Source organism: Sphingobacterium sp. KH_072 (assembly GCF_057837975.1).
Genome location: NZ_CM174457.1, coordinates 747,331 through 978,016, shown reverse-complemented (window position 1 = coordinate 978,016; position 230,686 = coordinate 747,331). Strand labels below are relative to the sequence as shown.

Annotated in this window: 205 protein-coding genes, 2 tRNA genes, 3 rRNA genes and 7 pseudogenes (2 of these 217 running past the window's edge); 96 read left to right on the top strand and 121 right to left on the bottom strand. The window is 42.3% G+C overall.

Translation table 11 applies throughout. The features are described 5' to 3' along the window. Nucleotides 1-188, top strand: the 3' portion of a protein-coding gene (locus AC3IRT_RS04650) for a hypothetical protein (RefSeq protein ID WP_489395266.1). Its footprint begins 172 nt before the window's first position; 188 of the gene's 360 nt are visible here — the last part of the coding sequence; its start codon lies beyond the left edge, outside the window; it ends in the stop codon at nucleotides 186-188. A gap of 96 nt (nucleotides 189-284) precedes the next feature. Beyond that, on the top strand, nucleotides 285-1,280 hold the full coding sequence (locus AC3IRT_RS04645; RefSeq protein ID WP_489395265.1) for a serine hydrolase domain-containing protein: 996 nt from the start codon (nucleotides 285-287) through the stop codon (nucleotides 1,278-1,280). Between the two features lie 30 nt (nucleotides 1,281-1,310). On the opposite strand, the gene AC3IRT_RS04640 is transcribed toward AC3IRT_RS04645, so the two are convergent. The 3 genes from AC3IRT_RS04640 to AC3IRT_RS04630 form a co-directional block, all read right to left on the bottom strand. Beyond that, nucleotides 1,311-1,808, bottom strand: coding sequence for a peroxiredoxin family protein (locus tag AC3IRT_RS04640; protein WP_489395264.1), 498 nt, complete (start codon nucleotides 1,806-1,808; stop codon nucleotides 1,311-1,313). Between the two features lie 208 nt (nucleotides 1,809-2,016). Further along, nucleotides 2,017-3,033 carry a YihY/virulence factor BrkB family protein gene (locus AC3IRT_RS04635; RefSeq protein WP_489395263.1) on the bottom strand — a complete coding sequence of 339 codons (1,017 nt, stop codon included), beginning with the start codon at nucleotides 3,031-3,033 and terminating at the stop codon, nucleotides 2,017-2,019. Nucleotides 3,034-3,165: 132 nt separating this feature from the next. After that, nucleotides 3,166-3,837 (bottom strand): DUF6624 domain-containing protein, encoded by a 672-nt coding sequence (locus AC3IRT_RS04630; RefSeq protein WP_489395262.1) that lies wholly within the window; start codon nucleotides 3,835-3,837, stop codon nucleotides 3,166-3,168. 275 nt (nucleotides 3,838-4,112) lie between these two features. Between AC3IRT_RS04630 and AC3IRT_RS04625 the strand changes: the two genes are divergently transcribed. The 3 genes and pseudogenes from AC3IRT_RS04625 to mobC all read left to right on the top strand — a co-directional run. Then, nucleotides 4,113-4,478 (top strand): group III truncated hemoglobin, encoded by a 366-nt coding sequence (locus AC3IRT_RS04625; protein WP_489395261.1) that lies wholly within the window; start codon nucleotides 4,113-4,115, stop codon nucleotides 4,476-4,478. A 139-nt stretch (nucleotides 4,479-4,617) separates the two neighbouring features. Beyond that, on the top strand, nucleotides 4,618-4,770 hold the full coding sequence (locus AC3IRT_RS04620) for a plasmid mobilization protein (protein WP_489395260.1): 153 nt from the start codon (nucleotides 4,618-4,620) through the stop codon (nucleotides 4,768-4,770). After that, nucleotides 4,771-4,857, top strand: a pseudogene (mobC, locus tag AC3IRT_RS04615) (plasmid mobilization relaxosome protein MobC); the annotation flags it as partial. 254 nt (nucleotides 4,858-5,111) lie between these two features. Here mobC and AC3IRT_RS04610 read toward each other — a convergent pair. From AC3IRT_RS04610 to AC3IRT_RS04600, 3 genes are all read right to left on the bottom strand, one after another. Next, a complete protein-coding gene (locus AC3IRT_RS04610) occupies nucleotides 5,112-5,444 on the bottom strand; it encodes a hypothetical protein (RefSeq protein WP_489395259.1) in 333 nt (110 codons plus the stop codon). 293 nt (nucleotides 5,445-5,737) lie between these two features. Continuing rightward, on the bottom strand, nucleotides 5,738-6,100 hold the full coding sequence (locus AC3IRT_RS04605) for a response regulator transcription factor (RefSeq protein ID WP_489395258.1): 363 nt from the start codon (nucleotides 6,098-6,100) through the stop codon (nucleotides 5,738-5,740). Nucleotides 6,101-6,188: 88 nt separating this feature from the next. Beyond that, the gene (locus AC3IRT_RS04600; RefSeq protein WP_489395257.1) at nucleotides 6,189-8,372 is read right to left on the bottom strand and encodes a PAS domain-containing protein; all 2,184 of its coding nucleotides are present in this window, start codon (nucleotides 8,370-8,372) and stop codon (nucleotides 6,189-6,191) included. A 332-nt stretch (nucleotides 8,373-8,704) separates the two neighbouring features. On the opposite strand from AC3IRT_RS04600, the gene AC3IRT_RS04595 reads away from it, so the two are divergent. Next, nucleotides 8,705-8,968: a PLDc N-terminal domain-containing protein gene (locus AC3IRT_RS04595; RefSeq protein WP_489395256.1), complete on the top strand. Its 264-nt coding sequence runs from the start codon at nucleotides 8,705-8,707 to the stop codon at nucleotides 8,966-8,968. 55 nt (nucleotides 8,969-9,023) lie between these two features. Here AC3IRT_RS04595 and AC3IRT_RS04590 read toward each other — a convergent pair whose 3' ends face one another. The 4 genes from AC3IRT_RS04590 to AC3IRT_RS04575 all read right to left on the bottom strand — a co-directional run bounded on the left by AC3IRT_RS04590 (nucleotide 9,024) and on the right by AC3IRT_RS04575 (nucleotide 13,897). Continuing rightward, entirely contained in the window at nucleotides 9,024-9,170 is a 147-nt protein-coding gene (locus tag AC3IRT_RS04590; RefSeq protein WP_489395255.1) for a hypothetical protein, read from the bottom strand. A 301-nt stretch (nucleotides 9,171-9,471) separates the two neighbouring features. Continuing rightward, complete coding sequence (locus AC3IRT_RS04585) at nucleotides 9,472-12,069, bottom strand: TonB-dependent receptor domain-containing protein (RefSeq protein ID WP_489395254.1); 2,598 nt, start codon at nucleotides 12,067-12,069, stop codon at nucleotides 9,472-9,474. 153 nt (nucleotides 12,070-12,222) lie between these two features. Further along, entirely contained in the window at nucleotides 12,223-12,921 is a 699-nt protein-coding gene (locus AC3IRT_RS04580; protein ID WP_489395253.1) for a LytR/AlgR family response regulator transcription factor, read from the bottom strand. Next, a complete protein-coding gene (locus tag AC3IRT_RS04575) occupies nucleotides 12,911-13,897 on the bottom strand; it encodes a sensor histidine kinase (protein ID WP_489395252.1) in 987 nt (328 codons plus the stop codon). Before AC3IRT_RS04575 ends, AC3IRT_RS04580 begins: the two co-directional genes overlap by 11 nt. Before the next feature lie 505 nt (nucleotides 13,898-14,402). On the opposite strand from AC3IRT_RS04575, the gene AC3IRT_RS04570 reads away from it, so the two are divergent. From AC3IRT_RS04570 to rimK, 8 genes are all read left to right on the top strand, one after another. Continuing rightward, entirely contained in the window at nucleotides 14,403-14,891 is a 489-nt protein-coding gene (locus AC3IRT_RS04570; RefSeq protein WP_489395251.1) for a hypothetical protein, read from the top strand. A 167-nt stretch (nucleotides 14,892-15,058) separates the two neighbouring features. Next, on the top strand, nucleotides 15,059-15,310 hold the full coding sequence (locus AC3IRT_RS04565; protein ID WP_489395250.1) for a hypothetical protein: 252 nt from the start codon (nucleotides 15,059-15,061) through the stop codon (nucleotides 15,308-15,310). Between the two features lie 535 nt (nucleotides 15,311-15,845). After that, nucleotides 15,846-17,039, top strand: a complete 1,194-nt coding sequence (locus AC3IRT_RS04560) for a DUF7482 domain-containing protein (RefSeq protein ID WP_489395249.1) — start codon at nucleotides 15,846-15,848, stop codon at nucleotides 17,037-17,039. 313 nt (nucleotides 17,040-17,352) lie between these two features. Beyond that, nucleotides 17,353-17,928 (top strand): phosphoribosylglycinamide formyltransferase, encoded by a 576-nt coding sequence (purN, locus tag AC3IRT_RS04555; RefSeq protein WP_489395248.1) that lies wholly within the window; start codon nucleotides 17,353-17,355, stop codon nucleotides 17,926-17,928. 45 nt (nucleotides 17,929-17,973) lie between these two features. Further along, nucleotides 17,974-19,500, top strand: a complete 1,527-nt coding sequence (purH, locus tag AC3IRT_RS04550; protein WP_489395247.1) for a bifunctional phosphoribosylaminoimidazolecarboxamide formyltransferase/IMP cyclohydrolase — start codon at nucleotides 17,974-17,976, stop codon at nucleotides 19,498-19,500. Nucleotides 19,501-19,623: 123 nt separating this feature from the next. Further along, nucleotides 19,624-20,802 (top strand): AIR synthase related protein, encoded by a 1,179-nt coding sequence (locus AC3IRT_RS04545; RefSeq protein ID WP_489395246.1) that lies wholly within the window; start codon nucleotides 19,624-19,626, stop codon nucleotides 20,800-20,802. A gap of 17 nt (nucleotides 20,803-20,819) precedes the next feature. Beyond that, nucleotides 20,820-21,254, top strand: coding sequence for an ATP-dependent zinc protease family protein (locus tag AC3IRT_RS04540; protein WP_489395245.1), 435 nt, complete (start codon nucleotides 20,820-20,822; stop codon nucleotides 21,252-21,254). A gap of 41 nt (nucleotides 21,255-21,295) precedes the next feature. Continuing rightward, nucleotides 21,296-22,234 (top strand): 30S ribosomal protein S6--L-glutamate ligase, encoded by a 939-nt coding sequence (rimK, locus tag AC3IRT_RS04535; RefSeq protein WP_489395244.1) that lies wholly within the window; start codon nucleotides 21,296-21,298, stop codon nucleotides 22,232-22,234. 443 nt (nucleotides 22,235-22,677) lie between these two features. Here rimK and rrf read toward each other — a convergent pair. The 10 genes from rrf to spt all read right to left on the bottom strand — a co-directional run bounded on the left by rrf (nucleotide 22,678) and on the right by spt (nucleotide 32,876). Then, nucleotides 22,678-22,789, bottom strand: a 5S ribosomal RNA gene (gene rrf, locus AC3IRT_RS04530). A gap of 196 nt (nucleotides 22,790-22,985) precedes the next feature. Next, a 23S ribosomal RNA gene (locus AC3IRT_RS04525) occupies nucleotides 22,986-25,872 on the bottom strand. A gap of 196 nt (nucleotides 25,873-26,068) precedes the next feature. Beyond that, nucleotides 26,069-26,142 (bottom strand) — tRNA-Ala (locus tag AC3IRT_RS04520). 18 nt (nucleotides 26,143-26,160) lie between these two features. Continuing rightward, nucleotides 26,161-26,237, bottom strand: a tRNA-Ile gene (locus tag AC3IRT_RS04515). A 149-nt stretch (nucleotides 26,238-26,386) separates the two neighbouring features. Further along, nucleotides 26,387-27,914: ribosomal RNA gene (locus tag AC3IRT_RS04510) — 16S ribosomal RNA — on the bottom strand. The 16S, 23S and 5S rRNA genes sit together here with 2 tRNA genes alongside, the layout of an rRNA operon. A 535-nt stretch (nucleotides 27,915-28,449) precedes the next feature. Beyond that, nucleotides 28,450-28,848, bottom strand: a complete 399-nt coding sequence (locus AC3IRT_RS04505; protein ID WP_489395243.1) for a GtrA family protein — start codon at nucleotides 28,846-28,848, stop codon at nucleotides 28,450-28,452. Nucleotides 28,849-28,867: 19 nt separating this feature from the next. Then, nucleotides 28,868-29,533 (bottom strand): CDP-alcohol phosphatidyltransferase family protein, encoded by a 666-nt coding sequence (locus AC3IRT_RS04500; protein WP_489395242.1) that lies wholly within the window; start codon nucleotides 29,531-29,533, stop codon nucleotides 28,868-28,870. A gap of 10 nt (nucleotides 29,534-29,543) precedes the next feature. Continuing rightward, entirely contained in the window at nucleotides 29,544-30,542 is a 999-nt protein-coding gene (locus AC3IRT_RS04495) for an NAD-dependent epimerase/dehydratase family protein (RefSeq protein WP_489395241.1), read from the bottom strand. Beyond that, complete coding sequence (locus AC3IRT_RS04490; protein ID WP_489395240.1) at nucleotides 30,539-31,660, bottom strand: hypothetical protein; 1,122 nt, start codon at nucleotides 31,658-31,660, stop codon at nucleotides 30,539-30,541. The genes AC3IRT_RS04495 and AC3IRT_RS04490 overlap by 4 nt, the downstream gene beginning before the upstream one ends. Nucleotides 31,661-31,676: 16 nt before the next feature. Beyond that, on the bottom strand, nucleotides 31,677-32,876 hold the full coding sequence (gene spt / locus AC3IRT_RS04485; protein WP_489395239.1) for a serine palmitoyltransferase: 1,200 nt from the start codon (nucleotides 32,874-32,876) through the stop codon (nucleotides 31,677-31,679). A 305-nt stretch (nucleotides 32,877-33,181) separates the two neighbouring features. Here spt and smpB point away from each other — a divergent pair, with 305 nt between their 5' ends. Further along, nucleotides 33,182-33,637, top strand: coding sequence for an SsrA-binding protein SmpB (gene smpB, locus AC3IRT_RS04480; protein ID WP_489395238.1), 456 nt, complete (start codon nucleotides 33,182-33,184; stop codon nucleotides 33,635-33,637). On the opposite strand, the gene AC3IRT_RS04475 is transcribed toward smpB, so the two are convergent. Further along, complete coding sequence (locus AC3IRT_RS04475; RefSeq protein WP_489395237.1) at nucleotides 33,634-34,554, bottom strand: AraC family transcriptional regulator; 921 nt, start codon at nucleotides 34,552-34,554, stop codon at nucleotides 33,634-33,636. The genes smpB and AC3IRT_RS04475 overlap by 4 nt on opposite strands. 198 nt (nucleotides 34,555-34,752) lie before the next feature. On the opposite strand from AC3IRT_RS04475, the gene AC3IRT_RS04470 reads away from it, so the two are divergent. The 3 genes from AC3IRT_RS04470 (at nucleotide 34,753) to AC3IRT_RS04460 (ending at nucleotide 37,852) form a co-directional block, all read left to right on the top strand. Next, the gene (locus AC3IRT_RS04470; protein WP_489395236.1) at nucleotides 34,753-36,255 is read left to right on the top strand and encodes an aldehyde dehydrogenase family protein; all 1,503 of its coding nucleotides are present in this window, start codon (nucleotides 34,753-34,755) and stop codon (nucleotides 36,253-36,255) included. A gap of 129 nt (nucleotides 36,256-36,384) precedes the next feature. Continuing rightward, nucleotides 36,385-37,419, top strand: a complete 1,035-nt coding sequence (gene adhP / locus AC3IRT_RS04465; protein WP_489395235.1) for an alcohol dehydrogenase AdhP — start codon at nucleotides 36,385-36,387, stop codon at nucleotides 37,417-37,419. Nucleotides 37,420-37,477: 58 nt separating this feature from the next. After that, complete coding sequence (locus tag AC3IRT_RS04460; RefSeq protein WP_489395234.1) at nucleotides 37,478-37,852, top strand: DUF779 domain-containing protein; 375 nt, start codon at nucleotides 37,478-37,480, stop codon at nucleotides 37,850-37,852. A 25-nt stretch (nucleotides 37,853-37,877) separates the two neighbouring features. Here AC3IRT_RS04460 and AC3IRT_RS04455 read toward each other — a convergent pair whose 3' ends face one another. The 3 genes from AC3IRT_RS04455 to AC3IRT_RS04445 all read right to left on the bottom strand — a co-directional run bounded on the left by AC3IRT_RS04455 (nucleotide 37,878) and on the right by AC3IRT_RS04445 (nucleotide 40,891). Continuing rightward, complete coding sequence (locus tag AC3IRT_RS04455; protein WP_489396102.1) at nucleotides 37,878-38,282, bottom strand: acyl-CoA thioesterase; 405 nt, start codon at nucleotides 38,280-38,282, stop codon at nucleotides 37,878-37,880. A gap of 67 nt (nucleotides 38,283-38,349) precedes the next feature. Then, on the bottom strand, nucleotides 38,350-40,173 hold the full coding sequence (locus AC3IRT_RS04450) for a MutS-related protein (protein ID WP_489395233.1): 1,824 nt from the start codon (nucleotides 40,171-40,173) through the stop codon (nucleotides 38,350-38,352). A 61-nt stretch (nucleotides 40,174-40,234) separates the two neighbouring features. Then, nucleotides 40,235-40,891, bottom strand: a complete 657-nt coding sequence (locus AC3IRT_RS04445) for a protein-L-isoaspartate(D-aspartate) O-methyltransferase (RefSeq protein WP_489396101.1) — start codon at nucleotides 40,889-40,891, stop codon at nucleotides 40,235-40,237. 143 nt (nucleotides 40,892-41,034) lie between these two features. Here AC3IRT_RS04445 and blaOXA point away from each other — a divergent pair, with 143 nt between their 5' ends. The 5 genes from blaOXA to AC3IRT_RS04420 all read left to right on the top strand — a co-directional run bounded on the left by blaOXA (nucleotide 41,035) and on the right by AC3IRT_RS04420 (nucleotide 46,703). Further along, nucleotides 41,035-41,862: a class D beta-lactamase gene (blaOXA, locus tag AC3IRT_RS04440; RefSeq protein WP_489395232.1), complete on the top strand. Its 828-nt coding sequence runs from the start codon at nucleotides 41,035-41,037 to the stop codon at nucleotides 41,860-41,862. Nucleotides 41,863-41,871: 9 nt separating this feature from the next. Continuing rightward, nucleotides 41,872-42,732, top strand: coding sequence for a DUF4886 domain-containing protein (locus AC3IRT_RS04435; RefSeq protein ID WP_489395231.1), 861 nt, complete (start codon nucleotides 41,872-41,874; stop codon nucleotides 42,730-42,732). Between the two features lie 85 nt (nucleotides 42,733-42,817). Next, nucleotides 42,818-44,443, top strand: a complete 1,626-nt coding sequence (locus tag AC3IRT_RS04430; protein ID WP_489395230.1) for a glycerol-3-phosphate dehydrogenase/oxidase — start codon at nucleotides 42,818-42,820, stop codon at nucleotides 44,441-44,443. 14 nt (nucleotides 44,444-44,457) lie between these two features. Next, the gene (gene glpK / locus AC3IRT_RS04425) at nucleotides 44,458-45,963 is read left to right on the top strand and encodes a glycerol kinase GlpK (protein WP_489395229.1); all 1,506 of its coding nucleotides are present in this window, start codon (nucleotides 44,458-44,460) and stop codon (nucleotides 45,961-45,963) included. Further along, complete coding sequence (locus AC3IRT_RS04420) at nucleotides 45,960-46,703, top strand: MIP/aquaporin family protein (protein ID WP_489395228.1); 744 nt, start codon at nucleotides 45,960-45,962, stop codon at nucleotides 46,701-46,703. Before glpK ends, AC3IRT_RS04420 begins: the two co-directional genes overlap by 4 nt. 110 nt (nucleotides 46,704-46,813) lie before the next feature. On the opposite strand, the gene AC3IRT_RS04415 is transcribed toward AC3IRT_RS04420, so the two are convergent. From AC3IRT_RS04415 to AC3IRT_RS04405, 3 genes are all read right to left on the bottom strand, one after another. Further along, nucleotides 46,814-47,491, bottom strand: coding sequence for a 4'-phosphopantetheinyl transferase family protein (locus AC3IRT_RS04415; protein ID WP_489395227.1), 678 nt, complete (start codon nucleotides 47,489-47,491; stop codon nucleotides 46,814-46,816). Nucleotides 47,492-47,642: 151 nt separating this feature from the next. Further along, the gene (locus AC3IRT_RS04410; RefSeq protein WP_489395226.1) at nucleotides 47,643-49,115 is read right to left on the bottom strand and encodes an SDR family oxidoreductase; all 1,473 of its coding nucleotides are present in this window, start codon (nucleotides 49,113-49,115) and stop codon (nucleotides 47,643-47,645) included. Between the two features lie 71 nt (nucleotides 49,116-49,186). Then, nucleotides 49,187-50,659, bottom strand: coding sequence for an amino acid adenylation domain-containing protein (locus tag AC3IRT_RS04405; RefSeq protein ID WP_489395225.1), 1,473 nt, complete (start codon nucleotides 50,657-50,659; stop codon nucleotides 49,187-49,189). A 542-nt stretch (nucleotides 50,660-51,201) separates the two neighbouring features. Here AC3IRT_RS04405 and AC3IRT_RS04400 point away from each other — a divergent pair. Further along, on the top strand, nucleotides 51,202-51,642 hold the full coding sequence (locus AC3IRT_RS04400) for a hypothetical protein (RefSeq protein WP_489395224.1): 441 nt from the start codon (nucleotides 51,202-51,204) through the stop codon (nucleotides 51,640-51,642). 108 nt (nucleotides 51,643-51,750) lie between these two features. On the opposite strand, the gene priA is transcribed toward AC3IRT_RS04400, so the two are convergent. After that, on the bottom strand, nucleotides 51,751-54,237 hold the full coding sequence (priA, locus tag AC3IRT_RS04395) for a replication restart helicase PriA (RefSeq protein WP_489395223.1): 2,487 nt from the start codon (nucleotides 54,235-54,237) through the stop codon (nucleotides 51,751-51,753). Nucleotides 54,238-54,312: 75 nt separating this feature from the next. Beyond that, entirely contained in the window at nucleotides 54,313-54,702 is a 390-nt protein-coding gene (locus tag AC3IRT_RS04390) for a DUF423 domain-containing protein (RefSeq protein ID WP_489395222.1), read from the bottom strand. 136 nt (nucleotides 54,703-54,838) lie between these two features. On the opposite strand from AC3IRT_RS04390, the gene AC3IRT_RS04385 reads away from it, so the two are divergent. The 5 genes from AC3IRT_RS04385 (at nucleotide 54,839) to AC3IRT_RS04365 (ending at nucleotide 61,478) form a co-directional block, all read left to right on the top strand. Next, nucleotides 54,839-57,463 (top strand): outer membrane protein assembly factor BamB family protein, encoded by a 2,625-nt coding sequence (locus AC3IRT_RS04385; protein ID WP_489395221.1) that lies wholly within the window; start codon nucleotides 54,839-54,841, stop codon nucleotides 57,461-57,463. Nucleotides 57,464-57,547: 84 nt separating this feature from the next. Then, on the top strand, nucleotides 57,548-58,558 hold the full coding sequence (locus tag AC3IRT_RS04380) for a DHH family phosphoesterase (protein ID WP_489395220.1): 1,011 nt from the start codon (nucleotides 57,548-57,550) through the stop codon (nucleotides 58,556-58,558). 26 nt (nucleotides 58,559-58,584) lie between these two features. Continuing rightward, a complete protein-coding gene (locus AC3IRT_RS04375) occupies nucleotides 58,585-59,574 on the top strand; it encodes an FKBP-type peptidyl-prolyl cis-trans isomerase (protein WP_489395219.1) in 990 nt (329 codons plus the stop codon). Nucleotides 59,575-59,669: 95 nt separating this feature from the next. Then, entirely contained in the window at nucleotides 59,670-60,452 is a 783-nt protein-coding gene (locus tag AC3IRT_RS04370) for a TatD family hydrolase (protein ID WP_489395218.1), read from the top strand. A gap of 3 nt (nucleotides 60,453-60,455) precedes the next feature. Continuing rightward, a complete protein-coding gene (locus AC3IRT_RS04365; RefSeq protein WP_489395217.1) occupies nucleotides 60,456-61,478 on the top strand; it encodes an asparaginase in 1,023 nt (340 codons plus the stop codon). Nucleotides 61,479-61,532: 54 nt separating this feature from the next. Here AC3IRT_RS04365 and AC3IRT_RS04360 read toward each other — a convergent pair whose 3' ends face one another. Then, nucleotides 61,533-62,348, bottom strand: a complete 816-nt coding sequence (locus AC3IRT_RS04360; protein WP_489395216.1) for an alpha/beta hydrolase — start codon at nucleotides 62,346-62,348, stop codon at nucleotides 61,533-61,535. Between the two features lie 134 nt (nucleotides 62,349-62,482). On the opposite strand from AC3IRT_RS04360, the gene AC3IRT_RS04355 reads away from it, so the two are divergent. Continuing rightward, nucleotides 62,483-65,197, top strand: coding sequence for a DNA gyrase/topoisomerase IV subunit A (locus AC3IRT_RS04355; protein ID WP_489395215.1), 2,715 nt, complete (start codon nucleotides 62,483-62,485; stop codon nucleotides 65,195-65,197). Nucleotides 65,198-65,234: 37 nt separating this feature from the next. Here the strand turns inward: AC3IRT_RS04355 and AC3IRT_RS04350 are convergent, their stop codons facing one another. The 22 genes from AC3IRT_RS04350 to mraZ form a co-directional block, all read right to left on the bottom strand. Further along, nucleotides 65,235-66,551 carry a bifunctional folylpolyglutamate synthase/dihydrofolate synthase gene (locus tag AC3IRT_RS04350; protein ID WP_489395214.1) on the bottom strand — a complete coding sequence of 439 codons (1,317 nt, stop codon included), beginning with the start codon at nucleotides 66,549-66,551 and terminating at the stop codon, nucleotides 65,235-65,237. Nucleotides 66,552-66,570: 19 nt separating this feature from the next. Then, on the bottom strand, nucleotides 66,571-67,395 hold the full coding sequence (locus AC3IRT_RS04345) for an energy transducer TonB family protein (protein WP_489395213.1): 825 nt from the start codon (nucleotides 67,393-67,395) through the stop codon (nucleotides 66,571-66,573). Between the two features lie 69 nt (nucleotides 67,396-67,464). Then, a complete protein-coding gene (locus AC3IRT_RS04340; protein ID WP_489395212.1) occupies nucleotides 67,465-67,872 on the bottom strand; it encodes an ExbD/TolR family protein in 408 nt (135 codons plus the stop codon). Between the two features lie 26 nt (nucleotides 67,873-67,898). Beyond that, nucleotides 67,899-68,597 (bottom strand): MotA/TolQ/ExbB proton channel family protein, encoded by a 699-nt coding sequence (locus AC3IRT_RS04335; protein WP_066755750.1) that lies wholly within the window; start codon nucleotides 68,595-68,597, stop codon nucleotides 67,899-67,901. A gap of 39 nt (nucleotides 68,598-68,636) precedes the next feature. Beyond that, nucleotides 68,637-70,310, bottom strand: coding sequence for a hypothetical protein (locus tag AC3IRT_RS04330; protein WP_489395211.1), 1,674 nt, complete (start codon nucleotides 70,308-70,310; stop codon nucleotides 68,637-68,639). Nucleotides 70,311-70,353: 43 nt separating this feature from the next. Continuing rightward, nucleotides 70,354-72,081, bottom strand: a complete 1,728-nt coding sequence (locus AC3IRT_RS04325; protein WP_489395210.1) for a TonB-dependent receptor — start codon at nucleotides 72,079-72,081, stop codon at nucleotides 70,354-70,356. 16 nt (nucleotides 72,082-72,097) lie between these two features. Continuing rightward, on the bottom strand, nucleotides 72,098-75,127 hold the full coding sequence (locus AC3IRT_RS04320; protein ID WP_489395209.1) for a tetratricopeptide repeat protein: 3,030 nt from the start codon (nucleotides 75,125-75,127) through the stop codon (nucleotides 72,098-72,100). Nucleotides 75,128-75,368: 241 nt separating this feature from the next. Beyond that, nucleotides 75,369-76,304, bottom strand: coding sequence for an aspartate carbamoyltransferase catalytic subunit (locus AC3IRT_RS04315; RefSeq protein ID WP_489395208.1), 936 nt, complete (start codon nucleotides 76,302-76,304; stop codon nucleotides 75,369-75,371). A gap of 24 nt (nucleotides 76,305-76,328) precedes the next feature. After that, nucleotides 76,329-76,874, bottom strand: a complete 546-nt coding sequence (gene pyrR, locus AC3IRT_RS04310; protein WP_489395207.1) for a bifunctional pyr operon transcriptional regulator/uracil phosphoribosyltransferase PyrR — start codon at nucleotides 76,872-76,874, stop codon at nucleotides 76,329-76,331. Nucleotides 76,875-77,063: 189 nt separating this feature from the next. After that, nucleotides 77,064-78,833 (bottom strand): cell division protein FtsZ, encoded by a 1,770-nt coding sequence (ftsZ, locus tag AC3IRT_RS04305; RefSeq protein ID WP_489395206.1) that lies wholly within the window; start codon nucleotides 78,831-78,833, stop codon nucleotides 77,064-77,066. Nucleotides 78,834-78,973: 140 nt separating this feature from the next. Beyond that, nucleotides 78,974-80,356 (bottom strand): cell division protein FtsA, encoded by a 1,383-nt coding sequence (gene ftsA, locus AC3IRT_RS04300; RefSeq protein WP_489395205.1) that lies wholly within the window; start codon nucleotides 80,354-80,356, stop codon nucleotides 78,974-78,976. 32 nt (nucleotides 80,357-80,388) lie between these two features. Continuing rightward, nucleotides 80,389-81,213, bottom strand: a complete 825-nt coding sequence (locus tag AC3IRT_RS04295; RefSeq protein ID WP_489395204.1) for a cell division protein FtsQ/DivIB — start codon at nucleotides 81,211-81,213, stop codon at nucleotides 80,389-80,391. Then, nucleotides 81,206-82,561, bottom strand: coding sequence for a UDP-N-acetylmuramate--L-alanine ligase (murC, locus tag AC3IRT_RS04290; RefSeq protein ID WP_489395203.1), 1,356 nt, complete (start codon nucleotides 82,559-82,561; stop codon nucleotides 81,206-81,208). The genes AC3IRT_RS04295 and murC overlap by 8 nt, the downstream gene beginning before the upstream one ends. A gap of 4 nt (nucleotides 82,562-82,565) precedes the next feature. Beyond that, nucleotides 82,566-83,663: an undecaprenyldiphospho-muramoylpentapeptide beta-N-acetylglucosaminyltransferase gene (gene murG, locus AC3IRT_RS04285; RefSeq protein WP_489395202.1), complete on the bottom strand. Its 1,098-nt coding sequence runs from the start codon at nucleotides 83,661-83,663 to the stop codon at nucleotides 82,566-82,568. A gap of 15 nt (nucleotides 83,664-83,678) precedes the next feature. Next, nucleotides 83,679-84,884 (bottom strand): FtsW/RodA/SpoVE family cell cycle protein, encoded by a 1,206-nt coding sequence (locus AC3IRT_RS04280; protein WP_489395201.1) that lies wholly within the window; start codon nucleotides 84,882-84,884, stop codon nucleotides 83,679-83,681. Between the two features lie 22 nt (nucleotides 84,885-84,906). Next, nucleotides 84,907-86,283, bottom strand: a complete 1,377-nt coding sequence (murD, locus tag AC3IRT_RS04275) for a UDP-N-acetylmuramoyl-L-alanine--D-glutamate ligase (protein WP_489395200.1) — start codon at nucleotides 86,281-86,283, stop codon at nucleotides 84,907-84,909. Beyond that, complete coding sequence (gene mraY / locus AC3IRT_RS04270) at nucleotides 86,284-87,528, bottom strand: phospho-N-acetylmuramoyl-pentapeptide-transferase (RefSeq protein WP_489395199.1); 1,245 nt, start codon at nucleotides 87,526-87,528, stop codon at nucleotides 86,284-86,286. A 5-nt stretch (nucleotides 87,529-87,533) separates the two neighbouring features. Then, on the bottom strand, nucleotides 87,534-88,988 hold the full coding sequence (locus tag AC3IRT_RS04265; RefSeq protein WP_489395198.1) for a UDP-N-acetylmuramoyl-L-alanyl-D-glutamate--2,6-diaminopimelate ligase: 1,455 nt from the start codon (nucleotides 88,986-88,988) through the stop codon (nucleotides 87,534-87,536). A gap of 12 nt (nucleotides 88,989-89,000) precedes the next feature. Beyond that, nucleotides 89,001-91,118 carry a penicillin-binding protein gene (locus tag AC3IRT_RS04260; protein WP_489395197.1) on the bottom strand — a complete coding sequence of 706 codons (2,118 nt, stop codon included), beginning with the start codon at nucleotides 91,116-91,118 and terminating at the stop codon, nucleotides 89,001-89,003. Nucleotides 91,119-91,139: 21 nt separating this feature from the next. Then, nucleotides 91,140-91,547, bottom strand: a complete 408-nt coding sequence (locus AC3IRT_RS04255) for an FtsL-like putative cell division protein (protein WP_489395196.1) — start codon at nucleotides 91,545-91,547, stop codon at nucleotides 91,140-91,142. A gap of 4 nt (nucleotides 91,548-91,551) precedes the next feature. Beyond that, nucleotides 91,552-92,469 carry a 16S rRNA (cytosine(1402)-N(4))-methyltransferase RsmH gene (gene rsmH, locus AC3IRT_RS04250; RefSeq protein ID WP_489395195.1) on the bottom strand — a complete coding sequence of 306 codons (918 nt, stop codon included), beginning with the start codon at nucleotides 92,467-92,469 and terminating at the stop codon, nucleotides 91,552-91,554. Continuing rightward, a complete protein-coding gene (mraZ, locus tag AC3IRT_RS04245; protein ID WP_489395194.1) occupies nucleotides 92,462-92,935 on the bottom strand; it encodes a division/cell wall cluster transcriptional repressor MraZ in 474 nt (157 codons plus the stop codon). Before mraZ ends, rsmH begins: the two co-directional genes overlap by 8 nt. Nucleotides 92,936-93,327: 392 nt before the next feature. On the opposite strand from mraZ, the gene aspS reads away from it, so the two are divergent. The 7 genes from aspS to yidC all read left to right on the top strand — a co-directional run bounded on the left by aspS (nucleotide 93,328) and on the right by yidC (nucleotide 103,128). Further along, nucleotides 93,328-95,073, top strand: a complete 1,746-nt coding sequence (gene aspS, locus AC3IRT_RS04240) for an aspartate--tRNA ligase (protein ID WP_489395193.1) — start codon at nucleotides 93,328-93,330, stop codon at nucleotides 95,071-95,073. Between the two features lie 117 nt (nucleotides 95,074-95,190). After that, nucleotides 95,191-96,642, top strand: coding sequence for an LUD domain-containing protein (locus tag AC3IRT_RS04235; RefSeq protein ID WP_489395192.1), 1,452 nt, complete (start codon nucleotides 95,191-95,193; stop codon nucleotides 96,640-96,642). Between the two features lie 36 nt (nucleotides 96,643-96,678). Then, nucleotides 96,679-97,302, top strand: coding sequence for a 7-carboxy-7-deazaguanine synthase QueE (locus AC3IRT_RS04230; protein ID WP_489395191.1), 624 nt, complete (start codon nucleotides 96,679-96,681; stop codon nucleotides 97,300-97,302). 82 nt (nucleotides 97,303-97,384) lie between these two features. Further along, nucleotides 97,385-98,473 (top strand): carbohydrate-binding family 9-like protein, encoded by a 1,089-nt coding sequence (locus AC3IRT_RS04225; RefSeq protein ID WP_489395190.1) that lies wholly within the window; start codon nucleotides 97,385-97,387, stop codon nucleotides 98,471-98,473. Then, nucleotides 98,466-99,533: a family 10 glycosylhydrolase gene (locus AC3IRT_RS04220; protein WP_489395189.1), complete on the top strand. Its 1,068-nt coding sequence runs from the start codon at nucleotides 98,466-98,468 to the stop codon at nucleotides 99,531-99,533. The genes AC3IRT_RS04225 and AC3IRT_RS04220 overlap by 8 nt, the downstream gene beginning before the upstream one ends. Before the next feature lie 144 nt (nucleotides 99,534-99,677). Next, the gene (pyrG, locus tag AC3IRT_RS04215) at nucleotides 99,678-101,294 is read left to right on the top strand and encodes a CTP synthase (protein ID WP_489395188.1); all 1,617 of its coding nucleotides are present in this window, start codon (nucleotides 99,678-99,680) and stop codon (nucleotides 101,292-101,294) included. A 28-nt stretch (nucleotides 101,295-101,322) separates the two neighbouring features. Further along, complete coding sequence (yidC, locus tag AC3IRT_RS04210; protein WP_489395187.1) at nucleotides 101,323-103,128, top strand: membrane protein insertase YidC; 1,806 nt, start codon at nucleotides 101,323-101,325, stop codon at nucleotides 103,126-103,128. Nucleotides 103,129-103,209: 81 nt separating this feature from the next. Here the strand turns inward: yidC and AC3IRT_RS04205 are convergent, their stop codons facing one another. Further along, nucleotides 103,210-103,347: a hypothetical protein gene (locus AC3IRT_RS04205; protein WP_489395186.1), complete on the bottom strand. Its 138-nt coding sequence runs from the start codon at nucleotides 103,345-103,347 to the stop codon at nucleotides 103,210-103,212. Between the two features lie 13 nt (nucleotides 103,348-103,360). Next, nucleotides 103,361-104,710, bottom strand: a complete 1,350-nt coding sequence (locus AC3IRT_RS04200) for an acyl-CoA dehydrogenase family protein (protein WP_489395185.1) — start codon at nucleotides 104,708-104,710, stop codon at nucleotides 103,361-103,363. A gap of 233 nt (nucleotides 104,711-104,943) precedes the next feature. On the opposite strand from AC3IRT_RS04200, the gene AC3IRT_RS04195 reads away from it, so the two are divergent. From AC3IRT_RS04195 to AC3IRT_RS04155, 9 genes are all read left to right on the top strand, one after another. Further along, entirely contained in the window at nucleotides 104,944-105,138 is a 195-nt protein-coding gene (locus AC3IRT_RS04195; protein WP_166332157.1) for a PG1828 family lipoprotein, read from the top strand. A gap of 127 nt (nucleotides 105,139-105,265) precedes the next feature. Then, nucleotides 105,266-106,630, top strand: a complete 1,365-nt coding sequence (purB, locus tag AC3IRT_RS04190) for an adenylosuccinate lyase (protein ID WP_489395184.1) — start codon at nucleotides 105,266-105,268, stop codon at nucleotides 106,628-106,630. 60 nt (nucleotides 106,631-106,690) lie between these two features. Next, entirely contained in the window at nucleotides 106,691-107,245 is a 555-nt protein-coding gene (locus AC3IRT_RS04185) for a NifU family protein (RefSeq protein WP_489395183.1), read from the top strand. A 227-nt stretch (nucleotides 107,246-107,472) separates the two neighbouring features. Continuing rightward, nucleotides 107,473-108,321 (top strand): transketolase, encoded by an 849-nt coding sequence (locus AC3IRT_RS04180; protein ID WP_489395182.1) that lies wholly within the window; start codon nucleotides 107,473-107,475, stop codon nucleotides 108,319-108,321. Between the two features lie 57 nt (nucleotides 108,322-108,378). Further along, a complete protein-coding gene (locus AC3IRT_RS04175; RefSeq protein ID WP_489395181.1) occupies nucleotides 108,379-109,332 on the top strand; it encodes a transketolase family protein in 954 nt (317 codons plus the stop codon). A gap of 3 nt (nucleotides 109,333-109,335) precedes the next feature. Next, entirely contained in the window at nucleotides 109,336-109,881 is a 546-nt protein-coding gene (locus tag AC3IRT_RS04170; RefSeq protein ID WP_249993971.1) for an RNA polymerase sigma factor, read from the top strand. Between the two features lie 34 nt (nucleotides 109,882-109,915). Further along, a complete protein-coding gene (locus tag AC3IRT_RS04165) occupies nucleotides 109,916-110,692 on the top strand; it encodes a hypothetical protein (protein ID WP_489395180.1) in 777 nt (258 codons plus the stop codon). Further along, on the top strand, nucleotides 110,692-111,108 hold the full coding sequence (locus tag AC3IRT_RS04160; RefSeq protein ID WP_489395179.1) for a hypothetical protein: 417 nt from the start codon (nucleotides 110,692-110,694) through the stop codon (nucleotides 111,106-111,108). The genes AC3IRT_RS04165 and AC3IRT_RS04160 overlap by 1 nt, the downstream gene beginning before the upstream one ends. 52 nt (nucleotides 111,109-111,160) lie before the next feature. Beyond that, nucleotides 111,161-112,351 carry an aspartate aminotransferase family protein gene (locus tag AC3IRT_RS04155; protein ID WP_489395178.1) on the top strand — a complete coding sequence of 397 codons (1,191 nt, stop codon included), beginning with the start codon at nucleotides 111,161-111,163 and terminating at the stop codon, nucleotides 112,349-112,351. On the opposite strand, the gene AC3IRT_RS04150 is transcribed toward AC3IRT_RS04155, so the two are convergent. Beyond that, entirely contained in the window at nucleotides 112,348-113,373 is a 1,026-nt protein-coding gene (locus AC3IRT_RS04150; protein WP_489395177.1) for an endonuclease/exonuclease/phosphatase family protein, read from the bottom strand. The genes AC3IRT_RS04155 and AC3IRT_RS04150 overlap by 4 nt on opposite strands. Nucleotides 113,374-113,534: 161 nt before the next feature. Between AC3IRT_RS04150 and AC3IRT_RS04145 the strand changes: the two genes are divergently transcribed. The 3 genes from AC3IRT_RS04145 to AC3IRT_RS04135 are packed head-to-tail and all read left to right on the top strand — an operon-like array spanning nucleotide 113,535 to nucleotide 116,867. Then, the gene (locus AC3IRT_RS04145; protein WP_489395176.1) at nucleotides 113,535-114,710 is read left to right on the top strand and encodes a glycosyltransferase family 4 protein; all 1,176 of its coding nucleotides are present in this window, start codon (nucleotides 113,535-113,537) and stop codon (nucleotides 114,708-114,710) included. After that, on the top strand, nucleotides 114,710-115,708 hold the full coding sequence (locus AC3IRT_RS04140; protein ID WP_489395175.1) for a lysylphosphatidylglycerol synthase transmembrane domain-containing protein: 999 nt from the start codon (nucleotides 114,710-114,712) through the stop codon (nucleotides 115,706-115,708). Before AC3IRT_RS04145 ends, AC3IRT_RS04140 begins: the two co-directional genes overlap by 1 nt. After that, nucleotides 115,701-116,867 (top strand): glycosyltransferase family 4 protein, encoded by a 1,167-nt coding sequence (locus AC3IRT_RS04135; protein WP_489395174.1) that lies wholly within the window; start codon nucleotides 115,701-115,703, stop codon nucleotides 116,865-116,867. The genes AC3IRT_RS04140 and AC3IRT_RS04135 overlap by 8 nt, the downstream gene beginning before the upstream one ends. Before the next feature lie 71 nt (nucleotides 116,868-116,938). On the opposite strand, the gene AC3IRT_RS04130 is transcribed toward AC3IRT_RS04135, so the two are convergent. The 3 genes from AC3IRT_RS04130 to proS all read right to left on the bottom strand — a co-directional run bounded on the left by AC3IRT_RS04130 (nucleotide 116,939) and on the right by proS (nucleotide 119,583). Continuing rightward, complete coding sequence (locus tag AC3IRT_RS04130; protein WP_489395173.1) at nucleotides 116,939-117,196, bottom strand: hypothetical protein; 258 nt, start codon at nucleotides 117,194-117,196, stop codon at nucleotides 116,939-116,941. A gap of 101 nt (nucleotides 117,197-117,297) precedes the next feature. Next, complete coding sequence (locus AC3IRT_RS04125) at nucleotides 117,298-118,083, bottom strand: NAD-dependent epimerase/dehydratase family protein (protein ID WP_489395172.1); 786 nt, start codon at nucleotides 118,081-118,083, stop codon at nucleotides 117,298-117,300. A 27-nt stretch (nucleotides 118,084-118,110) separates the two neighbouring features. Beyond that, a complete protein-coding gene (gene proS, locus AC3IRT_RS04120; RefSeq protein ID WP_489395171.1) occupies nucleotides 118,111-119,583 on the bottom strand; it encodes a proline--tRNA ligase in 1,473 nt (490 codons plus the stop codon). Nucleotides 119,584-119,703: 120 nt separating this feature from the next. On the opposite strand from proS, the gene AC3IRT_RS04115 reads away from it, so the two are divergent. Beyond that, the gene (locus AC3IRT_RS04115; protein ID WP_489395170.1) at nucleotides 119,704-120,957 is read left to right on the top strand and encodes a hypothetical protein; all 1,254 of its coding nucleotides are present in this window, start codon (nucleotides 119,704-119,706) and stop codon (nucleotides 120,955-120,957) included. Nucleotides 120,958-121,400: 443 nt separating this feature from the next. Here the strand turns inward: AC3IRT_RS04115 and AC3IRT_RS04110 are convergent, their stop codons facing one another. Then, the gene (locus AC3IRT_RS04110; RefSeq protein ID WP_489395169.1) at nucleotides 121,401-122,756 is read right to left on the bottom strand and encodes an NfeD family protein; all 1,356 of its coding nucleotides are present in this window, start codon (nucleotides 122,754-122,756) and stop codon (nucleotides 121,401-121,403) included. Between the two features lie 39 nt (nucleotides 122,757-122,795). Here AC3IRT_RS04110 and AC3IRT_RS04105 point away from each other — a divergent pair, with 39 nt between their 5' ends. From AC3IRT_RS04105 to AC3IRT_RS04050, 12 genes are all read left to right on the top strand, one after another. Then, nucleotides 122,796-123,548, top strand: coding sequence for a hypothetical protein (locus tag AC3IRT_RS04105; protein WP_489395168.1), 753 nt, complete (start codon nucleotides 122,796-122,798; stop codon nucleotides 123,546-123,548). A 9-nt stretch (nucleotides 123,549-123,557) separates the two neighbouring features. Continuing rightward, nucleotides 123,558-124,427 (top strand): LysM peptidoglycan-binding domain-containing protein, encoded by an 870-nt coding sequence (locus tag AC3IRT_RS04100; RefSeq protein ID WP_489395167.1) that lies wholly within the window; start codon nucleotides 123,558-123,560, stop codon nucleotides 124,425-124,427. A gap of 4 nt (nucleotides 124,428-124,431) precedes the next feature. Beyond that, a complete protein-coding gene (locus AC3IRT_RS04095; protein WP_489395166.1) occupies nucleotides 124,432-125,067 on the top strand; it encodes a uridine kinase family protein in 636 nt (211 codons plus the stop codon). Between the two features lie 249 nt (nucleotides 125,068-125,316). Further along, complete coding sequence (locus AC3IRT_RS04090) at nucleotides 125,317-125,814, top strand: DUF4442 domain-containing protein (protein WP_489395165.1); 498 nt, start codon at nucleotides 125,317-125,319, stop codon at nucleotides 125,812-125,814. 10 nt (nucleotides 125,815-125,824) lie between these two features. Then, a complete protein-coding gene (locus AC3IRT_RS04085; RefSeq protein WP_489395164.1) occupies nucleotides 125,825-126,277 on the top strand; it encodes a transposase in 453 nt (150 codons plus the stop codon). Between the two features lies 1 nt (nucleotide 126,278). Next, the gene (locus AC3IRT_RS04080; protein WP_489395163.1) at nucleotides 126,279-126,935 is read left to right on the top strand and encodes an SCO family protein; all 657 of its coding nucleotides are present in this window, start codon (nucleotides 126,279-126,281) and stop codon (nucleotides 126,933-126,935) included. Continuing rightward, nucleotides 126,935-127,375, top strand: a complete 441-nt coding sequence (locus AC3IRT_RS04075) for a c-type cytochrome (RefSeq protein ID WP_489395162.1) — start codon at nucleotides 126,935-126,937, stop codon at nucleotides 127,373-127,375. Before AC3IRT_RS04080 ends, AC3IRT_RS04075 begins: the two co-directional genes overlap by 1 nt. A gap of 118 nt (nucleotides 127,376-127,493) precedes the next feature. After that, entirely contained in the window at nucleotides 127,494-127,841 is a 348-nt protein-coding gene (locus AC3IRT_RS04070; protein ID WP_489395161.1) for a TetR/AcrR family transcriptional regulator, read from the top strand. 243 nt (nucleotides 127,842-128,084) lie between these two features. Next, entirely contained in the window at nucleotides 128,085-129,413 is a 1,329-nt protein-coding gene (locus AC3IRT_RS04065) for a TolC family protein (protein WP_489395160.1), read from the top strand. Between the two features lie 12 nt (nucleotides 129,414-129,425). Further along, the gene (locus AC3IRT_RS04060; RefSeq protein ID WP_489395159.1) at nucleotides 129,426-130,232 is read left to right on the top strand and encodes an efflux RND transporter periplasmic adaptor subunit; all 807 of its coding nucleotides are present in this window, start codon (nucleotides 129,426-129,428) and stop codon (nucleotides 130,230-130,232) included. A 34-nt stretch (nucleotides 130,233-130,266) separates the two neighbouring features. Beyond that, the gene (locus AC3IRT_RS04055; RefSeq protein WP_489395158.1) at nucleotides 130,267-130,530 is read left to right on the top strand and encodes a permuted SH3 domain-containing protein; all 264 of its coding nucleotides are present in this window, start codon (nucleotides 130,267-130,269) and stop codon (nucleotides 130,528-130,530) included. Nucleotides 130,531-130,638: 108 nt separating this feature from the next. Further along, nucleotides 130,639-133,725 carry an efflux RND transporter permease subunit gene (locus tag AC3IRT_RS04050; RefSeq protein WP_489395157.1) on the top strand — a complete coding sequence of 1,029 codons (3,087 nt, stop codon included), beginning with the start codon at nucleotides 130,639-130,641 and terminating at the stop codon, nucleotides 133,723-133,725. Between the two features lie 108 nt (nucleotides 133,726-133,833). Here AC3IRT_RS04050 and AC3IRT_RS04045 read toward each other — a convergent pair whose 3' ends face one another. Continuing rightward, the gene (locus tag AC3IRT_RS04045) at nucleotides 133,834-134,406 is read right to left on the bottom strand and encodes a hypothetical protein (RefSeq protein ID WP_489395156.1); all 573 of its coding nucleotides are present in this window, start codon (nucleotides 134,404-134,406) and stop codon (nucleotides 133,834-133,836) included. Nucleotides 134,407-134,432: 26 nt separating this feature from the next. After that, nucleotides 134,433-135,440 (bottom strand): DNA polymerase III subunit delta, encoded by a 1,008-nt coding sequence (holA, locus tag AC3IRT_RS04040; RefSeq protein WP_489396100.1) that lies wholly within the window; start codon nucleotides 135,438-135,440, stop codon nucleotides 134,433-134,435. A gap of 84 nt (nucleotides 135,441-135,524) precedes the next feature. Between holA and AC3IRT_RS04035 the strand changes: the two genes are divergently transcribed. From AC3IRT_RS04035 to AC3IRT_RS03995, 9 genes are all read left to right on the top strand, one after another. Then, nucleotides 135,525-135,995, top strand: coding sequence for a type I restriction enzyme HsdR N-terminal domain-containing protein (locus tag AC3IRT_RS04035; RefSeq protein ID WP_489395155.1), 471 nt, complete (start codon nucleotides 135,525-135,527; stop codon nucleotides 135,993-135,995). Nucleotides 135,996-136,048: 53 nt separating this feature from the next. Beyond that, nucleotides 136,049-136,750 (top strand): ATP-dependent Clp endopeptidase proteolytic subunit ClpP, encoded by a 702-nt coding sequence (gene clpP, locus AC3IRT_RS04030; RefSeq protein ID WP_489395154.1) that lies wholly within the window; start codon nucleotides 136,049-136,051, stop codon nucleotides 136,748-136,750. 4 nt (nucleotides 136,751-136,754) lie between these two features. Next, nucleotides 136,755-138,005 (top strand): ATP-dependent Clp protease ATP-binding subunit ClpX, encoded by a 1,251-nt coding sequence (gene clpX, locus AC3IRT_RS04025; RefSeq protein ID WP_489395153.1) that lies wholly within the window; start codon nucleotides 136,755-136,757, stop codon nucleotides 138,003-138,005. Nucleotides 138,006-138,073: 68 nt separating this feature from the next. Beyond that, entirely contained in the window at nucleotides 138,074-138,898 is an 825-nt protein-coding gene (locus tag AC3IRT_RS04020; protein WP_489395152.1) for an AMP nucleosidase, read from the top strand. 191 nt (nucleotides 138,899-139,089) lie between these two features. After that, nucleotides 139,090-139,950, top strand: coding sequence for a prolyl oligopeptidase family serine peptidase (locus tag AC3IRT_RS04015; protein WP_489395151.1), 861 nt, complete (start codon nucleotides 139,090-139,092; stop codon nucleotides 139,948-139,950). A gap of 207 nt (nucleotides 139,951-140,157) precedes the next feature. Then, complete coding sequence (locus tag AC3IRT_RS04010; protein ID WP_489395150.1) at nucleotides 140,158-141,159, top strand: ABC transporter transmembrane domain-containing protein; 1,002 nt, start codon at nucleotides 140,158-140,160, stop codon at nucleotides 141,157-141,159. Further along, complete coding sequence (locus AC3IRT_RS04005; RefSeq protein WP_489395149.1) at nucleotides 141,149-142,510, top strand: HlyD family secretion protein; 1,362 nt, start codon at nucleotides 141,149-141,151, stop codon at nucleotides 142,508-142,510. The genes AC3IRT_RS04010 and AC3IRT_RS04005 overlap by 11 nt, the downstream gene beginning before the upstream one ends. Before the next feature lie 11 nt (nucleotides 142,511-142,521). Further along, nucleotides 142,522-143,976 (top strand): TolC family protein, encoded by a 1,455-nt coding sequence (locus AC3IRT_RS04000; protein WP_489395148.1) that lies wholly within the window; start codon nucleotides 142,522-142,524, stop codon nucleotides 143,974-143,976. Nucleotides 143,977-144,949: 973 nt separating this feature from the next. After that, nucleotides 144,950-145,576: a LuxR C-terminal-related transcriptional regulator gene (locus tag AC3IRT_RS03995; protein ID WP_489395147.1), complete on the top strand. Its 627-nt coding sequence runs from the start codon at nucleotides 144,950-144,952 to the stop codon at nucleotides 145,574-145,576. Nucleotides 145,577-145,903: 327 nt separating this feature from the next. Here AC3IRT_RS03995 and AC3IRT_RS03990 read toward each other — a convergent pair whose 3' ends face one another. Further along, nucleotides 145,904-146,983 carry a serine hydrolase domain-containing protein gene (locus tag AC3IRT_RS03990; protein ID WP_489395146.1) on the bottom strand — a complete coding sequence of 360 codons (1,080 nt, stop codon included), beginning with the start codon at nucleotides 146,981-146,983 and terminating at the stop codon, nucleotides 145,904-145,906. Nucleotides 146,984-147,126: 143 nt separating this feature from the next. Between AC3IRT_RS03990 and AC3IRT_RS03985 the strand changes: the two genes are divergently transcribed. Continuing rightward, nucleotides 147,127-147,948, top strand: a complete 822-nt coding sequence (locus tag AC3IRT_RS03985) for an alpha/beta hydrolase (protein ID WP_489395145.1) — start codon at nucleotides 147,127-147,129, stop codon at nucleotides 147,946-147,948. 180 nt (nucleotides 147,949-148,128) lie between these two features. On the opposite strand, the gene AC3IRT_RS03980 is transcribed toward AC3IRT_RS03985, so the two are convergent. Both AC3IRT_RS03980 and AC3IRT_RS03975 read right to left on the bottom strand, forming a co-directional pair. Next, on the bottom strand, nucleotides 148,129-148,980 hold the full coding sequence (locus AC3IRT_RS03980) for an IS3 family transposase (protein WP_489393126.1): 852 nt from the start codon (nucleotides 148,978-148,980) through the stop codon (nucleotides 148,129-148,131). Beyond that, nucleotides 148,977-149,255: a transposase gene (locus tag AC3IRT_RS03975; RefSeq protein ID WP_489393147.1), complete on the bottom strand. Its 279-nt coding sequence runs from the start codon at nucleotides 149,253-149,255 to the stop codon at nucleotides 148,977-148,979. The genes AC3IRT_RS03980 and AC3IRT_RS03975 overlap by 4 nt, the downstream gene beginning before the upstream one ends. Before the next feature lie 102 nt (nucleotides 149,256-149,357). Here AC3IRT_RS03975 and AC3IRT_RS03970 point away from each other — a divergent pair, with 102 nt between their 5' ends. Then, on the top strand, nucleotides 149,358-150,488 hold the full coding sequence (locus AC3IRT_RS03970) for a sensor histidine kinase (protein ID WP_489395144.1): 1,131 nt from the start codon (nucleotides 149,358-149,360) through the stop codon (nucleotides 150,486-150,488). 32 nt (nucleotides 150,489-150,520) lie between these two features. Beyond that, nucleotides 150,521-151,072, top strand: coding sequence for a response regulator (locus AC3IRT_RS03965; protein ID WP_489395143.1), 552 nt, complete (start codon nucleotides 150,521-150,523; stop codon nucleotides 151,070-151,072). 926 nt (nucleotides 151,073-151,998) lie between these two features. On the opposite strand, the gene AC3IRT_RS03960 is transcribed toward AC3IRT_RS03965, so the two are convergent. From AC3IRT_RS03960 to AC3IRT_RS03905, 12 genes are all read right to left on the bottom strand, one after another. Further along, on the bottom strand, nucleotides 151,999-152,502 hold the full coding sequence (locus tag AC3IRT_RS03960) for a cupin domain-containing protein (RefSeq protein WP_116776360.1): 504 nt from the start codon (nucleotides 152,500-152,502) through the stop codon (nucleotides 151,999-152,001). Between the two features lie 27 nt (nucleotides 152,503-152,529). Beyond that, complete coding sequence (locus tag AC3IRT_RS03955; RefSeq protein WP_489396099.1) at nucleotides 152,530-152,727, bottom strand: hypothetical protein; 198 nt, start codon at nucleotides 152,725-152,727, stop codon at nucleotides 152,530-152,532. An 80-nt stretch (nucleotides 152,728-152,807) separates the two neighbouring features. Further along, on the bottom strand, nucleotides 152,808-153,887 hold the full coding sequence (locus AC3IRT_RS03950; protein WP_489395142.1) for an alpha/beta hydrolase: 1,080 nt from the start codon (nucleotides 153,885-153,887) through the stop codon (nucleotides 152,808-152,810). A 23-nt stretch (nucleotides 153,888-153,910) separates the two neighbouring features. After that, nucleotides 153,911-154,975: an alpha/beta hydrolase gene (locus AC3IRT_RS03945; RefSeq protein WP_116776109.1), complete on the bottom strand. Its 1,065-nt coding sequence runs from the start codon at nucleotides 154,973-154,975 to the stop codon at nucleotides 153,911-153,913. A gap of 19 nt (nucleotides 154,976-154,994) precedes the next feature. Beyond that, nucleotides 154,995-155,684 carry a carboxymuconolactone decarboxylase family protein gene (locus AC3IRT_RS03940; RefSeq protein ID WP_489395141.1) on the bottom strand — a complete coding sequence of 230 codons (690 nt, stop codon included), beginning with the start codon at nucleotides 155,682-155,684 and terminating at the stop codon, nucleotides 154,995-154,997. 381 nt (nucleotides 155,685-156,065) lie between these two features. Further along, nucleotides 156,066-156,530 carry a nuclear transport factor 2 family protein gene (locus AC3IRT_RS03935; protein WP_489395140.1) on the bottom strand — a complete coding sequence of 155 codons (465 nt, stop codon included), beginning with the start codon at nucleotides 156,528-156,530 and terminating at the stop codon, nucleotides 156,066-156,068. A gap of 57 nt (nucleotides 156,531-156,587) precedes the next feature. Beyond that, the gene (locus tag AC3IRT_RS03930; RefSeq protein WP_489395139.1) at nucleotides 156,588-157,232 is read right to left on the bottom strand and encodes a flavodoxin; all 645 of its coding nucleotides are present in this window, start codon (nucleotides 157,230-157,232) and stop codon (nucleotides 156,588-156,590) included. Nucleotides 157,233-157,242: 10 nt separating this feature from the next. Further along, nucleotides 157,243-158,214, bottom strand: coding sequence for an alpha/beta hydrolase (locus tag AC3IRT_RS03925; protein WP_489395138.1), 972 nt, complete (start codon nucleotides 158,212-158,214; stop codon nucleotides 157,243-157,245). A gap of 196 nt (nucleotides 158,215-158,410) precedes the next feature. Next, nucleotides 158,411-159,394, bottom strand: coding sequence for an aldo/keto reductase (locus AC3IRT_RS03920; protein WP_489395137.1), 984 nt, complete (start codon nucleotides 159,392-159,394; stop codon nucleotides 158,411-158,413). After that, nucleotides 159,391-160,200 carry an SMP-30/gluconolactonase/LRE family protein gene (locus AC3IRT_RS03915; RefSeq protein WP_489395136.1) on the bottom strand — a complete coding sequence of 270 codons (810 nt, stop codon included), beginning with the start codon at nucleotides 160,198-160,200 and terminating at the stop codon, nucleotides 159,391-159,393. The genes AC3IRT_RS03920 and AC3IRT_RS03915 overlap by 4 nt, the downstream gene beginning before the upstream one ends. 4 nt (nucleotides 160,201-160,204) lie before the next feature. After that, the gene (locus AC3IRT_RS03910) at nucleotides 160,205-161,398 is read right to left on the bottom strand and encodes an aldo/keto reductase (protein WP_489395135.1); all 1,194 of its coding nucleotides are present in this window, start codon (nucleotides 161,396-161,398) and stop codon (nucleotides 160,205-160,207) included. 10 nt (nucleotides 161,399-161,408) lie between these two features. Further along, on the bottom strand, nucleotides 161,409-162,257 hold the full coding sequence (locus AC3IRT_RS03905) for an aldo/keto reductase (protein WP_489395134.1): 849 nt from the start codon (nucleotides 162,255-162,257) through the stop codon (nucleotides 161,409-161,411). A 167-nt stretch (nucleotides 162,258-162,424) separates the two neighbouring features. On the opposite strand from AC3IRT_RS03905, the gene AC3IRT_RS03900 reads away from it, so the two are divergent. Both AC3IRT_RS03900 and AC3IRT_RS03895 read left to right on the top strand, forming a co-directional pair. Then, entirely contained in the window at nucleotides 162,425-163,324 is a 900-nt protein-coding gene (locus AC3IRT_RS03900) for a helix-turn-helix domain-containing protein (protein WP_489395133.1), read from the top strand. Nucleotides 163,325-163,445: 121 nt separating this feature from the next. Beyond that, nucleotides 163,446-163,907: a nitroreductase family protein gene (locus tag AC3IRT_RS03895; protein ID WP_489395132.1), complete on the top strand. Its 462-nt coding sequence runs from the start codon at nucleotides 163,446-163,448 to the stop codon at nucleotides 163,905-163,907. Nucleotides 163,908-163,984: 77 nt separating this feature from the next. Here AC3IRT_RS03895 and AC3IRT_RS03890 read toward each other — a convergent pair whose 3' ends face one another. The 6 genes and pseudogenes from AC3IRT_RS03890 to AC3IRT_RS03865 form a co-directional block, all read right to left on the bottom strand. Then, nucleotides 163,985-164,281 (bottom strand): response regulator transcription factor, encoded by a 297-nt coding sequence (locus AC3IRT_RS03890; protein ID WP_489396098.1) that lies wholly within the window; start codon nucleotides 164,279-164,281, stop codon nucleotides 163,985-163,987. 166 nt (nucleotides 164,282-164,447) lie between these two features. After that, nucleotides 164,448-166,052 (bottom strand): sensor histidine kinase, encoded by a 1,605-nt coding sequence (locus AC3IRT_RS03885; RefSeq protein WP_489395131.1) that lies wholly within the window; start codon nucleotides 166,050-166,052, stop codon nucleotides 164,448-164,450. Between the two features lie 200 nt (nucleotides 166,053-166,252). Beyond that, complete coding sequence (locus AC3IRT_RS03880; protein WP_489395130.1) at nucleotides 166,253-166,624, bottom strand: response regulator; 372 nt, start codon at nucleotides 166,622-166,624, stop codon at nucleotides 166,253-166,255. Between the two features lie 232 nt (nucleotides 166,625-166,856). Then, nucleotides 166,857-167,042: a CsbD family protein gene (locus AC3IRT_RS03875; protein WP_489395129.1), complete on the bottom strand. Its 186-nt coding sequence runs from the start codon at nucleotides 167,040-167,042 to the stop codon at nucleotides 166,857-166,859. A 184-nt stretch (nucleotides 167,043-167,226) separates the two neighbouring features. After that, nucleotides 167,227-168,222 carry a thioredoxin-like domain-containing protein gene (locus tag AC3IRT_RS03870; protein ID WP_489395128.1) on the bottom strand — a complete coding sequence of 332 codons (996 nt, stop codon included), beginning with the start codon at nucleotides 168,220-168,222 and terminating at the stop codon, nucleotides 167,227-167,229. Nucleotides 168,223-168,322: 100 nt separating this feature from the next. Next, nucleotides 168,323-168,670: pseudogene (locus AC3IRT_RS03865) on the bottom strand (YWFCY domain-containing protein); the annotation flags it as partial. A 166-nt stretch (nucleotides 168,671-168,836) separates the two neighbouring features. Between AC3IRT_RS03865 and AC3IRT_RS03860 the strand changes: the two are divergent. Further along, a complete protein-coding gene (locus AC3IRT_RS03860; RefSeq protein ID WP_489395127.1) occupies nucleotides 168,837-169,601 on the top strand; it encodes a helix-turn-helix domain-containing protein in 765 nt (254 codons plus the stop codon). A gap of 470 nt (nucleotides 169,602-170,071) precedes the next feature. Here the strand turns inward: AC3IRT_RS03860 and AC3IRT_RS03855 are convergent, their stop codons facing one another. Genes AC3IRT_RS03855 through AC3IRT_RS03820 form a run of 8 tightly spaced genes read right to left on the bottom strand, consistent with a single transcriptional unit; the run spans nucleotide 170,072 to nucleotide 176,694 of the window. Continuing rightward, the gene (locus tag AC3IRT_RS03855) at nucleotides 170,072-170,923 is read right to left on the bottom strand and encodes an IS3 family transposase (RefSeq protein WP_489393126.1); all 852 of its coding nucleotides are present in this window, start codon (nucleotides 170,921-170,923) and stop codon (nucleotides 170,072-170,074) included. Then, nucleotides 170,920-171,198 carry a transposase gene (locus AC3IRT_RS03850; protein ID WP_489393147.1) on the bottom strand — a complete coding sequence of 93 codons (279 nt, stop codon included), beginning with the start codon at nucleotides 171,196-171,198 and terminating at the stop codon, nucleotides 170,920-170,922. The genes AC3IRT_RS03855 and AC3IRT_RS03850 overlap by 4 nt, the downstream gene beginning before the upstream one ends. A 27-nt stretch (nucleotides 171,199-171,225) precedes the next feature. Continuing rightward, on the bottom strand, nucleotides 171,226-171,699 hold the full coding sequence (locus AC3IRT_RS03845; protein ID WP_489395126.1) for a DsrE family protein: 474 nt from the start codon (nucleotides 171,697-171,699) through the stop codon (nucleotides 171,226-171,228). Between the two features lie 13 nt (nucleotides 171,700-171,712). Continuing rightward, nucleotides 171,713-172,342 (bottom strand): TlpA family protein disulfide reductase, encoded by a 630-nt coding sequence (locus AC3IRT_RS03840; protein WP_489395125.1) that lies wholly within the window; start codon nucleotides 172,340-172,342, stop codon nucleotides 171,713-171,715. Between the two features lie 17 nt (nucleotides 172,343-172,359). Continuing rightward, complete coding sequence (locus AC3IRT_RS03835) at nucleotides 172,360-172,938, bottom strand: TlpA family protein disulfide reductase (RefSeq protein WP_489395124.1); 579 nt, start codon at nucleotides 172,936-172,938, stop codon at nucleotides 172,360-172,362. A 38-nt stretch (nucleotides 172,939-172,976) separates the two neighbouring features. Next, nucleotides 172,977-173,540: a TlpA family protein disulfide reductase gene (locus AC3IRT_RS03830; RefSeq protein ID WP_489395123.1), complete on the bottom strand. Its 564-nt coding sequence runs from the start codon at nucleotides 173,538-173,540 to the stop codon at nucleotides 172,977-172,979. Nucleotides 173,541-173,544: 4 nt separating this feature from the next. After that, nucleotides 173,545-174,681, bottom strand: coding sequence for an efflux RND transporter periplasmic adaptor subunit (locus AC3IRT_RS03825; RefSeq protein WP_489395122.1), 1,137 nt, complete (start codon nucleotides 174,679-174,681; stop codon nucleotides 173,545-173,547). A gap of 24 nt (nucleotides 174,682-174,705) precedes the next feature. Beyond that, nucleotides 174,706-176,694, bottom strand: coding sequence for an efflux RND transporter permease subunit (locus tag AC3IRT_RS03820; RefSeq protein ID WP_489396097.1), 1,989 nt, complete (start codon nucleotides 176,692-176,694; stop codon nucleotides 174,706-174,708). On the opposite strand from AC3IRT_RS03820, the gene AC3IRT_RS03815 reads away from it, so the two are divergent. The 10 genes and pseudogenes from AC3IRT_RS03815 to AC3IRT_RS03770 all read left to right on the top strand — a co-directional run bounded on the left by AC3IRT_RS03815 (nucleotide 176,647) and on the right by AC3IRT_RS03770 (nucleotide 184,024). After that, the gene (locus AC3IRT_RS03815; protein WP_489396153.1) at nucleotides 176,647-176,781 is read left to right on the top strand and encodes a hypothetical protein; all 135 of its coding nucleotides are present in this window, start codon (nucleotides 176,647-176,649) and stop codon (nucleotides 176,779-176,781) included. The two genes, AC3IRT_RS03820 and AC3IRT_RS03815, sit on opposite strands and share 48 nt — an antisense overlap. A 16-nt stretch (nucleotides 176,782-176,797) precedes the next feature. After that, a pseudogene (locus AC3IRT_RS03810) lies at nucleotides 176,798-177,001 on the top strand (transposase); the annotation flags it as partial. Further along, the gene (locus AC3IRT_RS03805; protein ID WP_489395111.1) at nucleotides 176,914-177,960 is read left to right on the top strand and encodes an IS3 family transposase; all 1,047 of its coding nucleotides are present in this window, start codon (nucleotides 176,914-176,916) and stop codon (nucleotides 177,958-177,960) included. The pseudogene AC3IRT_RS03810 and the gene AC3IRT_RS03805, both read left to right, overlap by 88 nt. A gap of 43 nt (nucleotides 177,961-178,003) precedes the next feature. Beyond that, nucleotides 178,004-178,327: pseudogene (locus AC3IRT_RS03800) on the top strand (hypothetical protein); the annotation flags it as partial. Nucleotides 178,328-178,329: 2 nt separating this feature from the next. Continuing rightward, nucleotides 178,330-180,414, top strand: a complete 2,085-nt coding sequence (locus AC3IRT_RS03795) for a type IA DNA topoisomerase (protein WP_380948346.1) — start codon at nucleotides 178,330-178,332, stop codon at nucleotides 180,412-180,414. Continuing rightward, on the top strand, nucleotides 180,411-181,304 hold the full coding sequence (locus AC3IRT_RS03790; protein ID WP_002993291.1) for an ORF6N domain-containing protein: 894 nt from the start codon (nucleotides 180,411-180,413) through the stop codon (nucleotides 181,302-181,304). The genes AC3IRT_RS03795 and AC3IRT_RS03790 overlap by 4 nt, the downstream gene beginning before the upstream one ends. 335 nt (nucleotides 181,305-181,639) lie before the next feature. Then, a complete protein-coding gene (locus AC3IRT_RS03785) occupies nucleotides 181,640-182,584 on the top strand; it encodes an AraC family transcriptional regulator (protein WP_002993288.1) in 945 nt (314 codons plus the stop codon). Nucleotides 182,585-182,728: 144 nt separating this feature from the next. After that, complete coding sequence (locus AC3IRT_RS03780; RefSeq protein WP_002993285.1) at nucleotides 182,729-183,256, top strand: MauE/DoxX family redox-associated membrane protein; 528 nt, start codon at nucleotides 182,729-182,731, stop codon at nucleotides 183,254-183,256. A 4-nt stretch (nucleotides 183,257-183,260) separates the two neighbouring features. Further along, nucleotides 183,261-183,575 carry a hypothetical protein gene (locus AC3IRT_RS03775; protein WP_003010122.1) on the top strand — a complete coding sequence of 105 codons (315 nt, stop codon included), beginning with the start codon at nucleotides 183,261-183,263 and terminating at the stop codon, nucleotides 183,573-183,575. Between the two features lie 134 nt (nucleotides 183,576-183,709). Beyond that, nucleotides 183,710-184,024 (top strand): hypothetical protein, encoded by a 315-nt coding sequence (locus AC3IRT_RS03770; protein ID WP_002993282.1) that lies wholly within the window; start codon nucleotides 183,710-183,712, stop codon nucleotides 184,022-184,024. A 30-nt stretch (nucleotides 184,025-184,054) separates the two neighbouring features. On the opposite strand, the gene AC3IRT_RS03765 is transcribed toward AC3IRT_RS03770, so the two are convergent. The 3 genes from AC3IRT_RS03765 to AC3IRT_RS03755 are packed head-to-tail and all read right to left on the bottom strand — an operon-like array spanning nucleotide 184,055 to nucleotide 189,953. Further along, complete coding sequence (locus AC3IRT_RS03765; protein ID WP_002993280.1) at nucleotides 184,055-185,404, bottom strand: RagB/SusD family nutrient uptake outer membrane protein; 1,350 nt, start codon at nucleotides 185,402-185,404, stop codon at nucleotides 184,055-184,057. A 12-nt stretch (nucleotides 185,405-185,416) separates the two neighbouring features. Then, nucleotides 185,417-188,611: a SusC/RagA family TonB-linked outer membrane protein gene (locus AC3IRT_RS03760; RefSeq protein ID WP_380948345.1), complete on the bottom strand. Its 3,195-nt coding sequence runs from the start codon at nucleotides 188,609-188,611 to the stop codon at nucleotides 185,417-185,419. A gap of 13 nt (nucleotides 188,612-188,624) precedes the next feature. After that, complete coding sequence (locus tag AC3IRT_RS03755; RefSeq protein ID WP_003010117.1) at nucleotides 188,625-189,953, bottom strand: TlpA family protein disulfide reductase; 1,329 nt, start codon at nucleotides 189,951-189,953, stop codon at nucleotides 188,625-188,627. Between the two features lie 308 nt (nucleotides 189,954-190,261). On the opposite strand from AC3IRT_RS03755, the gene AC3IRT_RS03750 reads away from it, so the two are divergent. Both AC3IRT_RS03750 and AC3IRT_RS03745 read left to right on the top strand, forming a co-directional pair. Then, on the top strand, nucleotides 190,262-190,672 hold the full coding sequence (locus tag AC3IRT_RS03750) for a helix-turn-helix domain-containing protein (RefSeq protein WP_002993277.1): 411 nt from the start codon (nucleotides 190,262-190,264) through the stop codon (nucleotides 190,670-190,672). Nucleotides 190,673-190,679: 7 nt separating this feature from the next. Next, nucleotides 190,680-191,096, top strand: coding sequence for a helix-turn-helix domain-containing protein (locus AC3IRT_RS03745; protein WP_002993276.1), 417 nt, complete (start codon nucleotides 190,680-190,682; stop codon nucleotides 191,094-191,096). 118 nt (nucleotides 191,097-191,214) lie between these two features. On the opposite strand, the gene AC3IRT_RS03740 is transcribed toward AC3IRT_RS03745, so the two are convergent. From AC3IRT_RS03740 to AC3IRT_RS03715, 6 genes are all read right to left on the bottom strand, one after another. Beyond that, nucleotides 191,215-192,057, bottom strand: a complete 843-nt coding sequence (locus tag AC3IRT_RS03740) for an RteC domain-containing protein (protein ID WP_002993275.1) — start codon at nucleotides 192,055-192,057, stop codon at nucleotides 191,215-191,217. 226 nt (nucleotides 192,058-192,283) lie between these two features. Continuing rightward, nucleotides 192,284-194,557: a multicopper oxidase family protein gene (locus tag AC3IRT_RS03735; protein WP_039990265.1), complete on the bottom strand. Its 2,274-nt coding sequence runs from the start codon at nucleotides 194,555-194,557 to the stop codon at nucleotides 192,284-192,286. Nucleotides 194,558-194,570: 13 nt separating this feature from the next. Continuing rightward, the gene (locus tag AC3IRT_RS03730; protein WP_002993272.1) at nucleotides 194,571-195,026 is read right to left on the bottom strand and encodes a heme-binding domain-containing protein; all 456 of its coding nucleotides are present in this window, start codon (nucleotides 195,024-195,026) and stop codon (nucleotides 194,571-194,573) included. A 32-nt stretch (nucleotides 195,027-195,058) separates the two neighbouring features. Beyond that, nucleotides 195,059-195,478 (bottom strand): hypothetical protein, encoded by a 420-nt coding sequence (locus tag AC3IRT_RS03725; protein WP_002993270.1) that lies wholly within the window; start codon nucleotides 195,476-195,478, stop codon nucleotides 195,059-195,061. Between the two features lie 26 nt (nucleotides 195,479-195,504). Beyond that, the gene (locus AC3IRT_RS03720; protein ID WP_002993268.1) at nucleotides 195,505-196,029 is read right to left on the bottom strand and encodes a DUF305 domain-containing protein; all 525 of its coding nucleotides are present in this window, start codon (nucleotides 196,027-196,029) and stop codon (nucleotides 195,505-195,507) included. An 11-nt stretch (nucleotides 196,030-196,040) separates the two neighbouring features. Beyond that, nucleotides 196,041-196,370, bottom strand: a complete 330-nt coding sequence (locus AC3IRT_RS03715) for a DUF3347 domain-containing protein (RefSeq protein WP_489396096.1) — start codon at nucleotides 196,368-196,370, stop codon at nucleotides 196,041-196,043. 27 nt (nucleotides 196,371-196,397) lie between these two features. On the opposite strand from AC3IRT_RS03715, the pseudogene AC3IRT_RS03710 reads away from it, so the two are divergent. Together AC3IRT_RS03710 and AC3IRT_RS03705 are read left to right on the top strand one after the other, a co-directional pair. After that, nucleotides 196,398-196,601, top strand: a pseudogene (locus AC3IRT_RS03710) (transposase); the annotation flags it as partial. After that, nucleotides 196,514-197,560 (top strand): IS3 family transposase, encoded by a 1,047-nt coding sequence (locus AC3IRT_RS03705; RefSeq protein ID WP_489395111.1) that lies wholly within the window; start codon nucleotides 196,514-196,516, stop codon nucleotides 197,558-197,560. The pseudogene AC3IRT_RS03710 and the gene AC3IRT_RS03705, both read left to right, overlap by 88 nt. A 16-nt stretch (nucleotides 197,561-197,576) precedes the next feature. On the opposite strand, the gene AC3IRT_RS03700 is transcribed toward AC3IRT_RS03705, so the two are convergent. The 9 genes from AC3IRT_RS03700 to AC3IRT_RS03660 all read right to left on the bottom strand — a co-directional run bounded on the left by AC3IRT_RS03700 (nucleotide 197,577) and on the right by AC3IRT_RS03660 (nucleotide 207,954). Continuing rightward, nucleotides 197,577-197,960 carry a DUF3347 domain-containing protein gene (locus AC3IRT_RS03700; RefSeq protein ID WP_489395121.1) on the bottom strand — a complete coding sequence of 128 codons (384 nt, stop codon included), beginning with the start codon at nucleotides 197,958-197,960 and terminating at the stop codon, nucleotides 197,577-197,579. Nucleotides 197,961-197,966: 6 nt separating this feature from the next. Further along, complete coding sequence (locus AC3IRT_RS03695) at nucleotides 197,967-200,087, bottom strand: heavy metal translocating P-type ATPase (protein WP_039990262.1); 2,121 nt, start codon at nucleotides 200,085-200,087, stop codon at nucleotides 197,967-197,969. Nucleotides 200,088-200,105: 18 nt separating this feature from the next. After that, nucleotides 200,106-200,411 (bottom strand): hypothetical protein, encoded by a 306-nt coding sequence (locus tag AC3IRT_RS03690; RefSeq protein ID WP_002993263.1) that lies wholly within the window; start codon nucleotides 200,409-200,411, stop codon nucleotides 200,106-200,108. Between the two features lie 14 nt (nucleotides 200,412-200,425). Then, nucleotides 200,426-201,307 (bottom strand): DUF3347 domain-containing protein, encoded by an 882-nt coding sequence (locus AC3IRT_RS03685; protein ID WP_003010110.1) that lies wholly within the window; start codon nucleotides 201,305-201,307, stop codon nucleotides 200,426-200,428. A 267-nt stretch (nucleotides 201,308-201,574) separates the two neighbouring features. Further along, complete coding sequence (locus tag AC3IRT_RS03680) at nucleotides 201,575-201,754, bottom strand: hypothetical protein (RefSeq protein WP_002993259.1); 180 nt, start codon at nucleotides 201,752-201,754, stop codon at nucleotides 201,575-201,577. 261 nt (nucleotides 201,755-202,015) lie between these two features. After that, nucleotides 202,016-202,237, bottom strand: a complete 222-nt coding sequence (locus tag AC3IRT_RS03675; RefSeq protein ID WP_002993257.1) for a heavy-metal-associated domain-containing protein — start codon at nucleotides 202,235-202,237, stop codon at nucleotides 202,016-202,018. 99 nt (nucleotides 202,238-202,336) lie between these two features. Next, nucleotides 202,337-204,748, bottom strand: a complete 2,412-nt coding sequence (locus AC3IRT_RS03670) for a heavy metal translocating P-type ATPase (protein WP_003010106.1) — start codon at nucleotides 204,746-204,748, stop codon at nucleotides 202,337-202,339. A 264-nt stretch (nucleotides 204,749-205,012) separates the two neighbouring features. Beyond that, nucleotides 205,013-205,576 carry a hypothetical protein gene (locus tag AC3IRT_RS03665; RefSeq protein WP_003010105.1) on the bottom strand — a complete coding sequence of 188 codons (564 nt, stop codon included), beginning with the start codon at nucleotides 205,574-205,576 and terminating at the stop codon, nucleotides 205,013-205,015. Nucleotides 205,577-205,611: 35 nt separating this feature from the next. Beyond that, a complete protein-coding gene (locus AC3IRT_RS03660; RefSeq protein WP_489395120.1) occupies nucleotides 205,612-207,954 on the bottom strand; it encodes a TonB-dependent receptor in 2,343 nt (780 codons plus the stop codon). A 2-nt stretch (nucleotides 207,955-207,956) separates the two neighbouring features. Between AC3IRT_RS03660 and AC3IRT_RS03655 the strand changes: the two genes are divergently transcribed. Further along, on the top strand, nucleotides 207,957-208,406 hold the full coding sequence (locus AC3IRT_RS03655) for a Fur family transcriptional regulator (protein ID WP_380948343.1): 450 nt from the start codon (nucleotides 207,957-207,959) through the stop codon (nucleotides 208,404-208,406). Nucleotides 208,407-208,421: 15 nt separating this feature from the next. Here the strand turns inward: AC3IRT_RS03655 and AC3IRT_RS03650 are convergent, their stop codons facing one another. The 7 genes from AC3IRT_RS03650 to AC3IRT_RS03620 all read right to left on the bottom strand — a co-directional run bounded on the left by AC3IRT_RS03650 (nucleotide 208,422) and on the right by AC3IRT_RS03620 (nucleotide 213,920). After that, nucleotides 208,422-208,985, bottom strand: coding sequence for a helix-turn-helix domain-containing protein (locus AC3IRT_RS03650; RefSeq protein WP_002993247.1), 564 nt, complete (start codon nucleotides 208,983-208,985; stop codon nucleotides 208,422-208,424). A gap of 262 nt (nucleotides 208,986-209,247) precedes the next feature. Next, nucleotides 209,248-210,432 (bottom strand): TolC family protein, encoded by a 1,185-nt coding sequence (locus tag AC3IRT_RS03645; RefSeq protein WP_380948342.1) that lies wholly within the window; start codon nucleotides 210,430-210,432, stop codon nucleotides 209,248-209,250. Further along, nucleotides 210,429-211,007: an efflux RND transporter permease subunit gene (locus tag AC3IRT_RS03640; RefSeq protein ID WP_002993243.1), complete on the bottom strand. Its 579-nt coding sequence runs from the start codon at nucleotides 211,005-211,007 to the stop codon at nucleotides 210,429-210,431. The genes AC3IRT_RS03645 and AC3IRT_RS03640 overlap by 4 nt, the downstream gene beginning before the upstream one ends. Before the next feature lie 377 nt (nucleotides 211,008-211,384). Further along, nucleotides 211,385-212,413 (bottom strand): ACR3 family arsenite efflux transporter, encoded by a 1,029-nt coding sequence (gene arsB / locus AC3IRT_RS03635; RefSeq protein WP_002993239.1) that lies wholly within the window; start codon nucleotides 212,411-212,413, stop codon nucleotides 211,385-211,387. A 3-nt stretch (nucleotides 212,414-212,416) separates the two neighbouring features. After that, nucleotides 212,417-213,031, bottom strand: a complete 615-nt coding sequence (locus AC3IRT_RS03630; RefSeq protein WP_002993237.1) for a low molecular weight phosphatase family protein — start codon at nucleotides 213,029-213,031, stop codon at nucleotides 212,417-212,419. A gap of 19 nt (nucleotides 213,032-213,050) precedes the next feature. Further along, nucleotides 213,051-213,515 (bottom strand): DUF6428 family protein, encoded by a 465-nt coding sequence (locus tag AC3IRT_RS03625; protein ID WP_002993236.1) that lies wholly within the window; start codon nucleotides 213,513-213,515, stop codon nucleotides 213,051-213,053. Between the two features lie 75 nt (nucleotides 213,516-213,590). After that, the gene (locus AC3IRT_RS03620) at nucleotides 213,591-213,920 is read right to left on the bottom strand and encodes an ArsR/SmtB family transcription factor (RefSeq protein ID WP_003010092.1); all 330 of its coding nucleotides are present in this window, start codon (nucleotides 213,918-213,920) and stop codon (nucleotides 213,591-213,593) included. Nucleotides 213,921-214,532: 612 nt separating this feature from the next. Here AC3IRT_RS03620 and AC3IRT_RS03615 point away from each other — a divergent pair. From AC3IRT_RS03615 to AC3IRT_RS03600, 4 genes are all read left to right on the top strand, one after another. Continuing rightward, entirely contained in the window at nucleotides 214,533-214,970 is a 438-nt protein-coding gene (locus AC3IRT_RS03615) for a DUF1896 domain-containing protein (RefSeq protein ID WP_002993229.1), read from the top strand. Further along, on the top strand, nucleotides 214,957-220,389 hold the full coding sequence (locus AC3IRT_RS03610; protein ID WP_260041227.1) for an N-6 DNA methylase: 5,433 nt from the start codon (nucleotides 214,957-214,959) through the stop codon (nucleotides 220,387-220,389). The genes AC3IRT_RS03615 and AC3IRT_RS03610 overlap by 14 nt, the downstream gene beginning before the upstream one ends. A 284-nt stretch (nucleotides 220,390-220,673) precedes the next feature. Then, complete coding sequence (locus AC3IRT_RS03605; RefSeq protein ID WP_002993226.1) at nucleotides 220,674-221,294, top strand: DUF305 domain-containing protein; 621 nt, start codon at nucleotides 220,674-220,676, stop codon at nucleotides 221,292-221,294. Between the two features lie 28 nt (nucleotides 221,295-221,322). Continuing rightward, nucleotides 221,323-221,658, top strand: coding sequence for a four-helix bundle copper-binding protein (locus AC3IRT_RS03600; RefSeq protein WP_002993225.1), 336 nt, complete (start codon nucleotides 221,323-221,325; stop codon nucleotides 221,656-221,658). 204 nt (nucleotides 221,659-221,862) lie between these two features. Here AC3IRT_RS03600 and AC3IRT_RS03595 read toward each other — a convergent pair. From AC3IRT_RS03595 to AC3IRT_RS03570, 6 genes and pseudogenes are all read right to left on the bottom strand, one after another. Beyond that, nucleotides 221,863-222,979 (bottom strand): annotated as a pseudogene (locus tag AC3IRT_RS03595) (IS256 family transposase). Nucleotides 222,980-223,067: 88 nt separating this feature from the next. After that, nucleotides 223,068-223,895, bottom strand: coding sequence for an RteC domain-containing protein (locus AC3IRT_RS03590; protein WP_002993221.1), 828 nt, complete (start codon nucleotides 223,893-223,895; stop codon nucleotides 223,068-223,070). A 65-nt stretch (nucleotides 223,896-223,960) separates the two neighbouring features. Next, nucleotides 223,961-226,364 (bottom strand): annotated as a pseudogene (locus AC3IRT_RS03585) (multicopper oxidase domain-containing protein). 129 nt (nucleotides 226,365-226,493) lie between these two features. Continuing rightward, nucleotides 226,494-228,605, bottom strand: coding sequence for a heavy metal translocating P-type ATPase (locus AC3IRT_RS03580; protein WP_003010077.1), 2,112 nt, complete (start codon nucleotides 228,603-228,605; stop codon nucleotides 226,494-226,496). 90 nt (nucleotides 228,606-228,695) lie between these two features. After that, complete coding sequence (locus AC3IRT_RS03575) at nucleotides 228,696-230,072, bottom strand: MBL fold metallo-hydrolase RNA specificity domain-containing protein (RefSeq protein WP_489395119.1); 1,377 nt, start codon at nucleotides 230,070-230,072, stop codon at nucleotides 228,696-228,698. Between the two features lie 101 nt (nucleotides 230,073-230,173). Next, on the bottom strand, nucleotides 230,174-230,686 hold the 3' portion of the coding sequence (locus tag AC3IRT_RS03570; RefSeq protein ID WP_003010073.1) for an ATP cone domain-containing protein. Its footprint extends 333 nt past the window's final position; the window shows 513 of its 846 coding nt (coding positions 334-846); its start codon lies off the right edge, out of view; the stop codon is at nucleotides 230,174-230,176.

Here is a 230,686-nt window from a genome sequence, read left to right as displayed (position 1 = left end):
CGCAGATCTCGAAAGAACAACTCACCACCATCTTACAACAGTTGTATGCGTTGGGAAATATTAGAAATGCAGAGCAAATTAAGTTTGAGCGTGGTATGGCGAGTTATCGGATAGATTTTGATACCGAGCGACTTTTGTTTGTTCTGGGAGTAGATAGCACCAATCGGTACCACACGATTTTGTTCTAACAGTATAAGGAAGATCCAAAAACGGCTGTAGCACGAGAAACGGCACTAAAAGATACGGCGGCGCCGGTAGTAGCAACAGATCCATTTGAGTTTAAGTTGCAGAATATTGCCAAAAGCTATACGCAAAAAGCAAATGCCCGCTCCCTAGCGATCGGTATTATACATCGTGGAAACGTACAAAAACACTTCTTTGGCGAAACAGATAAGGACAACAAGACCTTACCGACTGACGAAAGTATCTATGAAATCGGATCGTTAACCAAGACATTCACCGCAACGCTGTTGGCTGATCTAGTCGAGCGCAAAGTGATTACATTAGATGATAGCATCGTTAAATTCCTACCAGATTCGATCGCGAAAAATCCAGCGTTGCAAAAGATCACATTCCGCAGCTTGGCCAACCATACATCAGGATTGCCACGCCTGCCAGACAATTGGAATACAGCCGGATCATTTGTAGAGGCAGATCCGTATGCGCACTACGATCGGAAGGCACTTTTTTCGTATTTGCGGCACGCAAAGCTAGACCACGAGCCCGAAACTGAATATGCGTACAGTAACTTGGGTTATGGCTTACTGGGTGAATTGATGGCCATTATTTCTAAAAAGCCTTTTGAGACATATCTGAAAGAAACGCTGACGCAGCCGTTGCACATGCGCGCGACGGAACTGAAAGCAGATTCTAAAAACACCAATGTGCTTAAGGTATTTGAAAACGGTGTAGAAGTACCGATGTGGAATTTTCAGGCCATGGCGGGCGCTGGCGCAATCAAATCCACGATTAACGACATGTTGCGCTATGCTATAACGCAACTGGCTACGCCAGAGAATGACATTCAACGCGCTATGGCGGCCACCAAACTATTCACTTTCTATATACCAGAAAATAATATGGATATCGGCCTAGGCTGGCATACGGATTTGGTGGAAGATCAAAATCTGTTCTGGCACAATGGTGGCACGGCAGGAAGTCGCTCTTATATGGCGATCGTCCCCGACGAACGCTCTGCCGTGATCGTCTTATCCAACAGCAATGAGCCACTCGATGAGACCGCCATGGCGATTATTCGAGAAGTCATTAAGAAGAAATAATAACTCTTTACAACACCTTAGCACATTATATTACTTGCTGAGGTGTTGTTGCATATCTTTGGTTGTATTCACACCGTCGTAAAATTGGATCAAAGATCCTTCCTTAGCAGAATAGATATAGCTAGAAGGGAAGTTCTGCGGATCGAAGAGCGTAATAAATTCGCCAGATGGATCATGCAAAAAGGTCACATTCGATTTCTGATCCAAACCTTTGGCATATTGCTCGGTATAGCGATCTACACCTTCCTTCTCGCCCATCGAGATAAAGTAGAAAGAAGTACTAAGGTTCCAGCTTTCCCAATTCTTTGCGATATCATAGCCTAGCTCTTGGCAATGTCCACATCCGGGATCATAAAAAATCAATACATTAATCCCTTCCGTTGACAACGAATCTACCGTGAATTGATTCCCATTATCATAACGAACAAACTGTTGAAATGCGGGCATTTGCTGAATGCTCTGTGCGACTCCGGTACTACTCCACAAAAGAAAAATGAGCGTGGGCAAGATTAAGCATTTGTAAGACATCGCGTTGAGTTAGTGTATATGCTTTAAAAATACGAGTTATTTGGGAGCTTTGCTAGGATTAGAAAGGACTTCGCTGTAAAGATATGGCTACTTTTTTGAGATTGCGGTAGTGCCTGTATGTACTATTGCTACCATAGTCATGGCCAAGCCAACCGCAGCGTTAAAACCAGACAGTCAACCTAAATAGCACGTAAAAAACTGTTCACCGCTATTCCGCTGTTTCTCGATTATCTCCGGGTTTGTCGGGTTTATTTAGGTCTTTTTCCTCCTCTGTCAGCGGTGCTGGCGGTATTTCCTTCACTTCTTTCTCCGTCTCGGTAAGCTCTACATGAACTGCGAACTCAGATGGCTCAATCGGCACGTTGTGGAAAGTCGCATACTCACGCGTGTATACCGCTCCAAAATATAAGATCGCTGCTGTGTAGTACACCCAAAGTAAAATCAAAACAATTGCACTTGCTGCGCCATAAGTAGATTCGGTATCCGAACTATCTATGTAGAAGCCTATACCAAACCGACCTAATACAAAAAGTAAAGCGGTAAATAATGCCCCAGAGGTAACCGTTTTCCATGAAATAACGACATCGGGCAATACCTTGAAGATCACCGCAAACAAGATAAATACAATCCCAAAGGAGATCAAGAAGTTCAACCCACTGACAAGAAATACCGTACTATCTGGCAAGAAGCGTTGCAATTGGTCTGTAAATGCCAACACCGCACCATTTATGACCAAAGAGACCACCAACAAGAATCCTAGACCAATCACTAGAGACGACGACAGCAAGCGATCTTTTAGCATTTTTAACCAGCCCTTTTTTACTTTGGGCCGCACATGCCAAATCTTATTGATGGAATTTTGAATATCCCCAAATACCGTTGTCGCACCAATTATGAGCGTGACGGCACTAATAACCAAGGTAATGCTCGATTTGCCCGACAGCGAAAGATTTTTGATGACTTCATGTACCTGCAGTGCCGCACTTGCCCCTACCAAACCCCGCAATTCTTGAAATACTTTGCCTTCAATCGCATCTTGGCCTAGGAATATGCCGGCCAACGAAATCATCAAGACTAAAATGGGACCAATGGAGAAAACGGTATAGTATGCTAAGGACGCACTATATTTGAGACAGTCTTCTTCACCAAAACCCATTCCGGAATTCTTTAAAATGGAAAAGTGATCTTTGAATACATTGCGTTTCGGTTGAGATGCTGTTGCCATAGTCTTGTAGATATAGGTATTGAATGTTTTATGATAGTAGATGTTGTAGGTTATAACCTAGTTTTCCGCATAAAGGTTCGTTGTGACGCACAAAAAAACTAAATAAAGACGTTCTAGAGTAGATTCGGGCATCTACTCGTACAGATTCGGAGCATGGATGCCCTTTTTTTCATATTGCGCTTTGTTCATTTCAAAGTGCATTGTCGTCATCATATTGAGATACTCTTTTAGTGGTGATAGATCATATTGGCTTCTTAATGCATCGACATTCGCAGAGTCTATCAATCCATATTTAGGAAAAGCTCTACCTGTTGTGACAACTTCATAATCTACCTGCGTTCCAAATTTTTGCTTCTTCTGGGCATTAGTCTGCACACGATCATACAGGTAAGCAAAATTTTTGGCGTTGGCGTTGCCTTTGCTCACTTCTTTCTCCATATCCTTCAAGATGCGCTTCTGAAAATCAGGAAACTCGTCGCAGTGCTGCACTAAGAGCCAGAAATGTGTTGCCCCTTCTTTGTCGACCTTATCAAAACCTAAGAAACCATATTGCTCGTACAATACCTCTAGCCTTTGCTTATTGGCGGTAAATACACTGTCTTTAAAAGCTTGCCAATCTTCGGTATTCCACAATTTATAGTCACCTTTTGGTATATTGGCCGCGATCTGATCTGTTTGTACCATCTCACGCAGCTCTTTCTTTAAGGCCATCTTTTCATTCATATCCAGCTGCTTTTTATTGGCGCAAGACAAGAATAATACACAAAGTGGGAGCCACGAAAATTTACCTATTGATACGGTCATAATTAGCGTTTTTAGGGATAGTAGATGTTATACAGACTGTAAGGTAGTTATTTAATATTCTTATAGAGAAATGATTACGGATTGTCGGATCATGATTTGCTGACTGCTGACGAATTTACCGCTTACTTCGATATTCCGGTAGAGGAAGTCCGCAAGCATCTCAAATGATACGGCTGCTCTATAGCAAAAGACAAAATTATCTTGTATTAATATAGTCCTATATTAGCCCTATTATCTATAGCAAATAGGTAGTGGGATTATTAGACACCTTGCTCATGAAAACTGATATTCTTAGTCTTAGCGATATAAAACTTTTAGTTGATTCATTTTACGATGAAGTACAAAAAGATGCGCTAATAGGTCCTATTTTTCAGGCTACTATTCGCGAATGGCCGATACATCTGGAAAAAATGTACACCTTTTGGCAAACGCTTCTATTGGAAGAACAGACGTACCATGGCAATCCATTTCCGCCGCATGCACAGATGCCGATAGACAGTACGCATTTCGAACGCTGGTTATCAATCTGGTGCCACACCGTCAACACGCATTTTGAAGGAAAGTTGGCCGACGAAGCAAAATGGAGAGCGAAAAAAATGGCTACGATCTTTACCTCGAAATTAAAGTTTATGAGAGGGTGATGCTGGGTTTAGCCAACCAGGGGTACCATTGACTATGTTGTAAAATACATTTATGAATGTTTTATTAAAACGTTACCTTTCTTTCTACCTCGTCCTGCGGAGCGTCAAAATTTCTTCACGCTTCGCTAAAATTTTTTACATGGTAAAAGAAGAAGTCCTGCGACTAAGAATCAGTCTTGAAGACAAGCAAATTATCCAATCCAAGGCGGATGAGTATGGACTAAAAGTAAGTGCCTATGCTCGTCAAATGCTACTGTTCGGCAAGGTTATCAAAGTAGATCCCCAAGACTAGCGAACGTTGAACGGCATCGCGAACAACTTGAACCAATTGACTAAGTATTATAAGCATAATTCCATAAGTCTAGTCGCCTACGATTAGCATCTGCTAAATAAACTCTTTGAACTAAAAGTCCCTCAAAAGCATTTCATATACATTCCCAACAAGCACTTACCTTTTCGAATAAATCATACAGCGATAGCTGGTGACTTTCCCTTCTAATCAGGAATATAAAGATATTGAGGCACCAGACAGCGCTGATTTTGCTACTTATTTATAATAATTAATCAATTGCACACCAAAGCCTTCACTATCAAGTACAAGTTCTGCACTTTCCAGCGCACCACCATCTTTATCTAGAATAGAAATTTGTACTTCGCTCCCGGTTGTCCTTCATCGATCGAGACAGAAAATCCAGCACCTTGTACGGCATCAATCAATGTGACTGTTTTTCTCCAAGGCGGTGTTACCGTTTCTTCATATTCATCCGGGATGTTGTAAGGATCTGAGATGGTTGGTGTGTACTGCACTTGCGCTACGACAGCAGGTCCTTCCAACAGATACGCGACCTGAAAACTAGAACCAACTCCAGAGTCTTTGGAACAGCTTACTACTGTTAAACAAAATAGTATAAGGGCAAGAGAGACACCTCTATATTTAGTTAGAGCAGCGATTGCAGTAGAAATCATAGTAGAGTTTTTAATAGTGTAGCGTAAAATAACGGAAATTTCACAACTATTCAACGGTTCAATTCATGATTTGATGGTAATTGTGAGCAATGGCGCACTTAATTAGAAAGATTACCATCAAAATGGCTAACAAAAAGATCTAGACTCCGAGGAGTTAATAGAAAACCATCTTGCGATAATAACAAAGGGCTGGAAAATAGTGGTATCACAAACAGACTTATAAAGTCTTAAATTAGCGTAGCTGTACACCAATATATTTCTGAAAGTCTATTCCGATAGGATCAGCGAATGTTTTACTGTCTAGCAATAGCAGACTTTACTCTTTCGAGAAGATGACTTATGTCAAAAGGTTTACTGATAAAATCTGTTGGTTCACAAATACCTTGCAAATCTCCGAGGTATACATGTGCGCTCATGATCACGATAGGGACATTCTCCTTATTGTCTTGCTGCTTCATCTCTTTGCACAAATCTAATCCAGAGCCATCAGGTAACATGACATCGAACAAATACAAATCTGGAAGAATGGACGTATCTCTATTCTTAAAATCTTTGATATTTGAAAATGAGTGTACCATGTAATCTTCTGATCTTAGCAGAATTTCTAACACTTCCCTAATCCCCTCGTCGTCCTCTAATAAAAATATCTTTCTCATAGCCTTTTCTCTTAGAACTTAACATATAATACTACGGTTTAGTTTTAAGCTAGATAATGCATAAATACGGGTTTTGCATTCGTATTGTTTAATACTTTGAAAAAGGTAGTGTAAACCAAAATTCACTTCCTTTGCCCAACTCACTTTCCACACCAATCTTGCCTTCGTGATTCTTAATAATTTCTGCGCTAATGTAGAGTCCTAATCCAAGGCCGGTGAATTTTTTGCCTTCGTAGTTGGCACGGTAGTATCGGTCAAAAAGGTGTTCTAATTTTTCCTTTGGAATACCTGGACCGGAATCTTTAACAGAAATCTTGATTTCTCTAGGATTAGTTTGTCTCACGTCAACCACAATTTCATTAGAATCTGGCGCATACTTTATTGCGTTAGAAATGAAATTCACCAACACTTGGCCAATTTGTTGGCTATCTGCATGTATGTTTAGCGCTTTCTCACCACTTAGTATGATGCGTTGCTTGGAATCACGCGCAATATCTGAACAACACTCATCAAAAAGTTCATCGACCGAAACTATTGACTTCTCCATCTTCATCTGCCCCTGCTCCATTCTACTGGTATCTAGCAGATCATGGATTAAACGGGAAAGATTTTCGAGACTACTGAGCGATTGAGAAATAAGTCTGCTTCTAGACTCTTCCGGTAGCCTATTGTGTGCCCGCTCTAATAGCTGCAATGATGCTTTCAGCGAAGTAACTGGTGTTTTCAGTTCATGGCTAGCAATGCTAATAAAGTCATCTTTTCCTTGAGAAATCAACCGTCTTGCTGTTACGTCCATAAAAGTACCAATGCCGCCAGTCAACTGACCATCTTCATCGAAGATTGGTGCAGCATTGATAGATATATATTGCCGATCTCCATCAGGTGGCTGAACGGCAATCTCTTTATCAAAAACTCGTTTTCCGGTGGTCATCATGATAGTCATCGGATGCTCCTCCTGTGGAAGGGCTGTGCCATCTAAACGTAGATTCTGCCAACGTGGATCATGATAAGTGCGACTTTCAATAGCGCTCAAAGTAAGACCTAATATTTGCTGTGCCATCGGGTTGGCATAAACCAATTGCCCCGTACTATCTACGATACCGACACCCTCTGCCATCGTTTCCAATATTCCTTGTAGTCTTTTTTCACTGTTTCTGAGCGTTTCCTCCAGCTCTATTTTTTGACGAATAGTCTCCTCTTGTTCACGAAGAGCCAATACCTGTGAAGTGACGTCTACTGCAACATCAATTACCCCGGTCACTTTCCCATTTTCAACAAACGGTGTAAAAGTGAAGTTGAAAAAGCCTTCCCAAAGCTCACCATCGCGCAATAATGTCACAGGACTGGAGCTCTGTCCACGAGACTCACCATATTCGTAGGTTTCTATTAGCAGGTCTGCAACTAGCTGCCCCTTAAGTTCAGGCATTTGCTCAAATAAGGGTTTACCAATTATACTTTCATCCCGTCCAAGAATTGCCAGCATAGTCGAATTTATTTTTTCTACAATAAAATCCTTCCCTTTGGTCAGCAGCATAGCTACTGGTGCCTGCGCAATCAGGTTTTGAAAGCCGTGCTCACTGTCGCCTAATTTGTTGTTGAGATCGTGTATAGCATCATTGATGGATTTTAGGTCTACAATATCTTGACTCAAGTGGTCGTTTTCTGTATTTAACAGCTCATTAGATACTTTAAATCCCTTATTGACAGTACCCAGATTTTTATTCCGCTCGGCGAGTTTGGTGTTGATCAACTTTATCGCTTGGTTGTACTCATCCAACTGCTCATTGGTCGACATGTATTCTTCATTCAGGGCACTCAACTCTTCATTTGTTGCCTGCAGTTCTTGCTTTATGGCTTCTTCACTCGCCTCCCTCTCGACAACCTGCTCACGAGCAAGTTTCCGATCGGTCACATCTGTTGCAGTATGTAAAAGGGCGTACGTATTCCCTTTTTGATCTTTTAGTGCTTTATACTCAAAGTCAAAGTAACGCGGAGTCAAAATTCCATTGATGATGATGTCTGCAGGGATTTCTTCACCTCGGTAAGTTTTGCCAGTTCTCCAAACCTCTCGGAGCAATCCCTCAAACCCCTGTTCAATATATTCGGGAAAAATTTCACCCAAACGACGACCAACCAAGTCATCTGTACGGCTCCAGACACTTAGCATTTTTTCATTTGCAATAGCAATATGTAGCTCTTCACTATCATATATTGCCACAGCATTCGGCATGTCGGCAATCACATGCAACAAGCCATTAAAACTCACATTCATACACAACGATATAGTCAACAAATATAATCATGAAAAACCAATTTTCTTAGCGTTATTTATACCAGTTCTTTATGATTTCTAATGATATTAGGGGAGTATTTTTGCTTTATAAAACAAATCGCTGGCGTTCTGCAGGACCAAATTAGTATATGCATCAATAATTACTTATTAAGGTATTCTTCCAGATCCAGGTATAGCTGAATTCTATTTATATTTCTAGAGAAACCTAGAATTCTTGTCGTACTTTTCACTAAACTTAGACGAGGCATAGCCCAAAACTACACTTGACGTACTTTGCCTATAGAGGTATTTAGATGATTGAAAACTAATATATGGATTATCGGCGCAGGATCAGTCAGCTCATTTGCCCCATTGATGATAATTTTCACTATATTGTGTTATCAGAATTAAAACTAAAAAACTACGATATGGAAATTATAATTTTTCTACTATACTTGTCTTTAGTCGCATATGCAATATATCGACTTTTGAATTATGAACCGTTGAGTAGTTCAAATAGAATTTTGTGGATAGTGGCCATTCTTTTATTTCCGTTTATCGGATCTATTGCTTTCCTTGTATACAGCGCCAAATAATCTCGTTCGAAAACTATAACGTTACAGATTAATAAGGGATATCAATTGTATGGATTCATTCAACGATGGAGGCACCCCATTCTTCGAAACGATCAATCGCAAAACTAATCAATTTACCTTTTTGGACATATAGTTTCGCTTCTCCTGAATATCCTATTAGATCGCCCCACATATCACCCATCTCCTGAAAACACTTGTTCATTTTTAGCGGTTGACCTAGCGTAGATTGGACCATATCTAACGAAGTGCCAATGGATATCATTTGAAAGGGAGCTTCTTTTAAACAGCGATTTAGTTCGGCAACATCAACCATAATGCTCTGTCCGAATAGGGTGAAATGAATGGTGAATAAGAATAACAGAAGTATGGATTTCAGGGTTTTTAAATTTAGGGCTTAATAGCGTGAAATCTAAAACAACAACGCCCGAAGCAAAAAGCTTCAGGCGTTGTGCTCATCTCAGCTACTAATTCGTAGCTAGATGAGCAGGGTATTAATTGTTGGATTATTGCATCTGCATATCGCCCATCGGATTCACATTTCTATTTTTCTTAAATAGATTCATATCCATTTTCCCGAATCTATACGAAAAGTTCAGCTTGATCATGCGCGGATTGGATAAGCGATAATAACTCTGGGAGAATCCTTCCCCGTAAGATATAATCGTGTTTCCTCTTGATGCAAAGATATCATTGGCAGACAAAGTAAGCGAGGCCACCTCATTTTTCAAGAAACTCTTTTTGATCGCTAGATCCAGACCGTGATAAGGCTCAATAAAACCTTGGGATGAGCTCTGCGCTAAAGATGGAGGACCAAAGCTTTGCCCTTGGCTCACCGGCATATTGGTTTTTCCTTGGTATTCAAAAGCCAGTTGGATAGTCCAATGCTTTTTAAGGTTGAAGTTGTTATTCAATTTACCAAATACCGTCCATAGTGGATCTTGTGCATTCACGCCATCGCTAACGGTAATTTTCGAATTGTAAAAGTTCAAATCGGCTGTCAGATCCCACCACGGTTTTAGATTGGTCGTATAGGTAAACTCTGCACCATAATTCTGTCCAGAATTTGCATTGATGTAGGTATTGATGAAGTCGGGATTGCCCGTTATCGGATTTATTTCCTGCGCTAAAAACCGCGTAATCAAGTTGCTGGTATGCTTATAATAGATAGTGGCAATAAAGGTACTTTTGTTGCTGCTCCGGCTATAGCTAAATTCTCCAGAGTTCGTGAACTCGGGCACTAAATCGGCATTACCTCGAGTAATATTCAAACTATCCGTATAATCTACGAATGGAATTAGTTGAAAGAAGTTCGGACGATTGACCCTACGTGTTCCACTAATCTGAATCTGGTCTTTATCGGACAGCTTTTTGCTTAAAAATAAGGAAGGAAAAAGATTTAATGGAAAACGGTTGCTAAATGTTTCCCCTGTATTGAGCAAGCGACCATCGTAGGCAGAGCTTTCGACTCTCAATCCGGCTTTGTACGAAAATAGATCTTTCACTTGTCCACCAAGGGATGCATATGCCGCATAAACACTGTTCTTGCTATCATAGTTGGCCGAAGCGGCTTCGATATTTTCAAAATCCGTCTCGCCAACGCGTCGCAACAAGTTTTGATTATTGTTAGCCACGTTATTGATTTGAGCGCGAGCGCCAGTTTCTAATTTCATGCCATTGGCAAATGGTTTGACGTAGTCAATCTGAAAGGTAATATTTTCATTATCGCCATTTCCAAAATTTCGTTGAACTTGCGTGCCCCCGATTTGACCAGCCGCATTGAGGTAGTTAGTGGTGTACAAACCATCCAACTCATTTTGCCCGCCAAAATAATTAAAGTCAGCCGTCAGCTCCTCGCCTTCTGTCGCAAATTTGTGGATCACACCAGCCTGAATTCCACGCGGCTTGAAACTTCTTTCTGTTTCCGCCATTCGATCGCTTAAAGATGATGTGCCCAAAGAAGAGTTGGTAATACGCGTATTCTCCACCGGCTTGAAACTTCCGCCGGCCAAAATTCCCGCTACCGAAAGCGTCGTTTTGTCGGTCAAATCGTAATCCACACCCAATCTTCCAAACGTGATCATACCTTTGGTTTTGCTATCGATGTCTTGCATCACCTGAGAACTCACGTCATTGACTACGCTCGAACGATCGCTGTTACCTTCGGTATTCGTGCGAATACGCATGTTCATGGCCGTTAGGGAAAGATTTAATTTACCTTGTCTAGCATTGAAACTACCCATAAAATTGGAACCGCCTAATCGATCGACACCGGCATTGACCATACCGTTGTAGCCCGTTTTTTTGTTTTTCTTAAGTACAATATTAAGAATACCGGCCATACTGCCGGAGGCATCGTACTTGGCAGACGGGTTGGTGATGATTTCCACTTTTTCAATCACGTCGGCCGGAATCTGGTCGAGGGTCAAAGTTGTTGGTCTACCGTCTACAAAGATAGTCGGCGCTGCATTTCTCAATTTAATATTGCCATCGATATCCACTTGAATGGATGGCATATTTCTCAACACATCAATAGCTGTACCGCCGGCCGATACGATGTTTTTCTCGACATTGAAGACTTTCTTCTCCATATCGATTTCTAGCAATCGCTTGCGCCCCGTTACGGATACTGCGGCAATATCGGTCGCATCGCCTAATAAGGTAATCGTACCTAAATCTTTATTGAAAGCCGCCATCATTTTGGCAATCGTAGCAGCATCTGGTTTACCACCTGCTGGCGGGCCAGCAAGGCTGTCGCGCTTAGGCATTTCGTATTGCACCGGCATCTCGACGGTAGAATAGCCAATGGCGCTTACTTTTACCTTCAGCTTTTCCGTCAAGGGTACATTTTCAAACTTGAATACGCCAGATGAGTTGGACACAGTAGCATGCACCAAGACCTCTTTGCTCGCGCCACTCGTACTATCATCGATTACTTTCAGTAATACAATGGATATTTGCGATAATGCTTCGTCGGTATCGTTCTGGATTTTCCCGGTCAGTGTACCTTCTGGCTTTCCACCAGGTTTATTGGCAAAAGGGTTTTGGGAGTATGCCGCGTACAGGGTACAGGTAAGTACAAGGACTGATAAAAATTTTTTCATGTGATGTAGTAATATCTCTGTTATTCCTCAGATCCACCCAATGGTAGATTGGAAACTGCACAAAGATTGCCTTCCTCCCGTAATTCCGCAATTATCTGTAGACAAACGACCGCAATCTGTAGACGATCGCACCATTATGAACAGCAAATCAGGTCAGGAATTGAACTGTCGGATTGATTCTGCATATTTTTTGCCGATAGGCAAAGACACCTCTCCGAGGAATAATTTACTGGTGTGAATGGCCGATATCTTGGTGGTATTCACAATGAAGGAGTTGTGAATACGGATAAAAGAATACCTGGATAGCACTTCTTCCATCCCGCGTAAATTCATCCGCGTTAAGAGCGGCTGAGCACGATTGACCAGATGGATCTTCACATAATCTTTCAATCCTTCGACATAGCTGACGTCTTCCACTAAGATCTTGATTTTTTGATATTCTACATTGATGGTAAAATAATCACTCACTTGGCTTTGCACGGCATTCTTCGTCAGCTCTAATCGGGCAGACACCTTCTCCAGCGCAATCTCCAATCGCTCTCTACGAATCGGCTTGGTGAGGTAATCGACTACATTTAATTCAAAACCTTCAACGGCATATTGGTGGTAAGCGGTGGTAAAAACCACTAAAGGGATGTTCTCCAAACTCCTAATAAACTGCGTGCCTAATATCTCGGGCATTTGGATATCGGTAAATATCAAATCAACATCATGCGTTCGCAAATATTCTCGAACGGGCAACGTGCTGGTGAACTTGGCTAACACTTCGACGTTCGGAAACATGGACAGATCATCTTCCAACAGGTTCAACGCAAAGGGCTCATCGTCTATTAAAATACACTTAATTACCATGGCATGTTATGTTCACTGATACATTGAAAAAACCATTCTCCTTCGTGATCAACAGTTCATGTTTGTCTGGATATAATAGCTCCAGCCGTCTTTTGACATTACTCAGGCCTATCCCTGTACTATCTTCCTTAATCGATTGTATCAAAATTTTGTTGCTAGACTGAAAGATAATTCGATCAGCAGTAGTTTCGAAACGAAAATAGATATCGGGGGATGTCTCGCTGTCGACGCCAAATTTGAAAGCGTTTTCGATAAAATGGATAAATAACAAGGGGTGAATCCAATGGTTTTGGAGATCTGGCGCCACGGATAGTTCGACCCGACCTTCGACTGGGAATCGTAGTCTTTGCAGCTCCATAAAATTTTTGATATGCTGGATTTCCATTTGCAACTCGACTCGATTGTCGCCCACGTCATATAGGATATAGCGCAGTATTTCGGACAGTTTAAAGATGGAGTCTTCGGATTCGAGCGGTTGCTTGCGCACTTGCCATCTGATATTGTTGAGCGTGTTGAACAAAAAGTGAGGGCTGATCTGTAGTTTCAACAGATTGAGCTCGGCGGTGGTTTTTTGCAACTGAATTTGCTTATTCAGTTCTTTTTGTCTGTCCTGCTCATTGTAAAAAAACAGCATATTGCCAATGATAACACATAGAAAATAAATAATACTCGGACCAACAATTAATCGGATGACCACTAAACCTTCACGCTCCATTTTGGCAAAATCACCATTTGGATTATAGGCTATCAGAAGGTAATTGATCGCGATATAGCACAGCAGGCCAGCGATCGTAAAGAGAATAAACTTGGCGCGCTGGTGAAAGAAAAATTTGGGAGCGACGTATTTGCTGAGCAGATAGAAACTGGAGCACAGGAAAGATACATTCATCGCATGAGATTTGAGTAGGTACGGATCAAAATCGCGCATCTTCTCCGGTTCGTACAGATAATTTACAAACGGGAGTGTAAATATCATAAACCACACAAAGATGTGAACGTAATAGTTTCTGAAGAAATGAGCAATCATAAGTTGTACATGCTAGTATGCTGTGCGGTGTAATCTAAAGAGTTTTTCGGATAAAATGCATATCTGTGTTCAAAAAAATAGATTTCACACCGCGGTTGTTTTCCTCGAGATCATGGTTTATCAATACCAAGACATAGGGGTGCAGCATTTCTTATTCATGAAATACTTCCGACCTGAGAAAGATAAGCGAGACTACTTATTGATACCAAAAAGAAGAACTAAGCATTATTTCATTGCTCATAATAGCACTTATTATACAGATAGAACAGTAATACGCCGCTGGCAAAGCTAATATTAGACACTTACGACGGCAAATAATATTACTTCATAAAATCATTTTTTATCAACATGCCAAGCAATTGTTTTATAAATAGTTGAAAATCAATATTTTTAAATAACATATTTACATTAACTAAAAATTAGATTATGGATTTTTTTCTTTTCATTATGTTTAATGACACTTTTAAACTGTGCTAAGGACGACAAAAACGTTTATGCAGCTGTTTCAATCCTATCCTTGCCAAATTTAAAAGCCAATTCTGTAGGTGAAGCTCGGGTATTTCTAGAAAATACCGCCATTACCGATAATTCGGATCTATTATCAAATAGTGGGGATTCGAGAGCATCAACAGTTGCAAATATCCAAGAGAAGGAAGATTTAGCATGGCCTACAGTTAAATGGGGCTTTAGTACCGGTTGTAAAATCAAGCCTGGTGTCTTTATAATCTTTGACGCACTCGAAGAAGAATTACCAACTATTAGATTGGAATCATCCAATGCGAAGATTTACTACATCGATGACGATAAACTGGTATTTGAACCATTAGTTAGAGGCGAAGGCCTTACTTCTGATTCATACTATCAGCAACTATGTTCCGGTTTCTTCCAAGTTGGCTATAAAACCGGGCATTTATTTAGGAATACCGGAGGGGGGCATTGTTGATTTAGTTAAAATCAACTAATCTAATTTTCTACAAATTGCCAAGGATCATTATATTTCTCATATCTGTATTCACATTTAGTATTTTCTGCTCTTGTGATAACAGGATGTATGGAATAAAGAAATGAGAGGTTTTTGATGAATCCTTATGCAATCAATCATTGCATAGTATGATCCAAGATTACACAGGATCCTACTATGCAATAGTTAGTCACGAAGATGAGTTTAAAAATTACCATATCGACTATAATAATCTTGGTGATAAAAATATTAAACGACCCATTCAGATTTTATACTTCAAGGAGGATTCTCTGCTTTCGTTTCGGGCAAATTGTTATGCTAAAGGCAATATCTTTGGGCAATTGGATTGGAACTATGATGGTGCTTTGACTCCTTTGTTCCAGAAAGTACCATCCATATAGGAACGAATACGCCCTTTTTAAAAAAGCTAAACGAGATATATAATATTTCTCATGAAAAAAGAATGGATGTTACGATCCTCTTTTTTTTGAATAATATGTTTCTAAAACAGGCGAAAAGTGCTTTTGAAACTATTGTCAAAAATATACATACTCATTCCATTCTCTCTGATGGTATCACCATAATTTTAATCAACACGGACAAACCCTATATTAATTTCTTTAATTAAGATTAGAGGTTTCTCCTTAAGAGAGTTCTAAAATTCTTTCTCTATTGAATATTATTCAGTGATTTTGTAAATAAGGAAACCTAAGCATTTATATTAACCCAACTCATGTTGTATTCGGTTTTTTACCAGGTTTGGAGTTACTTGAGGAGAGATCAAAGCGGTATGCATTATCACTAGATCATATTATTTCAAGAAGGCACAAGTGATAAACTACGACATTTGTAGCTAAATTACTACATGAAAGATAATTAATTATTAATTAGGTTTTAATTTTCTTTAAATTGTGAAAAAAAATAAAACCTATTGCCATGAAAAAGACACTAAAACTACTGCTGTTGTTAAGTTTTATTACCACTGTATCATGTAATAAATCATCTACACAACAAACGATTGAAGATGAAATGGCTGAAGAAGCCAAAACCTTATTAGATGTATCTGCTAAAGAAGGCGGTAGAACCACCTATACTCCTGGCCAAGGAGTGAGCTTCAGAGCGGAAGACAATGTATACGTAAAAAGTGCTTTGGCCATACATATAGCCAAAGAAAATGCAAACGTCACATTACCCTTGTTTAAAGGGATCTCTCCTACAGGTAAAGAGGTATATTATATCATTACCGAAGCGTCGGATTATAATGTGGCTAACCAGATGGGGGTTAATTATGCGCCCAAATTAATTCATGCTATCGGTTCTGGCGGTGAGCAATATGTGACGCTTGAAAATGGCCACATGAAGTTTAAAGGAAACGTAGATTTTTCCCCAGTTAGACAGGTTGTTGCTGGCGATGCGCCCAATTACTTCCCGCCAAAATCCATCGCGGCAGGAGCTGTCGCTGATGCCGAGTGGTCATCTATCGTCGTATTGCCTAGTAAACAAGTATTAAATGCCCAAATCATCAGTAATGAAACGGGAGATCACGACCGTCTTGTCAGTAAAGATTTAGCGAAAATGTCTGCAACCCTATCCATCTTAGATGGATTTCAAGGTGGTAAGCAATATTTTTTCCACCTAGTTACTGATGCATCTGCCGAATTGCCTGCCGCGTTGGAACAAGGTGTAAATGCCCCTAAACTATCTAAAATAGCTGCGTTTGGTAAGTCGCTACCTACCGATAAATCTGCTTTATTGGGTTTTTCTCCGAATGCAAATGGTCTTACTGATGTCAGTACAGGACAAGGCCAGGGCTTCAGTTATTCCATTCGTAATGGCGGAATAGATCCTATTAATGTATTTCCCGTAGGCCCAACGAATACCGTGCAATCGGCTGCCACGAATAATTACAGTCCACTATGGGATGCCCATGTATCGCTATGGACACAAAAAGCTTTTGATGAAGGTAAAGTGCGTAGAATAACCTCTTTTGAAGATCAAAAAGAATTGATTAGACAAGGGTATATAACGAGCTTAGCGGACGAAGGAACGGTGAATGAGTTTACGGGGTTAATTCCTGTGGGTCTCATCATTAATTGCCCAGTAATTGCGCATCCAACTATTGTTAATTAAAAAGACTTTCTACGTTCGGAACATACATCCTATTACACCCGTATGTTCCGAACTTAGTTACTATACCCTATTCAGCAAGACAAGCAACGCCTATCTCCCTTTTCAACAGCTCACTGCTTTCTTTTTCGTGAGCATGTAGACGCTTGTCTAATTCCATTTTTTCTACGTTAGGATGGAAAGTACATTATTAATGAAGATCGTATTCTTTTCCTTGTCACGGTGGTTTAATAATACAATTATATAGGGGTTTTGGGGCGAAAATGTGTTATATTTGGGTGTAATAAAGGCTACTGACACTATCAAGAATATATTTGTGAAAAAACGTATCGCTATCTTTGCTTCAGGATCAGGTTCCAATGCTCAAAAAATCATGGAACATTTCAAATATTCGGACCTCGCCGAGGTAGCTATTGTGTTAAGTAACAATCCAGATGCTTACGTCTTACAACGAGCCGATAATTTTGAGATCCCATCGCATGTATTCGACAAAACGGTATTCTACCAGACGGATGAAATCGTGGATATACTCAAGCGATTGGAAGTAGATATAGTCGTGCTAGCGGGCTTTTTATTATTAGTCCCTGAAAATTTATTGCATGCTTTCCCCAACAAAATCATCAACATTCACCCCGCCTTATTACCCAAATTTGGTGGCAAAGGCATGTATGGCGACCGCGTACACAAAGCCGTGATGGCCGCTGGCGAAAAAGAACATGGCATCACGATCCACTTCGTGAACGAACATTTTGATGAGGGCGAAGTTATTTATCAAGGCCGTTTTGCGGTGGATGCAGAGGACACGCTGGAGATTATCAAATTTAAAGGACAGCAATTGGAGCATCTACATTATCCCAAAGTAATCGAAAACTTGCTCAAGAAATACAACTAAATAATTCATTTATTGTTACCTTTGCGGCTTCATAAACAGAAGATAATGAACCACGCCGTAAAGATTAAAAATGCCTTGGTTTCCGTTTATTACAAAGACGGATTGGCCCCTCTTATTGAGTTGTTGAACAAATATGGAGTTACCTTCTATTCTACAGGTGGTACTGAATCCTTTATTCGGGATCTAGGTATTGGCGTAGAACGTGTAGAAGACCTGACTTCGTATCCATCTATATTGGGTGGCCGCGTAAAGACTTTGCATCCGAAAGTATTCGGCGGAATCCTTTCTCGCCGTCCATTGGAGAGCGACAAAGAGCAGTTGGCACAGTACGAAATTCCAGAAATTGACTTGGTCATTGTGGATTTGTATCCATTCGAAGAAACCGTAGCATCTGGCGCATCAGAAGCTGATATCATCGAGAAGATTGATATTGGTGGCATTTCTTTGATTCGTGCTGCCGCAAAGAACTTCAACGACGTGGTGATTATTTCTTCGAAGAATGATTATCAAGAATTGGAAGAAATCCTAGCTGCACAAGCTGGAGTAACTACCTTGGAGCAACGTAAATCATTCTCGAAGCGCGCTTTCAATACCTCATCTCATTACGATACAGCGATTTTCAATTATTTCAACCAAGAAGATCCACTGCCGGTATTCAAACAATCTGCGCAACAAAGTCAAGTACTTCGCTACGGAGAGAATCCGCATCAGCAAGGTGTATTCTATGGCGATCTGGACAAGATGTTTGACAAATTAAATGGGAAAGAACTTTCCTATAACAATTTGGTCGACGTAGATGCAGCGGTAGCAATTATCGATGAATTCGAAGATCCTACCTTTGCGATCTTAAAACATACGAATGCCTGTGGCGTAGCTTCTCGCCCAACGGTGAAAGAAGCATGGACTGCGGCATTGGCCTGTGATCCTGTTTCTGCTTTTGGTGGTGTATTGATCACTAACGTAACGGTTGATGCGGCAACGGCAACAGAGATAAATCAATTGTTTTTTGAGGTATTGATCGCACCAGCATACGATCAAGATGCACTAGAGATCTTGACAGCGAAGAAAAACCGCATTATCTTGAAGCGCAACGAAGTAAAATTACCAGCGCAGCAATTCAAAACGTTGTTGAATGGGGTGATTTTGCAAGATAAAGACAACACCGTGGAAGGCCCGGAATTGATGACGACGGTAACGGAAAAACAACCTACCGAAGCGCAATTAGCGGATCTATACTTCGCGAATAAGATCGTGAAACATACCAAATCGAACACGATTGTATTTGCAAAAGACAATACCTTGATCGCTTCTGGCGTGGGGCAAACTTCACGTGTAGATGCGTTGAAGCAAGCGATTGAAAAAGCAAAAGCATTTGGCTTTGATATCAAAGATAGCGCAATGGCATCGGATGCGTTCTTCCCTTTTCCAGATTGTGTGGAGATTGCCGGAGAAAATGGTGTAGCAGCGGTATTGCAACCAGGCGGCTCGATCAAAGATCAACTGTCGGTAGATATGGCCAATGAAAAAGGCATTGCCATGGTGATCACGGGTGTGCGTCATTTCAAACACTAATCGCTATTTATAGGATCGTTATACAAATCCCTTCCTTCAACAGGAAGGGATTTTTGTTTACCACCGTTTTTAGTGACTCGGTATTTCACTTTTTCCTTTCCAATTCCCTATTTTTGCGCTAACATGTCAGACTTAAAATACAATCAACGAGGTGTCTCGGCCGGAAAAGAGGACGTACACAATGCGATCAAAAACATTGATAAAGGACTCTATCCGCAGGCTTTCTGCAAAATCATTCCAGATATATTGGGCGGTGATGCAGATTGGTGCAATATCATGCATGCCGATGGTGCAGGCACCAAATCTTCGTTGGCGTATGTATATTGGAAAGAGACTGGCGATGCGTCGGTATGGCGCGGCATTGCGCAAGATGCGATTATTATGAATCTGGATGATTTGTTGTGCGTAGGCGCAACGGATAATATCTTGCTATCGTCCACGATCGGACGTAATAAAAACCTGATCCCGGGTGAAGTGATCGCAGAGATTATCAATGGTACAGAAGAGATTCTGGCGGAATTGCGTGAGATGGGCATTGGCATTTATTCTACTGGTGGCGAAACGGCTGACGTAGGCGATATTGTACGCACAATCATCGTGGATAGTACGGTGACTTGCCGCATGAAGCGCGAAGAGGTAATCTCAAATCACACGATCCAAGCGGGCGACGTGATTGTCGGTTTGGCTTCTTATGGGAAAGCAACGTACGAATCGGCTTACAATGGCGGCATGGGATCCAACGGATTGACTTCGGCACGCCACGATGTGTTTAACAAAGCTATCGCAGAGAAATATGCAGAAAGCTTTGACCCAGCTGTTCCTTACGATTTAGTTTTTAGTGGCAGCCGTTCATTAACCGATAAAATTGCGATTGGTGATGGTCAAGAGGTGACGGCCGGACAATTGGTCTTGTCACCAACACGTACCTACGCGCCAGTGATCAAAAAGATCTTGGATCAGCATCGTGCACAAATCCACGGCATGGTACACTGTTCTGGTGGTGCACAAACCAAAGTACTGCACTTTGTAGACGATGTACATGTGATTAAAGACAACTTGTTTCCAATCCCACCACTTTTTGAACTGATTCAGCAAGAATCGGGTACAGATTGGCAAGAAATGTATAAAGTCTTCAACATGGGGCATCGAATGGAATTGTACGTTCCGCAGGAATTGGCTGCTGATATTATCGCGATATCCAAATCATTTGATATTGACTCGCAGATCATTGGACGTGTAGAAGCAGCAGATAAAAAACAAGTAACTATTCAGTCGCCTTACGGCGAATTCGTATACCATTAAGGTATCCTACATAGCGTATGGCGAAAGAGAAAAAGATCATAGGCCGCACGGAGGTGGTAGACCTACCAGAATTGGGACTCTACAATGTGCCTGCAAAGATTGATACAGGAGCAGAAACTTCGGTGGTACACTGCGAAGATATGCAAGTGCTCGAAGAAGATGGGCACTTATATATCTTAGCGCATATCGCGGCATCGGACGATTCGGATGATACGATGGAGATCCGATTTCCGGTACACCGGGAGCGCACAGTGAAAAGCTCTTTTGGACAATCGGAAACACGCCATATTTTTAGGACAAAAATCAAAATATTCAACGCATTATACGATATCAAACTATCTTTCAGGGATCGATCTGCGATGACCTATCCCATGTTGCTAGGCAGAAATTTTATCGCTGGAAAATTTTTGGTTGATGTATCAAAAAGAAACCTAGGGCAAAATTTGCGCTAAAACTTATCCACTCATTCTTTGTTTTCATAAAAAACTACGTTTTGAAAATTGCCATTTTATCGAGAAATAAAAATTTGTATTCTACCAGACGTCTGGTAGAATCAGCTCAGGCACGCGGTCACGAATGTGTGGTAATCGACCATAGCAAATGCTATGTCGGTATACAGCAAGACAAGCCTAGTATACATTATAAAGGACAAGACATTGCCGGTATCGACGCGATCGTGCCACGAATTGGTTCGTCGGTCACCTTTTACGGATCAGCGATTGTTCGTCAATTTGAGGTGATGGATGTCTTGTCGGCCAACCCAAGTCAAGCGATTACTCGCTCGAGAGATAAATTGCGCTGTATGCAGATTCTTTCGGGAGCAGGTTTAGGACTTCCAATCACGGGTTTTGCGCGTACCGCTTCGGATGTAGACGATCTGATCAGCATGGTGGGCGGTGCTCCGCTAGTGATCAAATTACTGGAAGGCACGCAAGGAATCGGTGTCGTATTAGCCGAAACTAAGAAAGCGGCATCTTCGGTAATTGAAGCATTCTATGGGTTGGGAAATAACATTTTGATCCAAGAGTACATCAAAGAATCGAAGGGTTCGGATATCCGCGCTTTTGTGGTGGATGGTAAAGTGGTTGGCGCGATGAAGCGCACGGCGAAAGAGGGCGAATTTCGCTCTAACCTACATCGGGGCGGTAGTGCCCAAATCATTAAGCTGACTCGCAAAGAAAGAGAAACGGCGATCTCTGCTGCCAAAGCAATGGGACTGACCGTAGCTGGTGTAGATATGCTAGCTTCGGATCGCGGACCACTAATTCTGGAGGTAAATTCATCACCAGGATTGGAAGGCATCGAAGTAGCTACAGGTAAAGATATTGCCGCAGAAATCATTCAATACTTGGAACGACAACACGAAACTAAAATGGCACTAAAGCCAGCCATACGTGTAAAGCGTACCGTAAAAAGAGAAAGCAAACTTTAACGGTTTGCTTTCTCTTTTTACTTTCTAATTTGCTTGTACCACCACTTTAGCTTCACAATACGTCCTGTTCTAGCTAAACTGAACTTTCTCTAATACAATCATTAGTATTAACCTATATACCTTGCAAAGGTTTCAGCCTTTTGCCGTTCGTTCTTAATGTCTACTGATTTTAGTCTATAGGATTGACCATTTTTCTGATCCAATAGTTGCTTAATAGTTCACCGCTACTTCACCACTACACCATTAGTTCACGGAGAGTGTACTATAAGTGTACTAAAGGCACCTGGCTAGTAGATGAGCGCTTCTAGGAAAGCTCTGGTAAAGCTGTATATAATATCTAGACTATGTGGTGTGGGAAGATAAACTTGCTAAAGCTTCTTTGTTACAAAAATATTTACACAAAAAAAGCCCTTGCAATTTTGTTGCAAGGGCTTTATTATAAAATTAGGCACCGACCTACTCTCCCACCTGTTACGGCAATACCATCGGCTCTGGCGGGCTTAACTACTCTGTTCGGAATGGGAAGAGGTGGACACCGCCGATATAGGCACCTGAATATCTTTATTTCGTATCGAGTATATAGTAGTGCGTATCGAGATCAATCTCTATTGGCAGTACGTATATCCCAGTACAAAAGAATATCGTGACATATATTTGAAAGAAAGAAGGACAGTAAGAAAATATAATCTGCATACCATTCACTATTGCTAGCGTAAGAAACACAGGAAACAACAGAACACGTTTTCTATCATTGCGAAAGCTTCGGGCTATTAGTATCACTTGGCTATGGTATCTCTACCTTTACACCTATGACCTATCAACGTAGTCATCTTCTACGACCCTATAAGGAAGTCTCATCTCGTGGCTAGTTTCGCACTTAGATGCTTTCAGCGCTTATCTATTCCCGACGTAGCTACCCAGCCGTACACCTGGCGGCATAACTGGTTCACCAGCGGTCAGTCCATCCCGGTCCTCTCGTACTAAGGACAGATCCACTCAAACTTCCAACGCCCACAACAGATAGGGACCGAACTGTCTCGCGACGTTCTGAACCCAGCTCGCGTGCCACTTTAATGGGCGAACAGCCCAACCCTTGGGACCTTCTCCAGCCCCAGGATGTGACGAGCCGACATCGAGGTGCCAAACCTCCCCGTCGATATGAGCTCTTGGGGGAGATCAGCCTGTTATCCCCAGAGTACCTTTTATCCTTTGAGCGATGGCCCTTCCATACAGAACCACCGGATCACTATGTCCGTCTTTCGACCCTGATCGACTTGTTGGTCTCACAGTCAAGCGGGCTTATGCCATTGCACTCCACGTACGGTTACCAAGCGTACTGAGCCCACCTTTGAAAGCCTCCGTTACCTTTTTGGAGGCGACCACCCCAGTCAAACTACCCACCAAACAATGTCCTCGGCTAAACCGAGTTAGAAACCGAATACAGAAAGGGCGGTATTTCAAGGTTGATTCCACGACTCCTAGCGAAGCCGCTTCAACATCTCCCGCCTATCCTACACATCCTGTATCCAATTCCAATGTTAAGCTATAGTGAAGGTTCATGGGGTCTTTCCGTCCCGTTGCGGGTAATCGGCGTCTTCACCGATACCACAATTTCACCGAGCTCATGGCTGAGACAGCGCCCAGATCGTTACACCATTCGTGCAGGTCGGAACTTACCCGACAAGGAATTTCGCTACCTTAGGACCGTTATAGTTACGGCCGCCGTTTACTGGGGCTTCGATTCAATGCTTCTCTTACGATGACATCCCCTCTTAACCTTCCAGCACCGGGCAGGTGTCAGGCCTTATACTTCATCTTTCGATTTTGCAAAGCCATATGTTTTTGCTAAACAGTCGCCTGGGCCTTTTCACTGCGGCTTCTCCATCGCTGGAGGAAGCGCCCCTTCTCCCGAAGTTACAGGGCCATTTTGCCGAGTTCCTTAGCCATGATTCACTCGAGCACCTTAGGATTCTCTCCTCGAACACCTGTGTCGGTTTGCGGTACGGGTTTTATATACCTGAAGCTTAGCGGGTTTTCTTGGAAGTCTGATTACCTGCACTATCAGCGCCGCCGAAGCTTTGCTGTACTATCGTGTTTCAGCACAGTCTGCGGATTTGCCTACAGTCTGTATACCTACGCACTTCAACGAACTATTCCGTCAGTTCGCGGCAGTGTCACTACTCCGTCACCACATCGCAGTATATAAAAGTACGGGAATATTAACCCGTTGTCCATCGGCTACCTCCTTTCGGATGCGCCTTAGGCCCCGACTAACCCTGATCCGATTAGCGTTGATCAGGAAACCTGGTTCTTTCGGTGGGCGGGTTTCTCACCCGCCTTATCGTTACTTATGCCTACATTTGCTTTTCTATAATCTCCACAATAAGTCACCTCACTGCTTCTCCGACGATAGAATGCTCCCCTACCAGACATACATCTTTCAGTATGAATCCATAGCTTCGGTAATACACTTGATGCCCGTTTATTATCCACGCCCGGTCGCTCGACTAGTGAGCTGTTACGCACTCTTTAAATGAATGGCTGCTTCCAAGCCAACATCCTAGCTGTCTGGGCAACCGGACCTCGTTAGTTCAACTTAGCGTATATTTAGGGACCTTAGCTGATGGTCTGGGTTCTTTCCCTCTCGGCCTTGGACCTTAGCACCCAAAGCCTCACTGCCGGCCATATCTTGTAGCATTCGGAGTTCGTCTGGATTTGGTAGGATTTGACTCCCCCGCACCCAATCGGTAGCTCTACCTCTACAAGACTCTATGCCGACGCTGTTCCTAAAAACATTTCGGGGAGTACGAGCTATTTCCCAGTTTGATTGGCCTTTCACCCCTACCCTCAGGTCATCCGGAAACTTTTCAACGTTTATCGGTTCGGTCCTCCATTACATGTTACTGCAACTTCAACCTGCCCAAGGGTAGATCACAAGGTTTCGCGTCTACCTCATCCGACTATGCGCCCTATTCAGACTCGCTTTCGCTTCGGCTGCGTCGCTTAACGACTTAACCTTGCCGGACAAGAGTAACTCGTAGGCTCATTATGCAAAAGGCACGCCGTCACGGAATAAATCCGCTCCGACCGCTTGTAAGCACACGGTTTCAGGTTCTTTTCACTCCCCTGTTCGGGGTTCTTTTCACCTTTCCCTCACGGTACTAGTTCACTATCGGTCTCTCAGGAGTATTTAGCCTTACCGGATGGTGCCGGCAGATTCAAGCAGGATTTCTCCGGTCCCGCCCTACTCAGGATACCACTATGCTGTCATTCTTTACCTGTACGGGGCTATCACCCATATCGCGCAGTTTCCCACCTGCTTCCAGTTCATAGCGACAATGCAATGTCGTGGTCCTACAACCCCATAATTGCCGTAACAACTATGGTTTGGGCTCTTTCGTGTTCGCTCGCCACTACTTACGAAATCATTATTATTTTCTCCTCCTACGCTTACTTAGATGTTTCAGTTCGGCGCGTTCGCGTATTATACAACTAGTCTTCTACTAGCTAGGTTGCCCCATTCGGAAATCCACGGATTAATTCACATATGCTAATCCCCGTGGCTTATCGCAGCTTATCACGTCCTTCATCGCCTCTGAGAGCCTAGGCATCCCCCGTGTGCCCTTTGTTACTTTCTTCAAATCCTCTTTCCGCTTTTGCTCGGAAGGGACGATTTTTCTATACAACTCCGAAAAGTTGCACAGATATGCTCTGTTGTTTCTTTTCTTGTGTCTTCTTTCTCTCAATATGTCAAAGAACGTTTTTCCTGTAGATATATATACTATATCGCCGTTTCTAATGTGCCTATATACTATATATTACCACTTGGAATAGTGGAGAATAACGGAGTCGAACCGTTGACCCCCTGCGTGCAAGGCAGGTGCTCTAGCCAGCTGAGCTAATTCCCCATCGTGTAAGATTGTGTTTGGTAGTCCCGAGCAGATTTGAACTGCTGACCCCTACATTATCAGTGTAGTGCTCTAACCAACTGAGCTACGGGACTAGCTTTATATATCTCTTCTCGGGGATACTACCTAACCGTATATCTTTAGATATAGGGTGGGTGCTGTATTTCCTTCTTGTGTGTTCTATCTTTAATGTATTTAAAGTAATGTCATGTGCGTGGTAAGCAATACGTTTCCGCATCTCTAGAAAGGAGGTATTCCAGCCGCACCTTCCGGTACGGCTACCTTGTTACGACTTAGCCCCAATTATCGGTTTTGCCCTAACACGCTCCTTGCGGTTACATGCTTTAGGCACCCCCAACTTTCATGGCTTGACGGGCGGTGTGTACAAGGCCCGGGAACGTATTCACCGCGTCATTGCTGATACGCGATTACTAGCGAATCCAACTTCACGGGGTCGAGTTGCAGACCCCGATCCGAACTGTGACCGACTTTTCGAGATTCGCATCCTGTTGCCAGGTAGCTGCCCGCTGTATCGGCCATTGTAGCACGTGTGTAGCCCCGGACGTAAGGGCCATGATGACTTGACGTCGTCCCCACCTTCCTCTCCGTTTGCACGGGCAGTCTGTTTAGAGTCCCCACCTTAACGTGCTGGCAACTAAACATAGGGGTTGCGCTCGTTGCGGGACTTAACCCAACACCTCACGGCACGAGCTGACGACAGCCATGCAGCACCTAGTTTCCTGTCCCGAAGGACTGATCTATCTCTAAATCATTCAGTAACTTTCAAGCCCGGGTAAGGTTCCTCGCGTATCATCGAATTAAACCACATGCTCCTCCGCTTGTGCGGGCCCCCGTCAATTCCTTTGAGTTTCACTCTTGCGAGCGTACTCCCCAGGTGGATAACTTAACGCTTTCGCTAAGACGCTAACTGTATATCGCTAACATCGAGTTATCATCGTTTAGGGCGTGGACTACCAGGGTATCTAATCCTGTTTGATCCCCACGCTTTCGTGCATCAGTGTCAATCAATGCTTAGACAGCTGCCTTCGCAATCGGTGTTCTGAGACATATCTATGCATTTCACCGCTACTTGTCTCATTCCGCCATCTTCAACATAATTCAAGCTATTCAGTATCAAAGGCACTGCATCGGTTGAGCCGATGTCTTTCACCCCTGACTTAAATAGCCACCTACGCACCCTTTAAACCCAATAAATCCGGATAACGCTTGGATCCTCCGTATTACCGCGGCTGCTGGCACGGAGTTAGCCGATCCTTATTCTTACGGTACATTCAGCTTCCTATACATAGAAAGGGTTATTCCCGTACAAAAGCAGTTTACAACCCATAGGGCAGTCATCCTGCACGCGGCATGGCTGGTTCAGGCTTGCGCCCATTGACCAATATTCCTTACTGCTGCCTCCCGTAGGAGTCTGGTCCGTGTCTCAGTACCAGTGTGGGGGATTCTCCTCTCAGAGCCCCTAGACATCGTAGCCTTGGTAAGCCGTTACCTTACCAACTAGCTAATGTCACGCGAGCCCATCCATATCCTATAAATATTTAAATACATTAACATGTGTTAACGTATTGTTATGCGGTGTTAATCCGAATTTCTTCGGGCTATCCCCCTGATATGGGTAGGTTGCTCACGCGTTACGCACCCGTGCGCCACTCTCAAATCGGGTAGCAAGCTACCCTCAGATCCCGTTCGACTTGCATGTATTAGGCCTGCCGCTAGCGTTCATCCTGAGCCAGGATCAAACTCTCCATTGTAAAATGAATTGTTCGACACCTAACTATTTATATAAAATAATTAGAAATTGTCTTTTTTTAATATCTAATCCGGAATCGTATTTTTTATTCTAGCTTTCTCATTTTCTTATTCCGTGACTTTCGCCGCCTCATTAGAATCTAATTAAGCTAAACTACTCACCACGCATCATGATCATTTCTTTAAAGAACTTGCTCGCCGCCGCATCGCGCTTTGGCCTTTATGTTTTACTCTTTCGAGCTTAACGTTTCATTTTGTTGCCCTTCCTCTCGGTTGGGATTGCAAAGGTAGGAATCTTTTCTGAACTTCCAAATTTATTTTGAAAATAATTTGAAGATCTCCCCGCTCCGAAAATCAAAATTATCATAGCCTAAACCATCATAAACCCTCTTTTCTATCTTTTCAACATCGTTCCTCCCTTGCGGAGTGGTGCAAAGGTAGAATAAAATTTCGCACCCCAAAAACATTTCTAACTCTTTTCTGTTTAACAATACCTAACTGCCTTATTTGTAGAGAGATTTTTTTAAAAGAGCATCGCTATTTATTAGCCCCTTTTCTAAACACCCAATATTTTTGCAGCGTAAAGTTGAATCCTAAAGAAACTACTAACTCTACTATCAAGCGGGTTATTTTGTAATCAATACCTGTAATTTCCGTCAAGAAAGGTGTTCCCTGAGATTTTAGCAGAATACTTCCAATGACCATCACGATGAATTTCCAAAGTTGATCGCCTACGGCGGTATTCTGATCTTTGAACGTCCAATACCGATTGATAGAGAAATTCACCACCGCACCTATAGCGCCAGATATGACTATCGAAGTGCTCACCGGCAAACCAAACAACTCTACCCCGCAGATCATGATCGCATAATCGACCATTCCACCTACAAAAGCAGATAGCTGGGCTTTAAAAAACTGTTTGACACCTTGAGCCATGTGGTACTATAACTACTATTTAGATATGTTTCTTTTCCGCAGCATCACGTTCATCGCCTAAGTTCATCAGTTTTTTTGTATCTACCAAATTGATGAAGAACAAGGCAACACAGATTAGGAATACAGCATATAGTATACTTCCTGGAACAAAAATTTCTAAAATAATCACCAAACAAAGGATTACTCGTACTTCCGTGGGGCCTAACAGTCCAGCATCGATCGTATACTTGTCTGTGATTTTATAACGAAGCTGACTGATGATCATGGCCCATCCGTACAAAGCGACTAATAAGAAACCCATGATTTCGTACTCAGACTCCACGTACAAGTGAAATCCTAATCCGATAAATACTGTGCTAATCCAATCCATCACAATATCCAGTGCAAAGCCATACCATTTCCGAGACTTATCGCGGTAGTACGCGATCCGGCCATCCAAAGAATCCCCAAACCATTGTACAAAAAAACCAAAGGGAGCCAACCATAGGTAATTTATTGTGAAATAATTCGCTAAAATAAAGCTAGCAAAGATGATCAGCGAACCTAATAAACCAATTGCCGTAAGACCGTCTGATGTAATGGATTGTGGTATGCGAGGAACGAGGTAACTGATGAACTTTTGCTCTGGCACACTCAATATATTAGTTCGTTTTCTGTCTGCAAAAAGTTTTGTATTTGTTTTCATAGTGATTTTATTAAAGCCAATGATGCTCCTTGTACCATTTGAGGCTTTCTGTAAGACCGGCTTCTAAATCGTAGCGCGGCTCAAAGTGTAATTCTTGTTTTGCTTTTGTGATATCGCATGCCCAACTGCCGGCGGTTATTTCCTTTAGCCGTTCTGCATACAACACAGGTGTTTTGGCAGAAGATTTATAGAGCCATTCTGAAATATGTGCAATTTGTTTTACGATGCCAAATGGCACGTGCAACCGCAACATTCTCTTTTTGGTGATCTGCTTAAATAGGTTTGCTAATTGATATCGATCATACACTTCCCCATCGGACATAGTATAGAAGTCCAACTTATTGGTTGGAAACGCCAAACTTTCTATCAGGAGATTTGCTAGATCTTTCACAAAAATAAAGGTCAGCGCTTGTGGATCCCGACCAATGTAGGCATCAATGCCTTTGTTTAAGGTCTGTAGCAGGATAAAGATATCTTTATCCTTTGGCCCATACACCGCGGTCGGCCGAAAAATGCGGATCGGCTTATCTGCGAATTGTTCACTGACCAATTGTTCCATACGCATTTTACTGCGGCCATATACAGTAACTGGTTGATAAGTGGAATTTTCGTCGATCAAATCACCGTTGTAGGATAATGGGCCGATTGCCGCTAGGCTACTTAAAATATGCACGCTGATTGGCGGATGTGTAATGGAAAAAGCAGCGTGTAGTAAATTTAGGGTGTAATCTACATTGACAGTCTGCATGTCGGATTCACGCTTAGCTTTTGTGAGCGCTGCAGCGTGAATGATATAGGTGTAGGATTCTTCTGCCAACCAGTCCTGTAGTTTCTCCACATCGGAAAAATCAGCCTCGATAAATTTGTCCACCAAGTGGGCAATATCCTCTATTTTGCTGGAGCGTCGGATTGTTGCATGAATAGTATAACCGGCTGTTTTTGCTGCATGTACCAGATGATATCCCACAAATCCACTGGCACCGGTTATTAACAGCTTTGGTTGCCTCATACCGATTTCTCGAACAAGCGATATCGCTTGTATAATTGTCCGTTTATCTGTTCGATAGCACTATTCATCAAATAATTACTATCCAACATCCAAGAACATTCTGCCCCTTTCAAGTTATATTGTTTTCCGTTTCTGATCAATCTTCCATAAAGGCAGGCTTCAATACCTAACTTTCTGTAAGGCTCTAATACACCTAACATCAATACGCGGACGTGATCTATCTTTTTCCGACCAAATAGCAATCTAAATATACCTGTTGGAAGTAATCGACCGCGCTTAATCTTAATCTGCACTTGATTGATATCTGGAACGCCCAGCGCAAACGCGATGATCTCGCCTGCTTTCTCTGCTACAATTACATAATGAGGATCCAAAATCATTTTCAGGTCTTTTGCCGTATGATTGAATTCTTCATCCGTCATCGGTACAAAACCCATGTTTTTGTCCCAAGCAGTGTTGTACACTGCTTTGATTTTCTGCGCTTCGTTTTTGAAGTCTTTGAGATTAATTTCCCTAAGGATAATCCCTGAACGTTTCAAACGTTCTTCCAAGCGATCCATTAAGTCCAATGCGCGACCATCAGCGGTAGCGGTATCAATATAATATGCGCGTAAATCTTCCTTCTTAGCAAAACCATAGTTGCCGATTAATTCTGCATAATACGGATAGTTATACGTCATCATCGCCATCGGCGGACGATCAAAACCTTCGATCAACAGACCGCAAGTATCATTGGTGGTCAAGTTAATCGGGCCTACGACCTGATTCCCTCCTTTTTCTTGCACCCACTTAGTCACCTGATCGAATAATGCGTTCGCCACTTCTTGGTCATTGATGCATTCGAAGAAACCAAAGTGACCTTCAGTAGCCTGTATGTACGCATTATGATTATTATTCCAAATGGCTACAATGCGCCCAGACAACACACCATCTTTATATGCTAAGAAAGGCTTTGCGCTAGAGTGTTTGTAAAATGGATGCTTATCAGATGATAATAAATCTTGTTGCCCCAAGAAAAGTTCAGGCACGTAATTTTTATCTCCCTGATATAGATCATGGGGAAAGTCTATAAAACGTGCGAGCTGTTTTTTATCTTTTACGGGTACAATTTCAATCATAGGTAGATAGGAGCTTTTAGCTCAATAACTCAACATCGGCTGCTTTGAAAATTTTTGCCATTTTCTCCACTGCTTCATCGATTTGGTCAAAAGTATGTGTTGCCATCAACGAGAAACGAATCAAAGATTCCTCGGCAGGTACAGCTGGTGACACCACTGGATTGACGAAAACGCCATCTTCCTGCAATGCTTTGGTTACCCAAAAAGTCTTTTCGTTGTCTCTGATGAATATCGGAAGTATCGGACTTTGTGTATCACCTAAATCAAAACCATTATCTAATAATAATTGCTTTGCATAATGTGTATTCTTCCAAAGCTTCTCGATATGCTCTGGCTCAGATTGTATAATATCTAGCGCTTTCAGTGTACAAGCCACAGACGCTGGCGTCATACTGGCACTGAACATGAGTGAACGCGCTTTGTGTTTTAAATATTCTATTACATCGGCATCCGCAGCAATAAAGCCGCCTAGAGAGGCTAAGGATTTGCTGAATGTACCCATGATCAGATCCACTTGATCAGTCAGTCCAAAATGATCTGCAGTACCTGCACCCAAATGGCCAATTACGCCTAAGCTATGTGCATCATCAACCATAACCGCCGCATCGTACTCCTCTGCAATTTTTACCATTTCTGGCAAATCTACGATATCACCTTCCATGCTGAAGATACCATCTGTGGCAATCATTTTAAGGCTTTCTTCCGGCAAACGAGAAAGTTTGGCACGTAAGTCTGCCATATCATTGTGTGCATATTTGATCACTTTGGAAAATGACAAACGGCTTCCATCAATGATAGACGCATGGTTGCGATCATCTAACAAAAGATAATCATTACGACCAGTAAGACAAGACAATGGGCCTAGGTTTGATTGAAAACCAGTACTGAAAAGGATCGCCGATTCTTTACCCACATAGCTTGCCAAACGTTCTTCCAATTCAATATGGATATCTAGCGTACCATTAAGAAAGCGAGATCCTGCACAACCACTGCCATATTTCTCCAACGCTGCTTGGCCGGCTTCCACGATACGTTGATCGGTAGTAAGCCCCAAATATGAATTGGATCCAAACATCAATACCCGTTTGCCATCAATAATGACCTCGGTATCTTGCCGAGATTGTATGGGGCGAAAGAAGGCATAAAGCCCTTTAGCTTTTAAATATTCAACTTCCGTAAACTGCGATATTCTACCGCTCAACTTTCCTTTGCTCATTCGATTGTGATGTGCTATGTACTATTCTGCACAGATGTTTATACTTTTTGAACATCCGGCTGCAAATGTCAGAAATTTACTGCAAACCTAATACAAATTACTAAAATTTGACCGTTTGAAGATGATTCCGAAAAATCCATAGGATATTAGGCTGGCAAATGTACGCAACTCGACCAAATAATTTTACATACAGTGCCAGATAAATATCAAAAAATTAATTCAATTTTAACATAAAAAACAATTATTTCTTACGACTTTCATTCTCATGCAGTATTTCGTACTTTTGCAGATTAAGCATTGCAAGTATGGCTATCGCATCGCGAATCAATATAAAAAATAAACGAGCAACATTTGAATACCACATTTTAGACACCTACACGGCTGGATTGGGGTTGCTTGGTACGGAGATTAAATCTATTCGAGAAGGCAAAGCAAATATCAATGATAGTTTCTGTGCATTTTTCGAAGATGGTCTTTACATCCGCAATATGCATATTGCGGAGTATTCTTTCGGTTCGTTTTACAACCACGAAGCAAAACGGGATAGAAAGCTCCTATTGACCAAACGCGAACTCAAAAAACTCAAAGAAAAAGGCGAAGAAAAGGGGTTTACGATTGTACCACTACGTATCTTCATTAGCGAACGTGGTTTTGCCAAAGTAGAGATCGCCTTGGCACAGGGTAAAAAGGATTTTGATAAGAGAGATACGATTAAAGAACGCGAATCTAAACGCGAGCTTGATCGCGCCATGAAACGCTAGTGCGCTAAGCCCATCTTGTGCGCATATGCACCTGGCGTTAATCCTTCGCGTTTTCCAAATAAGCGAACAAAATAATTTACGTCGTTAAAACCGACGGCATAGCCCGCTTCTTTTACGCTCAGCCCTTGTTCAAGAAACCGTTTTGCAAATGCTATTCGCTCTCGAATTACATACTCAATGGGGCTGATCCCAACCTGTGATTTAAATTCTTTAAACAGCGCGGAACGACTCATGTTGGCTTTTTTACTCAATACATCTATCGTCAATTCATTAGATATATGTTGTCGGATAAATTCGGTGAGGTAATTGAGTAAAGAAGATTTTTTATCCTCGTCAGAAATTAAGTGTAACAGATTTTGCGTTTGTAACGTACGAATCAACAGTTCTTGAATGGTTAGTTCCGCTAATGCTTCGTGAAAGCAATCGTTGCCCGACATCAGCCGAAACAACTTATTCGTGAGGTACATGGTTTCCGCATCATGCTTAAAGTGAAATTTGTCCCATCGGAAGCGCCATTCTGATGACTGATCACTGGATGGCAACCGCTCATTCAGAAACTGAACCACATCTTCCACTTTACGACGGTCTATCGTTAACGCCGCACATTGAGTAGGTGCCGAAACATTCGCTTCTGGAAAGTCAATTTTCATCAACTTGTTTTCTGGTAGAATCAACGTTTCGCCCGGTATATATTCAAAAGATGGCGTATTCTCTAAGTGCATCACCTTCTTGCCGCGTAGCATATTGACCATGACGACATCACCAAATTGGAGAGGAACTGCATGCGTTGGCTGATAAGTCTCAAAGACATTAAATTCAAAACTTCCAAACGTAGCCACTCTTCGATTCTCTACGAGTGTAGACAATTGCTTATCTGTAGAAAGTGGCAACACATCTAATGCATAATTATACCTCATGCCTATCCAATTTAGCCGTGAACGATCTAGGTAAGATACGGAAAAAATAAAGGAAAGGAAAAAAAATTAATTGTTTGACCACGAATAACGATTGTGCTATTCATTAGGATTATTATGCTAATTATCAGTTTAGTAAATAGGTAGATTTGAGGTATCAGCGATTCACATAATCGCGTATAAAACTAAATTTTGGTAATCATGAGTGTATTAGAAAGACCCTCGTTCAAAGAACGATATGACAATTACATTGGTGGGAAATACGTCGCCCCAGTAAACGGCAAATACTTCGACAATATCTCTCCTATAGATGGTAAAGTATTTACACAAGTAGCCCATTCCAGCAAAGAAGACTTGGATTTAGCGGTAGCAGCAGGAGCCAAAGCTTTTACCACTTGGAGTAAAACCTCTGCCACCGAGCGAAGTATCATCCTCAACAAAATAGCCGATCGGCTAGAAGAAAACTTAGAATATCTTGCTATCGTAGAAACCATTGATAATGGTAAAGCTGTACGCGAAACCCTTAATGCAGATATTCCCTTGGCAATTGATCACTTTAGGTACTTTGCCAGTGTGATCCGCACCGAAGAAGGTAGCGCGACCGAATTGGATTCAGATACCTTATCGCTGATCATTCACGAACCATTGGGTGTTGTCGCACAAATTATTCCTTGGAATTTTCCGATTCTAATGGCCGTGTGGAAGCTCGCTCCAGCATTGGCCGCAGGCTGTACCGTCGTATTAAAACCGGCCGAAAGTACACCGACTTCGATCTTGGTGTTGATGGAATTGATTGAAGACATCGTTCCTGCCGGCGTGATCAACATTGTGAATGGCTTTGGTTCGGAACTGGGTCGAGCCTTGGTCACCAATCCGAAAATATCCAAGGCTGCCTTTACCGGATCTACCGCAACCGGACGCTTGGTAATGCAATATGCTACTGAAAACATCATTCCTGTAACACTGGAGCTAGGCGGCAAATCACCTAATGTTTTCTTCAGTTCGGTGCTGGATCACGATGATGATTACCTAGACAAAGCCATCGAAGGCGCGGTATTGTTCGCACTCAATCAGGGAGAGATCTGTACCTGCCCATCCAGAATCTTGGTGCAGGAAGATATCGCGGATAAATTTATTGAAAAAGTCATCGCCCGTGTCCAACAGATTAAAGTGGGCAATCCACTAGATCCTGATGTGATGATGGGAGCGCAAGCCTCTGAAATACAGAAAGACAAAATCCTTTCTTACATCAAACTAGGTAAAGAAGAAGGAGCAGAATTGCTTACCGGTGGCGAAGTGAATAAAGTAGGCGAAGGATTAGATGCGGGTTATTATATACAACCGACCGTATTCAAAGGGCACAATAAGATGCGCATCTTCCAAGAAGAAATATTTGGCCCCGTGGTCTCTTTAACTACGTTCAAAGACGAAAAAGAAGCAATCGAAATTGCTAACGACACCATTTATGGATTGGGTGCTGGCGTATGGACCCGAGATGCCCATCAATTGTACACCGTACCAAGAGCGATACAAGCGGGTCGTGTGTGGGTCAATCAGTACCACGCTTATCCTGCGGGTGCTCCGTTTGGCGGATACAAACAATCTGGCGTAGGACGCGAGAATCATAAAATGATGCTCGGACACTACCGCCAAACAAAGAATATGTTGATCTCTTATAGCAAAAAGAAACTAGGTTTCTTTTAATAGTACATATCCCCCACGCCCTATTCTTCTCAATCTAGGGCTGGGCGATTTTATAATTTCATCCTAATCAAAGCCTACAGCAGCGATCAGCCTATGTAGGGTATTTTTTAATCAAAAAACTACAAAATTATGATCCCAAAAAAGATGAAAGCCGCTGTGGCACCAGGCTACGGAAAACCATTAGAAATTAGAGAAGTTGACGTGCGCGAACCTGGCAGGTACGAAGTGCTGGTCAAAATAATCGCATCGGGCGTATGCCATACCGATCTGCATGCGATTGAAGGCGATTGGCCTGTCAAATCCAAAATGCCACTTATACCCGGCCACGAAGGTGTCGGTTATGTGGTGGCCTGCGGGCCAGAAGCTGTCGTAAAAGAAGGCGACGCCGTGGGTGTACCTTGGTTGTACAGCGCTTGCAGCTCTTGCGAGTATTGTATTACCGGTTGGGAAACCTTATGCGAATCCCAGAAAAATGGAGGATATGGCGTTGACGGCACGTTTGCAGAGTATGTCATTGCCGATTCTCGCTATGTCGGGCATCTAAAATCAAATGTTAACTTTTTGGAAATAGCACCCATCCTGTGCGCAGGTGTTACGGTGTACAAAGGGTTGAAAGAGACGGAAACCAAACCGGGCGAATGGGTAGCCATTTCAGGAATTGGCGGACTCGGACATGTCGCGGTACAATACGCCAAGGCCATGGGCATGCATGTCGCTGCCATCGATGTAGCCGACGACAAGCTCCAACTCGCTAAAAAACTAGGCGCAGATCTCGTGGTCAACGCCAAAAATGTTGATCCGGGCGAATACCTGCACAAAGAAGTCGGAGGAATGCATGGCGCACTGATTACCGCCGTTTCACCCATCGCCTTCAAGCAAGGCATTGAGGTATTGCGTAGAAAAGGTACTATTGCGTTGAATGGACTGCCGCCAGGCGCATTTGATTTACCGATTTTCGAAACTGTCCTCAAGCGCATCACGGTTAGAGGGTCTATTGTGGGCACGAGAAAAGACCTGCACGAAGCGCTGGAATTTGCGAACGAAGGACTAGTAAAAGCCACCGTTACGCCAGCAAAACTCGAAGACATCAATGGTGTTTTCGAAAAAATGAAAAAAGGGCAAATTGATGGCAGAATCGTGCTGGATATTGCAGAAGCCAACTAAATTAATTGATTATTGCCTTTCATAATACCGAAAGGCAATAATCTTACGTTTTTTATTTATGACTGAAAGATTATCACTCACAGAAAGCGCCAAAGAACTGATCCATGAATTGGTGGAAAAACATGGCGATTTGATGTTTTACCAAGCGGGCGGTTGCTGCGAAGGCACGCAACCGCAATGTTTCGAAAAAGGTGGATATTATCCGCGATACAATGATGCGATGATTGGTTTGGTAGAAGGATTCGAATTCTGGATTGATCGAGATCTATTTGAATATTGGCAATATTCGCACTTCACCTTAGATGTGCTCCAAGGCTTCGGACCTGGCGGTTTCTCCCTAGAAACACCACTTGGCAAAACGTTTAAAGTGCATTATCGTTTGTTTACAGAAAGTGAATTAGCTGATTTGGCTCCAGTTGTACGCAGTATTTAGACCCTGCAATGCACTTTACACTATTTTAAGAAGAGACGTGTAAGCCCTGTAACACCGGAATCGGCTTCTTGTCGTCGTCTAGCGCCACAAAAGTAAAAGAGCCTTGAATCGCTAACTCCCGGCTATCCTCATACATGCTTTCTAAGAAGATTTGTACCCGAACTTTCACACTCGTATTGCCAACTTTCTCTACACGCCCAACCGCTTCTACGATACTGCCTGCCGGAATGGCTTTATTAAAATCGATCTTGTCGGTAGATACCGTGACCAAGCGTTTGCGGCAGAAACGGGTGGCTGCCATAAAACTTACCTCATCCATAATGGCCAGTGCCTTTCCTCCAAAAAGGGTGTCATGATGGTTGGTAATGGATGGAAAAACCGTGATACAAACTCGGGTTTCTGATTGTTCTATTCTTTCTGCTATCGTCACCGCTGTTTCTTCTTCTATCGTCTGCAAATCTTATTGATTTTAATTCTGAGCGCAAAGATACACAAATCTACCCTGCCGCACCAGATTGCGCATCTACCTCTATACCAATTCCTTTCAGCAGCATAGAGGCGTTGAATATTTTGCACTCACCCGATTTCAGCCGGTAATCAAATAGCATCTCCCCTTCCTGTATTTGGATATCGAAATGATAGTTGACCAGATCCTGAGGGTATTCATCGGCCAATTGCGACAGTTGCAAATCGTGCGTAGCCACCATTCCTTTACCATCCATGTGTAGCAATTTTTCGATAATCGCTTTTGATCCTAAATATTTATCGACAGAGTTGGTACCACGCAACATCTCATCGATCAGGAAAAAACTATCCTTAGCAACCTCTACCACGCCCAATATAAATTTCATTCGATCCAGCTCCGCTTTAAAGGTAGATGTGCTTTCGTTTAGATCATCTTTAATCCGCATATACGTCACCAAGCGATAAATCGGAAGTTTGAACTGCGAAGCGCACGCCACCGATCCAGCATAAGCCAGCACCGCGTTGATACCAACGGTACGCAAAAAAGTACTTTTGCCGGCCATATTGGATCCCGTAACTAGAGCGACGCGATGATCGTGCGCAAAGTAATTATTAGCTACCGATTTACCTGCCGGGATGAGCGGATGTGCCAAGTCTCTTGCTTCAATCCGATCTTGCTGCGCATTGGCAGCGATTTCTGGAAAATGCCAAGTCGGCTGATTGTACGATAAAACACCGAGCGAAATCAGCGCTTCGTAAGATGCCATCACTTCAAAGGCTTGTAGAGTATCTTTTGCGTATTCATTTTTCCACTGCATAATAGCGAGCACCTGACGAAAATCCCACAGCATAAACATATTGAGCAAAGCACCCACGATCATGTTATTGCGCGCATCCAATTTGTCAATCAACTTTCCCAGTTTGTGCATTGCTTCCGAGAGCGGCGCATCATTATCCGTGCGCAAACGCTCTTGCAACTTATGATTAAGCGGTGCGGCAAAAGCACGTTTTTCGATCGCCTCAATAGCGCCACTGTAGGCCATCATAATCGCACCGATCTTATCAATCCGATTGGAGAAAACCGATACGCGTCCGCCTAACGCTAAAGTCCACAACAGGTGTGCAATAGCCAACATCAGCACATAAGACATCACATTATATCCAAATAGCGATAGGCCAACGCCCGCTAGGATCAAGATCGGAGCCACAAAAATGTAGATCTGCATAAAGCGATTCCCAAAAGTCATGGCTTTGCCTTCAAAATAGGCCGTAAGGTACATCCGCAGATTGGTAGTTGACTTGACGTTGAAAAGCAATTTAGTTTGCAATTGTTGATTGAAGGGCGCGTCCGCAGCAAACTCCTGAATCGCAGCTTGCCGATCCAATATGGTTTGCCGATCTGGCGCCGAATCAAGCCACTGTGCCAAGGTATTGGACCCATCTTGCGTAGCACAGCGGTTCACTTTTTCAAATAAGGAATGTGGACCGAATATATCCAGATCCGAAGAATAAGGATGTTTGCCATCTTGATAATCTGAACCATTGGAATACAGATTTGTGCCACCTTCGATCATCTGCTGCTCGTTTTCGTTGACCTGCAAAAATGCGTTCTTTTCGTCGCGAAGCCTTTCCAATCTGGCCTGCCGAAACACCAAGTACAAGAAAAGGATGGTAACCAAAATGGTGCAGAGTAGCACATGTGTCACGCTATTAGCTTGAAATAGCATAAAAAGTGCTGCTCCACCACCGATAATGACCGCAAGGCGCAATAGACTAAACGTATTTACCTGCTTATCTAGCCGAGCAATCTCCGCTTTGGTTTGAGAAATATTCTGTTGATAGAAGTTTAATGACACGAAGTTTATCAGATTTGAATCATGAATAATAAACGATCAACAAACCCGATATCCCGTTAGGTTACCAAGCCTGATCGCCTACCAAAGGTACAAAACGAAATGTATCCAATTCTATGCGTTCAAAGTCATTTTCGCCGACGCGAAGTATGGTCACCATTTTTTGTTCTTTTTCATCCCCTACGGGAATGACTAACAGCCCGCCAAACTTGAGTTGTTTGAGCATGATCTCGGGAACCAAAGGCGCTCCTGCGGTTACGATGATCTTGTCATAAGGTGCGCTCGGTGCAATGCCTTTAGAGCCGTCGCCGTAATGGAAATGAGGATGATATCCCATATAAGGCAAAACCATTTTGGTTCGATTGTACAAATTTTCCTGTCGCTCGATGGTAAACACCTCAGCCCCTAACTCAAGCAACACACAAGTTTGGTATCCAGATCCGGTGCCGATTTCTAGTATTTTATCGCCGGGGCGCACATGCAGCAATTCCGACTGATATGCCACTGTATAAGGCTGCGAGATCGTTTGTCCATCACCAATCGGGAAGGCGATATCGCGGTAGGCTTGATTCCAAAACGTTTCATCGAAAAAGTAATGCCGCGGCACTTTACCAATGGCCGCCAGTACGCGTTGATCTTGAATACCGCGCTTTTCCAACAGCTTGACGAGTTGTTTGCGTGCACCCTTTTCTCTATAATTGTCGATGAATTTGTAGGCCATTTGCCTCAAAAATAACATTGTTAAGCCACATTTTAGCACTTTAGTTACAAATCATTGGCCACGAGTTATTTTACATTTCACCTGTTAAGAACACCGAAAATGCCTGAAAATTTCAATAGATTTACCGAACAATCTTATTAGTAATGCACGACCTCCGTTTGCTTGCCTTTTTAATTTTACTCAGCACTAACAGCGCCTTTGCGCAAGCGCAGAAGTCGCAATCGGATCGCTATGCCCCCCAGTTTCAGGCTATTCTTAGCGAATACAATTTGCGGGGAACCATTCTTGTTTTTGACGCAAAGCAGGATAGCTTCTATTCCAACGATTTTCAGCGTGCGGCACAAGGATTCTTGCCCGCTTCCACTTTTAAGATACCGAATACACTCATCGCATTAGAAACAGGCATCGTAACTGATGCAAACACCATATTATATTGGGATGGAAAAAAACGGAATATGAAGGCTTGGGAAAAGGATCTAGCATTGAAAGATGCTTTCCGCTTATCCTGTGTACCGTGTTATCAAGAGGTTGCTGGCAAGATCGGTTTGCCGCGTATGCAACAATACCTCAGTCGGTTTTCTTATGCTGGTATGGATGTAAGAAAGGAAACCTTGCAAAACTTTTGGCTGGTTGGCGCATCGAAGATATCTGCTTTTCAGCAAGTGCAATTTTTGCGTGATTTCTACGATCGCAAATTTCAACTATCCGATCGCACGTACAACACGATGCTTAACATATTGGAAATCGAATCAACCCCAAGCTATTCTTGGAGCGGAAAGACGGGTTGGAGCACCGACCATGGCGACAACGGCTGGTTTGTCGGTTACTTACGTCGCGGAGATGCGATGTACTACTTTGCGGCGAACCTCGAACCCAAAGATCCTAGCAAAGTAGAAGAATTTCTACCAGCACGCGAAAAGGCGGTGCGCCAAGCATTACAGGTCATGCAGGCCTTTGAAGAAAAAATATAAAATTCAAAAATGATGAAAAGATACACGATTTATACTCTACTCCTCCTACTCTCTTTACAAGTTGGCATTGCACAGGTACGCGACAAGGCGAGCAATCACCTAGTCAAAGTATTGGCCATTGGCAATAGCTTTTCTGAAGATGCTTTAGAAAATTACTTGCACGAACTGGCCGTAGCGGCTGACCGCGAGATTATTATTGGCAACCTTTATATCGGTGGAGCACCTCTTGATCTGCATGTACGCAATGCGCAAGAGGAAAAAGCGATCTATAGTTATCGGAAAGTACAATTGGATGGCAACAAAATCACCCAGGAAAATACATCGATCTCCAAAGCGCTGGCCGACGAAGATTGGGATTACGTAAGCCTCCAACAAGCTAGTCCACTATCTGGCCAATACAGCGTGATTATGCAAAGTTTACCGACTTTGATGGACTATGTAAAGGGAAAAGTTGCGCCGCAAACGCAGTTGGTGTACCATCAGACATGGGCGTATCAGGCAGACAGTAAGCATGACGGATTTGCCAATTATCAGAAAAGCCAACCACAGATGTACGCTGCTATTGCGGCAGCCACGAAGCAAATTGGCAAGCAGAAAGGATTTGCCTTTGTCGTACCCTGTGGCACAGCGATCCAGAATGCACGGAGCAGCAGCATCGGCGATCAGTACACGCGCGATGGCTATCATTTGGAATTAAATTACGGCCGCTTTACCGCAGCTTGCACTTGGTATGAGAAGTTATTTCGCTTGGATGTACGTAAGAATTCTTTCAAACCAGCGAGTATTACGGAAGAGCAAGCCCATATTGCTAAGATAGCTGCACATGCAGCTGTCAAAAAACCTTTTAAGACCACATTAATCAGAAAATAGTTTTACGCAACAAATATCGCCTGAATTTTCTTAGTTTACGGTTTATTTTCTTTATATTTAAAATATCCACAAATGATACGAGCAAATGACAGACAGTTCGAAGTTTTCAAGAGAAACGCAGACTAACCGATTAACCGAAACAACCGAGTGGGATTTTATTGTAATAGGCGGAGGCGCAACCGGATTAGGTGTTGCTGTCGATGCGGCAAGTCGAGGATTTAAAACCCTTCTTTTAGAAAAAACAGACTTTGCCAAAGGTACGTCCAGCCGAAGCACCAAATTGGTGCATGGTGGTGTACGTTATCTGGCACAAGGGGATATCAAATTAGTATACGGCGCACTGAGAGAGCGCTGGCGCATTTTCAAAAATGCACCGCACGTTTCTCGCACACAATCTTTTATCATCCCTTGTTATAGCTTTTTCGAGAAGTGGAAGTACCTAATAGGGTTGAAATTATACGATTGGCTAGCAGGGAAGTATAGCATTGGCCGCTCTGTTTTCCTATCTAAAAAGGAGGTGGCCAAACATTTAGGTAATTTAAAAACTCAAGAACTACTAGGTGGCGTGCGCTACTATGATGGCCAGTTTGACGACGCTAGGTTTGCCGTAAACCTAGCACAAACGGCGATAGAACAGCAAGCCTGTGTGCTCAACCATGCTTCGGTAACCGCCATACTCAAAAATGCCAATGGACAGGTAGATGGTGTTGCATTTGTCGATCTGGAAACAGATCGTGCCTATCAAGTGAGTGGTAAAGCCATCATCAATGCGACGGGCATCTTTGTAGACGATATTTTGTCGATGGCCAGCCCAAAACATCCACAAATGGTGCGCCCAAGTCAAGGTACGCATGTGGTGGTCGATCGATCTTTCTTACCAGAAGCGCAAGACGCGTTGATGATTCCAAAAACCAGCGACGGCCGCGTACTGTTTGGTGTGCCTTGGCACGATTATCTGGTATTAGGCACTACCGATACGGCTATTGATGACAAAAGCGAAGAACCGATTCCCCTCGAAGAAGAGATCGATTTTATTTTATCCACGGCGGCAGCTTACCTGGAAAATGCACCTACCAGAGCAGATGTGCGCAGTACATTTTCGGGCTTACGACCTTTAGCAGCGAATTCCGGCACCAGTCAAAAAACTAAAGAAATATCGCGAGACCACAAACTGATCATTCACGAATCCAAGTTGATCACGATTACCGGGGGGAAATGGACCACCTACCGCAAAATGGCCGAAGACACGGTCGATAAAAGTATTCAAGCTTTGAATCTCGCGTGGGCAGACTGCAAAACAGTTTCCTTATCGATCCATGGCTCGGAGCATTTGTCCACTTCAGAGCAATCACGTCTTTCGATCTACGGAAGCGACGCTGCTCATATCGTCGCTCTAGAGCAAGAGAATCCTGATTATGCCAAGTTAATCATACCCGAATTTCCGCATTCTGTTGCTCAAGTTGTATGGGCAGTTCGTACAGAAATGGCACGTACCGTCGAAGATGTACTTGCACGACGCTTACGTTTGCTCTTTTTGGATGCCCAATTGGCTATTACCGCAGCTCCCTCGGTAGCGCGCATTCTCGCTGAAGAACTGAAACGCGGTACTGATTGGGAGACGGAGCAAGTACGTGTTTTTACGGCATTAGCAAAAGGTTATTTAACAAGCGGCGTTTATACTCAGCCCGATTTATTAGACGTTTCCTTATAATTAAGCACTTTTTTATGAAACCTTATATCCTTTCAATCGATCAGGGTACCACCAGTTCGCGTGCTATTTTAGTTGATCACGACGGAAAAATTATAGATATCGCACAACAGGAGTTCGAACAACATTTCCCCCAATCTGGTTGGGTAGAGCATGATCCAATGGAAATTTGGTCTTCACAATTGGCGGTTATAACCTCTGTGATTGCAAAGAGCAAAATTCGTTCGGCAGATATCCATGCCATCGGTATCACCAATCAACGTGAAACTACCATTGTATGGGATCGGAAAACGGGCAAACCCATCTATCCGGCCATTGTATGGCAAGATCGTCGTACCGCAGATTACTGTGATGAACTGAAGGAGAAAGGACTAGAAGAAATGGTCCGCGATAAGACAGGCTTATTAATTGATTCCTACTTTTCTGCAACGAAAATAAAATGGATATTGGACGAAGTGGATGGTGCGCTTGAGCGCGCCAAAGCCGGGGAATTGGCATTTGGCACGGTAGATTCTTGGTTGATCTGGAATCTGACGAATGGTGAACTACATCTCACAGATATTACCAACGCATCTCGAACGATGCTCTTTAATATCCATAGCTGCGAGTGGGACAGTGAGTTGCTGGGGCTATTCGGTATTCCTGAAGCCATACTACCGGAAGTAAAATCATCTTCCGAAGTATATGGTGAGACTTCTGTCGACGTATTGAAGACAGCTATTCCCATTGCTGGTATCGCCGGCGATCAACAATCTGCACTCTTTGGCCAACTCTGTATCGAAAAAGGCATGGTCAAAAACACCTACGGAACGGGATGTTTTATGCTCATGAATACAGGCAACGAAGCGATTAAATCTGAACATAAGTTAGTCACTACGATTGCTTGGAAAATTGGCGATGAGGTAACTTATGCACTAGAAGGCAGTGTATTTATCGCTGGTGCTGTGGTACAGTGGCTTCGGGACGGATTGGGCTTGATCAAAAAATCAAAGGACGTCACAGCTTTAGCAAAAAAAGTAGAAGATACCGGTGGTGTTTATGTCGTACCAGCATTTGCAGGTTTAGGCGCACCGCATTGGGATGCACGAGCGCGCGGCAGTGTGTATGGCATTACGCGTGGCACGACAGATGCGCACTTGGCACGCGCCTGCTTGGAATCGATCGCTTTTCAAACGTATGATGTGCTGGAAGCTATGCAACAAGATGCTGGCCATGCGATCGAAGAGCTTCGTGTGGATGGCGGAGCCACATCAAACGGCGTGTTATTAAAATTTCAGGCAACATTATTAGGTGCTACCGTAGTACGACCAGAAAACACCGAAACGACAGCCATGGGCGCAGCTTATCTTGCCGGACTGGCTACTGGATTCTGGAAAGACATCGCAGAAGTACAGAAGATATGGTCAGTCGATAAAAAAATCCAACCTGAAAAAGACATTGATAGCACAGCCGTCTTGAAAGAGTGGCATGCTGCTGTAGAAGCAACGAAAGTATGGGCAACGCTTAAAAACAAAAAATCATGAGTCCGATAGTAGCGGAGTTATTTGGAACATTTTTAATGGTCCTTTTGGGTTGTGGCGTGGTAGCTAATGTTGTGTTGAAAGACACGAAAGGCCACCAAGGTGGCTGGATTGTCATTACCACCGCATGGGCATTGGCTGTATTCGTCGGTGTTTCCGTGGCTGGGCCTTATAGCGGCGCACACCTCAATCCAGCAGTTACCTTGTCCGTTTGGATGATTGATGAAATGGATTCAAGTACCGCTTTATCGTATGTTGGCGGACAGTTTGCGGGAGCCATGTTGGCTTCTGTTGTTGTATGGCTTTGTTATCGGCCACATTTTGATCGTACGCAAGATGGAGTGACCACACAAGCGGTGTTTTGTACCGCGCCAGCTATACGCGATCATAGCTCCAACTTTATCACAGAGTTAGTGGCGACGTTTGTACTCATTTCTACCATTTTATTTTTCCAAGAACCTTCTATGCAACTCGAGGAGACCGCTGGCGTCATCGGCTTAGGATCTATCGGTGCCTTACCGGTAGCATTTTTAGTATGGGGAATCGGTTTAGCGCTGGGTGGCACTACAGGTTACGCCATCAATCCCGTGCGCGATCTTGGCCCTCGCATCATCTACAGCATTTTGCCCATCAAACCCAAAGCTGGATTTGATGTAAGCTATGCTTGGGTTCCGGTTTTAGCACCACTAATAGGCTCGGCGATTGCGACGTTGCTGTATCAGATTCTTACTTCGGCGACATAAAACAAGTGATGCCATGAGAAAGAAAATGAAGTATTTTCTAAAATGAATAATTGTTTTGACTTCCAGCTTAAAAATTAGACTATTTGAAAGTCAAAAAAGACTGTAATTTATTAATAACGCTCAAAATCCCAGACACTAACAAAACTAGTATTAAGTACGAAGTTCATTGAGTGACTAAATATATCGTGGGGGATTGCAATATTTAACACATATTTTTTTACAGGTGTCTTCACATTTAAAACTTGTAACTTACTTTGTTCGAAACATGCAACACCATTGCTTGAGACTTCAAAACTCTTTAATGGGATAGACAACCCTTTCCCTAACTGTTTTATACAGGCTTCTTTTTGAGTCCAATAAGTATAGAATTCCATCAGCGGATTTATTGAGTTAATAATCCGTTTCTTTTCATTTTCTGATGCAAATTCAGCGATAAATGATAAATAGTCATATTCTCGAATCATTTCAGCATCTATACCAATTTCGAATTTTGCCTTTGCAAGGGCAATGAATTGGTTCGAGTGTGTTACATTGAAAAAAGATCCATCTATAAGATATGGCTTACCGTGTATATTTGTTTGGAGGCTGTCTAGTGATTCTTTCTCATTCAATACAAATTGATCAATAAGCAGATAACCTATTAAGCTAGCTTGCGCGTCTTGCCAGCGAACGAACTTCTGAATCCGAGTCCTGATTTTTTCAGGAAGTCTTATTAGAAATGATTCATATAATGGTTGTGAAAGTCTTTCTTCTAGCACACAATAATAGATGTCAACATGATTTTTCATTTTTCTCTCTATTTACATCCATCCATATCATTGATTACAAACCATTAAATATCAAATTAAACCCTGCCTTAGTGATTTTAAAAAGCTAAAAAAACAAGTATTTCCACACTTATCTTTCGACAGATAAGTGCGGAAATCGAAAAAGCTTCTATTAGGTCATTTTCATAAATTTGACATAGGAACGGATGACATCTTTATTAAATATAGGTTGTGTAATCCCAGAACTTTGGAGGAACTGTAAGGTATTAGTGCTTTTTACATAGTAAGTGTTCTCGTATGCTTCGACAAGCACTTTTCCTTCATACACTTCCTCATTAAATAGGTATAGAAGAGAATGAACAGGGATTTCTTCGTCGCCATCCCATGACTTAAACCAATCCTGAAAATCCATACCTTTCATTTCAATATCGCAATATTCGGAGATTTTCACACAAAAATCTGTTAAGGAAAGATCGTGTTCGGGCTTTGGCGCTAGATTGAAATTCAAACCTATTGCGTCCATATTTTTGCCGATGTGAGCAATGGCTTCACAAACATAATCTACCGTGACTACTTCATCTTTCAGAGCCATGACCAGAGGAAAGGTTTTAAGCTCTATACAGGTTCTCATAAGCGAACTCCACCATTGATTTAGAGGCGTGGCTCCAGTCTTACTGTGGCATACTACAAAACCTAAACGAAAGTTCATGACCGGCAACCCTTGATCGCGAGCTAAGCCAACGATTTTATCCATTACCCATTTGCTTCGAATATATCCCATATCCCTGCTTACTGCTGGCAAATTCTGATCAATAGGATCATCTTCGGTCATCCATGTTTTACCAGTGAAAGCTCTTCCCCAGCTGTATACTCCAGTAGATGAGGATACAATTAGTAGCTTTGTTTTTTTCGCCGTGCTAAAAAGTAAAATGTTTTGAGTACCATACACATTGGGTTTCTTAATAATTTCATAAGGTTGTATATAGCTCACATTGCTAGCCATATGATACACTACGTCTACCAATTCGCACAATCGTAGATATTCTGGAATCGGCATCCCCAAATATTCCGCCTCAATATCGCCTAGTACTACGTCTATATGTTTTTCATAACTGCTTTCCCAAGGGATACTAAATTTAAAGAAAGTACTTTTGATTCGTTCTAGTCCTAATGCTATCGTTTCGGCTCGTACTAGGCAGTGTATTTTACTGTTTGGATTTTTTAGGATGATTTCGACCAACAATTGTGAACCCACAAAACCAGTAACTCCAGTCAGAAAAATATTTTCTGGATTACGATAAGCCTGTATATCTGGTTTTCCCGTTACACTAAATCCATCAGGCAACGTGGCATCAGCAATAAGTTGATTTTGTACGGTAAGGGCGCGATGATTTATATTTATCCGGTTTTGTTCAGTTCTCTTTTTGATTTCTTCAATGAAACTCTGAATAGTCGGGTAATTATAGATTTCAGGTAGTGATATAAGGTTTTTTATATCTTTTGGTAATCGGCTATGCAATTGGGCAACCATCAGAGAATGACCGCCTAGATCGAAGAAATTACTATTGTTATCCACGTGACCTAACCCGAGAAGGTCTCTCCAAATTAGGGATATTTCGCCTTCCAAATCGTTAGATTTTTCCAAGACAGATCGATTACCGAAAATAAGTTCCAATCTGGCTTCCAATTCTTTCTTATCGACCTTTCCTGTAATGGTTATGGGAAGTCGCTGTACGGGAATAATTTATCTGGCAACATATACACGGGTACTATACCTTTCAATCTATTTTTGATCTCCATCACAGTATCATCGTCTTCGGACTTCGTTTCTACGAATGCCGCCAAGATTGGCATCTTATCTTTTGGACGATAAACCGTAACAGAAACATTCGAAAAGTTGCCCAACTGTCTGATGTGATGTTCTATTTCCCTCAGTTCGATGCGGTAGCCGCGCAGTTTTACTTGATCATCACTCCTACCGATAAACACAGTGTCGCCTTTGGGATCTACTAGTGCCCTATCCCCGCTTTTGTAAAGTGTATAACCTGCTCCTTTGATCTTCTTCAACCAATTAGGTGCTTCCACAAAAACTTTAGCCGTCTCGTCAGGCTTATTCAAGTATCCTTTTGAGAGTTGCTTACCACCAATAAATATTTCGCCTTCATTCCCTTGTTCTACGGCTTCCATTTTCTGATCCAAAATATAGATATCTGTTCCAAAAACTGCTTTCCCAATGGTTGACGGCTTACTATTTTTGGTGTATGCGTAAACGCAAACTACCACTGTCGTTTCCGTTGGTCCGTAACCGTTGTACAATTGTACACGATCTTTCCAATCGCTTATCAATCGTTCGGTAGGCACTTCACCAATCAGCAGAATTTTCTCCAATTTTCCGATGTAGTGATCGCTTGGTAGTGTGGCCATCACCGTCGGAGTTAGAGAAGGGATGATGTTAATATCATGCTCAACAATAAAATTCAGCAAAGGTTCGCCGATTATCTTATTGTCTGGATACAGAAAAATGGTAGCGCCGATGCTTAGTGGAATCCATATATCAATAATCGAGACATCAAAGCTTGGAGATCCAAATTGTAAGAACCGGTCTTGCGAAGAAAACTGCATTTCCTTTGCAAATACCTCGATGAACTGTGAAAGTGCTTCATGGTGAATAACAACACCTTTGGGTACGCCAGTACTACCCGAGGTATAAATAATGTAGGCAGGTTGTTGCTTTTTTATTTCGATCGGCACACTCAAAGTTGAGGTATACATGGTATAGCTTTCTGCTTTCCACTCCAGAACGTCTACTTGCAGATCGCGTTCGCTAAAGCTTTTTGCATCATCCACCAAAACAAGATTTGTTGCGGAATCTTTAAGCATCGTTTCTACTCTTGCTTTCGGCAGATTGCTTTCTAGTATCAAATAACTACCTCCTGCTTTCAGTACAGCGAGCATCGCGATAATCCTTTCGGGCGACTGGCACATTGCTACACCTACTGTTTTTCCGTCAGCAATACCAAGCTCAACCAATTTGGCTGCCAGCTTATCGGCACGTTCCTTGAGTTGACGAAAACTGATTTGACGGTCTCGAAAAACCAACGCTTGATTTTCCGGATAATTGCTCGAAAAGTAGTCTATTTTAGTGACTAAATTTTCTGCATTTTCAAGGGAGATGATGGATGAAAACATCTCATTTTGGTTAGAAAAAATGAGATGTTTTCATAAGTTAGGAATAAACATAAATAGATGATGATATATAGACTGAATAGTTATTATTCAATTAAAATCCTCGTATACAACCTCTGCGGTAGAAAATTTAAATTTCTAATATACAGCTGATTAATGTTATTTCTAAATCCTTACTCAGGCACTTGGCTTATTACATTTCTTTTTCACGGCAGATTGAAAAAACAGTTCAAATATAATGACATTTACAAGTTTTCAAATATTTTTTCTCTAAAAAGGGATATATTTATTCGTTCCGACCCATTCACTTCTTTTGCCAGGTCAAAAGTCCACATGATGAAGTAAACAAAAGAGCTATTTCTCTTGCATTTGTAGTTTACAATCCCTTAACTAATGCCTACACCTTACCTAAAGAATGATCGAATAGATTTACAGAAAGACCTACTTTACTTGAAAAAGCACGACCTACACTATGAATGAGTCTGACATATTTTAACGATGCTGCTTGCACTTCAAATCCCAAATAAAAAAGAGATATTTGAGGTATGCACATCAAGTCAGGCCTATCTATTTTAATCGTACTTCTTTGCGGCGCTTGTGGAGAAGCGGCTGTAGAAGATCAATATAGCTATTACCAAGCTATTGAAAATCGTGATACGACTTTTATACGATTGCAGATTAGTGAAGGTAGGTTTTTTGGCGATTATGTATTTGCCAAAGGCGACAGCTACCAAGTTAAAGGAGATTTTAAGGGCGAAACCGTTGGAGACACCTTATCTGGCATGCTGGTGTATACGCCTTACGGCCATAAAAATTCGAAAAAGGTCGCTTTTGCGCTTTTAAAATCTGGCGACAACATTCGCGAAGGAAAAGGGCTTCAAACGATTTATATGGGCGTGCCCTTTTATCCACCTGCATCACTTAGCTTTGATTCACATCGGATATTTATCCCTATTGAAAAGCAAAGCGTATTTAACAAAGAGTAATGCTTGTTAGAAAAGTCCTCTATACTGATTAATCTCTCCAGGTGAAATTGTGCCTTCCTCACTTGGCAAGTAAAAAAAGACTTGCCCTTAATCAAGCGAAAATAGCCTTTAATAAGGATCTACATCAACTACAACCCGCACACCCGAATTTTTCTTGTCTAGCTCGAAATGCAGCAAGGCTTGGCGAATCAATTCCTTGACTTTGACAATGCTGATGCCCGTACGTTCCACCTTTAAGGTAATGGTCTGAATATAATAGTTGCGGATCCGCGCTACTAAAGGTTGCTCTGGACCAAGAACCCGCTGCTCCAAAGTAGTACGTAGCAGGTTGGCTAATTTATTGGCCGAATCCAAACACTTATCCTGATCGGTATGCTTCACATCCAAACGGATCAAGCGGTAAAAAGGTGGATAATGATAACTTTTACGCTCCGTGATTTCGTTGGTAAACATTCCTAAATAATCGTGCTGCACTACTTGTTCGAGCACGCGATGATTGGGAGAATAAGTTTGGATAATCACACGACCTTGCGTTTGCCGACGTCCGGATCGCCCTGCCACTTGTGAAAATAAGGAATATGCGCGCTCGTACGACCGGAAATCCGGAAAATTGATCATCGCATCCGCATTGATGATGCCGATCAGATTGACGCGCCCGAAGTCTAAGCCTTTGGCGACCATTTGCGTACCGATCAGCACATCAAATTCATGATCGTCAAACGCCGTAATCACTTTATCAAATCCATGTTTACCGCGTGTAGAATCTAAGTCCAAGCGACCAATTCGCAAGTCGGGCATGAGCAATTCCAGTTCCTCTTCTATTCGTTCTGTGCCGTAGCCTTTATTCTCCAAATGCGTAGATCCACAAGCCGGACAAACCTGCATCGTATCTTCCGAGAAACCACAATAATGGCAATGCAATAAGTTACTCGATTTATGATAGGTCAAGCTCACATCGCATTGCACACATTTGGCGACATAGCCACAGGTTTTACATTGTAAAAAAGGCGTGTGGCCACGGCGATTTTGAAAGAGAATCACTTGTTCCTTTTGCGCTACTGCATCTTCAATGCCTTTCAACAACGTTTTGCTGAAATAATTCACCATCTGATCTTTCCGCCCTTCTTCGGTTACATGGAGAATCTCGATGGCCGGCAACTGGACTTCACCAAAACGTTCGGAAAGTGTTACGAGACCATACTTGCCCGCTTTGGCATTATAAAAACTTTCGACTGATGGCGTGGCAGAGCCTAATAAAACCTTTGCGCCATACGTACTAGCTAGATAAATGGCTGCATCGCGCGCATGATATCGCGGTGCTGGTTCGAATTGCTTGTAAGAACTTTCGTGCTCTTCATCAACCACTATTAAGCCCAGATTTTGAAACGGAAGCAATACCGCGGAACGTGCACCCACAATAATTTTGAGCTCCCCGTTCAACACTTTGTACCACACCTCTGCGCGTTCGTTATCGTTAAATTTAGAGTGATACACCCCCAGCTGATCCCCAAAATATAATTTTAGTCGTTCGGTGATCTGCGCCGTTAAGGCGATTTCAGGCAATAAAAACAACACTTGCCGCCCTTGTTCGATGAGTTTCTCTATCAAGCGAACATACAATTGTGTTTTGCCCGAAGCAGTAACGCCATGCAATAGCACAACATCCTTCTCTTCAAAAAATTCATTGATCTGTTCATACGCCTGCTGTTGAGCCGTACTAAACGTAAAGTCCTTTTGCAAGACAATATCAGCGCCTTGAAAACGGCTTACCACCTTTTCTTTCACATCAAATACACCCTTATCAATCAGTGCGGTGACGGCCGACGAACCGCAGCCCGATGCTTCCATAATATTTTGACGGGTGATTTCACCACCTTGCTTTTGTAACTGCATGAAAGCAAGCACTGCATCCTGCTGCGTCGGCGCACGATTCAAGGCATCTAGCAACATGCGCTTACCTTCTCCGTCAGAATATTGCGAAGAGAAAGTGAGGAAAGTTTTTACTTTTGGTTTGTAACGCTGCTTTATCTCTTCGGATATCAGGATAAAACCTTTATCAAATAGACTTTTTAGCAGTGGAAACACCGTTTTCTGACCCAATATTTTGATGACGTCGCTAATTCGGAGTTCACCAGCCACATCCAGTGCATCCATCACGAGGAAGGCTTTATCATTCAATCCGCTACGATCCAAATCTTCTTGATCCGCGGAGCGAATCTTGGTTTCGGAAGCCATTTTCAAAGCCGCTGGCAGAGCCGCTTGCATCACATCGCCGAGGTGGCACATGTAATAATCGGCGATCCAATGCCAGAAATCAAGCTGCAGCGCGCTAACGATTCCTTGCTCATCTACCACATCCAGAATATATTTTGCTTCGTATCGAAGCGGCGCTTCTTCCGTTACGCGTTCCACAATGGCCGCGTAGATTCGGTTTTTTCCAAACTGCACGATGACGCGCACACCCAATTTTACTTTTTCATTGAGCGCTTCCGGCACGCGATAAGTATACGACTTGGCAATCGGCAAAGGCAATACAACCTCGACAAATAGCGTCTGACGCGCGGCGGCGGATTCAAAAAGCTGGGGTGATGACATATACAAATGTAAAAAAATACCCTCGATTAGCAGCTACTAAGCGAGGGTATCTCTGTATTATAGAATAGGGGTGTTTTATGCGCGGTGCCGCAATGCTGCGGAGAATAAACCGATCCAGCCGACGATAAAAAATAATCCGCCGATAGGCGTAATTGGCCCCAAGATGCTAATCTGCGTAATCCCAAGCAATTCTCGCGTACTCAAAACGTACAATGAGCCGGAAAACAAAAGAATACCGACGGTAAAAGCGATGAATGACAAACGAATAGATTGACTTTTCGCACGCGAAAAAGTCGATAAAAATAACAGCGCCAAGGTATGGTAAAAATGATAACGATTAGCGGTTTCCCAAGTTTCTAACTGAGAATCACTCACTTTGCCTTCTAAACCATGCGCTCCGAATGCACCCAATATCACGGCAATCATCCCAAAAAATGCTGCAGTAAGAATAATTTGTTTGTTCATAATAGTATATCGTGCTCTGCGGCCGATTTCTTGTTGCTAAATGTATACAATTTGATGCAGACTCCGAGTGATTTTTATCACTTTTTAAACATTCTAATGGAAATTTGCTGGTAGTTTTTTTTTAGGTTTGTAATAGATGAAGGGTACGATTATAGTTTCTGTTGTATTGTTTATAGCCGTAGTGGCTGCCTCCATATTTTATTTTACGGGACTGGGCAGCGCGCAAAAGGATTTAACAAAACCACTTACTTTCCTCCCAGAGGAAACTTTGCTCATTGCAGCTTTCAAAAATGAAGAAACCACCGATAATATTTTTAAAGATTACGAAGTCTTCGACGCTTTATTGGGATTTGAGCAAAAGGACAATATGGATGATCTAAAGCAGCAGCTTATGCGCAGTCCGGCTTTGACATCCCATCTCTCCGGCACAGATGTCTATGTTTCTTTCCATTCGGTAGAAAAATCCATCGAAATGCTGCTCACCATCCCCACGATAGAACCATTAAAAAAGAGCTCGGTCAACAATATTTTAGCACAACTTTCTGATAAGTATCAATTCACAACGTTGGATACTCTGGGTCAACAGCTTTTCGCTTTGCGTGCCGATAGCAGCGAGATTACTTGGTATGTTGCTTATCATGCGGATATTTTCTTTGTATCCCCTTCCTTGCCAATTTTAGAGAAAGTATTGGATAAACGGCATCCAAAGCTGAGTCGGGAGCAGATTACGTTCTTCTTGGAGCATACCAATAGAAATGTGCCCCTAAGTTTCTACTTTTCTCACCAGCAAATCGACAGCTTATCTAAAAAAATTCAACGCAATCGGCCGGGGGATTTCATGCAGCAATTCATGGGATTAGCCGGGCAATCTACGTGGAACATCAATTACAAACAAGATGCCCTCATGCTCACGGGTGAGAGTGAACTATTCAAGACCGAACAAAGCTATTTAGCACTTTTTGCATCGCAACAAAAGACGACGCAACGCCTATATCAATATTTCCCGGCCAATACCGCTTTGTACTTAGCCTATTCGGTGAGCGATTTACGGCAATATCGTCAGGATCTGGAAAAATACCTAAAGAACAAACCCAATCAAAAACGCATCCTCGATCAGCTGGAAAGCACCCGCAGCAGCCGGCCGAAGATCACGAGTGGATTTGAAGCTGCCGTTGGAAACGAATTTGCTATCGCAGAATTGAACAATGGCGACTATTTGGGTTTCCTGTCCTTACGCGACTCGAGCGCGTTGGATGGCATCTTGTCTGAACTAGCTGAAAATGCAGGTGATGGCGTATACCGTTTTAAATATGAGCATTTGCTCTATGCTTATTATGGCGATGCTTTCCAACCCTTCCAACGACCTTATTTTACTATTGTAAATGATGTCATGGTATTTGCCAATCAATCATCGACATTAAGCAACTACCGCCGACAGTGGCAGAACAGCGATCTACTGGTCGGAACATTAGGTTTCAAAAATTACCAGCGTATGCAAGGTGATGAAGCCAATGTTACGTTCTTTCTGCATACCAAGAATGCCGGGAGAATGTTGAACAACAACTTGATAAGACCATTTGCACAGAACTTCCGAAATACAGAAAAATTTGGTTACCAAGATTTCTATTCTTGGTCTGTACAGCTCATGGGTAATGGTGGTAATTTTATCAGCAGTATTTACGGTATTTACAAAAGTTCTACCGCATTGGGAGCCTCTCCGGAGTGGACGTATGATTTCAACAACCGCTTAATCACACGCCCGTACGTATTCGAGCATTCCGATACGAGCCAATTTATTCTGGCACAAGGACAAGATCACACCATTCATGCTATTCACCCTACGGGCAAAAAAATGTGGTCCACCGTCTTTTCTGGCCGTGTGATTGGCGATATGGTTCAGCTTTCGGATCGCACTATATTATTGGTTACCGACAGGAATCGGTTGTATCGTTTTGATCCCAATGGCGACGGATTACCCGGTTTTTCTTTGGGTTTGCCCGAAGAGCCAACCGGTTCGCCTGTCCTATTGACAATAGATGGTCGCGATATCATTTTCGTTCCTTTAAGTGATCGATTGGTCGCGTATGATCTGGAAGGAAATTCGGTAAGCAGCTGGACATCGACTGCCGTTTCGGGACGATTGCTACCTGGCATCTATCTCGCTAAAGATGAAATTGTAGTCGGTAGTACCTCGGGTAAAGTGTACTATTTTAATCACTCAGGACAGATTATACAGGAAATTGGGGCGCCGAGTGACGGCAAATTCAGAAATCCATTAGGACACATGGCCAGTTCCACGGCCGAAGATGTATTCATCACCACGGATGCATCGGGCAACTATTATCGCTATTCCAAATCTGGTGGTGTGAGCAGCACATCCATAGCGGGACTTTCCCAAAATCATCGGTCATTCTTTGCACCGCTCTCTGCTACCGATGCGCCAGACATGATCGTGCTCGATGAGAATAAGCTGAGCGTCTATCAATCCACGGATAGCACAGCACTACGCTATAGTCAAGGATTTACCAAAGACATATACCCTACGCCTTTGTTATTCCCGATTTCGCGAACCACTATGCAATTAGGCATTAGCATACCATCCAACAATTTGATTTACGTTTTTACAGAAAACGGCGGCGTGCTGGATGGATTTCCGGTAGAGAGTCTTCCATTGTTTTACTATGGCCGGATCAATTACAATAGTAGCAACTACCTATTATCCACGAAGCGTGATCACAAACTCTATGCTTACAAGCACTAAGAATTTGTTTTACATTGTTTTAGGATGACGAAAAAAATTTTATCAGAAGATTTTTTTTGGTAGGTTTGCATTCATAAATTATATATGTTAGAAGGAAAAAAGAATATCACTTTATTAGACTCGCCGAGGAAAATTATCATCACCACGCATCATAAACCAGATGGCGATGCATTAGGCTCATCTTTAGGGCTTTCGCAGTGGTTGCGCGCGGCAGGACATGAAGTTTCGGTGGTTGTATCTTCAGATTTTCCGACCTTTTTGGATTGGATGCCTGGCCGCGAGGAAGTCATCATTTTCCCAGATCAGCCCGATTTGGTATATGGTCTTTTTGACGAAGCGGAGATTATCTTTTGTCTTGACTACAGTGCGCTATCGCGCACCAATATTTTAGAGCCTGTAATCCGGGGTGCAGCCGGACAGAAGTGGATGATCGATCATCATCTAGATCCTGAAGATTTTGCGGATCTAAGCTACTGGGATTCGCAAGCTGCGGCTACGGCGCAATTGGTGTATCGATTTATTTGCGAAGAATTAAATGGTAAGGATAAACTGAACGCGGATATGGCTACCTGTTTGTATACCGGTATCATGACCGATACAGGCTCGTTCCGATTCAAAGCAGCCAACGCTCAAGTGCACCGTATCATTGCGGACCTAATCGAGATTGGCGTACGCAACTGGGAGATTCACCAAAAAGTATACAATAGCTCGACAGAAAATCGCTTAAAGTTCTTAGGCTATTGCCTATTAAACTGCCTAGAAGTAATCCCTGAGTACAATACGGCCATTTTTGCGCTGAGCAAAAATGATCTTAAACAGTTTGCTATTACGACCGGTGATACCGAAGGTTTGGTAAACTATGCACTATCCATAAAAGGCGTACGCCTAGCAGGATTATTTGTTGATAGAACCGAATTAATTAAGTTATCTTTGCGATCAATTGGAGAAATTCCCTGCAATGAGATCTGCAAAACCCATTTTAATGGGGGCGGACATTTGAACGCGTCAGGAGGAAGTTCTACAGAAGATTTACTAACCGTCGTGGAAAGATTTAAATCGATACTTCCGCAGTACGCAGAAGTATTAACAACTTAACATAAAAATTATACATCCAAATACAAATGAAGAAGTCAATTCTATTTTTAACGGCAGTGGCCGCTCTTGCGATGACCTCATGCCAAAGCTTCAAAAAAGGCGACGGTGGGTTAGAGTACAAATTTATTAAAGAAGGAAGCGGTGAGAAAGCGACCACAGGTGATGTTTTGGCATTTAACCTAATCGTAGAAACAGATCGTGATTCTGTGTTGGCAAATACCTATGATATGGGATTGCCACAAGCACAGCCGATCATGCCAGATTCTACTTTGCAAGGTTCATACCCTGGAGATCCTAACAGCATCTTGCGCATGCTCGGTGAAGGTGATAGCGCCGTGTTCCGTATCAACTTAGACACGATGGCTGCTCGCACTGGTCAACCTAAACCAGAATTTGCAGACAAATACCTTCAATTTACGTTCAAAGTAGAGAAAGTATTCAAAAAAGGTGATTTAGCTGATTCGGTTCTATTTGAGCAAGTCAACAAATACTTCGAAGGCGAAATCGAAAAAATTAAAACCTCAGAAGAAGGCAAAATCAGTTCTTACATCCAAAAAAACAAATTAGAGCCTAAGAAAACAGCTTCTGGTCTTCAATATGTATTGAAAGAAGAAGGTGCTGGTAAATTAGCTGCTCTTGGTGATACAGTCGTATTGAACTACACGGGTTCTTTGGCTGCTAACAACAAAATATTCGACACAAACGATGCTGAGTTAGCGAAGAAAAACAAGATTCATCAACCCATGCGTACGTACGAGCCTATCCGTATTCGCGTAGGTAAAGATCCTGTTATCCAAGGTTGGACAGAAGGTTTGCAGTTATTGAAAAAAGGTAGCAAAGCAACTTTCATCATTCCTTCTAGCTTAGGATATGGCCAACAAGGTTCTATGGGCGCTATTCCGCAATATGCTCCATTAGTATTCGAAGTAGAGGTATTAGACATCATCGCTGGGCCGAAAGAAGAAGAAGTGGTTGCTCCAGAGATGCCAGCTATGCAGGCACCGATCACCCGATAAATTGAAAAATTTTTAATAAAAACGCGATTCTCTGAGAGAATCGCGTTTTTTGTTTGTAATGAGCATTACTTATCAATAAAATGCTAATTTTGGACATGAGTCAGCATACCGTTATCTTAACAGATACCCACACCCATATTTATTACCATGCTGGTAGTCCACAGTTAGAAGAACATCTCAAGCGTTGTTTCGAACAAGATGTGCGCCGGCTATTTCTCCCGAATGTGGATGTGGCATCGATCGCACCCGTGATGGACACCGTTCAAGCGTATCCACAGCATTGTTTTCCGATGTTGGGATTACATCCTTGCAGTGTCAAAGAAGATTATGTGTCGGATCTTGCCGCGATAGAGAAAGCGATTCAATCACATAAAATTTACGCCATTGGCGAGATTGGCATCGATCTATATTGGGATAAAACGACGTTGGCGATTCAGCAAGATGCCTTTAAAACGCAAATTGGCTGGGCCAAGGCGTTAGGCTTACCGATCGATATTCATTGTCGGGAAGCATTCGACGAAGTCTTTGCCATTCTAGAAGAGTTGAACGACGATCAATTATTTGGAATTTTTCATTGCTTTACCGGTACATTAGCACAAGCGCAACGCGCCATTGATCTCGGGTTTAAGCTGGGAATTGGTGGTGTTGTTACTTTCAAAAAAGCAGGATTAGACGCCGTGGTGAGTCAAATACCATTAGAACATATTGTGTTGGAAACCGATGCGCCCTACCTCGCTCCTAGTCCATTTCGTGGTAAGGAAAATGAAAGTAGCTACTTGCGTTATGTCGCGGAAAAGGTAGCCGATCTCCATCAGATATCCATCGAAAAATTAGCACAGATCACCACACAGAATTCAATAGACGTTTTCGGAATATAGCTTATGAACAATATTTTCATCATATATACCGGTGGCACCATCGGGATGGTTAAAGATCCTAAAACAGGTTCTTTCGTACCCTTTGACTTTGAACTAATCGCCAGTAATCTACCCGATTTGAGTCGGCTAAACTACAAGATTACCGTACATTCGTTTGATCCGATTATTGACTCGTCGGATATGAAAGAACATATCTGGGTGGAGATGGCCGAGATTATCCAAAAGAACTACGAATTGTATGATGGTTTTGTGATCTTGCACGGCTCGGATACGATGTCTTTTTCGGCTTCTATCCTGAGCTTTATGCTAGAAGGTTTGCAAAAGCCCGTGATCTTATCAGGATCTCAATTGCCGATCGGCGAAATCCGAACTGACGCGCGCGAGAACTTGATGACGGCTTTGGAGATTGCTTCCGCGAAACGCGACGGACGCTCGATCGTACAGGAAGTATGTATCTTATTTGATAATAAGCTATTTCGTGGCAATCGTTCTTTCAAGTACAATTCGGCCAAGTTCGAAGCTTTTCGTTCACCCAATTATCCGGTGCTTGCAGAAGCTGGAATTCACATTCAATACAATGAGGATGCCTTGTTGGACAACAGCGGACAGAACTTCATCATGCACACCAGCCTAGATAATCGCGTGGCGGTGCTAAAGCTTTTCCCTGGGATCAATCGGACAACTGTTCATCAGATTTTGCACTGTGGCGCTCGCGGAATCATCATGGAGACATTTGGAGCAGGTAATACTATGACCGATCAATGGTTTATTGATGAGTTGAGCGAAGCCATTAAGGCAGGCATCAATATCGTTGATATTTCGCAATGTAAGGTAGGATCCGTAGAAATGGGCAGATACGGCACGAGCGCCAAACTGAAAGGCATCGGCGTACTGAATGGTTATGATATGACCTTTGAAACGGCGATTACCAAACTGATGTATTTGCAAGGACATTTTACCGATCAGGCCGAGGTAGCCAACTACGTGGAACAGCCGATCCGCGGCGAGCTCACGCCAAACGATTAAACAATAAAGGCGCCCGCAGGGCGCCTTTATTGTTTAATCGTTATTTCAAATTATTTACGACTTCTTAAGCCAATCCTTCACTTGCTTAACCAATATCGGCAACGCCGGATACACCATGCCATGGTCGTAACCATCGAGTTCTAATAATTTAATATTTTCATTGCCCACTATTTTCAACATCCGTGCTAAATAAGCATTCTCTTCGTAGCGGCCAACCATTTCTAATTCCCGATCTCCCGTTATTAACGTAACCGGAGGAAGGTCATTGCGCACCCAGAAAAGTGGTGCATACTGATCGATAGTTGGCTGATTGATCTCAATTCCCTGCTCCTGTCTCGCTGTAAAATGCGTAATCGCTTGGCAACTGAATGGTACCACGCCTAGCAAATCATCCGCATCGATGGCATGCTGTTGTAAATAACTTTTATTAAGCGTTAGCATCATCGCCAAATATCCACCAGCGCTATGTCCGGATAGCACGATTTTATCTTTCGATCCGCCTAGTTTTTCAATTTCTTCAAAAGCCCATTTGACGGATTGCGCCGCATCTTGGATGATCGTTTCGACTTTCACCTGCGGTGAGAATCGGTAGCCAACACCGATCACGGCTATCCCCTTTCCTTTCAGATATTCAGGTATTTCTTTCTGTCCGCCGGTCAATCCTCCCCCGTGAAACCACACGATAGTTGCAAAATCGGATTCCCCTTTGGGAATATACACATCCAGCAAACATTGCTGATTGGTATACGCATCTTGGGATTGCCCGTAATAGGCTACATTTTGCTTCACAAGCCCATCAGATTGGGCAGATAAGTTGGAAGCGTATAAAAATAAGATCGTAGTAAGAAATGTAATTACATGTTTTATCATCCATTAAAACTACACATATTTTGATTAGATCCCAACCAATCCATCCTCCAAAAAACAAAATGAATTTCGTATTTTTACGAAAGCTGGCAGGCTGATACTACTTACCCCGTTGACTATATTTTACCCTTAAGCAAATGAGTGACGAGATTAACAACACGAACGCGGAAAACCACGACGAACTTCCTGATGCCCAAAATGGGGAGTTGGCGAGTAATACCATTCCTCTTTCTGGTCTTTATGAAAACTGGTTTCTGGATTACGCTTCGTATGTAATTCTGGATCGGGCGGTACCTCATATCAATGATGGTTTCAAACCGGTACAACGTCGTATTTTACACTCGCTGCGCGAAATGGACGATGGCCGGTACAACAAAGCCGCCAACGTGATTGGTAACACGATGAAATATCACCCACATGGTGATGCGTCTATCGGTGATGCCATGGTACAAATCGGGCAAAAAGATCTACTAATCGACTGTCAAGGAAACTGGGGCGATCCCATTACGGGCGATTCGGCGGCAGCGCCACGTTATATTGAAGCACGTTTGTCGAAGTTTGCCAACGATGTTGTTTTTAATCCGGACACCACCGAATGGCAATTGAGCTACGATGGTCGGAATAATGAACCCATTACGCTACCGGTAAAATTTCCCTTATTGCTGGCGCAAGGTGCCGAAGGAATTGCCGTCGGTCTGGCAACGAAGATTATGCCACACAATTTTGTAGAATTGATCGATGGCTGTATTCAGGCACTGCAAGGCGAAAGGCCAGATATATATCCTGATTTTCCGACAGGCGGAATGGCCGATGTGTCGGCTTATAATGAAGGGATACGCGGCGGAAAGATTCGCGTCCGCGCAAAGATTGAAGAGCGTGATAAGAAAACGCTCGCTATTACCGAAATCCCTTTCGGAACCACAACGGGCAGCTTGATCGACAGTGTGGTCGCCGCTAACGACAAAGGCAAGATTAAAATCAAGAAAATTGAAGATAATACTGCAAAGAATGTGGAGATTATTGTGCATCTGGCACCGGGTATTTCGCCCGATATGACCATCGATGCCTTATACGCTTTTACTTCTTGCGAGAATGCCATTTCTCCGAATACCTGTGTCATTAAGGAAAGTAGGCCACATTTTATGTCGGTCAATGATATTCTGATCGAAAATGCGAAGCAGACGAAAGCTCTACTCAAAAAGGAATTAGAAATTCGCTTGCACGAATTGCAAGAAAAAATCTTCTTTAGCACGCTGCTCAAAATATTCATCGGCGAAGGGATGTACAAGAATAGCCAATACGAGCAATCGGGCGATTTCAAAACGGTTGTCGTCGTTTTAAATCAACTATTTACCCCATTCTTTGATCAGTTTTATCGGGAGATTACTAGCGACGATTACAAGCGCTTGATCGATAAACCGATGAGTAGCATTACGCGCTTCGACGTGTCGAAGGCGGATGAGCAGATGAAGAGCTTAGAAGACGAAATCAAAGAGGTTAAGCGCCATCTTCGTCAGCTCACGGAATATGCTATTCGTTGGTTTGAATACTTACGCGAGAAATATGGAAAAGGACGCGTACGAAAGACAGAAATTCGCACGTTTGACAAGGTAGAGGCAGCTCAGGTGGCATTGGCCAACGCAAAATTATATGTGAACCGCGAAGAGGGTTTCATCGGTACCAACATGAAAAAAGATGAGTTTGTATCGGAATGTTCAGATATCGATGATATCATTACCTTCCGTGCCGATGGCAAGTATTCTATCAACAAGATTCAAGACAAAATATTCGTAGGCAAAGATATCATCCACGTCGCTGTCTTCAAAAAAGGAGACGATCGCACTACCTACAACGCGATTTATAAAGACGGTACTACCGGTACCAGTTATGTAAAACGCTTTTCGGTTAGCGGCGTGACACGCGATAAACCTTACGATATCAGCAAAGGAACAAAGGGTTCTAAAATATTATATTTCACGGCAAATCCCAATGGCGAAGCCGAGACGGTTAACATTCAGCTCAAGCCACATTCGCAGCTTAGAAAGCTCAGCTTTGATGTGGACTTCGCAGAGTTGGCCATCAAAGGTCGCGGATCGCAGGGAAATATTGTCAGCAAATATCCCCTCAAAAAAATCACCTTTAAGAACGCCGGCGTATCGACCTTGGCCGGACGAAAAATCTGGTATGATGCCACGCTACAACGACTTAATGCTGATGAACGCGGCACGTATTTAGGAGAATTTGATGGTGCTGATAAGATTTTAGTCGTGATGCCGGATGGATCGTACGAATTATCGACCTTCGATCTCAACAATCATTTCGATGAGAAGATGATCCGATTGGAGCGATACGCACCAGATCATGTGTATACAGCGATTCAGCAAGATGGCAAAACAGGCACTTACTATGTCAAGCGCTTCAAGTTTGACGACATACCTGTCGGAAAACGGGTGAAATTCATCAACGAAGAAGCGGGTTCACGACTGATATTATTGACCAATGCCTTGGAGCCAGTCGTCCGATTGAATATTCTAAAAGGTAAATCCCAAACCCCAGAAGAGTTTGAGCAACCTTTACCGGAGATTATTGATATCAAAGGTTTAAAAGCACAAGGAAATCGATTGTCTTTCCATAAAGTAGAAAATATCAAGCTCCTAACGTCCGAAGTAGACTTATCTACGCTGACGCAAACAAAGGTATCGGCAGAAGTAACGGAAACAATTACAGCCGAAGAAGATAAGTCGGCACCTGTAGAAAACAGTGAGCCAAAGCCACACGATGGCCCGACGATGGAGATTACCAATCCAGATGATATTAATCTGGATGAAGATGGACAGGTTTCGTTGTTTTAAAAAGGTCTAATTTCCGAACACCTCCTATTCAGCAAGCTTATTTGACTTGCTGAATAGCCGTTAACACCTCAGCGACCACAAAGGTACTTCCGCCGACAAAAATCAAATCATTGGGCTGCCAAGCGTCTAAAGCCGCTTGGTACGCGTGCAATACTGTTGCATGGTGAATGCCCTTTAAGCCATATTCAGCTGCTAATTCTTGTAACACCTTGGCATCCATCGCACGCGGCAAAGCTGGTGCGCAAAAGTGATAAAAAGCTTCTTTAGGCAGCAAAGGCAAGATATGACTGAGGTCTTTATCTTTCATCGCCCCGATCACGATTTGCAATTGTTGATAAGGCGTCCGTTCCAGATTTTGTACGACTTGGCGCACGCCATCTTCATTGTGCCCTGTATCGCATATCACGTAGGGTTCAGTCGAGATGGTCTGCCATCTACCCGTCAATCCTGTTCGCTGCTGCACTTGCTGCAAGCCTGAGCGAATGTGCTCATCGGAAATAATAAAACCCTGTTTTTGCAATTCTTGCACAACACACAGCACTCCTTTTAAGTTATGCGCTTGATAAGAACCCATCAAATCCAGTTGTAGCTGCATAAAATTCGAACTGTCTGCTAGATTAATCGCATCCAATTGTTGAAAGCCAGCGATGTCATCAGCTGAAGGCTCTACGGCCCACTGTTCAGACGCGAATGTGATTGGCGCTTGCATGGCTAGCGCTTGACTACGAAAAACATCTTGCGTATCTAAGTGCTTTTCTGATATCACTACTGGTATACTCTTTTTAATAATGCCAGCCTTTTCCGCAGCGATCAATTGTATGGTATCACCCAACATATCGACATGATCTAGTCCAATATTGGTAATTAGAGATACGATCGGTGTGATGATATTAGTGCTATCCAACCTTCCACCCAAGCCAACTTCAATAATAGCAATATCCACGTTTTGCTGCGCAAAATAATCGAACGCCATAGCTACCATCACTTCGAAAAAGGATGGTTGAATTTCTTCGATGATCGCTTGATGCTGTTGTACGAATTGAAGTACATATTGCTGACTGACTGGAAGACCGTGCACGCGTACCCTCTCTCTGAAATCCACGAGATGTGGTGAGGTGTATAAGCCCGTTTTCAGCCCCGCAGTTTCCAGAATGGAGGTGATCATGTGTGAGGATGATCCTTTTCCATTCGTACCGGCGACGTGGATAGATTTAAAATGCTGCTGGGGATTGCCTAGATAATCGCAAAGTTGAATCGTGCGATCTAAACCTTTATTGATGGCTGTAGCGCCATCTCTTGTAAACATAGGCAATCGAGCATAGAGATACTCGATGGCCTGTGTATAGTTATGCATAAAAATGGAATGAAAGTATCTATCGTACCTTGAACCGGAAGGTCACTTTGCCTACTTGGCTGTCCGGTGCATTAGCCAACGAATTTAATTTGGCATTTTCTACTGCTTGAATACATTTCTGCACTAATCGGTAATCTGCAATGGTCGTTTTTGATCCTTGGCGAGCACGTACAATACGTCCACTTTTATCTACCGTAAACTCTACTTCCACGATTCCAACCGATTGCCCATCATCTTGGATACTTGGCGGAACGTCCCAACGCCGATTAGAAAGGGAAAGCATCATATTACCGAAGCCAGAACCTCCTTCACCATAATTGCTTGCTAATGGATCTCCCAGCTCTGAACCCTGGTTGCCCGGTGTAGAACCTGTACCATCGCCACCACCTTGGCCACTATTTTTCTTACCCTTAAATAGCGCATTCTGATTGACTGCCTGCGTAGCGTTCTTTTTCTCTACCGTGCTTTGTTCGGCATTATTTTGTTTTGGCTTTTCTGCTTTTGTTACAGCTGGTGCGTCGTCCACATCTTGCGTCGCTACCGTTTTTTCAGCAACTTGTTGTGTTGGCGTCGGTATTGGTGTGGTATTAGGGTCGATTTTGTCAGGTCGTACCTCGTTGGCATTTTCATCTACTGAAGGTTCATCTACGCTCATGTAATCATCGCCCATACCTTCTGGAGAAGTACCATAGTTTACTATAATACCACCCATACCGTATTCTGGAATTTGCTGACCAAAGACAATAAAAAAACCAATCGCCAATAGACCGGCCATCACCAAGCTGGATATGCCCAATGCCTTTGGCATATTGTTCTCTTCCAAATGTTGTTGGTGGTACTGCATATTTTGATATTTCTTTAAGGTCTATAGACCAGATCTGCTGCTAATTGTTTAAAATCTACCCGAAAAATATTAATTGTTTTTCGGTTCTGTCGCCAATACCAGTTTTACGCGCAGGCGATTCGCTACATCCATTACAGAGATCACGTTTTGAATCGGCACGGTGCTATCTGCATAGAGCATAATGGTCAACTCCTCACCTGTTGTCAAGTTGTTTTGGATGTATCCTTCCAAGCTTTCCAGAGGTACTGCTTGTTTGTCTACATGGTAGACAAGATCGCTTGTGATGGAGATCGTCATGGTTTTCTTGGCCACCGACTGCTCACCTGCACTAGAACGAGGCAGCAACAATTTTACAACTTGCGGATTGGCTACGGCTGAAGCTAGCAAGAAGAACAGCATCAAGAAGAACATGATGTCGTTGAGTGCTGCTGTGTGCACCTCTGCCGTAGGCTTATTTCTTTTATTTCTTAAATTCATCTGAGATTAAGCATTTTGAGCGAGAATTATGATCCCGGCTCGTCCAACAGATCGATAAATTCAATAGCATCCGTTTCCATACGAAGGATCACGCGCTCTACCATCATATTTAAGATGTGATAACCGATGTAAGCCAAGATACCGATCGTTAGTCCGGAAGCAGACGCAATCATTTTGACATACAAACCGCCAGAAACTGAACCGATGTCGATCCCTCCAGCAATCTCCACTTCACGGAAAATCTGAATAACCCCGAAGATCGTACCTACGAAACCAAGCATGGGCGCGATACCGGCTACGATACCAAGAATATTAATATTTTTCTCTAAACGAGCTACTTCCAGTTTACCTTGGTTTTCGATAGCTCCTTCGATGTCTTTGATCGGACGTCCGACACGCGTAAGACCTTTTTGCAACATGCGCGACAGCGCCGAATTGCTCGAACGGCAAACGGCAATGGCAGAATCTAGCTTACCAGACAATACATTTGACTTTACTTGAGGCAAGAGTCCAGCTTCGCGTCTGGATGCCTTACGAATGGTAAGGTAGCGCTCTACGAAGATCACCAAACCGATGAAGAACAATAAAATAATAGGCACCATTATCCATCCACCTCGCATCAACAACTGTAGAAGATTCGTATCTTCTTGTACTGGAGCTAAATTCACTGTTTGTTGCATCTGGCTTATAGAATCAACCGGGTATGCTTGTAAAAGTAATGACATCATGTGATTAAGATATACTTGTTTTTTTGTGTATTCAATTTATTTTTTGACCGCTTTATGCCATGCATCAGCGACGAAGTTTTTGCGAACTAGGCGTAATGCAGAATCTGTTTTTTCTTTGGAAACATACGAATCCCAAATTACTGTCGCTGGACTATCAAGACCTCTGCCAGGAATCAGACGCACACGCGGCTGTCCTTTTTTATTAAACTCTGTGACCATCTCTTCGGCATCGTCCAATGGCAGACGAGATCCAATAACGATATACCAATGGTGATTTGCCGGAATTACCGGCTGAATTGCAGCACCCGCTGGTGGACTTACCGGAGCTTGCGCTCCAAGATTGGCAGTATCTGGACGATCGCGAAGTACAGACGAAGTGTCTACCACATCCGTCGACGCCAGTGGTATGCGAGACTCTCCTTCAGTTGCATATGTATTTGACCTTGCATCTTCTGTATCCAAATCATTCACACCCGAATAAAGTGACTCTGGACGCGTCACATACCAAAGTGCTCCAATAATCGACAAAGCTACTACCGCTGCCAGAACATACCAAATCATGTGCGAGCGATTGTTATCCTCTACGTATTCACTAGCGTATGTATATTCTTGGTTTTCATTGCTTGGAATTAATTCTGTCGGCGTACTATCTTCTTTTACTACTCCAGATCTGCTTCCTTGATATTTATTTTGGATCAATGGCGGAGCTTCTTGTGCGGGGGCGCCCTTAGTCAAATCTTCTGATCCAGACTCCTCCGATGCCGTAGGTTGCGCTGCAAATACAGTTTTTTCTTCTGGCGCTACGACATCTTCTGCATGCGTTTCATGTATTACTTCCTGCTCCGCAGTATTGTTTTCTTCTTCTAAAGATACTGGCTCTGCAAGAACGACCTCACTTGCCGTGACTTCCTCCACTGACTCAGCTTCTTTATCATATACCACATTTTCCGCATCAGATTCGAGTTCCTCGGTGGCTAGCGATTCTGGCACATCTACATGCGATTCCCAAACCTCTTCAGCGGCTGGACTTTCTACGGCTATGTTATCTACAGAAACTGTTTTTGTATCTGAAGGCTCCTCTTCTGGTACTTCGCGTATTTCTTCTTCAGAAATTGGCGCGACCTCTTCCTCGATATGATGCTCTTCTGGAGCAGGCTCGTCGATATTTGGTGAAATCTCTAACTCATCCTCTGAGGTAATTTCTTCCGTATTTGTATGATCGATTTCTTCGGAATCTGCTGTTTCGGTAGCTGATTCTCCCTCATTATCAACTGGTAATGCCACGTACTGCTCTGGCTCTTCCGTTTTCTGCACTGGCTGCTCGATATTAGATATCGGCTCAAATACAAAACTGGATAAATCTATCGCACGAAAAACATAGCCATCCCCATAGGTCAATAAATCGCCTAATTGCGGGATATGTGCTTTGCCATGCTCATTAATATTAGAAACGATGGAAGCGACTTCTCGCGCGACTAATTCCTTTGCGTCGGTACGAGAAATTTCATTTTCCTGACGTAGGTATTCTGCTAAGTCTAAACCTTCCTGATCGCGATCGACAAATTCTACATAATCAATGGGAGGCAAGAATACATTGTGTTGCTCATCGAATGATGATGCCTGATGTACTTTTTTAAATGCACCAAGCCCATGTACGTATACGCTTGGGTAATGTTTGAGTACTTGTTGTATCTTCTTGCCTAAGTCCATAGTGATGATGGGATTAAAACACAAATTTAGTCCAAAGAATCAATTAAAACGAAAAATTGAGTCCACCAATCACGTTAAATCCTAATCTTGGGTAATATAAGTAACGCTGATACTCGTTATTTAGCATATTATTTGCTTTCACAAAAATACCTAACTGCTTAGTAGCTTTATATTCTGCTCCCGCACTTAGATCTAAAAACGAAGGTATGTTTTGTACGGTAGGTGCACTTGGATCGATCGCTACACCGCTTGAATTGTAGGCAAATGCGCGTGCAGAAGTTTGTCCGTGGAACAGTGCTTCGGCATCGATATATAATTTCTCCGAGATGTTGAAACGTGCATTGGCTGTCAAACGGATATTGGGCGTATGCCAAGTTTCTGCCTGATAGGCCATGGTGTAGTTGTCGATGTTCAATCGGCCACCTAAATTCACGGCTTCGGAAACGCGGATGTTAATCTCGCCCTCTATACCCACATGTTTGACTGATTCGTCACCGTCGCCATCATATACTAAATCAAATTGGAAAGGATTAGCAATATTATTTACAAACAATGGCATACCTTCTAATTGACGATAAAATGCTTTGGCTTTCCATCCAAATGTAGCGCCTGCATTTCCTTTGATACCACCATATGCGTGCATACGCTCAATTGTGTTTTGGATCGTAATGCCTGATGCCAAGAATGGATTTTGACGCGCAAAATCGCGATATGATCCGCGCTCTACACCACCAGTCACCCCACCAAAAATATAGAAATACTCGGGTACAAGCGAGAAATCAATTTCTGCTTTCGGAAAGATATTAAACGAAGATTGGTCACCAAACTCCGACACCAAATTGGCACCTAATTGAATAGTGTAGTTAACGCCTTTGAAACTGATATAAGGATTGGCAGAAGCGACAGAATTACTCACGCCTGATGCACCAAGTATATTCATCGCACCTTCCACATTATTAATATCTACCGCCACATTTGCTCCTACGTTGAACGTGCGAACGCGTTTGTTCAAATAGCCCGCTAAGGCAAATGAATTCTCACGTGCATCATAGCGATCGGAGAAAGTATACGCATCGGTCTTGAGTGAAAAACTCAACGCATCTTCATCTTCTGGATCGAAATTGCTGACCATCTCACCCGTAAGATACAGGTCGTTGAACACTTGCCCTTCGCGAGATGGATTCAACGATGCGCCGTTTTGATCAACAGGAACACCATAAAAGTTAGTTCCTAACCGATTATAACCAATCTGTCCATCAATGGTCAGAGCTGGAAAAATGCGTCTACCAAAAGCACCTACTTCTTGGCGGCTGAAACGTTGGTCATCCAAGCTACCTTTTTGATTGAGGTGCTTGACGAAACCACCGAATCGGATATCTTCATAGTCCTCTACCGCGAAGTAGGCTTCGCCCATGATGGTTCCTAAATTACCAACACCCGCTTTCACATAGTTGCTATAGGTATCGCGTGAGCGAATGAAAGGAGTTTCCATGATTTTCAACTCACTCAATCCCGTATTGATATCCAACTTCTTATCAGGCACATTGCCATACGTTAAACGCGGCATGTATTCTCTTTTGTTGGACATATCTGGACTACGGCGAATTTTGACCGCGTCCGCTAATAACGGGCGATAGTCTCGAACGATTACAAATGAATCGATGGCAACTGGTTTTTCTGTGTCTTCGCGTTGTTGAGCAGCAGCTTCAAAACTGACACCGGTAAGCATCGCTAAAAACGCTGTTTGCGTTAGTATCTTCTGAAATTTCATCTTCACTACCCTAATCTTATTTAATTTTCTGCAATAACTCCTTCGCCTCTTTTACAACGCCATCTTTATCGTTATCGTAATTATCGATCACGCTCTCCAATGTTGCTTTAGCCTGGAAGTTGTCTCCTTTTCCTCTGTATGCCTCTGCCATCGTGATAAAACCTTTGGCTACCCAATACTCGAAAGAAGAGAATTTATCTCCAATTTCCATCGCCGTCTGGATGGCTTTATCCCATTGCTTGCTCTGTACCTGCTGCTTCGCGATCAGATAACGGGCTTCTGCGCCGGTCTCTGTTTTCGATTTTGCGGCTGCTGAGGTTAGCTCCTTAGTCGCATCAGCGGCTTTGTTTGTTGCCTGATATGCTTTCGCAGCATATAAGTGTGCTTTCGCTATCTCTTCTTCTGACGCTTTTTCGTATCCTTTGATAATGTTGGCGTATGTCAACGTTTCGACGTAATCATTGATATTGAAATAACTTACCATCAAATTGTTGATCGCCCAACCGTAATTTTCTTTGTATTCGGAAGTCAGCTCCAGTTTTTTCAATACCTGAACGGCCTCGTTGTAGGCTTTATTACGCAAGTGCAAGCGAGCCACACTTAATAAGGTGCGCTCGGTGTACGCACTAGTCCAATCATTCATGATGATATTGAAGTCGTGCAACGCTTCGGTATCCTTGCGCAATTGCGCGTAGCTCTCGCCACGAATAAAGCGCGCATGTTTCTCATTGATCGGTTTTGGAAACTTATCGAAGTACGCATTTACTGCTTCGACAGCACCTTGCCAGTTACCGCGATCAAATAAAGTACGTGCTACAGCAAAAGTATGCCCATCCTGCTCTGCTTTACTCAAATCACCAATATTGGTGCTGGTTGCATAACGAATGTAACCCGATGCATCGTTCTTATCCAAATAGATATTCTCAATAGATGCTAAAGACTGTTTCGCCTCGTCTGTTGTCGGATATTGATTGACCACACGTTGGAAAGTCGCTAAAGCAGCATCTCTATTATCTTGATTGTATTGCACCAATCCGATCGTAACTAAGGCACGGGGCACATAGCTACTGCGTGGATATTGCTCTACCATTTTTTGAAGACCAGAGATCGCTTGATCGTACTGGTCTAGCAAGAAATAGGTGTAAGGAATTTCAAAAGCCACGTCATCCGCATAATTGGAGTTAGGAAACTTTTGAACAACCGAATTCAGTGTAGCAATTTTTGCTTGGCTATTGCCCTGCAAACCTTGGATGATACCACGTTGGAATAAGGCATAATCCTGACTTTGCGCACCGGAACTGATGAGACGATCGTAGTATGACATCGCACGACCATAATTCTTCGTGCCGAAATACGAATCGGCTGCACGAGCTATTGCGTCATTACGTGTATTGGCATCTACCCCATCGCGCGCAGCGCCAGATAAGAAACGCTCAAAATAATTGGCTGCTGTGCTGTAGTTATCATTACGGAATGCGGCATAGGCCAATGCATAATTCGCATAATGATATACATCCGTTTTGCGTGCTGCTGGCAATTGCAAGAACTTGTTGAAGTTGGCCGTTGCTTCTTTGTACTTACGTACTTCGTACATCGCTTCTGCTTTCCAGTATGTAGATAGCGCGTAGATTTCTTCGTCGTAGCGGTTTTCTTCAGAACGCATAAACATAGAGATACCATTCTCAAAAGCGCGCTCGTTGTAATATTCCAAACCGCGGTAATAGGTCACTTTTTGATACGCTGCTTTTGCTTCGCGGCTACTACGATTGATTCCTTCCAATACGTCTACCGCTGCGCGGTAATTTTTAGTTCCTAAAAGCACTTCTGCCAACAGTGTTTTTGCTTCTTCGCTGCGTGTAGAACTTGGATACGTCTGTAGATACTCCTGAACAGCATCTAACGCCACTTGATGAAACTCCAATTCGTACGACAGTTTCGCGTAATTGAATAAACCTTCCTCTTTCAATTGTGGATCGAAATCCAATTTAGAGGCACGGAAGAATGCATTACGCGCACTTTGTTTGTTATTTGTTTTGATGAAGGAATCACCCAACGTGATCATTGCACTTTGGTAGTAGGCATCTGGATCATCCAGTTTTTCCAACTCCGCAATAGCACGTTCGTAATTTCCTAATTTGTAGTTGATGTATCCGATCTGATAGCTATCCTGATTGTTCTGGGTTTTGCCTTGATCAGCCGCTTGAAAACGATCGTAATACTGCTTAGATTTATCTAAATCACTCTTAATGAAATAGGTCGCCGCTACGATTCGGAACATCTCCGTTTCACTCTCCTGCTTCGTATTTTGTAAGATGGGTAAGGCGTAAGCCAATACATCATCATAGCGTTTATCTAAAAAGTAAAGCGCCGTGATGTAATAAGGATAACTATTTTCATACGTTTTTGAACCTTTCAAACGTTCGAATTCGTTCAACGCCGTTTTATACTCTGCATCTAAATAACTTAGGTATGCATGATAGTAAATAGCCGCTTCTTGATACGAAGAATTGCGATCTTTCAAATCTGCGAATACGGGTTTTGCCGCTTCGTAATCTTTCGTCATAAAGCGAGCATAAGCTAGCTTGAAGCGATATTCTGTCGCTTCTGCTCCCGCTAAACTCTTGCTATCTATACGGGTAAACCATTCAATCGCTTTTTCAAATTCCTGACGGGTATAATAGAATTTACCAATCTGAAAATTGGCCGCTTTAGAGTTAGCACTAGAAGGAAAGTCTCGAATGTATTTTAAGAATAAGCTTTCTGCATTACTTTCTTCCAACTCTAAGGCACACACCGCTTGGTAATAGCGGATGTTTTCCTTTAACAAAGTTAATTCCTGCGTCTCATCCAGCTGCAGCGTCGATTTAGTACGTACGCTCTCCGCCCGATCAAACTGCTTTGCAGCGGAACTAAATTTCCCGCGCTCATACAACTCCAAACCAGACTTGTATGCGTTATTCACATCTTGCCAAGCGGTTTGCTGAGCGACTGCGGCTGTCCCCATCAAGCATAAAGCCACCCCAACCTGATATATCTTATTGTACATATAAACGAATTCTACTATTTATTGGATAACGTCTTTTTTACCATCATTTTGGTTTGCCGATTCAGAGCGATATGCGCGCTATTGGTCGACAGATTCCTACAACATACGAAAATAGATGTTACCCTTTAAGTTTTCCTCAAAAGTTATTAACATTAGTGCATAAATACCGTTTTTAACGATATTTTAACAGTAATATCTGGTAATTGACCGATCGAATTTCAGCTAAAGAAACGCGCGAATTTTACCCGCGTTTTCCGGCTAGTAAATACAGAACAGCCATCCGAACGGCAACGCCATTCTCCACCTGATCCAAAATAATGGAGTGCGAGCTATCGGCCACATCAGATGTAATCTCTACACCACGGTTTATTGGCCCCGGGTGCATGATGATAATCTCTTTGTCTAAGCTATCTAAGATCTGCTTGTTCAAACCATACAACATAGAATATTCACGTAGTGATGGGAAGTAAGCTATGTCTTGGCGCTCCAATTGGATGCGCAGCATATTAGCTACATCACACCAGTTCAGTGCCTTCATTAGATCGCGCTCTACCTTCACACCCAGTGCACTGATGTATTTAGGAATTAAGGTTGTCGGGCCGCACACCATGACTTCCGCACCTTGCTTTTGCAGGCACAAAATATTGGACAAAGCCACACGTGAATGCAATACATCGCCGATAATAGCGACTTTCTTGCCAGCCAAATCTCCTAATCGCTCGCGAATGGAGAACGAATCCAACAAGGCTTGCGTCGGGTGCTCATGCGCGCCATCACCGGCATTGACGATTTGCGCATCGATGTGGCGACTCAAAAATACGCCTGCACCAGCGTATGGATGCCGCATTACAATCATGTCGACTTTCATCGCCAGAATATTATTAACGGTATCAATCAGCGTTTCGCCCTTACTTACAGATGAAGAAGAAGCTGCAAAATTGATAGTATCCGCAGAAAGGCGTTTCTCGGCCAATTCGAACGATAATCTGGTGCGGGTAGAGTTTTCGAAGAATACATTGGCGATGGTGATATCCCGTAAAGAGGGAACTTTCTTAATCGGCCGATTCAATACATCCTTGAAATTGGAAGCCGTATCGAATATCAATTGTATATCTTGTTCGTTAAGATCTTTTATACCTAATAGGTGACGTGTACTGAGTTGTTCTGTGCTTGACATGTGCTATATGGATCTGTATTCTCTTTATTTGTCTTCTGTAATAAGGACGATGCTATCTTCCTGATCCGTCTCCTGCCAACTTACGATTACCTTCTGCGCATCGATAGAATCTACTTGCATACCAATATAATCTGGTTCGATTGGCAACTGGCGCGAAAATCGGCGATCGACTAAGACCATGAGTTCAATCTTTTTTGGGCGGCCAAAAGTTTGGATAGCATCCATGGCGGAGCGTATCGTACGGCCTGTCCATAGTACATCATCGACAAAGACGACGACTTTATCATCAACCAAAAATTCGATATCGGTACGACTTGCCTGCAAAGGGCTAGAGCCCTTCATGCGAAAATCGTCGCGGTGAAAGGTAATGTCCAACGCACCGGTCTGTACATCTGCACCCGAAATATTTTTGATTTCTTGGCGAAGTCGGTTCGCCATATATGGTCCTCTTGGTTGTACTCCAATGATAACGGTGTCACTAAAATCACCGTGGTTTTCGATGAGCTGTTGACACAAACGTTTGAGCGTAATCTCAAACTTAGGCCCGTTTAATAGCAAAGATTGTTTCATATGTATATGCGCGTCTTGCACCGCGAGATGTGCGCCTACTAGGATCGCGTGATATCACGACTAATGGGCATCCTATACGCGGATTTGTTTAGGCAAACTTAGCCATTTTTTTGAAAAGACCGTATGGTCTTATGGTATACAAAAACAGCTTCGGTAAGGAAGCTGTTTATTCTATTTCTAATATAATTACTAATCGACGTTGTCGTGCAAAAATGAATTGTTCGGTCTGATTTCTGTTTCACCGCTATCAAATGATAGAGTAAAACGAGATACTTGCGATTGTGAAGAGTGTGGCACATCGTCCAATGATTTTTGCTTTCTCTTATAAGCCGGTTCATTCTCCATCTCCTGCAATCCATTCGTCGAGCGCAACTTCATGCTCAACTCCTTCAAGCGTAGAATACGCTCTTTGGTTTTCATCAATTGATCTTCGAAATTAGCTTCTTCCACTTTAGCATCTTCTAAGGCAGATGGCGCGGTGATCGTATTACTAGGCGCTGTATAGTTATTCGTTGCCTGCTGGTAAGCAGGTTGTGCTGGCTCTTGTGCGCCCAATGTTTGTGGCTGTTGGTACGAATCAAAAACCGTAGGTACTTTGAATTCAAACATCGATGGTGACGTTTTTAGTTCAAAACCATGATTATCTTGTGGCTCTTGCTCTTCTACTTCAGGCTCGCTTAGATCCAATGTATGACGCACTACCTGTGCTTCATTTTCTGGACCTGTACGTGGATGTTGTGGAGATACCGAAGGTTGACTTACCGGTGCAGATGCAAATGATCTGCTGGTCGGGTTAGCCGTAAATAGATCCGTTTGTTGGATCGATTGCTCTAATTCCGTATGCGCTACACCGACCGGTTTAATAACAGGTTCTGCGTAGTTATTCTTATCCGCAAACTGGTTTTGAGAAACCGGCTTCACAAATACAGACTTCGCCTCTTCTGGTGTTAGCCGATGCGCGATCTTTTCTTTTTCTTTATCCTTTACCCGTTCTTCGGTAGTCTGAAAGCCGGTTGCGATGATGGTGACAGAAAGATCGTCGCCCATGTTTTCATCAATACAATTACCCCAGATTAGATCTGCGGATAAACCTGCTTTTTCCTGAATATAGTCCGTGATAATAGATACTTCATCCATTGTCACTTCTTTAGATCCCGAAGTAATATTTAATAAGATATAACGTGCCCCTTCGATTTCATTATCTTTCAATAATGGAGATGCCAACGCACCGGTAACGGCTTGTAGTGCGCGTTCGTCGCCGCTCGCTACTGCATTACCCATGATCGCTACACCACTATCATTCATTACGGTACGCACATCTTTAAAATCGACGTTTACGTAACCTGGTATTGTGATTATTTCTGCAATACCTTTAGCTGCGGTTGTCAGTATATCATCCGCTTTCGCGAATGCAGCAGTCATCGTTAGGTTGCCAAAGATTTCGCGTAGTCTGTCATTAGAAATCACTAAATAAGAATCGACGTATTTACGCAATTCGCCCAATCCTTCTTCTGCTTGTGACTTACGTCGCTTTCCTTCAAAAGTAAATGGTGTTGTGATTATAGCCACAGTCAAGATACCCATTTCTTTGGCTGCCTTTGCCAACACGGGACTTGCGCCCGTACCAGTACCACCACCCATACCAGCTGTAATAAACAACATTTTGGTATTGGTACCCAACATACGTTTGATATCTTCGATACTTTCTATCGCAGAATTTTCGCCCACATCAGGATCTGCTCCTGCACCCATACCTTCCGTCAAGCTTGCGCCCAACTGGACTTTATTGGGAATTGGACTCAACTCCAATGCTTGTGCATCCGTATTACATATGATAAAATCTACCCCACTAATCCCAGCTTTATACATGTGGTTTACGGCATTACCACCACCGCCACCTACACCAACAACTTTGATGATAGACGACTGCTCTTTTAACATTTCAAATTGTATCGACATATCTTATACCTATTATTCTTTAAATCAACCTATTGCAACGATGAATTCTACCCTATAATTCTAACGTAATATTAACAAATTATCCACAAGAGTTTTCCACAATTGTCAATTTGTGGAAAAAACAGACGGTTGTTGATAAATTACTTTTTCCCGATAAAGGTATCATTGTCAATATCCTCACCATCAGTAATCCAATTCCCCAAAATTCGAGTCAACCAACCTTCCCTTCTTCCTTGATCGCTAGCGATATCACTCACTTTTATACTAGATTTCGCACGGGCACCACTGCCCACTTTAGCTTCTTTTTCCTGTTCTCTTTTCTCGCCTTCTTCGATCTCTTGGATTCCTTTGATTAATAGACCAATACCCGTTGCATACAATGGACTTTTCAATTCATCAAACGCTTGCTTGTTCAGCATATCCGTTTTCGCCAAGTATTCGTTGGGATAGCCAATGCGACAATCGATACCCGTTACGTACTCCACTAACTGTACCAAATGCTTCAGTTGTGCACCACCACCGGTAATCACAATACCTGCAATCAGCCTATCTTCGTAACCAGATGCTTTGATCTCGTAATGTACATGCTCGATAATCTCTTCCATCCGCGCTTGGATAATGTACGCCAAATTTTTGACGGAGATTTCTTTGGCTTCGCGGCCACGAATACCAGGCACACAGATCACCTCGTTCTCTTTATTTTCGTCTGCTAATGCAGAACCATAACGCACTTTCAGTTGCTCTGCTTGATTGCGCAATACAGAACATCCTTGGCGAATATCTTCGGTCACAATATTGCCTCCTAATGGAATAACCGCCGTATGACGAATAATACCTTCGTGGAAGATAGCCACATCGGTGGTACCACCACCAATATCTACCAATACTACACCAGCCGTTTTTTCCTCTTCATCTAACACAGCTTCTGATGATGCCAATGGCTCAAGGATTAATTCAGACACTTCCAAATCAGAATTATCGACACAACGCTTGATATTTTTGATATCCGTAACGCGGCCAGAGATAATATGGAAGTTGGCTTCTACACGACGACCTGCCATTCCGATCGGCTCTTTAATACCTGGTTCGTTGTCGATCGTAAATTCTTGGGGAAGCACATGGATAATTTCTTCACCCGGAGGCAACACCAATTTGTACATATCAGAGATCAGGCGTTGCACGTCTTCGCGTCCGATTTCATCATCGTCGTTGCGCGTCACAATACCGCGATGTTGTATACTTTTGATATGCTGACCAGCGATCCCTACGCTTACCACTTTGATATCAACGTTCGATTGCCCTTCGGCGATCGAAACCGCTTCGCGAATGCTGTCTACTGTCTTCTGGATATTAGCCACTACGCCGCGACTAACTCCAGCAGATTCGGCTTTGCCGACGCCCAGTAATTCGACCTTCGAGTTGCCACTGCGACGCCCCACCGTGACGCAGATCTTGGTCGTTCCAATGTCCAACCCAACGACGATTGGATTTTCTTTTTCGAGTTCTGTAGATTTTGGTTTCATATGCTGTGTATTTGCTGTGTTATTCTTCGGTATTAATTATGCATTTTCATTTGTAGACTGTCGATAAACCAATCTCCATATCGTTCGCAGATAATCTGATCGGCATATTTGACATTCACTTTGCTGTATGCTTCGGTGCCTACCCGCGGCAAGATCTTTTGATAGAAGATCTCCAATCGGCGCAATTTATCATCCAAATCTTGAGCATTGCCTAAGATTAAGTCTTGATCACCTACGCGCGGCACCAACTCAATGTCGCCTGTATCATTCACATAGAGTTGGACCACCTGATTGCGCCACAATTCGCTTTTACTAATATGACGCGCGATGGCGATCAGATCTTCTACCACGGTCGATTCTACGACTTCTAAAGGCTTGCCGAATGATTCGCGAATGTTGCCATTCGCGACAATTGTATGTGGCACATATTTCAACGTAGTTGGGATTTTCTTGCCTTCGGTATCTACATAAAATTCTTGTCCGACGCGATTGATGACGCGAAGCAATATGGCACGCTGCTGCACCGACACCTTCATCACGCCATTGATATCGACATGGATATCAGCATTGGAGACATAAGGCAACGCTTTCAACGATGCTTCTATTTTTTGTAATGGAATATCAAGTAGTTGCCTACCCACGACCGCACCATATTCATTCTCTATCATGGCCGAAATATCCGCCTGATCGATAAAAGTTTCCTTTCCTTCTACCATGATTTGCAATGCCGTGCACGATTGTGCAGCATCCTTTTTGGCTACTAGCCCCATCAGCAAGATGACGCCCACGAAAGCTGCCAACCCGAGTGTTATCGAGCCGATCAAGCGCCATGGTATATTTTTGAGCCAATTAAGCATTTGTCAATAGTTGTTTTAATGGTTTCACCAGTCGGTCAATATCTCCTGCTCCTACTGTTACAATCAATTCTGGACGCTCCGCTGCTACTTTTTCCAACACCTGCTCTGCCGTCATGATATGTTTATCCTCCAGAGCAATTTTATCGAGCAGCCATTGAGAATTTACGCCCTCAATCGGCTTCTCGCGCGCTGGATAGATCTCCATCAAATACAGCGTATCGGCTAACCCAAGCACTTCGGCGAATCCGTCAATAAAGTCTCGCGTACGCGTGAATAAATGTGGTTGAAAGATCACTGTCAATTTCTTTTCTGGATACAGCTTGCGCATAGAAGTCAGGAAAGCGCGCAGCTCTTCCGGATGGTGAGCATAGTCATCTATGTACACGGCATCTTCTTGTCTTACGATATATTCGAAACGTCTTTTTACTCCCTGAAATGAACCTAAAGCAGCGATGATTTTATCGCCGCTAATGCCTAGCAAATTTGCGACCGTAATTGCTGAGACCGCATTTTCAATATTATGTAATCCCGGAATTCCTAATCGAATATCTTTTAAGGTCAAAATATCCGCGTGATAATCGAAATAGAACTCGCCATCTTTGATCTGAATGTTGTCGGCATATGCATCTGCGACATCTTCTTTTGCATAAGATATATCACCCGAAAATGGCAATCCCTTCTTGACGATCGTAATCCCGTCAGCTACCACACGATCCAAAAACAACTCAAACGACTCGACAAGCTGCGCCGCATCTCCGTAAATATCGAGGTGATCCGCATCCGCAGAAGTCACAATCGCTATATTAGGATGTAGCGTCAAGAAAGAACGATCAAATTCATCCGCCTCCACGACTACCGTATTGTTATCTCCGTATAATACATTGCTTTTGTAATTGGTACTGATACCACCCAAAAATGCCGAACAGTCGTAACCCGAATCTTTCAATACATGCGCGATCATGGTCGACGTGGTGGTTTTGCCATGTGTGCCCGCTACCGCAATGGTAAACCGACTCGCACTAATGAAACCCAATACCTGCGAACGTTTGTACAAGGTAAAGCCACGTTCGATTAACGTATTTTTCAGTGCCAAATCGGCTGGCACAGCTGGCGTAAAAATGATGAGTGTATCTTCATTTGGAGTAGCCAAATGATCGGGCAATTCGCGAACATCATCCTGATAGTTAACCACAATACCTTCTTCGACCAAGGCTTTGGTCAGTTCAGTTTCGGTCTTATCATATCCGGATACCACACAACCTAAATGTTGGAAATAGCGCGCCAAACCACTCATGCCGATGCCGCCAATGCCAAGTAAATAAACTGTTCTAATTTGGTCGATATTCATACCCTTATTTTATCATTTTTAAAACCTCTTGCGCAATCACCACACCGGCATCAAGCAAGGCCATCTTTTGTATACGCTCGCCCAATTCGTATGCTGTTGCTTCATCCTCAATCAATCGAATCAATTCATCGATCAAATGTATCCGCGCCGTCAGATCACTCACCATAATCGCGGCTTTGTGCTCTGATAAGGCCAACGCATTTTTAGTTTGGTGATCATCCGATACATTAGGCGATGGCACCAAAATAACCGGCTTGCCGATTACTGCTAATTCTGATATAGTACCAGCTCCCGCCCTAGCTATTACAAAATCTGCCGCAGCGTACGCATAATCCATGCGCTCCAAAAATGGCATGAGCTTCACGTTATCCGTTAGCTTATCTTTCCATTCTTCCGACAATTCCTCATAGTAATAACTACCACACTGCCAGATAATTTGTATATTCTTGTCCAGTAGCCGATCTAAACCTTCGGCCACACAATCATTCAATGTTTTCGCGCCAAGACTACCTCCCGTAATCAATACGGTTTTCTTGTTCATATCCAGTGCAAAGGCATGAATAGCTTCTTCGCGTTTACCTTCGATCTTTACCGACGAAAGACGAATGGGATTGCCTGTAACCATGATTTTTTCTGCTGGAAAAAATCGCTCCATATTATCGTATGCTACACAAATACGTTGGGCATTTTTGCCTAATCGCTTATTGGTCAATCCGGCGTAGGAATTCTGTTCCTGAATCAATGTCGGTATGCCCATCATATTGGCCATCTGAAGCAAAGGGCCAGAAGCATAACCACCGACACCGACTGCCGCCTGCGCGCCAAATTCGCGAATGATTTGCCGAGCTTTCCACATACTAGCGATTAATCGAAACGGCAGCACCAGATTCTTCCACATCGATTGCCGATTGAAGCCTTGAATATCCAAGCCCACAATTTCATATCCTGCGGCAGGCACACGCTCCATTTCCATTTTACCATTCGCACCCACAAACAAGATCTCTATGCCGGGCTGCAATTGCCGAAGGGCATTTGCAATAGCAATTGCCGGAAAGATATGTCCTCCCGTACCGCCACCGCTTATGATCACTTTGTTTGTCATGTTCACTATTTTCAATTATATACTGCCGACCACCACACGACGTGGTTTTACGACATCATTTAATTCTTCTTTACCTTTTAATTCTTCCACATTACGACTTACACTAAGAATAATCCCCAGAGCCACGCTCGTAAATAATATGGACGTACCACCCATACTCACTAGCGGTAATGGAACTCCTGTAACCGGACCTAAACCTACGGCAACCGCCATATTGGCTAGTGCCTGAATCGTCAGACTGAAACCCAATCCTGCGGCTAAAAAAGCGCCGAAAGCCCGAGGACTCAAAGTCACGATACGGATAATGCGGTACATCAATGCGAGGTATAAGGTCAATAAGAAGAAACCACCTACGGTACCGTATTCTTCGATGATGATCGCGAAGATAAAGTCAGAATACGGGTGTGGCAGCACATTGCGTTGCACACTATTTCCCCATCCTTTACCAAAAAATCCACCCGTCGCGATCGCAATTTTTGAATTGTTCGCTTGGAAATTTTTATCTTCTTGAAATGGTACTGCACCGCTTCCGCCAATCACTTCCTCCGTATGAAAAAATCCTTCGATCCGACTCATGTACGTCGCACGACGTGGACCTAAGAAAGCAACCAGCATCAATAAAATACCACATCCAATACATACAATTGTAATCTGCTTGAAAGAGATCCGACCAATTAATAACAGCAACACGCTGACGCCAAACAGCATTACCGCAGTCGACATATTCGCTACAGCAATGAGTACAAACACCGCACATACGGCACCCATAATCGGTACAAAAGATTTCTTAACATCCTTAATCTCTTCTTGCTTGCGCGACAACATCCGTGCGAGGAAAGTAATCAAGGCCAACTTCGCTAAATCGGAGGTTTGGAAAGACTGATTAATGACAGGGATCGTCAACCAACGATTAGCCTGATTAATAGAATCACCAAATAGTAATGTTGCCAGCAATAGTGGTATCGTGATAATCATCAACATCTTGGAAATACCCGCATAATATCGGTAATCCAATTTGTGTGATAAGTACATCAATACCAATCCTACAGCGATAATCGCAAAATGCTTAAACAGATATAATTCGGTACCCTTGCCCTCTTTGTAGGCCAATGTACCTACCGAGCTATATACCGCCAACAAAGACCAGCCAGACAGGATAAGTACAATTATCCAGATCCACTTGTCTCCTTTGAGTTTTGAAAAAATCTGTTCTATAGTCATAATCTATTATTCTATCGGTTCTTTACAGCGCCATTACCGATTCTTTGAACTGATCTCCACGATCTTCGTAATTTTTAAACCAGTCGAAACTTGCGCAAGCAGGAGACAACAATACGGTATCGCCTTTTTTCGCAATATGCGAAGCGATTTCTACGGCATCCCCCATCGAAGCGCTATTTACGATAACATCTGTATCCGATTCAAATGCTTCGTGAATACGACCATTGTGTTTACCAATACAGATGATCGCTTTTACTTTGCTTTTTACCAGATCACGCAGCATGTCGTAATCATTTCCTTTATCTACACCACCCATAATCAATACGATATCTGGCGAGAAACTTTCTAAAGCATACCACACAGAATTGACGTTAGTCGCTTTGGAGTCGTTGATATAAGTAACGCCACCAATACACGCCACGTGCTCCAAACGATGTGCGATATTGACATACGATTGCATGCTTTCTTTCATCACGGTATTCCGCAGTTGCTGCGCTTTAGCGGCTAATCCAGCAGCAGAATTGTTATATACATTATGCTTGCCTTGGAGTGATAGTTCTTCAATATTCATCGTAAATGGTTCCCGTTTAGGTATGTTAATAATCAAGTTCTTTTGTTCGTCTATATAAGCGCCCTGCTCAAGTGCGGTATGCGCTTGCGTAAATGGCAAGGACATCGCGGGCGAATGATGCCGCCTCAATCCTTTGGTAATCTCTTCGTCGTCGGCGCAGTAAATAAAATAATCCGCCTCCTGTTGATTTTGAATGATGCGGAACTTCGAATCCACATATTTATTCATATCATAGTTGTAGCGATCCAAATGATCTGGCGTAATGTTGAGCAGGATCGCGATATGCGCACGAAAATGATGCATATCATCTAGCATAAAACTAGAAAGCTCCAGCACATAGATATCACGTTGCTCGCGTGCTACTTGCAAAGCAAAGCTTTGTCCGATATTGCCCGCCACCCCCACATTCACTCCCGCATGGCGAAAGATTTCGTACGTCAGCATGGTGGTGGTCGATTTACCATTCGATCCGGTGATGCAGCATAGCGTTGCATCGGTATATTGTGCCGCAAACTCAATTTCCGAAATCACCGGAATACTAGTTTTGCGTAATTGTTGCATCAGCGGCGCTGTCTCTGGAATACCTGGACTTTTGATCACCAAATCTGCATTCAGAATCTGCTCTACGGTATGTTGACCTTCTTCAAAGGCGATTGTTTCTTGCGTTAGCGTAGCTTTGAATTGATCTGCCAGCAACGCCATATCGGATACAAACACGTCAAAGCCCTTATCCTTCGCGAGGATAGCAGCACCCACACCACTCTCACCGCCACCTAAGATGACGACACGACCGGCCTGCGGGTAATGATTATGTTCGATATTTGACATCTATCTTATTTTTAAAGTAACGATGGTCAAAATGGCCAACATGATGGATACAATAACAAAGCGCGTCACGATCTTCGATTCGTGGTAACCCTTCTTTTGATAATGGTGATGCAACGGCGACATCAAGAAGATACGTCGGCCTTCACCAAATCTCTTTCTCGTGTATTTGAAGTACGACACTTGCATGATGACTGAAAGATTTTCGATCAAAAACACGCCACACAGTATCGGAATCAATAGTTCTTTGCGGATAAGAATGGCAAATGCCGCAATAATACCGCCAATTGTCAAACTTCCCGTATCGCCCATAAATACCTGTGCTGGATACGCATTGTACCAAAGAAATCCAGTACATGCTCCGATAAAAGCACCCGCAAAAATCACGAGCTCACCACTATTTGGGATATACATGATATTCAGATATTCCGAGAAGATCACATTACCAGAAACATAGGCGAGAATCGCCAACGTAATTCCCATAATAGCCGATGTACCGGTGGCTAAGCCATCAATACCATCAGTGATATTCGCTCCATTGGACACCGCGGTTACGATAAATACAATTACGAGCAAGGTCATGCAGAAAGTAATCCATGTACCCGAAATCCCCATAAAACTCAATGACTTCGCGTAATCAAACTCATTATTTTTGTAAAAAGGAATATTCGTTTTGCTAGACTTTACGTCTTCGACGTATGTTTTCTCGCCAGTAGATGGATTAATCACAACTGCCACGGCCACCGAAGAGGATGGATTGGTCACCTGCTCGCGTACCACAATGCTCGGATGAAAATACATCGTGACAGCAATAAAAACACCTAAACCGATCTGCCCAATCACTTTAAAGCGACCAGCAAGTCCTTCTTTATTTTTACGGAAAACTTTGATATAGTCATCCAAGAAACCGATCGCTCCCATCCACAGGGTGGTGATAATCATGATTAAAACATAGATATTATCGAGCTTAGCAAACAGTAACGTAGGAATTAAGATACCCGCGATGATGATCAAACCACCCATCGTCGGAGTTCCTTGCTTTTGCTTCTCGCCTTCCAGACCTAAGTCGCGCACCGTTTCGCCCACCTGCTTGCGGTGCAACAAACGAATTAGTCGGCTACCGAATACGGTGGTAATGATCAACGAGACAATTACCGCCATGGCTGTACGGAATGAGATATACTGGAACAATCCTGCTCCAGGAATGTGCATATGCTCGTTTAACCAGGTAAATAAATAATACAACATCCCTCTTATTGCTCGTTAAATGCGTTTGCCAATTGTTCTTTATCATCAAAATGGTGTTTCACACCATGGATATCTTGATATTTTTCATGTCCTTTGCCCGCCACCACAATGATATCTCCTGGCTGCGCCAGATGACATGCTGCGCGAATAGCTTCTTTGCGATCCGAAATACTGAATACGCCTTTGCGTCTGTCGGCCGGAATACCAGCTTCCATTTCTCGAATAATCTGCAAAGGATCCTCGCTTCGCGGATTATCAGAAGTTAGGATCACGGTATCACTTTTCAGCGCGGCAACCTTGGCCATTTTAGGTCTTTTTGTCTTGTCGCGATCGCCACCACATCCAATCACAGTGATGATCTGTTGTCCAGCTTGGCGCAAGCCTGCTACGGTTTCTAACACATTTTCAACCGCATCAGGTGTATGCGCGTAATCGACAATGCCGATGTGCCCTTGCGGCGAATGAATAGCTTCAAATCTTCCTTCTGCTCCCACAATGTTGCTAATCGCAGTCAACACTTTCATAGTTTCTTGTTCAAGCAAAATCGCAGCACCATATACCGCTAATAAGTTATACGCATTAAAATGCCCCACCAATTTTACCCATACATCCTGCCCATCAAGGTGAAGCAACATCCCATCAAAATGGCTCTCTACAATGCGCATTTTGAAATCGGCCAAACCTTTTAAGGCGTATGTTTTCTGGTATGCGACTGTATTTTGCAACATCACCGCGCCATTGCGATCATCTCCATTGCTTAGTGCAAATGCATCCCGATCTAGATCGTCAAAGAATTTCTTCTTTGCTTTGATATAGTTGTCAAAAGTTTCGTGGAAATCTAGGTGATCGTGTGTAATGTTGGTGAAAATACCACCCGCAAAACGCAGACCTGCAATACGTTGCTGTACAACGGCATGCGAACTCACTTCCATAAAACAATAGTCACATCCTTCGTTGACCATTTCGCGCAACAATTTGTTGAGAGAGATCGGATCTAACGTGGTGTGCGTAGTCGGTATGATACGGCCAGAAATGCGATTTTCTACCGTAGATAATAGCCCCACTTGATAGCTCAATCCAATAAATAGATTGTACAATAACGTAGCTACCGTGGTCTTTCCATTCGTACCTGTTACACCAACCAATTTTAATTGATGCGACGGATTATCATAGTAATTGGCAGCGACCAAACCCAAGACGTAAGATGAATCATCCACCAAGATATAGGTGATGTCTTCCAATATGTCTGCTGGCCATTCTTCGACCAATAATGCACGCGCGCCCAAGTCAATCGCTTTTTGCAAGTACAAATGGCCATCAGTATGGGTTCCACGTACCGCGATAAACAAATTGTTATCAACCACTGCGCGCGAATCAAAACACAGGCCTGTCACCTCGATGTCGAGTTGGCCTTTATATTCCTTTACGGGAACAGCATGAAGTAGATCTTTCAATATCATACAATCCTGTGTTTAATTCAGTTCTAATAAAACCTTTGATCCTGCGGTCAGCTTCTGTCCGGCCAATAAAGACTGAGACACTACGCGTCCTTTTCCTTGTACCGAAGTTTTGAAGCCGGCATTTTCCATGGCATAGATGGCATCCATCAATCCCATCCCCAACACACTCGGCACCACGCCTTCTTTGAATTCTGTCTCCGTGAAGACATTGCTACTACGTTGCGCGCTATCTTTTACTGGCCGCGTTAGTGCCGACCAGTCGTTTACTTGCAATCCCATCCATGCATATACTTTGGCAGATGCTTCTTTGGAACCCACCAAGGTATGTGGCGTTTTATCACCTTTACTATTCACGGTTCTGGTTTCAAATTTCTGATGCAAACTCAAATCGTTGGCATATACCATATCGGCCAATTCCTTGAATACCGGACCAGCAACAGAACCACCATAGTACCCATTCCGCGGATTGCGGATCACCACAATCATGCTGTACTTCGGCTTTTCTGCCGGGAAATAACCTGCAAAAGAAGATTGATAGCGCCGTGCTCCATATCCTCTCGATCCATCTGCCATCTGCGCTGTACCCGTCTTACCGGCCGCATTATATAGCGGACTGCGCAAGCGTTTTCCAGTACCATTGGTCATTACGCTGCGCATCATGCCTTGCATTTTGTCAATCGCTTCTTCCGACGCAATCTGTTTGTTGATCACACGCGCTTCAAAACGTTCTACGGTATTTCCCAGATTACGAATCTCTTTTACAAAAAGCGGAGCGATCATCTTGCCATCATTCGCTACTGCGTTGTACAGCGTCAATGTTTGCAATGGTGTGAGCTTAAGCTCATAACCGTAAGCCATCTGGATAAGCGACAATTTGCTCCATGATCTGCTTTCTGGTGTCTTCACCCAAGGATCGCCCTCACCCGGAATCTGTAAACCCAAAGGTTTGTGTAGACCCCAACTATGCAGCTTATTGATGAATTTGCTCGGATTATTGCCATAATGCGTGTGGATCATTTTCGTCACCGCCACGTTAGAGGATTCTTCAAAAGCTTCTTGTACACTGACGCGAGATTTCTTTGGTGCATGCGAATCGCGGATAGTATGCGACGGCACTTTGTACGTACCATTACCAATATCGATCACCGTTGTCGTATCCACATAACCATCATCCAACGCAGCCAAATACGATGCTAGCTTGAAAGTAGAACCTGGATCTGCACCTTGTGCAATCGCGTAGTTAAATTTCTCGCGGTATACACCATCGGTATCTTTGGTGAAGTTCGCAATAGCACGGATTTCGCCGGTTGCTACTTCCATCAGGATCACGCATCCATTATCGGCGTTACTTTGGATCAATTGCTTTTCCAACGCACGTTGGGCCATATCTTGCATGTTCACATCAATGGTCGCGATAATATCCGAACCATCTACTGGTGCAATTTCTACTTCTCGACTCACCGGCACCCAAACGCCACCAGCGATGCGCTGCATCATTTGCATACCACTTTTTCCTTCGATATAATCACCAAAAGCACCTTCCAATCCTACACGATACTCGTCGTTGCGATAGCCAATGGTCCGCGCGGCCAAATTGGTAAAAGGTAATATGCGTTTGTTTTCCTGGACAGCGATCAAACCACCTGAAAAACGACTACGCCCTTCCTTAAATGTTTTCAGCAACGGAAAGGTCTTCAGCTCTTTCAGATCTTGATGCGATACATTTCTTTTTAATAGCATATAGCGCTGTCCTTTTGCACGCGCTTCTTTCAGTTGCGTCAAATATTGACGAGCCGATTTATCTCCAAAAAATTGGGAAAGCCGTGCCGCCAAAGAATCTACTCGGGACTGAAATACTTCGCTATTCTCTTCCGGGATTGCCATCGCATCAAAGCGAATGGTGTATTCGGGTACGGAAGTCGCCAGTAAACTGCCATCATTAGAATAAATATTGCCACGTGCCGCTTCTACTACCCGCTCTTTTATGGTAAGTGAATCCGCAATTGTCTGCCACTTATCGCCATCTACATATTGTACATGCAGCAGCTTGCCAAACACCAATAGGGCGCCAAACACCATTAGCCCGAAGGCTAGGTACACACGAATCAAGATGGACTTTCTGATATTCATGGTAAATGCGTTTTACGCTCCCTATTTATTTTTTGTTACTACTTCTATTTTTATCGGCGGTTCGGTACGTTCGGTTAGCCCCAAGGTATCTGCGCGCTTTGCTATTTCTGTCTGCGTCGTCAGCTTCATCAATTCTGCATGAAGCGACTTATAATCCCAGCCTAGCTCTTTCACATCTTTGCCCAGCCGGTCAATTCTACGCACCGTATTCTCTGCCAAATGCCGGTTTGAGATGTATAGTAAGCCCAGCAACGCAATAAAAGCGACGAATGGCAGATTTTTAGTAACTAAATAAGTGGAAAGCGGATTTGCCGAAAAAATCGAACGGAGGAAATTTTGGGTCTCTTCAACCTTTTCCTCTAGTTCATCAGACATTTCCTCTTGAACCTCTTCACTTAGCTCGCCATTTTTAATGCTGTTTCTGGCCATCTGCTTAATCCCTTTCTACCCGTTGTGCGATGCGCAATTTGGCGCTTCGAGCTCGGTTATTTTGCTGCACTTCCTCATCCGTTGCCGAGATTGCTTTTCGGCTAATGACTTGAAAAGGCTTGATCTCGTTTCCAAAAAAATCCTTTTCCACTTCTCCTCTAAACTTGCCTTTGGCTATAAAATTCTTCACCAAACGATCCTCTAAAGAATGGTACGACATCACCACCAGTCGGCCTTCATTTTTAAGCACAGGCACCGTTTGTTCTAAAAACTCCTGCAATGCTTCCAACTCTTTATTCACCTCAATACGCAAGGCTTGAAAGACTTGCGCATGGTATTTATGTTCTTTCCCTCGTGGCACCAGCGATTTGATCACTTCTTTTAATTGCGTCACCGACGTAACAGATTTGGTCAAACGTGCTGTTGCAATTGTTTTGGCTAATGATTTAGCGTTTTGAATCTCGCCGTACATACCAAATATGCGGTGCAACTCTTCCTCCGCGTAGTTGTTGAGAATCTGTGTGGCATCTAAATCAGATACCTGATCCATGCGCATATCTAGATTCGCTTCGTAGCGAATAGAGAAACCGCGCTCTGCATCATCAAACTGATGCGAAGAAACACCTAGGTCCGCCAAAATGCCGTCCACTTGGCGCACTCCTTCTAGTCGTAAACTATTTTTCAAAAACTTGAAATTTTGATGCACCAAGCGAAACCTAGAATCGTCAATCGCGTTTTGAAGCGCATCGGGATCTTGATCGAAGGCGAATAAACGCCCTTCTGGCCCGAGGTGTCTCAGTATTTCTCTGGAATGTCCGCCGCCGCCAAAAGTAACATCCACGTAAACACCATTAGGTTTTATATTTAGCGCTGCTATACATTCTTGCAGCATCACAGGCACATGATATACTAGATTACTCATTTTCTAGGTCTCCTATATCTAATCCACCCATTACTTTTTCACCTAAAGTGGCAAAATCATCTTCACTCATCTCTCCCAACGTCTCCAGGTAAACAGATTTGGACCAAACTTCTATACGATCAAACTGGCAAGCCAACATCAGCTCACCGCTGATCTCGGCATATTCCATCAAGCTTTTAGGAAGCAGTACCCGATTCGCTGAATCCAGCGTCAATTCGGTAGCACCACTCATAAACTTCCTAATGAAATTCCTGTTTTCCGCTTTAAACTTATTCAAACGCGATAGCTGCTTCATCATCTTAGACCATTCTGAACGGGGGTATATCACCAAGTTTTTTTCGAAACCACGGTTCACGATAAGCCCCTCTTGCTCAATACTAGGTATCTGTTTTTTGAGCAACGCAGGGACTACCATTCTACCTTTGGCATCCAACTTACATGTATATTCTCCTGTTAGTTCGGTCATATAGCTAATCAGCCTATTCGAAATCAAATGTAAAATTATACACTTTCTCCCACTTTACAACACTTTGCCCCACTAAAAAGTTTTCCACAGTGCTCATATTCCACAAGAAACCGCTTAAACAAGCTTAACACCTCATAATGTTGTGGTTACGTAATTAATTTTCCCTTACAGCAATAAGTAAAACGCTGATTGATATTGTCCTAAACAAATCTTCATCATGATAGATCGAATATAAAAGCGGGACAAAAATGGGAGAAGTGCTAGCAAGGTGGGAAATCGTGTCATGAGATTCATGCCTCGTCTGCGCGTCAGTCAAATTAAGTTTCGTTTTTGTGTCCAAAAACCGATATTTTTGTCTTCAGATTCTGAAATAGTTAAATACATAATAGGAAATGCACAGAACACATACTTGCGGCGAACTGCGGTTGTCCGATCTGGGAAAGACCGTCACCTTAAGTGGATGGGTCCAGAAATCACGTGACTTAGGAGGAATGACTTTTATTGACGTACGCGATCGATATGGCATCACGCAGCTTGCGCTCCACGTAGACGACGATCAGACCTTACGCGCAAAAGCCTTAGATCTTGGCCGAGAATACGTCATCAAAGTGACGGGTATCGTCATCGAGCGTTCTAGTAAAAATAATAAGATCCCTACCGGAGAGATTGAAATCAAGGTATCGGATCTGGATATATTAAATGCATCAGCTTTACCGCCATTTACGATCGAAGATGAAACGGATGGTGGTGATGATATTCGCATGAAATTCCGCTATCTGGACTTACGCCGCAATCCAGTGCGCGAAAATCTGATCCTGCGCCACAAGATGTCTCAAGAGATTCGCCGTTATTTAGACGGGGAAGATTTCTTGGAGGTAGAAACTCCGGTCTTGATTAAATCAACACCAGAAGGCGCACGGGATTTTGTGGTTCCTTCTCGTATGAATCCGGGCGAATTCTACGCCTTGCCACAATCACCGCAAACCTTTAAGCAATTGCTGATGGTATCGGGTTTCGACCGCTATTTTCAGATTGTGAAATGCTTTCGTGATGAGGATTTGCGTGCCGACAGACAGCCAGAGTTTACACAGATCGACTGTGAGATGGCCTTTGTAGAGCAGGAAGATATCTTAAACATGTTCGAAGGATTGACCAAGCATCTTTTCAAAACGGTGAAAGGGGTAGACTTGGGCGAAGTGCCTCGCATGACTTATGATGACGCCATGCGCCTGTACGGATCCGACAAACCAGACACACGCTTTGGCATGCAGTTCGTTGAGCTGAATAACATCGTAAAAGGGCACGATTTTCCGGTTTTCGAGCAAGCAGAGTTGATTGTTGGTATCAATGCCAAGAATTGCGCTAGCTATACCAGAAAACAACTGGACGCATTGACTGACTTTGTGAAAAGACCACAAATTGGTGCTACCGGAATCGTATATGCACGTCATAACGAAGATGGAAGCATGAAGTCTTCGGTCGATAAGTTCTACGATGCTACGGCCTTGGAAGCTTGGTCTAAAGCATTTGACAGTGAGCCGGGCGATTTGCTGCTCATCATGGCTGGATCGACAGATAAAGTACGCAAGCAATTGAACGAGCTTCGCCTAGAAGTAGCCAGACAATTAGGCCTGCGCGACAAAAATACATTCTCACCACTTTGGGTGATCGATTTTCCACTGTTGGAGTGGGATGAAGATTCGGCACGCTATCATGCAATGCACCATCCATTCACCTCGCCAAAACCAGAAGATATCCATTTATTGGAATCCAACCCTGGCGATGTACGTGCCAATGCCTACGATTTGGTGATCAATGGTGTCGAAGTGGGCGGCGGATCGATTCGTATCCACGACCGCGATTTGCAATCCAACATGTTTAAGCATTTAGGTTTCTCTCCAGAAGAAGCACAGAAACAATTTGGTTTCTTGATGGAAGCATTCACCTATGGTGCGCCACCGCACGGCGGATTAGCATTTGGTTTAGATCGCTTGGTATCTATTTTTGCCGGCTTGGATAGCATTCGTGATGTTATTGCATTCCCGAAAAACAATAGTGGCCGCGATGTGATGATTGATGCGCCTTCAACGATTGCGCCTGCACAATTAGATGAGCTGACTTTACAAGTTAAAGCATAATTTTTTATTACTGAGCGTCGTCCTTTTCGGACGATAACTGGCTCAGAAATCCTATTTAGTAAAAGTTGGCAAGATGATTGCCGACTTTTACTATAATAATACTCCACTCTACTCCACATGCCGAATACGAAGGAAGAACAATTTAGAAAAGCTTGCGAGACCAGTGCCTCGGATCCACAGGACCATGTTGCCCTGCGCGAACATCTGGAAAACTACCATCAGGCTTTTCAAAATATATCTCCTCGTTTTCAAAATCTTCAAAACGCGAAGAAAAAAGCACATTTGATCAAATGGAAAGCGATCGAAAACATGGATCGCTATTTATTGGACTTTGAAACCAACTTCAGCAGAGCGGGCGGAAAGGTGATCTGGGCAAATACCGCATCGGAAGCATTGGAAGAGTTCGACAAGCTTTTAGCTACCTATCAGCCCAATCACATCGCGACCAATCATGCCATGATCCACGAGGAGATTGGTTTGCCAAAATATCTTGCGGAATCTAAATACCGTGCTAATGAAGCCGATCTTGGTCGTTACTTGGTACAGCTAAATGGCACAAAACCGAGTCATGTAATCCAGCCAGCGATTGAGCTGAGTGAAGAAAAAGCGAAAGCTCTATGGGATGCGAAGCATCCAGAAAACATAACAACGGAGAGCGCTGAAAAAGAGAAATCAGAAGAAAATTCGGAGGACGAGCAAGCAGTACCCATAGAACAAGGTGCGACTAAAATCTTGCATAGTTTTCGAAAGATTCAGCGTGAACGTGCCACATCGACAGATGTGATGATATCGGGCGCATCGCATCTATTAGCCGATACGGGCAGTGTAGTTATCAGCGAAAACGAAGGCAATAATCGGCTTCATGACGCTTTTGCACCCTACCATATCGTATTTGCTGGCATCGATAAAATTTTGCCTTCCATTCATGATCTAGACCTATTTCTGCCTTTGGGTGCGCTGCACGATCAAGGACAAAAATTGCAGCGTCACCACAGTTTACTAACTGGACCGCAGCGTGGTCGCGAAACCGATGGGCCAAGCCAAATGGTATTGATATTGGTAGATAATGGTCGATCTGATTTATTAGCGCTCACGGAACAGCGGCAAGCCTTGTATTGGATGGAGTGCGGCGCAAGCACCAATGACTGCGCGATGTACGAAACCATTGGTGGAGCAGCTTATCAAAATACATATCCCGGACCTATGGGCGCGGTGTTCACATCGCATCTAGATTCGAACGAATCATACGCTTACCTACAGCATGCCGCTAGCTTCAACAGTAGAGAGCGAGCCAATCCTCTGAACATCGATATTGATCGCCTGTTACTTAAAAATCGGCACGATCGGGTAAATGAAATAACCAAACCACTCCCAGAATCTCGGATGTGGAGCTGGTATACTAAGCTCGCGAAGAACAGAAAATATATCGACTTCATTGGCAAAGGACTGAAAAACGTCTTCATTAAATTACTTTTCAAAAAATCTTGGGGAGATCAACGTGTACTGCCGCGTGTACCCGACAAATCCTTCTCGACGCAATGGCGTTCCAAAGCCAAGGATACTGATTAAAAAATCCTTACCTTTGCCTTTCTTAATAAAAATCGCATGTCACGACAAGTTCCAGAAGACGGCATTCAACTTCCATTAATGGAGGAGTTTTACACCATTCAAGGCGAAGGCTACCACACGGGTAAAGCGGCTTATTTCATTCGCCTAGGAGGTTGTGATGTGGGTTGCCATTGGTGCGATGTCAAAGAAAGCTGGGATGCCAGTATCCATCCGCTAACATCGGTCGATACGATCGTGCAACATGCTGATCAGCACCCCGCAAAAACAGTCGTTGTGACAGGTGGTGAACCGCTTATCTACAATTTAGATCCATTGACTAAAAGCTTGCAAGAGCGCGGTATTCGTACTTTTATGGAAACTTCTGGCGCTTATCCGCTGAGCGGGCAGTGGGATTGGATCTGTTTATCACCCAAAAAATTCAAAGCACCTCGTAAAGACGTTTTAGAAGCGGCTGGCGAACTGAAAGTCATTATATTTAACAAAAGTGACTTCCAATGGGCAGAAGAGCATGCTGCTCAAGTGAGTCCCTCGTGCAAATTGTACTTACAACCAGAATGGTCGAAAGCAGCAGAGATGACGCCGCTCATCATCGATTATGTGATGAACAATCCTAAATGGGAAATCTCCTTGCAAACCCACAAATACCTCAACATCCCTTAGCATTCGCGTGGTCATCCATCACGTTTATGTTACATCCTTGATCCGATATTTTTTCTTATTATTGGGGTTGATTTCTTTACCTATGAATTTGCTAAAACGTTTTTTGCCCTGTTTACTTTGTGTAACGGCCGCTCATGCACAATCGACCATCGACGAGATGGAACGACTACAATCTACCCCATTAGTGTATCAAGTTCAGAAGGTGGATGGCGCGATCACGATCGATGGTCGTGATGCAGAAACACAGTGGGCCAACATTCCTTGGTCGACCAAATTCATTGATATTGAAGGAGCAGACAAAACAATGCCTGCTTACGAAACCAGATTTAAGATGATGTACGATGATACCAATCTGTACATCTACGCGAAATTGGAAGAGCCGCATGTATGGGGCAATATCACCAAACACGACGATATCATCTTTCACAACAATGATTTTGAGGTCTTCATCAAGCCCGATATTCACCAAGATCATTATTATGAACTGGAAGTGAATGCATTGAACACGATATTCGACTTAGCACTGGTAAAACCGTATCGCTACGGCGGAAAAGCACTCATTCATTGGGATATGAAAGGCCTCAAAAGTGCGGTTCACGTTGAGGGTACGTTGAACAATCCACGCGATAAAGACAAGTTTTGGAGCGTGGAGATAGCCATTCCGTTTAGTGCACTACATAGCTTTGGTACGGGCGACACACCTGCCCTATCATCCTATTGGTTATTCAACTTCTCTCGAGTACAATGGCAGCACACGGCTAAAAAAGACACCTACAAGCGAAAATCGGAAAATGGAAACATCTTGACCGAAGATAATTGGGTATGGTCTCCGATTGGGCTCGTGAATATGCATTATCCGGAAAGATGGGGATATATAGAGTTTGTAGATAAGTTGGGCAATCCCACCTTACCAGCATCGTACGAGATTAAAAAGCTGGGCTGGAACATCCACTATTTGCAGCAAGTACACAAGCGCCAGCATGGCAACTACGCGGCTCAATTAAATCAACTGCCTGAGTACAACAAATACATAGCTCCTTCATTAAAGCAGTTTACACTCACCTATGATCTGGAAGCAGATGCAGCCGGATATGCGGTACGCGTAAGCGATTCGAAAAATAATACTATCTTTCGGATAGATCACCTCGGTAACAACACCTACTATGAATAAACGCGATTTCATCAAGACTTCTTTGCTCGGCTTCGCCGGTCTGCAACTGCCTTCTATCTCTTTGGCGGCAAATGCCACGCCACTTTCCTTTGATTACTGGATGTGGATACGCCCTAATATGAAAGACAGTGATGCCGTTATCAAAAAACGCTATACCTCTTACCGCGAAGCGGGTGTACGTGGATTACTTTTTGAAGATTACAGCGTTCGACATTTTCAGGTGGCAAAGAGCTTGGGATTGGAAACACATCGTTGGATGTGGACGATGAATCGTGGTGAGCAGGATTTGTTGAGCAAACATCCCGAATATTATGCCATAAGCCGCTCTGGAAAGTCGTGCGCCGACCAGCCACCTTATGTCAATTACTACCGCTTTTTGTGCCCATCGCATCCGGATGTTCCGAAATATTTGGAAGACAAAGCGCGTGAACAGTTGGAAAAGGAAGATATTGATGGTTTGCACCTAGATTATATCCGCTATCCAGATGTCGTATTGCCGGTAAACCTGTGGCAGAATTATAACATCGATCAATCGACGGAGCTAGCAGATTACGATTTTTGTTATAGCCCATTTACCAAGGCCGCCTATTTGGAAGAAACTGGAATTGACATTGATAAGGTCGCTCGACCGGAGCAAAGTCCGTCATGGCGCGCTTTTCGTTACGAGCAGATTAATCGCGTGGTCAACCGCATTGCCAAAGTGGCCAAAGAATACCAAAAACCGTTGACCGCAGCGGTCTTCCCTACGCCAGATCTGGCGCGCCGCATCGTGCGACAGGATTGGGCAAATTGGGATTTGGATGCGGTATTCCCGATGATTTATCATGGTTTCTATCAGGAACCCGTAGAATGGGTCGGCCAAGCCGTGAAGGAAGGCGTACAAACTCTGAATAAAAAATTTCCATTATACGCAGGCCTATATTTACCAGACTTCAAAGACAGCGAAGAACTCAAGAAGGGAATTGAGCTCGCAAAAAAGAATGGCGCTGCCGGTGTATCGTTATTTGGTGAGCAAGAATTCGACGTAAAAACCATCAATTTGCTTAGGTCTTTGCGATAACAACCTGATCCCCACCCTTTGGGTGGGGATATTCATTTTTACGATTAAAGCACAAAAAATTTGCTACCTTTGTATCCCGTACAAAAGACAGATTTTCCATTGCTTTTCAGTGATGGAAAATCGCTCAAAAACCCATCAATTACTATGAGTAAATACATCTTTGTTACGGGCGGCGTAACTTCGTCATTGGGAAAAGGCATTATTGCGGCTTCTCTGGCTAAACTTCTCCAAGCACGCGGACTCAAAGTTACCATTCAAAAATTCGACCCTTACATTAATATCGATCCAGGAACGCTAAATCCTTACGAACATGGAGAATGTTTTGTAACGGAAGATGGTGCAGAGACCGATTTAGATTTAGGCCACTACGAGCGATTTTTGAATGTACCCACTTCGCAAGCTAACAACGTAACAACCGGACGTATTTACCAACACGTTATCCAAAAAGAGCGTGAAGGCGCCTATCTAGGAAAAACCGTACAAGTCGTACCGCACATTACCGATGAGATCAAGCGCAGAATGCAGCTGTTGGGCGAATCGGATGAGTATGATATCATCATCACCGAATTAGGTGGTACGGTGGGTGACATCGAGTCTTTGCCGTTCATTGAGGCTGTACGACAGTTGCGTTGGGAATTGGGAAGTAATGATTCGTTAGTCATTCACCTCACCTTGATCCCATATCTTGCTGCCGCAGGCGAATTGAAAACTAAGCCGACACAGCATTCGGTCAAAACGTTATTGGAATACGGCATTCAGCCAGATATCTTGGTTTGTCGTACCGAGCACAAGTTGACGCAGGATATCCGTAAAAAACTAGCTTTGTTTTGCAATGTAAACATCAACGCCGTGGTAGAATCGATTGATGCTTCGACGATCTATGATGTGCCCTTGTTGATGTTAAAGGAGCAACTGGATAAAACGGTCTTAACCAAACTAAAACTATCGACCAAAGTAGAGCCGGATCTCGAAAACTGGAAAACCTTCTTAGGTAAATTAAAAAACCCTACGAACGAAGTCAACATTGGCTTAGTGGGTAAATACATCGAATTACCAGACGCCTACAAATCCATCAACGAAGCATTTATACATGCCGGGTCGGCAAATGAGACAAAAGTAAAAGTAAAATCCATCGCTGCCGAGAGTATCAATGATGAAAACGTGGCGGATAAGCTAAAAGGTTTGGACGGCATCTTGGTTGCTCCTGGTTTTGGCGCACGTGGATTGGAAGGAAAACTTGTCGCGATCAAGTATGTTCGCGAGCAACGCATTCCTTTTTTTGGGATCTGTCTGGGTATGCAATGCTCTGTTATAGAATTTGCACGCAATGTCTTGTCATTGAATGATGCCAACAGCTATGAGATGGATGAGCAAACACAGCATCCGGTCATCAACCTAATGGAAGAACAAAAGTCGATCAAAAACATGGGCGGTACCATGCGATTGGGTGCTTACGATTGTGAACTGCGCAAGGGCTCGAAGGCGCAAGCGATCTACGGTAAATCGAAGATTACCGAACGCCACCGCCACCGTTATGAGTTCAACAATGAGTACTTAGCACAATTCGAAGCAGCGGGTATGATCGCTTCTGGTAAGAATCCAAAGACAGGCTTGGTAGAAATTGTAGAGTTGAAGGATCACCCTTTTTACGTGGCCGGACAATTTCACCCGGAATTAAAATCAACAGTAGCAAATCCTCACCCACTTTTTGTTAGTTTTGTAGCCGCTGCGTTGACACATAAAAAAACAGCGAGCAAATAAGCATTAAAAAGAGAGAAAATAAGTAAAAATGGATAGAAATAATATTATCGGGCTGATCTTGATATTTGCCATCTTCGCAGGTTCCTTCTACCTTATGAAACCTTCGGAGCAAGAAATCAAGACAGAACAGGCTCGTCAGGATTCTACAGAGCGTGCAAAACAAGGCTTAGCTCCAGTTAAAGATTCTTTGCAAACTATTGTAGAATCTAATGAAGTAGATTCCGTAAAATTAAATGAGCCGTTCGGGGCTAGCAGCTTCGGCACCGAAGAATTAATCAAGTTGGAAAATGATAAAATCATTGCTCAGATTTCCACTAAAGGAGGCCGAATCAAATCGGTGGAACTCAAAGGACAGCAGAATTTTGATGGCAATCCGTTGATTTTGTTTAGCGGAGACCATAATAGCTTCGGTTTAGAATTCAATGTCCCTGGCAAAGCGGTAAATACCAACAATTTGTATTTCACCTCTCAGGGTGACAATAATGGTGCACTTACCATGCGTCTCAACTATTCCGACTCGCAATACATCGATTATATTTACACCTTAGAAAACGATAGCTACAATGTGGGTTTAGCTATCGAAACAAAAGGCATCCATAACACGATTGATGTCAAATCAAAAAGCATTTTCTTAAACTGGGAAACGATTCTTACCCAAAAAGAGAAAAACATTTCGTCGGAGCGTGAGAAATCTTCTATTTACTACCGTGATACAGAAGGTAATATTGATCACCTATCGGAAAGCAAGGACGATGAAGAAACAGTAGAAGAAAAAGTGAATTGGATCGCTTTCAAACAACACTATTTCTCTAACATCCTTTCGAGTAAAGAAGGTTTTGACAAAGTCGAATTGACCGTTCGTAGTGGTACGAGCGATAGCATCGTAAAGTTCTACAAAGCGAAGACAGAATTGGCCAACACAGGCAGAGACGAGCGCTATAATTTAAACTTCTTCTTCGGGCCAAATCAATACAACACGTTGAAAGCCGAAGGAAACGATTACAATAAGATCATCAACATGGGTTGGGGTCCAATTACTTGGATCAACCGTTTTATCACGGTACCGATCTTTGATTTCTTGGATGGCTTCGCCTTATCGTATGGTGCTGTGATTCTGATCTTGACGATCTTGTTGAAAGGTGCCATGTTTCCATTGACGTACAAATCGTACTTATCGATGGCCAAGATGCGCGTCTTGAAACCACAATTGGACGAGATCAAAGCAAAAGTGGGTGAAGATAACCCGATGCTATTACAACAGGAGCAAATGAAGCTGTACAAACAGGCAGGCGTGAATCCACTGGGAGGCTGTCTCCCTTTGGTATTGCAGATGCCATTTACCTTGGCTTTCTTCTTCTTCTTCCCGAACTTATTTGAGCTTCGCGGAGAATCCTTTATGTGGGTCAAAGATTTGTCGACGTATGATTCGCCAATTTCATTTGCACCGATCATCTTTGGTATCGATCACATCTCGTTGATGTGTGTATTGATGACGATCACGACGCTATTAACGACTTGGTATAACAATACGACCTCGGGTGCTGGTGCCGTTGGACAAATGAAATACATTGGCTACATCATGCCGTTGATGTTCTTCTTCTTATTGAACAACTTCCCTGCTGGATTGAACTATTACTACTTCCTAGCAGCGGTATTTACCTTCTTGACTCAAGTGATCATCCGTCAATTCATCGACGACGATAAGATCTTGGCTAAAATCGAAGCTTTCAAGAAAAAGCCTCAAGAAGAAAAGAAAACTTCTACCTTCCAAAAACGTATGGAAGATATGATGCGCCAGCAACAAACAGCGCAAAACCAGAAAAAGAACAAGTAGTACTTGTTTATAAAAGCAGAAAGCTCGGAGATTTTCCGAGCTTTCTGCTTTTATAATAACTTGTTGCGACCTGCTTGCTAGCTATTGTGCAGGCTTCTCAAAACCATCCTTTGCCGCTTTCTTGGCCATCTCGTCCATGCGTTTTTGCGTATCTGGATGCGATGAGATCAATTTCTTAGTAAAGCCTGCTTCTGACGCTCCGCACATTTCGCTTTTCATCGGTGCATAATTATTATACGAAGGCGCTGAATCCGGTAATACTTCTTCCGACGATTAGGGAGTTGATCTCCTTGGTACCTTCGTACGAATAGATCGCTTCGGCATCGGCCAAAAAGCGCGCTACATTGTATTCTAACAAAATACCGTTTCCACCCATCACTTCGCGAGCACGTGATACGATATCGCGGGTGCGCAGCGTACAAAATACTTTGGCCAACGAAGCATGCTCATCTTTTAGCAATCCTTCATCCTGCATTTCGGATAAGCGAAATACCAGCGTTTGCATTGCTGTGAGGTTAGAGAGCATTTCTACTAGATGGTTTTGAATTAGTTGGAACGAAGCAATTGGCTTCCCGAATTGCTCGCGTTTCAAGGTATATTCTAAAGCATTTTCATACGCACCACGTGCACAGCCTACCGCCATCCAAGCTACACCAGCACGCGTCATCTGCAAAACTTTTGCTGTATCTCGGAAGCTATTGGCATTTTGTAAACGATCCGACTCTGGCACCACACAATCCGTCATGGTAATCAATCCATTCTGCACAATGCGCAACGCCATTTTTCCTTTAATCTTCTCGACGGAGAAACCCGGATTCTCCTTGCGTACAATAAAGCCTTTCACTTGATTATCATCTACATCACGTGCCCAGATGATGGTAATATCAGAGAATGTAGCATTCCCAATCCATTTCTTTTGCCCGTTCAACACCCAGCCATCCGCAGTTCTCTTACAAGTGGTGGTCAAACCGCCTGCGGTACCCGAACCTACTTCGGGTTCGGTTAAGCCAAATGCACCAATCTTTTTCAGTTGTTGCATTTGCGGCAGCCATTCCTGCTTCTGTTCTTCGGATCCACACAAATAAATAGATCCCATAGCCAATCCGCTTTGTACGCCCAGAAAAGTGGCAATGGATGGATCAATACGACCAAATTCGCTGGCGATAATGCCATCCATCAAGGATGATCCGCCAGCACAGCCATATCCATCGTATACGTAACCACAAATATTGAGTTCGGCAAGTTTGGGAATGATCTCAAAAGGAAAATCATCGTGTAACCAATAATTATTGACAATAGGTTTGACTTCTGCTTCCAGAAAGGCACGTACTTTCATCTTCAAGGCATGATCCTCTGCCGATAGCTTTTGCTCTACACCATAGAAATCAGCATTGATGGGCGGAGATTCTTTCTTTTTCTTTGATCCAGTTAGCATTTTCATGGCCATCTGCAGTTGCTTTTCATCCATTTTGGAAACTGCGCCAATGACTTCGCCCAAATCTACCTTTTTAGAAAGTTTTTCCAGTTCATTAAAGTCGATTGACTTCGCGAACTTCATCATGTTTTTAATCTTACCAATCATTAGGGAACACTTTTGTACTTTGTTATAACAAATTCAATTCCAAATAGTTTTTAGTTGAAAAATGTTGATTTTTCTCAAAACAAAAGCGACTATACAAATATTTATTAAACTGAAAATCAGTTTATTATGTAAATAATTAAAATTAAACATAATTGGTGGGTTACCTAAATGTAGTGTGGGGTATTAAGGATTATATAAACAAATTTGTTTTAATTAAATAGAAAACTAGTAAAATGAAAAACTTATTCAAATTCGGATTTTTAGGTCTAGCGTTAACAGTAGGATTTGCAGCTTGTAACAACTCTGCTGAGAAAACTGAAGAAACTGCTGACACTACTTTGTTGATCGAAGAAGAAGTAGTTGTTGATACTACTGCTGTAGTTACTGACACTACTGTTACTACTGACACTATCGAGAACGTTCAATAGTCCGAACTAAAATCGAAAATACTGCAAAGGCCCATTTATGGGCCTTTGTTGTTTTTCAGCAACCTTAAATAGTGTTTGTTGGACAAAGGGCAATTTTGTATTTTTGAGTCCCAAAACATAGTTTATCATGACATTATCTCCTTTAACTGCTGTCACCCCTATCGATGGCAGGTATTACCATACTACAAACGAGCTTTCTGCCTACTTCTCGGAATTTGCGCTGATTAAATATCGCGTATTGGTAGAGGTAGAATATTTCATTGCCTTAAGTGCATCCGGTATTCCACAAATGGCACACTTGGATGGCAGCTTAAATAATAAGCTACGTGAGATTTACCAGAATTTCAGCTTAGAAGATGCACAGTGGATCAAAGACACCGAAAAAGTAACGAACCATGATGTGAAAGCGGTAGAATATTTCCTGAAACATAAGTTCGAATTGTTGGGCTTGCACGATTCTTTGGAGTTTATCCACTTCGGCCTTACTTCCCAAGACATCAATAATACGGCAATCCCCTACTCTTGGAAAGCGGCGTTGGAAGAAGTATACCTACCTACTGTACAAGAATTGGTGAGTGAGCTGAAAAGTTTAGCATCAGACTGGCGCGATATTCCGATGTTGGCGCGTACGCACGGACAGCCTGCTTCTCCGACTACATTGGGTAAAGAAGTTTTTGTTTTCGTAGAACGCCTTGAAAAACAATTAGAATTATTAGCTCAAGTACCGCATGCCGCAAAATTTGGTGGAGCTACCGGAAATTTCAACGCACACACGGTGGCCTACCCAACTCAAAACTGGGTAGCCTTCGGTAATCAATTCGTGCAGGAAAATTTAGGTTTAACGCGTTCACAAACAACGACGCAGATAGAGCATTACGATAACTTTGCAGCGAGCTGCGATGCTTTAAAGCGTATCAACAATATTTTGATCGACTTATGTAGAGATGTGTGGTCTTATATTTCTATCGATTATTTCAAACAAAAAATTACGGCGGGACAGATTGGCTCCTCGGCGATGCCGCATAAAGTAAATCCGATTGATTTTGAAAATGCAGAAGGAAATTTAGGGATTGCTAATGCAATTTTTGAGCACTTGGCAGCCAAGTTACCGATCTCCAGATTGCAACGTGATTTAACAGATTCTACCGTATTGCGTAATATTGGTGTACCATTTGGACACACCTTGATTGCATTCAAATCAGCCTTGCGCGGACTGCGTAAACTGATCTTGAATAAAGATGCGTTAGCCAAAGATCTGGAAAACAACTGGGCGGTAGTGGCCGAAGCCATTCAGACGATTCTTCGTCGCGAAGGCTATCCAAAACCGTACGAAGCATTGAAAGATTTGACGCGCACGAATTCCCATATTACACAAGATACGATTGCCGAATTTGTACAGAATCTGAACGTATCGGAAGAGGTAAAACAAGAGTTGATCGCCATCTCCCCAAGCAATTACATTGGCGTCAAAGCAGCAGGTTTTACGGATTAATGACGTGTGTCAAACTTGCATCACGTATATTTGTAAAAGTTATATTCATTTGAAATTACCATGGCTACGATAAACGTATATACAGAAACAACCCCTAATCCAGCGACCATGAAGTTCTTGGTCAATAAATTATTGATTAACGGCAGTGTGGATTTCCCAGATCAGGAGAGAGCACAAACCTCTCCGTTTGCGAGAGAATTGTTTAAATTCAACTTCGTGAATGGTGTGTTTTTCGCGAGCAACTTTGTGACTGTTACTAAGACCGACGACGCAGATTGGAGCGATATTGAGAGCTTACTCAAGGAGTTTGTAAAAGGTGCTGTTGAGTCTGAATTGAAGGTACAGGAGGTGGTTGCCGACGAGAATGTTAATTTCGAAGGAACCGAAACTGAGATCAAAATCCAACAAGTATTGCACGATTATGTACGTCCTGCGGTAGAGCAAGATGGGGGTGCGATTGCGTACAAATCATTTGATAAAGGTACTGTTACCGTAGAACTTCGCGGTTCTTGTAGCGGTTGCCCTTCTTCTACCATTACGTTGAAAGCGGGTATCGAAGGTCTGTTGAAACGAATGGTTCCTGATGTAGAGGAAGTCGTGGCTGAGGCGATGTAATTTTCTTTGTAAGACTTCAAAAGATAAGATACAAGAAGGGCATAATGCAGTAGCATCATGCCCTTCTTGTATCTTACCGAGCAAAATCAGCTTCCTCCTACCGTAAACTATTCCATTCTCATCACGAAATTCTGTCTCATCATTAAACAATCTGTTTTTGACATTTCATCTAAATACTCTTTCAAAATTGAGTATATTAGGGAAATTTTGATAAAACCTGATACATAATGAGTGCAGATATCACTAAGTTAGAACAAATTGCATCCCAAGTAAGGCGCGACATCGTGCGTATGGTTCATTCTTGTCAATCCGGTCATCCGGGTGGATCGTTGGGCTGTACCGATTACTTCGTTGCTTTGTATTTTCATGCCATGAAGCATGATTCTTCTTTTAATTTTAACGCGGCTGGCGAAGATTTATTTTTCCTTTCAAACGGGCATATTTCTCCGGTGTTTTACAGTACGTTGGCGCGTGCAGGCTATTTCCCAGCTTCAGAATTAGCAACTTTCAGACAGATTGATTCTCGTTTGCAAGGTCACCCAACCACGCATGAGCATCTTCCAGGAATTCGTATTGCCTCTGGTTCATTAGGCCAAGGTCTTTCGGTAGCTATTGGTGCAGCGCAAGCGAAAAAATTAGATAAGGATTCGCAGACCGTGTATGTACTGATGGGCGATGGTGAACTACAGGAAGGACAAATCTGGGAAGCGGCGATGTATGCTGCACACAATAAGATGGATAACGTCATTGCGGCAGTAGATTACAACGGGGCACAGATCGATGGCGCGACCAAAGACGTGTTGAGCTTAGGAAACCTTCGCGCTAAATGGGAAGCATTTGGCTGGGATGTGTTGGACGTCGAAAAAGGAAACGATATGGCATCGATCATCGAAGGATTGGACGAAGCTAAATCACGTTCGGGCAAAGGTAAGCCAGTCATGATCTTATTGCACACAGGCATGGGATATGGTGTAGATTTCATGATGGGATCGCACAAATGGCATGGTGTAGCACCGAATGACGAGCAGTTGGCTTCGGCGTTGGCGCAGAATCCAGAAACCTTAGGCGATTACTAATCGTTGCAAAGCGATTATCTATCGGATCACTAAACAAATCAGAACAGTAAAGAAGACATGAAAAAATACACATATACAGAATCAAAGGATACACGTTCGGGCTTTGGCGCAGGCCTATTGGAAGCCGGAAAAAAGAACGAAAACGTAGTGGCGCTATGTGCCGACCTGATTGGTTCGTTAAAGATGAATGATTTCATCAAAGAATTTCCAGAGCGATTCTTTCAAATTGGTATCGCCGAGGCGAATATGATGGGGATTGCTGCCGGATTGACCATTGGCGACAAGATCCCATTCACAGGTACTTTTGCCAACTTTTCTACCGGTCGCGTATACGATCAGATTCGTCAATCCATTGCCTATTCAAACAAAAACGTCAAGATCTGTGCTTCACATGCCGGATTGACCTTAGGTGAAGATGGAGCTACGCACCAGATCTTAGAAGATATCGGTTTAATGAAGATGTTGCCAGGCATGACAGTCATTAATACCTGTGACTTCAACCAAACAAAAGCAGCTACATTAGCGTTGGTAGATCATGTGGGACCTACCTATTTGCGATTTGGCCGTCCTGTTGTGCCAAACTTTACGCCTGCAGATCAGGAATTCGTAATTGGGAAAGCCGTGATGCTAAACGAAGGTACAGATGTGACCATCGTGGCCACCGGGCACTTGGTATGGGAAGCGATCCAAGCAGGTGAAGAGTTGGAGAAATTGGGTATCTCGGCAGAGATCATCAATATCCACACCATCAAACCGTTGGACGAAGAGGCTATACTGGCATCCGTTGCAAAAACAAAATGTGTCGTGACAGCAGAAGAGCACAATAGATTAGGTGGTTTGGGTGATAGCGTAGCGCAAGTATTGGCACGCCAGTTACCTAGCCCACAAGAATACGTAGCAGTAGATGATAGCTTTGGCGAATCGGGCAAACCAGATGAATTGATGGATAAATATGGCCTGAATGCTGCCGCAATTGTTGCTGCTGCGCGCAAAGTGATAACTCGCAAGTAATATATGGAAGACGCTCTGATAATAGCCAAATTCGCCAACGAGAGTACGAGAGAAGAAGCCTTCAATCTATTACTCAAAAAATACCAGCAAAAAATATATTGGCACGTACGCCGTATGGTCATCGATCATGATGATGCCGACGATGTAGTGCAAGATGTCTTTGTGAAGGTATGGCGCAATTTGGAAAAATTTAGAGAAGATTCTCAATTATACACGTGGCTATATCGTATAGCCACCAACGAATGTATTACTTTTTTGAATAAGAAGAAGCAGAAACAACATGTCTCGTTAGATGAAGAGGATTCCTCGTACTTGTCGAGCACGCTGACTGCTTCCTCTTACTTTAATGGCGATGCGGCACAGATGAAATTGCAACAGGCATTACTCAAGTTGCCAGAAAAACAACGCTTGGTCTTTAACATGAAATATTTCGAAGATCTGAAATATGAAGAAATATCAGAGATCGTAGGAACTAGCGTAGGAGCACTTAAAGCGTCATACCATTTAGCAGTGAAGAAAATAGAACTTTTTTTTCGATCAAACGATTAAACCTTTTCGAAGCGACTCACTCTATAGACTTATTATGAAGGAAATCAACACATACGACGACAATCTAGAAGGAGGAGAACTTCCTGATTTCCGTGATGTAAATCCCTTCACGGTGCCCTCCGATTACTTTGAAGAAGCTGCTGCACACATCCTTCGTGTATGCCAGTTACCGCCTGTTCAAGCCGATGCACCGTTGTTTGATCCAAATTTTTCTCCAACTTATTTCGAAGATCTTACTACACAAATTAAGCTTCGCATTTCTTTAGAAGAAATTCTATCTAAGGGAAAAGCGACTGGTTTTGATGTACCTGCTAATTATTTCGCAGACGCAGAGCAGGAAATCTTTTCGGCCGTAAAACTTGATGCAATAGTGGGTGCAGCAGATGGGGGCTTCACTGCAGACAGTAATTATTTCGACTCGCTTAGCAATCGAATTTCGCAGCGTATCGCGACCGAATCTACTATTCAAGAAAATAATTCTACACCGACCAAGGTGATTTCTATCCAGCGATGGATAAAATATACCGCAGCAGCCTGTTTGTTATTCGTGCTGTCTATTGGTGCATATTTTGGACTAAATTCCGAGCAAGCTGTATCTCCTGCCGTGCAGACAGCCGCTGCGGAGTCTGCGTTATCTGCCATATCGGATGATGAGTTGGTCGATTACCTTGCTTTTAACAACGACAGCGATGGCTTGCAGTATTACGCAGATTACATCTACGTAAACGACGAAAGCCAAGAGCAAGACCAAGTGCGTTGTTCGGAATTAGAGGATGAAGATTTGGAAGCGTATATAAAACACATGTTATAATGACCCGTTTGAATCAAATTTTATTGACGATAAGTGTGTTCTGTAGTATGATGTTGATTGCTACAGCTCAGAACAATGATCGTTTTGAAAAGATCGAAAACCAAAAAATAGCATACATAACGAAGCATCTGAACATCACGACTTCAGAAGCCCAACGTTTTTTTCCGTTGTATAATCAATACAGCAAAAGTATGCAGAATATCAAATCGGCAAAGTCTAACCTTCGCTCTCATCAGCATGAGCACGTTAATAGCGACTTAATAGAGTTCGATGCCAAAGAAGTAGAGCTAAAGAAACAATATCGCAGCAAATTTGCCGAAGTGATTGGCGCTGCACGGGCTTCCGAATTCTTTATGGTAGAGCAAGAATTCAAAGATATGCTCTATCGAGAATGGCAAAGCCGTCAAAATAAATAGAAAGAAGCTCCAAAGCTTCTTTCTTTGTTTTAGGGCATGTACCTTTGCACCTATGATTAGCAATAGAGAACTTTTCCTCCGCAATACGGCACAGACTTCCAATTCTCCTCGGTTAGTAGAAATCGCTAAAGCGGAAGGAATCTATCTTTATGGACCAGATGGCCAGCAATACATGGATCTAGTTTCTGGATTCAACGTAAGCAATATTGGCCATCGGCATCCTAGGGTTCTCGAAGCGATTCAGCAACAGTTAGAAAAATATCTGCACGTCACCGTGTACGGCGAATTTGTACAAGCGCCGCAAGTACATTTTGCCACCGAACTTTTGTCATGCTTACCTTCCTCTTTTGGCTCCGTATACCTGACCAACTCAGGGGCAGAATCGGTAGAAGGTGCCATGAAACTTGCCAAGAAATTTACCGGTAGAAGGCAAATCATTGCTGCTCGCAAAGCATATCATGGTAGCACGCAAGGCGCATTGAGCTTAATTGGCAACGAAGATTATCACCGTGCGTACGCACCGCTCTTACCCGAAATTTCATTTATTGATTTTGGTATTGTAGCTGATCTAGATCTGATAACCGTTGAAACGGCCGCTGTGATCATTGAACCGATACAAGGCGAAGCGGGTGTACGCGTACCAACGTCAGAATATATGCAAGCGCTACGCGCAAAATGTACCGAAACGGGTACGCTGCTGATATTTGATGAAATCCAAACGGGTTTTGGCCGTACCGGTAAGATGTTTGCCTTCGAAAACTTCGATATCGTCCCAGATGTGTTGATGCTTGCAAAAGGAATTGGTGGCGGAATGCCTTTGGGCGCATTCGTCGCGCCGAAACATTTGATGGATGTGTTCAAAGACAATCCGATGCTAGGCCATATTACCACCTTCGGTGGGCATCCGGTGAGCTGCGCTGCGGCACGCGCTTCTTTGGCCGTGATTCAAGAAGAAAAGTTAGTACAACAGGTAGCGGCTAAAGCCGATCGGTTCCGAAAAGCGTTGAACATTCCTCAAATTAAAGAAATCCGCGGACTAGGATTGATGATGTGCTTGCAACTAGAAACTTTCGATCAGGTTTATGCGGTAAGCACCTATTGTGCAGCACGCGGCGTCATGATTGATTGGTACTTGCACTGCGAAACAGCACTTCGCTTAGCGCCGCCATTAACCATTACCGACACAGAGATCGACCAGGCTTGCGCCATCATATTAGATGGAATCCGCGAGGTGATTGGCTAATTTTTGGGATTATCACCTATAAATTCCCAATCCAACTTGAGCGAAATCGCGAGGTGATCGCTCAAGTGCTCACCAGTATCGGTGGAGAATAAATCATCTTCGATGGCATAGCTTGTAGGAATCAATTTTACATCCTTGCCATGCCGATATAATATCTTATCGATCGATTCTATCTCGGGTGTGAGCTCCAATTTATGCGGGATCATAAAATCAGCATAAGGCTCCGGTATTTTACCTTCTAGAAAAAAGTCGACCCAAGGATCCACCATGCCTGTCTGCTTTTTGAAATAGTGAATATTATCGCCCATAAAAGCATAATGTGCATTGAAATCTCCCATCACGATCAACGCTTTCCCTTCCGAATGCGCATTGATATAATCCGCCAATTGCTCCATATTATGTCGTCGGGCTTGCACTGCCACTTTACTGGTATGCGCGGTGGCGTGCATATTATACAGATCGATGTATACATCTTTTGCCAATTGTACACGCATATACGCAAAACCTTTGGGTGTGAGACAATCTGTGCCACTACAATGCTGCCAAGGAATGCGACGCACCTCCATAATTGGGTATTTGGAAAGCGTATTCAGACCATCGCCAAATGGCACTTTACCTTTGGTATCTGTGCGAAAAGGATGTTGATTGTAATGATACAGATCTACATTGTAGTGGAAGTCTTCCTGTACATTCACCAAATCGAACTGATCGATTTTCAGGCCGATTGCTCGGATACTTTCGCCGCGAGGCGTCTTGGCACTGGAGATCACTTGTGGTAACCCAGCAATGTTGTAGGTCAATAAATTCAGATTGCCAGAGTGCACGTCCTTCAACTTATGCTCCGTACTATACACATAGGTATTTCGTGCCGTTGCACGTTTGTAATTCACAAGATACCATACCATAATTGCAGCAATGAGTACGATTCCGCCGAGGAGACGCCAACGCTCATAAGGAATAAAAACACTAGTCCAGGTCATGACTTGTAGCTGTTGTTCTATTACCAAAGTGATAAAACTCATATGACGTTTATACTAATTTGCTGTTAAGATTTTACTTATTTTACTACCTTCTAATATACTAACAATAAACTACCACGAATAGTTTATTCATTAAGGTTTAACGCTAGCAAAATCTACAATTAACATGCGAAAGGTAGATTTATAAAATAAGCTTACAACCTATGATAAAAGTTGCGCTATTTGCAGAGATCCTAATCAAAGACTTTGATGGAGCCGCACGTACATTTTTTCAACTCATCGATCGCATCGATCCAGAAGAGTTTTCTTATATCTTCGTATACGGCAATGGTCCAGAACAATTTAGGGATTTCAAATCATTAAAGACGCCACGTCTCCACCTTCCGGTCAATGATGATTATTCTCTGGCACTACCTGCCCTGACCAAACAGCGTCTTTATACCCAGTTAGATGAGTTTGCCCCAGATGTGATTCACATCACCACACCATCGGCACTCGGTTTTTTTGCATTGCGCTACGCGCAAAAAAGAAATATACCGGTAATCAGTATCTACCATACTCATTTCTTAGCTTACATTCCTTACTATTTCAAAAACTTGCCGTTTCTAGTAAAGCCAATTATGAATTGGATGGCTGGCGCGATGCTTCGTTTTTACAATAGCTGCGACAAGATCTATGTGCCCACTCCAAGTATGCTACATAGCTTAGAGCGGATTGGCATCAAACCAAAGCGCATGACGCTGTGGCAACGCGGTATCAATCCAAAGCTATTCAACCCAGCACATCGCGATGGTGAGTTTATTCGGAAAATAACGAATAATACGCGCAAAAATATCTTATTCGCCAGCCGGTTGGTCTGGGAGAAAAACGTACAGGCATTGATTGGATTGGCTAGTCTGATTGATATGCAAGAGCTACCGTACAACATGATAATAGCGGGCGATGGTCCAGCGATGAAAGATATGCAACGGCAAATGCCAAACGCTTATTTTTTGGGTAAGCAAGATCACGAAGCTTTAGCAAATTTGTACGCATCGGCCGATGTATTTGTTTTTCCATCTATATCTGAAACGTACGGCAACGTAGTCACCGAAGCAATGGCTTCTGGCTTACCTTGTGTTATTGCTAATGGCGGTGGTAGCGCCGACTTAGTTGCACACGGAATCAACGGCTACAAGTGCGACGCGATGAACCCCGAAGACTACCTACGCTACATCAGGCAACTTTTAGAAGATCCGGAATTACATGGCCAGATACGTGCTAACGCGTTGGCAACTGTGCAACAACTGAACTGGGATGCGCTCGCTCAGCGTTATTTCGAGGATGTGGCACAGCTGGCAGGCCGCAAAGAGACGAAATGGATATGGAAAGCTAGTTAATGCAAATCTTCAAGTATATCATTATCACTACAGTCTGTCTTTGCATGGCGCTGTTCTTGTATCAGACCGATTTTAAGGCTGTTTTTCGCACGCTATCTTCGGTCGGATTTCGTGCCTTGCTAGTTTTTCCGCTTACGGCATTCGCCTACTATTTGGGCACCTTATCGTGGCAAGTTCTATTGGCCAATGGCTCAAAAAAAATGAATACTTTTCGGTTATTCTTTACCCGACAAATTGGCGAGACGGTCGGACTTTTTAACCCAACGAGTGTAGTTGGAGGAGATCTGACCAAAGTATATTTCCTGCAGAAATACGAAATCAGCGAACGATCGGCCACCAACTCGGTGATATCCGCACGCATGACGATGGTTTTATCGCAGGTATTATTAGCGACTATCGCACTCATCTGGTTGCTATACCCTACTGGAGGCACGGATTGGCTGGTAAATGCACGACCGATACTATATATATTGCTATTCGTGTTGTGCACGGTACAAGTAGGATTATTTTACTGGATCTATCGCCAGCAAGAAATATCACCATCTCTAGTGCAAGAAGCAGCCGCAATCACAAAAGTCGGGCGGTTTAAAAACAAAATGCTGCGGACATTATCCGATTTAAAAATGACTGTTCGAGCCGATAAAAAAGCATTTTTCCTATCCTATTCTCTTGCCTTGCTACACTGGATTGTGGGCAGTCTAGAATTCTATCTGATCTTATCTTTTTTGGGAATACATATCGCGATGATGCAAGCCATATTGATGGATATGGGCGTGATCCTGATCAAAAGTCTAGGAGCATTTGTACCAGGCCAAATTGGGGTAGAAGAATTTGGCAACAAAGTGGTATTGGCCGCCGTAGGCGTACAAAGCGCCACCATCTGGTTTAGCATTTCATTATTACGCAGATTCCGACAGTTGGTCTGGGTTCTCGTCGGCTGTATTGCCTATTTCTTTCTCAGCAAACCGATCAAACCTTCATACATCGTCAATGAGTGATTTCTCTATTCTGTTTGTGAGCCACAAATATCCACCGAGCACCGGTGGTATGGAAAAACAAAGCTATGAGTTGATAACGGGAATGCATAAGTACGCCCGAGTACATCAATTGGTGTATGACGGATCCGAATCGATTATTCAATTTTTCAGGAAACTCAATGGGCGGATTCTCGAGTTAGTGCACAAATATCCTGAAATCCGTATCATCCACTTTAACGATGGCTTGATCGCCAGCCTAGCACTATACCATCGCGGATACGATCATTTAAAAAAAGTGCTCACGGTGCACGGCTTGGATGTGGTCTTTCCTTTAGATATATTTCAGCGCAAGGTTATTCCTCGGTTCAATCACTTCGATCAGATCATTGCGGTGAGCCAAGCAACGGCACAGGAGATCATAGCTCGCGGAGTAGACAGCCATAGGGTACAAGTTGTCGCTAATGGAATCGACCACAACTGGTCGAAAGAAAGCAGTATTGGCAAGCTGGATAATCTCTTGCAAAAGCACCATGTGCCACTCGAAAAACAATACTTGGTACTACTTGGAAGGCCAGTGAAGCGAAAAGGCTTCTCGTGGTTCATGACGCAGGTGCTTCCACAGTTAGATCCAAAATATCATGTATTGCTGATCGGGCCGTTTGCTCCTAAAGCTTCCATACGAGAACGATTATTGGGCATCATCCCATCACGATGGCGACATATGCTTATGCTCTTTCTCGGTCACCCGTCCGATCAACGCGCATTGAGAGTGTTACTGCAAAATCCGGCCTATTCGGCAAGAGCAAGTCATTTAGGTAAAATTCCGACAGAGGATCTTCAAGTTGTGTTACGTGAAGCGGCAGCCTTTATGATGCCCAATATATCAGTACCGGGCGATATGGAAGGATTTGGATTGGTCTGCCTGGAAGCGAGCAGCAACGGCGCCATTGTATTTGCTTCAGCCTTGGAAGGTATTACAGATGCGATTCAGCATGAGAAAAATGGATTTTTGGTTAAATCGGGAGATCCTGCCGCATGGATAGAAAGCCTCGCTCGCTTGGATAATAACACGGAAGATATTGCAGCGCTGCGCAAACATTTTCGTGATTATACCCTCGCACAATTTAGCTGGGACAAGATGACAGCCGCTTACTTTGATATTTTCAAAACATTGCAATAGCAGTGTGCATAAAAAAAACTCCTGATCGTAAATACCATCAGGAGTTTAAATATCGTGGAAGAACAGTAGAATTACTTATTCTTTCCGAAGCCCAAAATATCGAATACGATTTTGAAAGCGATTAAGGATGCAATAATAATAGCGATGTTAGCGATCCAAGAAAACAAAGATTCAAACTGATTTAGCGCTACAATAACATCGGGTACGAAACGGATAAATACCCCGATCAAACCAATGATGACGGCAAAGGCCAGAGTTACATAATATTCTGTACGATTCGCATTGTTGTCGGTCGTCTTTGCCGGCCTTTCAAACACTGTATTTTCCATAAAATTGTTGATCTCTTTTAAATACGTCACAAATGTACGAAAGTCTGCATCCGATTGAAAATAAATTTCAAATTATCGTCGTCCAGTATCGTATTTTATTTTTAAAAATCTAGCGGAGATGGGTACAGGAAAGTATACGTCAGTTCACGTACGATCCGATCACCATGAACGACCTTGTCATAAGATGCTTCATTTTCGAAAGCCGAAGGTAAATCATAACCATATTTCTCTGCCGATACACGAATCACCGCCTCTTTTTTGGGATGATGCGGACAAACTACATTATAAACCGATTGGGAAAGCGACTGCTTGAAACCTAGCAAAATCAACTGAACGACATCATCCAAATGAATGAAGTTGGCAGACTGCTGCCCAGTCTGGCAAACCTTTCCTTGAAAATACTTCGCAAAGATCCGCTGCTGACCAAATAATCCGCCCAAGCGATATACAATCGTCTGGGACAAAGACCGCATCTGCTTTTCTGCGAGCAGCAGGTGATCGCTCATCTCCTCTTCTATTGCAAAGGACTCATCAAATGATCGAGACTGCTCTGGATAGATGCCGATTGAGCTTAGGTAAATATGCTTTTGATAGGTCAGCCCTTCCAAAGCACGGTGTAGATTTTGAAATCTATTTTCCAGAGTCGATAGATCGTTCTTTTTGGAAGCGGGTATGCTATTCAATATATAATCAAAGTGCAGATTCTCCAGTGGAAGATCTGCATTTTGATCAAAATCGTGCACCAAAGTGTTCAATCCTTGATCTCGCAATCGCTGTGCTTTCTCGGCAGATGTAACGGTAACGGTGACTTCTTGTCCGCGACCTAAGGCCAGTAGTGCAAATGCTTCGCCAACCCATCCGCATCCTAAAATTAAAAAACGAGCCATGGCGATGTCTGATATATTGGCAATGAATTAATATGCTTTGGCAAAAAGTACACGTTGATGAGAAGGTTTTCCCGTAAAGATGCAAATGCCTTCTTCTGGCTGCACATCCAAGGGGATACAACGAATCGTTGCTTTCGTTTCCTCTTTCACGCGTTTCTCTGTCTCTACTGTACCATCCCAGTGGCAAGATACAAATCCACCTTTACTATCAAGTACGGATTTAAATTCGTCATAACTTTCTACTGGCGTAATATGCTCATCGCGGAACGTCAGTGCTTTTGTATATATAGCCTCTTGAATTTCATCCAATAATGCCACCACATGATCTGCCAATCCTTCTTGAGAAACGGTTTCTTTGGTTTGATTATCTCTACGAGCGAGTTCTACCGTACCATTTGCCATATCACGAGCGCCTAAAGCGATACGCAAAGGCACGCCTTTTAATTCCCATTCAGCAAATTTGAAGCCCGGACGCTGCGTATCGCGATCGTCGTATTTCACAGAAATATCGCGACCTTTCAACTCGCTAGAAAAAGTAGCTACATAATTGTCAATCGCTTGTTTCTCCTCTTCCGTACGGAAAATCGGCACGATCACAATTTGAATCGGCGCCAATTTAGGTGGCAATACCAAACCTTGATCGTCTGAGTGCGCCATGATCAGAGCTCCCATCAGGCGAGTAGAAACGCCCCATGAGGTTGCCCACACATGCTCTAATTTACCTTCTTTGGAAGTAAATTTCACATCAAATGCTTTTGCAAAATTCTGTCCTAAGAAGTGAGATGTACCTGCTTGAAGGGCTTTCCCGTCCTGCATCAAGGCTTCTATACAATAGGTATCCAATGCGCCTGCAAAACGTTCGTTTTCAGTTTTACGACCACGAATCACCGGCACCGCCAATGTTCCTTCTGCAAATTCAGCATATACATCCAACATGCGTTCTGCCTCTTCAATCGCTTCTGCTTCTGTCGCATGAGCAGTATGCCCTTCTTGCCACAAAAATTCTGCGGTACGCAAGAATAAGCGAGTTCTCATCTCCCAACGAACCACATTGGCCCACTGGTTGACTAATATCGGCAAGTCTCTATACGATTCTACCCATCCTTTATATGTATTCCAGATAATAGTTTCTGATGTTGGTCTTACGATAAGTTCTTCTTCTAACTTGGCATCCTCATCGACGATGATGTTACCATTGCCATCATTTTTCAAACGATAATGCGTCACCACAGCACATTCTGTCGCAAAACCTTCTACGTGCGATGCTTCTTTAGAAAAGAAAGATTTTGGGATAAATAATGGAAAGTAAGCATTGGAGTGTCCTGTTTCTTTGAATCGTTTGTCGAGAACCGCTTGCATGCGTTCCCATATGGCATATCCATACGGTTTAATCACCATACATCCGCGAACAGCAGAGTGTTCGGCCAAATCGGCTTTTACTACTAAATCATTATACCACTGCGAATAATCTTCGCCTCTGCTCGTAATACCCTTGCTCATAAAATCTTTGAATCGAAAAATATGTATATTTTAGTGAGCCGGATTAAACCCCCTCTCTAATTAGGGGTCTAAGTTAACAATTAGGACTGAAATTATCGAAAGATTAACGGGATGAGAAACATGAAACATAATCAAATATACTACGGCGTTTTGGCACTCATGCTTGTGCTAATCAGTAGCTCCTGCTCGAGCAGACGTTATAGCGGAAGCGTAGCAGCACGCGACAGAGGAGTCTACCAGAGTCCCGACTATTATTATACGGGAGCAGCTGGCAGCGCTGCTGCAGCACAGGGTGATTACTATGCAGATGATTACGTCGACGATTACGCTGGCGGAGATGTGCTGGACGAAGGTTACGCTGACGACGGCATGTACGCTGGTGGCTATTATGAAGATGAATTTAGTGACCTAGAATATGCCAATCGTATCAATCGTTTTTACTATACCAGCCCAGGTATGATGTACTATGATCCGTGGTTTGATCCATGGATGGGTTATGGTGGACTAGGCTTCGGTTGGGGCGGTGGCTGGGGTATGGGCATGGGCTGGGGCGGTGGCTTCGGTTGGGGTTCTCCTTGGCGCATGGGCTTTGGCTGGGGCGGAGGTTTCGGCTGGGGTGGAGGCTTTGGTTGGGGTTCTCCTTGGGGCATGGGCTTTGGTTGGGGCGGTGGTCTCGGCTGGGGCGGCGGCTGGGGATATCCATATTATGGACACGGCGGCTATGGCAACAGCTATTACGGAAACCGTCACAACAGAGTAGCCAGCGGTCGTGCATCGGGCAACAATTTCCGTGGTGCAATTAGTGCTAGTGGTAGAGCAGGATCTAGAGGAGTATCCCGCGATGCAAGCGGCAGAATATTAAATGGAACAGCAGCAGGCCGTTCACGTGGAGCGACGGTATCTAGCGGTCGTGCGGCCTCTGGAAGAGGTACTGCCACAACCCCTCGCGGAGCTGGAACAGTACGTGATCGTGGTGCAGCAGGAAATGCATCTGGCCGCGCAGGTTCTTCTGTAAGAGGAGCGGGTAATCCGTCTCGTAATGGCGCAACGGTAGGTCGTGGAGCTACAGGTGGCACACGCCAACCAGCAGGTAGAGCACAACAAGGTGGTACCGTTGGCCGTGGAGCTACAGGAGGCACACGTCAGCCAGCAGGTAGAGCACAAGGCGGTAATGTAGGAAGAAGTGCTGCTCCAACAAGAACGGCTACTCCTGCAAGATCTACCATAAACCGTGGGACTTCACAACCAACGCGCTCTTCTTCTGGAAGCAGCATGAGCAGAGGTAGCTCCGGCGGCGGAGGTGGTGGTGGCGCTAGTCGTGGTGGCGGCGGAGGTGGCGGAAGCCGCGGCGGTTCTTCCGGCAGAAGTCGTTAATCTGATGATATAAAGTAATCAAGGCTTAGCTTTGATACTTACAACATAACTAAAGCCCTTCGGATCTCTCCGGAGGGCTTTTCTATTTTAGATGAAGCACGCATTTACTCGCTATTACAAACTTTCAAAGGCGGTAATCTTATTAGACTTTTCTACATAGTCACAAAGCAGAGAAATGCACTGAAATAATCTAAATACATCATTTTAAATTATTGGCATCGTGGTATCGTACCTTCTAGCGATGACGACGATTTAGGATATATTGATTGCTTTCGAGCATTGCTTCTGGTGATCGTTCTACTATCTCGATAATTGAACAATCAGCCCCACAAACTACGCAAGAGGCGGTATTTCGGAAAAGCCATCTCCAAACACCGCCTCTTGTATTCGATTGCAAATAGTAAAAGTTAGATCAGTTTATAAAAGCTCATTTAATGAACAAACTATACGACCGTAGTTGGTTCGATGTACTTACGTACAAATAAGGTATAGTTCTCATGTTTGATAACACATACCTTTTCGCCAAGATCGATAAATCCATCCATAGCGACTGCCTCGTACCAATTGCCTTCTATTTCTATCTTGCCCGATGGGCGCAATACCGTTTTTGCTACACCAATTTGGTTGATCAAATTTAATTTGGGCACAGAGGATGTATAACCGCCTTCTGCCAGCTGCTCATCTGCTAGTACCAATTTTCGGAATGCTGGAGAGCGCAGCACATTTTTTCCAAAAATAACCATGAGGATGATGGACAACACCATTGCTCCTACTACCACCAAAAATGCATCCATTAATAATCCTGGTTTTGAAAGTTGAAAATCTAAAAAGTCATTAGCCACCATGGAGAAAGCCAATCCGCACAACATAAGGATAATACCCAAAATTCCAGCTACGCCAAATCCTGGAATAACAAATACCTCTAGCGCCATGAGAATTACACCGATCACAAAAATTAGAATCTCCCAGTGATCTGCCAACCCTTGCAAATATAAGGGCGCAAAGAATAATCCTCCACAGATTAAGGCTAATACTCCCGCAAACCCAAGCCCAGGCGTTTGCAATTCCATATAAATACCACCGATAATCCCCATAATCAAGAATCCGCTCACCAAAGGGTTGATCAAAAACCCGACAATACGATCAACTATCGTTGTTTGATGCACAGTAACTTCTGGTGCTGTAATCCCTAATTTTTCATAGATCTGTTCGGTTGATTTCACTTCTGCATCTGCCAAACCAGCTTTAACCGATTCGGAAGCGGTAAGTGTGAGCAATTTGCCGTCTTCTTTCAAATTGGGCACAGAGATACTCGGATCGACAAATGCTTCGGCCATCCGCGCATTGCGGCCTTTGGCCTCTGCGGTGGCACGCATCAACCCTCTCATGTACGATTGGTATTTCTCCGGCAGCACTTCTCCTGATCCATCTACTACGGTAGCCGCTCCCAGACTGGCGCCAGAATGCATAAAGATATGATCTGTAGCCAACGAGATCAAAGCTCCCGCTGATGCCGCATTATTATTGATATAGACAATAGTCTTCATATCGGTATTGAGAAGCAACGTACGAATGCTATCTGCAAAATTCACCGCACCGCCATATGTATTTAGCTCCAGCAACAGATACTGCGCATCCGCAGCGCGTGCTTTTGCATAAGCATTCTTGGTTATGTACCACGCTCCAGGACCGATTTCATCCTTTACACTGAATTCATACACTCGCTGTCCATAGGTATGCGCACTGACGATACTAAAGAAAATTATCATCAACGATGTCAATTTCATAAATTTGCTCATAAGATTATTCGTTTTTACCGTGCAATGGAGGACATACACATGTTTAAAAATACAATAAAAAAAGCGTTTCAAAAAGATTTTGTTGAGAATATCTGGAAGATAGAGGTAAATGGATATCGGGAAGAAATAGCGGTAGAGATCCGAGATTCGCAGACGACCGACCCGACCTTTCATATCCTTCGATTTGAAGACGGAGCAGACATTATGCAGTACAGTCCTGGGGAGAAAGACTGGACGATGGAAGGACTTCAAAAAGATTACCTCATCCTTAAAAAAGTAGGTGAGCAAACGCCTACTAAAGAAGGAATTCAAATTATAAACATTCGTACGCAGGAGACGCTGCTCACGAGTTACGAATATATATTGCTTGATGTCTGTGAAGATTACCTACATGTTCGCCATCGCAGCTTTACTTCTGGCGGAGAGCAATTGATTGCCCTCACTACCGGCGAAGTCTTCCCATTAAACGAGGCCACTTTACAACGGTATCCCAAAAATCGCGTCTGCTTTCCGTTACCATATGACAATCCTCCCGATTTTTTAACACAACATGACAAGCGTCAAGATCTGTGGATAAGCAAATTATCCGACACCTACCTATGGTGCTATCACACGCAGGAAAATGACGGATATGACCTCCATATTGCGGTGAGCGACTTAGAACGCATTCTTGACGAGACCATTGTACAATCATCCATTCCAAAAATGTTTCCCCAACCCTACTTTCAAGTAGGCAATCAAATATTCTTTATGGCAGATAATAAACATGAAATTGTTTCGTATTTAGTATAATTGCAAAATATGATGGCATTGATGATGAAACGGAGATCTAGTAGCCTTTTGTTGCTGTGTATAGGCCTACTTATTGGTTCTACTGAAGTGCAGGCACAGACTACAACCGAACAAAAAACAGAGACAGTGAATGGTATAACTTATATTATTCATCTGGTGAAGGCGAAGGAAACTTACTACGCCCTGAGCCGTACTTATAGTATTCCGGTTAATGACATCATGGCCGCCAACAATAAAAAAAGTCTTCGGGTTGGCGATACCGTGCGTATTCCGAGCTCCATTACAGAAGAGCGCCAATCATTGTCAAACACGACCACCAAGCCCAATACAGCAGTATCACCAGAGGATATCTTAACGGATTACAAAGTAGGATCTAAAGAAACTTTGTACGCTATCGCAAAGAGATTTCAGACAAATGTAGACGATATCAAGCGTCTAAATAACCTAAAATCAGACAACCTCACTGAAGGCCAGCTACTGCGCATCCCTGATGGCACCTTGCCGCCAGAGCCCGTGGTTGCTATTGAACCACCAGCAGCTGTAGAGAAGATTGACGATGTGCCCGTTCGCAACATCCCAGCAGGAAGATATGGCGTACGCGAAACTTCAGAAAAAGGAATCGCGGTATGGATGGAAAATCTAGAAACAAAAAACAACAGCAACCTAGCGTTACACAAAACAGCGCCGGTGGGCACTATATTAAAAATCACGAATCCGATTTCAAAGAGTGTTACTTACGCCAAAGTCGTGGGCAAATTCTCCGAAAACACACAGACCCAAGACGCGATCGTAGTCGTCTCCAAATCAGCAGCAGCTTACATCGGAGCAGTAGACAAACGCTTTCTGATCGAAATCACTTACGGCATTCCTACAGAATAATCCTATGGAAAAACCTTATGTAATCGGCATAGCCGGAAGTAGTGGGTCTGGAAAGACATTTTTCTTAAATAGTTTTTTAAATCATTTTGAAAAAAAAAGCGTCACGCTTATTTCCCAAGATGATTACTATATCCCCGCCAATACCAAGACACAGGAAGAGAATCGCTTGTACAACTTTGATATACCTACAGCAATTGATCGCGATGCGTTCTATCAAGATATCAACACCCTATTTGAAGGACAAAGTATTCTGAAAGAAGAATACACATTCAATAATCCCCACCTTAAGCCCAAGATGCTGAAAATAGAACCCGCACCGATATTAGTCGTTGAAGGGCTGTTCATCTTTCATTACGAGGAGGTCAATAATTTGTTGGATTACCGCATCTTTATTGACGCCAACGAACAGATTGCTTTGAAGCGTCGACTAAAAAGAGATTTGGAAGAAAGAGGTTATGATCACGATGACGTGATGTATAAGTGGATCAATCATGTGATGCCATCTTTCAACACGTATCTTACTCCTTACAAAGAGGAATGTAATTTGGTCATCCACAACAATACCGACAATCCGCAAATAATCGACAAATATACGCGAGATATCGTAAACGAATTGAAGGTTAAGCTAGATGGCTTATAAACAAACCGATAGATAAATTGTAACTTTGTGTATGTACAGCGAAGATAGCTTCATTTCATTACCCGTATTAAACACCTCCGACATACATGATCCGTATACGAAAGGGATTAATCCATATGGTGCGAATAGCATGTTAGACTTCAAAAAATGTTGTAAAAAGTACAAAAAGGGTAAACGTTGTAAAAATTGCCCTGACCGGTAAAAGAAATTTTACGCATAATGTAGTGTAGAAACAGTTACTTTTGCAACATGAAGGTTACACCAAATAGGTTAAAATGGGTGCTTCGCTTCTATCCACCGTTCTTCTTTCAGCGGATATGGGTCAAAAGCATTCGTGAGGGATACTCTGGCGCCGATGTTGCTGTGCGCAAAAGCCTACTCAATATAAATGGTAACGGATCCATATTCGGCGGCACCATTTTTTCTTCAATAGATCCTATATACCCACTACTAATCGATGCTTACGTCCGAAGCAAAGGCTTGACAAAAACCGTATCTTGGCTTAAATCTGCGCAGATTGAGTATAAAAAACCCGGATACCGAAGCCTTCATTTTTCCGTAAAACTTGATCCTGCACAAATGCAGGATGCGCTGAATGCTTTACTACAGGATGGTAAGGTTATCAAGACTTTTTCTACGGATATCTTTGATGTAGATGGTTTACATTGCGCTACCGTGCGCAATGAGATTTACATCCGCAACCTGCAATTTGATTTTAATTCGAATAATACAACAACAGAAAAATAAAGAAAGCGTTATGAACAAAACTTTTTTATGGGTGGCATCCCTCGGCCTAACAGCAGTAATGATGACCGCTTGTCAGAACAATGAAAACAAAACGACCAAAGATAATTCTGACCCAAAAGCCTTATCGGCACAAGCGATCGAAGTGCACGACGAGATCATGCCACAGATTAGCAAATTTGATAAAACATCCGTAAAGATTGATTCGATTCTGAATGGCCTTTCTGTATTGAAAGCGGAAGATGCCGAATTGGATACCGCAGCAATTCGAACAGATTTAGTGGCTTTGAAAGGCGATATCGAATCTGCTACCGATGGCATGATGGATTGGATGCGCAACTATAGACTGGACAGCCTTGATCTAACCTATCAGCAAAGTGAAGTAGAGCGTATCAAATCAATGCGCGCAGAGTTTGACAAAGTCAATCAGCAAATTGAAGCAAATATGAAAGTATACACTAAATAATATGACATTGCGAACCAACTTAGGGTATGGTTTGCTCACTATGCTGGGCCTAAGCCTAGCTTCATGTGATCAAGCTACCACCACACTTCCGATATACGGTCATCGAGAACCGATTGAGCGTACAATCGACGGCAATACTGTGATCGATACGATTTACCAAACCATCCCAGACTTTAGCTTTATCAACCAAGATAGCACGGTGCTCACACAATCTTTCTTTGATGATAAGATCTACGTCGCCAATTTTTTCTTTACGCATTGTCCCAGTATTTGCCCGACTATGCAGCGGAATATGTTGAAGGTATATGAAGAATATAAAGGTGACGACCGCATTGCATTTCTGTCGCACAGCATCGATTTCAAATACGACCAGCCCCATATTTTAAAAGCATATGCTACTAAATTAGGAGTAGACAATGACCAATGGCAATTTGTGAATGGTAGCAAAGCAGCTATTTATGGAATGTCTGAAAAATACTTGGTGTACACTGCCGAAGATGCTAATGCGCCGGGTGGTTACGATCACCAAGGTTACCTCGTCTTGATCGATAAAGATCGTCGTATCAGAGGTGCATACGACGGCACAGACGATGAGCAAGTAAGTAAATTGCAAGCCGATCTTAAGATATTATTAAAAGAACAAAACCCAGGTTCTTAATGCGACACATCGCCACGGTATTTACGCTGATATGCGTATTCGTCCTATTATTACAACTGGTACACAGCTGCCAATCTACGTATGATATCAAAACGATGCAGTATGTTACCAATGGCGAAAAAGTATACCGTGCGCACTGTCAAAACTGTCATGGTGCGCAAGGTGAAGGATTGGGTAAACTCTACCCACCATTGACAGACCCCGATTATCTCAGAGATAATCGGGGTCTGCTTCCACGAATAGTCCGCTTCGGACTAAAGGACTCTATCAAAATATCCAATCAATATTTCTCTGAGGTAATGCCTGCCATACCCCAGCTTACTGACGTCGATATTGCCTATGTGCTTACCTACGTAACCCTGCGATTTGGCGGTGCGCAAGAAAAGTATAGTCTGGAAGAAGTCAAAAAATCACTTTCTTTAGGTAAAGAAACTCCGTAAACTTACTTTTAACCGGGAGTAAGTGATTCTCTAGGATTCGGAGCATTTATATCGAGCAAGTATAACGAGATTTTGACAATCAACTTGTAGTTAAAATTCCTACATTTGATCCCATCAAATGAACGTTCAATCAACAAAGAAAAAAGAGGCTATATTTCAGAGTACATTAGCTCTTTTACAGGACAATGGCTTTCAAGGCACGCCGATGAGTCAAATTGCTCAGCAAGCAAAAATATCCGTTGGTAGCATCTATAACTACTTCGATTCAAAAGAAGCGTTGATTATGGAATTATTTGCGTATTGCAAGGCAAAATTAATGGAACATATTTTTAGTGGAATGACACTAGATGAAGATCATTACGAGCAAGACTTTAAAGTAGTATGGAGACGTTTTGTACAATTTAACACCGCTTGCCCTACTTACTTCCGCTTCATGAAGTCCGTTTTACTCTTCTCCCTTCCATGAGGTGGAGCGCTTGAGAAGGTCACAACAACAAACGGAGGATCTCGTTAACATTCAAAGCTTTATAGCGCGAGGAATTCAGTACAATAAGCTAAGAGACACAAGCATTCAAGTGTTAAATTCTGCCTTTACGGGTATCGCCGTATCGTATGTAAAAGCGATTATTTTCGGAAAGGCAACTATAGATCAAGAGCAACTAAATGAAATGGTAGAACTCGTTTGGAAATCAATTAAAAAAGAAAAAGTATGAGCTGCGCATTAAAACATTTTATCCTAGCGATATTCTTCAGCGCCATATCAGTCCAAGTTTATGGGCAACAGACTACGGCCACACTTTCTGCCACTCCCACATTGCAGGAACTACTGGATTACGCTTTAGTAAACAGGATCACCATCAGAAGAGCCCATCTCGGTGTAGAAGTTGGAGAGAAAGAAATCAAATCGGCATTATCAGGTTATTTTCCGCAGGTAACTGCTACAGGAGCATTTAATCACTTCTTGCAAATTCCAACGGCTATTATTGACGATCGTCTTATCCAGATGGGGCAACAAAATACCAGTAATATTGGTGCGCAAGCTAGCCAAGCTATACTCAATCCCGAGCTCCTGCTTGCATCTCGATCTGCCAGCGTAATTCGCGAGCGATACAAACAAACTGTAGAAGAAGAAAAGATTAGTGCTGTCGTTGACGTAAGCAAGGCTTATTTCGATATCCTCACGACAGAGGAGCAAATCAAAATTATTCAAGAAGATATTATTAGAATTAAGCGTCAGTATATTGATGCACATGCGCAATATGAGGTTGGCTTAGTCGATAAGACAGATTATAAGCGCGCCCAAATCTCTTTAAATAACTCACAGGCAGAGCTCAAAAGAACGCATGAATTTCGCAAATACAAATACGACTTTCTGAAACAGTTATTGGCTTTGCCACTGTCGCACCCGCTAGATTTGTCATTCAACAAAGAAAATCTGGAGGCCAAAGTGTTGCTAGATACTACCGAGGTATTGAACGAAGAACGCCGTATCGAATACCGCCAAATAACCAACATGAAACAAGAGCAAGAGCTCAATACCAGATTTCAAAAATGGCAGTTTTTGCCTACGATCAGTGCTGCAGCTAACTATCAAATCAATTATTTCAACAGTGAGTTTAGCAATTTGTATAATAGAGGATTTCCAACATCGTCGGTAGGTCTCAATCTGTCTATACCTGTATTTCAGGGATTCAAAAGGCAACATGAAATCCGCAAATCACAACTGCAAGAGCGGCAATTAGAATGGGATATGGCCGATATGAAAAACATCATTAGTGCCGAATACTCTGAAGCTATTACAAACTACAGAGCCTACATGAACGAGTGGAAAGTAAGTAAAGAGAACGTAACTATCTCAAAAGAGGTCTATGATATCATCAAATTACAGTACGACGAAGGTATTAAAACTTACCTCGATTTAATGACTTCCGAAACCGACCTACGAACCAGTCAGCTTAATTATCTGAACGCGCTGTACATATTATTGGCCAGCAAAATTGATGTAGAAAGAGCACTCGGCAATATCCAAATTCAATAACCAAATCAGAAAATGAATAAAAAGACGATATACTTTTTGCTATTAATCGGGTCTACCGCTACATGGCAGTCATGTAATAGCAATAAAAAAGAAGCTGCGAATAGCGAAGCTCCAACAGAGAGAAGTGTCAATATTCTTCCAGTAGAAGAGCAAATAGTAACGGGATATCAAGAATACCCAGCCTACGTCGTTCCTTTACAAGAAACGGAACTCTTGGCAGAAGTCTCTGGCTATATCACCAATATTGCCGTAAGTGATGGTGCAGTAGTATCTAAAGGACAGATGCTCTATGAAATTGACCGTACCCGTTATATCGCAGATGTTGAGCAAGCGAAGGCCAATGTAGACATAGCAGAGTCTGATTACGATCGCGGTCAAAAGGATCTTAAACGCTATGAGAAACTAGCAGAAAATGACGCGATTGCGCGCCAAACGCTAGATTATGCTGCTACAGACGTCAACAACCAGCGAGCACAGGTGCAGGCAGCTAAAGCAGCTTTTGAAACTGCAAACACCAACCTACGACGTTCAACGATCTATGCCCCATTTTCTGGAACAGTAGGAATCTCACAGGTACGGCATGGTGCTTATGTGAATGCGGGTAATACTTTGCTGAATGTCATCTCTACTAGCAGTCCAATTGCCGTCGAATTTCAAGTCAATGAAGTAGACATTGACCGTATTCTGGAGTTGCAAAGAAGTGGTAGCCAGGATGAAATTCACGTTCGTATGCCAGATGGTACGCTTTATTCCGAATCGGGAAAAATATCCGTAGTGGACCGTAGTGTAGATAGAACAACAGCTACGTGCGCGCGCTAGCTTTGCTAATGCAGATAATCGTTTGCGCGCTGGCATGAACCTTACCCTGCGCCTGGCTAATACATCGCGAGAAAAACAACTAGTCATTCCGTTACGCGCAGTATTGGAGCAGTTAGGTGCAACTAGTGTCTACACGGTAAGTGACAGCAGTACCGCCGTGTTTAATGGAATACAACTAGGTACTAAGTTCGATGACAAAGTGGTCGTACTTAGTGGACTCAAAGCTGGAGATCAAGTGATCGTAGATGGTGCAGAAGGTATATCCGAGGGAGACAAATTATCCATAGATAAAAAGTAAATCAATCTCTATATAAAGAAGAAATATGATTTCAGAAGTATTTATACGAAGACCTGTTACCGCTATGGTAATATCCATACTGATCTGTATCGTCGGGGTGTCTCTATCGTGACGCTACCGATCAGTCAGTACCCTAATATTGCACCACCAACGGTAAGTGTACAGGCAACATATACAGGTGCTGATGCCCAGACGGTAGAACAAACGGTAACAACACCCATTGAAAGTCAGATCAACGGAACGCCGGGCATGCTCTACATGCAGTCTAACAGTACATCAGATGGTTCATCTCGCATTACGGTGACATTTGAAGTTGGTACTGATATCGATATTGCGACATTGGATGTACAAAACCGTGTCGGTATTGCAGAGCCTGTATTACCCGAAACAGTACGTAGGCTAGGTGTCATCACACGGAAAGCCAATCCCGACGTATTGATGATGGTACATCTTATTTCACCCAACGGCACACGCGATCCCAAGTTTTTGGCCAACTACGCATATCTGTACGTAAGAGAAGCTATTTTGCGTGTGAAAGGTGTGGGAGATGTCACGGCATTTGGTCAACCATTTGCTATGCGCGTTTGGCTAGATGCCAATAAATTATCCAACTTAGGACTCACTCCAGCGGATGTCAGTATAGCGATCCAAGAACAGAATTCAAGAATACCAGGTGGAAGTGTCGGAGGTAAACCACAGTCTTCTTCTCAAGTTTTCGAGTACTCAATCGTGACGGATAGTGATTTGAGTACAGAAGAAGATTTCGAAGACATTATCATAAAAACCAATGCAGACGGATCTATTGTCTTACTCAAAGATGTCGCCCGTGTTGAGCTTGGACAGTTTATGTACTCCGTCACAACCAAGGTAAACGGGACTACCTCCAGTGGTATGATGATAAATCAGATGCCGGGTAGTAATGCGGTAGAAACGGCTGAGGGCATATCTGTTGCTTTGGAGCAATTGAAAAAATCATTTCCGAACGACGTCGATTATGTAGTGAGTTATGAAACGGTCTCCGTTGTAGATGCTTCCATTGAATCTGTTTTACATACATTGGTAGAAGCTCTGATCTTGGTTACGGTAGTTGTATTCTTTTTCTTACAAAGTTGGCGAGCTACATTGATTCCTGTAATCGCTATTCCTGTATCAATTATCGGAACATTTATCTTCTTTAATTTATTTGGATTTTCCATCAATAACCTGACCATGCTAGCCTTCGTATTGGCTATTGGGATTGTGGTGGATGACGCTATTGTAGTGGTCGAAGCGGTGCAACATTATATAGACCATGAAAAGCTAGACGCCAAAGAAGCTACCCGAAGGGCGATGAAAGACATCACTGCACCAGTAATCGCGATCGGTTTGATTTTAGCCGCCGTGTTTATCCCGGTCGGAGTTATCCCAGGGATGTTAGGTCAATTGTATCAGCAGTTTGCTATCACGATTGCTGTATCTGTATTGTTATCCGCTTTTATAGCGCTTACACTTACGCCTGCCCTGTGTTCTATTATGCTCAAGCCATCGGCGGTAAACAAAGAAGCAAAGGGTATGAATCGCTTGTTTTACAAATTCAACGTATGGTTCGAAAGTGTCACGCAGAAATACTCTAAGGGTGTGCAAAAATCTATTAAAGCAACTCCCCTAGTACTTATTATTTTGGTCTGCATATTCGTCGGCACCGGTTTTATGTTTGCGGAAAAACCTACTGGTTTCATTCCAAAAGAAGATAATGGCTCATTCTTCATTGGTATCACGCTACCGGAGGGCTCTTCTAATGCTCGGACTAATGTTGTTTTGGAAGAAGTGCAAAAGCTTATCACCGATTCTATACCGGAGATTCAGTATATGACCCAAATCTCGGGCATGAATATTTTGAATCGTGCTTCCAAGCCTAATAACGGTTCATTTTTCGTCTTTCTGAAACCGTGGAACGAGCGAACGCTCACCAATAACGATGTGCTAGAAAAAGTTATGACCATGTTTTCAAAATACAACAAGGCTAGCGTCATGGCGGCTACACCGCCGCCTATACCTGGATTAGGGTCGGCCGGTGGTTTTTCTATCATGATACAAGATGAGCGAAGTACCAATATCAAAGATTTTGAAGAGATGACGCGCAAATTTATTTCTGCAGCTAATCAGAGGCCAGAGATCGCACGTGCTTATACCCTTTTCAATACAAATACACCTAATTACAAGCTAGAAGTAAAACGAGAACAGGCGAAATCTATGGGGGTACCGATCTCGAGTATCTACACTACCTTATCGGCATACATGGGAAGTAGCTATATCAATGACTTTACGCTTTACGGACGTAACTTCAGGGTGGTGTCGCAAGCAGATACGGCATACAGAATGCAAATCGAAGATTTGAAAAAACTATATATTAGAAATGATCAAGGCTTGCCCGTACCAATGTCTACCCTAGTGTCATACGAGTTGGTTCAAGCGCCGGCAATGGTCAGCCATTTCAACTTGTATCGCGCAATCGAAGTCATGGGTGACGCTGCAGTAGGTTATAGTTCTGGACAAGCGCTCAATGCGCTTGAAGAAGTTGCACAAGAAGTGCTGACCGAAGGTTTTTCGTACGGTTATTCGGGAGCCTCTTTACAAGAGAAGGAATCTGGTTCGCAAACTACTATGGTATTTGCACTATGTATTATATTTGTATTTCTATTACTAGCAGCATTGTACGAAAGTTGGTCTGTACCCTTTTCTATCCTACTGTCCGTGCCGCTGGGAGTTTTTGGATCCATTTTGGCACTCACACTTTTGCCAAGTATCGAAAACAATATTTTTGCGCAGATCGGACTGATCACCATTATCGGTTTGGCAGCTAAAAATGCTATCCTAATCGTCGAGTTTGCTAAAGAACGTGTCGACATTGGCATGAACTTAATTGAGGCTACCTTAGATGCTGTAAAACTTCGTCTGCGCCCTATTGTGATGACGTCACTAGCGTTTATTCTTGGAATTATTCCATTAATGATTTCGACAGGTGCTGGAGCAGTTTCGCGCCAAACGATCGGTTGGACGGTGTTTGGTGGTATGGTTGCCGCTACAATCTTGGCCATCTTTATAGTACCCGTGTTGTTTGTGGTCATCACACGCCTTGCTTACGGTAAAGAGAAATTGGCGGAGCTAGAAGCCGGCTTCGATGAAGAAAAGAAAAACAAACTTAGTGCGCATTAATGGTGCACAAATGAAAACTCCGGTCTATTCGTCTTGATTAACACCATAAAAACACCCGACAGATTTCAACATTTGTCGGGTGTTTTTTTATCATACCAACCTACGCTCTTATTTCAACATCAAGCCGACAGAAATACTAAGGTGCTGATGTTGAAATTTGCGTTGTAGATCGAATGCATTTCGATTCAACTCTTGATAGCCATATGAAGCCGAAACAGTGTAATTTGTGCGTCCCCTGGTCTCGTATAAATACAGCAGGCCGCCACGAAGCAAGAATCCCCGATCATACACCGGACCTATACTTGGTGCATATCCAGCATTTCCCAAAAGCCCAATCCAAGAGTGATCGCTGAGATAGGATACGGGCACACGTGCATCAATAAATAAAGGCATTAAATACGTGTCATAGTCGCGGCGAATCGCCGCTCGATCAGTAGCATCTATACTTTGGTACGAGCCGCGAAAAGTCTCATTTCCTACTCCTAAACCCACAAAAGCACGCTCATTGAAGTTTAGCCCAAAGATAAAATGCGCGGCATAACCGTTAAAATTACCATCATAACCCGGATTGCGTACACCAAATTGCCCGCCCAACTGAAATTGGGAATAGTAATAAGTCTGTGCCGATCCGCTCAGCGCTAGCAAGCTAAATAACAGTATCCACGAAAGCCTTTTTCTCATTTATTGGCGGTATTATTCATTTCTGCTTAATGCAATATCTTATACACCAGCTCGCGCAACAGTTCACCCGGCGTTGTATTTGGCCCTACGTGCATACCTTTAGATTTCAGGTCATAATCTTTTAGAAGATTGATGATATCAAAGGTCTTTCGGCGAGAATAATTGCGCGCAGCCAACTCATAATCTTTAGTAAAAAACGGATGCACACCCAGTTCCTTTGCCGCTGCTTGCGAAGATTTGTCGGGCAGATAATGATACTTCAATACTTTAGTAAAATAACTGCCTAACGACCCAATCACGACCGGAATCGGGTTGGATTTAGGATTGGCCGCAAAGTAATCTACAATCTGAAAAGCTTTGAACACATTCTTTTTAGTCAACGCCGTGTTCAGTTCAAACACATTGAAGTCTTTACTAATCCCGATATTTCGCTCTATGTCTTCTGCAGTCACTTCCTTTTCTAAGGGCACATTCAACAAGAGTTTTTCAATCTCGTTGGCCACTTTAGAAAGATCAATACCCAAGTAATCGGCCATCATTGCAGATGCTTGCGGATGTATTTTTCGGCCAACCGACTGAAACTGATCTGCTATCCAAGGTGCCACCTTATCATCGTACAACTTTTTGGATTCTAGCACCACTCCTACTTTATCCAACAGTTTGTAGGTTTTTTTTCGCTTATCTACTAAGCCATATTTATGTGCCAGTACCAGTATGGTATTCGGTGTGGGAGCTTCTAAATATTTCTGGAGCAGCTCATCATCTTTCCACTTCAGGTTTTGTGCTTCCTTTACTAGCACGAGCTGATAGTCGCTCATCATCGGATAGCGCTTCGCGACATTGATAATGGTCATGAAGTCAGTTTCCTTACCATACAAGATGGTCTGATCAAATCCTTTTTGCGCTTCATTGAGTACGGTATCTTCCAAGGCGTCGGACACCACGTCAATGAAATGCGATTCATCGCCATGTAGCAAATACACGGGACTGAATTTTCTGCGCTTTATATCTCCTAAGATTGCTTTAACATCCACTGTACGAAAATACAATTTTTTTATCGGCCTGCTGGCTACAAACCGGTCGGTTGTGGATTTCTCCGTTTATCCGTATTTTTACATATGTTTGTTCCAATCCCGTTAAACCTGCCTACCTGCTCGCTCAAACTTACCAAAGGCGACAACTGTACCTATGTATACGATGAGTTGCGTAAGAAAAAATTGGTTCTTACGCCAGAAGAATGGGTACGTCAGCATTGGATTCACTACCTGCATACACATAAAAACTACCCAAAGAGCCTGATGCAAATAGAGGGCGGTTTAGTGTTGAACACCTTACAAAAACGAAGTGATCTGCTGATATATGACACCGCAGGTTCGAAGATATTGTTGGCAGAGTTTAAGGCGCCAACTGTCAAAATTTCCGAAAAAACATTTTCTCAAATTGCGAATTATAATAAAATTCACAAAATACCCTTACTTTTAGTCAGTAATGGAATTGAGCATTATTATTGTACTATTGACTTTGAACGTGAAGATTTCACTTTTTTGGAAGAGCTTCCAGCATTTCAGAGCAGTAGTCCGAGTGTGTGATTAAGAAATATAACGTAATTTAAAACACAAATATTCCGATAAAGGTTAAGCATATGAATATAGATAAGAACGAATTCAGAAAATACGCTATCAAGCATCACCGTATAGGCAGCCAACATGTCGATAGTTTTATCGGTCGCGTTGAAAGCAATATGCCGACCAATCTTACGCCTTATATCATTGAAGAGCGTCAGATGAATGTAGCGCAGATGGACGTTTTTTCACGTTTGATGATGGATCGTATCATTTTCTTGGGTGATGCTATCAATGATCAGGTGGCCAATATTGTACAAGCGCAGTTGTTGTTTTTACAATCTACTGATTCGCAGCGCGACATCCAGATTTATATCAATTCACCAGGTGGTAGTGTGTACGCTGGCTTGGGCATCTATGATACCATGCAATATATCGCGCCAGATGTTGCTACAATCTGTACAGGAATTGCAGCATCGATGGGCGCCGTATTGCTAGTGGCAGGTGCCAAAGGAAAACGTGCGGCATTGCGCCATTCGCGTGTGATGATTCACCAACCATCTGGTGGTGCACAAGGCGTTGCTTCTGATATGGAGATCAACTTGAGAGAGATGTTGAAATTGAAAGAAGAACTATACACCATCATCGCGGAGCATTCTGGACAAACGTACGACTGGGTAGAGAAATCTTCGGATCGCGACTACTGGATGCGCGCAGCAGAAGCAAAAGAATACGGCATGATTGATGAGATTTTGATGCCAAAAAAGAAGGAAAATAAATAAAAAGATGAGTAAGTCGAACCAAAAAGATATACATTGTTCTTTCTGCGGTATAAGCAAAAGCGAGGCACAGATGCTGATCGCCGGAGATGGCGCACATATCTGTGATCGATGTGTACAACAGGCTAGCGAAATACTCGCCGAAGAACTAAAACAACGCAAAAGCAAAAATCTGCAAACCGTTTTGAAGTTGATCAAGCCGATGGAGATCAAAGAACATCTTGATCAATATGTGATCGGGCAAGACGATGCAAAGAAGGTGATTTCTGTAGCAGTATACAATCACTACAAAAGATTAAATCAGCGAGTAGACCCAGATGAGATTGAGATTGAAAAATCAAACTTAATTGTAGTTGGTGAAACTGGGACAGGTAAAACGCTTTTAGCCAAAACGGTTGCCAAGATTCTCAACGTGCCGTTCAGCATCGTAGATGCGACGGTACTGACAGAAGCAGGCTATGTAGGTGAAGATGTAGAAAGTATCCTCACCCGCTTGTTGCAAGCCGCAGATTACGATGTGGCAGCGGCTGAGCGCGGGATTATCTATATCGATGAGATTGATAAGATTGCGCGCAAGAGCGACAATCCTTCGATCACACGTGATGTATCTGGCGAAGGTGTACAGCAGGCCTTGCTTAAAATACTAGAAGGTACCAATGTAAATGTCCCACCACAGGGAGGCCGTAAACATCCTGATCAAAAAATGATCTCGGTGAATACCAGCAATATCCTATTTATTTGTGGTGGCGCCTTTGATGGTATTCAAAAGAAGATTGCCGATCGTTTGCGTACGCAAACCGTAGGATATAAGATGAAGGATGATGAGCAAGACATCGATCTAAAAAATCTGTATAAGTACATTACGCCACAGGATCTCAAGAACTTTGGTTTGATCCCAGAATTAATTGGTCGTTTGCCCGTATTGACGTATCTAGATCCGTTGGATAAAGACACGTTATTGAGCATTCTTACTAAACCTAAAAATGCGCTAACGAAGCAGTATGCTAAGCTCTTTGAGTATGAAGGCGTATCACTACAATTTGACCAAGAGGTATTCGACTTCATCGTCGACAAAGCTTGGGAATTTAAGCTCGGAGCACGTGGATTACGAAGCATATGCGAGGCAATTATGCTGGATGCCATGTTTGAAATACCAACCAGCAAAGAATACGAAAGCGAGAAAACATTACATGTCACGCTCGACTACGCAAAGAAAAAGATAGCCAAGTCGGATATCAAGAAAATGCAAGTCGCTTAAGACATTCAACCCTCGCCCTAGTGCGGGGGTTTTTATTCACATCACAATTATAAAAATGAAAGGACTCTATGAGCAAAACCAAAAAATCAAAACTCGAAAATTCACCGGTGATTCCCGGACTTAAAAGTAAAGAAGATATCGTCATCAATTGGTTGCCACGTTACACGGGCAGATCATTAGAAGAGTTTGGAGAGTACATTTTACTGACCAATTTCTCTAATTACGTGAAGATCTTCTCCGAAATGAACGACCAAGCTCCTATTCTGGGCTTAGACAAACCGATGCAGACATGTACTGCTGGCGGCATCACCATCATCAATTTTGGTATGGGAAGCCCCATGGCGGCTACCATTATGGATTTATTATCGGCCATCAAACCAAAGGCGGTATTATTTCTGGGTAAAGCAGGCGGTTTGAAAAAGAACAACAACATTGGCGATTTAGTACTGCCCATTGCAGCCATTCGTGGAGAAGGAACCTCCAATGATTATTTCCCACCAGAAGTACCAGCCTTACCAGCGTTTGCATTGCAAAAGGCGATCTCTACAAGTATTCGTGATCACTCTTCAGATTATTGGACTGGCACCGTATATACCACCAACAGACGCGTGTGGGAGCACGACAAAGCATTTAAGAAATATTTAAAAGCGATACGTGCCATGTGTGTGGATATGGAGACCGCAACCATCTTTAGTGTAGGCTTCGCCAATAAAATACCAACCGGCGCATTACTACTCGTATCGGATCAGCCTATGATTCCAGAAGGCGTGAAAACAGCACAGTCAGACGTATCTGTCACCGCAAAATATGTGGAGAAGCACATCACCATCGGTATCGATGCGCTGAAACAGCTTATAAACAATGGATTGACGGTAAAACACCTCCAATTCTAACCCAACACAATAAACATACATCTACCTCTCGGATGTATCAATGTACTTGCTTATGGCAAGTCGTTGATAACAATCCGTATGATTTTTATTAGCTAACCGCCTAATTTTGAATTGCATGTCTAGTTTTTTTGACGTAACTTAGGTCTCGAAATATGGCGTATACAACGCTTAAATATTTCGACCTGAACACAATGAAAAATGCGCTACTACTTCTATTCACCACGATACTCCTATTAACTTCTTGTACAAAAGAGGAAGTAATGGATTACTACCCAGTGGATCAAGATCTAGTTTTGCGTAATGTGAAGTATGGTGAGCATCAGCTTCAGAGCATGGACATATACTTGCCGGCGAGGCGAAGTGTAGATCACACCAAGTTAATCGTTTATGTGCATGCTGGCGATTGGTCATCGGGCGACAAAGATGATATTAGCCTAGATGACAATTCCGTCGGCCTACTAAAGGCTTATTTTCCCGATTACGCTTTATTCAACTTAAATTACCGTTTAGCGACAGACAGTAATAGCTTGACAGCAAAAGATGCTGAAATGGATATATTACAAGCGATGGATTTCATTTATGAGCAAGCACATACGTATCAGATTTCTACTGACACGTACATGGCTGGGCTAGAGTCTGGCGCGCAATTAGCCGCCTTATATGCGCTCAAGAGTTCAGAATCATCTACACGAGTAAAAGGCAGTATTGCTTTTTCTGGCGCATTTGATTTATTAGCTATACATAACGAAGCTGCACCAGCAATGAAATACGCATTACAAGCTTACATTGGTGAATCTCCTCATAATCAAGCTTCTCTTTACGAGACGGCGTCGCCTATTAACTATGTTTCCGCTAACAGTCCGTCATTTTTAATCATTCATGATACAAATAATTCTAAATTTCCAATCACTCAAGCTGAAGCATTTGCCAAACGCCTAAGTGTTTATAATATAGATCATGAAATCATTACATATAACAGCGTGAAAGATAGTATTTCTCTTCCAGACATGAAAAATGTGTTCAACAAGATCAAAACCTTTCTTGTTAAATAGAAATTTCCCAATATTAATGTAAAATTTTCAGTAATTCGTAAAATTCATGATCATTGATGATGAATTTCTAATCTTATTTTTATTTTTGTAACATGCTGAACTGCTTTCATAAGCAAAGTCCGAACCTATTGTGTGACTACTACTTCATTCCGAAAAGGGTATACTACAAATTAGAAGGGATTTACAACATTTATTTAATCACGAACTATGGCTAGCAAACCTGGAGCTCCTACGCCGATGGAAAGGCTGTTTAGGCTATTACATCCGGAAAGGAGAACCATTAATTACATATTTTTATACGCCATAGTAATCGGCGTATTCAGCCTGAGCATTCCGTTGGGTATATCCGCCGTATTCAACTTTCTGACCAACGGTGCCATGTACAGCTCGACTTATATATTGATCGCTTTCGTATTGACAGGTGTAGTTGTAGCGGGGTTGCTATTGATAGGACAGCTTAGCTTAGTTGAATATTTGGAGCAGAAAATATTCCTCCGCTCATCCTTAGAATTTGCCTACCGCCTACCTCGGATTCAACCGTCGGAATTAGAAGACAAAAATTTGGTCGAGTTAGTGAATCGCTTTTTCGACGTAATCGTGATTCAAAAGGGGATTATCAAATTACTGATTGATTTGATTGCTGCCGCAGTAACGATCTTCTCTAGTTTGGTACTATTATCATTCTATCATCCCCTGTTTATTGTGCTGAGTGTAGTCGTTATCGCTCTAATTGCTATCGTAATCGCCATTTACTATCGCAACGGACTAAGTGCTAGTATACAAGAATCTGAACACAAGTATGAGACGGTAGCCTATCTCGAAAATGTGGCAGCTAATATTGAGCAGTATCGAGGAGATAAAGCAAAAATGCAAGAAATCATTACCGACACGGATATGATTACTGGCAAGTATCTTACTGCCAGAAATTCGCATTTCCGTGTTCTAAAGCGCTTCTTTAGCGCTTCGCTCATACTAAGGACCTTATTGTTTGGATCCATGCTTTTGTTAGGATCTTATTTTGTCGTAGAGCGACAAATGACTTTCGGACAGTTTGTGGCCGCAGAAGTACTTATTGTGCAAGTAGGTTATGCGATTGAGAAACTATTCACCAACTTAAACACTATTTTCGATATGCTCACTGGTAGTGTAAAATTGGGTGCGGTAACAGATTTGGCGTTAGAGGAGGATGCTGTACCTTATGGCTACTAGATTGAGGCCCGTAGACCCCAAAGTGGTCAATTGGAAAGATTTGACGAAAGACGGTGAAGAGAAACTGATACCAAACCGCGGACCCATATTTATAGGACGCGTACTCATGGTTGCAGGTGTTATCTTCATTGCATTATTGTTTTTGCCTTGGCGGCAAACTATTCCCGGGCGAGGTACGATTTCTACGCTACGTCCTGAGGACCGACCTCAAACCATTCAAAACCAAATTGGTGGAAGAATCGAGCATTGGGCGGTGAAAGACGGCGACGAAGTTAAAAAGGGAGATACGCTGCTAGTAGTTTCTGAGATTGCACAAATGTATTTCGACCCCGAATTACCGCTCCGATTAGACGAACAGCTGGAAGCCAAACGTAGTAGTGAAAATGCTGCCGATCAAAAAATGATTGCAACAGAAGCGCAGATAGCAGCTTTGAGTAATGGCTTACGTTTTCAGTTGGAATCAGCCAGTAATTCGGCCGAACAAGCTCGAAACGTAGTCAAAATTGATAGTGCAGACCTCATTGCTACAAACAGCTTTCTGGAAACAAGTATAGCAAGGTTGGAGCGCTACGAACAAGGCTATCGAGATGGATTGTTTTCGCTTACAGATATAGAGACGCGTCGATTGAACCTGCAGAATGATCGCGCTAAAGTTATTAGTGCCGAAAACAAATTATCCAACTCCCGTCAATCTTATATCAACGCCAAAATTGAATTGAGCAATATTCGAGCGAGATACAATGAATCTCTGGCCAAAGCGCAATCAGATTTGGGATCTGCATTGTCTACCAAAGCATCCGCGCAGGGTGATATCTCTAAATTAAGAAATGAGATCGCTAACATCGATGTACGCCGTGGATTATATGTAGTGCGTGCACCACAGGATGGTTTCATTGTTAAGACATTAAAAGCTGGTATAGGCGAAACGATCAAAGAAGGTGAATCTGTCGCTACATTGCAATCTAAAAAACCGCTTCTTGCAGCGGAGATATACGTAAACGCGATGGATGTACCACTTATTGGTTTAGAAAATGATACACGTCTGCAATTTGACGGATGGCCTTCTATTCAATTTTCTGGCTGGCCTTCGGTCGCCGTAGGTACTTTCGCAGGAAGCGTAACGGTTATTGACAAAGTCAGCAGCACAAATGGTAAATATAGAGTACTTATTCGCGCAGCTAGTCCTGTCCCAGAAGGAGACGATGATTGGCCTATACAACTGCGCGTGGGCTCTGGTGTATATGCGCGTATCATCTTAGGTCCGGTACCACTATGGTATGAAATCTGGCGACAACTAAATGGCTTTCCACCTAGTCTAGAACAAGAACGAGGCGGGCACGCTTTAGATTAATTTCAATAATCATGTTTAGAATTTTACTATTCATCCTTATTGGCTTATCGACATCTATGCATTGCCCTGCATACGGACAGGCAGATACAACAGTATCATTAACGGAAGAGTTTTCGCTGCAAGACTTAGAAGATTTCTTATTCACCAATCATCCTGTTTTAAAACAGATCAATCTATTGAGTGAGTCTGCACGCGCTTCGGTAACGCAAGCCTTGGGTAAATTCGACCCCGCTTTGTACGCCGATTTTCAAAACAAGTATTTTGGGGAATCAGATTATTACAACGACTGGAGCAGCGAACTAAAAGTACCACTCTGGTTAGCCGGTGCTGACTTAAAAGTAGGTTATGATCGTAATGTTGGTATGTTTACCAATCCTCAAAGTCGCACATCTAATACCGGTCTTTCTGGCATTGGTCTAAGTATACCATTGGGGCAAGGTTTGCTGATCGATAGTCGTAGAAATACCTTGAAGCAAGCGCGCGCGATGGTAGAATACGCTGAAGCAGACCAAGTAAAGCAAATTAATGGTCTTTGGTATCAAGCGGTATCAGATTATTGGGATTGGTATTATGCCTACCGGCAATTTAGATTGCTCGAAGAAGGAGTTCGCCTAGCCGACACTCGATTTCGTGCCATTAGCGCACAAACTGTGCTTGGCGATCGGCCACCAATCGACTCCGTAGAAGCGGCCATTACACTACAGGAGCGAGAGATGCAACTAGCTAAGTATGCGATCGAATTTCGTAACAGAAAATTGATCTTATCCAATCATCTTTGGAATGCAGAAGAGCTACCGGTAGAGTTACCAGATCGCGCCAGACCTTCTGCCGTAGATATCACTGATTTAGCAGCCGATGCTCAACTTTTATCGCAATTATTGGAGGTGGCTGAACAGCAGCATCCAGAATTGCTCATGTTAGAAAGCAAAGGGCTACAGCTCAGCATCGAAGAGCGATATAGGCGCGAAATGCTAAAGCCTCGCCTGGATATATCGGGCACACTTATTTCGAGCCGACGCAGCTTCGGTGAATCTATACCCGCCATTTATGATTTTAATTGGGGCAATTATAAGCTAGGAATGTCCTTTGCCTTCCCTATCTTCTTACGTGGTGAGCGAGGCAAATTGCGCGAAGTACGCATTCAACAAGATCAGCTCCGTTACGATCAAGTGATTGTAGGACGTACTATCCGTAATGATATTAATACGACGTATAATGACTTGACGGCTTATACACAGCAATTGAGATTGCAAGTAAAAAGTATCGCTAATCAAGAGGTGTTGCTAGCTGGCGAAATGCAGAAATTTGATCTTGGGGAAAGTACCTTGTTCATCATCAATAATCGAGAGTCTACACTCATCGACATGCAGCTTCAGCGTGAAAATCTCATAGCTGCATATCAGAAAGCATTAGCTGGCTTGTATTATAAAGCCGGTACGCGCACTACCGAGTTTAACGCGCAGTAACATCCTGTTTTTAATCAATACATTGCTAAAATCGCTTCTTGCACTATTTTACGGCTTCAAGAATTATTTTAATATAACAGCAATGAATTTTACCATTCATGGTATAAATTAGCAAAAATAAACTGTAAAACCTTGTGATGCATGATTCATACGGCATTTACCTTTACAACCTATCTACCACACCCACTTTTAGAAAAGCATGCTTTGTTATGCAAAACCATTAAACTTGCATATTCAGCAAATAATTAATCGATTTTTTTTATCGCCAACATCTAAACGAGTCGATTACTAAAAATATCAAAACACTGTCATTTAACAGAATAATTGTAGCGTTTCATCTACAAATAAAAATAATCAGGCAAAACCGTTACAAACAACTGTCTTAAAGACAGTAATATTACATTATAAATGAAGCTAACATCATACCTATGAGACGTTATACCCAAATTATAACACCCAAAATGAACACACGTAAGAGATTGATGCCCTGAGTATTATACTGATCTTCCCAAGATATCGGGAACAGAGCAAATTATATTCCTGCTTACAGGAATTAAGGAGGTTAAAAATGTGTGTTCTAACATCAAGTATTTATTACCAAATGTGTAATTATAACAGTAAATCACTATGAATCTGAATCATTTTAATCGCAGCTGCAGCTACCATTCTACTGAGCGGAACGTGCCGCAACATCTATTACGAAGAGATTGTATTAGAAAATTTTCAAATACAATCTATATAATATGATAAGTAGAGAAAATATAACGACGTCAATAGTTGAGCGTCATAATTTTCGATCATAGAGTTTCCGTTTTTATTTCAGAATAGTCATTCATTTTAGCTAATAACCTACAATTACAAAGCATGTTCGCTAAAAAAGATTTACATCATAAGTATTCTACCACGGAGATTCATTGGGTATTCATGGAAGAAATGGTGACTTTTTTAGAAAACCAACTTAACTAACATTATTATGAACACACTATTTGCCGACAGCCAAGGAGTCGTACGTTTTGGATCAATTAACCTTGTCAAAAGTATTAAATCAGAGATTCGAGTATTTGAAGCTACTAACCATCATCAGGTGTGCACCATCCTCCGAAACGAAGAGATTGATATGTTAATATTAAATACGGATATGTGTGGAGATCATTCGATCGCTGCGATTACGAAATTTAAAAGTATCCGACCGGAGATTAGAATATTGCTTTTTTCAAACTACACGGAGAAAGCATTTGCTGCCCGCTTATTAGAAGCTGGAGCAGATGCCTTTATTAATGTATGCTCTAAGTTAGAACATATGAAAGACACACTAGTAAATTTTTTTGAAGGAGATGGTGCTGCTCCTACATCTCCAAAAAAAAATAGGTCTTCAGAGCATTATCCAGACCAAGCTTCTGGGCAATGGCTGTTTGAGAAATTTTCAAAACGCGAACGTACCGTTTTATCTTTTCTTCGCAATGGGGTTCCATTGATTGAGATTGCTAGGCTATTATCCATCAAGCCCTCTACGGTTTCAACGTACAAAAACAGAATATACACAAAATTAGGCGTGGTCAATCAACGCGAGTTAACCGATCTCATGATCATGGCAAGCTAAATTATGTTTTTCACCAACCTTCATTCCATAATAGTCATGCATACGTTTGGCTAGGTAATCTGGCAAGTATAACTGGTAATCAAAAGCCATCATAGCACGATTTTATCATCCGCACGATACACAGTATAGCGATCGGATTTTTTTTCAAAATCTCACTTTTCTTCGACGAAACTGATTTCGGGTTGGGCATAGTGGTATAATTTCACGGCAAGTTTACCAACAATTCATCAGAACTAAATTTTAGTTTTCAGGCCTTATGTTTATGTTTTTACGACTTTCTCAGAATAATAAGTATAGCGCTGTGCTTAAATAACGATCTAGTTATTGCTAAAATAAAAATGATATCGCAGTATTAAAGCTGCTTATTGTGAATGGTTGGTAGAATATACTTAAGCAAGATGGAGAAAGGCAACTTGCCGCGCCAATTGCCATAATTACTTCCGGTAAACACGATGGTAAGATCATACTCTGGAATCCCATCTTGTACTGACCACCATTTCCAGAAGCAAATAACACTTCCGTGTTGAATGTATCATCTCGTAGTTTTTCTCGATACCAGTATAACCCATATCGTGCGCTTTCATACGTCGCATCGGATATCTTCGCATTTTCGCCAAAAGAGTAATCAATCGGAATATCGCATGTCGTGGATTGTTCAATCCATTTTGAGCTGATTATTTGCTGACCATTCCACTCGCCCTTTTGCTTGACCAAATTTATGATTTTAAGCATATCTAATGGTTTCATATAAAAGGATCCTGCAGTCATTCCCTGTCCTTTGGGCGAAGTTGTCCAACGGTAATCTAGTATTCCCAACGGTTCAAATAGAAATTGTTTAGCAAACTCCATCACAGTCATGCCGCTCGCGCGGGTAATCACTTCACCCATGATCATGGGATCAATGGAGTTGTACGACCATTTTTGGCCGCTTTTGCGCACCATGTTTATGCTAAGCCAGAAATTGATCCAATCGTCGGTAGCCCACATCGCATCTTCACAATCGGGGCCTGTTCCATAAAACTCTTCGCAATCTAGTCCGGAGCGCATTTCTAGCAAGTGCTGAATGCGAATACCGCGCTTTTCAGGATCTTGCAATTCGGGAAAATAAAGCCCCAATGTATCGTCTAGCTTAATGAGTTGTTTGTCCACAGCAATCCCTGCGAGCAAGCTCGTGATCGATTTGAAGGATGAACGCATATCATGCAAACTATCTGCCTCAAATCCGTTATAATATTGTTCGAATAAAATCGCCGTACCATGCTGTATGACAATGGCATCTATGTTCGGGTAATTATCAGATAGCACTTCTTGATCTAGTTTATCAAGCCTCAATACAGTGTGCGATTGGGCATTGGAAGAAAGACAAAGCAAATACAATAAGCACACGAGAAAAGATCTGATCAGCATGTTTAAAGATAGTATTTACAAAATGCTATAAAGTTCCTTTTAAAAAAAAATTTTAAAACAAAGTTAATTATTACCTACTTTTATGCTCCAATCGGTAGTGCAATTTGATAGGATGGACATAGAAAATTTCGTTTAGCTCAGGTATGGATAAGGTCAAAACAGCTCAATTAATTGGTAAGGCAATACGCATTGTCAATACACAAGCTTATTACGATTTTTTATTACGCTTATTCTCTACACCACCAGAGAGCAAAACTAAGCCTTCGGCTTCCTCCGTAGCGTTTGATACGGCTACCATAAAGCTTCCAGGTTATGCAAAAACAACGAGTTTCACATTATACAAAAGGTTAGCTTCGCGGCAAGTTATCATTTTCGCGCATGGTTGGGGCGGTAGCATCCAAAACTACAAGTACTTTTTTCAGCACGCAGTTGATCGCAACATCAGCATTATCGGATATGATGCGCCAGCGCATGGTGCTTCTGCCGGGAAAAGAACACATATACTCGAATTCAAAGACTCGATAAAATACTGTTTAAACGAGGTTAAAGACTACGAACAAATCATTGTAGTCGGGCATTCGCTAGGTGCAGCCGCAGCAACGTTGGCAATTATGGAATCTCCCGATATTAAAATAGATAATCTGTTCGCTTTAGCGGCTCCGTCGGATCTAAGAAAGATCTTCGATGATTATATGACGTTGATGAATGTATCGACCAAAGATGTGTTGAAAATACATGCTTATGTAAAGCAGAAAATACAACTAGACTTTGATAAAGATAATTGGCGCAAAAAATCAATTCCAGACCACTTGGCTAACGTGACTTTAATCCATGGCAAAAAGGACAATATCATTAAGACACGGGCAATTTTGTCTTTGGCTGTTCCATACAATAATTTTTATTACTACTTATTACGTTCGCTGATGATTAATAGATATGCCTCATCGGAAATCTTCGTTTTGTGACAAATGCTCTAATATAAATAAAATCGTAAGACTTCACTTTAGTAGACGACTTACACTACGCATAGTAATTGTAGTTAACATTCTATTATTTATAGATCTTTGTGTCATTAAAAAAATTTAGCATGTATTACTATAGTACTCCCTTTTTGCTGGACAGCAATAGTTCAAACTTAAGTTTATTTACGACACTTTTTTATTATTTTGATAGAATACCTGATTTGGGGTAAAATGGTCCATAGACTGATGTCTTCTTTCCGTATTGTAAAATTCGACATACCGTTTCACACCTTGGAATAACTCCATGCCACCGTTAGGTGGGTTCAAATAAATGTATTCCTGCTTCAATGACCTCCAGAACCTTTCGATAAACACGTTGTCCAGCGCTCTTCCTTTTCCATCCATTGATATACTCACACGATTATCCTTGAGGACTTTGGTAAAGATCGGACTGGTAAATTGTGAACCCTGATCGGTATTGAATACTTCAGGAGTGCCGTGCTCTGCTATTGTTTCCAACAGCACATCCCTGCACCATTCCACCGTCATGGTATTAGAGATACTCCACCCCACAATCTTTCGACTATACACATCTATAATGGCGAACATATACATGAAGCCTCTAAACATAGGAATATAAGTGATGTCGGCCTGCCAAACTTGGCTTGGCCGCTCTATCTTTAAGCCTTTGAGTAAGTACGGGTATTTGTAATGTGTTGCATTTGCTTTACTTAGGTTCTTCTTTGGGTAAATGGTCCGAAGGCTCATTAGCCGATATAAACGCCGTACGCGCTTGGCATTTATACGATACCCTAGATCTTTGTTGAGATACGCAGTCATCCGTTCCACACCGTAAAATGGACAGTCCAGAAACTTGCGGTCAATTAGCTTCATGATGGACTGATTCAACAAGGATTCACCTTTAGGCTTGAAATAATAGAAGCTACGCTGAAGATTCAGCAGCTTACACTGCCCCACAATACTTAGCGGTTTATATCCTGGGGAAACAAGTCCGCGCCTTTCAATCATGCTCATTTCCCCAATACCTTTTTTAAGAAATCAACTTGGATCTGAAGTTCACCAATCTTGGAATAAAGTTCTTTCTCTTTAGACTCTTCTTTCTGTGTAGGTTTCTCTGAACCGAACACCGTGTCAGCTTTCTCCAGAAATTCCCGTTTCCAAGCGGTGATCTGTGTGGGATGAAGGCTGTATTTGGAAGCAAGTTCCTGCATGGTACTAACTTCTTTAAGGGCTTCTAAGACTACTTTGGTCTTGAAAACCGGACTGAATTTTCTACGCTCTTTTTTCATTTTCAACTGTTAAATTATCGAATTTAATCAGCTGTCCAATATTTGGGGAGTATTATATACAAACAGATCAAAGACTTTCTAAGGTTGAAAGCCTCGGGCGAAATGGAAATCGCATTGGTTAGATTGTTTACTTTAATGCTGGGTGCCAATGTACTTAAAGGTTTAATCTATCTATACGATTCATGGGTAAGGTTCAATGGTGAAGGAACGGGACGATCCATCAGACTTATTATCACATCAGCTATATTGATGATAGTGATTAAACACTTTCATCGCCATCTAAATATATTTGTGCATTATGCGGTAATTTCTACTATCTTACATATTTATTACCGAACGTTTAATGAGGACATTGGTATTGATCTGGTCGCTGTCCAGGCAATCTTAATGGTGATGATTAGCAGTTTTTATGCGCTCGGTCGGAAATGGGGCACATTTTATTCCAGCATGGCTGCGATCTGCTTCCTTGCCGTAGATTATATTCCGTTGAGAATGCATACGTTACAGGCATTACCCTCAAATTTAAATAATATCTACATTTTTATTAATTGGGTAGTCATAGTCCTATCACATCGTTATTTCCACAAAGTACTTTTTGATAGTCTCAAAAATAGTCAAGAACTATCTCGTCAGAATTTCGTGTTAGCTGAAAGTCGCAGTAAATTTCTTGCGACTATTTCGCATGAGTTACGCACCCCCCTGAATTCGCTTATTGGTATCGCCAATCTTATAAAGATAGATCGGAAAGATAAAAACCAAAACGAACTTTTGGAAAGCTTAAATATATCAGCCAAAACCCTTCTATCTCTTATTAATAATGTTCTTGATGTACATAAATTAGAGGCTGGCCAGGTGGAAATTGAGCAAACTATTTTTCAAATTGACCAGCTCATTCAGCAAATTGCTACTCAGATGCGATATAATGCAGACTCAAAAGGTATCGCTTTAAAACTAAGATTATCCCCGCAACTTGAGGATCTTAGTGTTAAGGGAGATCCCACTAGGATAAGACAAATTGTGACAAATCTTTTGGACAATGCTATAAAGTTCACTCACGAAGGAGAGATTAATCTCCATATATATGAAATCGAAAAGACCAATAAATCCGTACGATTACACTTCGAAATTACTGATTCAGGTATAGGTCTTACTCAGCAGCAACAGGAAACGATGTTCAACCCCTTTCAACAGGCTGATCCGAGTATCAACCGAAACTATGGGGAACAGGATTAGGACTTTCCATTGTTGATCAGCTATTAAAAATAATGGACAGTAAGATTTTCGTTAAAAGTCAGCTAGGAAAAGGGACGCGAATGTTTTTTGAGATACAATTTCCTATTGCATCGAAAGGTGAAGAGACACCAATATCTGAATTGAAAACTGCCTCCAATGGTTTGCAGGGATTAAGAATACTCCTTGCTGAAGATAATAATCTAAACATTTTTTATATGAATCGCCTTTTTGAATATTGGGGTATTTCTGCCGATATCGCTTCTAACGGAGTTGAGGTTATATCACTTATGAATAGAAACGATTATGACGTAATCTTAATGGATATTAATATGCCGATAATGAGCGGAATAGAAACAACGATTGAAATCCGCAAAATGCATGAGAAAAGAAAATCAAATATATATATTATTGCCCTAACAGCTTCAATCACATCTGACATAAAAGCAAGAGCGCTGGAGGTTGGTATAAATGAACTAATATATAAGCCGTTCGAGCCTGATAAGCTTTTCAATAAATTAGCAGATCTTATTCAGGATGTTCGCTTAGGGCGTAGCAGACCGAATAAAAACTCAGAAATCACGTAGTTAGTGATAACGTAACAGTAACTTAAAACTACATCGAGGTAGGTTGTATAAAAAGCAAAAGTATATTGGATCAGTGAGCAGAAATAACCCTGATACTGGTTTTAGAATGTTTAAATGAATATTATTGGACATAACATTCTAATTCTTTAGCTACCTACCAAAATGATATCCCAACTTAAATATTTTTGTTTTAAAACTTCAAAATAGAAATTACAGAGTTTAGATAAGATATATGTAACATTTAATATCGCAAGGAATAGTAAAATATATAGGACTATTTCTATAGACTTACTTGTAGGTTTCATTATTTCTGTGATGGCCAACTGTCTATGGTTGAGATACAAAGCTTTTGCCTCAACGGAATGATGTGTGTATAATTAGGTTTAGCGACTGAACTGATCTGAATTTATAAAGCTTCCCACTTACGTCACAAGATTGAATTGATTTCGAGTAAAGAGGAGCATTCTGCACAAAACTACCTTAAAAATTTTTACCATCAAAATACTACACACACATTTAAAATTTCTTGTAGCAAATGGTCTACAAGATACTGCACCGCTCTGCTGGATGACCATATTATGTGATTAATATTATGGTGAGTCCAAGTTATAGCGAAAACATATTTACTTGGCATATTTTATAGCATTTCAACAACTCCTAATTGATACAGTTTAGTTTTTTGTTCGGTAGAATCCGATATAGTAAATTTCGTTTTGTGAGACAGCTAAGTGTTGACCTGCTTCGTGAACTATAGCCGAATTTATCGTCACCAGCATTACGACCATTCTGATAGGTCAATTATTGGTTACTTATATAACAACGCCTGATGTGAGGAACATCAGGCGTTGTTATGTTTATACAGTCTGAATTCGAAGCATTGGTTTGATCAGACAATATATGAATTCAACTCGTAATCTGCACAAGCACTATTTATTGTACTCTTCATCACTTACCTCTTCAAGCCATAGTGTTTCACCATTCTCGCGACTAGTGATTGCTACCTGTACAAAGTGGCTATGATCGCTTGCACCATGCCAGTGCGGCACGTCTGACGGACATTTCATGACTTCGCCTTTTTTCACGATTACTTTTTCTTTGCCTTCTTCCTGATAATACCCCTGTCCATCAATGGCAAGAATAATCTGTCCAGCTGGATGTGAATGCCACTTAGTTCTTGCTCCGGCTTCAAAAGTCACACTACCCACAGCAGTCTGATTTATACTGTCCGCGTCCACTAGATTCTTTAACCAGACTGTCCCTCCGGTAAAATTGGAGCTGTTTACTTTTTCCCCTCTTTCAAATACCAATTCGTTCTCCGCAGGCATATTTCCTGATTTCTGTGCATCGGCATTATTTGACTGTGTCGTATTGTCACAAGCTGCGACTATCATGGCAATAGCCAATGGTGCGAGTTTTTTAAGATTTTTCATTTCGCTATAGATTTTAAGATTAAACAATTATTTAAGTGCAAACGCCATAACAGAGCCCGATGGGTTTTCTTTTATGCCACCCACTCCAAGGGTAATAAATTGCTTGCCGCCAATAGAGAATGAGCAGACATTGGCATTATTAGCGGCCGGTAAGGATGTTTCCCAAACCATCTTGCCCGTTTTTTTATCAAATGCCCGCCATGCACGTGTAAAAGCTTCTTCTATAAAAAAGTGGTCTATTCATTTCAATTCTTGTTAGCAGTTGCTCCTTTTTTAGCAATTCGTTCATTATCTTCATCAGCAATCTATTTATCTAATCCTTTCTCGGACAACCATTTCGACATGACATCAGCCACATCTATATTGTTCAGATCCGAAAAAGGAAAGTGGGTATTACCTTTAAGTCCGATTTCCGGTAGATGAACAACCGTCACATCACCGCCATATTTATTGACCGTATCGCGCCACTTCCTTGCCATTTCCAATCTTGCCCTCCATCCATCGGCACCAGGATTGCTGGCATCGTATTTTTCTGGTATAAAATCTCCATAGTAGATGACGATAGGGATTTTTGTTAATTTTTTAAATTCTTCCTGTGAAATTGCTGTAGCCTGTAGTGGCCCTGCTGAACTTTCAATAGGTGCTGGCAATTCTCCCTCAGGGAACAAGAAGCCCGATCCGGGTTCATAGGATACAATAGCCTTTACGTTTGGACTCTTAATGGCGGATATCCATCCAAATCCTCCAGAATGGGAATGGGTTACCAAAATCAAAGGCCCTACCTTTTGAGCAAGAGCGGCAGTAGCATCTGTGACAATTTCCGGATCAATAGGTCCGATGCTCGGAGCCATGGATCGGAAATATTGATTAAGCGTTTCAGGGTCTTTGGAGAACTGAACACCGGGAAAGTAATCCGGCCAAACCCCTACGCGAAATGTACCGAACCAGTCCTGCTCATCGGGTGTTGGTGATATGGTTGCTTTTACCATACTTCGGCTGGCATTTCCACGTCTTGGCTGGTCGATTACGTACACACCAAAGCCTCTTCTTAGAAAAATGTTCTGAAATCCATCTCGACCATCTGGCGTGGTCTCCCATGTTTTGGAAAACTGACCTATACCATGCCAGAACACCAATGGCAACTTTTTGGCATCCACAGGCTTTTGATAAAAAACGTAAGCGTGATCACCGTGGTAGGTCTGTCCATCTGACGTCCGTTTCACAGGATCGTACTTACCGGGGTTTGTGATCACACTGCCACCCGCTGCAAAGCTTCCCTGATCTTCCAAGATTATGGGATTTTTCCTTTGTACTGTCTGTGCAGAAATGCTACCACTAATTGATAGTGATAGCATAAATCCGAATAAAAGAGATGGTTTATTCATTTTGACAAATTTGCAATTCATTTCTACTTTAGATTTTCTTTAAAAAAACCTTCTAACTTATCGACCGCTTGTGATACATACTCGGGTTTCCAATAGGTTTCGATATGGGCTGCTCCTTCAATAACAAACAATTCCTTACTCTTAGCATTGACCGCTTTCGGGAATGCCTCGTCTGTCATATATTTTGTATCCGAATTCCCTCCAGCCATCATAAGCAACGGTTGATCAATCAATTCGATCTGATCGGTAGCATCCCAAGCCATTAGGTCAAGCAGACTGCTCGTTGTGTATAAGAATGTAGAATTGGGATGTGCATGTGATCTGTAATAGTACGCATACCCATCGCGGTAAAGGCCCGCCGGAGTTTTAGCGATTTCTTCATCTGTGACGCTAGCTACACCTGAAAAAAGAATCTCGCCACCAGCTATTTCTTGTGCACGCGCGTCAGTCGCCTGTTTCAAACGTTCCTCAATGGTGTTCAGCTGTGAGTTCTTAAAGCCATTACGTCTTACCTCACCTGAATTGAACATGCTTAAAGTAGCTACCGCTTTAAAGCGCTTGTCGGACTGGGCTGCTTTCAAGGTATAGCCACCACCACCACAGATACCAAAGGCTCCTAGCCGGTTCGCATCAACCCCCGGATATTGTGAGATAAAATCAGCCATCCCGTGTATATCTTCTGTCCGGAATTGCGGTTTATCTGTATGGCGGGGTTCTCCGCCGCTTGCCCCCTGATAAGAGGCATCAGCCGCAATGGTAATGTAGCCTGCTTCTGCCAGATGCTGTGCATATAATCCCGCGGTCTGCTCTTTTATGCCACCGTTTGGATGGGCTACAGTAATTGCTGGGTATTTCTTAGAAGCATCATATCCTGCGGGCGTATAAACATTTGCTACTATTTCTATACCATTTAATTTATATTTTACCGGATGGATATTTACTTTTCCTTTTTCATTGTTTGTTAAAGCACCTTCGTAAACCAATGTATAGGGATTGGTTTCGTACCGTTTTTCAGTCGATTGCGCATTTGCCATTTCTGTCGTTGTTATTAGCATTGATAATGCAGCTATTGTTGTTAACTTTTTCATAATTTTTCTTTTTAAAATTTTACTTCTTATTTGCCAAAACCTCGTCTAACACTTTTTGGGTAGCATCGCCTTCCTTTTCGCCGATGGCTTGTTTAATAACAGCTACGAATTCCTGAAGCTGAACTGGCGTTAAACCAACATTTAGCGAAAGATTAAAATGTGAGCGTAACATAGGCTCCACGCCACCAATACCGCTCAACACCGAAATGGTAACCAATTCTCTTTGCTGATAAGTCAGTACATCACGTTCAAAAATATCGGCAAATAGATGCTCTTTCAGAAAGACCTCCATTGTAGGAGCAAATGCCGCATATCCTGTTTTGGGACCAATCTCAGCAACACCGCTCAGCTCTTCCAAAATCGCCTTACCACGCTCATACTTACTTCGGTTATCGCTAATGGGCGACGCATCAGCTCCCAATACATCTTCAATTCCTTTGGCCTTTCTTTCGTCCACGACAGCCATAAATGTCTGTAAACCCCGAAGACTACGTGGGAAACCGGCATAAGCATAAACATGCATAAGCGTTTCCTTAATTTGGTTGATGGTTAATCCGGCATCTAAACCTCTATTTAACTCATCCGGGAGTTTTGAAAGATCTCCCTTACCGGTTAAACCCGCGATGCCGACAATAGCCTTTTGCTTGCTATCCAGATTTTTGCCGACTGTAGTTTGTGCATTTACAGCTGTTGCAAGAATTATCGTCATAGCAACCAGTGTTGATTTTATTTTTCTTGAAGTGTTCATATCCATTTTTATTAAACTTTTGATGTGTTATTTTCGCTTATTACAAGCTACTTATACAAAGTTCCTGATACAAACGGAGGATTAAGTATATGTATTACGGATATTCTAACCAATATTACCTTTTCAGCAATACAGATATTTATATATGAAGTAATCTCGTTTTCTTGCACCGATTGCTGGTAGGATTTTATTGGAATAGCATGCGGTGTTTGAAATACTGTTTATTATCATTCCCAAGCAAAATGGCAGACCCTTAAGGTCTGCCATTTTACCATTAATTGACTACTTATGAATAAGATGAGTGTCCGTTTGCACTTATTAGACCAAAAGTTCAGCTACTGGCTATTTGTTGCTAGTGCTACTCATTTTAACCGGGCGCAGCAAACGAGAGAACGTAAGCGATCCCATCTTCCACTGGCCATCTTCTTTAATATATACCTCGGTTACCATGAAGGGGTTGATAACCGTATTATCCCCGACTACGGCTTCCAAATCGATATCGTTTAATACAATAGCTGTGTTATCGATAAAATTTACAGTTGTGGAATAGGTTTCCGTTTTTTTGTACCATATATTTCCACTTTTAATAACATCGATTTCCTGCTGTTTACCCCAAGTTCCGCCCATGTGGATAAACATTGATTTTTCGTGAAAGAGATTGCTCAGGGTGTCCACATTCTTCTGGGACATCCACTGCCATTTATCATTAGAAAGTTTTATGATTTCTTTCTCTCCTGTCGCTTCCTGTGCGGATGTTAATTCTGTACCCATGACTGTTAATAGTATTGCAAAAATTAATGCTTTCATATTCAATGATGATTTAACGTTTATGTTTTGTAGTTCGTTGTATTATCGCAGGAGCGTTTAATCTAGGAGTCCTATCTTTTGTAGCCACTCGTGGACTTCGGACTGTACGACTGTTTTTTGTTCTCCATCGATCACCAAAAACACTTCTTCCTTTTCTTTTCCTCCTCTGGTTGAAAAACCTTCTAGCACCTCACTGTCTGGAGACAACTGTTTCACCGTGTCAAAACTGCTACCAATACCATATCCGGCATTGGTGTTAAACGGAACAATAGTTTTTCCGCTTAGATCATATTCGCTCAAAAAACTTTTCATCGGTGGAGGTAGCTGCATGCCCCAAGTTGGGAATCCAATGAAGATCACATCATACTCGTCGATATTTGTAAACTTTGTTTTCAAAGGAGGGAGGAATCCTCGTGAATTTTCATCAGCAACCTGATCAACGGTTGTCTGGTAATGTTCAGGATAAGGCGTGATCAGTTCTAGGGCCACTAGGTCACCACCTACATATTTGTGAATAATGTCAGCGACCGCTTTGGTGTTTTTTGTTCTAGACAGATATACGATCAATACCTTTTGGTCGTCTTTGGACTCAGTATTTAATGTCTGCGAATTTTCTTCTATAACAGGGCCTCCTGCCTGGCAGCAGGTGCACAGCAAATACAATACGCTCAGTAATAGTCCACACTTCATCGATATCTTCATAACATGTATTTTACTTCGTGTCCAATTTCTTTTCGTTTAGCCATTTAGATAGTTCGTTCGCTACCTGCGAATTGTTAAGGTCGGAAAATGGGAAATGGGTATTACCTTTTATACCAACTTCTGGCAGGTGCACCACTGTAGCATCTCCCCCATGTTTATTTATCGTCTCTGCCCAGAGCCTTGCCATTTCCAGCCCAGAACGCCAATGATCGCTGTTCCATACATCTGTCGGTGAATCGGCGATATTATCACCATAATAGATTACAATGGGTATCCGTGTAAGTTTTTCAAAATCAGCTAGTGCTATTTCCACACCACTTAAGGCACCAAAAAGTCCTGTGGAACTTATGGACTGTGGCAATTCACCTTGTGGGAACATGAAGCCGCTATAAGGTTCGTAAGCCACGATTGCCTTGACGTTACTGTTTTTGATAGCAGTCATCCAACCTGGGCCTCCTCCCTGTGAATGGGTCACCAATATCCCTTCACCAATTTTATCGAAGAGTTTAGAAATAGCATCCGTTATAATGCTAGCGTCAAAATCACCCGTGTTGGGTGTCATCTGCCTATAAAACTGTTCCAGTGAAGCTGAATCCTGTGGAAACTGGACATTTGGAAAAAAGTCCGGATAATTCCCCAACCTGAACTGAGTAAACCAGAACTGCTCATCTGCTATAGGCTTGATGGTCGCCTGAGTAGTACTTTTACCAGCTTCACCGCGCCTTGGCTGATCAATCAAATAAGTCGGGAACTTTTGCCTAAGGAAAATATTCTGAAATCCCTCTCGGCCATCAGGTGTAGTCTCCCAAGTTTTCTTGGACTGCCCAGCGCCATGCAGAAAAACAATCGGAAACCTGTTTGCATCCTCCGGTATCTGGTAGAAAGCATAGGCATGGTCACCATGAAAGGATTGTCCTGCTGAATTTAGCGCATCCTTAACGTCAAAGGTGCCTGGCTGGGTTAACTTTGTACCACCGACCATAAAACTGCCCTGTTCCGTGATGGCGATAGTATTGCTTTTCTTTGCCGTAACACAGGATGAAAAACATATGGTTAAAGCTAAAATTATGGATGCATCAGTCAGGACTAACGTAAATGTTACACCTTTCTGGTTTTCTTCATCCCGGTGTCTATTTTTTATTCTTATCATATTTGAGCTTAATTTTTCCATAAATTACCTATTTACCAACTCTGTTGAGCAACTCTTCAGAATACCGTGCGCCCACGATCTGAATATTTTTAGTTGCTGCTGCTATGGCATTCAATTCCGCTTCGTCCAGGTGCACATTCACCGCTTTGATATTTTCCTGTAGGCGATGTAGTTTGGTCGTTCCCGGGATAGGTACGATCCACGGTTTTTGAGCGTGCAGCCATGCTAATGCTATCTGTGCTGGTGTAGCATTATTTGTATCCGCAATTCCCTGCAAAAGATCAACTAGTACTTTGTTTGCCTTTCTATTTTCTACTGAAAACCGTGGTACCGTATTTCTGAAATCACCATCCTCGAATATGGTGCTCTCACTTATAGCACCCGTTAAAAACCCTTTTCCTAGTGGAGCAAACGGAACAAAGCCTATTCCAAGTTCTTCCAAGGTTGGTAAAATATCTTTTTCGGGATCACGGAAAAACAAAGAATATTCACTCTGTAATGCGGATAGTGGATGTACAGAATGTGCCTTGCGAATCGTTTCCACGCCTGCTTCCGAGAGTCCCCAATGCCTGACTTTTCCTTCTTTTATTAAATCTTGAACGGTTCCAGCAACATCTTCAATTGGAACATTCGGGTCAACCCGATGCTGGTATAACACATCAATGTAATCGGTTTTTAATCTTTTCAATGATGCTTCTGCAACCGCTTTGATTGTTTCGGGCCGGCTATCCATTCCTAAATCCGGCTTGCCATCTTTAAAACCAAATTTTGTTGCGATGATTACCTCATGACGAAAAGGTGAAAGGGTTTCTCCAAGCAACTCTTCGTTAGTGAAAGGCCCATAGGCCTCTGCCGTGTCAAAAAATGTAATTCCCTGTTCGTATGCGTAGCGCAAGAGATTTATAGCCACATTTTTTTCGGTCGGTTGCCCATAACCGAAACTCAAACCCATACAGCCTAAGCCTATTTCTGAAACTTTTAATCCTGTCCCGCCTAATTTTCTCTCTCTCATAGTGCTATTAATTTATAAGCGATAATTTGGTTTGTGCCGAACGAGGGGACATATAATGTACTTGTTTCTTTGTCGTAACAAATATCGTTAGACATTATTCCGTCGGTACGAGTATCTAGTAATACCTGATTTTCTCCGTTGGTATTCATATAGTACAAGATACCTGTGTAGTTACTAACAATAAATTCGTCCTTTGCTATCATTGCCAAACCGTCCAATCCACTTTCAAAACCATCTGCAATAACTACCTTTATTTTATTTGGTTTCACTTTTCCAAAGCAGGTAGATCCGACAAAATATAAATCGTCTTCAATAGTGAAAAGCCCGTTTGCTCCCGTTATTCCCTTCACATATTCAATGGGCTTATCATTCTCTATTCTCCAAATTATCCCTGTTTGCGTATCGCTTACATAAATAATGCCTTTAACATCTATTGCAAGGTCATTTAACAATTTTGCGCCTTTAATTGGGATGTGCTTTATTATAGAACCATTTGTAAGATCTATAACAGCAACGGATGTATTTTCTGCCGTATAGAACAAGCCTCCATAAATTGCTGAGCCTTTATTGGCCTCGAGGTTAGTGGCTACATTTTCGTTTATGAATTTACCATTAGTATCCATTTGCACAACTTTTCCCGAGGCCATACTTGAAACATATAGTTTTTGAGAATTGTTATCAAACAAAACCGACTCAGGCCCTTTTAAGATCGCCGAATCTGACTCCCACAGCTTTTCTAATTGATATTGTGCAGATACGGACAAGGTGATTGAGCAGACACAGATTAAAAACAGTATTTTTTTCATTTTTCTATTTTTTTGAAGGCGCTTCCACTTTTGAAAACGGTAGAACACTATCTGGTAGCCGTTGTCCTTTGATTTCAATAGCAGTTATCTGGTTGTTAAAATCATTCAACTCTTCAGCCGTGAATTTTATACTATCCGCAGCTATATTCTGTTCCATATGAGCCATTTGAGTTGTTCCCGGAATAGGAACAATAAATGGTTTTTGACCCTGTAACCACGCCAGCGAGATTTGAGCTGGTGACGCGTTTTTTTTCTTTGCCCAATTTTTAATCAAATCGACCAATTTTAAGTTTTCTATAAGATTTTCAGGTGAATATCGAGACGTATTTGCTCGAATATCTGTCGGTGCGAAACGAGTATTTCCGTCAATACTTCCTGTAAGAAGCTGACAAGCTAGTGGCCACCAAGGCACAAAACCAATACCTAACTCTTCACACAACGGAATAATATCCGTTTCAGGTTCTCGCCATATCATAGAATATTCGTTTTGAATGGCCGTAAGAGGTAATTCAGCGTGAGCCCGTCTTACAGTTTTCAGTCCGGGTTCTGACAATCCCCAATGCAATACTTTACCCTCTTTCATTAATTCTTGAACTGCACCCGCTACGTCTTCAATAGGAACTTTGGGATCAACTCGGTGTTGGTATAGCAAATCGATGCGATCCGTACGCAGTCGTTTCAACATTCCCTCAACCGCAAGCTTGATATGTTCAGGTTTGCTGTTCAGTCCTGGTAACATTTTACCAGTGTTTAGATCAATGTTCCAACCGAATTTTGAGGTGATCACTACTTCATTCCGAAAAGATTGAATGGCTTCGCCCAAAATTCTTTCATTTTCGTGCGGTCCATAGGCTTCTGCAGTATCATAAAATGTTAAACCTTTATCATGCGCAGCTTGAAGGATTTTTATCATATCTGGGCGATATGGTACAATGGAAGTATATTTTCGGTGCATGTTCTGAACACCGATCCCTATGGCAGATACTTCAAGATTTCCTAATTTTCTTTTTCCGGAAAGCACTGCCGAATTTAAAGCCTCTTTATTTTTTGATTCTTCATTAGCATAAGAGGCCCGTAAGGGTGACGGTGCTATAGTACTAGCAACAGTTACTGCTCCAGCGAAAAGACCATTTTTTAGGAAATTCCTGCGATTGACGGTGCTTCCCCGTTTATCGATATTTAAATTTTCACTTTCCATAACTTTATTATTAAGCCATTTTATACTCGCTTAGCCATTTTACCATGGCTGGATCGCGGTGATCAAAAAATAAACTTGAGTTGGTATCTAAACTACCTATGATCTGCATATCCTCACTTGAAAGATGGAAATCGAAAGTATTGAAATTTTCTACCATGCGTTCTTTGCGAACCGATTTGGGAATAGCTATGACACCTCGTTGAGTCAGCCATCGCAGTATTACCTGGGCTACCGTTTTATTGTATTTAACTGCGACCGCTGAGAGAGCACTATTTGTAAAAATGTCATTCTTACCTTCGGCAAATGGGCCCCATGATTGGATTTGCACATTATTTTCTTGAAGAAATTCATGAACCTCAACCTGTTGATGAAACGGATGCGTCTCAATTTGATTTACTGCCGGGACAAAGCCACTATTTGCAATGAGATCCATGATCCTGTCGGAATGAAAGTTGGCTACGCCGATCGCCTTAATTTTACCTTCATGATACAATTCCTGCATCGCTTTCCATGCTCCAAAAATATCACCATATGGTTGGTGAATTAAATACAGGTCAAGATAATCCAATTGCAGTTTGTCCAGTGACTTCTGAAATGCGGCTTTTGTCTTTTCATAGCCAATATCCTGTACCCAAACCTTGGTAGTAATAAACAGGTCTTCTCTGGCAACGCCGCTTTTTTTAATGGCGTTACCTACTGCTTCTTCATTTTGGTATGAAGCCGCCGTGTCAACCAATCTATACCCTACTTCAATTGCCTCTAAAACAGCTTTTTCACATTCAGTAGCGTCAGGAATTTGGAACACACCAAATCCTAGTATGGGCATCTCTGTTCCGTTATTTAACTTTACCTTTTCCATTATTTTAATACTTTAAATCTTACTTATTACAAAATTCCGATTTGATTTCCAACGCCTTTGTATACGTATTACTTATTTACATACCATTATTACTGTTTAGAAGGAAGTGAGCTCAGAAAAGACACTTCATTTCTTAATTTTGTAGTATTCAACAAAAAGTAAACGTTATGGACGAGACCATCACTTTTCGCACGATACATGAATATAATCTATTCAATAACAACGAAACGCTTCATCCACTTGTAAGTGTCGTGGATCTGGAGAAAGCCGATCCACGGCAGTTTAGAAGACTTCAATATGAGTTTTACACCATTATTCTTAAAAAAGTTCACTGCGGCGATCTTAGGTACGGATTAAATACGTATGATTATGAAGAAGGTACTTTAATCTTTTTAGCGCCAGGTCAAATCATTGGAGATCATAAGGACGAGTATTACCAGCCCCAGGGAACTGCACTTGTTTTTCATCCGGATTTACTTCTGGGCACACCGCTTGGTAAAATTATAGCGGACTTTACTTTTTTCTCGTATGCTGTAAATGAAGCTTTGCATCTTTCCGAAATGGAACGCAAAACAATACTGGATTGCTTTGCCAAAATCCAATATGAACTTAAACACAGTATTGATAAACATAGCAAAAGACTTATTGTGTCAAACATTGAACTGTTCCTAAATTATTGCGAACGGTTCTATGATCGTCAGTTTATAACACGGGAAAATGCAAACAAAGGTGTATTAGAACGATTTGAGCATTCGTTAAACAGTTATTTTTCAAGTGAAAAACCCTATACGCTGGGTCTACCGCTCGTAAGTTATTTTGCGGAGGAATTGCATTTATCTGCAAACTATTTCGGTGACATGGTTAAAAAAGAGACGGGTAAATCTGCTCAGGAATATATCCAGAATAAAATTATCGAAATCGCTAAAGATAAGATATTCGAAGCCAACAAGACAATTAGTGAGATAGCTTACGAATTGGGTTTCAAATATCCTCAGCATTTTAGTAGGCTATTTAAACAACGTGTTGGTACTACTCCTAATGAATACAGATCCTTAAACCTGAATTAGTTATTGGTCTCTACCGCTATGATCTTTTTAAAAAATATTATTTTGCGAGCGTCCTATTAGTTATTTCCTGAAATACAGATAACCTAGCTTTTTTCTTAAGTAAATATTTAAATCATTTTATATGAATGAATTAAAAAATACGGAATACTTATCATTTAATGATGTTGTCAGACTTAGAAGATCGTGCAGGCAGTTCTTATCAAAGCCTTTATCGCCTGAAATCATCAAAACCCTATTAGAGGATGCTCAACAAACGCCTTCGAATTGTAACACTCAGCCTTGGAACGTACATATAGCATCTGGCCAAAAGCTTGAAGATCTATCAAATGCCCTATTGGAGGCGAACGATCAAAAACGTTTTTCGCCTGATTTCAGTTTCGAAACTAAGGAATTTTATGGTAGTTATCGTTTGAGGCAGCAAGAACAAGGCAGAATATATTACGAAACTCTCGGGATTACACGGACAGATTCTGATGCAAGGAAGAAAGTAGTAGATAGAAATTTAGACTTTTTCGGAGCTCCGCATGTAGCACTACTTTTTATGCCATCATTCGGCGATAACGTTCGTTTTGGAGACAACTAATAAGTTTAAGTTATCAAATCGGCATAATTCATTTTGTCATATCTGACATGTAGATCACGCAATGATAAAAAGAGAAATCAATGCAGAATTGATCTTATCTTGTTTATAAAATTGTCAATCTCGAAAGGCTTGCTAATAAAGGCATCGGGAGAACAATCACTTTTAAGAGCAGTGTAATTTGCATGCGCGCTCATCATAAGTACTGGAACTTCGTTGGCAGAATGCTTCTTAATTTCATTACATAAATCAATGCCAGAACCATCAGGAAGACTTACATCAAAGATGAATAGATCAGGAATGATCAATATATCCCTGCTTTTAAACTTTTTCACATCAGCAAATGATTTTACTTTGTAGTGCTCATCTTGAAGTATTATCTAAAATACGTCTCTAATTCCCTCATCATCCTCCACTAAATATATCGTTCTCATAAGCCTCCAACCTTCGTAGAACACTAGCTAATCATTTTAGTTTTGAGAAACTTACGTATTTTGTACTTTTACTTAGCTAACTTTTCGTTTTTCATTTTAAAGGACTTTATCAATCTAAATTTAGTGGAATCTGAAACCAAAAAGAAGTTCCATCCACATTAGAACTATTTACACCTATTTTTCCCTTGTGCTTATGAATTATTTCGGAACAAATGTAAAGGCCTAGACCTACACCCTTAGCATTACTTTCCTTGCTGTTTTTTTGCCAATATCGATTAAATACAAGCGGAACATCCTCTTCGGAAATACCCGGCCCAAAATCTTGAACTGAAATAGTAACAGACTCTTTTTCTTTTACTGCAGATAAAATGATTTCTTTACTATCTGGAGCGTATTTAAATGCGTTATTTATGAAGTTTACTATAACTTGTTCCAATCTGTTCTTATCTGCATTAACTTGAACATCTAAGCCATTGATCTTCAGCTTAGCTTTGTCTACCTTGCTAAGGTGTGCAGTAGAGTCCGTAAGCAGATTGTTTACCCAAAAATTAGCTGTATTCAAAGTAATATTACCATCTGCATATCTTCCTGCATCCAAATATTCTCCTAGCATTGAATCTACTTTTTGCACGCCTAGATGACATGATTCTATTAACCTAACAACAGTTTCATTATCTATTTTAGATTTCATCTTCTGCAGCATTTGCACGCTAGCTTTTAAAACCGTTAAAGGAGTTTTCAACTCGTGGCTAGCAACTGACAGAAACTCATCTTTTTTAGCTTGATAATTCCTTTTCTCTGTAATTAGTTTGGTAACGCCAATTATTCTTACAGGATTTCCTTCTTCGTCATATTGCGGGGTACCGTTTGACTGAATCCATTGGATTGAATCATCTAACCACTTTATTTCATATTCTACGTTAAATGATTCTTTGTTATTTATAGCTGATGAAATCGTATCACTGAAAACTTTATGGTGCTCAGGCAATATACATTTGAGTAAATCACTGTAGCTAAAGTCGATATCAGTTGGCTGTCCAAAATTAACTTTGCACTGATCACTACAAGACATTAGACCAGTGGTTAAATCTAAATCGTAACTCCCCAAATTGGCTGCTTGGAGTGCATTTGCTAGTTGTGCTTTATTAAGCTGTAATTTTTTGTTGACAGATTGGATTTCTAAATTGTATTCTTCAAGTTGTTCGTTAGTGGATATATACTCCTCGTTTAGCGCAGTTAACTCATCATTTGTTGTTTGAAGTTCCTCGTTACTCGCTTTAAGTTCTTCGTTAACGGCAGCTTCGCTTGCTTTGCGTCGTGCAACTTCTTCCCATGCAGACTTGCGATCTGTAACATCAGTAGCGGTATGTAATAAAGCATAAGTTTTACCATTATTATCAAGTAGTGCCTTATATTGGAAATCAAAGTAGCGGGTAGTGGGAATACCATTTATTGTGATATCTGCACGCGTTTCTAGAGCGTCATAAGTTCCACCAGTTCTCCAAACATTGCGTAGAAGGCCATCGAAACCTTGTACTATATGCTCCGGAAAGATTTCACCAAACCGATGTCCTGTCAAATCTTCAGTACGGCTCCATATATCTAGCATTTTTTTGTTTGCTACTGCTATATTTAGATCCTCGGTATTATAAATTGCAACAGCATGTGGCATATCATCTATGACATGCAAAAGGCCACTCAAACTCACATTCATACAAAACAATATAGAATACAAATATACCTATTCGTTGCATGATTTGTATAAATAGCTTTTATAAGGAGCATTAGCTCTTAATTTTTGGAGTGCTGAATGTTTCCGATGAATATACACGAGACGTTTGTTTTGTGAGACATCAGCTACAATTAAAACCATTAGAGATTTACAAAAAAATGTAAGTAAAGTCAGTAATTCTATTACTTTGAACAGTTAGAAATCAATTTTCTTACAGTATCTTCGAAATCAGTAATGTCAAATGGTTTATTTAAGTACGCATCAGCTTTGGTGGTTTTAGCGAGACTTTCGAAATCTGTATTGGCAGAATAAAAAATAATGGGAATATGGGCAGTAGCTAAATTGCTCTTGAGTATATCTATAGATGAAAGGCCTCCAAGTCCTGAAATCCAATTATCCATAATAATGAGTTCAGGTGTTTCAGCTAAGACATCATTTAAAACATCATTTGTATTTTTGCGATACGCTACATCGAACCCGAGCTGCTCAGCAAGTATACCAGAAAATTCCGCTGTGGCGCTATCATCTTCAAAAATCAATATTTTCTTATTCATCCACCTATTTTCATTACGCTTTTACATCTTATTACAAACCTAAAAAAAATATATTCAATATTAAATAGTATAGTCATAACTACAAGGAAAAAACGTGGGGTTTTGAAGCGGTATCTAGTATTAACATTGTGAGACGGATTACAAAACGATATCGATGAAAATTAGTATTACGAAAAAAGTGCAGATTGATTTCAATCTGCACTTTCACTTATAGAATCTATTTGAAAAATGGTTACATTTTGTTCAACCAGTCTTCTACTTCATCTTTAGTTTTGCCAGTTCCCTTTTGTAAGCGACCTAGTAACTCATCTTCTTTACCTTCAGCATATGTCAAATCATCGTCAGTCAATTCTCCATATTGCTGTTTTACTTTTCCTTTAAGCTCGTTCCAACGACCTTTCCAAGTTAATTCACTCATAATGTCCTCCTTTAAAGTTTGCCTATATAACGAACTCAATTACCACTTTATTTCATATTATTCATCAAAGTATCATAGATATGATCAGAAGCCGCTTATTTTCAAATTAGAGTTCGTTTTGTGAGACAGCAATATCTACTGAGTATATAAGTTTTTAGCACATCCTGGTTAACCCAAAAACACATTACAAGGGATTATTTTTAAAGAACCTATCCTCCAGAAACTCGTGAAATTTCACTTCAGAAGTTGAGGAGTCATAAATTAGATTTTGATTTTTATCAAAAATAATAGCGCGAGGTACTGCATCAACATTAAACATTAGTGGAAGAACACCTCTGGATGCATCGCCGCTGCAAATTTGCCGCCAATTCATATTTGCTTTTTCAATTGTTTCCCTGCAAAGATTTATGTCGCGATCCAGAGATACTGAGATGACTTCTATGCTATCTTGATATTTTTCGTAAATATCATTCAATTTGGGCATATCTTCCATACACGGCTGACACCAAGTTGCCCAAAAATCTATTATCACGTATTGGCCTTTAAAATCTTGAAAAGATATTTTTTCTCCAGATATATCTGTGCCGTTGAATGCTGGTAGGATCTGCCAGTTGTTATGCCCTAACTGTTCTATTCTTTTATATACAATGTTGCCCATTTCGGAGCGTCTTATATCTTCTGAAAGCTTCGAAAAGTGGCTATGCGCCTGTGACAAATCTATTTCCGATCGGTAAAGTAGCATGTCGAGTACATGCAGTGAAACAATCGATTCAGGATTCTCTGATATAATAGCTAGTTTTTCTTCTAGAGAATAACTTCTTTTATTATAATTTTTCAGCACATCGTTTTCAGGACCCTTTGAAAGGATGTTCGATTCATGTAGCTTGTCGATATGTCCAGCAACCTCAATGTCTCCACGCTCAAGAATAAATATCTGGTAAGCGTTAGTCATTTCTGGGATCTTTATAGCACACCAAGTAGGGATATTGACATTCCCTTTAAATTCGAATTTATCATTCTCTATTTCGCAAGAGTCTAGAATTATACCATTATCTATCAGGCGATAGAAGATTCCAATATCTACCAAATAAGCCTTTGCTCCCGAACTTCCTTCAATAGAGCCTTTAATGCTAAAATTGTCATTATCTCTAGAAAGCAAAATATGAGGGTTGCCTACCATAATGCAGATTATCAGCAAGAAAAAGAAACGAAATATCATAAAAGGTAATATTTAGGTGAAATTAAATATACGTAATATTGCCATCTTTTTTGAGATAGATTGGAAAAGGAGATGCTTGAATGTTCAGAAAGAAAAGCACAAAACCAACGCCCAAAGCCACATAGATTTTAGACCAGGTTATTTTTTCGTTCTTCACGCCCTTGGTTCCCAAGCAGCTTAAAGCGAGCAGTACCAATGCAAATACTTTGGTGTATAATGTATGTGAGAACAACCCAGCGGTTCGGTCGAAATTGCCCAATATTTTGTTGATGACTTCTAACGTCCATTTACGTTCAAAAAAGAAACCATAGCAAAACCAGTAAAGGTGCATAAGTACCAAAAGGATACTCACTGCCCTCATAAAAGCCATTATTTTGGCTAAACCTCTTAAATCGTCTTCTCCCTGCATTATTTTAATTTTAATGTTCGGGCGTGAATTTAAAGGCTCTATATAGTGGCTATAAGAATGCGGCACTCAATGGCTTTGTGTGGCGGTGTTTGGCGTTATGTTGTTGCTAAAATATAGCATCCAACAGCAAGTTGGTTTTTTGTACATTTACTTTTTGATATATAAAATGAAATTTGAAAAACATTTTCCGGCAGAGAACCTAAAACGCTTCATAAAGTATTTTGTAGTGTCGGAGAATGAATTAGGAGGTGAATACAAAGTTTTTCCGTCTTCGGGATTGGTGATTGGCTTTCAATACAAAGGACAGCTTTCAACAATAGACGATATAGCAGAAAACAAACTCAATTCCGCAGGAATTACAGGAATTTCTGACAGTTACAAAATCTTCAAAAATTCGGTTGACATTGGAACGATATTGATTTACTTTACTGAAATTGGTTTTACTCATTTTTCTTCACATCCTGCCAATGAACTGTTTAATCTAAGCCTTTCTCTTGATGATATTTTTGATAAAAGCAGTGTAACAGAAGTAGAAGAAAAACTGACAATCGCTGTCACCGACAAACAAAGAATAAAAATCATTGAGCAGTTTTTAGCAGCGCAACTGAAAGACATCCAAACTGACAGATTGATTGTTGAAGCGATTAAACTCATCTATCAAAGTAAGGGAACTGTTCGTATAAAAGAACTGAATGAAAAACTATTTATCAGTCAAAGTCCGTTTGAAAAAAGGTTTAGGAAAATCGTAGGAACAACACCTAAGAAGTTTGCTTCTATTGTCCGTTTCAACGCTGTTTTGGACCGCTTGAATAACACCAAATCACTGACCGAAATTTGCTACGAAAATAATTTTTTCGACCAAGCCCACTTCATCAAAGACTTTAAGCAGTTTACAGGCGACACACCCGAAAATTTCAAACGCTTCCTGTGAAAAACGATTTTTTACAATTACAGGTTTTTAAATAGCTGGACTTTTGCTTCAATAATTAAAAATCAAGAAAAATGTTTACAGGTCAATCAATAGATCTTTCAAAATCCTCCTTTTAGGTGAGTTTTCACAATCAGTGGGAGCTGTAATCTTCATATCACATAATTTTTAATTAGCTTTTAATATGACAAACATAAGATATAAGAAATTAAAGAAAATTGCGTTGTGATATATAATTACATTCCTTTTGTGAGACACTATTTTGTTTGGTATAGTATCTTCGATTTAAGAACAAGCGTTTTACTTTGCTTATTGTAAGTATTGCTAAAAGCATTACCATAAGCATCTATGATGCTTAAAACCCGCTTACAATTGCATAATTTGAATTTTATATCTAAAATATTTTTTACTACGGGTGGACGATTATAGTACTCCCTTTTTGCTGGACAGCAATAGTTCAAACTTAAGTTTATTTACGACACTTTTTTATTATTTTGATAGAATACCTGATTTGGGGTAAAATGGTCCATAGACTGATGTCTTCTTTCCGTATTGTAAAATTCGACATACCTTTTCACACCTTGGAATAACTCCATGCCACCGTTAGGTGGGTTCAAATAAATGTATTCCTGCTTCAATGACCTCCAGAACCTTTCGATAAACACGTTGTCCAGCGCTCTTCCTTTTCCATCCATTGATATACTCACACGATTATCCTTGAGGACTTTGGTAAAGATCGGACTGGTAAATTGTGAACCCTGATCGGTATTGAATACTTCAGGAGTGCCGTGCTCTGCTATTGTTTCCAACAGCACATCCCTGCACCATTCCACCGTCATGGTATTAGAGATACTCCACCCCACAATCTTTCGACTATACACATCTATAATGGCGAACATATACATGAAGCCTCTAAACATAGGAATATAAGTGATGTCGGCCTGCCAAACTTGGCTTGGCCGCTCTATCTTTAAGCCTTTGAGTAAGTACGGGTATTTGTAATGTGTTGCATTTGCTTTACTTAGGTTCTTCTTTGGGTAAATGGTCCGAAGGCTCATTAGCCGATATAAACGCCGTACGCGCTTGGCATTTATACGATACCCTAGATCTTTGTTGAGATACGCAGTCATCCGTTCCACACCGTAAAATGGACAGTCCAGAAACTTGCGGTCAATTAGCTTCATGATGGACTGATTCAACAAGGATTCACCTTTAGGCTTGAAATAATAGAAGCTACGCTGAAGATTCAGCAGCTTACACTGCCCCACAATACTTAGCGGTTTATATCCTGGGGAAACAAGTCCGCGCCTTTCAATCATGCTCATTTCCCCAATACCTTTTTTAAGAAATCAACTTGGATCTGAAGTTCACCAATCTTGGAATAAAGTTCTTTCTCTTTAGACTCTTCTTTCTGTGTAGGTTTCTCTGAACCGAACACCGTGTCAGCTTTCTCCAGAAATTCCCGTTTCCAAGCGGTGATCTGTGTGGGATGAAGGCTGTATTTGGAAGCAAGTTCCTGCATGGTACTAACTTCTTTAAGGGCTTCTAAGACTACTTTGGTCTTGAAAACCGGACTGAATTTTCTACGCTCTTTTTTCATTTTCAACTGTTAAATTATCGAATTTAATCAGCTGTCCAATATTTGGGGAGTATTATAGATTGCCCAACCCTCATATTGCCTTAATATAATTTCCCCGTTACCGCTAGGAACGTAGTTCACGAAATTAAACAACTCTTTCTTCTCAATCTTTCGCTCAGCCATCGTCTTTTCGCATTGGGCGAATACAACGCCTTTGCTTTTCAGCGCAAGTAATAATTCCTGATAGCTGTTGGCTTTCTTGTACATTTCCACACCGTCTGAAAATGCGATTACCTCTATATGCAGTTTGCCTTTCAGTCTTGGGTCGGTCAGTACGTTATTGATATTGCGAAGTATGCCCCTTACTTTTTTATCGTCCGCTTCGTTCAGGATATAGAGTGCGTTGTAATGCTTTTTGTATGCTTTTGCAGGCTCAAAAACGGTATCTGATTTTTGTTGTGCAAAAACGCCGATGGACGTAAGGCACAATACAGCTATCAGCAGGGTTTGTAGTTTTTTCATTTTATTTTTCGTTTTATTGTTCATTAATTAATTCCGCTATCTGTTTCACGAATTTGTCGGATGCGTAATTGGCAAATCCCGTGTGATGAAACCTGACTTTTCCATTCTTATCCAGTACGACCGTAGTGGGCAATGAACCGGAGTACACTTCTGCCGGAACAGTACCCTTGGACTGATACATTGGTACTGAAAACTTTTCCTTGTCCAGATATGCCTTACCCGTTGCGGAGTCGTTGTCCTCGTTGATGGTCAGGAAGTATATATCGGGGTTGTCCTTGAACTTCGTATAAAGCGTTTCAATGGAGGGAAATTCAGCCCGGCAGGGCGGACACCACGATGCCCAAAAGTTGATGAACACGACCTTGCCCCTTAATGACGAGGTATTTTGAACGCTTCCCTTTCCGTCCGTAAAATCAAAATCTGCATTAGCCTGGCTCGCCATTCCCGCTTCCGGTTTATCCATACTCGGATTAAAAAGCCCTGTTGCCATTAACTGCCGAAGCAGGAACGATTTTGCATCGGGGCTTATCAGCAATATTCCGATGGCAGATACCATCAGGATAGTAAAGGCATTTTTCTTCAGGTACTGCCAGAATTTATCTGCAGGCAGTTTCTTTTTTTCAAGCTCTTTATTGTTCAACATAATTCCGTTTTTACCTGTTAGTTGCTTTCGACCAATTCATTGAGGGCTTGCACCATTTCGGGGCTTGTATAATCCTTGCCGCCCTCTATGCGGGCTATCATATCCCCGCTTTTGTCCAGTATGACCGTTGTGGGAATGGAGCCTCCCAAATAATCCGGCGGAATATCCCCGGCAGGAACATAGACGGGTAAATCATACTTGTTCTTCTCCATAAAGGCGGTGGATTTTTCCATCTTGTTGTCCACATCCACCATCAGGAACGCGATGTCGTCATTAGCCTTGAATGACTGTCTTAGGGTGTTGATGGAGGGCATTTCGTGAATGCAGGGCGGACACCACGTCGCCCAAAAATTGATGAATACGACCTTTCCCTTTAATGCGCCTAATGAAACGGTTTTACCATCCTTGTCCGTAAAGGAAAGATCTGAAGCTGTCGAAGCCGGAGCTTGCGCCCCAGTGACTCCTGCCGTCGGGGTATTCCAGTTCTCTGCCTTGTCCGCTTTGTTCCTGTCCGTATTTCCGCAGGCTTCCAGCGCAATGGCTGTGATGATGAACATCCCGGAACGAACCGCCAGATTTTTAAACTGTATTTTCATAACAAATTCTTTTATCGTTTTTTATAAATCTCATTTTTCTATTCATTCAATAACTTCTTTATCAGGTCAACCACTTCCTTTGAAGAATAGTCTGCACCGCCGACCTGCCTGCCTATGATATTGTTTTGCTTATCCACTATAATCGTGGTCGGGATAGAACCTGTAAAAAGCTCACGGGGTATTTCGCCATCGGGAACGTGGACGCGCAGGTCAAACTTTTTGTTCTTCATCCACTTTTTTGACCGTTCCATATTCCCGTCCACATCGACCATCAGGAACACCAAATCCTTATTGTCCTTAAAGGTCTTCCGCAGTTCATTGATGGAGGGCATTTCGTGAATACAAGGCGGACACCAAGTCGCCCAAAGATTGATGAAGACCACCTTTCCTTTCAGTGATTTCAGGGATATGCTTTTGCCGTTTTCGTCTTTGAACTTCAAATCAGGTATTTTCTGCGCACAGGACACTGATGGCCGTTCGCCAATAGTGACTTGATTTGCGGTCGTTTTTCCGTCAATGCCATTTCCGTTCACTGATGCGTATGCCCATCCCGTAATGACCATTAGCGGGAGAAAGGCTATTCTTTTGATGTATGCGTTCATAATCCTATTTGTTTATTATCTTCGATGAGCTCGCAGGCTCGGTTTTACCCTCTTTGATTTCCTCCGATGGTTTGATAATGATTTTGTCGGCTGGAGAAAGGTTGCCGAAAACCTCTGTCAGCGTATCTAAACGAATGCCCTCGCTTACGGCAATCCGTCTTACTTCATCGCCCTTCAACGTCAGTACATACGCTCCCGACTGCGTGTTCAATACGCTCTTGCTCTGTACCCAATTGGACGGGCTTTTACGCTTTAACTTTAGCTTGACCTGCGCATAGTCGCCGCCCTGTAAATCGCCTGACGGGTTGCTCACATCAAACTCCAATGTAAGTGAACGGTCTTGCTGGTCGAGCAAACCTGACGTACGGGAAAGTTTGGCACCAAAGATCTTACCTGGCTGTGAGCTTACGGAAAATGTTGCGGGCATACCCTGGCGAACGGATGAAGCGTGTTTTTCGGGCAGGGATAAGGTCAGGCGGAGCTTATTGCGCTGCGCCATCATAAATAATGGCGTATTGCTCCGGGTTCCCGCCAATGCGCCGACCGAAACATTCCTTTGGATAATCACGCCGTCAAATGGTGCCGTAATGCGCAGATACTGCGACAACTGCGAGGCATGCGCGGTACCCGCTTTGGAAGCATCATAAGCGGACTTTGCGCTTTCCATCGCACTTTTAGCCCTGTCGAGTTCAATGTCCGCTACCGCTCCCGTTGTTTTGGAAGCTGTTACCAATCGGTCATAAGCCTGTTTTGCATAGAGGTAATCACTATAAACCTTTTGCTCTGTAGATTTATCGGAAAGGTACTGCTGCTGCATTTCGGGGGCTTCCAGCACCGTCAAAAGCTGCCCTTTGCGCACCCTGTCGCCACGGTCAACGTATAGTTGTTTTACAAAGCCTGTGACCTTTGCATACACCGCTACCTGCTCGAAAGGTTTGAGTTCTGCCGGAACGGATATTTCGTATTCGGGATTGATGACCTGTACGGGAGCCGTTTTATAGTTCCCGGGTTTAGGCTGCTCCTTTTGTGCCTGTCCTTTTTCCTGCTCCTTTTGTGAGCAAGCCGAAAGCAACAATACCAGCGATGCGATCAGTGCCAGTAGGGTTGTTGATTTTCTATTGATTGAAATGGTGTGATACATTTTATTCTATTTTTTAAAAGTTTGTTATATCGTTTGTTTACCGGATTGTACTGTATAATACCTGCTATCTGCATCATCAGGGTCTAGCGACGGGCTGACAATGGAAGTCCTCGACATCAGCGAAGAAAAGAAATGCGGAACCAATAACAGGATGGTTACGGTGGAGGCAATCAGCCCGCCGATTACCGCCCTGCCCAAAGGGGCTACCTGTTCCGCTCCGTCGCCCAAGCCCATTGCCATCGGCAACATCCCGGCAAGCATCGCCGCCGCCGTCATCAGTATAGGTCTTAACCTTGACGAAGCCGCTAGCCTTGCGGCGTTGAGCGGTTTCAATGCCATTTTTTTCCGGTAAAATTCAGCCTGATTGACCAATAGCACCGCATTGGAAACCGATACTCCAAGCGACATAATGATACCCATATAGGATTGCAGGTTGAGCGTACTGCCCGTGAGGAATAGCATGATCAAGCTGCCTGCAATCACGGCAGGCAATACCGAAAGGATGATGAGTGGTACTTTGAACGATTGGTAATAAGCGGAAAGCATCAGGAATATGGCGATAATGGCTACGCCCAAACCTGCCAAAAGGCTGCCCAACGTATCATCCAGCAACTGCAATGTTCCCTCTGTCCATACGATAGTCCCACGGGGCGGTTCTCCCACATCTTTGATGGATTGTTTTACCGCCCGTGAAGCCATACCCAAATCCTTGCCGTAGACATTGGCAACGATGGTTACATAGCGGTTCGGCCCCTTGCGGTTTACCTGCGCCGGAGCCGTAACCCTGCGTATGGTCGCCACATCCTCTAATACTGGGCGAAGACTTCCGGCTTTCAGCGGAAGCGAACGCAATCGTTCCTGCGACATAATCCCCTCGGGTATTTGTACCTGTGTCTGGAATACCAATCCCGACCGCGGGTCTATCCAAAGGTTTTTGTCCGTGAAACGGGTAGATGAGGTAGCCGTAACAAGGCTGCGTGTAATATCCTGCATCGTCAGACCGAACTGCCCGGCAAGGTCACGATCGACCTCGACTTCCATACTCGGATAGGCGATGGGTTCCGCAATGCGGACATCCCGCAGGTACGGCACTTTTTTCAGGTTAGCTTCAATCTTTGATGCGTGTGCAAAAGCCCCCTTTACCTGACCTGCGCCTACCTTTACCTCAATAGGTGTCATCGCTCCCTGACCCATAATTTTTTCGGTCAGTTCCATTGGTTCAAAATTGAAAGCGACTTCGGGGTGGTTCCTGATAATCTTATTGCGGACTTTCTCCTTGAAGTCTTCCATTGAACCGCCATACAGGTCCTGATTGACGGATATTTGCAATATGGCTTCGTGGGAAGCGTTACTGAAAAGGAATATGGGGTTGATAGGCGAACTTGCGGGGTGCATCCCCACAAATGCGGAGGTAATTTTCAATCCATCTTCGGGCAGTTCCGCTTTAATATCCTCGGTAATCTCTTTGACAATCTGCTCTGTTTTTTCAAGCCGGCTACCCGGCGGGGCGTCTATGCGGACTTGAAAATCGCCGTTATTGGAAACGGGCATGACGTCCGTACCCACGACGGTCAACAGAATACCTGCAACAGCGCCAGCGACCAGCACATATACGATAAAAAGCGGTACGGCTTTGCCCTGCCATTTGCGCATCCGGTAGGAATAGTTGACCCGGAACTTATCGAAGAAAGCCCGCTTCCTCGGTATATCGGCATCGGTGTTGTGCTTATTCTTCATCATCCAGTTTGCCAGTATCGGCACAAAGGTCTGCGAAGCCAGAAAGGAAGCTATCATCGCAAAGGCAACCGCCATTGACAAAGGCATAAACATATCTTTTGGGATGCCCGTCATAATAAAAGCAGGGGTCAGCACCGCAAGGATACAGAGCAATATCAGCAATTTAGGGATGGAGATTTCAAGCAGGGCATCCACAATCGCCCGCTGTTTGGGCTTGTCCATTTCCATATGCTGGTGTATGTTCTCTATGGTTACCGTGGCTTCATCAACGAGAATACCGATGGACAGCGCAAGACCGCTCAACGTCATAATATTGATGGTCTGGAGTTGCTACCTTTAGTGCGAGACAGATTTAATCAGTAATTTTAAATTTGATGATATGCATAGAAAATTTGATGATTCGTTTAAGATAATGGCTGTTGAGCTGAGTATTGTGAAAGGCTCAGTTTCGGAAGTGGCCAAGGAGCTGGATATCGATCCCAGTTTGCTCAGTAAATGGCGCAGGAACCCACGTTTCAATGGCAACAAAGTTCTTCCGGACAACCCCAAGATAAGCCCCCAGGAGCAGGAGTTGAGGGTTTTGCGCAAAAAACTAAAAGATGCGGAGCTAGAGCGCGACATCTTAAAAAAGGCCATCGCCATCTTCTCCAAGGGAGACGGTCCATATACCGGTTCATAGCAGCGAATCGAGAGGTATATTCCGTAGAGAAGATGTGCGATGTATTTAGTGTTAGCGCTAGTTGTTTTTACCGCTGGTTGGTTTCTCCAGAGTCCCCTGGTGAACAGCGGGTTAAAATACTTGTTGAGAAAATACAAAAAATACACAAGGAGAGTGATTGTATATATGGCAGCCCAAGAATAACAGCTGAACTGCATAAAGCTGGAGACCCGGTTTCCAGATCCTATGTAGCAAGGTTGATGAAGAAACATGGTATACGCAGTAAAGTGAAAAAGAAGTATAAGGTGACAACAGATTCCAGCCATGGCTATCGGATAGCTGAAAATCTCCTCCAAAGAGATTTTTCAGCGGATACCCTGTCGCAAAAGTGGGTCGGCGATATCACCTATATCCATACCAGCAAGGGCTGGCTTTATTTGACAACCGTTATTGATCTGGCGGACAGAAAAGTGATCGGGTGGTCTTTGAGCACCGATATGACAGCTGAAAACACCTCGGTAGCCGCCATGAACATGGCTGTTGGGAACAGAGCTCCCAAGAATGGACTGATCTTTCACTCCGACAGAGGGGTTCAGTATGCCTGTGACGAATTTAAATCGATACTCAGGGATAATAATATAACCCAGAGTATGAGTAGGAAGGCAAACTGTTGGGATAATGCGGTGGCTGAGAGCTTCTTCAAATCACTAAAAGCTGAAATGGTCTACCACAGAAGATTTATTGATCAGCAGTCCGCTAAATTAGAGGTATTCGGATATATTGAAGGCTTTTACAATACCAGAAGAACACATTCGGCATTAGGGTATAAAACACCTAAGCAAATGGAAGAAATGCTGCTGAACAAAGAAAAACTAGCAGCGTAAAAAAAGTCTCTCATTTTTAGTTGCAGTTCCAGATGAACAATACAACAAGTTCAAAGACGGTCAAACAGTTTACATTCCGAATTTGGTCGATAAGAAAGGGCAAACTTATAACGGCTATATCACATTCAACAAGGAAACAGGAAAAACCAACTTTGAGTTTCCCAACCAATACAAGGAACGGATAAAACCTACAGAAGCCCATAAAACGCAGATTGCCGTCAATTCCGAGGGCAAGACCAACGAAGCGACCAAGAATATCAAAGAGCCTCTACAGAAAGGGCAGCAAAGACCGAAAAACGAAAAGCAACAGGAGCAACAGAACAAACCCAAAGCACCTGCAAAATCAAAGGGTAGGAAAGTTAGTTAGGTATGAAAACAATTATCGCAGAAAAACCAAGCGTAGCAAGGGAAATAGCCGGCTTGTTGGGTGTTTCCGAAAAAAAGGACGGTTATCTAACGGGCAATGGCTATTTCGTTACGTGGGCATTCGGACACCTTATCGGTTTGGGAATGCCCGAAGATTATGGGATTTCGGGATTTGACAAGGCTTCCTTGCCGATACTCCCGAATCCGTTTATTTTGACTGTTCGTAAGGTCAAAAAAGACAAAGGTTATACAGTCGATACTGGAGCATTAAAGCAACTGAAAGTCATCAAGGAGCTATTCCATAAAAGCAACAGTATTATCGTAGCTACCGATGCAGGTCGTGAGGGTGAACTTATCTTTCGGTACATTTATGAATATCTGAAATGCCGTAAGCCCTTTCAGCGGCTTTGGATAAGCTCGCTTACTGAAAAAGCAATCAAGCAAGGGTTTGACAGCCTGAAAGACGGTAAAGAATTTGACGGCTTATTTCAGGCTGCACAAGGCAGAAGCCGTGCCGATTGGCTGATCGGCATCAATGCGACACAGGCATTGAGTATAGCCGCTGGCAACGGCATTTATTCGCTGGGCAGGGTGCAAACACCTACATTGGCTTTGATTTGTAAACGCTATCTGGAAAATAAAAATTTCGCTATTAAAAAGTATTGGCAAATTCAGCTATTGCACCGCAAAGAGGATATTGATTTTAAGAGTATCTCAAAAACCAAATGGAACGAACAAAAGCTTGCGGAAGATACATTACGACTGGTCCAAAGACACGGAACCGCAACGGTCATATCTGTGGAAAACAAAAACACCACGGAGCAACCCCCCTTGCTTTTTGATCTCACAGGCTTGCAAAAAGAAGCCAATAAAAAGCTGAACCTGTCGGCAGAGCAAACACTCAATATTGCCCAGAACCTTTATGAAAAGAAATTTATTACCTATCCACGTACCGGAAGCAAATATATACCCGAAGATATGTGGAGTGAGATACCTAATCTTGTAAGAGCGTTACAGGACAATGATAACTTTAAGCAAGCTATTTCTAAATTAAAATGGGGTCGCTTCAATAAACGTGTCGTGAATGACCTGCGTGTAACAGACCACCACGGAATACTCATCACGGACAAAGTGCCGTCTGCACTCAATGCCGACGAAACAAAGGTTTATGATATGATTGCCTTTCGACTGCTCGAAGCTATCTCTCAGCCTTGCATTAAAGAAATAACGGATATAGCATTGGAAGTATCACACTACGATTTTATGCTAAAAGGCTGTAAAGTTTTGGAAGCGGGCTGGCGTTCGATCAAAGGAACATTTTCGGACGAAGATACCGAACCGATACAGGATTTGCCCGAACTGAAAAAAGGCGGTGAATTGAAAATCAAAGAAGCCTCCTGTTTGGAAAAGAAAACAAAACCACCTGTGCTGTTTACCGAAGCCGGACTATTGTCGGCAATGGAAAATGCCGGAAAGGAAATAGCGAATGAAGATGAGCGTAAAGCCTTGCAAGGCATTGGCATTGGAACACCCGCTACAAGAGCGGCAATAATCGAAACGCTTTTTAAGCGGGATTATATCAAGCGTGAAAAGAAATCCCTTGTTCCTACCGAAAAAGGATTGCAGGTTTATGATGCTGTAAAGGACAAAAGAATTGCCGATGTAGCTATGACCGCCGAATGGGAAATGGCTTTGCAGAAGATTGAAAACAACGAGGCAGATGCTATGGATTTTCACCAATCCATGGAAGCCTACGCCTCGGCCGTTACGCAGGAACTGTTGAGCATCAGCATTGCGGGCGAAAAGCAGCACGAACTGACCTGCCAAAAGTGCAAAGCCCATAAACTGCTCATCAGGGATAAGGTGGTCAAATGTCCCGATGAAGCGTGCAACTGGCTTTTGTTCCGCAATATCTGCGGGGTACGGTTGAGCCTTAACGAAGTGGAGAACCTCGTAAACAAAGGAACGACCAGCCTTATCAAAGGGATGAAAAGCAAAGCAGGCAAAAAGTTTGATGCCCGTATCGTACTGAAAGATACCTATGAAACATCGTTTGAATTTGACAACAGCACATATAAAAAGAGATGAACAGCAACGCAATCATAAGCCGAAAGGAAATAGAAAACCTTATCTACACAATACGGGGCAAACAGGTTATGTTGGACAGCGACCTTGCCAAGTTGTACCAGGTCGAAACAAAAAACCTTAACAAAGCCGTAAAAAGAAACATAGAGCGGTTTCCCCAATCATTCTGCTTTCAATTAACAGAAGAAGAAGCTGAAAACTTGAGGTTCCAAATTGGAACCTCAAGTTTAAATTACGGCGGCAGGCGTTACCTGCCCTATGTTTTTGGCGAGCAAGGGGTCGCCATGCTGTCCGCCGTTTTGCGCAGCGAGATAGCTGTAAAGGTCAGCATCGAGATTATGAATGCCTTTGTGGAAATGCGCAGATTGTTAATCGGAAATGCCGCATTGTTCTCCCGGATGGATAAAATCGAACTCAAACAGATTGAAGCGGACGGCAAATTTGAGGAAATCTTTAAGGCTTTGGAAAGCGGGAAGCTGCACAGTGATAAAGGTATTTTCTATGACGGGCAGATATTTGATGCCTATACCTTTGTCGCCGATATTATACGGAGCGCACAAAGGTCAATTATCCTTATAGACAACTATGTGGATGATACGGTGCTAACGCTACTCGGAAAGCGTGGGCAATCCGTATCTGCCACTATTTACACCAAAAATATCAGTAATCAATTACAACTCGATTTACAACGCTACAACAGTCAATATCCGGCTATCAATGTACACGCATTTGCCCATGCCCATGACCGTTTCCTCATTATTGACGGTACGGAACTATACCACATCGGCGCATCACTAAAGGATTTGGGTAGGAAATGGTTTGCCTTTTCCAAAATGAGCGCAGAGGCAAGTAAGATGATTAGTTTACTAAATGGCATATTGCGTGAGGGATAGCAGCGACATCCTTTTGTGGTCCTTTAAGATCCGCAAAAGATATAGCGGATAGCCCGACCCGGTTGCATTTTTGGGTCGTCCTCTGTGCGGTGGTTAAATGCAGACGGTGGCACGCCCCGGTACACTTTCTTTCCCACTTGCTTCAATTGTTTGAAAAAAAATTTTACCCAAGTTCTACCCAACTTGGGTTTTTTATTCATTTGAATGGTTCAGATTTGTATAGCCTATATCAAATTCCATCCGTTTGATTACAGGAACCCCTTACCGTAAAAGTGGAATTGAAGTAAGAGGGCGGAATTTATTAAGGCATCCGATAGGAGAATAAATTACCGCCTATGGAAATACCTTATATCCTAAAAATAGAAAGCGAATTTAAAAGGTGGATAGCCAATCCCAACGACCTCCCGGAGTGGAGCAAATACCCATTACCTTTCGCTGTCCAAAGGCAGGGCTTTACGCTGCCGTATTATGAACTATTGAGCCAGCAAATTAAAAACAGTCCTTTTTTTATAGATTTAGTGCAGCTTAATGTAAGCAACCCTGTTTATATTCCTTTCGACATTCAAGAGCGGCAACTGTACCTTTATTTTATGCTCAAAGGCACATTGTTGTATATGACTGAAAGCCGTAAGCCGATTATAAAAACGCAGCCTAACAGCTTCCTCATGTCCTATTACGATTCGGGCAGGTATTTCGCCTATGCCCAAAAAGGCATGCATATCTGTCTCGTGGTAAGTATTTTGCCTGAATGGATAGAAAGCATGTACCATAACTACCCTAATATCCAAAACGTCCTGCATCGTTTTAAACACGATAACCGCACCTACGACACCATGTACCAATGCAGGATGGACAGGAAGATACACCGATGGCTGTATAAAATATACAGTTATTCACAGACCAATATCGGGGCATTGGATGGCAATCTCCGCAAGTATATCAGCTACCTTCTGGAGCATTACGACACAATGTTAGAAGACCAAAAAGCCGACCTTGCTTATAAAATCAAAGCCTATATCCAGGAACATTATTGTGATAATGCGCTTACCATAAAATTCCTTTCAGAATACTTTTTCGTTACGGAACGTACTTTGCTCAATATCTTCAAACGCCAGTACCACATAAGCGTACAGGATTTTATTACCGAATTGCGCATTTCTCACGCCTTGTTCCTCATCGAAAAACAAGGGAAAGCTATAAAAGACGTATATATGGAAGTTGGCTACACCAATGAACGTCCATTTCGTACTGCTTTAGAGCAATACCTGAAACGCAGGTAACGGAATTTCCCCGAAATTGATAAAATCGGAAAATTTCTTACACAAAGTTGCTCAATATTTACCGATTTTGTCTTTCACACGCTTACGGCTTTGATGAACTTTGTATCAAAGGATGGTGATAACCATCATTAAGATACAAAGACAATGGAAACAGCAGCTACATATCAAAACCAAATCAAAAGAAAACGGATAACACTCAATGTCGTTATTATTCTTTTGCTGCTTCTTTGGATACCCGTAGGCATCGATAAAATAACAGACTTTACAGCGTTTAAAGGAGGCATTCTCCGCCAACCTTTTTCAGATAGCATAGGATATATCCTAATATACTCGCTCCCGGCATTGGAGTTAATAACAGTGCTGGCATTGGTAATGGAAAAGTATCGCAAAGCAGGTCTAATACTATCTACCGTATTAATGACCGCTTTTACAGCATATATCGCTGTGGCTCTTATGGGTGCATGGGAAAAATTACCATGCGGGTGTGGTTCGGTGATAAGTGGTATGAACTGGACACAGCATTTTTTCTTTAATCTCTTTTTCCTTTCCCTAAGCATTTTGGGGCTTTACTTATGGCATAAATTACGAGGTAGCAACGCCGGAGGCGAAGCTACCGAGGGCGCGTCTGCCAAAAGACATATAAAAAAGTATTTTTTAACATCAAAATTTTAAAGCGATGAAAAAATTAAAAATGAACCTATTTGCTGTAGTAGCAATAGCCATTGCAGCTGTAACCATGTCGTTTACCGTGATGAAAAACGCCAGTTTTGCAGGAGAAAAATGGTTTGAGTACACTGATGAAACCGGAGATGGAAATCCCAACAATCCTGAAAATTATATACTCACGCCAAGTGATGGCGCTAATCCGCCTACGTGTCCTGAAGGAAGTGACGAAATCTGTGCGGTTAAGGCTCAACCTGTGATGATTGGTGGTGAAGAACATCCCAATTTAGGTACTGTTATTGACGACAGAGAAAGAAAGCTGCAATAGCTTTTTCAGTAAATAATTTGAAAGAGTGTGAACAAGGATTATCCCATGTTCACACTCTATTTAGAGAATACTTTCGTTAATTAGATTTAATCATCCAAAGGAAAAGACCATTTCTTCAACCTCAAAATTTTAAAATGATGAAAAAAATAAAAAATAACCTATTTGCACTGGCAGCGGTAACCATTGCATCTGTAACAATGTCCTTTTCGGTAATGAAAAACGCCAGTCTTGCTGGAGAAAAATGGTTTGCCTATACAGATGAAACGGGAGATGGTAACATCTCCAACCCAGAAAATTTCGCACTTGTTAATGAAAATGGTAGTACAGCACCTCCGTGTATAACGGGAAATGATATATTGTGTGCTATTAAGGCAAAACCACTCATTGGAGATACTGAACACCCTGATATGAATACAGTTATTTCGTCTATATATACAAGGATAGAATAATAATTATTTGCGGTATTATGCTGAACCTTGTTACCGCTCGTTTTGTTGCATACCGTTGTTAAGTATCACACTATTGGGTATGGGCAAGACATACTTTGGACTGTTTGGCTCTAATGTATAAATCTTTCCATCAATATTTCTTGTTATCGTTTTTGAAAAACGGCTGTCCTTGTTCAATCGTCTTAAATCCGACCACCGTAATCCCCGCCATATTAATTCCTTTCTTCGCTCATCCAAGATAAACCTTAATACAGTTTCATCATTGTCCGAACTGAATGGAATAAATGTACTGTTATAGCGATTTTTTAATAGTTCGTTTACGGTCTGTAAAGCCGTGGTAATATTTCCTGCTCTTGCTTCACATTCAGCTTTTATCAGATAGATTTCGTTGGTAGAAATTCCGGCAAACCACATTCCTGAATTGCCATCGTAATTTCCCCTAAAGGAATAATAGCCCGCTCTGTTTCTAAAGAAAGCTGTTTTTCTAATATCGTTCGATTCATAAGACTTATATAGGTTGCTATCAATTCTTCCATAGGTAATGCTCATCACCATACGCCCAAAATCGTTAGCATGAAAAATTATTTCTTCATTATAGCGAGGTATCGGGAATGAGGTTGCCGACCCCATTGTTAATGTATTGTAATCAAGTAAAGCATCTGAATAGCTTAAACAAGTGTCTGCGTAAGATAGTGCTTTATCATAGTCTTCCATTGATAAGTATATGCGGGCTAACAGTCCATAGACAGCCTGCTTCGTTGGTGTTGTTTTATATGGGCTATTGACGGATAAAAGTATAACAGCCCTGTTCAAGTCATTGGTAATTTTAGTATAAGTTTCTTCAACCGATGACCTTATAGATTTCTCACCAATATCAGATTTTAACCTTAGTGGAATACCTAAGTCTGTTTGTGCCGTATTTTTCTCATAAGGTTTTGCCCAAAGCTGGGCAACATTGTAAAATGCAAAGGAGCGGAAAAACAAAGCCTCTCCCTCAATTTGGTTTTTTTCTACCGGAACAGGTTCAATTTTCTCCAACTGCTCCAAAATCAAATTGCATGAGTAGATTGCTGCATACATCATCGACCATTCGTTGGTTTCATCATCGTTAAATACATCATCATTCCATGTATAGATGTTTTTTGCTGTTAATGAAGTGAATCTATTCAAATTTTCTGTTTGTACAAATTGATTATCCGTAGCACCATCCTGAATTGAGGGATACCAGCTATTCATTCTCGATGTGTTATACAATAATGCTCTAAGGTCTGCAACCGTGGTCGGTACGACAAGCGATTTATCCGGTTTAACGTCCAAATATTTTTCACATCCTGAAAATGTGATTATTGTAATCAGTAATATTATTATATATCGTGTCATAGTTTCTAAATTTTAAAAGCCTGCTCTTAAACCAAATGAAAAAGTTCTTAGTGGTGATAAATCTCCAAATTCCGGGTCGACGTTATGTTTATCCGCTTTCCATATCGTCCCTAAATTGGTAGCGTACATCAATACCTCCAATCTTTTCAGTTTCCATTTGTTTTCCAATGATTTAATTTGGTAACTAAGGTTGATGTCCTGTAAGCGTATATTGTCTCCCTTTGAAATCAGCACTTCGGCACGTGGATAAAAATAGCCATCCCGATTGTTATTATTCGGATAGACCATTGACGGAATCTGTGTGGTGACTTCATCACCCGGCTTTTGCCATCTTAGACTAAAATCCGAATGCGAACCTGTGCCATTGAATATTGCGTTATAGTACACGCTGTTTCTCCTGAAATAGAACCCTAATTTATAGCTGATATTGAATGAAAGACTTAACCCTTTCCATGAGAACGTATTTCTTAAAGCACCGAAATGTGTAGGAGTGGCGGAGCCATAATAAATCAGTTCTTCTGGTGTGGTTTCGTTGCGGATGGCTGCATAATCTTTGCTTACTTCGCCATGAAGGTAGCCCATAGGGTCGCCTGTTTCGGGGTCAAGACCAGCCCATCGAAATGCAAAAATAGAATAGGCGGGTTTTCCAATGATGGGCGAAATAACCAATCCGCTATTAAGATAATTATTGAGGTCTCTTGTCTCGGCAAGATATTCCGTTATTTTAGTTTTTACGGTACTGTACAGCAAGTCTGTCCGCCATTCAAATGCTTTACGGATATTGACAATATGCAATTGTATATCTATTCCGTTTCCGGTCATGGAAGCCGAATTTCCAAGATAAGTGAACCCTCGGCTACTTAAGGAACCTATTGCACCTGTGGTTTGGTCGATAGGCATATAACCAATAAGGTCGGTATTTTTCTTGTGATAGTATTCAAATGTACCGCTTAAACGTTGTTTTAAAACAGCAAAGTCAAACCCTACATTGAACTGCCCGTTCTTTTCCCAACGAAGATTTTCGTTCGGTGGATTAACTAATACACCATAAGGCGTATTTATTAAATTTCCACCATTGTAATAACGCATTGTGGGCAGAGCCGAAACATTGCGATTGAGGTTACCGCTATAACCGAAAGTCGTCCTTAGCTTCAACAGGTCAAGCCATGTAATATTGATAAACCGTTCATTCGTCAGATGCCAGCTACCACCAACCGACCAAAGTGGGGTAAACCGTTGATTGCTCCTTACTCCAAACAGATTTGAGCCATCTTGTCTTGCACTAATGTTAAGATTATAGCGGTTATCAAACGTATAAGCCCAATTGGTAAAAAAGGATATAAACCTATCGTTAGTTTCGGATGTAAAATATGGATTTGGAATTTTTGCAATTCCACCTGTGGGACTGTACAAAGTATAATCAGTATCGTAATTAACTGCGATAGTCGTCAAAATATGGGGATTATAACCATATTGTGTAGACTGTGTTAGAGTGGTGTTTGCCTGACGAGCCTCTGCTCCAGCAAGACCTGTTAGCTGGTGTTTATCCCAAGTTTTGGAGTAATTCAGTTGTAAACGGAGAGATTGCGACGTGAAGCTGTTTGTTGATTCATTTAAGATATCGCCCAAAGGTATTGGGCGGAATAACGCTCCATCCGTACCAACCTGTGTATAGGTATTTATCCTATCACGGGTATAATAGGATGCCATGCTCCGTATATCTTTTCCTGCTCCCTGTGCGTTTTCATATTGGTATTTGATTTCTACAATCAGCCCTTTGCCAATGTCATAATTCAGCCCTGTATTCAATATCAGGCTGTTTGTTTTCTGCTTATTGTTGATGAGGTTTATTTCGTCCAATGGACGATACGTCCAATCTAATAATCCATTTTGTTTTGTTTCCTGAATATAGTTTGACCGATAATATCGGTCTATTGGTAAAGCGTTTCCATTTTCGTCCGCAATACGGGCATAAGGTAACGAAGAAAAATTGGTAGGTCTTCCTGCGTTTGTGAAGGTATGGGTAAAAAACAAGGCGGCATCCAAACTCAATTTTTTGGAAAGTCGAAACGTATTGTCAGAACGTAGATTATACCGTTTATAACCTCCATCGGTGGTGCTGGTATTGTCATCATAGCCACCAGAAAGATAATAGCTTACATTTTCGCTCTGCCCACTCACGTTTAGGGAATATTGCTGGTTTAGCCCTTTCCTGTAAACGTATTTATTCAATTCCCGACGTATATCGTATTGCGCTAATTCGTTCAGCCCTTGTTGCAATGCGGCATCGGTTAGTAACCCGTGTTTATTTTTATACATTAATTCCACTGCGGGGGATAATGGCACGTAGCCTAACTGCTCATTGGCATCGTAAAAGTTATTGTCAAAAAGCATTTTTTCGACACCTATATAATCCGCAGAAGACATATAAGGCAGTTGCATCATATCCGGCTTTTGAATAAGAGTCATATTGCTGTTAAACGATATGGCAGGCGGCTGGTTCCGTTTGGCTTTCTTGGTCGTTATAACGATTACACCGTTTCCGGCTCTTACGCCCCATATAGAGGCTGCGGTTGCATCCTTTAGAATGGTAATATCTTCCACATCGTTCGGGTTAATATCATTTATATTGCCCTCGTAGGGAAAATTATTCAGTATGATTAATGGTTTCGTATTGGAAAAAATAGTGCTTAGACCTCGTATGCTCAAATTGTTACTGCCTACACCGGGTCTGTTATCAAACATTGCTGAACTGGCAATACCGTCCAACCTGCTCAATACATCGGTAGAGATTTGACGATTAAACAATTCGTTGTCGATATGGTCAAATGACCCTGTGGCTCTTTCTTTGGGTATTTTTTGAATACCCGTGGATACCACTACTTCGCTTAAAGTATTGCTTGCCGGATTTAGGTGCACCGTCAATGGGTTTTGTGGAGCAGCAGAAAGGACAAATGTCGTATCTGCTAATCCAATGTAACTAACACTAACTGCTAAAGGGAATGCTTTATTTGTAAATTCAAAATTTCCGTCTTCATCAGTTTGTACGGTGTTATTCTGACTGCGGTTCAACAATTTGACCGTAGCACCTGCTACGGGCTGACCATTTTCATTATTGACTACCTTACCCCGAATGTTGGATATGTTTTGGGCAATGGTATTGGTAACTGAAAAAAGTATGAGTAAAAAAGTAATTGTTCGTTTCATTGAGTAGTTTGGTTTATAGTTCAGAAATGACAAAAAAATCCAGCACTCTTTCATCTTCCACGATGGCAATACCGAATGGTTTAAGTTGCCTGTTAACAGCTTCCACATCCTCAATAGCATGTGCTATTTTTGGGATGGCTATTTTTTGGTCAGTAAAATCATTTACAACAGGAATATGCTGTATATCTTTATTGGTCTTGTTTACCCAAGCCGAAAGGTATTGTAAGCGGTCTTCGGGTTTATTGGGGATTATTGTCGTTTTCCCTATAATCTTAATGGTATAGCATTTTGTATTACGTTTTTCCATACGCCCATTTATGCCAAAGTGATAATTGAGGTCAGCCTGTACTTTTTGGGGAAAGTGCTTCAATACTGACAATGGGGCAATCCATTCGTAGCAATACTTATCCTGTAAAAACCTTTTCTCCGAAACGGAAAATGGTTCCTTCAACTCCAGCTTTGTCCGGTTAGGTGGCATTGTTAGCAATTCTCTAAATGCAAGTTCGTACATACGGCGGATGTCAGCATTGGTAGATAGTACCCGAAAGGTGCTATCTTTTTCGTTCACTTTTGGTAGAGCATTTGAACGAGGAATGCCTTCTATGGCTAACGTAATAATACTTCTGCTAACAAAAAAATCCCCGTCAGCACCATTATTATTAAGCAGTAATGGACGTGTGTCATCATAGGTAAGGTTGTCCTTTTTCTGTGCAATGCTATTTGCATTGCCTTTCAATGCCGAAGTAATATTTTCCTTTGTTACATCAGATGAGTGTGTAATAGCTTGTACTTCGCCGGATTTGCTAATCCATACCTCATGCGGCAACATGGTGTAAGGGAAATGGAATTTATATGTATTGTCATCGGTAACTGAAAACAAGTTTAATCGGGAAAGTACTCGATTCTTCTTTAAGAATGCTTTTATTTCGTTGGCTTTCTGGTCTGTCATCGGTAAAATGATAACATCGTCTTTAAACTCCTTTTCCAGTTCGTGAAGTCTTGGCAATGCAGCTACACAAGTACCGCACCACGTACTCCAAAAATCCAATATTATCAGCTTGCCTTTGTAATCGGCAAGGGTGATGTTTTTTTTGTCCTGCGGGTGGTTCACCACCTGCAAAGGTGTGTTCCAAAGAGCATCAGGGATTTGGTCGCCGATGTTTAAAGCGGTGATGTTTTGGTTGTTTGCAGTCCCGACTTCTCGGGACTGCGGACGGGCTATGCCGACACCAAACAACATGAAACAAATTAGAATTAGGAAGTGCCTGCCGCCCGTTACCAGTTCCGGGTTATGGCAGGCTATAAAAATCGTTATCCTATTACGAATAAGTTTATTCGCCATTGGGTTTATAAATTATGGTTATTGGGAAATGATTAATTGCTCCGAGTATGGTTGCAGGACGTGCTAATCCGGGCTTTTGATGATGCAGCGGAGGCTGAATTTCTTTGAGAAGAACAAAACATCGCTTTTTATCCCTCCCGTTGGGGAAAGGAAGTAATATTGTTTATAATTGTTTGTCAATCTTCTCACTATTAGTTATTTGTTCCAAATAACGTTGAAATGGAGATTTTTTTGAAGTAATTTTGGTTGTCTATTATGCTTTTTTGGTTGTCTTTTATTATATTTACGCTATCAAATGACAATGAAATATGCAAGAGGAAGACAAAGTACACGTTTTGGAAACGCTGGAAGAAAACCATCAGGGCAGAAATGCGCAGCGTATCCGTATTTACTTGGGCATTAAGCAAGAAGTGCTTGCTAATGAATTGGGTATGAGCCAGCCACAAATTTCTGCCATAGAACGGGAAGCTGTTTTAGAGCCGGAAATGTTGGAACGATTTGCTTTTGCATTAGGCGTAACCCCTGACCTCATTAAGAAATTTGATGTGGAACGAGCTATTTATAATATCAACAGTTATAAAGATAGTACTGTTCAACATGGTGAGAATAGTACGCAGAATATTAATCCGTTAGATAAAGTAGTCGAGTTATACGAACGGTTGTTGCAAAGTGAGCGGGAGAAACTGGAATTATTTATAAACCAAAAAAATCATTCGTAAAATAACAATGGAAAAAGAAAAAGAAACCGTGTATTTGGAGGGGAAAAACCACATGGGTATAAAAATTGGCAGTGCAAGGCGATTGGTAGGTATTACGCAAAAGGATTTGGCAGAGCGTATGGGTGTGACCAAGCAAGCTGTATCTAAATTGGAACAAACCGAGAACGTGGATGACGAACGATTGGAAAAAGTAGCTATTGCGCTTGGCGTAAGCGTAGAGGGTTTGAAGAAATTTGATGTGGGGCAGGTTCTTTACCATACTAATAATTTTTACGAAAAGGTTGAACCGACAAATGGTGCTATGGTTGGTACAGTAAGAATTGAAAATAATCATCAGTTTTCAATTGAGCAGGCAACCAAGCTGTTTGAAGAATTATTGAGAATGGAACGGGAACATTTTCAGAAAGCAAAAGATAAGAAATAACTAAAGTATCTTTTAAAGCATAACGATAGATTCAGGCTTCCCTCGTAACCAAGAAGCGAAGAATTTTAAAAGAAACGGCGGATCTGCAAGTCCGCCGTTTCTCTTTCTATCGCTGTCATTATTTTTCCTCCTGCTCATCCATTTTCTTAATAAGGTTATCCCGCAGTGCATCAAGGAATTTGGTACGGTTTCGTTTCCGGTTGCGTATTTCGAGATAGGTATGGTAAAAGTTTCCCAAATCAATATTAAAGGCATTTTCAAAATATTCCGCTATCAACCTAATATCCGTATTGCCATTATCGAGAACGCTTTGGTAGTATAGGGAGTAAATGAGTTCTGTCAAAGCAGCTTTACTACCTGTCCAGTTCAGCCCCGAAATAGCAGTGCGTTTTATAAACAAACGCTTGTAGGTGCAGTAAAGCTGGTCTTCGAGATACACCTGTATCAAATCATTCGCCATTATCTTGGCTACCTTATAATCGTGGGAAGTAGAAAAAGATTGGTCGGACTGAAAATAATAGGTATCCAGCCACAGTTTTATATCGTGCTTGCCCCGAACAAACATTTTCTCGTCAAGAAACGAGTTGTTGCTTCGGTAATATTTATAAAAATCAATGTTATTGTCGAAAAACCTTTTTAGCTTCTTCAATTCTTTTTTAAGATATTTTCTAATGCGCTTAGCCCCGTAGGGCTTCCTCGTCTCGATTTTGTAAATGGCATTATAATAAATCAATTTTGAAACAATGACTGGCTTTTGATATTTAAAAAATCGGATTTCTTCATCAACATTTGTAAATCCTCGTTTCAAAACATAATCTTTAATTTCGGACAGACATTCCACAATCCGGTATATAATGGCTTCTGTCCGTTGTACCGGGTTATCGTTTTCAATCTCCAGTTCTTGGATTTCTGTTTCCAATTTAAGATATGTTTCATTGTAAAATTTATCCATTCGTTTCATTTTGATAAATATGATACTGATTAATATAGAAATGCTAATACTGCTCGTATTAGCCCATGCAACTACATGAAAGAACAACCAGTATGATGCTGGTGGTGGAACTGTTGTATTGTCTGATGGGTTGTAGTATGATGCAGGTTAATCCAAACGAATTATACCCCGCATCACCCACTGTATTTTGCCGTAATTTTACGGTTTGCAGTTTACAACCATCCGGTATTTTATTTTAATATGTCAATGCAAGCCCTACACCAAATCCCATATCACTATCATAGTGGGTACGTATACCTATATTTTTATTGATGATATACCTAAGCTCCCCCATATATTCTAAGTCGGTATTTACCATGAAGCCACCTCTTAATCTTTTTGAAATTGGAATATCTTCGCGCATTAACTGCAATCTTACAATTCCATCGTGATATACTTCTGCCTGGAAATTGACCAGCATAGGTAACGTATACATAAACCCTAAACTGAACGCCCTGCGGGTGTCTTTCTTGTTGGTTTGTCCAAATATGTTCTTTTCGTGCTCATCTTCTCCCATTTTCCGGTAACGAAAATCAAAACCTACAAAGGGCATGAACCATTGCATCTTTCCAATGTATCTACCTAAGTGAGTTTCTACTTCATACCCGTGCATACTATTATAGCCTAAGCGCCATTCTGTTCCTAATTGATAGCGTGCATTCATTAGCATAGCTTCTCCATCATTACCATTGGTTGCAAAATCGTTTTGTGCCATAAAATGGGGCATATTACTTTCTCTTTGCAATTCTTTATAGGCTTTTGCCTTGTCAGGTAAATAGGGGTTATTGTAGTCTCCAACTTCAAACACCCTGTTCATTCCCGCCATCATGTGATATAATATATGGCAATGAAAGAACCAATCACCTTCCTCATTTGCTAAAAACTCAATGGTATCCGTTTCCATAGGCATGATATCCAACACATTTTTAAGCGGCGATTTTTCGCCTTTTCCGTTTATCACCCTAAAATCAAATCCGTGAAGATGCATAGGATGCCGCATCATCGAATTATTATAAATGGTAATCCGTAGGATTTCTCCTTTTTTTACAGGTATTTTGTCCGTTTCCGAAAGTATTTTATTATCCATGCTCCATACATAGCGGTTCATGTTGCCAGTAAGTGTGAACTTCAACTCTTTTACAGGCGCATCTTTTGGAAGGGAGGTGTTGTAAGGCGATTGCAACATAGCATAATTTAATGTTTTGATGTCTCCCAAGGCATTAGCGTTGTAACGGTTAGGGTCGTCATCCATGTTCATACCTTCATGCTTGCTGTGGTCTGATTTCTTTGCTGCATCTCCGGTAATTTCGGGATACATCACTACATTCATGTCCATTTGGTTCAGGCTCATCTTCATGCCCATATCGTCCAAATCGCCATTCATTTTCATCATATCGTTCATCATCTTCATCCCCTCGAAATACTTCAATCGTGGGAGCGGGGAAATAAGCTGTTTGACCCCATCACCTATAAAGTAGCTTGCTGATTGTGTTCTGTCCTCGGTTGTTGCTAAAAACTCATATGCTAACCCATCTTGAGGGATAGTCACTACAATATCGTAAGTTTCAGAAACTGCAATGATTAATCTATCCACTTCTACAGGCTCAACATCATTTCCATCATTCGCTACTACTGTAATTTTCCCTCCAGCATATCTTAGCCAGAAATACGAAGACGCCCCGCCATTGGAAACGCGTAATCTGACTTTGTCACCTGCTTTTAGCTTTTTACCACCAATTGTTTTCAAATCGGTGCTATGGCTACCATTTATTAGGATTTTATCATAGTAAACATCACTGACATCCATCGCCAGCATCCGTTTCCACTCATTTTTTACCTTTACGCCTAATTTTCCCTCCTTAATAGCTTCAACGTACGATTGCGTAGCACCTTTCTTAATGGCCGCCCAATCATTTGCATTGTGTAGCATACGGTTGATGTTATCCGGGTTAAGATTTGTCCACTCACTTAATATAATCGGGACGGTCGGCAAATCGTCAATTCCTTTTCTAAAGGTTTTATCGTCGCCTCTTTTTTTCATGATAAAACTACCGTACATGCCTATCTGCTCCTGCAAGCCTGAGTGCGAATGATACCAGTGCGTGCCATGCTGGATAATCGGAAAACGGTAGGTGTAGGTTGTACCCGGTGCGATGGGCTTTTGCGTAAGCCAGGGCACACCGTCTTCTTTATTGGGCAGGAACACACCATGCCAGTGCAGTGATGTGCTTTCTTTCAATTGGTTGTGCACCACTATTTCGGCAGTGTCGCCCTCGGTAAAGGTAAGGGTGGGCATGGGGATTTGCCCGTTTACGGCAATCGCCCTTTTTTGCTTACCTGCATAGTTGACAAGTGTATCTTTTACATACAGCTCGTAATGCACTACTCTCTGTGCAAACAGCGTTTGCGTGCAAAGCAGCATCAGCACTGTTTGCAATATTCTTATGGGTATTTTTTTATATCTGTTCATTCGTTGAAAAATTTTATTTAATGCTGTCTTCCATTGTGCCAAACCACGCTATCAAAACCTGCTTATCCTCCGGTGACAATACTGCATTACGATGAATTAGCGTATATGACGACAATGGCATTTCCCCGTCCTTAACCTGCCCGGCCATAGCCCTGAACTTGTTTCGCTGCCTGCGGACAGAATAGTCGCCAAATTCGCTAAAGTTGAGTTCCTCTTTCCCCTTTTTTATATGCTCTGCCATGTACCATGCGCCGGGCTGGATACGGCTGTACCACGGATAATGGGTATTGTTGCTATGGCAGTCATAACAGGACTGAACAAGGATAGCCTTTACATTTTGGGGTACGGTGTACACCCTTTCGATATGGGTGGCTGGCACTTCAACCGCCTGGTTCCGTAAGGGCTGAAAGAACTGTATGGCAATCAGGACGACAGCCAGCCCCAATATGATTTTCTTCTTTATGGTCATAATTATTTTATTGTGGCTTCATCTTTTTGTGTCTACTGTTTTTTCACATACTTGGCATAATTCTCCTTGTTTTCAAAATAAGAAACTTCACCGTTATTTCCTGTCACAGCAATCACCGCATTAGCTTTGTCTACCTGCTTATGGGAATAGGGGTCTATCGCCATCCGCACGGTCGCATCTTTTGGAATACGTTCCTTACACATTTCGCAACATCCGTAATAGGTTTTACCATCAAATTTTACGTCAAACTGCCTTTTGCCCATATAGGCATCGTTGACCATGCAGACTTCATCCGATGGAACCAATTCACCTATTTGGGTAGTATGTCCGTTGCTTTCCGGAGTTGCCTGCGAATGCTGCTGTTCCGCTTCATCCTTATTTGACCCCGCCTGACCGCAAGCGGTGAATAGCAGGGTTAATAAGGAAATAAAGCCAATTATTATTTTGTTCATGTCCAAACTTGTTTTTTTAAATTTTATTATTTACTTTCTTCAAACTCTTTTAGCTTGCGCTTCATTAGTTCAATTTCTTCCGCTTGGGTTTTAAGTATATTTTTTTGCAGCTCTATCAGTTCCGGGTCGGTCAGGTGTGCCTTTTCGGACATCAATATGGCTGCTGCGTGATGGGGTATCATACCCTTTGCAAACTGCTTGTCCCCGACATTGATTTGTTCCCTGATACCAAACCATGAAAAGATGCCAACAGCAACCGAGATGATGGCTATCGCCCAATTCATCTTCCTGTTGGGGTACATTACTTTCATTATCGCTAATTCGATAAGCAGCATTGCCGAGGTCATCAGCAGGGTCATGTACAAATTGTTGATATTGGGTATCAGGTTCTGCCACCCGTCAATCATGGCGTACATGATAAAATACATCACTGCGAACATGGCTACAGCCATCACCGCAAAGCGTTTGTACATGGCCGAAGCATGTTTTGTATTGTGCGTGCCATGCTCCGAGGAATGACCCGCATGGTGACTGTTTTGCATATTTTCCATAACCCTGAATTTTATTTGCTGTTAATTGTTTTTTCCACCTTACCGCAGGTCAGCATTTTAGAACCGTAGTAAGGGTTTTTGATTTCCTTGTTTTCGCTGAACCAAACAGCACCCTTACCGTCATTGAACATCGGGCAATGGTCCTGATACAATGTTTGCGATGTACCGAACAAATCAATCAGGTCTTTCAAATCTTCGCCAAGCGAGGCCAAATGTTCCCGCTGGTGGTGGATGTTGCCGACATTTTCCCCGATATGTTCTGCGTGTTCTTTAGCATCGTCCGCTATGTCCATGTACTTTTTGTGCTTATCTGGAGTTGCTACCTTTAGTGCGAGACAGATTTAATCAGTAATTTTAAATTTGATGATATGCATAGAAAATTTGATGATTCGTTTAAGATAATGGCTGTTGAGCTGAGTATTGTGAAAGGCTCAGTTTCGGAAGTGGCCAAGGAGCTGGATATCGATCCCAGTTTGCTCAGTAAATGGCGCAGGAACCCACGTTTCAATGGCAACAAAGTTCTTCCGGACAACCCCAAGATAAGCCCCCAGGAGCAGGAGTTGAGGGTTTTGCGCAAAAAACTAAAAGATGCGGAGCTAGAGCGCGACATCTTAAAAAAGGCCATCGCCATCTTCTCCAAGGGAGACGGTCCATATACCGGTTCATAGCAGCGAATCGAGAGGTATATTCCGTAGAGAAGATGTGCGATGTATTTAGTGTTAGCGCTAGTTGTTTTTACCGCTGGTTGGTTTCTCCAGAGTCCCCTGGTGAACAGCGGGTTAAAATACTTGTTGAGAAAATACAAAAAATACACAAGGAGAGTGATTGTATATATGGCAGCCCAAGAATAACAGCTGAACTGCATAAAGCTGGAGACCCGGTTTCCAGATCCTATGTAGCAAGGTTGATGAAGAAACATGGTATACGCAGTAAAGTGAAAAAGAAGTATAAGGTGACAACAGATTCCAGCCATGGCTATCGGATAGCTGAAAATCTCCTCCAAAGAGATTTTTCAGCGGATACCCTGTCGCAAAAGTGGGTCGGCGATATCACCTATATCCATACCAGCAAGGGCTGGCTTTATTTGACAACCGTTATTGATCTGGCGGACAGAAAAGTGATCGGGTGGTCTTTGAGCACCGATATGACAGCTGAAAACACCTCGGTAGCCGCCATGAACATGGCTGTTGGGAACAGAGCTCCCAAGAATGGACTGATCTTTCACTCCGACAGAGGGGTTCAGTATGCCTGTGACGAATTTAAATCGATACTCAGGGATAATAATATAACCCAGAGTATGAGTAGGAAGGCAAACTGTTGGGATAATGCGGTGGCTGAGAGCTTCTTCAAATCACTAAAAGCTGAAATGGTCTACCACAGAAGATTTATTGATCAGCAGTCCGCTAAATTAGAGGTATTCGGATATATTGAAGGCTTTTACAATACCAGAAGAACACATTCGGCATTAGGGTATAAAACACCTAAGCAAATGGAAGAAATGCTGCTGAACAAAGAAAAACTAGCAGCGTAAAAAAAGTCTCTCATTTTTAGTTGCAGTTCCAATCGGCAGGAACGGCTTTCATGTCCACTTTATTCAGGGTAGCTAACAGCTTTTTCCCTGAACTGGCGGCAGCTTTGTCATCGTCCGAAACAAGGGCGTTCTTTAAGGACAGATAATCGGTAACTATGGGCGCAATAGAAAAGTTTTTTGCTTCTTCTTTTCCTGTTGCTTTTGCTTCCTGACCGCTCGGAGTTTCACTCACAACGGGCGCAGCTACCGTATCATCCTCTTTTGGTTGGGAAGCTGACTGTTCTTGTGATACAACAGCAGTATCACTTGAAGACTGCTCGTTTTTGTTGGATGCCTGATTGCATGATACTGTTACAAATGCCATGATAACAGCAATGATTGATAATGTTAGATTTTTCATTTTTATTTATTTTTTGATTTTTAAAAAACTTGCGTTAATAGCCACTACAATGGTGCTTACACTCATCAGCACAGCACCCATAGCGGGACTTAAAACAAAATTCGGATAGAGTACGCCTGCCGCAAGGGGTATTGCCACCACGTTGTAGCCAACCGCCCATATCAGGTTCTGTACCATCTTTTTGTAGGTAAGTTTGCCGAAGTCAATCAGTTTGACCACATCCCTCGGGTCGCTGTCTACCAATATGATATCCGCTGTTTCGGCAGCCACGTCCGTACCGGAACCCACGGCAATGCCCACATCTGCCTGTGCCAGTGCAGGTGCATCATTTACACCATCACCAGTCATTGCTACGATTTCGCCTTTTGCCTGAAACTCCTTTACTTTCTCCTGCTTGTTGTGCGGAAGCACATTAGCCAAATACCCGTCCATACCCAATTTTCCGGCTACGGCAGCAGCAATCCTGTCGTTGTCCCCGGTGAGCAGAAAGGACTTGATGCCCATTTTTTTGAGTTCCTCAATCGCCTGTGCCGACCCCTCACGGATGCTGTCTGCCAAAGTAATGATGCCGATTACCCGGTCATCAATGAGGACAAAGTTGACCGTTTCGGCTTCCTGATTGATTTCGCTTGGTATTTCCGGCAGGGAAAGGTGGTTTTCGGTGAAATAATTCGGACCGCCAGCTACGACATTTTTCCCGTTCACAACACCTTTAACACCTATGCCCTGCATATAGCTGAAGTTTTCAGACTTCCATAAGGCAAGGCTCTTTTCTTTCAATGTAGCCATAATGCCTTTGGCGATATGGTGTTCCGAATTTTGCTGTACTGCGGCAGCATACTGGATAACCTCATCGGCATTATATTCGTCTGTTAACGGTATAACCTTTTCTACGGCATGGGAACCTTTGGTGAGCGTTCCGGTCTTATCAAAAATGACGGTGGAAAGTTTTCGGGTGGTTTCAAATGCCGTACGGTTGCGGATGAGCAGGCCATTGGTCGCCGAAAGCGTTGTGGAAATGGCGACCACCAACGGGATAGCCACGCCCAATGCGTGCGGGCAGGCCGTTACCATTACCGTCACCATTCTTTCAAGCGCAAAGGCAATATCTCCACTGCTTGCATACCAATAGGCAAATGTGCCTATGCCCACGGCAATGGCAATAAAGGTGAGCCATTTGGCAACTTTGTCCGCAAGGTTCTGTGTATTAGACTTAGTAGCCTGCGCTTCCTGCACAAGATTGATAACCCTGTTCAGGTAGCTGTCTTTTCCCACGGCTGTTACCTTAACTTTCAGCGCACCATCGCCATTGATAGAGCCTGCGATGACCTTTCCGTCCTTTTCCTTTTTTACGGGAACACTTTCCCCGGTAAGCATACTCTCGTTGATATACGAAAGCCCCTCCAGTACCAATCCATCGGCTGGAATTTTTTCTCCCGGTTTTATGATAGCCGTTTCACCGCTTTGCAGGTCTTCGAGCTTTATCTTTACAGCTTCTCCGCCACGTTCCACGGTAACATCGTTGGGCAGCAAAGCCACCAATGACTGTAATGCCCGTGAAGCAGCCATTTGGGAACGCATTTCCAGCCAATGCCCTAACAGCATGATGTCAATTAGGGTTGCCAGTTCCCAAAAGAAGTCCATACCCTGCAAGCCAAATACAACGGCTACGGAATAAACATAGGCTACGGATATGGCAATGGCAACAAGTGTCATCATCCCTATGGCTTTGGCTTTCACCTCGCCAATCATTCCCTTTAGGAACGGTAAGCCTCCATAGCAATAAATCACCGTACCCAATGCCAACAGCACATATTTATCGCCATTGAAAGCAAGGGAGAAACCCAACCATTGCTGTATCATGTGCGACAGGAGCAGGATAGGGATTGTAATGACAAGGCTTATCCAAAAACGTGTGAGGAAATCGCCTGTATTATGCCCCTCATGTTTATCAAAGTTTTCGTCATCATGGCCATGTTGAGAATGCCCGGAATGCTCATGTTCTGGCGTGTGTTCATGAGAAGCTGACGTACCGCCAACGGGAACCAATGCCATGCCACAAAGAGGGCATTTGCCCGGTTCGTCTTTTAGCACCTGCGGGTGCATGGGACACGTGTATTTTTTCATAACAAGGGATTTTAAAAGTTATGTTGCATTTAATTTTTTTACCATCTCATGGGTCATTTCTTCAGCATAAGTACCATAGGCATCAACAAGTACCCCTTTGCTCTTACCGTCATTGGACGATATGGCATAAATCACGGCATTGTTATCAGGACTGCTGTCGAGGCTTTCAAACCTATGAGTTTCCGTAACCGTAAAATCCTCCGGTTTTAGTTTCAGGCTCTTTGACGCACAGTAAAGGCAGTCCGGCAACAGACTAAAATCAATACTGTACCCACGTTGTCTTAGGTCTTTAAGAGCCTGCACCATATCACTATACTGTTCCATAGCTTTCCGACCTGTTATTTAATGGTTTCGACCGTACTGCCGCAGGTAAGCATCTGTGAGCCGTAATATGGGTTTTTAATGGCATTCTCTTTACTTAGCCAATTGGCCCCCTTACCTCCATTGTACATAGGACAGTGCTGGTAATAAACTGGTGTATCCTGTTTAGACACTTTAGCCAGTATGTAGATGCTTCCCGAAAGTGCCGCAAAAGCACTTCTTTGTTTTGCAACGTCTTTTGATTTTGAAATGCTTTCCGCATTAGCTGTCAAGTCCTGCATTACTTTCATCCAAGCCGTATGTTCCTCTGCCGAAAGCTTGTTCATATCGACTGCTTTAAGGGATGCAGCCAATTCAGCGGCTTTGGCAGATGCAGTTGCCGCATCGGTTTTTATCAAAGCATCTTTCACTGAAAAGTAGTTGTCAAACACAGCTTTTAGCTGTGATTGATTTTGAGCTGCATCCTTGTTAGCGGGTGCTGCCATTTCACCGTGGTTGTGATTGCCATGTCCGACTTTCATGTCCATTGCCGCCCCTTTGTTTTGGGCAATTGTCTTCAAAGGTCTATCGTACTGGCAGCATTCAGCCAGTTTCGCATATACGTCATCCGGCGCACGGAACTTCTCACTATCATAACCCGCCAAAGCGATACGTTTCAGGATTTCATCCTGATTTGTTTTCTCGCTGTCATACGTGAGCGTAGCCATCTTGGTATCTTTGTTCCAGTCCACGTTGGCTACCTTTTTTATGTTACCTGCTTTTTCGATGGTGGTTTTACACATACCACAATTGCCGTAAATCTTTACGGTTTCTGTTTTCGCATTTTTGATTTGTGCGAAACCATTCATTGAGGATAGTAATACGGCGATTACCATCACTATTTTTGATAATGATTTCATAATAATTACTTTTTAGAAATGAAGTATTGAAAGCCCATTTCTGTTTTAAACTTTAAATAAATGATACAAATAAGGGATTTGCAAAAAGCCGAAGCGGCTTCTGACAGGACATACCTATGGCTGGCAGGCCATAAATTTAGCTTATTTTAGGCGGTAGCCAAATGGAAAAAAAGCCCGAAGAATAATAGGCTTCTTTGAAAGCGAATTTTTGCTTTTTAGCTGCTGCTAAGTGATCTTTTGCCTTTAATTCGATTACGGTTGGGACATTTAGGGAAGTGGTTGAAGCACCGCACCTGCAAGAGCTGTGGGAACAACCGCCCCCGCATTTGTCACTTTTGCATTTTTTACAGGATTTGCTCTTGCAACCTTTTGTATGTTCTGATTTTTTGGATTTCTCCTTTGAGCAGGAAGACTGCTCGGTCTTTGTTGAATTTTTGGAACAGGCATAGCTCTGACTTGGCATCATAAAGAAAACCAAACAGAACAATGTCAAAATGCCTATATGTATTCTATAATTTTTCAACGCAACAAAGTTACAAATTAGATTGGTTTTTTATATCGTTTTACGTTTTTTTTGCTATATGGAAAAATAATGCCATATACGCAATAACCTATCGCCTTTTTTCAGAATTGATAAAATGCCCTTTTTCATCAACCCAACCTCATGGAAATTCGGTCGGAAAAAGGGCATTTCAAAAAGTTGCTGGCTTAGGCATCCAAAGGTTCTATTTTGAAGCCTGCCTTTTGCACGGTCGATATTACTTCATGCTCGGTAATGCCCTCGGACTTCACGGTAAGTACTTTGTCCTTGTTGGCCGTGTCCACTTCCCAATGGCAGATGCCCTCTGCCTTGTCCAAGTGCGGCTTTACAGATGCGATACAGCCGCCGCAATTGATGTTCGTCTTGAATTGAAATTGTTTATTTTCCATTGTTTACAAATTTTAGAGTTATCTGATAATGCAAATTTCCGTACTATTCAGTTAGTTATTGTTGTGTAATTTCTTGTTTGATTTGTGAGATTTACTGTTTTATTTCTTCCACTTCAACCGCAGGCTGTTACTGACCACGCTCACGCTGCTCAATGCCATTGCCGCACCCGCAATCATCGGGTTGAGCAGGAAGCCGTTAACAGGGTAAAGGATGCCTGCCGCTACCGGAATGCCGATTACGTTGTAGATAAACGCCCAGAACAGGTTTTGCTTGATGGTGGCTACGGTCTGTTTGGACAAGCGTATTGCCTGCGGTATCTTGGTCAGGTCGGACGAAATGATGGTCATCTTGGCTACGTCCATTGCGATGTCGCTGCCTTTGCCCATTGCGATACTTACATCGGCTGTTGCCAATGCGGTGCTGTCGTTGATACCATCGCCCACCATTGCCACTACCTTTCCTTTACTTTGCAGTTCTTTCACAAAGTCGGCTTTGTGCTGTGGCAAAACTTCGGCTTTGTAATGCTTGATGCCTGTCTGCTCCGCAATGGCTTTTGCAGTAGCTTCATTATCTCCGGTCAGCATATACAGGTCAATGCCCATTTCCTGCATTTCCCGGATAGCCCGCACCGATGTTTCCTTAATCTTATCGGCGATAGCGATTACAGCAAGAGCCTTTTTGCTGTTTGCAAACCAGATAACGGTTTTAGACTGTTTGCCCCATTCTTCGGCCTGGTCTTGTAATTCGCCGGCAATGGCAATGTTGTTTTCTGCCAATAGCTTTTTGTTGCCTACATAATAGGTTTCGTTGTCATGGTCTGCTTTTGCGCCTTTGCCCGTAATGCTGTCGAACATGGATAAAGAGGTGGTCGCTACATCGCCAAGATGCTTCACTACGGCTTCTGCCAATGGATGCTCGGATTGCTTTTCGATGCTCAAAAGGATTTCTTTTGCAGTGTCCTCATTGTTCAGCCATTTAATGCCCGTTACCTGTGGTCTTCCCTCGGTGATGGTTCCGGTTTTGTCCAAAACGATGGCATTTACTTTTTTGGCCAGTTCCAAACTTTCGGCATCCTTTATCAAAATGCCATTTTCAGCACCTTTACCAACGCCTACCATAATAGCGGTGGGTGTCGCTAAGCCTAAAGCACAGGGGCAGGCAATGACCAATACCGTAACGGCTGCCAACAGACCTTGAACAACCCCGTTTTCGCCTCCCAAAATCAACCATAGCGTAAATGTCAGGATGGCAATACCTATCACTGTGGGAACAAAGATGCCCGCAATCCTATCGACCAGTTTCTGTACGGGTGCTTTGCTTCCCTGTGCATCCTGCACCATTTTGATGATGTGGGCAAGCATGGTTTCTTTGCCCACTTTTACCGCCCTGAACCGGAAGCTGCCTTTTTGGTTAATCGTTCCTGCAAATACTTTTTCTTTTTCTTTTTTCAATACAGGTACAGGCTCACCGCTTAACATGCTTTCGTCCACATACGAATTGCCCGATATGACCATGCCGTCTACCGCAATCTTTTCACCGGGCTTTACGAGTATCACATCGCCTGCGCTTACGTCTTCGATAGCGGTCTGCTTTTCCGTTCCGTCCGCCTGTACCACGATGACCGTTTTTGGCTGCAAGCCCATCAGCTTCTTAATGGCTGAAGAGGTGTTGCCTTTGGCTCTTTCTTCCAGCAGTTTTCCCAAGAGGATGAATGCGATAATAACGGCAGCCGCTTCAAAATATACGTGAGCATGCAGTCCCCGTTGATGCCAAAAGTCGGCAAACAGCATATTGAAAACACTGAACAGGTAGGCAATACCTGTACTCAATGCCACCAGCGTATCCATATTGGCGGAACGGTGCTTTGCCTGCTTCCAAGCGTTTACAAAAAAATCCCTGCCCAACCATATTACAACGGGCGTGGAAAAGAGCCACATTATCGGGTCTGCATAGGGCATATCCATAAAGAACATTCCTATGATTACCACGGGCAGGGAAAGGATAATTGCCCAAATGGTCTTGTTTTTCAAGGTTCGGAATTTCTTTTCGTGGATGGCTTCGAGCGTTTCCTGCTGCTTGGTTTTGTCTTCAATCAATAGGTCGTAACCTACTCCCTGAACCGCTTTTTGCAGGGTGGAGGCATCGGTCATATTGGGCAGATATTCCACGGTAAGATTGCCCGTTGCAAAGTTCACGGAAGCATTAACTACTCCCGGTTGGTATTTAACAATGCTTTCGGCACTGCCCGCACAGGATGCACAGGTCATGCCCAATACCGGAAAAGCACTTTTAACCGTAGGAACTCCGTAACCTAAATCTTTAATTGCCTTAACAGCTTCGCCTACGGTTTCATTGCTATCTACTGTAATCGCTGCCCTGCGGTTGTTCAGCTCTACTTTATGGGTTTCTACGCCTTTTACCTGTGCCAATCCCTTTTCAACGATTAATGCACAGTGTTCGCTTTCTACATCCTCCAACGGTATGTATATATTTTCTCTGTTTGTCGCCATATTTGCCTGCTTTAATTTACAATGCAAAATTGGCTATTATAATTATGGGTACTGTTGTGAAATTTTGGATTTGATTTGTAAGATTTATTGAAATCCTGTATAGGTGAGCCACTTCATCAGATGGTTATCGCCATAAAGCCAGTTTTAGATGGTCTTTAAAACCACAAAGCATTGCGAAAGATAATCGCAATGCTTTATTGTTTGCTTAAAAAGCTGTGGTCTTAAAATACTGACGGATGCCCGGTCTTCTTCTTGGTGCGGGGTTTATTCAACTTTAGAATTAAATTGAATATCTACGTCAGTTGATGACTTAGGGTCATTAATCAAGTCCGTTTCAATCTTTCCTCCCTGTGGATAATGGCGCAGCACAACCCTGACCGTACCAGTGGAAGCGGTCGTGGTTGTCCAAACGCTTTCCAGCCCTAACGTAACGTTGTTGTCATCCTTATCCAAATTTGTGATTTGTATATTTGATGTGGAAGATGGCACGTAATAAATACGGTGGTCTATATTTTCCTCACTTACTTCTTCGGTAATGTCTTCACCATTTACCTCGTCAAGAAAGGATACGCTGACATCATAGGACTTACCCGGTTGCAGTGCAATCTGGTCTATGACCGGGGCGTTTCCTCCGGCTCCGTCAGCATCTTTCCAAGCATAAAGAAGTTCGTTCGTGGTTCCCTGTTCCTTAAAACGTAGCTGTACCGTAGTGATTACCTCGTTGTCGTTTTCTTCGGGGATAGGGTCATCGTCTTTGCTGCATGAGGTTGCGAATAGTACGATTGCCGCTACGGCAATCGAAGAAAAATGTTTGAATTTCTGTGTCATTGTTATATAAATTTAATTGTTGAAAAACGTGTTTGTCAGAAAACGTACTTTAATCTAACGGAGATGTTTCTGCCCATTTCGTCCGTAAAATACCTGAAGCTGTTCAGGTAGTTTCTGTACCGGGTATTGAACAGGTTGCTCACTGCAAGATTGATGTTCAGTGACCTGCCCAAGACACTGACCACTGTACCAGCGGATATATTTGTCAGGAGATAACCATCAGGGGGCAGCTTATAATCCTGCTGGCCGTGTATGTTTTCATCAGGTACTCTTGTCTGTTTTAAGACCAGCGGAATTTCCATCCCGATATAGGATTTTTGGAAAGACCTTATATCGGGCAGTTCGTAATTGAACCCCAATGAAAACCTGTCCGATGGCATGGAAATCAGCCAGTCGTTTATCGTTTTATTGTACGCCCTTAGCAAAGATGCCTTTCCTATGATGTCCAGTTTCTGTACAGGCTTGTAATTGATTAATAAATCCGTTCCCGTGAGATAGGCATCAGCCTGTTGATAGACGAATTTGGGAAATGCACCTGCAATGGTCAATACAGGCTCTCCCGGGCGGGGCTGTAAATAGATAAAGTTGTTGATGGAATTGTAGAATACAGACCAGTCTATATTTACCGATTTTTCTTCATTGCTATATGAAAGCCCCAAGACCGTGTTTACAGCCTGCTCTATTTTCAGGTTTACGTCCCCAAGTTCATAGGTGGCAGTACCTTGATGTATGCCGTCAATGAGCAGTTCGTTAACGTGGGGAGCCCTATTGGCAAGGCTGACCATTCCGTTTATCCTGATATGGTCTGAAAGATGGTAGATGGTATTGAATGATGCCCCGATTGTTGAAAAATCAAAGTCATGCTCCACAGGCTGGTTATTGTAAGGGTATCGTACCGTACTGATTTGCTTAAAATCATACCTGATACCGCCCTGAAGCTCCCATTTGTTCTTCTTCCATTTTTCAATCCAGTATGCACCGTATGTTTGGGAATTGTAGGCAGGGATGAGATACCGACCTTTGTAGGTATTGTCCTGCTGCATAGCGGATATGCCGATACTTCCGTTAAAGTTTTTGAATGTGGGATGCTCCCAAGAAATTTCTTCGGAAATCGTGCTGACATTCAAAGTCATTTGAGGCGTTGTAATTTCGCTGTTCCTGACTATATCAAATTCTTCCCTGTTGTTGAATTGTGCGGCAATCTGTATGTTCAGTTTCCCGGCTTTCTCTCCGGCAAATATCTCCGATTTTACCTTTAGCAAATCGTGTGTCACCCTTTGGTAAGGTCTGCCAATCTGAAAGCCTTTATAGCCCAAAAAGATGTCGTTGGGTCTGTCCGCATCAATCGCAGTCTGTAAGTCTGCCAAGTTCCCCATGTGTGAACCCTGAAATATGCCTACCTTGGTCTGAAAGTGGCTGTAAAAGGCTTCAATGGAATACTTGTCGGTCTTGTACCCGATCGTGAATGAAAAATTGTATTCGTTCAGGGAGGTGTTGTTCAGTATGTAGTCCGGCGTTTGGATATTGCCGCCCTGCTTAAAAGTTCCCTGTACACGGAAACTTAGTTGGGGTATGCTTTTGAGTTGCTGCTCTGCCATTGCAGATACCACAAACTGATTGTTATTGGTAAAGTAGCCCGTATTCAGTTCTCCCGAAAATCCGCTGTACCGCAGTGGTTTGGGGTTGACAAGGACAACACCGCCGATGGCATCCGAACCGTATTTCAGTTCATCCACACCTTTGATGACAGCAATATTGTCTGCAATGAAGGGGTCTATTTCGGGAGCGTGTTCGTTGCCCCATTGCTGCCCCTCCTGCCTCACACCGTTGTTTATGGTCAATAACCTGTTGCTGTGCAGGCCGTGAAAGATAGGTTTGGATATGGTCGTTCCGGTCTGCATGACGTTGATCCCGGGAAGCTGGCCGAGCATATCCGCCAGCGGGAGACCGCTGCTCTTGCTTAGTTCCCCCTGTCTTAATTCTCTTAGAAGCCCGGTATTCTGCGCCTTATTGACCGTGGTGGTAATGACCACCGGGTCAAGCATCGTGGAGTTTTCCTCTACAAAGATTTCAATGTGACGAGACGCTTCCAAAGAAATGTTTTGCGGCTCCGCCTCATGTCCCATATAGCTGGCCTTTATGAGATAGTTCCCTTTGCATAGTTTTTCAAACTTAAAATTTCCCGAACTATCGGAAACCGCCACATATTGGCCGTTGTTCAGGTTGATATATACCCCGCTCAACGGGCTGCCCTTGTCAGAGCTTCCCACCTGACCGGATATGGTATAGTTGCATTTTTGGGCATAGCTGGTATGGATGTTTGCGACTAATAGGATAAAAAGTAAAACAACTTTATTCATAGAAAACGACAATCGCATTAATGCAATGTTGTTGCAAAAATAAATTATTATCTTTGAAAACGCAACAACATTGCAATTATTATATAATAAAAATGAAACAAGTACGAAACACAGTCGCCAAAACAGCGATTTTGAACCTGCTCCACAAGTCGGATTTGGCATTGTCGCACGCTGAAATCCAGTTGGCGTTGGATGGTCTGTGCGACAGGGTGACGATTTACAGGGTACTGGATAGGTTAATGGAAGAAGATTTAGTCCACAAAGTGGTAAACGTTGACGGGGGTGTAGGATATGCAAGTTGCCATAACTGTGAAGTAGTCCACAATCATAACCACTTGCATTTCAGTTGTCAAAAATGTAAATCGGTAACTTGTATAGAGGATGTGCAACCGTTATTTAAGTTGCCTAAAGGATATAAAATAAGTGAAGTCAATTTTACGGTGTCAGGGCTTTGCCCGCAGTGTTCCTGAATAGCGTAGCCGTTCCTATACTTTATCCAACGGCTTTCTCTTATCTTCCCGGACTTGTTTGAAATAGCTCGGGGTAAGCCCCGTTACTTTCTTGAACTGGTTGCTCAAATAGGCTACGCTTGAATAGTTGAGGCGCATGGCAATCTCACTTAACGACAGTTCATCATACACCAGCAGTTCTTTTACCTTTTCCACCTTTTGGGCGATAAAGTATTTTTCAATAGTTGTACCCTCTACTTCTGAAAACAGATTGGACAAGTAATTGTAATCGTGGTGCAGTTTATCGCTCAATACATCGGAAAGGTTGGTTTTTACATCACTATCCTGATGATGTACCAGGTCAATGATAATGTTCTTTATCTTTTCTATTATCCTGCCTTTTTTATCATCAATTACTTCAAACCCCAATGGCTCTAAAGTCTTGACCAAAGCCTCTTTCTCCGTAGGTGTAATTTCTTTGGTAAGGGTAACTTCGCCCAGCTTTACATTTTTAGCATCTAAACCAAGTTTATCCAATTCGTTTTGCACCACCATAATACAGCGGTCGCATACCATATTTTTAATAAAGAGTGTATTCATATCTTACTAACTGCTATATTAAGCACAATAAACAAATTTACGATTTAAGTCGAACTACGCTCGTTGCTTCCTGTCTAAATCAAGTTATCTGATTGCATTGTCTGCATAGGCGCTTATAATTTGGGTTTTTGTTAACCTGAAGCCTCGGCCCAGGCTTCTAATTTAGTTAATTGAAACCTTGCGAAAGTTGTATTCCGCAAGGTTTTAAAACAGTGATACATCTGCCTTTGCTAATGGTCTGCATTCACCCTACAATATTAAATTATAGCAAATACTGGTACAGTTCGGCTATTGCATCGTTGTACTCTTTCTCCGCCTGCAAATAATTATTGGTAGCGGTATAAAAGTAACTTGCCTCCAAAAAATATTGGATAGTGGTTATCTCTCCGAATGATAACGCTTTATCCAATAGTTTAATACTGTTGATACTGCTTAATACTTTCTCATATTCTGCTACCGTCTTTTGCAGGTTGATATACTTTTCATACAGTTGCTTCAAATGATAATAATGTTCGTTCTTGTGCCGTGCTACCTGTACTTCTGCCACCGATAATTCAGCCTGCTTTTGCTTCACCCGATTTTTGTTTTCCCACAAAGGAATGCTCACGCCTACTTTTGCACCGTAAAACTGCTGCCCTAAAATACCCTGATAATGAAAACCCACTTCAAATTTTGGCAGGGTCAATGCCTTAGTAACTTCAATATCCTTTTGGGCTACTACGGTCTGTTGTGTCAAATATTTTCTTACCGGGTCTTTGTATTCAATTGTTTCTTCCAATTCTTCAAATGCAGGAACGGGCTTATATTCAGGGTATATGGTATCGTTAAAGACTATCTCTATACCGCCGTTAAGTTCCGTCAGTTTTTGATGAAGTTGGTTGATAGCGGAAATGTTCAACTGATAATCTTTATTAATCTCAATCAATTGAAGTTTAGCCTTATTCACGTCCAGCACATTACCTTCGCCCTTATCCAGTTTGGTCTGAAAGTCGGTCAGGAACTTTTCGGTTTTTGTTTTCCGTTCTATAATTCTTTCCTGAAGTTTATTGCGGTATATCAGTTCAATGCAAATCTTTTTCGCTCCCAATAATATTTCCTGCCTGTTGGCTGTTAGCGAAAAATCTACCTGCTTACTCTGCTCGCCAGCCAATGCTTTCTTTTTACTGTAAACCGTGGGAAAGTCGAAACGCTGCAAGACGTTAATGTCCGTTTGGTTGCCCGCAATGGCATAGGGTGAGCCACGCATAAAATCGTAGCTGGCCACAGGGTCGTACAGCGTATTGCCCGTATGGTACAATAACTTCTGCGCATCCCAATATTTGCTTTGGGTTTGCAGCGTTTTATTGTTCTTGGCAACATCAGACAAGACGGTTTCCAATCCTGACTGTGCCTGCAATTGTATGGTAAAAACGCACATACAGATTGCCGTTAAAAATTTTATGTTCATGCTTTAGCTGCTTTTTTGTTAGATAAATAGTACACCGCCGGAACAATAAAAATGTTGAGCAATGTAGAAGTAAGCAAGCCGCCCAATATCACTTTTGCCATAGGACTTTGTATCTCGTTGCCGGGCAAATCGCCCGCAATAGCAAGCGGTATCAATGCCAGCCCTGCGGTAAGTGCCGTCATCAGGATGGGGCTTAACCTGTTCTTTGAGCCTTGTATAACCGTATCGTACAAATCCAACCCCTCATCACACAATGTATTGTAATGCGATACGAGCAGGATGCCGTTACGGGTAGCCACACCAAACAAGGTGATAAAACCGATAATGGCAGGAATGCTCAAAATGCCACTGGTAAAATAGATGCTGAACACACCGCCAATCAATGCCAAAGACAGGTTGATTAAAATGATGGCGGCTAACTTTACCGTTTTGAACTCCCGGAACAGTATCAGGAAAATAATCAGAATGGAAAGCAGGGAGGTCGCAATCAAGGTCTGCGATGCTTCTGCCTCCGCTTCAAATTGCCCACCGTATTCAATGTGGTAATCTTCGGGCAGCTTTATTTTTTCGCCCACTATCTGTTGGATTTCCTCAACGGCACTAACGATATTGGTTAAGCGAAAACAAAATGTAACCGCAACAATCTACACCAAAGCAATCAGCAATCAGCTACAATTGGACATAAAACGGTACAACAGCCAATACCTCCCGATTGAAATTAAGGTTTTCTCCGATACCCACGACCGATTTTTGATAATAGACCAAGCGGAGCTTTACCATATAGGGGCTTCGCTCAAAGACCTGGGCAAAAAATGGTTTGCATTTTCCCGAATGGATATTGAGGTGGGCAGGATGCTTCACATCTTGAACAAACAATAAACGCTGCGGATTCAGAGGGTTTAATTTTAGTTTCTTGACAATTCTAAAATCCCGCTAAGTTATTTACATCAACTTAGTATAGTTTCTTCTTCAACCATAAACTTGCCCTTACCAATAGTATCAGTACAGGCACTTCGACCAATGGTCCGATAACGCCAACAAATGCCTGTGGAGAATGAATACCAAAAACCGCAATGGCTACGGCTATGGCCAATTCAAAATTGTTCCCGGTGGCTGTAAATGCTATGGACGCGTTCCTGTCATAAGGAACATTCAGGGATTTGCTTATAAAAAAGCTCACGAAAAACATCAATACAAAATAGATGATTAGCGGTATGGCTATCTTAATCACGTCCACTGGCAACTCCAATATCTTGTCGCCTTTCAAACTGAACATCAGTACAATGGTAAACAATAATGCGTAAAGTGTAATAGGTGATACTGCCGGTATGTATTTTCTATTGTACCATTCAATGCCTTTTGATTTTATAAGAACATATCGGCTCACGAAACCTGTAAAAAAAGGAATACCCAAGTATATCAACACGCTTTCGGTAACGTCTTTCATTGATACATTTACATTGAAATTGGCTAATCCTAATTTACTCGGCAATACGTTGATAAAAAGCCAAACCAAAAAACTGTAACTCAATATCTGAAAGACACTGTTCAACGCTACCAATAGTGCCGTATATTCCCTGTTGGCTTTTGCCAGGTCGCTCCATACAATTACCATTGCGATACATCTTGCCAATCCTATCAAAATCAATCCCGTCATATAATCGGGTTCATTCCTTAAAAACAGAACGGCTAACCCGAACATCATTACCGTACCGATTACCCAATTGAGGAATAAAGATATTCCAATTACTTTTTTATCCTTAAACGCTTTGGGCAATACTGTATAATCCACCTTTGCCAATGGCGGGTACATCATCAGTATCAAACCTATTGCCAGCGGGATATTAATGGTTCCTACGGACAAGCTGTCTGTTACGTTAGAAATGTTGGGAAAGAAATATCCTAATCCTACGCCAAATGCCATAGCAAGGAATATCCATAGGGTAAGGTAACGGTCAAGAAATTTTAGTTTTGGTTGCATTGGTTATTTTTTAATCATTGAAAAAACATAGAACATTTCAGTTGCTATCTCCAAACTCCTTTCCGCATATATCTTTGTCTGCTCTGTTGTGCCGTCTGAAATCTTCGGGTCTTCAAATGTGATAGGTATTCTCTTTTCTGCACCTGCAATAAAAGGACAGCCATCGTCTGCCTGTGAACAGGTCATAATGGCAGTGAATGCCGATACAGGATTGAAAGGGCTATCGTACTTTTTTGAAAAACCGATAATCGGCAAAGCATTTTCACTGTACTTAATAGCATAAACAGGATTGTCCGCTTCCGAAATTTTGAAAGCAGAAAAACCCTGTTCATTCAATGTTTCCACTACTTTCGGAAATAATGCCGTTTCTTCCGTACCGCCCGAATAGCAATATACATTCGGGATATGGTAATATACACTTGCCACCTGTGCCCAAACCTGCGATAAATGGCTTCTTCGTGAATTGTGTGTACAGATGAAATTGAGATTTATTACCTGTCCGTTGCTTACTTTTTGTTGTACGAAGTCTATCAAGGGTTGCAATATGGTTTTACGTTCTTCGCTTACGGTCTGAACATCAGATATTCCCTTTATGGTTTCAGCTAAATTCTTGTACATTACGATTGGTTTATAGGGTTTAACAACAGTCCGAATTAGGCGAACAGCAAGCACTGTTCAGCTCTGATAATTCTACTTTTTGTTTTTCGGCAGGAATACCGCAGGCATCACTTGCCAAACAAGCGGTTTGTTTGTTTTTCAGTACAAAATGGTTTCCGTTAAAATCCAGATTGTATTTGCCAATGGTTTCGCTTTGGTATTCCACTTCTATTTCGGCATCTTGAATATCCAATTTTTCTTCGGACAGTTTGATGATGTTCAATAGTTTGGTCGGCTTTAGCCTGTGTTCAAAATCGTTGGCGTTCCACAACTGGAAGTTGACGACCTTTTCATTTCTGATCGTTCCGCCACAATCAATAAAATGTTTTGTAACAATACCTACCTCCGTAACGTGGAAATGTTTGGGGACAAATGTTCCGTCCGCTAATTGAAATTCAACATTGTCCAATGTTGGTAAGATTTCTTTGATGTTTGATAGTTTCATTGTTTTTGAATTTTGAAATGATTTATTAAAATATTGTATCGTAATATAGCGATGTTAAATATTAAAAAAACACGGCTAACAGCACTTGTTTACCTTTACTTCCTGATCAAAGAATGAATTAAAATCTGCTTGGATTTTTTTCCAAACATTTTTATCGATGCAATAACAAACAGATTTACCCTCGATTGTGCCTTGAATGATGCCGATACTCTTTAACTCCTTTAAATGCTGAGAAATCGTAGCCTGTGCCAATCCCAATTCCTCGACCAGATCATTACAGATACAGGCTTTCTGGTTAATGATATATTGAAGTATGGCAACCCTTGCAGGGTGTGCCAGAACCTTAAATAGAGAAGCTAATCTGTTTTGCTCGTCCGTGAATATTTCTGATTTAGTAAGTCCCATGCTTTGTTTTTTATATATCGCAATATTACGATAATAAATTTAGATATAATATGGTTTGTAAAAAAACAATCAATTCTTTTAATAATCTTATGTGTGGTAAAACCCTACCTCTCAAAGCCAAACTCTGCCACTTTCAGTCGACCTTTTCTTCTCGCTGATACCTTAGCCGTTGCAAGAAAAAAAAACGAACAGGAACAATGATTGGGTTTTTATTGGAATGGGATATATTACACGGGCAAATGCAGAAATCGTCCTACTGTTCACAAAGGGAAAACCTCTTGAAAGACATGCAAGAGATGTTCCACAGGTGCTTATATCTCCCCGTGGAAGACAATCCGAAAAACCTGACAAAATCAGAAAGCGTATTGTTCGGCTTTTTGGGCAAGTTGACAGACTGGAGCTTTTTACAAGACAAAGTTCCCAAAACGATGATGATGATTTTGATGGGTCGGACGTATATGTCAATGAAGTGGACAACTCTATAACGATATCTGAATAAACACTGTTCTGCCAAATCCTGCCTCCCGAAGCCAAACCCTGCCACTTCTTCAAAGGCTCTTGCTCCCTGCTCTAATTTTAGGTTTTACGCAAAATTCTAAACAAAATTTTATTATGAGTACACAGCAAAAAGACCTGTCGTATTTCCGTTTACGACTACAGGAACTCCTGAACAGTAGTTTCCCTGAAAAAGCCAGCAACCAAAAATTTATTGACCAGCGTTCCTCGTGGGCTGCCAATGCCTATGAGGATGCGTTCCGTTCCGGCAATGCCATTGAGCAATGTAATGAGATAGCGAATTACATACTCTTTGAGGGTTTGCACTTCTCCAAGTTTGATATGGTTTTTCAGGTAGTATGCAATGAGTTCGATACCCTAATGGCAGACGAGGAACTGCGGCGGTTCGCTCTGAAAATGTTCCCTGTTTGCGAGAATGTTTTCGCCCAATATGAACTAGCCGATGATTTTGCCTACGGTTATGAGTTTGACCTGCTCTATACCGAGATAACCGGAACCATCGCAATATGGATTGAGGAAAATGGGCTTCAGTAAACGGCAGCATCTCTTGCACAATATCGAAGCCCTGCGGATTGCCTTTACATTGGAAAAAGAGCAACGAAACGCTACCGTGGGTGAAAGACTGTCAATGAAACAATACAGCGGATTTGGCGGTCTTAAATTCGTATTGAACCCCATAGCAAATGAAATAGATATCAACCATTGGAGGAAAACCGAACACGATTTATTCCCCATTACGCTGGAACTCCACAAACTGCTCAAAGAAAAGTCCGAAGACGATAAGCAATACCGCCGATACGTGGACAGTATGAAAAGCTCCGTGCTGACGGCTTTTTATACACCTCCACAGGTAATTGATGCAATTTCCGAAACCCTGCGGGAAAGCGATGTAAATATTCAGAAATTCCTTGAACCCTCCGCAGGTATCGGCTCGTTTATACAATCCTTTTCCGAAAACCAACAAACCAAAGTAACTGCCTATGAAAAAGATTTGCTGACAGGCAAAATCCTAAAACACCTCTATCCCGAAAGCAATATCCGTGTGAGCGGTTTTGAGGAAATCCCCGAAAAGGAACAAAATAGCTATGATGTTGTTGCAAGCAACATTCCGTTTGGCGATACTTCCGTGTTCGATCTTACGTTTTCCCGAAGCAAAGACCCCGCAAAAATACAGGCTGCCCGTAGCATACACAATTATTTCTTTTTGAAAGGAAACGATATGCTCCGTGAGGGTGGTTTGCAGGTATTTATTACTTCGCAAGGAATTTTAAACAGCCCCAACAATGAGCCGATACGTAGGGCGTTAATGAAAAGCAACCATCTGGTGTCGGTTGTCCGATTGCCAAACAACCTGTTCACGGAATATGCAGGTACAGAAGTCGGAAGCGACCTGATTATCCTGCAAAAGAATACGGCAAAACAACCTCTGAGCGAATTGGAAGAGCTGTTTTGCCAAAGCAGGCAGACCAAATACGATACTTCAAGCAATGCTTTTTTCCGTGACGGTACGAGGGTCATACATACCGACCGTAAGATAGATACCGACCCATACGGAAAACCTGCAATTATCTATACGCATAAAGACGGTGTTGCGGGGATTGCCAAAGATTTGAAGCAAATGCTTTCCGAAGATTTTGGAAAGCACCTGAATTTTGATTTGTACAAAGGCGAAAGCAACGATGAACCTATCGTACAAATTCCGATTACGCCAACGCCGGCACCTCCGGCTACTGAACCCGAAATCATACAACCCGAACGACCGCGTTTTACTGCACCAGCCATTGTACAGGAAAGCCAGCAGGAATTAAAACAGCTAAGCATTTTCGACCTGTTTGAAAATGTAAATGAAACCGTAGCGGTTATTACCCCGCCAAAGAAAACCACCCAAGCCAAAAGACAAACGACAAAAAGAAAACGTACCCCAAGAGGTCGGCAAACCGACCTCTTTAGCGGAGCGATGCAACAGTCCTATACATCTCCAGCATCAAACGGCACGGTCAATAAAACCTTACAAACCAATGGCACAAAACAGAAAACAATCGGCGATTTATTTTCACAGGCAAACAGTAATGGCCAAGCCGATAAGTCAGCCGGTACCGTACCTGCTACTGTTCCCGAACCTGCTCCGTACAGTGACGAACTCCAACAGTTTCACCGTAACGATTGCCTTGTCGTAGATAACGGTTGGGTCGGCTATTTGCAGGAAGTGGATAAAAGTGATGCAAGGGCAATATTCCACCCGTTGCAGTTACCGTCTTTGCAAAAAGCAAGAGCCGAAGCATATATCCAAGTTCGTGATACCTATATCGACCTCTACCAAAAAGAAGCCGAGAAACATTCAGAACACAAGGAAGAAAGGGAAAACCTTAACCGCTTATACGATGCTTTTGTCAAAAGGTACGGAAATCTCAACAGTGCGGACAATATCAAGCTCATCAAAACAGACAGTGTAGGCAAAGAAATGCCCTATCTGGAGCGTGTCGTTGGTGGTGTAATCCATAAGGCAGATATATTCAGCCGTCCTGTAAGTTTTTCTACCGCAACCATTGCAACGGACAATCCCGAAGAAGCGTTATCGGCTTCGCTGAACAAATACGGAAGCGTGGATTTGGACTTTATGTCCGAAATCAGCGGTATGCCTGCTGATGCTTTGAAAGAAGCCTTACACGGTCTCATCTACTACAATCCATTGCAAAAGGAATATGAAATATTCGAACGCTGGGTTGCGGGCAATGTAGTGGAGAAAGCCAACGAAATAAGAGATTACCTCGAAAGCAATCCCGATGATACCCAAGCTAAAGAAAGCCTTACCGTTTTGGAAGAAGCCCGACCAAGACGTATCGAATTTGAGGAACTCGATTTTAATCTGGGCGAACGCTGGATACCCACTGGCATCTACGCCCGATTTGCATCGCATCTGTTCGACGCAGATGTGAAAATCCACTATTCGGACAGTGCCGATGATTTTTCCGTCACCTGCAAACAGAAAAATGTCCATATATGGGATAAATATGCGGTCAAAGCCCAAAGCCGGACGTATGACGGGATTGCCCTGCTCAAGCACGCCCTTGTCAATACCACACCCGATATTTCCAAAACGGTACAGGTTGACGGAAAGAATGTCAAGGTACGGGATATGGAAGCCATACAAATGGCGAATACCAAGATTGACGAAATCCGAACCTCCTTTAACGATTGGCTCCACGCCCAAAACGATGAGTTCAAGATAAGGATGACTGACCAATACAACGACACCTTTAACTGTTTTGTCCGACCGCACTACGACGGTTCCCATCAGGTGTTTCCGGAATTGGACCGAAAAGCATTGGGTATTGAAGACCTGTATTCAAGCCAAAAGGATGCTGTCTGGATAATAAAGCTCAATAACGGTGCTATCTGCGACCATGAAGTAGGTGCCGGAAAGACGTTGATAATGTGCACGGGTGCACAGGAAATGAAGCGTTTGGGACTGGCTCACAAACCGATGATTATCGGGTTGAAAGCGAATATACCTGAAATTGCCGAAGCCTACCGCACCGCCTATCCGCACGCTAAAATACTCTATCCGGGCATTGATGATTTTACGCCCCAAAAACGACTGCGGATTTTCGGAGATATTAAGAACAACGAGTGGGATTGTGTGATATTGACCCACGACCAGTTCGGAATGATACCCCAATCGCCCGAAATACAAAAGGAAATCCTGCAATCCGAACTGGACAGTGTGGAGGAAAATCTTGACGTTTTGCGAAGTCAGGGCGATGAAGTAACCCGGGGTATGCTCGCCGGAGCAGAGAAACAGAAAGAAAACCTCGAAGTCAAGCTGAAAACCCTGCAACACGACATTGAAAACCGCAAAGATGATATTGTGGACTTCAAGATGATGGGTATCGACCATTTATTTGTAGACGAAAGCCACCAATTCAAAAACCTGATTTTCAACACAAGGCATTCAAGGGTTGCAGGATTGGGCAATCAACAGGGAAGCCTAAAGGCACTGAATCTTTTGTTTGCTATACGGACTATACAGGAACGTACCGATGCGGATATGGGGGCAACTTTCCTTTCGGGTACGACTATCAGCAATTCACTGACCGAATTGTACCTGTTGTTCAAATACCTGCGACCAAGGGCTTTGGCAAAACAGGGCATTAACTCGTTTGATGCGTGGGCGGCAATCTACGCAAAGAAAACAACCGATTATGAGTTTTCGGTCGCCAATAATATCGTGGCAAAAGAGCGTTTCCGCTACTTTATCAAAGTGCCGGAACTCGCTCAATTCTACTCCGAAATCACGGATTACCGTACCGCCGAAATGATTGGAATAGACCGTCCCGAAAAGAACGAGATATTTTACAACATACCTCCAACTCCAGACCAGGAGAAGTTTATTGAAAAGCTGATGGAGTTTGCCAAATCAGGCAAAGGGGAATTACTTGGCAGAAAACCGCTATCTAAAAAAGAAGAAAAAGCAAAAATGCTTATCGCTACGGACTACGCTCGAAAGATGTCTTTGGATATGCGAATGGTAAGCCCCCATTACCAAGACCACGCCGATAACAAAGCTTCCCATTGTGCAGATAATATTGCTAAATATTACAATAAATTCAATGCACAGAAAGGCACGCAGTTCATCTTCTCGGATTTGGGAACATACAAGCCAAATCAGTGGAATATCTACTCCGAAATCAAACGTAAGCTCGTGGAAGACCACGACATACCTGCACACGAAATCCGCTTTATACAGGAAGCGAAGAATGACAAGCAACGAAAAGAGCTAATCAAAGGAATGAACGAGGGCAAAATCCGTGTCCTTTTCGGTTCTACGAGTATGCTCGGTACAGGTGTGAACGCACAGAAAAGAGCCGTTGCCGTACACCATTTAGATACGCCGTGGCGACCGTCCGACCTTGCGCAAAGGGACGGTAGGGCTATCCGCAAAGGCAATGAGATTGCCAAGCATTTTAACGACAATAAAGTGGATGTAATCATCTATGCCGTTGAAAAATCGCTGGATAGTTATAAGTTCAACCTGCTGCACAACAAACAGCTATTTATTGACCAATTAAAATCCAACAATCTTGGTAAACGGACGATTGACGAAGGTGGTATGGATGAAAAGTCGGGTATGAATTTCTCGGAATATGTAGCTATCCTTATGGGCAATACCGACCTTTTGGACAAAGCTAAAATAGAGAAACAGATTGCCGGATTGGAAAGCGAAAGGCAATCGTTCAATCGTTCAAAATCAAGTGCCAAGTACAAACTGGAAGATTATGAGGCAGAACTTGGAAAAGCCCAATCCCGCTATGACCGTATGAGCCTTGATTGGAATAATTTGCAGGGACGTATCCAAAAAAACACTGACGGTTCCGTTGCCAACCTTATTAAATTAGACGTTTTGTCGCCCAATGCGGATATAAAACAAATCGGTGCAAAGCTCAATCAGCTTGCCGACAAATCCCGAACGGGTGGGGATTATGAAGAAATCGGTAATCTGTATGGCTTTCAACTTTTGGTAAAAACGGAAATGTCACAAAAAGAGGGGGTGGATATTCGTGTAAACCGTTTTTTTATTCAAGGTGAGGGTACTATCAAATATACATTCAACAATGGTGTAATGGCAAAAGATCCCGAAACAGCTTCACTAAATTTTATTAAAGCATTGGAAAAGCTGCCCACCTATATCAGAAAAGAACAGGAGAATATGGCAGATTTCCAAAAAAACATTCCAATACTTAAGGAAGTAATCAATGGTACGTGGACAAAAGAAAACCGACTTAGCGAACTCAAAACGGAGTTGGCGGCAATTGAGCGGAAAATACAGTTATCTAACACTCCGGAACCAATAGAAAAGTCTACAGAACAAGTCGAAAAGCAGCAAGAAAATCCAAAGGCTATGGAAAGCGTAGTACCGACAAAAAGTATTTATATGTCACGGGGAGTATTGTAAAAACATTTACCCATTCATACATTTTCCTAATCACAACATCTCAGGTTCGTTCAATTTATTTCTGGACTGTGATTCATTTCAAAATTGATGAATAAATAGTAGCATAAACCACTACATTACAGAAATAATCTTACACCCACATATCTTATCTGTAGCTCGTTTTGAATCCAAAAAATCAAACAAATTGAATTGTATGTTGTTCTGTCTATGTGTTCTATCAAAAAAAGTCTTTAACATTTCATTATTAAAAGAGAAAAGGAAATTGATAATAATAATATACATCTATGAAATTAGCGATAAAAATAATGGCAATAGCAGGAATACTGTTATTTATCCAAGCGTGCGATAAGGACGATATCAACAAAATCAAAATCCAGAATCACGATGACAATGAAATGATGACTATCATGCACAACATGATGGATGAGATGATGGCCATGCAAATGCCCCCCGACCCTGATAATGCTTTTGCTCTGATGATGCGAATGCATCATCAGGGAGCGATCGACATGGCAAATAAGGAACTGCAATCCGGCGATGATGCGCAAATGAGGGAGATGGCCCAGAAAATAATTAAAGACCAGAAGGCTGAGATTCAAGAATTAACCACATTTCTCAATGGTCACGTACCGCATCTAAATGTTCCCGAATTTGTTACAGAGCAGATGAAAAATATGGAACGCTCAGGCAGAGTGACAGATCTCCAAATCATTAATGGAGACACGGATCACGATTTTGCCATGTTGATGATTCAGCATCATCAAAATGCAATTGGAAACGCAAAATTGGAACTTATTTACGGACACGAAAGTGCTATGCAGACAATGGCAAAAAATATTATTGAAAAACAGGATCAGGAAATCTCGGAGATTCAAACCTGGTTATTAGCTAATAAGAATAGATAAATAATTTCTCACTTTAAACAATAAAATTATGTCACATCAACAATTTCAAAAATGTATTGACGAATGCTACGCCTGTGCTGTAGCTTGTAACCATTGTGCAGCTTCTTGCTTGCAAGAGGACAATGTAAAAATGATGGCTCGATGTATCCAGCTTGATCTGGAATGTGCAGCCATATGTAGAGCCGCAGCCGAACTCATGAGTTTGGGAAGCCAATATAGCCGTCACCTTTGCAAGCTATGTGCGGAGATTTGTAGAGCGTGTGGAGATGAATGTGCTAAGCATGATATGCAACATTGCAAAGAGTGTGCGGATGCTTGCTACAAATGCGCAGAAGCTTGTGAGCAAATGGCAACGGCGGTATAATCTCATTATTGGTAGAAGTCTAAAAACCTCCAATGAATTCAAACTGGGTAAAGAATTTCAGGACCGTTTCCATTTGTAAACGATAGTTAGGGAAAGAGGAAAATGGACTGGCTCCTTCGCCGAATAATGATCGACGGGAGTGTAAAATAAACTGTGTCAATGGTTGAATTACCGCCCCGCGGGGCGGTAATTCAACCATTTTTCTTATTGCAAATCTAACACCATTCTTCCCGGAAACCAAATTGCTAATTTCTGTGCTGTTGTTCCCCAATTGGCTAGTGGCATCGTCCATTTCTTCTTAATGTTGTTATGTGCTAAATAAATCAATTTCAATAACGCTATATCGGAGGTGAATGCACCTTTAGTTTTGGTGACCTTACGCACTTGGCGATGAAATCCTTCGATCGTGTTAGTCGTGTATATCAACTTTCGGATGGATTTATCGTATCGGAAATAGGTGGTCAGACGATCCCAGTTGCGTCGCCAGGATTCAATGACCACAGGATACTTTTCACCCCATTTATCCTGAAGTTCATCCATCCGAAGCTCGGCTAGATCCAACGTATCGGCCCTATATACGGGTTTTAGATCGTTCATGAACTCCTTTTGATCCTTACTGGCTACATACTTTAGGCTGTTTCGGATTTGATGTACTACACAGGTCTGTACTTCGGTGTCGGGAAAAACACTCTGTATCGCTTCGGAAAACCCTTTTAAATTATCGATACAAGCAATTAAGATATCCTCTACGCCTCGATTTTGTAAATCAGTCAATACGCTCAACCAAAAGTTAGCTCCCTCATTCTCCGAAACATACATCCCTAACAGATGCTTATGTCCATTTCGATCAATGCCAAGAATATTGTATACTGCCCGCGAAACAAACCGATGGTCTTCTTTTACTTTGTAGTGCATGGCGTCCATCCAAACAATCGTATAAAGCGAGTCTAGACTTCTTGATTGCCACTCCTTGACCTGGGGAATGATCTTATCGGTAATCGAAGAAAGCTAAAATCGTCTCACGTTTCTTAATAAGCTGGGGTTCGAAGTTAGACCGACGGTCACGCGGAGTATCGATCTCGATAGTGCCATCTGAGGTGCGAATCTGCTTGCTGGACTTGCCGTTACGACGATTACCACAAGAGCGTTCAGCTTCATCCAGATGGCTCTCAATCTCAGCTTCTAGCGCTGCTTCTAAAAACTTTTTCATTAAAGGAGCAAAAGCTCCGTTCTTGCCATAAAGTGATTCACCACTACGTAACTGTTCTAGGGCCAGGTCCTTCATGGACTCAAAATCAAAATCGCTTTCCTTAATACTCATAATTACTATGTCAAAAATAATACTTCTGTTTATTATCCTTGACACAGTTTATTTTACAGTCTCTGATCGACAAAATCGTCTTTTGATTTTATATTTCGTCCTGTTCTTCCATTTTTTTAATCAAAGCATCACGTAAGCTGTCAAGGAATTTCGTTCGGTTCAGCTTTCTTGCTTTGAGTTCCAAAAATGTATGGTAAAAATCGCCCAAATCAACATTAAAACTGTTTTCAAAAAATCTGACTATGGTTATAATATCTGTATTCCCATTATTGAAGACGGCTTGAGAATGCAGTCCGTAAATCAATTCCGTTAAAGCCGCTTTGCTTCCCGTCCAACTTAATGTTGGTAGGTCTATTGATTTATCTTTATAGATTATGTTGTGAAGTTGGTCTTCAAGATAAACTTGAATCAGGTCATTGGCAATTATTTTTGCCGCCTTATAATCGTGGGATGTAGAAAACCGGTGGTCGGTTTCAAAATAAACCGTGTCCAAACTTAACTTTATATCGTGTTTGCCCCGAACAAATAACTTTTCATCTACAAATGAACTGCCTGTTCGGTAATATTTATAGAATTCAAGGTTACTCTCAAAATACCGTTTGAGTTTCCTTAGCTCACCATTAATGTATTTCCTAATAGCTTTTATATCATTAGGTTTTTTTGTCTCTATTTTATAGATAGCGTTATAGTAAATGAGTTTTGCAACAATGACTGGTTTTTGATATTTGAAAAAGTGGATCTCTTCATTTATACTATCAAAGCCATTTTTTAGTGTATATTCCTTTATTTCGGAAAGTCTCGATAATATCAACTCGATAATAACTTCATACAAAGCTATGGAACCATCCAGTTCAAGAGACACCTCTTTTATTTCATCTTCTAGTTTCTTTATTATTTCCTCGTAATAATTGCTCATTAAGTAACATTTTTAATTCATCAAAAGAGGTCGGATTCTAAATCCGACCTCATAGAAAGTCAAACTTAATAGGACAAATTCAATCCGAACCCCCAGCCCATATCGCTGTCATAATGGGTAGTAGCGGCAATGTTTCTGGTCAAAATGTATTTTAGACCACCCATATACTCTTTGTCTGTATTTACCATAAATGCCCCTCTCAATCTTGCAGTCAAAGGGATATCCTCCCTTGCTAATTGGAGGCGGACAATACCGTCTGAATATACCTCAGCTTGAAAATCGACCAGCATAGGTAAAGTGTAAACGAAACCTGCACTTAGTTTGGCTCTTTTATTTTTCGTGTTTTTCTGCCCGAACATATTCTTTTCGATCTCATGGCTGCCAAATTCCCGATATCTCCAATCGAAGCCTACGAAAGGCAGAAACCACTGCATTTTTCCGATATATCGACCGAAGTGCGTTTCAGTTTCATATCCATGGCGATTATTATAACCTAATCTCCATTCGGTACTAAGTTTCCAGCGTGTATTTTGAAGCATTGCCTGCCCGTCGTTACCATTTGTAGCAAAGTCGTTCTCAGCCATAAAATGCCATCCATTGCTCTCTTTTTGCAGTTTTTTATATGCTTTTTCTTTGTTAGGCAGATTTGGGTTTTGATAATCACCTACTGCAAAAACCCGGTTCATACCTGCCATCATATGATACATAATATGACAATGGAAGAACCAGTCACCCTCGGTATTGGCGGCAAATTCAATGATATTCGTCTCCATAGGCATGATGTCAATGACATTCTTTAGCGGGGACTGTATTCCATTACTATTTAGGACACGGAAATCAAATCCGTGGAGATGCATTGGATGCCGCATCATGGAGTTGTTGAACAGTTTAATCCTGAGAATTTCTCCTTTCTTGACAGGAATCTTATCCACTTCGGAAAGAACCTTGTTATCCATGCTCCAGACATACCTATTCATGTTCCCTGTGAGCGTAAAGGTCACTTCTTTTACCGGTTGATCTTTTGACAGTTCGGTATTGTACGGTGATTTAAGCATGTCGTAATTTAAGGTAACGATGTCATAACTTGACATATCATGGGCTGAGTGATCCATTGAGGAGTCCATTTCCATTTTACCCATCGCTTTATTACCATTTTTATCACCTGTGATCTCGGGATACATTACCGAATTCATGTCCATCTTTTGGAGACTCATTTTCATCCCCATGTCCTTCATGTCCCCGTTCATTTTCATCATATCGTTCATCATCTTCATGCCCTCAAAGTATTTAAGTTTCGGAAGTGGGGGATGTGGTACTTTCCTTCCTTCGCCGATATAAATCGATGCAGATTCGGTGCGATCCTCAGGGGTAACCAATAACTCATAGGAATTATTTGGCTCAGGAATGGTAACGATGATATCGTAAGTTTCCGAAACCCCCTACGATCAGCCTATCCACTTCAACCGGTTCGACATCATTCCCGTCACTGGCAACGACGGTAATCTTTCCACCTGCGTAATTGATCCAAAAATAGGATGAAGCACCACCATTAGCGATCCTCAACCGAACTTTGTCTCCCGCCTTAAATTGTGAGAGTTGCTGCCCATCTGCGCCGTTGATCAAAAATTTATCATAATAAACATCACTGACATCCATCGCAAGCATACGTTTCCACTCGTTTGTAACTTTCGTTTTAAAATGTCCTTCTTTTATAGCTTCCAGATAACTTTGGGTCGTCCCTTTCTTAATTGCAAACCAGTCATTGGCATTATGAAGCATCCGGTGGACATTGTCTGGATTTAAATTTGTCCATTCACTTAAAATCAAAGGAACTGTAGGCAGATCATCAATACCTTTCCTGAATGTGGGATCACCCTCACGTTTATTCATTATGAAAGAACCATACATACCTATCTGTTCCTGCATGCCGGAATGCGAATGGTACCAATGCGTACCATGTTGGATTATCGGAAAGCGATACGTATAGGTAGAATTTGGCTCAATGGGCTTTTGGGTCAGCCAAGGAACACCATCTTCTTTGTTGGGCAGCATTACACCATGCCAATGCAGGGATGTGGCTTCGTCCATAAGGTTGTGTACCATGATCTCTGCCGTGTCCCCTTCCGTAAATGTCAATGTGGGCATCGGTATCTGTCCATTAACTGCGATAGCTCTTTTGGATTTTCCGCCATAGGTAACAATGGTGTCTTTTACATACAGATGGTATTTTACAACCTTTCCGCCACCAATTATCTTCTCTGGAAGCATTGGGACATTTTCTTGGGCTTGCTTGTTCATATTCATCTCTCCGTGGCTTTCGTTACCCTCCATCTTTTTAGGAACAAGCTTCATCCCGCATTTGGGACAGTTTCCCGGTTTATCGGAGAGTATTTCTGGATGCATTGGACAGGTGTATGCCTTTTGTTGTTCCGTCTCGCCCTCATTTACATTTATTTGTGGGTTACCCATTTTTTGCTCATGAGACGAGTGTGTTGATTGAGCGCTACTGTTTATCGTAACAAGCATAAGTAGCAGTATTAAATTATATCTCATAACATATTGTTGTTGTTACTGTTCGACAAGGATTGATTGCCACCATCATTTTAGCGGTTTTAATTTTAAGAGGCTCGCATTGATCGCTACTACAATGGTACTAACGCTCATCAACACCGCACCCATTGCAGGGCTGAGTACGAAATTTGGATACAATATCCCTGCTGCTAAAGGAATGGCTACCACGTTGTAACCTACAGCCCAAATAAGATTTTGAACCATTTTCTTGTATGTCCGTTTTCCAAAATCCACTAATTTCATTACATCCCGTGGATCACTGTTTACTAAGATAATATCCGCAGTTTCGGCCGCTACATCTGTTCCGGAACCCACTGCTATGCCGACATCTGCCTGTGCTAAAGCGGGCGCATCATTCACGCCGTCTCCGGTCATTGCTACAATTTCTCCGGCTGCCTGATACTCTTTTACCTTTTCCTGTTTTTGGTGGGGCAGAACATTGGCCATAAAGCCATCCATCCCTAATTTATCGGAAACCGCTTTGGCTATGTGTTCATTATCGCCCGTGAGCAGGAAAGATTTGATGTTCATCTTTCTTAATTCATCAATTGCCTCTTGAGATCCTTGACGAATACTGTCCGCCAAGGTGATTATTCCAATTACCTTATCGTTAATCAAAACAAAATTCACGGTTTCAGCATCTTGATTGATCTCTGTTGGAATTTCAGGCATTGATAAATTATTTGCTTTAAAATAGTTGGGACCGGCAGCCACAACTTTTTTCTTATTTACGACGCCTTGGACACCGATACCCTGCATGTATTGAAAATCTTCTGAGTTCCATAATTCAAGGCTCCTTTCTTTCAAGGTTGTCATCACGCCTTTGGCAATATGATGCTCGGAATTTTGTTGAACCGCCGCCGCATACATGATGATGTCGTCAGCTGTATATTCATCGGTTACCGGGATTACCCTTTCCACAGCGTGAGAGCCTTGGGTAAGCGTTCCTGTTTTATCAAAAATAATGGTAGACAAATTCCGTGTAGTTTCAAACGCGGTTCGATTGCGGATCAGCAGACCGTTTGTTGCTGAAAGGGTGGTCGAAATGGCGACCACTAATGGTATAGCAACACCCAATGCGTGCGGACAGGCTGTAACCATAACCGTGACCATTCTTTCCAGAGCAAAAGCAAGGTCGCCGCTGCTGCTGAACCAATAAATAAAGGTGCCTACACCTACTGCGATGGCGATGAATGTGAGCCACTTTGCTACCTTATCAGCAAGGTTTTGCGTATTGGACTTTGCCTCTTGTGCCTCTTGTACAAGATTGATGACTTTATTGAGATAACTATCCTTCCCTACACCGGTTGCGGTTATTTTTAGCATGCCATCGCCATTAATAGATCCGGCAATCACTTTTCCACCTGCCTGCTTTTTTACAGGAACGCTTTCTCCTGTCAGCATACTTTCATTTACAGATGAATTTCCTCCTGAAATTACCCCATCAGCCGGGATTTTTTCACCGGGCCTGATGATAACGGTCTCACCGTTTTTTAGTTCTTCCAGTTTTATTTTCAGAGCTTCACCATTTCGTTCAACAGTTACTTCATTTGGCAACAAAGCCACAAGGGATTGTAATGCCTTGGAGGCTGCCATTTGCGAACGCATTTCCAACCAGTGACCAAGCAACATAATGACGATCAGCGTTGCCAATTCCCAAAAGAAATCCATTCCTTGAAGGCCAAATACGACTGCCGTGGAATAAAAATAGGCTACAGAAATAGCGATGGCAACTAACGTCATCATCCCAATGGCTTTTGCTCTGATTTCCCCCACCATTCCTTTTAAAAAAGGCATCCCTCCGTACAGGTAAATTAAAGTCCCAAGGGCGAGCAGCACGTATTTGTCTCCGGTAAATTCCAAACTGTACCCAAGCCAGTTTTGGATCATATGTGAAAGAGCCAGAATAGGAACAGTAATAATTAAACTGATCCAAAATCTTTTCAGGAAATCATGTGTCTGATGGCCTTCGTGTTTATCATGTAGGTGTGCTGAATGCTGGTCTTCCCCATGATCATGGTGTTTGTGGTCGTGATTATCGGTTTTCCCAAAAGGAACTAAAGCCATCCCGCACAATGGGCACTTTCCCGGCTCATCTTTGAGTATCTGGGGGTGCATTGGACAAACGTATTTTTTCATAAAAAAAGATTTAAGATTTTTTAAATTTATTAGCTATAGTGAAGAATAATGTATTTTTAACAAGGTAACCTTTTAGTGTGGTTTAAAAGTCTATTCTATTTCTTCAATACTGTAGAGTTCTGGGATTTCAGCATCCCATCCATGTGTTTCCTTTATCCCTTTTTGAAGGGCTTCCGCACTTTCTTTTTCGCCGTGTACAATAAAGATTCGCTCGGGTTTATTGTTTAATTTGCTCATCCAATCCATAAGTTCTGCATGGTCTGCATGTGCCGAGAGTCCTTTAATTTCAGCTACCTCCATATTAAAAGGCACCCATTTTCCGTATACTTTTAATTCCTTATCCCCTTCCAATAATTTTCTTCCACGGGTACCTTCAGCCTGATAACCTATAAACAGCAAGGTATTCTTGGGGTTCTGCGCTTGTGTTTCGAGATAGTTGAGCATTCTTCCACCTGTAATCATTCCACTACCTGCAATTACTATTTTAGGTTTATTGTCAGTTCGTAATTCCATAGTTTCACGATAGCTGCTTACCACTGTAAAATACGAACACATTTCATCACATTCATTGTCTTTTAATCGATGCCAATCCCTTGTGCGGTGGAACAGCTCCAATATATTGGCTCCCATTGGGCTGTCCATTATCATTTCTACTTTTGGTATTTTGTTCTCCTTGAGCAATGTCCAAAAAACAAGCATCATCAGTTGGGCCCGTTCAACAGAAAAACTTGGGATAAATAAGCAGCCGCCTCTATTGATGGTGTCGTTGACTAATTTTTCAATCTGTGGAATGGCTTCCACTTCATCAGGATGAAACCTTCCTCCATAGGTCGATTCTATGAAAAGAACATCGGCCTTTTTCGGTTTCAAGGGTGGGTACAATAGTAAATCATTTGTTCTTCCAATATCGCCCGAAAAAACAAAGCGTTTTCCGTGTACATCCAGCTCTATGAAAGTAGCACCCAAAATATGTCCATTATACTTAAATCGGGCTCTGATACCATCAAACAATGGAATCCATTGTGATTGTGGAACACCCTTAAAATGTGAAATGGTTTTTTCTACATCCTTTAAATCGTAAAGTGGTACGGCGGGACTGTGTTTGGAATAACCTTCCTTATTGGCACGCGCGGCTTCCTGTTCCTGTATTTTTGCACTGTCGTTCAGTATGATTTTGGCAATATCCAATGTTGGATTGGTGCCATAGATAGGCCCATTATACCCTTGTTTTACCAATCGAGGGAGATAACCTGTATGGTCTAAATGGCCGTGGGTAAGCAGTACCACATCTATTTTTGAAACTTCTACAGGCAGATACTCCCAGTTTTTAAGGCGCAATTCTTTCAACCCTTGAAAAAGACCGCAGTCTATTAGAATTTTACGATCTCCCGTGTCCACTAAATATTTTGAGCCGGTTACGGTACTTGCCGCACCCAAAAAATGGATATTTATTTTATTGTTTTTCATTTGTCCGGTATTTTATAGTGTCCACCACCAGAAAGGTGTGTAAGCGATTCTCCAATTTTCATCTTTTTTGTATTTAAATTAATAATTGTTTATTTGTGACTTCATATATGAGTGGCGCATAATTCTTCTGAATCTTCGAGAATATTTTTATGTCTTGCTTTCGGTATCCCTATTTTCTCTAATAAACCTGGGTTTCCGTAAACTTCTTTGCAAAGCACAATACCTTCATCCAATAACTTTGTTTTTTCAGCTTTTGTGAGTGTTGTTAAAGCGGTTAACGGATGTAGCCCGGATTTATCTATTCTATCCTTTAAACCATTTCCTCTTGGGTAATCCCAACCTGTCAATAATAATCCAACACAATTTCCATATTGTATGGCATCACTTGTAAATCGGGTATTGGTGTACAAACCTCCTTTATGAAATTTAGCCTCGTGGCCTTTTAATTGTAGCCATTGTTTTTCTACATCCAAAAATCTTGAATGGATATATAAGGGAATCTTCACATTGCAAAAACGTCCCTGGTCACTGTGGTATTTACATTCTATCATATAATGATCATTATCCTTTTGTGCTACCACATCCACTTCGTGTTGTACACAATTACCTTTTAC

What these genes read in the sequence shown, in the direction of transcription:
- AC3IRT_RS04640 (WP_489395264.1), bottom strand. Translation starts at nt 1,808, where the DNA reads ATGTCTTACAAATGCTTAATCTTGCCCACGCTCATTTTTCTTTTGTGG.
- AC3IRT_RS04635 (WP_489395263.1), bottom strand. Translation starts at nt 3,033, where the DNA reads ATGGCAACAGCATCTCAACCGAAACGCAATGTATTCAAAGATCACTTT.
- AC3IRT_RS04630 (WP_489395262.1), bottom strand. Translation starts at nt 3,837, where the DNA reads ATGACCGTATCAATAGGTAAATTTTCGTGGCTCCCACTTTGTGTATTA.
- AC3IRT_RS04625 (WP_489395261.1), top strand. Translation starts at nt 4,113, where the DNA reads ATGAAAACTGATATTCTTAGTCTTAGCGATATAAAACTTTTAGTTGAT.
- AC3IRT_RS04620 (WP_489395260.1), top strand. Translation starts at nt 4,618, where the DNA reads ATGGTAAAAGAAGAAGTCCTGCGACTAAGAATCAGTCTTGAAGACAAG.
- AC3IRT_RS04610 (WP_489395259.1), bottom strand. Translation starts at nt 5,444, where the DNA reads ATGATTTCTACTGCAATCGCTGCTCTAACTAAATATAGAGGTGTCTCT.
- AC3IRT_RS04605 (WP_489395258.1), bottom strand. Translation starts at nt 6,100, where the DNA reads ATGAGAAAGATATTTTTATTAGAGGACGACGAGGGGATTAGGGAAGTG.
- AC3IRT_RS04600 (WP_489395257.1), bottom strand. Translation starts at nt 8,372, where the DNA reads ATGAATGTGAGTTTTAATGGCTTGTTGCATGTGATTGCCGACATGCCG.
- AC3IRT_RS04595 (WP_489395256.1), top strand. Translation starts at nt 8,705, where the DNA reads ATGGATTATCGGCGCAGGATCAGTCAGCTCATTTGCCCCATTGATGAT.
- AC3IRT_RS04590 (WP_489395255.1), bottom strand. Translation starts at nt 9,170, where the DNA reads ATGAACAAGTGTTTTCAGGAGATGGGTGATATGTGGGGCGATCTAATA.
- AC3IRT_RS04585 (WP_489395254.1), bottom strand. Translation starts at nt 12,069, where the DNA reads ATGAAAAAATTTTTATCAGTCCTTGTACTTACCTGTACCCTGTACGCG.
- AC3IRT_RS04580 (WP_489395253.1), bottom strand. Translation starts at nt 12,921, where the DNA reads ATGGTAATTAAGTGTATTTTAATAGACGATGAGCCCTTTGCGTTGAAC.
- AC3IRT_RS04575 (WP_489395252.1), bottom strand. Translation starts at nt 13,897, where the DNA reads ATGATATTTACACTCCCGTTTGTAAATTATCTGTACGAACCGGAGAAG.
- AC3IRT_RS04570 (WP_489395251.1), top strand. Translation starts at nt 14,403, where the DNA reads ATGACACTTTTAAACTGTGCTAAGGACGACAAAAACGTTTATGCAGCT.
- AC3IRT_RS04565 (WP_489395250.1), top strand. Translation starts at nt 15,059, where the DNA reads ATGATCCAAGATTACACAGGATCCTACTATGCAATAGTTAGTCACGAA.
- AC3IRT_RS04560 (WP_489395249.1), top strand. Translation starts at nt 15,846, where the DNA reads ATGAAAAAGACACTAAAACTACTGCTGTTGTTAAGTTTTATTACCACT.
- purH (WP_489395247.1), top strand. Translation starts at nt 17,974, where the DNA reads ATGAACCACGCCGTAAAGATTAAAAATGCCTTGGTTTCCGTTTATTAC.
- AC3IRT_RS04545 (WP_489395246.1), top strand. Translation starts at nt 19,624, where the DNA reads ATGTCAGACTTAAAATACAATCAACGAGGTGTCTCGGCCGGAAAAGAG.
- AC3IRT_RS04540 (WP_489395245.1), top strand. Translation starts at nt 20,820, where the DNA reads ATGGCGAAAGAGAAAAAGATCATAGGCCGCACGGAGGTGGTAGACCTA.
- AC3IRT_RS04505 (WP_489395243.1), bottom strand. Translation starts at nt 28,848, where the DNA reads ATGGCTCAAGGTGTCAAACAGTTTTTTAAAGCCCAGCTATCTGCTTTT.
- AC3IRT_RS04500 (WP_489395242.1), bottom strand. Translation starts at nt 29,533, where the DNA reads ATGAAAACAAATACAAAACTTTTTGCAGACAGAAAACGAACTAATATA.
- AC3IRT_RS04495 (WP_489395241.1), bottom strand. Translation starts at nt 30,542, where the DNA reads ATGAGGCAACCAAAGCTGTTAATAACCGGTGCCAGTGGATTTGTGGGA.
- AC3IRT_RS04490 (WP_489395240.1), bottom strand. Translation starts at nt 31,660, where the DNA reads ATGATTGAAATTGTACCCGTAAAAGATAAAAAACAGCTCGCACGTTTT.
- spt (WP_489395239.1), bottom strand. Translation starts at nt 32,876, where the DNA reads ATGAGCAAAGGAAAGTTGAGCGGTAGAATATCGCAGTTTACGGAAGTT.
- smpB (WP_489395238.1), top strand. Translation starts at nt 33,182, where the DNA reads ATGGCTATCGCATCGCGAATCAATATAAAAAATAAACGAGCAACATTT.
- AC3IRT_RS04475 (WP_489395237.1), bottom strand. Translation starts at nt 34,554, where the DNA reads ATGAGGTATAATTATGCATTAGATGTGTTGCCACTTTCTACAGATAAG.
- AC3IRT_RS04470 (WP_489395236.1), top strand. Translation starts at nt 34,753, where the DNA reads ATGAGTGTATTAGAAAGACCCTCGTTCAAAGAACGATATGACAATTAC.
- adhP (WP_489395235.1), top strand. Translation starts at nt 36,385, where the DNA reads ATGATCCCAAAAAAGATGAAAGCCGCTGTGGCACCAGGCTACGGAAAA.
- AC3IRT_RS04460 (WP_489395234.1), top strand. Translation starts at nt 37,478, where the DNA reads ATGACTGAAAGATTATCACTCACAGAAAGCGCCAAAGAACTGATCCAT.
- AC3IRT_RS04445 (WP_489396101.1), bottom strand. Translation starts at nt 40,891, where the DNA reads ATGGCCTACAAATTCATCGACAATTATAGAGAAAAGGGTGCACGCAAA.
- blaOXA (WP_489395232.1), top strand. Translation starts at nt 41,035, where the DNA reads ATGCACGACCTCCGTTTGCTTGCCTTTTTAATTTTACTCAGCACTAAC.
- AC3IRT_RS04435 (WP_489395231.1), top strand. Translation starts at nt 41,872, where the DNA reads ATGATGAAAAGATACACGATTTATACTCTACTCCTCCTACTCTCTTTA.
- AC3IRT_RS04430 (WP_489395230.1), top strand. Translation starts at nt 42,818, where the DNA reads ATGACAGACAGTTCGAAGTTTTCAAGAGAAACGCAGACTAACCGATTA.
- glpK (WP_489395229.1), top strand. Translation starts at nt 44,458, where the DNA reads ATGAAACCTTATATCCTTTCAATCGATCAGGGTACCACCAGTTCGCGT.
- AC3IRT_RS04420 (WP_489395228.1), top strand. Translation starts at nt 45,960, where the DNA reads ATGAGTCCGATAGTAGCGGAGTTATTTGGAACATTTTTAATGGTCCTT.
- AC3IRT_RS04415 (WP_489395227.1), bottom strand. Translation starts at nt 47,491, where the DNA reads ATGAAAAATCATGTTGACATCTATTATTGTGTGCTAGAAGAAAGACTT.
- AC3IRT_RS04405 (WP_489395225.1), bottom strand. Translation starts at nt 50,659, where the DNA reads ATGTTTTCATCCATCATCTCCCTTGAAAATGCAGAAAATTTAGTCACT.
- AC3IRT_RS04400 (WP_489395224.1), top strand. Translation starts at nt 51,202, where the DNA reads ATGCACATCAAGTCAGGCCTATCTATTTTAATCGTACTTCTTTGCGGC.
- priA (WP_489395223.1), bottom strand. Translation starts at nt 54,237, where the DNA reads ATGTCATCACCCCAGCTTTTTGAATCCGCCGCCGCGCGTCAGACGCTA.
- AC3IRT_RS04390 (WP_489395222.1), bottom strand. Translation starts at nt 54,702, where the DNA reads ATGAACAAACAAATTATTCTTACTGCAGCATTTTTTGGGATGATTGCC.
- AC3IRT_RS04385 (WP_489395221.1), top strand. Translation starts at nt 54,839, where the DNA reads ATGAAGGGTACGATTATAGTTTCTGTTGTATTGTTTATAGCCGTAGTG.
- AC3IRT_RS04380 (WP_489395220.1), top strand. Translation starts at nt 57,548, where the DNA reads ATGTTAGAAGGAAAAAAGAATATCACTTTATTAGACTCGCCGAGGAAA.
- AC3IRT_RS04375 (WP_489395219.1), top strand. Translation starts at nt 58,585, where the DNA reads ATGAAGAAGTCAATTCTATTTTTAACGGCAGTGGCCGCTCTTGCGATG.
- AC3IRT_RS04370 (WP_489395218.1), top strand. Translation starts at nt 59,670, where the DNA reads ATGAGTCAGCATACCGTTATCTTAACAGATACCCACACCCATATTTAT.
- AC3IRT_RS04365 (WP_489395217.1), top strand. Translation starts at nt 60,456, where the DNA reads ATGAACAATATTTTCATCATATATACCGGTGGCACCATCGGGATGGTT.
- AC3IRT_RS04360 (WP_489395216.1), bottom strand. Translation starts at nt 62,348, where the DNA reads ATGATAAAACATGTAATTACATTTCTTACTACGATCTTATTTTTATAC.
- AC3IRT_RS04355 (WP_489395215.1), top strand. Translation starts at nt 62,483, where the DNA reads ATGAGTGACGAGATTAACAACACGAACGCGGAAAACCACGACGAACTT.
- AC3IRT_RS04350 (WP_489395214.1), bottom strand. Translation starts at nt 66,551, where the DNA reads ATGCATAACTATACACAGGCCATCGAGTATCTCTATGCTCGATTGCCT.
- AC3IRT_RS04345 (WP_489395213.1), bottom strand. Translation starts at nt 67,395, where the DNA reads ATGCAGTACCACCAACAACATTTGGAAGAGAACAATATGCCAAAGGCA.
- AC3IRT_RS04340 (WP_489395212.1), bottom strand. Translation starts at nt 67,872, where the DNA reads ATGAATTTAAGAAATAAAAGAAATAAGCCTACGGCAGAGGTGCACACA.
- AC3IRT_RS04335 (WP_066755750.1), bottom strand. Translation starts at nt 68,597, where the DNA reads ATGTCATTACTTTTACAAGCATACCCGGTTGATTCTATAAGCCAGATG.
- AC3IRT_RS04330 (WP_489395211.1), bottom strand. Translation starts at nt 70,310, where the DNA reads ATGGACTTAGGCAAGAAGATACAACAAGTACTCAAACATTACCCAAGC.
- AC3IRT_RS04325 (WP_489395210.1), bottom strand. Translation starts at nt 72,081, where the DNA reads ATGAAATTTCAGAAGATACTAACGCAAACAGCGTTTTTAGCGATGCTT.
- AC3IRT_RS04320 (WP_489395209.1), bottom strand. Translation starts at nt 75,127, where the DNA reads ATGTACAATAAGATATATCAGGTTGGGGTGGCTTTATGCTTGATGGGG.
- AC3IRT_RS04315 (WP_489395208.1), bottom strand. Translation starts at nt 76,304, where the DNA reads ATGTCAAGCACAGAACAACTCAGTACACGTCACCTATTAGGTATAAAA.
- pyrR (WP_489395207.1), bottom strand. Translation starts at nt 76,874, where the DNA reads ATGAAACAATCTTTGCTATTAAACGGGCCTAAGTTTGAGATTACGCTC.
- ftsZ (WP_489395206.1), bottom strand. Translation starts at nt 78,833, where the DNA reads ATGTCGATACAATTTGAAATGTTAAAAGAGCAGTCGTCTATCATCAAA.
- ftsA (WP_489395205.1), bottom strand. Translation starts at nt 80,356, where the DNA reads ATGAAACCAAAATCTACAGAACTCGAAAAAGAAAATCCAATCGTCGTT.
- AC3IRT_RS04295 (WP_489395204.1), bottom strand. Translation starts at nt 81,213, where the DNA reads ATGCTTAATTGGCTCAAAAATATACCATGGCGCTTGATCGGCTCGATA.
- murC (WP_489395203.1), bottom strand. Translation starts at nt 82,561, where the DNA reads ATGAATATCGACCAAATTAGAACAGTTTATTTACTTGGCATTGGCGGC.
- murG (WP_489395202.1), bottom strand. Translation starts at nt 83,663, where the DNA reads ATGACAAACAAAGTGATCATAAGCGGTGGCGGTACGGGAGGACATATC.
- AC3IRT_RS04280 (WP_489395201.1), bottom strand. Translation starts at nt 84,884, where the DNA reads ATGACTATAGAACAGATTTTTTCAAAACTCAAAGGAGACAAGTGGATC.
- murD (WP_489395200.1), bottom strand. Translation starts at nt 86,283, where the DNA reads ATGTCAAATATCGAACATAATCATTACCCGCAGGCCGGTCGTGTCGTC.
- mraY (WP_489395199.1), bottom strand. Translation starts at nt 87,528, where the DNA reads ATGTTGTATTATTTATTTACCTGGTTAAACGAGCATATGCACATTCCT.
- AC3IRT_RS04265 (WP_489395198.1), bottom strand. Translation starts at nt 88,988, where the DNA reads ATGATATTGAAAGATCTACTTCATGCTGTTCCCGTAAAGGAATATAAA.
- AC3IRT_RS04260 (WP_489395197.1), bottom strand. Translation starts at nt 91,118, where the DNA reads ATGAATATCAGAAAGTCCATCTTGATTCGTGTGTACCTAGCCTTCGGG.
- AC3IRT_RS04255 (WP_489395196.1), bottom strand. Translation starts at nt 91,547, where the DNA reads ATGGCCAGAAACAGCATTAAAAATGGCGAGCTAAGTGAAGAGGTTCAA.
- rsmH (WP_489395195.1), bottom strand. Translation starts at nt 92,469, where the DNA reads ATGAGTAATCTAGTATATCATGTGCCTGTGATGCTGCAAGAATGTATA.
- mraZ (WP_489395194.1), bottom strand. Translation starts at nt 92,935, where the DNA reads ATGACCGAACTAACAGGAGAATATACATGTAAGTTGGATGCCAAAGGT.
- aspS (WP_489395193.1), top strand. Translation starts at nt 93,328, where the DNA reads ATGCACAGAACACATACTTGCGGCGAACTGCGGTTGTCCGATCTGGGA.
- AC3IRT_RS04235 (WP_489395192.1), top strand. Translation starts at nt 95,191, where the DNA reads ATGCCGAATACGAAGGAAGAACAATTTAGAAAAGCTTGCGAGACCAGT.
- AC3IRT_RS04230 (WP_489395191.1), top strand. Translation starts at nt 96,679, where the DNA reads ATGTCACGACAAGTTCCAGAAGACGGCATTCAACTTCCATTAATGGAG.
- AC3IRT_RS04225 (WP_489395190.1), top strand. Translation starts at nt 97,385, where the DNA reads ATGAATTTGCTAAAACGTTTTTTGCCCTGTTTACTTTGTGTAACGGCC.
- AC3IRT_RS04220 (WP_489395189.1), top strand. Translation starts at nt 98,466, where the DNA reads ATGAATAAACGCGATTTCATCAAGACTTCTTTGCTCGGCTTCGCCGGT.
- pyrG (WP_489395188.1), top strand. Translation starts at nt 99,678, where the DNA reads ATGAGTAAATACATCTTTGTTACGGGCGGCGTAACTTCGTCATTGGGA.
- yidC (WP_489395187.1), top strand. Translation starts at nt 101,323, where the DNA reads ATGGATAGAAATAATATTATCGGGCTGATCTTGATATTTGCCATCTTC.
- AC3IRT_RS04205 (WP_489395186.1), bottom strand. Translation starts at nt 103,347, where the DNA reads ATGAAAAGCGAAATGTGCGGAGCGTCAGAAGCAGGCTTTACTAAGAAA.
- AC3IRT_RS04200 (WP_489395185.1), bottom strand. Translation starts at nt 104,710, where the DNA reads ATGATTGGTAAGATTAAAAACATGATGAAGTTCGCGAAGTCAATCGAC.
- AC3IRT_RS04195 (WP_166332157.1), top strand. Translation starts at nt 104,944, where the DNA reads ATGAAAAACTTATTCAAATTCGGATTTTTAGGTCTAGCGTTAACAGTA.
- purB (WP_489395184.1), top strand. Translation starts at nt 105,266, where the DNA reads ATGACATTATCTCCTTTAACTGCTGTCACCCCTATCGATGGCAGGTAT.
- AC3IRT_RS04185 (WP_489395183.1), top strand. Translation starts at nt 106,691, where the DNA reads ATGGCTACGATAAACGTATATACAGAAACAACCCCTAATCCAGCGACC.
- AC3IRT_RS04180 (WP_489395182.1), top strand. Translation starts at nt 107,473, where the DNA reads ATGAGTGCAGATATCACTAAGTTAGAACAAATTGCATCCCAAGTAAGG.
- AC3IRT_RS04175 (WP_489395181.1), top strand. Translation starts at nt 108,379, where the DNA reads ATGAAAAAATACACATATACAGAATCAAAGGATACACGTTCGGGCTTT.
- AC3IRT_RS04170 (WP_249993971.1), top strand. Translation starts at nt 109,336, where the DNA reads ATGGAAGACGCTCTGATAATAGCCAAATTCGCCAACGAGAGTACGAGA.
- AC3IRT_RS04165 (WP_489395180.1), top strand. Translation starts at nt 109,916, where the DNA reads ATGAAGGAAATCAACACATACGACGACAATCTAGAAGGAGGAGAACTT.
- AC3IRT_RS04160 (WP_489395179.1), top strand. Translation starts at nt 110,692, where the DNA reads ATGACCCGTTTGAATCAAATTTTATTGACGATAAGTGTGTTCTGTAGT.
- AC3IRT_RS04155 (WP_489395178.1), top strand. Translation starts at nt 111,161, where the DNA reads ATGATTAGCAATAGAGAACTTTTCCTCCGCAATACGGCACAGACTTCC.
- AC3IRT_RS04150 (WP_489395177.1), bottom strand. Translation starts at nt 113,373, where the DNA reads ATGAGTTTTATCACTTTGGTAATAGAACAACAGCTACAAGTCATGACC.
- AC3IRT_RS04145 (WP_489395176.1), top strand. Translation starts at nt 113,535, where the DNA reads ATGATAAAAGTTGCGCTATTTGCAGAGATCCTAATCAAAGACTTTGAT.
- AC3IRT_RS04140 (WP_489395175.1), top strand. Translation starts at nt 114,710, where the DNA reads ATGCAAATCTTCAAGTATATCATTATCACTACAGTCTGTCTTTGCATG.
- AC3IRT_RS04135 (WP_489395174.1), top strand. Translation starts at nt 115,701, where the DNA reads ATGAGTGATTTCTCTATTCTGTTTGTGAGCCACAAATATCCACCGAGC.
- AC3IRT_RS04130 (WP_489395173.1), bottom strand. Translation starts at nt 117,196, where the DNA reads ATGGAAAATACAGTGTTTGAAAGGCCGGCAAAGACGACCGACAACAAT.
- AC3IRT_RS04125 (WP_489395172.1), bottom strand. Translation starts at nt 118,083, where the DNA reads ATGGCTCGTTTTTTAATTTTAGGATGCGGATGGGTTGGCGAAGCATTT.
- proS (WP_489395171.1), bottom strand. Translation starts at nt 119,583, where the DNA reads ATGAGCAAGGGTATTACGAGCAGAGGCGAAGATTATTCGCAGTGGTAT.
- AC3IRT_RS04115 (WP_489395170.1), top strand. Translation starts at nt 119,704, where the DNA reads ATGAAACATAATCAAATATACTACGGCGTTTTGGCACTCATGCTTGTG.
- AC3IRT_RS04110 (WP_489395169.1), bottom strand. Translation starts at nt 122,756, where the DNA reads ATGAGCAAATTTATGAAATTGACATCGTTGATGATAATTTTCTTTAGT.
- AC3IRT_RS04105 (WP_489395168.1), top strand. Translation starts at nt 122,796, where the DNA reads ATGTTTAAAAATACAATAAAAAAAGCGTTTCAAAAAGATTTTGTTGAG.
- AC3IRT_RS04100 (WP_489395167.1), top strand. Translation starts at nt 123,558, where the DNA reads ATGATGGCATTGATGATGAAACGGAGATCTAGTAGCCTTTTGTTGCTG.
- AC3IRT_RS04095 (WP_489395166.1), top strand. Translation starts at nt 124,432, where the DNA reads ATGGAAAAACCTTATGTAATCGGCATAGCCGGAAGTAGTGGGTCTGGA.
- AC3IRT_RS04090 (WP_489395165.1), top strand. Translation starts at nt 125,317, where the DNA reads ATGAAGGTTACACCAAATAGGTTAAAATGGGTGCTTCGCTTCTATCCA.
- AC3IRT_RS04085 (WP_489395164.1), top strand. Translation starts at nt 125,825, where the DNA reads ATGAACAAAACTTTTTTATGGGTGGCATCCCTCGGCCTAACAGCAGTA.
- AC3IRT_RS04080 (WP_489395163.1), top strand. Translation starts at nt 126,279, where the DNA reads ATGACATTGCGAACCAACTTAGGGTATGGTTTGCTCACTATGCTGGGC.
- AC3IRT_RS04075 (WP_489395162.1), top strand. Translation starts at nt 126,935, where the DNA reads ATGCGACACATCGCCACGGTATTTACGCTGATATGCGTATTCGTCCTA.
- AC3IRT_RS04070 (WP_489395161.1), top strand. Translation starts at nt 127,494, where the DNA reads ATGAACGTTCAATCAACAAAGAAAAAAGAGGCTATATTTCAGAGTACA.
- AC3IRT_RS04065 (WP_489395160.1), top strand. Translation starts at nt 128,085, where the DNA reads ATGAGCTGCGCATTAAAACATTTTATCCTAGCGATATTCTTCAGCGCC.
- AC3IRT_RS04060 (WP_489395159.1), top strand. Translation starts at nt 129,426, where the DNA reads ATGAATAAAAAGACGATATACTTTTTGCTATTAATCGGGTCTACCGCT.
- AC3IRT_RS04055 (WP_489395158.1), top strand. Translation starts at nt 130,267, where the DNA reads ATGAACCTTACCCTGCGCCTGGCTAATACATCGCGAGAAAAACAACTA.
- AC3IRT_RS04045 (WP_489395156.1), bottom strand. Translation starts at nt 134,406, where the DNA reads ATGAGAAAAAGGCTTTCGTGGATACTGTTATTTAGCTTGCTAGCGCTG.
- AC3IRT_RS04035 (WP_489395155.1), top strand. Translation starts at nt 135,525, where the DNA reads ATGTTTGTTCCAATCCCGTTAAACCTGCCTACCTGCTCGCTCAAACTT.
- clpP (WP_489395154.1), top strand. Translation starts at nt 136,049, where the DNA reads ATGAATATAGATAAGAACGAATTCAGAAAATACGCTATCAAGCATCAC.
- clpX (WP_489395153.1), top strand. Translation starts at nt 136,755, where the DNA reads ATGAGTAAGTCGAACCAAAAAGATATACATTGTTCTTTCTGCGGTATA.
- AC3IRT_RS04020 (WP_489395152.1), top strand. Translation starts at nt 138,074, where the DNA reads ATGAGCAAAACCAAAAAATCAAAACTCGAAAATTCACCGGTGATTCCC.
- AC3IRT_RS04015 (WP_489395151.1), top strand. Translation starts at nt 139,090, where the DNA reads ATGAAAAATGCGCTACTACTTCTATTCACCACGATACTCCTATTAACT.
- AC3IRT_RS04010 (WP_489395150.1), top strand. Translation starts at nt 140,158, where the DNA reads ATGGCTAGCAAACCTGGAGCTCCTACGCCGATGGAAAGGCTGTTTAGG.
- AC3IRT_RS04005 (WP_489395149.1), top strand. Translation starts at nt 141,149, where the DNA reads ATGGCTACTAGATTGAGGCCCGTAGACCCCAAAGTGGTCAATTGGAAA.
- AC3IRT_RS04000 (WP_489395148.1), top strand. Translation starts at nt 142,522, where the DNA reads ATGTTTAGAATTTTACTATTCATCCTTATTGGCTTATCGACATCTATG.
- AC3IRT_RS03995 (WP_489395147.1), top strand. Translation starts at nt 144,950, where the DNA reads ATGAACACACTATTTGCCGACAGCCAAGGAGTCGTACGTTTTGGATCA.
- AC3IRT_RS03990 (WP_489395146.1), bottom strand. Translation starts at nt 146,983, where the DNA reads ATGCTGATCAGATCTTTTCTCGTGTGCTTATTGTATTTGCTTTGTCTT.
- AC3IRT_RS03985 (WP_489395145.1), top strand. Translation starts at nt 147,127, where the DNA reads ATGGATAAGGTCAAAACAGCTCAATTAATTGGTAAGGCAATACGCATT.
- AC3IRT_RS03980 (WP_489393126.1), bottom strand. Translation starts at nt 148,980, where the DNA reads ATGAGCATGATTGAAAGGCGCGGACTTGTTTCCCCAGGATATAAACCG.
- AC3IRT_RS03975 (WP_489393147.1), bottom strand. Translation starts at nt 149,255, where the DNA reads ATGAAAAAAGAGCGTAGAAAATTCAGTCCGGTTTTCAAGACCAAAGTA.
- AC3IRT_RS03970 (WP_489395144.1), top strand. Translation starts at nt 149,358, where the DNA reads ATGGAAATCGCATTGGTTAGATTGTTTACTTTAATGCTGGGTGCCAAT.
- AC3IRT_RS03965 (WP_489395143.1), top strand. Translation starts at nt 150,521, where the DNA reads ATGGACAGTAAGATTTTCGTTAAAAGTCAGCTAGGAAAAGGGACGCGA.
- AC3IRT_RS03960 (WP_116776360.1), bottom strand. Translation starts at nt 152,502, where the DNA reads ATGAAAAATCTTAAAAAACTCGCACCATTGGCTATTGCCATGATAGTC.
- AC3IRT_RS03950 (WP_489395142.1), bottom strand. Translation starts at nt 153,887, where the DNA reads ATGAATAAACCATCTCTTTTATTCGGATTTATGCTATCACTATCAATT.
- AC3IRT_RS03945 (WP_116776109.1), bottom strand. Translation starts at nt 154,975, where the DNA reads ATGAAAAAGTTAACAACAATAGCTGCATTATCAATGCTAATAACAACG.
- AC3IRT_RS03940 (WP_489395141.1), bottom strand. Translation starts at nt 155,684, where the DNA reads ATGACGATAATTCTTGCAACAGCTGTAAATGCACAAACTACAGTCGGC.
- AC3IRT_RS03935 (WP_489395140.1), bottom strand. Translation starts at nt 156,530, where the DNA reads ATGAAAGCATTAATTTTTGCAATACTATTAACAGTCATGGGTACAGAA.
- AC3IRT_RS03930 (WP_489395139.1), bottom strand. Translation starts at nt 157,232, where the DNA reads ATGAAGATATCGATGAAGTGTGGACTATTACTGAGCGTATTGTATTTG.
- AC3IRT_RS03925 (WP_489395138.1), bottom strand. Translation starts at nt 158,214, where the DNA reads ATGGTCGGTGGTACAAAGTTAACCCAGCCAGGCACCTTTGACGTTAAG.
- AC3IRT_RS03920 (WP_489395137.1), bottom strand. Translation starts at nt 159,394, where the DNA reads ATGAGAGAGAGAAAATTAGGCGGGACAGGATTAAAAGTTTCAGAAATA.
- AC3IRT_RS03915 (WP_489395136.1), bottom strand. Translation starts at nt 160,200, where the DNA reads ATGAAAAAAATACTGTTTTTAATCTGTGTCTGCTCAATCACCTTGTCC.
- AC3IRT_RS03910 (WP_489395135.1), bottom strand. Translation starts at nt 161,398, where the DNA reads ATGGAAAGTGAAAATTTAAATATCGATAAACGGGGAAGCACCGTCAAT.
- AC3IRT_RS03905 (WP_489395134.1), bottom strand. Translation starts at nt 162,257, where the DNA reads ATGGAAAAGGTAAAGTTAAATAACGGAACAGAGATGCCCATACTAGGA.
- AC3IRT_RS03900 (WP_489395133.1), top strand. Translation starts at nt 162,425, where the DNA reads ATGGACGAGACCATCACTTTTCGCACGATACATGAATATAATCTATTC.
- AC3IRT_RS03895 (WP_489395132.1), top strand. Translation starts at nt 163,446, where the DNA reads ATGAATGAATTAAAAAATACGGAATACTTATCATTTAATGATGTTGTC.
- AC3IRT_RS03885 (WP_489395131.1), bottom strand. Translation starts at nt 166,052, where the DNA reads ATGAATGTGAGTTTGAGTGGCCTTTTGCATGTCATAGATGATATGCCA.
- AC3IRT_RS03880 (WP_489395130.1), bottom strand. Translation starts at nt 166,624, where the DNA reads ATGAATAAGAAAATATTGATTTTTGAAGATGATAGCGCCACAGCGGAA.
- AC3IRT_RS03875 (WP_489395129.1), bottom strand. Translation starts at nt 167,042, where the DNA reads ATGAGTGAATTAACTTGGAAAGGTCGTTGGAACGAGCTTAAAGGAAAA.
- AC3IRT_RS03870 (WP_489395128.1), bottom strand. Translation starts at nt 168,222, where the DNA reads ATGGTAGGCAACCCTCATATTTTGCTTTCTAGAGATAATGACAATTTT.
- AC3IRT_RS03860 (WP_489395127.1), top strand. Translation starts at nt 168,837, where the DNA reads ATGAAATTTGAAAAACATTTTCCGGCAGAGAACCTAAAACGCTTCATA.
- AC3IRT_RS03855 (WP_489393126.1), bottom strand. Translation starts at nt 170,923, where the DNA reads ATGAGCATGATTGAAAGGCGCGGACTTGTTTCCCCAGGATATAAACCG.
- AC3IRT_RS03850 (WP_489393147.1), bottom strand. Translation starts at nt 171,198, where the DNA reads ATGAAAAAAGAGCGTAGAAAATTCAGTCCGGTTTTCAAGACCAAAGTA.
- AC3IRT_RS03845 (WP_489395126.1), bottom strand. Translation starts at nt 171,699, where the DNA reads ATGAAAAAACTACAAACCCTGCTGATAGCTGTATTGTGCCTTACGTCC.
- AC3IRT_RS03840 (WP_489395125.1), bottom strand. Translation starts at nt 172,342, where the DNA reads ATGTTGAACAATAAAGAGCTTGAAAAAAAGAAACTGCCTGCAGATAAA.
- AC3IRT_RS03835 (WP_489395124.1), bottom strand. Translation starts at nt 172,938, where the DNA reads ATGAAAATACAGTTTAAAAATCTGGCGGTTCGTTCCGGGATGTTCATC.
- AC3IRT_RS03830 (WP_489395123.1), bottom strand. Translation starts at nt 173,540, where the DNA reads ATGAACGCATACATCAAAAGAATAGCCTTTCTCCCGCTAATGGTCATT.
- AC3IRT_RS03825 (WP_489395122.1), bottom strand. Translation starts at nt 174,681, where the DNA reads ATGTATCACACCATTTCAATCAATAGAAAATCAACAACCCTACTGGCA.
- AC3IRT_RS03815 (WP_489396153.1), top strand. Translation starts at nt 176,647, where the DNA reads ATGCTGGTGTATGTTCTCTATGGTTACCGTGGCTTCATCAACGAGAAT.
- AC3IRT_RS03805 (WP_489395111.1), top strand. Translation starts at nt 176,914, where the DNA reads ATGGCGCAGGAACCCACGTTTCAATGGCAACAAAGTTCTTCCGGACAA.
- AC3IRT_RS03795 (WP_380948346.1), top strand. Translation starts at nt 178,330, where the DNA reads ATGAAAACAATTATCGCAGAAAAACCAAGCGTAGCAAGGGAAATAGCC.
- AC3IRT_RS03790 (WP_002993291.1), top strand. Translation starts at nt 180,411, where the DNA reads ATGAACAGCAACGCAATCATAAGCCGAAAGGAAATAGAAAACCTTATC.
- AC3IRT_RS03785 (WP_002993288.1), top strand. Translation starts at nt 181,640, where the DNA reads ATGGAAATACCTTATATCCTAAAAATAGAAAGCGAATTTAAAAGGTGG.
- AC3IRT_RS03780 (WP_002993285.1), top strand. Translation starts at nt 182,729, where the DNA reads ATGGAAACAGCAGCTACATATCAAAACCAAATCAAAAGAAAACGGATA.
- AC3IRT_RS03775 (WP_003010122.1), top strand. Translation starts at nt 183,261, where the DNA reads ATGAAAAAATTAAAAATGAACCTATTTGCTGTAGTAGCAATAGCCATT.
- AC3IRT_RS03770 (WP_002993282.1), top strand. Translation starts at nt 183,710, where the DNA reads ATGATGAAAAAAATAAAAAATAACCTATTTGCACTGGCAGCGGTAACC.
- AC3IRT_RS03765 (WP_002993280.1), bottom strand. Translation starts at nt 185,404, where the DNA reads ATGACACGATATATAATAATATTACTGATTACAATAATCACATTTTCA.
- AC3IRT_RS03760 (WP_380948345.1), bottom strand. Translation starts at nt 188,611, where the DNA reads ATGAAACGAACAATTACTTTTTTACTCATACTTTTTTCAGTTACCAAT.
- AC3IRT_RS03755 (WP_003010117.1), bottom strand. Translation starts at nt 189,953, where the DNA reads ATGGCGAATAAACTTATTCGTAATAGGATAACGATTTTTATAGCCTGC.
- AC3IRT_RS03750 (WP_002993277.1), top strand. Translation starts at nt 190,262, where the DNA reads ATGCAAGAGGAAGACAAAGTACACGTTTTGGAAACGCTGGAAGAAAAC.
- AC3IRT_RS03745 (WP_002993276.1), top strand. Translation starts at nt 190,680, where the DNA reads ATGGAAAAAGAAAAAGAAACCGTGTATTTGGAGGGGAAAAACCACATG.
- AC3IRT_RS03740 (WP_002993275.1), bottom strand. Translation starts at nt 192,057, where the DNA reads ATGAAACGAATGGATAAATTTTACAATGAAACATATCTTAAATTGGAA.
- AC3IRT_RS03735 (WP_039990265.1), bottom strand. Translation starts at nt 194,557, where the DNA reads ATGAACAGATATAAAAAAATACCCATAAGAATATTGCAAACAGTGCTG.
- AC3IRT_RS03730 (WP_002993272.1), bottom strand. Translation starts at nt 195,026, where the DNA reads ATGACCATAAAGAAGAAAATCATATTGGGGCTGGCTGTCGTCCTGATT.
- AC3IRT_RS03725 (WP_002993270.1), bottom strand. Translation starts at nt 195,478, where the DNA reads ATGAACAAAATAATAATTGGCTTTATTTCCTTATTAACCCTGCTATTC.
- AC3IRT_RS03720 (WP_002993268.1), bottom strand. Translation starts at nt 196,029, where the DNA reads ATGGAAAATATGCAAAACAGTCACCATGCGGGTCATTCCTCGGAGCAT.
- AC3IRT_RS03705 (WP_489395111.1), top strand. Translation starts at nt 196,514, where the DNA reads ATGGCGCAGGAACCCACGTTTCAATGGCAACAAAGTTCTTCCGGACAA.
- AC3IRT_RS03700 (WP_489395121.1), bottom strand. Translation starts at nt 197,960, where the DNA reads ATGAAAAATCTAACATTATCAATCATTGCTGTTATCATGGCATTTGTA.
- AC3IRT_RS03695 (WP_039990262.1), bottom strand. Translation starts at nt 200,087, where the DNA reads ATGAAAAAATACACGTGTCCCATGCACCCGCAGGTGCTAAAAGACGAA.
- AC3IRT_RS03690 (WP_002993263.1), bottom strand. Translation starts at nt 200,411, where the DNA reads ATGGAACAGTATAGTGATATGGTGCAGGCTCTTAAAGACCTAAGACAA.
- AC3IRT_RS03685 (WP_003010110.1), bottom strand. Translation starts at nt 201,307, where the DNA reads ATGAAATCATTATCAAAAATAGTGATGGTAATCGCCGTATTACTATCC.
- AC3IRT_RS03680 (WP_002993259.1), bottom strand. Translation starts at nt 201,754, where the DNA reads ATGCCTGTTCCAAAAATTCAACAAAGACCGAGCAGTCTTCCTGCTCAA.
- AC3IRT_RS03675 (WP_002993257.1), bottom strand. Translation starts at nt 202,237, where the DNA reads ATGGAAAATAAACAATTTCAATTCAAGACGAACATCAATTGCGGCGGC.
- AC3IRT_RS03670 (WP_003010106.1), bottom strand. Translation starts at nt 204,748, where the DNA reads ATGGCGACAAACAGAGAAAATATATACATACCGTTGGAGGATGTAGAA.
- AC3IRT_RS03665 (WP_003010105.1), bottom strand. Translation starts at nt 205,576, where the DNA reads ATGACACAGAAATTCAAACATTTTTCTTCGATTGCCGTAGCGGCAATC.
- AC3IRT_RS03660 (WP_489395120.1), bottom strand. Translation starts at nt 207,954, where the DNA reads ATGCGATTGTCGTTTTCTATGAATAAAGTTGTTTTACTTTTTATCCTA.
- AC3IRT_RS03655 (WP_380948343.1), top strand. Translation starts at nt 207,957, where the DNA reads ATGCAATGTTGTTGCAAAAATAAATTATTATCTTTGAAAACGCAACAA.
- AC3IRT_RS03650 (WP_002993247.1), bottom strand. Translation starts at nt 208,985, where the DNA reads ATGAATACACTCTTTATTAAAAATATGGTATGCGACCGCTGTATTATG.
- AC3IRT_RS03645 (WP_380948342.1), bottom strand. Translation starts at nt 210,432, where the DNA reads ATGAACATAAAATTTTTAACGGCAATCTGTATGTGCGTTTTTACCATA.
- arsB (WP_002993239.1), bottom strand. Translation starts at nt 212,413, where the DNA reads ATGCAACCAAAACTAAAATTTCTTGACCGTTACCTTACCCTATGGATA.
- AC3IRT_RS03630 (WP_002993237.1), bottom strand. Translation starts at nt 213,031, where the DNA reads ATGTACAAGAATTTAGCTGAAACCATAAAGGGAATATCTGATGTTCAG.
- AC3IRT_RS03625 (WP_002993236.1), bottom strand. Translation starts at nt 213,515, where the DNA reads ATGAAACTATCAAACATCAAAGAAATCTTACCAACATTGGACAATGTT.
- AC3IRT_RS03620 (WP_003010092.1), bottom strand. Translation starts at nt 213,920, where the DNA reads ATGGGACTTACTAAATCAGAAATATTCACGGACGAGCAAAACAGATTA.
- AC3IRT_RS03615 (WP_002993229.1), top strand. Translation starts at nt 214,533, where the DNA reads ATGAGTACACAGCAAAAAGACCTGTCGTATTTCCGTTTACGACTACAG.
- AC3IRT_RS03610 (WP_260041227.1), top strand. Translation starts at nt 214,957, where the DNA reads ATGGGCTTCAGTAAACGGCAGCATCTCTTGCACAATATCGAAGCCCTG.
- AC3IRT_RS03605 (WP_002993226.1), top strand. Translation starts at nt 220,674, where the DNA reads ATGAAATTAGCGATAAAAATAATGGCAATAGCAGGAATACTGTTATTT.
- AC3IRT_RS03600 (WP_002993225.1), top strand. Translation starts at nt 221,323, where the DNA reads ATGTCACATCAACAATTTCAAAAATGTATTGACGAATGCTACGCCTGT.
- AC3IRT_RS03590 (WP_002993221.1), bottom strand. Translation starts at nt 223,895, where the DNA reads ATGAGCAATTATTACGAGGAAATAATAAAGAAACTAGAAGATGAAATA.
- AC3IRT_RS03580 (WP_003010077.1), bottom strand. Translation starts at nt 228,605, where the DNA reads ATGAAAAAATACGTTTGTCCAATGCACCCCCAGATACTCAAAGATGAG.
- AC3IRT_RS03575 (WP_489395119.1), bottom strand. Translation starts at nt 230,072, where the DNA reads ATGAAAAACAATAAAATAAATATCCATTTTTTGGGTGCGGCAAGTACC.